The 228,152-nt window shown below is 66.4% G+C and carries 211 protein-coding genes and 2 pseudogenes (2 of these 213 running past the window's edge); 86 read left to right on the top strand and 127 right to left on the bottom strand.

What is annotated here, in order from left to right; genetic code table 11:
- The 6 genes from ACQPYM_RS15270 to ACQPYM_RS15245 form a co-directional block, all read right to left on the bottom strand.
- Positions 1–138 carry the beginning of a TatD family hydrolase gene (locus tag ACQPYM_RS15270; RefSeq protein ID WP_433021095.1) on the bottom strand. Its footprint begins 714 nt before the window's first position, so the window shows 138 of its 852 coding nt (coding positions 1–138); it begins with the start codon at positions 136–138; the stop codon falls past the left edge of the window.
- A 13-nt stretch (positions 139–151) separates the two neighbouring features.
- Positions 152–724: an EboA domain-containing protein gene (locus tag ACQPYM_RS15265; RefSeq protein WP_433021093.1), complete on the bottom strand. Its 573-nt coding sequence runs from the start codon at positions 722–724 to the stop codon at positions 152–154.
- Positions 721–1,545: a sugar phosphate isomerase/epimerase family protein gene (locus ACQPYM_RS15260; protein ID WP_433021091.1), complete on the bottom strand. Its 825-nt coding sequence runs from the start codon at positions 1,543–1,545 to the stop codon at positions 721–723. Before ACQPYM_RS15260 ends, ACQPYM_RS15265 begins: the two co-directional genes overlap by 4 nt.
- Positions 1,542–2,384: an SCO3242 family prenyltransferase gene (locus ACQPYM_RS15255; protein WP_433021089.1), complete on the bottom strand. Its 843-nt coding sequence runs from the start codon at positions 2,382–2,384 to the stop codon at positions 1,542–1,544. Before ACQPYM_RS15255 ends, ACQPYM_RS15260 begins: the two co-directional genes overlap by 4 nt.
- Positions 2,378–3,502 carry an inositol-3-phosphate synthase gene (locus ACQPYM_RS15250; RefSeq protein WP_433021087.1) on the bottom strand — a complete coding sequence of 375 codons (1,125 nt, stop codon included), beginning with the start codon at positions 3,500–3,502 and terminating at the stop codon, positions 2,378–2,380. The genes ACQPYM_RS15255 and ACQPYM_RS15250 overlap by 7 nt, the downstream gene beginning before the upstream one ends.
- Positions 3,503–3,641: 139 nt before the next feature.
- Positions 3,642–4,958, bottom strand: a complete 1,317-nt coding sequence (locus ACQPYM_RS15245) for a YibE/F family protein (protein ID WP_433021085.1) — start codon at positions 4,956–4,958, stop codon at positions 3,642–3,644.
- Between the two features lie 51 nt (positions 4,959–5,009).
- Between ACQPYM_RS15245 and ACQPYM_RS15240 the strand changes: the two genes are divergently transcribed.
- From ACQPYM_RS15240 to ACQPYM_RS15225, 4 genes are all read left to right on the top strand, one after another.
- On the top strand, positions 5,010–5,978 hold the full coding sequence (locus ACQPYM_RS15240; protein ID WP_433021083.1) for a metal ABC transporter substrate-binding protein: 969 nt from the start codon (positions 5,010–5,012) through the stop codon (positions 5,976–5,978).
- Positions 5,975–6,733, top strand: coding sequence for a metal ABC transporter ATP-binding protein (locus ACQPYM_RS15235; protein WP_433021081.1), 759 nt, complete (start codon positions 5,975–5,977; stop codon positions 6,731–6,733). The genes ACQPYM_RS15240 and ACQPYM_RS15235 overlap by 4 nt, the downstream gene beginning before the upstream one ends.
- Entirely contained in the window at positions 6,730–7,734 is a 1,005-nt protein-coding gene (locus ACQPYM_RS15230; protein ID WP_433021079.1) for a metal ABC transporter permease, read from the top strand. The genes ACQPYM_RS15235 and ACQPYM_RS15230 overlap by 4 nt, the downstream gene beginning before the upstream one ends.
- Before the next feature lie 69 nt (positions 7,735–7,803).
- Positions 7,804–8,199, top strand: coding sequence for a Fur family transcriptional regulator (locus tag ACQPYM_RS15225; protein ID WP_433021077.1), 396 nt, complete (start codon positions 7,804–7,806; stop codon positions 8,197–8,199).
- Between the two features lies 1 nt (position 8,200).
- On the opposite strand, the gene ACQPYM_RS15220 is transcribed toward ACQPYM_RS15225, so the two are convergent.
- Together ACQPYM_RS15220 and ACQPYM_RS15215 are read right to left on the bottom strand one after the other, a co-directional pair.
- On the bottom strand, positions 8,201–8,806 hold the full coding sequence (locus ACQPYM_RS15220) for an MBL fold metallo-hydrolase (RefSeq protein WP_433021075.1): 606 nt from the start codon (positions 8,804–8,806) through the stop codon (positions 8,201–8,203).
- A complete protein-coding gene (locus tag ACQPYM_RS15215; protein WP_433021072.1) occupies positions 8,806–9,900 on the bottom strand; it encodes an S-(hydroxymethyl)mycothiol dehydrogenase in 1,095 nt (364 codons plus the stop codon). The genes ACQPYM_RS15220 and ACQPYM_RS15215 overlap by 1 nt, the downstream gene beginning before the upstream one ends.
- Positions 9,901–10,051: 151 nt before the next feature.
- Here ACQPYM_RS15215 and ACQPYM_RS15210 point away from each other — a divergent pair, with 151 nt between their 5' ends.
- From ACQPYM_RS15210 to ACQPYM_RS15200, 3 genes are read left to right on the top strand one after another with little or no spacing between them, the layout of a single operon-like run.
- Complete coding sequence (locus tag ACQPYM_RS15210) at positions 10,052–10,936, top strand: ABC transporter ATP-binding protein (protein WP_433021069.1); 885 nt, start codon at positions 10,052–10,054, stop codon at positions 10,934–10,936.
- On the top strand, positions 10,933–11,775 hold the full coding sequence (locus ACQPYM_RS15205) for an ABC transporter permease (protein WP_433021066.1): 843 nt from the start codon (positions 10,933–10,935) through the stop codon (positions 11,773–11,775). The genes ACQPYM_RS15210 and ACQPYM_RS15205 overlap by 4 nt, the downstream gene beginning before the upstream one ends.
- Positions 11,776–11,820: 45 nt before the next feature.
- Positions 11,821–13,029, top strand: a complete 1,209-nt coding sequence (locus tag ACQPYM_RS15200; RefSeq protein WP_433021063.1) for a sensor histidine kinase — start codon at positions 11,821–11,823, stop codon at positions 13,027–13,029.
- Positions 13,030–13,065: 36 nt separating this feature from the next.
- Here the strand turns inward: ACQPYM_RS15200 and ACQPYM_RS15195 are convergent, their stop codons facing one another.
- The gene (locus tag ACQPYM_RS15195) at positions 13,066–14,262 is read right to left on the bottom strand and encodes an RNA-guided endonuclease InsQ/TnpB family protein (protein WP_433021060.1); all 1,197 of its coding nucleotides are present in this window, start codon (positions 14,260–14,262) and stop codon (positions 13,066–13,068) included.
- 107 nt (positions 14,263–14,369) lie between these two features.
- Here ACQPYM_RS15195 and ACQPYM_RS15190 point away from each other — a divergent pair, with 107 nt between their 5' ends.
- Entirely contained in the window at positions 14,370–15,011 is a 642-nt protein-coding gene (locus ACQPYM_RS15190) for a response regulator (RefSeq protein WP_433021057.1), read from the top strand.
- A 63-nt stretch (positions 15,012–15,074) separates the two neighbouring features.
- Here the strand turns inward: ACQPYM_RS15190 and ACQPYM_RS15185 are convergent, their stop codons facing one another.
- From ACQPYM_RS15185 to chvE, 9 genes are all read right to left on the bottom strand, one after another.
- Complete coding sequence (locus ACQPYM_RS15185) at positions 15,075–15,911, bottom strand: hypothetical protein (protein ID WP_433021055.1); 837 nt, start codon at positions 15,909–15,911, stop codon at positions 15,075–15,077.
- Positions 15,911–16,063 carry a hypothetical protein gene (locus ACQPYM_RS15180; RefSeq protein ID WP_433021052.1) on the bottom strand — a complete coding sequence of 51 codons (153 nt, stop codon included), beginning with the start codon at positions 16,061–16,063 and terminating at the stop codon, positions 15,911–15,913. The genes ACQPYM_RS15185 and ACQPYM_RS15180 overlap by 1 nt, the downstream gene beginning before the upstream one ends.
- Before the next feature lie 76 nt (positions 16,064–16,139).
- The gene (locus tag ACQPYM_RS15175; RefSeq protein WP_433023284.1) at positions 16,140–16,964 is read right to left on the bottom strand and encodes an isoprenyl transferase; all 825 of its coding nucleotides are present in this window, start codon (positions 16,962–16,964) and stop codon (positions 16,140–16,142) included.
- A gap of 43 nt (positions 16,965–17,007) precedes the next feature.
- Positions 17,008–17,763 (bottom strand): DNA repair protein RecO, encoded by a 756-nt coding sequence (gene recO / locus ACQPYM_RS15170; RefSeq protein ID WP_433021049.1) that lies wholly within the window; start codon positions 17,761–17,763, stop codon positions 17,008–17,010.
- Positions 17,764–17,798: 35 nt separating this feature from the next.
- The gene (locus ACQPYM_RS15165; RefSeq protein WP_433021046.1) at positions 17,799–18,626 is read right to left on the bottom strand and encodes an SDR family oxidoreductase; all 828 of its coding nucleotides are present in this window, start codon (positions 18,624–18,626) and stop codon (positions 17,799–17,801) included.
- Positions 18,623–19,612 carry an aldo/keto reductase gene (locus ACQPYM_RS15160; protein ID WP_433021043.1) on the bottom strand — a complete coding sequence of 330 codons (990 nt, stop codon included), beginning with the start codon at positions 19,610–19,612 and terminating at the stop codon, positions 18,623–18,625. The genes ACQPYM_RS15165 and ACQPYM_RS15160 overlap by 4 nt, the downstream gene beginning before the upstream one ends.
- A 43-nt stretch (positions 19,613–19,655) precedes the next feature.
- Complete coding sequence (gene mmsB / locus ACQPYM_RS15155) at positions 19,656–20,906, bottom strand: multiple monosaccharide ABC transporter permease (RefSeq protein WP_433021040.1); 1,251 nt, start codon at positions 20,904–20,906, stop codon at positions 19,656–19,658.
- Positions 20,903–22,456 carry a multiple monosaccharide ABC transporter ATP-binding protein gene (gene mmsA / locus ACQPYM_RS15150; RefSeq protein ID WP_433021037.1) on the bottom strand — a complete coding sequence of 518 codons (1,554 nt, stop codon included), beginning with the start codon at positions 22,454–22,456 and terminating at the stop codon, positions 20,903–20,905. The genes mmsB and mmsA overlap by 4 nt, the downstream gene beginning before the upstream one ends.
- Positions 22,456–23,577, bottom strand: coding sequence for a multiple monosaccharide ABC transporter substrate-binding protein (gene chvE / locus ACQPYM_RS15145; protein WP_433021034.1), 1,122 nt, complete (start codon positions 23,575–23,577; stop codon positions 22,456–22,458). The genes mmsA and chvE overlap by 1 nt, the downstream gene beginning before the upstream one ends.
- A 227-nt stretch (positions 23,578–23,804) precedes the next feature.
- On the opposite strand from chvE, the gene ACQPYM_RS15140 reads away from it, so the two are divergent.
- Genes ACQPYM_RS15140 through ACQPYM_RS15130 form a run of 3 tightly spaced genes read left to right on the top strand, consistent with a single transcriptional unit; the run spans position 23,805 to position 28,422 of the window.
- The gene (locus ACQPYM_RS15140) at positions 23,805–26,915 is read left to right on the top strand and encodes an FtsX-like permease family protein (RefSeq protein WP_433021031.1); all 3,111 of its coding nucleotides are present in this window, start codon (positions 23,805–23,807) and stop codon (positions 26,913–26,915) included.
- Complete coding sequence (locus ACQPYM_RS15135; protein WP_433021028.1) at positions 26,912–27,748, top strand: ABC transporter ATP-binding protein; 837 nt, start codon at positions 26,912–26,914, stop codon at positions 27,746–27,748. Before ACQPYM_RS15140 ends, ACQPYM_RS15135 begins: the two co-directional genes overlap by 4 nt.
- A complete protein-coding gene (locus ACQPYM_RS15130; RefSeq protein ID WP_433021026.1) occupies positions 27,745–28,422 on the top strand; it encodes an ABC transporter ATP-binding protein in 678 nt (225 codons plus the stop codon). Before ACQPYM_RS15135 ends, ACQPYM_RS15130 begins: the two co-directional genes overlap by 4 nt.
- A gap of 9 nt (positions 28,423–28,431) precedes the next feature.
- Here ACQPYM_RS15130 and ACQPYM_RS15125 read toward each other — a convergent pair whose 3' ends face one another.
- The gene (locus ACQPYM_RS15125; RefSeq protein WP_433021023.1) at positions 28,432–29,895 is read right to left on the bottom strand and encodes a GNAT family N-acetyltransferase; all 1,464 of its coding nucleotides are present in this window, start codon (positions 29,893–29,895) and stop codon (positions 28,432–28,434) included.
- Positions 29,896–29,935: 40 nt separating this feature from the next.
- Positions 29,936–31,654 (bottom strand): 2-isopropylmalate synthase, encoded by a 1,719-nt coding sequence (leuA, locus tag ACQPYM_RS15120; protein WP_433021020.1) that lies wholly within the window; start codon positions 31,652–31,654, stop codon positions 29,936–29,938.
- A gap of 243 nt (positions 31,655–31,897) precedes the next feature.
- On the opposite strand from leuA, the gene ACQPYM_RS15115 reads away from it, so the two are divergent.
- The 3 genes from ACQPYM_RS15115 to ACQPYM_RS15105 all read left to right on the top strand — a co-directional run bounded on the left by ACQPYM_RS15115 (position 31,898) and on the right by ACQPYM_RS15105 (position 34,155).
- Positions 31,898–32,308: a PPOX class F420-dependent oxidoreductase gene (locus ACQPYM_RS15115; protein ID WP_433021017.1), complete on the top strand. Its 411-nt coding sequence runs from the start codon at positions 31,898–31,900 to the stop codon at positions 32,306–32,308.
- A 40-nt stretch (positions 32,309–32,348) separates the two neighbouring features.
- Entirely contained in the window at positions 32,349–33,338 is a 990-nt protein-coding gene (locus tag ACQPYM_RS15110; RefSeq protein ID WP_433021014.1) for a GNAT family N-acetyltransferase, read from the top strand.
- Between the two features lie 127 nt (positions 33,339–33,465).
- A complete protein-coding gene (locus tag ACQPYM_RS15105; RefSeq protein ID WP_433021011.1) occupies positions 33,466–34,155 on the top strand; it encodes a nitroreductase family protein in 690 nt (229 codons plus the stop codon).
- Here the strand turns inward: ACQPYM_RS15105 and ACQPYM_RS15100 are convergent.
- The 6 genes from ACQPYM_RS15100 to ACQPYM_RS15075 are packed head-to-tail and all read right to left on the bottom strand — an operon-like array spanning position 34,127 to position 38,917.
- On the bottom strand, positions 34,127–34,861 hold the full coding sequence (locus ACQPYM_RS15100; RefSeq protein ID WP_433021008.1) for a GNAT family N-acetyltransferase: 735 nt from the start codon (positions 34,859–34,861) through the stop codon (positions 34,127–34,129). The genes ACQPYM_RS15105 and ACQPYM_RS15100 overlap by 29 nt on opposite strands.
- Entirely contained in the window at positions 34,861–35,793 is a 933-nt protein-coding gene (era, locus tag ACQPYM_RS15095; RefSeq protein ID WP_433021005.1) for a GTPase Era, read from the bottom strand. Before era ends, ACQPYM_RS15100 begins: the two co-directional genes overlap by 1 nt.
- On the bottom strand, positions 35,777–36,118 hold the full coding sequence (locus tag ACQPYM_RS15090) for a cytidine deaminase (RefSeq protein ID WP_433021002.1): 342 nt from the start codon (positions 36,116–36,118) through the stop codon (positions 35,777–35,779). The genes era and ACQPYM_RS15090 overlap by 17 nt, the downstream gene beginning before the upstream one ends.
- A 48-nt stretch (positions 36,119–36,166) precedes the next feature.
- Positions 36,167–37,477 carry a hemolysin family protein gene (locus ACQPYM_RS15085; protein WP_433020999.1) on the bottom strand — a complete coding sequence of 437 codons (1,311 nt, stop codon included), beginning with the start codon at positions 37,475–37,477 and terminating at the stop codon, positions 36,167–36,169.
- Between the two features lie 7 nt (positions 37,478–37,484).
- Positions 37,485–37,964 carry an rRNA maturation RNase YbeY gene (gene ybeY / locus ACQPYM_RS15080; RefSeq protein ID WP_433020996.1) on the bottom strand — a complete coding sequence of 160 codons (480 nt, stop codon included), beginning with the start codon at positions 37,962–37,964 and terminating at the stop codon, positions 37,485–37,487.
- Positions 37,961–38,917, bottom strand: a complete 957-nt coding sequence (locus ACQPYM_RS15075) for a PhoH family protein (RefSeq protein WP_433023282.1) — start codon at positions 38,915–38,917, stop codon at positions 37,961–37,963. The genes ybeY and ACQPYM_RS15075 overlap by 4 nt, the downstream gene beginning before the upstream one ends.
- On the opposite strand from ACQPYM_RS15075, the gene ACQPYM_RS15070 reads away from it, so the two are divergent.
- Complete coding sequence (locus ACQPYM_RS15070; protein ID WP_433020993.1) at positions 38,916–39,065, top strand: hypothetical protein; 150 nt, start codon at positions 38,916–38,918, stop codon at positions 39,063–39,065. The genes ACQPYM_RS15075 and ACQPYM_RS15070 overlap by 2 nt on opposite strands.
- Before the next feature lie 147 nt (positions 39,066–39,212).
- On the opposite strand, the gene ACQPYM_RS15065 is transcribed toward ACQPYM_RS15070, so the two are convergent.
- The gene (locus ACQPYM_RS15065; RefSeq protein ID WP_433020990.1) at positions 39,213–40,172 is read right to left on the bottom strand and encodes a hypothetical protein; all 960 of its coding nucleotides are present in this window, start codon (positions 40,170–40,172) and stop codon (positions 39,213–39,215) included.
- 122 nt (positions 40,173–40,294) lie between these two features.
- On the opposite strand from ACQPYM_RS15065, the gene ACQPYM_RS15060 reads away from it, so the two are divergent.
- Together ACQPYM_RS15060 and ACQPYM_RS15055 are read left to right on the top strand one after the other, a co-directional pair.
- Positions 40,295–40,810 (top strand): SigE family RNA polymerase sigma factor, encoded by a 516-nt coding sequence (locus ACQPYM_RS15060; protein ID WP_433020987.1) that lies wholly within the window; start codon positions 40,295–40,297, stop codon positions 40,808–40,810.
- Complete coding sequence (locus tag ACQPYM_RS15055) at positions 40,803–41,939, top strand: Gmad2 immunoglobulin-like domain-containing protein (RefSeq protein WP_433020984.1); 1,137 nt, start codon at positions 40,803–40,805, stop codon at positions 41,937–41,939. The genes ACQPYM_RS15060 and ACQPYM_RS15055 overlap by 8 nt, the downstream gene beginning before the upstream one ends.
- A 3-nt stretch (positions 41,940–41,942) precedes the next feature.
- On the opposite strand, the gene ACQPYM_RS15050 is transcribed toward ACQPYM_RS15055, so the two are convergent.
- The 6 genes from ACQPYM_RS15050 to ACQPYM_RS15025 all read right to left on the bottom strand — a co-directional run bounded on the left by ACQPYM_RS15050 (position 41,943) and on the right by ACQPYM_RS15025 (position 47,391).
- Positions 41,943–42,566, bottom strand: coding sequence for an SAM-dependent methyltransferase (locus tag ACQPYM_RS15050; RefSeq protein ID WP_433020981.1), 624 nt, complete (start codon positions 42,564–42,566; stop codon positions 41,943–41,945).
- 2 nt (positions 42,567–42,568) lie between these two features.
- Complete coding sequence (locus ACQPYM_RS15045) at positions 42,569–43,285, bottom strand: 16S rRNA (uracil(1498)-N(3))-methyltransferase (RefSeq protein ID WP_433020978.1); 717 nt, start codon at positions 43,283–43,285, stop codon at positions 42,569–42,571.
- A 22-nt stretch (positions 43,286–43,307) separates the two neighbouring features.
- Positions 43,308–44,447, bottom strand: coding sequence for a molecular chaperone DnaJ (gene dnaJ, locus ACQPYM_RS15040; protein WP_433020975.1), 1,140 nt, complete (start codon positions 44,445–44,447; stop codon positions 43,308–43,310).
- Positions 44,448–44,508: 61 nt separating this feature from the next.
- The gene (gene hrcA, locus ACQPYM_RS15035) at positions 44,509–45,528 is read right to left on the bottom strand and encodes a heat-inducible transcriptional repressor HrcA (RefSeq protein WP_433020972.1); all 1,020 of its coding nucleotides are present in this window, start codon (positions 45,526–45,528) and stop codon (positions 44,509–44,511) included.
- 121 nt (positions 45,529–45,649) lie between these two features.
- Positions 45,650–46,753 carry a Gfo/Idh/MocA family protein gene (locus ACQPYM_RS15030; RefSeq protein ID WP_433020969.1) on the bottom strand — a complete coding sequence of 368 codons (1,104 nt, stop codon included), beginning with the start codon at positions 46,751–46,753 and terminating at the stop codon, positions 45,650–45,652.
- Positions 46,750–47,391 (bottom strand): ThuA domain-containing protein, encoded by a 642-nt coding sequence (locus ACQPYM_RS15025; RefSeq protein ID WP_433020966.1) that lies wholly within the window; start codon positions 47,389–47,391, stop codon positions 46,750–46,752. Before ACQPYM_RS15025 ends, ACQPYM_RS15030 begins: the two co-directional genes overlap by 4 nt.
- 102 nt (positions 47,392–47,493) lie before the next feature.
- On the opposite strand from ACQPYM_RS15025, the gene ACQPYM_RS15020 reads away from it, so the two are divergent.
- The 6 genes from ACQPYM_RS15020 (at position 47,494) to ACQPYM_RS14995 (ending at position 53,161) form a co-directional block, all read left to right on the top strand.
- On the top strand, positions 47,494–47,886 hold the full coding sequence (locus tag ACQPYM_RS15020; RefSeq protein ID WP_433020963.1) for an EF-Tu/IF-2/RF-3 family GTPase: 393 nt from the start codon (positions 47,494–47,496) through the stop codon (positions 47,884–47,886).
- Between the two features lie 35 nt (positions 47,887–47,921).
- Positions 47,922–48,710 (top strand): MBL fold metallo-hydrolase, encoded by a 789-nt coding sequence (locus ACQPYM_RS15015; RefSeq protein ID WP_433020960.1) that lies wholly within the window; start codon positions 47,922–47,924, stop codon positions 48,708–48,710.
- 117 nt (positions 48,711–48,827) lie between these two features.
- A complete protein-coding gene (locus tag ACQPYM_RS15010; RefSeq protein WP_433020957.1) occupies positions 48,828–50,378 on the top strand; it encodes an NCS1 family nucleobase:cation symporter-1 in 1,551 nt (516 codons plus the stop codon).
- A 351-nt stretch (positions 50,379–50,729) separates the two neighbouring features.
- Positions 50,730–51,554: a DUF3097 domain-containing protein gene (locus ACQPYM_RS15005; RefSeq protein WP_433020954.1), complete on the top strand. Its 825-nt coding sequence runs from the start codon at positions 50,730–50,732 to the stop codon at positions 51,552–51,554.
- Between the two features lie 121 nt (positions 51,555–51,675).
- Positions 51,676–52,335 (top strand): hypothetical protein, encoded by a 660-nt coding sequence (locus tag ACQPYM_RS15000; protein WP_433020951.1) that lies wholly within the window; start codon positions 51,676–51,678, stop codon positions 52,333–52,335.
- Complete coding sequence (locus tag ACQPYM_RS14995; RefSeq protein WP_433020948.1) at positions 52,328–53,161, top strand: hypothetical protein; 834 nt, start codon at positions 52,328–52,330, stop codon at positions 53,159–53,161. Before ACQPYM_RS15000 ends, ACQPYM_RS14995 begins: the two co-directional genes overlap by 8 nt.
- Positions 53,162–53,164: 3 nt before the next feature.
- On the opposite strand, the gene ACQPYM_RS14990 is transcribed toward ACQPYM_RS14995, so the two are convergent.
- The 4 genes from ACQPYM_RS14990 to hemW all read right to left on the bottom strand — a co-directional run bounded on the left by ACQPYM_RS14990 (position 53,165) and on the right by hemW (position 59,671).
- Positions 53,165–54,178 (bottom strand): LacI family DNA-binding transcriptional regulator, encoded by a 1,014-nt coding sequence (locus ACQPYM_RS14990; protein WP_433020945.1) that lies wholly within the window; start codon positions 54,176–54,178, stop codon positions 53,165–53,167.
- 228 nt (positions 54,179–54,406) lie between these two features.
- Positions 54,407–55,732 (bottom strand): ABC transporter substrate-binding protein, encoded by a 1,326-nt coding sequence (locus ACQPYM_RS14985; protein ID WP_433020942.1) that lies wholly within the window; start codon positions 55,730–55,732, stop codon positions 54,407–54,409.
- A gap of 219 nt (positions 55,733–55,951) precedes the next feature.
- A complete protein-coding gene (locus tag ACQPYM_RS14980; protein ID WP_433020939.1) occupies positions 55,952–58,333 on the bottom strand; it encodes a polysaccharide lyase 8 family protein in 2,382 nt (793 codons plus the stop codon).
- Between the two features lie 120 nt (positions 58,334–58,453).
- The gene (gene hemW / locus ACQPYM_RS14975) at positions 58,454–59,671 is read right to left on the bottom strand and encodes a radical SAM family heme chaperone HemW (protein ID WP_433020936.1); all 1,218 of its coding nucleotides are present in this window, start codon (positions 59,669–59,671) and stop codon (positions 58,454–58,456) included.
- A gap of 277 nt (positions 59,672–59,948) precedes the next feature.
- On the opposite strand from hemW, the gene ACQPYM_RS14970 reads away from it, so the two are divergent.
- Both ACQPYM_RS14970 and ACQPYM_RS14965 read left to right on the top strand, forming a co-directional pair.
- Complete coding sequence (locus tag ACQPYM_RS14970; RefSeq protein ID WP_433020933.1) at positions 59,949–60,134, top strand: hypothetical protein; 186 nt, start codon at positions 59,949–59,951, stop codon at positions 60,132–60,134.
- A gap of 355 nt (positions 60,135–60,489) precedes the next feature.
- Complete coding sequence (locus tag ACQPYM_RS14965) at positions 60,490–62,427, top strand: hypothetical protein (RefSeq protein ID WP_433020930.1); 1,938 nt, start codon at positions 60,490–60,492, stop codon at positions 62,425–62,427.
- Here the strand turns inward: ACQPYM_RS14965 and ACQPYM_RS14960 are convergent.
- Together ACQPYM_RS14960 and ACQPYM_RS14955 are read right to left on the bottom strand one after the other, a co-directional pair.
- Positions 62,374–63,114 carry a GMC oxidoreductase gene (locus ACQPYM_RS14960; protein WP_433020927.1) on the bottom strand — a complete coding sequence of 247 codons (741 nt, stop codon included), beginning with the start codon at positions 63,112–63,114 and terminating at the stop codon, positions 62,374–62,376. The two genes, ACQPYM_RS14965 and ACQPYM_RS14960, sit on opposite strands and share 54 nt — an antisense overlap.
- 270 nt (positions 63,115–63,384) lie before the next feature.
- On the bottom strand, positions 63,385–64,263 hold the full coding sequence (locus tag ACQPYM_RS14955) for an aminoglycoside phosphotransferase family protein (RefSeq protein WP_433020924.1): 879 nt from the start codon (positions 64,261–64,263) through the stop codon (positions 63,385–63,387).
- 45 nt (positions 64,264–64,308) lie between these two features.
- On the opposite strand from ACQPYM_RS14955, the gene ACQPYM_RS14950 reads away from it, so the two are divergent.
- Positions 64,309–65,145 carry a PHP domain-containing protein gene (locus ACQPYM_RS14950; RefSeq protein WP_433020921.1) on the top strand — a complete coding sequence of 279 codons (837 nt, stop codon included), beginning with the start codon at positions 64,309–64,311 and terminating at the stop codon, positions 65,143–65,145.
- A 50-nt stretch (positions 65,146–65,195) separates the two neighbouring features.
- On the opposite strand, the gene ACQPYM_RS14945 is transcribed toward ACQPYM_RS14950, so the two are convergent.
- Entirely contained in the window at positions 65,196–65,678 is a 483-nt protein-coding gene (locus ACQPYM_RS14945) for a MarR family winged helix-turn-helix transcriptional regulator (RefSeq protein WP_433020918.1), read from the bottom strand.
- 55 nt (positions 65,679–65,733) lie between these two features.
- On the opposite strand from ACQPYM_RS14945, the gene ACQPYM_RS14940 reads away from it, so the two are divergent.
- From ACQPYM_RS14940 to ACQPYM_RS14925, 4 genes are all read left to right on the top strand, one after another.
- Positions 65,734–66,306 carry a glutamate-cysteine ligase family protein gene (locus tag ACQPYM_RS14940; RefSeq protein WP_433020915.1) on the top strand — a complete coding sequence of 191 codons (573 nt, stop codon included), beginning with the start codon at positions 65,734–65,736 and terminating at the stop codon, positions 66,304–66,306.
- Positions 66,307–66,543: 237 nt separating this feature from the next.
- Positions 66,544–66,696 carry a hypothetical protein gene (locus ACQPYM_RS14935; protein WP_433020912.1) on the top strand — a complete coding sequence of 51 codons (153 nt, stop codon included), beginning with the start codon at positions 66,544–66,546 and terminating at the stop codon, positions 66,694–66,696.
- Entirely contained in the window at positions 66,693–67,673 is a 981-nt protein-coding gene (locus tag ACQPYM_RS14930; protein ID WP_433020909.1) for a hypothetical protein, read from the top strand. Before ACQPYM_RS14935 ends, ACQPYM_RS14930 begins: the two co-directional genes overlap by 4 nt.
- Positions 67,670–68,068: an MAPEG family protein gene (locus ACQPYM_RS14925; protein ID WP_433020906.1), complete on the top strand. Its 399-nt coding sequence runs from the start codon at positions 67,670–67,672 to the stop codon at positions 68,066–68,068. Before ACQPYM_RS14930 ends, ACQPYM_RS14925 begins: the two co-directional genes overlap by 4 nt.
- Here ACQPYM_RS14925 and ACQPYM_RS14920 read toward each other — a convergent pair.
- The 4 genes from ACQPYM_RS14920 to ACQPYM_RS14905 all read right to left on the bottom strand — a co-directional run bounded on the left by ACQPYM_RS14920 (position 68,061) and on the right by ACQPYM_RS14905 (position 71,152).
- Positions 68,061–69,053: a Gfo/Idh/MocA family protein gene (locus tag ACQPYM_RS14920; protein WP_433020903.1), complete on the bottom strand. Its 993-nt coding sequence runs from the start codon at positions 69,051–69,053 to the stop codon at positions 68,061–68,063. The two genes, ACQPYM_RS14925 and ACQPYM_RS14920, sit on opposite strands and share 8 nt — an antisense overlap.
- Positions 69,050–70,042, bottom strand: coding sequence for a Gfo/Idh/MocA family protein (locus ACQPYM_RS14915; RefSeq protein ID WP_433020900.1), 993 nt, complete (start codon positions 70,040–70,042; stop codon positions 69,050–69,052). Before ACQPYM_RS14915 ends, ACQPYM_RS14920 begins: the two co-directional genes overlap by 4 nt.
- Positions 70,043–70,154: 112 nt before the next feature.
- The gene (locus tag ACQPYM_RS14910) at positions 70,155–70,679 is read right to left on the bottom strand and encodes a YceI family protein (RefSeq protein ID WP_433020897.1); all 525 of its coding nucleotides are present in this window, start codon (positions 70,677–70,679) and stop codon (positions 70,155–70,157) included.
- Positions 70,676–71,152: a nuclear transport factor 2 family protein gene (locus tag ACQPYM_RS14905; protein WP_433020894.1), complete on the bottom strand. Its 477-nt coding sequence runs from the start codon at positions 71,150–71,152 to the stop codon at positions 70,676–70,678. Before ACQPYM_RS14905 ends, ACQPYM_RS14910 begins: the two co-directional genes overlap by 4 nt.
- 124 nt (positions 71,153–71,276) lie before the next feature.
- On the opposite strand from ACQPYM_RS14905, the gene sigJ reads away from it, so the two are divergent.
- Positions 71,277–72,173 (top strand): RNA polymerase sigma factor SigJ, encoded by an 897-nt coding sequence (gene sigJ, locus ACQPYM_RS14900; RefSeq protein ID WP_433020891.1) that lies wholly within the window; start codon positions 71,277–71,279, stop codon positions 72,171–72,173.
- Between the two features lie 175 nt (positions 72,174–72,348).
- Here sigJ and ACQPYM_RS14895 read toward each other — a convergent pair whose 3' ends face one another.
- Positions 72,349–72,933, bottom strand: coding sequence for a TetR/AcrR family transcriptional regulator (locus ACQPYM_RS14895; protein WP_433020888.1), 585 nt, complete (start codon positions 72,931–72,933; stop codon positions 72,349–72,351).
- A 146-nt stretch (positions 72,934–73,079) separates the two neighbouring features.
- Here ACQPYM_RS14895 and ACQPYM_RS14890 point away from each other — a divergent pair, with 146 nt between their 5' ends.
- On the top strand, positions 73,080–74,291 hold the full coding sequence (locus ACQPYM_RS14890) for a cytochrome P450 (protein WP_433020885.1): 1,212 nt from the start codon (positions 73,080–73,082) through the stop codon (positions 74,289–74,291).
- Positions 74,288–74,500 carry a ferredoxin gene (locus ACQPYM_RS14885; RefSeq protein ID WP_433020878.1) on the top strand — a complete coding sequence of 71 codons (213 nt, stop codon included), beginning with the start codon at positions 74,288–74,290 and terminating at the stop codon, positions 74,498–74,500. Before ACQPYM_RS14890 ends, ACQPYM_RS14885 begins: the two co-directional genes overlap by 4 nt.
- A 22-nt stretch (positions 74,501–74,522) precedes the next feature.
- Here ACQPYM_RS14885 and ACQPYM_RS14880 read toward each other — a convergent pair whose 3' ends face one another.
- On the bottom strand, positions 74,523–74,873 hold the full coding sequence (locus ACQPYM_RS14880) for a hypothetical protein (RefSeq protein WP_433020876.1): 351 nt from the start codon (positions 74,871–74,873) through the stop codon (positions 74,523–74,525).
- A gap of 52 nt (positions 74,874–74,925) precedes the next feature.
- Between ACQPYM_RS14880 and ACQPYM_RS14875 the strand changes: the two genes are divergently transcribed.
- Positions 74,926–75,456: a MerR family transcriptional regulator gene (locus tag ACQPYM_RS14875; RefSeq protein ID WP_433020873.1), complete on the top strand. Its 531-nt coding sequence runs from the start codon at positions 74,926–74,928 to the stop codon at positions 75,454–75,456.
- Here ACQPYM_RS14875 and ACQPYM_RS14870 read toward each other — a convergent pair.
- The 3 genes from ACQPYM_RS14870 to ACQPYM_RS14860 all read right to left on the bottom strand — a co-directional run bounded on the left by ACQPYM_RS14870 (position 75,453) and on the right by ACQPYM_RS14860 (position 77,881).
- Entirely contained in the window at positions 75,453–76,046 is a 594-nt protein-coding gene (locus ACQPYM_RS14870) for a hypothetical protein (RefSeq protein ID WP_433020870.1), read from the bottom strand. The genes ACQPYM_RS14875 and ACQPYM_RS14870 overlap by 4 nt on opposite strands.
- Complete coding sequence (locus tag ACQPYM_RS14865) at positions 76,036–76,605, bottom strand: TetR/AcrR family transcriptional regulator (protein WP_433020867.1); 570 nt, start codon at positions 76,603–76,605, stop codon at positions 76,036–76,038. Before ACQPYM_RS14865 ends, ACQPYM_RS14870 begins: the two co-directional genes overlap by 11 nt.
- Before the next feature lie 82 nt (positions 76,606–76,687).
- Positions 76,688–77,881, bottom strand: coding sequence for an MFS transporter (locus ACQPYM_RS14860; RefSeq protein ID WP_433020865.1), 1,194 nt, complete (start codon positions 77,879–77,881; stop codon positions 76,688–76,690).
- Positions 77,882–77,968: 87 nt separating this feature from the next.
- Between ACQPYM_RS14860 and ACQPYM_RS14855 the strand changes: the two genes are divergently transcribed.
- The 3 genes from ACQPYM_RS14855 to ACQPYM_RS14845 all read left to right on the top strand — a co-directional run bounded on the left by ACQPYM_RS14855 (position 77,969) and on the right by ACQPYM_RS14845 (position 81,402).
- Positions 77,969–78,520 carry a CGNR zinc finger domain-containing protein gene (locus tag ACQPYM_RS14855; protein ID WP_433020862.1) on the top strand — a complete coding sequence of 184 codons (552 nt, stop codon included), beginning with the start codon at positions 77,969–77,971 and terminating at the stop codon, positions 78,518–78,520.
- Positions 78,521–78,863: 343 nt separating this feature from the next.
- A complete protein-coding gene (locus ACQPYM_RS14850; RefSeq protein WP_433020859.1) occupies positions 78,864–79,874 on the top strand; it encodes an aldo/keto reductase in 1,011 nt (336 codons plus the stop codon).
- Between the two features lie 58 nt (positions 79,875–79,932).
- A complete protein-coding gene (locus ACQPYM_RS14845; RefSeq protein ID WP_433020856.1) occupies positions 79,933–81,402 on the top strand; it encodes an alpha/beta hydrolase fold domain-containing protein in 1,470 nt (489 codons plus the stop codon).
- Positions 81,403–81,412: 10 nt separating this feature from the next.
- On the opposite strand, the gene ACQPYM_RS14840 is transcribed toward ACQPYM_RS14845, so the two are convergent.
- The gene (locus ACQPYM_RS14840) at positions 81,413–83,437 is read right to left on the bottom strand and encodes a cellulase family glycosylhydrolase (RefSeq protein WP_433020853.1); all 2,025 of its coding nucleotides are present in this window, start codon (positions 83,435–83,437) and stop codon (positions 81,413–81,415) included.
- Between the two features lie 60 nt (positions 83,438–83,497).
- Positions 83,498–84,847, bottom strand: a complete 1,350-nt coding sequence (locus ACQPYM_RS14835; protein WP_433020850.1) for a glycoside hydrolase family 6 protein — start codon at positions 84,845–84,847, stop codon at positions 83,498–83,500.
- Positions 84,848–85,178: 331 nt separating this feature from the next.
- Between ACQPYM_RS14835 and ACQPYM_RS14830 the strand changes: the two genes are divergently transcribed.
- Both ACQPYM_RS14830 and ACQPYM_RS14825 read left to right on the top strand, forming a co-directional pair.
- A complete protein-coding gene (locus ACQPYM_RS14830; protein WP_433020847.1) occupies positions 85,179–87,815 on the top strand; it encodes a glycoside hydrolase family 9 protein in 2,637 nt (878 codons plus the stop codon).
- 117 nt (positions 87,816–87,932) lie between these two features.
- Entirely contained in the window at positions 87,933–90,833 is a 2,901-nt protein-coding gene (locus ACQPYM_RS14825; RefSeq protein WP_433020844.1) for a glycoside hydrolase family 48 protein, read from the top strand.
- A gap of 52 nt (positions 90,834–90,885) precedes the next feature.
- Here ACQPYM_RS14825 and ACQPYM_RS14820 read toward each other — a convergent pair whose 3' ends face one another.
- Positions 90,886–91,089, bottom strand: coding sequence for a hypothetical protein (locus tag ACQPYM_RS14820; RefSeq protein ID WP_433020841.1), 204 nt, complete (start codon positions 91,087–91,089; stop codon positions 90,886–90,888).
- A gap of 45 nt (positions 91,090–91,134) precedes the next feature.
- On the opposite strand from ACQPYM_RS14820, the gene ACQPYM_RS14815 reads away from it, so the two are divergent.
- Both ACQPYM_RS14815 and ACQPYM_RS14810 read left to right on the top strand, forming a co-directional pair.
- Positions 91,135–91,386, top strand: a complete 252-nt coding sequence (locus tag ACQPYM_RS14815) for a hypothetical protein (protein WP_433020838.1) — start codon at positions 91,135–91,137, stop codon at positions 91,384–91,386.
- A gap of 57 nt (positions 91,387–91,443) precedes the next feature.
- A complete protein-coding gene (locus tag ACQPYM_RS14810; RefSeq protein ID WP_433020835.1) occupies positions 91,444–91,698 on the top strand; it encodes a hypothetical protein in 255 nt (84 codons plus the stop codon).
- A 281-nt stretch (positions 91,699–91,979) separates the two neighbouring features.
- Here ACQPYM_RS14810 and ACQPYM_RS14805 read toward each other — a convergent pair.
- The 3 genes and pseudogenes from ACQPYM_RS14805 to ACQPYM_RS14795 form a co-directional block, all read right to left on the bottom strand.
- Positions 91,980–92,573, bottom strand: a pseudogene (locus tag ACQPYM_RS14805) (hypothetical protein); the annotation flags it as partial.
- Between the two features lie 80 nt (positions 92,574–92,653).
- A complete protein-coding gene (locus ACQPYM_RS14800; RefSeq protein WP_433020832.1) occupies positions 92,654–93,601 on the bottom strand; it encodes a hypothetical protein in 948 nt (315 codons plus the stop codon).
- Between the two features lie 105 nt (positions 93,602–93,706).
- Complete coding sequence (locus ACQPYM_RS14795) at positions 93,707–95,542, bottom strand: AMP-dependent synthetase/ligase (protein ID WP_433020829.1); 1,836 nt, start codon at positions 95,540–95,542, stop codon at positions 93,707–93,709.
- A gap of 107 nt (positions 95,543–95,649) precedes the next feature.
- Between ACQPYM_RS14795 and ACQPYM_RS14790 the strand changes: the two genes are divergently transcribed.
- Positions 95,650–97,275: a peptide-N4-asparagine amidase gene (locus tag ACQPYM_RS14790; protein WP_433020826.1), complete on the top strand. Its 1,626-nt coding sequence runs from the start codon at positions 95,650–95,652 to the stop codon at positions 97,273–97,275.
- On the opposite strand, the gene ACQPYM_RS14785 is transcribed toward ACQPYM_RS14790, so the two are convergent.
- The 3 genes from ACQPYM_RS14785 to ACQPYM_RS14775 all read right to left on the bottom strand — a co-directional run bounded on the left by ACQPYM_RS14785 (position 97,263) and on the right by ACQPYM_RS14775 (position 102,774).
- Positions 97,263–100,097: a BTAD domain-containing putative transcriptional regulator gene (locus ACQPYM_RS14785; protein ID WP_433020823.1), complete on the bottom strand. Its 2,835-nt coding sequence runs from the start codon at positions 100,095–100,097 to the stop codon at positions 97,263–97,265. The genes ACQPYM_RS14790 and ACQPYM_RS14785 overlap by 13 nt on opposite strands.
- A gap of 53 nt (positions 100,098–100,150) precedes the next feature.
- A complete protein-coding gene (locus ACQPYM_RS14780; protein ID WP_433020820.1) occupies positions 100,151–101,179 on the bottom strand; it encodes an aspartate-semialdehyde dehydrogenase in 1,029 nt (342 codons plus the stop codon).
- Between the two features lie 80 nt (positions 101,180–101,259).
- On the bottom strand, positions 101,260–102,774 hold the full coding sequence (locus tag ACQPYM_RS14775; protein WP_433020817.1) for a sodium:solute symporter family protein: 1,515 nt from the start codon (positions 102,772–102,774) through the stop codon (positions 101,260–101,262).
- A gap of 160 nt (positions 102,775–102,934) precedes the next feature.
- Between ACQPYM_RS14775 and kduI the strand changes: the two genes are divergently transcribed.
- The 3 genes from kduI to ACQPYM_RS14760 are packed head-to-tail and all read left to right on the top strand — an operon-like array spanning position 102,935 to position 105,365.
- On the top strand, positions 102,935–103,774 hold the full coding sequence (gene kduI, locus ACQPYM_RS14770; RefSeq protein WP_433020814.1) for a 5-dehydro-4-deoxy-D-glucuronate isomerase: 840 nt from the start codon (positions 102,935–102,937) through the stop codon (positions 103,772–103,774).
- Complete coding sequence (locus tag ACQPYM_RS14765; protein ID WP_433020811.1) at positions 103,771–104,589, top strand: SDR family oxidoreductase; 819 nt, start codon at positions 103,771–103,773, stop codon at positions 104,587–104,589. Before kduI ends, ACQPYM_RS14765 begins: the two co-directional genes overlap by 4 nt.
- Before the next feature lie 11 nt (positions 104,590–104,600).
- The gene (locus ACQPYM_RS14760) at positions 104,601–105,365 is read left to right on the top strand and encodes an IclR family transcriptional regulator (protein ID WP_433020808.1); all 765 of its coding nucleotides are present in this window, start codon (positions 104,601–104,603) and stop codon (positions 105,363–105,365) included.
- A gap of 10 nt (positions 105,366–105,375) precedes the next feature.
- On the opposite strand, the gene ACQPYM_RS14755 is transcribed toward ACQPYM_RS14760, so the two are convergent.
- The 3 genes from ACQPYM_RS14755 to lepA form a co-directional block, all read right to left on the bottom strand.
- Positions 105,376–106,002: an MOSC domain-containing protein gene (locus tag ACQPYM_RS14755; protein ID WP_433020805.1), complete on the bottom strand. Its 627-nt coding sequence runs from the start codon at positions 106,000–106,002 to the stop codon at positions 105,376–105,378.
- 68 nt (positions 106,003–106,070) lie between these two features.
- Positions 106,071–106,982, bottom strand: a complete 912-nt coding sequence (locus tag ACQPYM_RS14750; RefSeq protein ID WP_433020802.1) for an aminoglycoside phosphotransferase family protein — start codon at positions 106,980–106,982, stop codon at positions 106,071–106,073.
- Between the two features lie 2 nt (positions 106,983–106,984).
- Positions 106,985–108,874, bottom strand: a complete 1,890-nt coding sequence (gene lepA, locus ACQPYM_RS14745) for a translation elongation factor 4 (protein ID WP_433020799.1) — start codon at positions 108,872–108,874, stop codon at positions 106,985–106,987.
- Between the two features lie 198 nt (positions 108,875–109,072).
- On the opposite strand from lepA, the gene ACQPYM_RS14740 reads away from it, so the two are divergent.
- Genes ACQPYM_RS14740 through ACQPYM_RS14730 form a run of 3 tightly spaced genes read left to right on the top strand, consistent with a single transcriptional unit; the run spans position 109,073 to position 111,849 of the window.
- The gene (locus ACQPYM_RS14740) at positions 109,073–109,612 is read left to right on the top strand and encodes a SigE family RNA polymerase sigma factor (RefSeq protein ID WP_433020796.1); all 540 of its coding nucleotides are present in this window, start codon (positions 109,073–109,075) and stop codon (positions 109,610–109,612) included.
- Positions 109,609–110,871 (top strand): hypothetical protein, encoded by a 1,263-nt coding sequence (locus tag ACQPYM_RS14735; RefSeq protein ID WP_433020793.1) that lies wholly within the window; start codon positions 109,609–109,611, stop codon positions 110,869–110,871. The genes ACQPYM_RS14740 and ACQPYM_RS14735 overlap by 4 nt, the downstream gene beginning before the upstream one ends.
- 42 nt (positions 110,872–110,913) lie before the next feature.
- The gene (locus tag ACQPYM_RS14730) at positions 110,914–111,849 is read left to right on the top strand and encodes a phosphotransferase family protein (protein WP_433020790.1); all 936 of its coding nucleotides are present in this window, start codon (positions 110,914–110,916) and stop codon (positions 111,847–111,849) included.
- Here the strand turns inward: ACQPYM_RS14730 and ACQPYM_RS14725 are convergent.
- Complete coding sequence (locus ACQPYM_RS14725) at positions 111,846–114,893, bottom strand: S8 family peptidase (RefSeq protein ID WP_433020787.1); 3,048 nt, start codon at positions 114,891–114,893, stop codon at positions 111,846–111,848. The two genes, ACQPYM_RS14730 and ACQPYM_RS14725, sit on opposite strands and share 4 nt — an antisense overlap.
- Before the next feature lie 322 nt (positions 114,894–115,215).
- On the opposite strand from ACQPYM_RS14725, the gene rpsT reads away from it, so the two are divergent.
- Positions 115,216–115,476: a 30S ribosomal protein S20 gene (rpsT, locus tag ACQPYM_RS14720; protein ID WP_360282077.1), complete on the top strand. Its 261-nt coding sequence runs from the start codon at positions 115,216–115,218 to the stop codon at positions 115,474–115,476.
- A gap of 178 nt (positions 115,477–115,654) precedes the next feature.
- Here the strand turns inward: rpsT and ngcE are convergent, their stop codons facing one another.
- The 3 genes from ngcE to ACQPYM_RS14705 form a co-directional block, all read right to left on the bottom strand.
- Complete coding sequence (ngcE, locus tag ACQPYM_RS14715) at positions 115,655–117,079, bottom strand: N-acetylglucosamine/diacetylchitobiose ABC transporter substrate-binding protein (RefSeq protein WP_433020784.1); 1,425 nt, start codon at positions 117,077–117,079, stop codon at positions 115,655–115,657.
- 169 nt (positions 117,080–117,248) lie between these two features.
- Positions 117,249–118,232, bottom strand: a complete 984-nt coding sequence (holA, locus tag ACQPYM_RS14710) for a DNA polymerase III subunit delta (protein ID WP_433020782.1) — start codon at positions 118,230–118,232, stop codon at positions 117,249–117,251.
- A 346-nt stretch (positions 118,233–118,578) separates the two neighbouring features.
- Positions 118,579–119,154 carry a hypothetical protein gene (locus tag ACQPYM_RS14705; protein ID WP_433020779.1) on the bottom strand — a complete coding sequence of 192 codons (576 nt, stop codon included), beginning with the start codon at positions 119,152–119,154 and terminating at the stop codon, positions 118,579–118,581.
- Between the two features lie 134 nt (positions 119,155–119,288).
- Here ACQPYM_RS14705 and ACQPYM_RS14700 point away from each other — a divergent pair, with 134 nt between their 5' ends.
- Entirely contained in the window at positions 119,289–119,846 is a 558-nt protein-coding gene (locus tag ACQPYM_RS14700) for a hypothetical protein (RefSeq protein WP_433020777.1), read from the top strand.
- Positions 119,847–119,910: 64 nt separating this feature from the next.
- Here the strand turns inward: ACQPYM_RS14700 and ACQPYM_RS14695 are convergent, their stop codons facing one another.
- Entirely contained in the window at positions 119,911–121,191 is a 1,281-nt protein-coding gene (locus tag ACQPYM_RS14695) for an MFS transporter (protein ID WP_433020774.1), read from the bottom strand.
- Positions 121,192–121,278: 87 nt separating this feature from the next.
- On the opposite strand from ACQPYM_RS14695, the gene ACQPYM_RS14690 reads away from it, so the two are divergent.
- A complete protein-coding gene (locus ACQPYM_RS14690) occupies positions 121,279–122,148 on the top strand; it encodes a winged helix-turn-helix transcriptional regulator (protein ID WP_433020771.1) in 870 nt (289 codons plus the stop codon).
- Positions 122,149–122,359: 211 nt separating this feature from the next.
- Here ACQPYM_RS14690 and ACQPYM_RS14685 read toward each other — a convergent pair whose 3' ends face one another.
- From ACQPYM_RS14685 to ACQPYM_RS14670, 4 genes are all read right to left on the bottom strand, one after another.
- Positions 122,360–123,928, bottom strand: a complete 1,569-nt coding sequence (locus ACQPYM_RS14685; RefSeq protein WP_433023280.1) for a ComEC/Rec2 family competence protein — start codon at positions 123,926–123,928, stop codon at positions 122,360–122,362.
- A gap of 244 nt (positions 123,929–124,172) precedes the next feature.
- Positions 124,173–126,611, bottom strand: a complete 2,439-nt coding sequence (locus ACQPYM_RS14680) for a ComEC/Rec2 family competence protein (RefSeq protein WP_433020768.1) — start codon at positions 126,609–126,611, stop codon at positions 124,173–124,175.
- Positions 126,527–126,958 (bottom strand): ComEA family DNA-binding protein, encoded by a 432-nt coding sequence (locus ACQPYM_RS14675; RefSeq protein WP_433023278.1) that lies wholly within the window; start codon positions 126,956–126,958, stop codon positions 126,527–126,529. The genes ACQPYM_RS14680 and ACQPYM_RS14675 overlap by 85 nt, the downstream gene beginning before the upstream one ends.
- 282 nt (positions 126,959–127,240) lie before the next feature.
- Positions 127,241–127,702 (bottom strand): hypothetical protein, encoded by a 462-nt coding sequence (locus ACQPYM_RS14670; RefSeq protein ID WP_433020765.1) that lies wholly within the window; start codon positions 127,700–127,702, stop codon positions 127,241–127,243.
- Between the two features lie 34 nt (positions 127,703–127,736).
- Between ACQPYM_RS14670 and ACQPYM_RS14665 the strand changes: the two genes are divergently transcribed.
- Positions 127,737–128,876 (top strand): SMI1/KNR4 family protein, encoded by a 1,140-nt coding sequence (locus ACQPYM_RS14665; RefSeq protein ID WP_433020762.1) that lies wholly within the window; start codon positions 127,737–127,739, stop codon positions 128,874–128,876.
- A 539-nt stretch (positions 128,877–129,415) separates the two neighbouring features.
- Here the strand turns inward: ACQPYM_RS14665 and ACQPYM_RS14660 are convergent.
- On the bottom strand, positions 129,416–129,808 hold the full coding sequence (locus ACQPYM_RS14660; RefSeq protein WP_433020760.1) for a hypothetical protein: 393 nt from the start codon (positions 129,806–129,808) through the stop codon (positions 129,416–129,418).
- A gap of 635 nt (positions 129,809–130,443) precedes the next feature.
- Here ACQPYM_RS14660 and ACQPYM_RS14655 point away from each other — a divergent pair.
- Positions 130,444–130,617 (top strand): hypothetical protein, encoded by a 174-nt coding sequence (locus tag ACQPYM_RS14655; RefSeq protein WP_433020757.1) that lies wholly within the window; start codon positions 130,444–130,446, stop codon positions 130,615–130,617.
- Positions 130,618–130,974: 357 nt separating this feature from the next.
- Here ACQPYM_RS14655 and ACQPYM_RS14650 read toward each other — a convergent pair whose 3' ends face one another.
- The 6 genes from ACQPYM_RS14650 to ACQPYM_RS14625 all read right to left on the bottom strand — a co-directional run bounded on the left by ACQPYM_RS14650 (position 130,975) and on the right by ACQPYM_RS14625 (position 144,405).
- Positions 130,975–131,859, bottom strand: coding sequence for a hypothetical protein (locus ACQPYM_RS14650; protein ID WP_433020754.1), 885 nt, complete (start codon positions 131,857–131,859; stop codon positions 130,975–130,977).
- A gap of 11 nt (positions 131,860–131,870) precedes the next feature.
- Positions 131,871–140,435 (bottom strand): DNRLRE domain-containing protein, encoded by an 8,565-nt coding sequence (locus tag ACQPYM_RS14645; RefSeq protein ID WP_433020751.1) that lies wholly within the window; start codon positions 140,433–140,435, stop codon positions 131,871–131,873.
- Between the two features lie 297 nt (positions 140,436–140,732).
- Positions 140,733–141,023, bottom strand: coding sequence for a hypothetical protein (locus ACQPYM_RS14640; RefSeq protein WP_433020748.1), 291 nt, complete (start codon positions 141,021–141,023; stop codon positions 140,733–140,735).
- Between the two features lie 184 nt (positions 141,024–141,207).
- Positions 141,208–142,164 carry a ComEC/Rec2 family competence protein gene (locus ACQPYM_RS14635; RefSeq protein ID WP_433020745.1) on the bottom strand — a complete coding sequence of 319 codons (957 nt, stop codon included), beginning with the start codon at positions 142,162–142,164 and terminating at the stop codon, positions 141,208–141,210.
- A 347-nt stretch (positions 142,165–142,511) separates the two neighbouring features.
- Positions 142,512–143,348, bottom strand: a complete 837-nt coding sequence (locus tag ACQPYM_RS14630) for a helix-hairpin-helix domain-containing protein (protein ID WP_433020742.1) — start codon at positions 143,346–143,348, stop codon at positions 142,512–142,514.
- Between the two features lie 214 nt (positions 143,349–143,562).
- Positions 143,563–144,405, bottom strand: a complete 843-nt coding sequence (locus ACQPYM_RS14625; protein WP_433020739.1) for a DegV family protein — start codon at positions 144,403–144,405, stop codon at positions 143,563–143,565.
- Positions 144,406–144,457: 52 nt separating this feature from the next.
- Here ACQPYM_RS14625 and ACQPYM_RS14620 point away from each other — a divergent pair, with 52 nt between their 5' ends.
- A complete protein-coding gene (locus ACQPYM_RS14620) occupies positions 144,458–144,970 on the top strand; it encodes a pyridoxamine 5'-phosphate oxidase family protein (RefSeq protein ID WP_433020736.1) in 513 nt (170 codons plus the stop codon).
- A gap of 893 nt (positions 144,971–145,863) precedes the next feature.
- On the opposite strand, the gene ACQPYM_RS14615 is transcribed toward ACQPYM_RS14620, so the two are convergent.
- The 11 genes from ACQPYM_RS14615 to ACQPYM_RS14565 form a co-directional block, all read right to left on the bottom strand.
- Positions 145,864–148,425, bottom strand: a complete 2,562-nt coding sequence (locus tag ACQPYM_RS14615; protein WP_433020733.1) for an ATP-binding protein — start codon at positions 148,423–148,425, stop codon at positions 145,864–145,866.
- Between the two features lie 123 nt (positions 148,426–148,548).
- A complete protein-coding gene (locus tag ACQPYM_RS14610; protein WP_433020731.1) occupies positions 148,549–148,755 on the bottom strand; it encodes a hypothetical protein in 207 nt (68 codons plus the stop codon).
- A gap of 96 nt (positions 148,756–148,851) precedes the next feature.
- Positions 148,852–149,271 (bottom strand): YjbQ family protein, encoded by a 420-nt coding sequence (locus ACQPYM_RS14605; protein ID WP_433020728.1) that lies wholly within the window; start codon positions 149,269–149,271, stop codon positions 148,852–148,854.
- A gap of 12 nt (positions 149,272–149,283) precedes the next feature.
- Positions 149,284–151,782 carry a leucine--tRNA ligase gene (gene leuS, locus ACQPYM_RS14600; RefSeq protein WP_433020725.1) on the bottom strand — a complete coding sequence of 833 codons (2,499 nt, stop codon included), beginning with the start codon at positions 151,780–151,782 and terminating at the stop codon, positions 149,284–149,286.
- A gap of 215 nt (positions 151,783–151,997) precedes the next feature.
- Positions 151,998–152,855: a trypsin-like serine protease gene (locus ACQPYM_RS14595; RefSeq protein ID WP_433020722.1), complete on the bottom strand. Its 858-nt coding sequence runs from the start codon at positions 152,853–152,855 to the stop codon at positions 151,998–152,000.
- A gap of 85 nt (positions 152,856–152,940) precedes the next feature.
- On the bottom strand, positions 152,941–153,849 hold the full coding sequence (locus tag ACQPYM_RS14590; protein WP_433020719.1) for a helix-turn-helix domain-containing protein: 909 nt from the start codon (positions 153,847–153,849) through the stop codon (positions 152,941–152,943).
- Entirely contained in the window at positions 153,846–154,619 is a 774-nt protein-coding gene (locus ACQPYM_RS14585) for a phytanoyl-CoA dioxygenase family protein (RefSeq protein ID WP_433020717.1), read from the bottom strand. The genes ACQPYM_RS14590 and ACQPYM_RS14585 overlap by 4 nt, the downstream gene beginning before the upstream one ends.
- Before the next feature lie 147 nt (positions 154,620–154,766).
- A complete protein-coding gene (locus ACQPYM_RS14580) occupies positions 154,767–156,542 on the bottom strand; it encodes a GMC family oxidoreductase N-terminal domain-containing protein (protein ID WP_433020714.1) in 1,776 nt (591 codons plus the stop codon).
- Positions 156,542–157,435 carry a hypothetical protein gene (locus ACQPYM_RS14575; RefSeq protein ID WP_433020711.1) on the bottom strand — a complete coding sequence of 298 codons (894 nt, stop codon included), beginning with the start codon at positions 157,433–157,435 and terminating at the stop codon, positions 156,542–156,544. The genes ACQPYM_RS14580 and ACQPYM_RS14575 overlap by 1 nt, the downstream gene beginning before the upstream one ends.
- Positions 157,436–157,533: 98 nt before the next feature.
- Complete coding sequence (locus ACQPYM_RS14570; RefSeq protein WP_433020708.1) at positions 157,534–157,779, bottom strand: hypothetical protein; 246 nt, start codon at positions 157,777–157,779, stop codon at positions 157,534–157,536.
- Between the two features lie 25 nt (positions 157,780–157,804).
- Entirely contained in the window at positions 157,805–159,487 is a 1,683-nt protein-coding gene (locus tag ACQPYM_RS14565; protein ID WP_433020706.1) for a sodium:solute symporter family protein, read from the bottom strand.
- Positions 159,488–159,622: 135 nt separating this feature from the next.
- Here ACQPYM_RS14565 and ACQPYM_RS14560 point away from each other — a divergent pair, with 135 nt between their 5' ends.
- Positions 159,623–160,738: a sensor histidine kinase gene (locus tag ACQPYM_RS14560; RefSeq protein ID WP_433020703.1), complete on the top strand. Its 1,116-nt coding sequence runs from the start codon at positions 159,623–159,625 to the stop codon at positions 160,736–160,738.
- Positions 160,739–160,773: 35 nt separating this feature from the next.
- Entirely contained in the window at positions 160,774–161,418 is a 645-nt protein-coding gene (locus tag ACQPYM_RS14555) for a response regulator (protein WP_433020700.1), read from the top strand.
- Positions 161,419–161,423: 5 nt separating this feature from the next.
- Here the strand turns inward: ACQPYM_RS14555 and ACQPYM_RS14550 are convergent, their stop codons facing one another.
- The 3 genes from ACQPYM_RS14550 to ACQPYM_RS14540 form a co-directional block, all read right to left on the bottom strand.
- A complete protein-coding gene (locus tag ACQPYM_RS14550) occupies positions 161,424–162,746 on the bottom strand; it encodes a DUF4241 domain-containing protein (protein WP_433020697.1) in 1,323 nt (440 codons plus the stop codon).
- Positions 162,747–162,825: 79 nt separating this feature from the next.
- Positions 162,826–163,839 (bottom strand): endonuclease/exonuclease/phosphatase family protein, encoded by a 1,014-nt coding sequence (locus ACQPYM_RS14545; protein WP_433020694.1) that lies wholly within the window; start codon positions 163,837–163,839, stop codon positions 162,826–162,828.
- Between the two features lie 158 nt (positions 163,840–163,997).
- Positions 163,998–165,014 carry an ABC transporter substrate-binding protein gene (locus tag ACQPYM_RS14540; protein ID WP_433020691.1) on the bottom strand — a complete coding sequence of 339 codons (1,017 nt, stop codon included), beginning with the start codon at positions 165,012–165,014 and terminating at the stop codon, positions 163,998–164,000.
- 115 nt (positions 165,015–165,129) lie between these two features.
- Here ACQPYM_RS14540 and ACQPYM_RS14535 point away from each other — a divergent pair, with 115 nt between their 5' ends.
- Positions 165,130–165,522, top strand: coding sequence for a MerR family transcriptional regulator (locus ACQPYM_RS14535; RefSeq protein WP_433020688.1), 393 nt, complete (start codon positions 165,130–165,132; stop codon positions 165,520–165,522).
- 717 nt (positions 165,523–166,239) lie between these two features.
- Here ACQPYM_RS14535 and ACQPYM_RS14530 read toward each other — a convergent pair.
- The 5 genes from ACQPYM_RS14530 to ACQPYM_RS14510 all read right to left on the bottom strand — a co-directional run bounded on the left by ACQPYM_RS14530 (position 166,240) and on the right by ACQPYM_RS14510 (position 172,829).
- Entirely contained in the window at positions 166,240–168,516 is a 2,277-nt protein-coding gene (locus ACQPYM_RS14530) for a glycoside hydrolase family 95 protein (protein WP_433020685.1), read from the bottom strand.
- Between the two features lie 78 nt (positions 168,517–168,594).
- Positions 168,595–170,262 carry an ABC transporter substrate-binding protein gene (locus ACQPYM_RS14525; RefSeq protein WP_433020682.1) on the bottom strand — a complete coding sequence of 556 codons (1,668 nt, stop codon included), beginning with the start codon at positions 170,260–170,262 and terminating at the stop codon, positions 168,595–168,597.
- A gap of 31 nt (positions 170,263–170,293) precedes the next feature.
- The gene (locus ACQPYM_RS14520) at positions 170,294–171,193 is read right to left on the bottom strand and encodes a carbohydrate ABC transporter permease (protein ID WP_433020679.1); all 900 of its coding nucleotides are present in this window, start codon (positions 171,191–171,193) and stop codon (positions 170,294–170,296) included.
- Positions 171,190–172,188, bottom strand: a complete 999-nt coding sequence (locus tag ACQPYM_RS14515) for an ABC transporter permease (RefSeq protein WP_433020676.1) — start codon at positions 172,186–172,188, stop codon at positions 171,190–171,192. Before ACQPYM_RS14515 ends, ACQPYM_RS14520 begins: the two co-directional genes overlap by 4 nt.
- Before the next feature lie 431 nt (positions 172,189–172,619).
- On the bottom strand, positions 172,620–172,829 hold the full coding sequence (locus ACQPYM_RS14510; protein ID WP_433020673.1) for a GNAT family N-acetyltransferase: 210 nt from the start codon (positions 172,827–172,829) through the stop codon (positions 172,620–172,622).
- A gap of 361 nt (positions 172,830–173,190) precedes the next feature.
- Here ACQPYM_RS14510 and ACQPYM_RS14505 point away from each other — a divergent pair, with 361 nt between their 5' ends.
- The 5 genes from ACQPYM_RS14505 to ACQPYM_RS14485 all read left to right on the top strand — a co-directional run bounded on the left by ACQPYM_RS14505 (position 173,191) and on the right by ACQPYM_RS14485 (position 178,795).
- On the top strand, positions 173,191–174,456 hold the full coding sequence (locus ACQPYM_RS14505; protein WP_433020670.1) for an MFS transporter: 1,266 nt from the start codon (positions 173,191–173,193) through the stop codon (positions 174,454–174,456).
- 50 nt (positions 174,457–174,506) lie between these two features.
- Positions 174,507–174,740: a DUF6458 family protein gene (locus ACQPYM_RS14500; RefSeq protein WP_360281997.1), complete on the top strand. Its 234-nt coding sequence runs from the start codon at positions 174,507–174,509 to the stop codon at positions 174,738–174,740.
- A 48-nt stretch (positions 174,741–174,788) separates the two neighbouring features.
- A complete protein-coding gene (locus ACQPYM_RS14495; RefSeq protein ID WP_433020666.1) occupies positions 174,789–175,811 on the top strand; it encodes an NADPH:quinone reductase in 1,023 nt (340 codons plus the stop codon).
- A gap of 142 nt (positions 175,812–175,953) precedes the next feature.
- Positions 175,954–178,017 (top strand): PQQ-dependent sugar dehydrogenase, encoded by a 2,064-nt coding sequence (locus tag ACQPYM_RS14490; RefSeq protein ID WP_433020663.1) that lies wholly within the window; start codon positions 175,954–175,956, stop codon positions 178,015–178,017.
- Positions 178,018–178,165: 148 nt separating this feature from the next.
- On the top strand, positions 178,166–178,795 hold the full coding sequence (locus ACQPYM_RS14485) for a formylglycine-generating enzyme family protein (protein ID WP_433020660.1): 630 nt from the start codon (positions 178,166–178,168) through the stop codon (positions 178,793–178,795).
- A gap of 27 nt (positions 178,796–178,822) precedes the next feature.
- On the opposite strand, the gene ACQPYM_RS14480 is transcribed toward ACQPYM_RS14485, so the two are convergent.
- From ACQPYM_RS14480 to ACQPYM_RS14455, 6 genes are all read right to left on the bottom strand, one after another.
- Positions 178,823–180,259 (bottom strand): GuaB1 family IMP dehydrogenase-related protein, encoded by a 1,437-nt coding sequence (locus ACQPYM_RS14480; protein ID WP_433020658.1) that lies wholly within the window; start codon positions 180,257–180,259, stop codon positions 178,823–178,825.
- 155 nt (positions 180,260–180,414) lie between these two features.
- The gene (locus ACQPYM_RS14475; RefSeq protein WP_433020655.1) at positions 180,415–180,858 is read right to left on the bottom strand and encodes an SRPBCC family protein; all 444 of its coding nucleotides are present in this window, start codon (positions 180,856–180,858) and stop codon (positions 180,415–180,417) included.
- A complete protein-coding gene (locus ACQPYM_RS14470) occupies positions 180,855–180,986 on the bottom strand; it encodes a hypothetical protein (protein ID WP_433020653.1) in 132 nt (43 codons plus the stop codon). The genes ACQPYM_RS14475 and ACQPYM_RS14470 overlap by 4 nt, the downstream gene beginning before the upstream one ends.
- Positions 180,987–181,077: 91 nt before the next feature.
- A complete protein-coding gene (locus ACQPYM_RS14465; RefSeq protein WP_433020651.1) occupies positions 181,078–181,995 on the bottom strand; it encodes a PmoA family protein in 918 nt (305 codons plus the stop codon).
- Entirely contained in the window at positions 181,992–183,125 is a 1,134-nt protein-coding gene (locus ACQPYM_RS14460) for a Gfo/Idh/MocA family protein (protein WP_433020649.1), read from the bottom strand. The genes ACQPYM_RS14465 and ACQPYM_RS14460 overlap by 4 nt, the downstream gene beginning before the upstream one ends.
- A gap of 25 nt (positions 183,126–183,150) precedes the next feature.
- Positions 183,151–184,452 (bottom strand): ABC transporter substrate-binding protein, encoded by a 1,302-nt coding sequence (locus ACQPYM_RS14455; protein WP_433020647.1) that lies wholly within the window; start codon positions 184,450–184,452, stop codon positions 183,151–183,153.
- Positions 184,453–184,594: 142 nt separating this feature from the next.
- Between ACQPYM_RS14455 and ACQPYM_RS14450 the strand changes: the two genes are divergently transcribed.
- Complete coding sequence (locus tag ACQPYM_RS14450) at positions 184,595–185,635, top strand: LacI family DNA-binding transcriptional regulator (protein ID WP_433020646.1); 1,041 nt, start codon at positions 184,595–184,597, stop codon at positions 185,633–185,635.
- Positions 185,636–185,672: 37 nt separating this feature from the next.
- Here ACQPYM_RS14450 and ACQPYM_RS14445 read toward each other — a convergent pair whose 3' ends face one another.
- Complete coding sequence (locus ACQPYM_RS14445) at positions 185,673–186,296, bottom strand: NAD(P)-dependent oxidoreductase (protein ID WP_433020644.1); 624 nt, start codon at positions 186,294–186,296, stop codon at positions 185,673–185,675.
- Positions 186,297–186,395: 99 nt separating this feature from the next.
- Here ACQPYM_RS14445 and ACQPYM_RS14440 point away from each other — a divergent pair, with 99 nt between their 5' ends.
- On the top strand, positions 186,396–186,755 hold the full coding sequence (locus ACQPYM_RS14440; RefSeq protein ID WP_433020642.1) for a winged helix-turn-helix transcriptional regulator: 360 nt from the start codon (positions 186,396–186,398) through the stop codon (positions 186,753–186,755).
- Between the two features lie 19 nt (positions 186,756–186,774).
- Here the strand turns inward: ACQPYM_RS14440 and ACQPYM_RS14435 are convergent, their stop codons facing one another.
- Together ACQPYM_RS14435 and ACQPYM_RS14430 are read right to left on the bottom strand one after the other, a co-directional pair.
- The gene (locus tag ACQPYM_RS14435; protein WP_433020640.1) at positions 186,775–187,695 is read right to left on the bottom strand and encodes an alpha/beta fold hydrolase; all 921 of its coding nucleotides are present in this window, start codon (positions 187,693–187,695) and stop codon (positions 186,775–186,777) included.
- A gap of 58 nt (positions 187,696–187,753) precedes the next feature.
- Positions 187,754–188,335, bottom strand: coding sequence for a DinB family protein (locus ACQPYM_RS14430; protein ID WP_433020639.1), 582 nt, complete (start codon positions 188,333–188,335; stop codon positions 187,754–187,756).
- Between the two features lie 213 nt (positions 188,336–188,548).
- On the opposite strand from ACQPYM_RS14430, the gene qcrB reads away from it, so the two are divergent.
- From qcrB to ACQPYM_RS14415, 3 genes are all read left to right on the top strand, one after another.
- The gene (gene qcrB / locus ACQPYM_RS14425) at positions 188,549–189,931 is read left to right on the top strand and encodes a cytochrome bc1 complex cytochrome b subunit (RefSeq protein ID WP_433020637.1); all 1,383 of its coding nucleotides are present in this window, start codon (positions 188,549–188,551) and stop codon (positions 189,929–189,931) included.
- A 36-nt stretch (positions 189,932–189,967) separates the two neighbouring features.
- Positions 189,968–190,921, top strand: a complete 954-nt coding sequence (locus ACQPYM_RS14420) for a cyclase family protein (protein ID WP_433020635.1) — start codon at positions 189,968–189,970, stop codon at positions 190,919–190,921.
- Between the two features lie 143 nt (positions 190,922–191,064).
- Entirely contained in the window at positions 191,065–191,520 is a 456-nt protein-coding gene (locus ACQPYM_RS14415) for a hypothetical protein (protein ID WP_433020633.1), read from the top strand.
- Between the two features lie 108 nt (positions 191,521–191,628).
- Here the strand turns inward: ACQPYM_RS14415 and ACQPYM_RS14410 are convergent, their stop codons facing one another.
- Complete coding sequence (locus ACQPYM_RS14410) at positions 191,629–192,051, bottom strand: peptidoglycan-binding protein (RefSeq protein ID WP_433020630.1); 423 nt, start codon at positions 192,049–192,051, stop codon at positions 191,629–191,631.
- 602 nt (positions 192,052–192,653) lie between these two features.
- Between ACQPYM_RS14410 and ACQPYM_RS14405 the strand changes: the two genes are divergently transcribed.
- Positions 192,654–193,085, top strand: coding sequence for a hypothetical protein (locus ACQPYM_RS14405; protein ID WP_433020627.1), 432 nt, complete (start codon positions 192,654–192,656; stop codon positions 193,083–193,085).
- A 439-nt stretch (positions 193,086–193,524) separates the two neighbouring features.
- Positions 193,525–193,899 carry a helix-turn-helix domain-containing protein gene (locus ACQPYM_RS14400; protein WP_433020624.1) on the top strand — a complete coding sequence of 125 codons (375 nt, stop codon included), beginning with the start codon at positions 193,525–193,527 and terminating at the stop codon, positions 193,897–193,899.
- A 25-nt stretch (positions 193,900–193,924) separates the two neighbouring features.
- Here ACQPYM_RS14400 and ACQPYM_RS14395 read toward each other — a convergent pair whose 3' ends face one another.
- From ACQPYM_RS14395 to ACQPYM_RS14370, 6 genes are all read right to left on the bottom strand, one after another.
- Complete coding sequence (locus tag ACQPYM_RS14395) at positions 193,925–195,010, bottom strand: ComF family protein (RefSeq protein ID WP_433020621.1); 1,086 nt, start codon at positions 195,008–195,010, stop codon at positions 193,925–193,927.
- Positions 195,007–195,588: an HAD family hydrolase gene (locus ACQPYM_RS14390; protein ID WP_433020618.1), complete on the bottom strand. Its 582-nt coding sequence runs from the start codon at positions 195,586–195,588 to the stop codon at positions 195,007–195,009. The genes ACQPYM_RS14395 and ACQPYM_RS14390 overlap by 4 nt, the downstream gene beginning before the upstream one ends.
- Positions 195,558–196,568, bottom strand: coding sequence for a DNA-processing protein DprA (locus ACQPYM_RS14385; RefSeq protein WP_433020615.1), 1,011 nt, complete (start codon positions 196,566–196,568; stop codon positions 195,558–195,560). The genes ACQPYM_RS14390 and ACQPYM_RS14385 overlap by 31 nt, the downstream gene beginning before the upstream one ends.
- Positions 196,569–196,892: 324 nt before the next feature.
- Positions 196,893–198,473, bottom strand: coding sequence for a type I restriction-modification system subunit M (locus ACQPYM_RS14380; protein WP_433020612.1), 1,581 nt, complete (start codon positions 198,471–198,473; stop codon positions 196,893–196,895).
- The gene (locus ACQPYM_RS14375; protein ID WP_433023277.1) at positions 198,473–199,879 is read right to left on the bottom strand and encodes a restriction endonuclease subunit S; all 1,407 of its coding nucleotides are present in this window, start codon (positions 199,877–199,879) and stop codon (positions 198,473–198,475) included. Before ACQPYM_RS14375 ends, ACQPYM_RS14380 begins: the two co-directional genes overlap by 1 nt.
- A gap of 5 nt (positions 199,880–199,884) precedes the next feature.
- The gene (locus ACQPYM_RS14370; RefSeq protein ID WP_433023275.1) at positions 199,885–203,445 is read right to left on the bottom strand and encodes a DEAD/DEAH box helicase family protein; all 3,561 of its coding nucleotides are present in this window, start codon (positions 203,443–203,445) and stop codon (positions 199,885–199,887) included.
- A 340-nt stretch (positions 203,446–203,785) separates the two neighbouring features.
- On the opposite strand from ACQPYM_RS14370, the gene ACQPYM_RS14365 reads away from it, so the two are divergent.
- Both ACQPYM_RS14365 and ACQPYM_RS14360 read left to right on the top strand, forming a co-directional pair.
- On the top strand, positions 203,786–204,373 hold the full coding sequence (locus tag ACQPYM_RS14365) for a hypothetical protein (RefSeq protein WP_433020609.1): 588 nt from the start codon (positions 203,786–203,788) through the stop codon (positions 204,371–204,373).
- On the top strand, positions 204,370–205,782 hold the full coding sequence (locus ACQPYM_RS14360; RefSeq protein ID WP_433020607.1) for a hypothetical protein: 1,413 nt from the start codon (positions 204,370–204,372) through the stop codon (positions 205,780–205,782). Before ACQPYM_RS14365 ends, ACQPYM_RS14360 begins: the two co-directional genes overlap by 4 nt.
- A 23-nt stretch (positions 205,783–205,805) precedes the next feature.
- On the opposite strand, the gene ACQPYM_RS14355 is transcribed toward ACQPYM_RS14360, so the two are convergent.
- Positions 205,806–206,336, bottom strand: coding sequence for a GNAT family N-acetyltransferase (locus tag ACQPYM_RS14355; RefSeq protein ID WP_433020605.1), 531 nt, complete (start codon positions 206,334–206,336; stop codon positions 205,806–205,808).
- Positions 206,333–207,721, bottom strand: coding sequence for a hypothetical protein (locus ACQPYM_RS14350; protein ID WP_433020602.1), 1,389 nt, complete (start codon positions 207,719–207,721; stop codon positions 206,333–206,335). The genes ACQPYM_RS14355 and ACQPYM_RS14350 overlap by 4 nt, the downstream gene beginning before the upstream one ends.
- A 326-nt stretch (positions 207,722–208,047) precedes the next feature.
- Between ACQPYM_RS14350 and ACQPYM_RS14345 the strand changes: the two genes are divergently transcribed.
- The 9 genes from ACQPYM_RS14345 to ACQPYM_RS14305 all read left to right on the top strand — a co-directional run bounded on the left by ACQPYM_RS14345 (position 208,048) and on the right by ACQPYM_RS14305 (position 213,264).
- Positions 208,048–208,248, top strand: a complete 201-nt coding sequence (locus ACQPYM_RS14345; RefSeq protein ID WP_433020599.1) for a hypothetical protein — start codon at positions 208,048–208,050, stop codon at positions 208,246–208,248.
- Between the two features lie 82 nt (positions 208,249–208,330).
- Positions 208,331–208,654: a hypothetical protein gene (locus ACQPYM_RS14340; RefSeq protein ID WP_433020596.1), complete on the top strand. Its 324-nt coding sequence runs from the start codon at positions 208,331–208,333 to the stop codon at positions 208,652–208,654.
- A gap of 306 nt (positions 208,655–208,960) precedes the next feature.
- Entirely contained in the window at positions 208,961–209,221 is a 261-nt protein-coding gene (locus ACQPYM_RS14335) for a hypothetical protein (protein ID WP_433020593.1), read from the top strand.
- A gap of 18 nt (positions 209,222–209,239) precedes the next feature.
- A complete protein-coding gene (locus ACQPYM_RS14330; RefSeq protein ID WP_433020590.1) occupies positions 209,240–210,097 on the top strand; it encodes a DddA-like double-stranded DNA deaminase toxin in 858 nt (285 codons plus the stop codon).
- Entirely contained in the window at positions 210,094–210,528 is a 435-nt protein-coding gene (locus tag ACQPYM_RS14325; protein WP_433020587.1) for an Imm1 family immunity protein, read from the top strand. The genes ACQPYM_RS14330 and ACQPYM_RS14325 overlap by 4 nt, the downstream gene beginning before the upstream one ends.
- Positions 210,529–210,671: 143 nt before the next feature.
- Positions 210,672–210,911 (top strand): hypothetical protein, encoded by a 240-nt coding sequence (locus ACQPYM_RS14320; RefSeq protein WP_433020584.1) that lies wholly within the window; start codon positions 210,672–210,674, stop codon positions 210,909–210,911.
- Positions 210,889–211,401: a DUF6879 family protein gene (locus tag ACQPYM_RS14315; RefSeq protein WP_433020581.1), complete on the top strand. Its 513-nt coding sequence runs from the start codon at positions 210,889–210,891 to the stop codon at positions 211,399–211,401. The genes ACQPYM_RS14320 and ACQPYM_RS14315 overlap by 23 nt, the downstream gene beginning before the upstream one ends.
- 31 nt (positions 211,402–211,432) lie before the next feature.
- Positions 211,433–212,290 (top strand): helix-turn-helix domain-containing protein, encoded by an 858-nt coding sequence (locus tag ACQPYM_RS14310; protein ID WP_433020578.1) that lies wholly within the window; start codon positions 211,433–211,435, stop codon positions 212,288–212,290.
- 113 nt (positions 212,291–212,403) lie between these two features.
- Positions 212,404–213,264, top strand: coding sequence for a PIN domain-containing protein (locus ACQPYM_RS14305; protein WP_433020575.1), 861 nt, complete (start codon positions 212,404–212,406; stop codon positions 213,262–213,264).
- Positions 213,265–213,502: 238 nt separating this feature from the next.
- On the opposite strand, the gene ACQPYM_RS14300 is transcribed toward ACQPYM_RS14305, so the two are convergent.
- Positions 213,503–213,967, bottom strand: a complete 465-nt coding sequence (locus tag ACQPYM_RS14300; RefSeq protein WP_433020572.1) for a hypothetical protein — start codon at positions 213,965–213,967, stop codon at positions 213,503–213,505.
- A 702-nt stretch (positions 213,968–214,669) separates the two neighbouring features.
- Between ACQPYM_RS14300 and ACQPYM_RS14295 the strand changes: the two genes are divergently transcribed.
- Together ACQPYM_RS14295 and ACQPYM_RS14290 are read left to right on the top strand one after the other, a co-directional pair.
- Positions 214,670–215,392: a hypothetical protein gene (locus ACQPYM_RS14295; protein WP_433020569.1), complete on the top strand. Its 723-nt coding sequence runs from the start codon at positions 214,670–214,672 to the stop codon at positions 215,390–215,392.
- Between the two features lie 551 nt (positions 215,393–215,943).
- Positions 215,944–216,453, top strand: coding sequence for a hypothetical protein (locus tag ACQPYM_RS14290; RefSeq protein ID WP_433020566.1), 510 nt, complete (start codon positions 215,944–215,946; stop codon positions 216,451–216,453).
- A 9-nt stretch (positions 216,454–216,462) separates the two neighbouring features.
- Here the strand turns inward: ACQPYM_RS14290 and ACQPYM_RS14285 are convergent, their stop codons facing one another.
- The 12 genes and pseudogenes from ACQPYM_RS14285 to ACQPYM_RS14230 form a co-directional block, all read right to left on the bottom strand.
- Complete coding sequence (locus tag ACQPYM_RS14285; protein ID WP_433020563.1) at positions 216,463–216,687, bottom strand: hypothetical protein; 225 nt, start codon at positions 216,685–216,687, stop codon at positions 216,463–216,465.
- Between the two features lie 86 nt (positions 216,688–216,773).
- Entirely contained in the window at positions 216,774–217,331 is a 558-nt protein-coding gene (locus ACQPYM_RS14280; RefSeq protein ID WP_433020560.1) for a hypothetical protein, read from the bottom strand.
- Positions 217,332–217,363: 32 nt separating this feature from the next.
- Positions 217,364–217,492, bottom strand: a complete 129-nt coding sequence (locus ACQPYM_RS14275) for an Lsr2 family DNA-binding protein (protein WP_433023273.1) — start codon at positions 217,490–217,492, stop codon at positions 217,364–217,366.
- A gap of 78 nt (positions 217,493–217,570) precedes the next feature.
- Positions 217,571–217,696: pseudogene (locus ACQPYM_RS14270) on the bottom strand (Lsr2 dimerization domain-containing protein); the annotation flags it as partial.
- An 81-nt stretch (positions 217,697–217,777) separates the two neighbouring features.
- Positions 217,778–218,869 carry a polyprenyl synthetase family protein gene (locus ACQPYM_RS14265; protein WP_433020557.1) on the bottom strand — a complete coding sequence of 364 codons (1,092 nt, stop codon included), beginning with the start codon at positions 218,867–218,869 and terminating at the stop codon, positions 217,778–217,780.
- A gap of 36 nt (positions 218,870–218,905) precedes the next feature.
- Positions 218,906–219,427, bottom strand: coding sequence for a class I SAM-dependent methyltransferase (locus ACQPYM_RS14260; protein WP_433020554.1), 522 nt, complete (start codon positions 219,425–219,427; stop codon positions 218,906–218,908).
- Positions 219,424–220,275 carry a hypothetical protein gene (locus ACQPYM_RS14255; protein WP_433020551.1) on the bottom strand — a complete coding sequence of 284 codons (852 nt, stop codon included), beginning with the start codon at positions 220,273–220,275 and terminating at the stop codon, positions 219,424–219,426. The genes ACQPYM_RS14260 and ACQPYM_RS14255 overlap by 4 nt, the downstream gene beginning before the upstream one ends.
- A 44-nt stretch (positions 220,276–220,319) precedes the next feature.
- Complete coding sequence (locus tag ACQPYM_RS14250; protein WP_433020548.1) at positions 220,320–221,258, bottom strand: fatty acid desaturase; 939 nt, start codon at positions 221,256–221,258, stop codon at positions 220,320–220,322.
- Positions 221,259–221,322: 64 nt separating this feature from the next.
- Positions 221,323–221,859, bottom strand: coding sequence for a hypothetical protein (locus ACQPYM_RS14245; protein ID WP_433020545.1), 537 nt, complete (start codon positions 221,857–221,859; stop codon positions 221,323–221,325).
- 4 nt (positions 221,860–221,863) lie between these two features.
- Entirely contained in the window at positions 221,864–222,763 is a 900-nt protein-coding gene (locus tag ACQPYM_RS14240) for a hypothetical protein (RefSeq protein WP_433020543.1), read from the bottom strand.
- A 229-nt stretch (positions 222,764–222,992) separates the two neighbouring features.
- The gene (locus ACQPYM_RS14235; protein WP_433020541.1) at positions 222,993–223,919 is read right to left on the bottom strand and encodes a hypothetical protein; all 927 of its coding nucleotides are present in this window, start codon (positions 223,917–223,919) and stop codon (positions 222,993–222,995) included.
- Between the two features lie 45 nt (positions 223,920–223,964).
- The gene (locus ACQPYM_RS14230) at positions 223,965–224,984 is read right to left on the bottom strand and encodes a hypothetical protein (RefSeq protein ID WP_433020538.1); all 1,020 of its coding nucleotides are present in this window, start codon (positions 224,982–224,984) and stop codon (positions 223,965–223,967) included.
- Between the two features lie 306 nt (positions 224,985–225,290).
- Between ACQPYM_RS14230 and ACQPYM_RS14225 the strand changes: the two genes are divergently transcribed.
- The 4 genes from ACQPYM_RS14225 to ACQPYM_RS14210 form a co-directional block, all read left to right on the top strand.
- Positions 225,291–225,674, top strand: a complete 384-nt coding sequence (locus ACQPYM_RS14225) for a hypothetical protein (protein ID WP_433020535.1) — start codon at positions 225,291–225,293, stop codon at positions 225,672–225,674.
- A gap of 337 nt (positions 225,675–226,011) precedes the next feature.
- Entirely contained in the window at positions 226,012–226,800 is a 789-nt protein-coding gene (locus tag ACQPYM_RS14220) for a hypothetical protein (protein ID WP_433020532.1), read from the top strand.
- Between the two features lie 5 nt (positions 226,801–226,805).
- Positions 226,806–227,870 (top strand): hypothetical protein, encoded by a 1,065-nt coding sequence (locus ACQPYM_RS14215; protein WP_433020530.1) that lies wholly within the window; start codon positions 226,806–226,808, stop codon positions 227,868–227,870.
- Positions 227,867–228,152 carry the 5' end (the start) of a hypothetical protein gene (locus ACQPYM_RS14210; RefSeq protein ID WP_433020528.1) on the top strand. 416 nt of this gene lie beyond the right edge of the window, so 286 of the gene's 702 nt are visible here — the first part of the coding sequence; its start codon is at positions 227,867–227,869; the stop codon falls past the right edge of the window. Before ACQPYM_RS14215 ends, ACQPYM_RS14210 begins: the two co-directional genes overlap by 4 nt.

The raw sequence follows: 228,152 nt of genomic DNA, 5'->3' as shown, positions 1-228,152 counted from the left end.
GAACGAACCGACACTGGTCCGCGGTTGCCCCAGCCAGAACGCGGGCTCCACCAGTGCCCGGACTCCGTGGGCCGCCATCGCGGCATAGTCGTCGGTGGTCCGCGAGGTCATGTGGATGTGCGGATCGAAGATGCGCATGGTCGGACACCTCTCAGGACGGACGGCGGAGGTAGCTCTCGAGGTCGGCGGGCAGGTCCCGGCCGGCGGCGGTGCGTTCTGCGGCGAAGCCGGCCATCATCCGGAGCAACTCGTCGTCCAGCCGCTCCGGGAGACCGTCGACGAGCGCCAGCGGGATGCCGGCGAAAACACATTTCAGGACGGCTTGACGGAAGGCCTGCTCCGGCAGGTGATGGGTCGCGTACGGACCGAGCGCTGTCGCGATCAACCGCTGGTCGTTGGTGCGAATCGCATCCTCGACCAGGCCGACAGCCTTGTCCTGGAGGGCATCGGCAACCTCCTTGACCGACAGGGCCCGCAGGACGGCGATCTTCTCGGCGGCGTCGCCGTGGCGGTAGAGGTCTTGTACTTCGTCTGCTGCCGCACCGATGAGCAGGAGCGCCCGGGTCGCCTGGTCTGTCGTCCAGCTCGGGCTGATTCGGTCGCGGCCGACTTTGCGGGCAGCTGCCGGGAAGGTTGTGGCCAAGGGCCGCCGCCGCACCTCCGCCAGCCAGCTGCGCGCCGCTGGTGGAAGGAGTTCCTTCAGGGCCTCCGCCTCGTGCATCATGCGGACGCCTGGCGAAGGAAGGCGAGCGAGTCGCGGGCGATGGTGGGGGCGGCATGGGAGTGGCGTGGGAGCTCCACGGCCACCAGTCCGGCGTACCGGATGTCGCGGAGGGCTTGGAATACGGGTGGGAAGTCGACCTCGCCGGTGCCGAACTCGAGGTGCTCGTGGACGCCTCGGCGCATGTCGTCGATCTGCACGTTCACCAGGTACGGCGCTGCCGTGGTGACGCAGGCCGGCGGGGATTGTGGCTCGTTGCAGACCAGATGGCCGATGTCGAGGGTCAGCCCGAGGGTTCTGCTGCCGACCTCGGCCTGGAGTTTCAGGTAGCCGGCCAGCTCGTCGACCAGCATGCCGGGCTCTGGTTCGAGGGCCAGCTGGACGCCGCGGTCGGCGGCGTACTGGGTGAGGTGGTTGCAGGCGGCAACGAGTCGTTGCCAGCCGAGGCCGGGGGCGACATCGGCCGGGAGGATGCCGGACCAGAAGGAGACGGCCTCCGCGTCCAGGTCGGCGGCGATGTCCATGGCACGTTCCAGCAGGGCGATGCGCTGGCCGGCACCGGTGCTGTGCAGGAGGGTCGGCTCGTGTTTGCGGTACGGGTCGAGGACGTAGCGGGCGCCGGTCTCGATCACCACGGAAAGGTTGTACTGGGCAAGCAAGTTGGCGACTTGGGCGGTGCGCTGGCGGAGGTCGGGAGCGAAGGGGTCCAGGTGGTTGTGGTCGATGGTGAGCGCGACCCCGTCGTAGCCGAGGTCAGCGATCACGGCGAGCGCCTCGGGCAGCCGGTGGTTGGCGAACCCGTTGGTGCCGTAGCCGAGCCTCATGTCGGGGAGACCTTGCGGGCCAGCACCCTGGCCAACGGAAGCGCCCCCAGCAGTCCGACTGCTACCAGAGGTGCGCCACCCCGGGCACACCAGGCCGCCTGCAACGGCACCAACCCATGGATCCCGGCTCCAACTGCTCGCCGCAGGTTGTCAGCACTCGGCTCCTTCGCTGCGGCCGACTGAGCACGCCCCACTGCCCATCCGTACAAACCAGCACCCACACCTGCCATGGCCGGCCCACGGGTAGCAGTTGCGGCGGTTATGGCTGTGGTGATGGCCAGGGCCGCGCGGGAGGGGGCCGGGTTGGCGCCGTGGACTTCGCCGCGGGAGAGGACGGTAGTGGCCAGGATGTGGGTGCCTATGGCCACGGCGGGGCGGAGGGCCGCGCAGGGGTTCGGGGCGGCGCCTACCAGGACGTTGAGGGCGCGGGCGGTTGCCATGACGACAGGACCGGCGGGGGTGTTCTTGGCAGCCAGGTCGTAGGTCCATGCGGTGGCTGCAACGAGGGCCGACGCACGGAGGGTGGCGCGACCGCCAGAGAGGGCTGAGAGGGCCAGGCCTGTTGCGGTGAGCGCTGAGGCGAGTGTCAGCGCAGTACGGGGTGTGACTCGTCCTGACGGGATGGGGCGCTCTGGGCGTTCGGTGGCGTCCAGGTCGCGGTCGGACCAGTCGTTGAGGGCCATGCCGGCCCAGTAGATGGCGACCGAGGAGGCAGCCAGGCCCGCCACTCGGGCCGGGCGGAGGTTGCCGGCGGCGACCGCACCGGCCAGTACGTCGCCGGGGACTGTCAGGGCGGCCGGCGCCCGGACCAGCTCAGCCAGGTCTGCCAGCCTCAGCATGAGTGGACCCAGCGGACGAGTTCGTCGTACTGCCGGACCAGCGAGTGTTCTGTCGACTCGATCGGATCCTTGAAGTAGAACCCGAGGAAGGGCATCGCACCGACGTGCCCGCGCTCCAGGGCGAGTGCGGACAGCCGTGCGAGGTCGAGGACGAGCGGTGCGGCGAGGGCGGAGTCGCACCCCTGCCAGGTGAACTGCAGCGTCATCCGGACGCCGAGGAAACCCGAGAACAGCACGTGATCCCAAGCGGTCTTCCACTCGCCCATCGGGTCGACGTAGTCGATGTGGACGTCCCCCGCGACGTCACCGAGCAGTTCGGCCAGCGCGCGTTCCTTCGAGATGCTCTTGGACTCCGCCGCGCGCGGGTCGGCGAGCGTCGCGCCGTCACCGCCGCCGAGCAGGTTGGTCCCGGACCACGCGTGCACGGGCAGGGCCCGGGCCGCGAACATCGGAGCCAGGATGCTCTTCACCAACGTCTCCCCGGTCTTCGCGTCCTGCCCGCCGTACGGCAGGCCTTTCTCGATCGCCCACTCGCGGACAGCGACCGGCCGGATCGAGGTCGACGGCGTGAAGTCCACGTACGCCGCCCCTGCCTCGAACGCCGCAAGCGCACCCAGCGAGCTGGCAGGCAGCACCTCTCGCTCCCCCAACGCAGTCCGCAGCTCGGCCGGCCCCGCCACCTGTACGTCGTACGGCGCCTCGGTCGACGCCACGTTGATCGCCACCACGTGACTCAGGTCGTTGCGCAGCCGAAAGGCCCCGATGTCCTCGGCCATCCGTCGCACCACCGCGTCCTGGCCGGCAGCGGAGTCCGGCACCACCTTGATGTTGCGGTCGGCCTCGGCGAGTTCGGCGGTGATCAGGGCGTCCAGGCCGACCGGGAGGACGCCGCCGGCAACGAGGCGCTCGACCTGCTTGAGGAGCGGGGTGCCGACGACGTCGTGGCCCCCGAAGACCAGCTGGTCCAGGGGTACCAGGCCGGCGGAGGCGAAGGCCGGGAGTTCCGTGACCACTCCGGCCGGTGGGCTGCCGTGGTTCAGGGCTGCCGCGCCGGCAATGGTCGTCGTGGCGACCGATCCTCTTGCTCCGAACAGCCAGACACCAACGCGTCGACGCATCCGCGGCTCCTCACGAGTCCAGCCACGGACGGTGACCTGGGACGGACGATCCGTGACAGATCGGAACTCTAGATCGACTGCCGAACGCTTGGGAAGACGCTGTCCGAGACTTTGTTGTGTCAACCGCCGAATTCCCGGACTACGCGGAACCCCCGGATTCCCCGGCCGGCGCGGCGGAGGCCGGTTCGGCGACGAGATCGCGGGAACGGTCGGCGACGGCCATCGCGGCCAGCGCCGTGGTGAGCGGGACGGCGGCGATGATCCCGAGACTGCCGACCAGACCCCGGACGACCTCCACCGCGACGATCTCGGTGCTGAGCAGGTAGCCGGTCGAGACCCCGCCGATCGCGAACACCATCAGGATCGGCAGCGCGGCTCCGGCATAGGCGAGCACCAGCGTATTCACCACGGAGGCGACGTGCGCGCGCCCGATCCGCAGGCCGGCCCCGATCAGCGAAGCCCGGCTGGCCGCTGGATTGGCAGCGGACAGCTCCCAGACCGCACTCGCCTGGGTCACCGTCACGTCATCCAGTACGCCGAGCGACCCGATCACGATGCCGGCCACCAGCAACCCGGCGAGATCGAGATCGGGGACGTAGGCCTTGACCGCCGAGGCACCCTCACCGAGCCCGGAGAAGGCGCTGACCTTGACGAACAACCAGCCCAGGAACGCGGTCAACCCGAGCGCGGCGATCGTGCCCGCCAGCGCCACCGACGACTGCGCGTTGATGCCGTGGGTGAGATAGAGGGCGATCACCATGATCACGGACCCGCCGACGACCGCCACCAGCAGCGGATTCGACCCGTGCAGGATGGCCGGCAGGATGAACTGGGTCAGCGTCAGCGCGGTCACCCCCAGCGCGGCCAGCGCGGCGATCCCCCGCCAGCGCGACAAGGCGATCACCGCAACGGCGAAGATCACCGCCAGGGCGATCAGCGGGAAGGTCCGGTCGTGGTCGACGTACTGATAGCGCTGGGCCAGCGGTGCGCCGTCCTGCACCCCGAGGATGACCTTGCCCCCGACCTTGATCGGAACGGCCGCGTTCTTGCCCTTGGGCACCTCGACCGGGACCTCGAGGCCCTTGTCGGCACCGGGCGCGGACCGCAGCTTGACCGTCGCCTGGTCGCAGTCCTCCGGGGTCTTCGGACAGGGCTCCAGTGCCGTCACCGTGCCGCTCGCGCCGGTCTGCTGGGCCGCAGCGATCTTGGTGTCGCCACTCGGCCAGAGCACGATCATGGCGATCACGGCCGCCGCGATCAGCGGGGCCAGCACCGCCGCAACCACCACCCGGACCCGCCGGGCGACCACCGCGTCGGCGTCCACGACGGAGGTGTCGACCACCGAGTCACCATGCCCATGGCCGTGCCCGTGACCGTGGCCGCCCGGAATTTCCAGCCGGCGCCCGCGGTTCGGCTTGGTGTCGGCGCGCCGCCGTCCTACGGTCCGCTTGGCCATCGTCAACTCCCTGTTTTGACAACCATCCCCACTTAAATGAAAATGATTGTCATGAGATCTAGTTCGCGTGCTGTTGTCGCCGGGCTCGCCGCCCTGGCACTGGTAACTCTGGCAGGCTGCGGTGACGACAACCCCAGCGGCTCCGACGGCAGCAACTCCGCCGGTTCCAAGCTCGACGTGGTGGCTTCGTTCTACCCGCTCGAGTTCATCGCCAGGTCAGTGGGGGGCGATGCCGTGAACGTCACCACCCTGACCGCGCCCGGCGTCGAGCCGCACGACCTGGAGCTCACCCCGAAGCAGGTCGGTACCATCGCGGCGGCCAAGCTGGTCGTCTTCGAGAAGGGCCTGCAGCCGGCCGTCGACGAGGCGATCGACCAGAACGCCAAGTCCGCCGGCTTCGACGTCGCGCCCGCCGCCAAGCTCGAGGCCACCGGCGCCGACTTCGAGGAGCACGCGGAAGGCGAGGAGGGCAAGGCCGGCGAGGAAGCCCACGCCGACGAGCTCGACCCGCACTTCTGGCTCGACCCGGTCCGGTACGCCGCCGTCGTCCAGGCGGTCACGGACAAGCTCGTCGCTGTCGACGCGGCCAACGCCGCGGGCTATCAGGAGCGGGCCGCCACGCTGGTCGGCGAGGTCAACAAGCTCGACACCGAGTTCAAGACCGGGCTGGCCGACTGCAAACTGAAGACGTTCGTGACGAGTCACGAGGCGTTCGCCTACCTCGCGAAGCGGTACGGTCTGACGATGGTCGGTATCGCCGGGTTCACCCCGGACGCCGAGCCGACCCCGGCGCGGATCAAGGAGGTCCAGGACATCGTGCGGAAGCAGAAGGTGACCACGATCTTCTCCGAGGAGCTCGTCAGCCCCAAGGTGGCCGAGTCGATCGCCCGCGACGTCAAGGTCAAGACCGCGGTCCTCAGCCCGATCGAGGGACTGTCGGACGCGAACTCCCAGGAGACCTACCTCACGCTGATGCGGGAGAATCTGCAGGAGCTCCGGAAGGCGAACAGCTGCGCGTGACACCACCCAGAACTGCTGAGCCAGCCGTCCAGGTCACCGATCTCTCGGTCGACCTGGGCGGTCGTCTCGTCCTGCGCGGAGCGGATCTGCAGATCCGCCCGGGCGAGGTCGTCGCGGTGCTCGGCACCAACGGCTCAGGCAAGTCCACTCTGGTCCGCACGATCGTCGGCCTGCTGCCGGCCGCTCGCGGCGAGGTCAAGGTCTTCGGTACTCCGATCCGCCGCTTCCGCCAGTGGAACCGGATCGGTTACGTACCGCAACGGATCACCGCGGCGGGCGGCGTACCGGCGACGGTCGCCGAGGTGGTCGCCTCCGGGCTGCTCTCGAAGCGGCGGTTGTTCCGGCCGCTGTCGTCGGCCGACCGGACCGCGATCACCGAGGCGCTGGAGATCGTCGACATGACCGCCCAGCGCAAGGACGGCGTCGCCGAGCTGTCCGGCGGTCAGCAGCAGCGGGTACTGATCGCCCGCGCGCTGGTCTCGGACCCCGAGCTGCTGATCCTCGACGAGCCGACCGCCGGCGTCGACCTGGCCAGCCAGGCGGTCTTCGCCGACGCCATCCGGCAGCGGGTCGCCCGCGGTACGACCGTGGTGATGGTCAGCCACGACCTGGGCCCGATGGACGCGCTGATCGATCGCTCGATCATCCTGCGCCGCGGCCGGATCGTGTACGACGGACCGCCACACGCCTCGCAGACACACGCTCACGTCCACCCGCACGGGTCGGTCCACGACGAGCCGGGGTGGCTGTCATGACGATGTTCGAGCTCGAGTTCATGCAGCGTGCGCTGATCGCCGGGCTGCTCACCGGCCTGTCTGCTCCCGCGATCGGCACGTACCTCGTCCAGCGCCGACTGTCCCTGATGGGCGACGGCATCGGCCACATCGCCATCACCGGTGTCGCCCTGGGCCTGCTGACCGGTACTGCGCCGGTCCTGACCGCGATCGTGGTCGCGATCCTCGGTGCGACCGCTATTGAGCTGGTCCGGGCGCGCGGCAAGGCCAGTGGCGACGTAGCTCTCGCCTTGCTCTTCTACGGCGGCATAGCGGGCGGAGTACTGCTCATCGGTTTGGCCGGGCAAGGTGCCGCAACGCTGAACACCTACCTGTTCGGCTCGCTCACCACTGTCTCCCCGTCCGACCTGTACGTCGTCGTCGGGCTCGCCGTCGCCGTACTGGTGGTGGCGATCGGCCTAGGCCCGCAACTCTTCGCGGTGTGCCAGGACGAGGAGTTCGCCCGCGTCACCGGCCTGCGGGTGCAGCTGCTCAACCTGTTGATCGCAGTGATGGCCGCTGTCACGGTGACTGTCGCGATGCGGACTGTCGGCCTGCTGCTGGTCAGCGCGTTGATGGTGGTGCCGGTGGCTACCGCGCAGCAGTTCACGCGGTCGTTCCGCAGTACCTTCGCCACTGCTAGTGCCATCGGGGTCGCGGCCTGCCTGGCCGGCATCGTCACGTCCTACAACGCCGACGTCGCCCCCGGCGCCACCATCGTCGTCCTCGCTCTGGGCGGCTTCGTGGTCGCGGCCGTCGCCGGCGCCCTGGTACGGCGTCGCCGCGGCGTCCGCGCGCCGCTGCCGGACGAGGAGCCCGAGGTCGGCCTGCCGGCTCCGGCACCGCATGTGGTGAGCACTGCCCATCAGCACGCCCACGATCCCGAGTGCGGCCACCCCAAGGTTGAGCATGGCGACCATGTCGACTACGTTCACGACGGCCACTTGCACGCGGCTCACGGGGATCATTGGGATGAGCACTGACTTGCCCGCCTCTGCGAGAATTGGCCGGGTTGCCGCGGGAATCACGGTGACGAGATGACAGGAGGAACGGTGGCCATCGGAACACGCTCGACCCGTCAGCGCGCGGCGGTCGCTTCCGTGCTCGACAATCTCGACGACTTCCGGACGGCCCAGGAGATCCACCAGGAGCTCCGGGGTGCTGGTGAGGCCGTCGGCCTGACCACTGTCTACCGGACCCTCCAGGCCCTCGCCGACTCGCACGAGGTCGACGTCCTGCGCACGGCGGACGGCGAAACGGCGTACCGGCGCTGCTCGAAGGGGCACCACCACCACCTGGTCTGCCGCAACTGCGGCCGCACCGTCGAGGTGGAGGGCCCCGCCGTCGAGCGCTGGGCCGACAAGGTCGCCGCCGAACACGGCTACGCCGACATCAGCCACACCCTGGAGATCTTCGGCACCTGCGGAGAGTGCCAGAAGCTGGTCTGACCTACTGGATCGTGAGGGACTCCGCGGCGATGGTCGTGGTGTCCCCGTGGCCGGTGTGGACGACTGTGCCGGGTGGGAGGGTGAGCAGGCGTTCGCGGATCGAGCGCAGAATCGTCGGGTGGTCGGAGTACGAGCGACCCGTGGCGCCCGGGCCGCCCTGGAACAGGGTGTCGCCGGTGAAGACCGCTTCGAGGTCCTCGCAGTACAGGGACGTGCTGCCGGGGCTGTGACCTGGTGTGTGGATCGCGCGGATCACGCTGCCGGCCACCTCGAACGTGGTGCCGTCGGTCAGGTCGTGGTCGGGAGCCTCGTCGTACAGGACCTCCCAGAGCATGCTGTCGGCCGAGCTGATCCACACCGGGCACCTGAGCGCGTCACGAACGCCGCCGACCGCGTTGATGTGGTCGTTGTGCCCGTGCGTGCAGACCAGCGCGACCACCTCGCGGTCGCCCACCGCGTCGATGATCCGCTTCGCGCTGTGCGCCGCGTCGATGATGATCACCTGGTCGTCGTCACCGACCAGCCAGACGTTGTTGTCGACGTCCCAGGTGCCGCCGTCGAGGCTGAAGGTGCCGGACGTGATGAGTCGTTCGATCCGCGCGGGCATCAGAACCGCACCACCGAACGCAGCACGTCACCGTGGTGCATCTTGGCGAAGGCCGCCTCGACCTCGTCCAGCGCGATCGTCTCGGACACGAACCTGTCCAGCGGCAACCGCCCCTGCAGATGCAGGTCGATCAGCATCGGGAAGTCGCGGCTCGGCAGGCAGTCGCCGTACCAGCTCGACTTGAGCGAACCGCCACGACCGAAGAAGTCGAGCAGCGGCATCTCGAGCGTCATGTCGGGCGTCGGTACGCCGACCAGCACCACCGTGCCGGCCAGGTCACGCGCGTAGAAGGCCTGCTTCCAGGTCTCCGGGCGGCCGACCGCATCGATCACCACGTCCGCGCCGAAGCCACCGGTGAGCTCCTGGACCGCCGCGACGACGGCGTCGTGGTCCAGTCCCTTCGAGTTGATCGTGTGCGTCGCGCCGAGCTCCTGCGCGACGTCGAGCTTGCGCTGGTCGATGTCGATCGCGATCACCCGGGCGGCTCCGGCCAGCCGGGCGCCGACGACGGCCGCAGTACCGACTCCACCACAGCCGATGACGGCGACCGTGTCACCGCGGCCGACGTTGCCGGTGTTGACTGCCGCGCCCAGGCCGGCCATCACGCCGCAGCCGAGCAGACCGGCCACCTCCGCCTTGGCCGCCGGATCGACCTTGGTGCACTGACCGGCCGCGACCAGGGTCTTCTCCGCGAACGCGCCGATGCCGAGCGCGGGCGACAGCTCGGTGCCGTCGGCAAGGGTCATCTTCTGCTTCGCGTTGTGCGTGTTGAAGCAGTACCACGGGCGCCCACGCAGGCAGGCCCGGCAACTGCCGCAAACGGCCCGCCAGTTCAGTACGACGAAGTCGCCGGGCGCGACGTCGGTGACACCCTCGCCTACTGACTCGACGATGCCGGCTGCCTCGTGCCCCAGCAGGAAGGGGAACTCGTCGTTGATCCCGCCCTCGCGGTAGTGCAGGTCGGTGTGGCAGACGCCGCAGGCCTGCACCTTCACGACTGCCTCGCCCGGACCCGGATCCGGGATGGTGATCTGTTCGATGGTCACTGGCGCGCCCAAGCTCTGGGCGACGACTCCACGCACGGTCTGACTCATCCCCCGACGCTATCCGCCGCCCCTGCCCTGCGTCAGCCCGGCAAGGCGCGTCGCTCCGGCCAATTTCGGCCACGGTGTCCACCGATCGGGGGACAGCCGGTCCGCCGTCCGACGCTCGCCGGGCAGGGTACTCCGGGGCGAAGGTTGAGGTATGACACAGACAGACAACGCGGTGCGGGTACGCGGGCTCGTCAAGCGCTACCCGGGCACGGTCGCGGTGGCGGGCGTCGATCTCGACATCCACCGGGGTGAGGTGTTCGCCCTGCTCGGGCCGAACGGCGCCGGCAAGACCACGGTCACGGAGGTGCTGGAGGGGTATCGCCGTCCCGATGAGGGTGAGATCAGCGTGCTGGGTGTCGACCCGCGCAAGGGCGACCGGACGTGGCGCAGCCGGCTGGGCATCGTGGCCCAGTCGTCCCGGGAGGAGGCGGAGCTGACCGTCGCCGAGCTGGTCAATCACTTCGCCGGTTACTACCCGGATCCGCGCGACCCCGACGAGGTGATCGCGTCGGTCGGGCTGGACGACAAGCGCAAGACCCGGACCCGGAAGCTGTCCGGCGGTCAGCGCCGCCGGCTCGATGTCGCGCTCGGCGTGATCGGCAACCCGGAACTGCTGTTCCTGGACGAGCCGACCACCGGGTTCGACCCGGAGGCGCGCCGGCAGTTCTGGACCCTGATCGAGAACCTGCGCACCGAGGGCACCACCATCCTGCTGACCACCCACTACCTGGACGAGGCCGAGCACCTGGCCGACCGGGTCGGGGTGATCGCTGACGGTCTGATGGTCGAGGTCGGCACCCCGGAGACCCTCGGCGGCCGCGGCGCCCGCACCGCGCGGGTGTCCTGGCTGGACGCCGACGGGGCGCACGAAGTACGGACCGATCAGCCGACCGCGGAGGTGGCGGCGCTGATGGCGCGGTTCGGCGGTGAGGTGCCGGAGCTGGAGGTTCGCCGGCCGAGCCTGGAAGACATCTATCTGGAGCTGATCGCGTCGGTGGGCGTCCCTGAAGAATCTCTTGAAGGAGCACTGCGATGAGTGCCGCCACCTCCCCCGTCCGCAACGTCGACGGCAAGCCGCTGCCGTCAGCGATCAAGGTCGGCGTGTCCCGGACCCAGCTGGAGGTGAAGCAGTTCTTCCGCGAGCGGGACCAGCTGATCTTCACCTTCTTCTTCCCGATCATCTTCCTGGCCATCTTCTCGGCCGTCTTCGGCGACAGCGACTTCGGCAGCGGGGTCAACGCGGCCACCTACTTCACCCCCGGGATGATTGCCTCCGGCATCTTCCTGACCAGCTTCCAGTCGCTCGCGATCACCATCGCGATGGAACGCGACGAGGACCTGCTCAAGCGGCTGCGCGGTACGCCGATGTCGCCGCAGTCCTACTTCATCGGCAAGATCGGGCTGGTCCTGGTCACCTCGATCGCGCAGTTCGGCCTGCTGCTCGCGATCTCCGGGCTGATGCTCGGCGTCGACATCCCCAGCGAGCCGTCGAAGTGGCTGAACTTCGTCTGGATCTTCGTCCTCGGCACGGCCTCCGGCTCGGCGCTGGGGATCGCGTTCTCCGTCGTACCGAGCTCCGGCAAGGCGGCCTCCGCCGTCGTCACGCCGGTGGTCCTGCTGCTGCAGTTCATCTCCGGCGTGTACTTCGTCTACAGCAGCCTGCCGTCCTGGATGCAGAACGTCGCGTCGGTCTTCCCACTGAAGTGGCTGGCCCAGGGCATGCGGTCGGTGTTCCTGCCGGACGGGTACGAGGTGAACGAGCCCGGCGAGTCCTGGCAACTCGGCCTGGGCGCGATCGTGCTGACCGTCTGGCTCGTCGTCGGCCTGATCGCCGCCCAGCGCTGGTTCCGCTGGACTCGCCGGGACGCCGGCTGACGGTTCGACCGCGGCCGGCCGCCGGCCTGGAGGAAGATGGTGACCATGGAGCAGCCGATCGAGGAGCCGGTCTGGGTTCGGACCCTGATCGGCTGGCATGTCGTCTTCTGGTCGTTGCTGCTCGTCTCGGCGGTCGCGTCGTTCCTGTCCAACCTCAGTGCCGGGCGCCGGGGCGCCTACCTGGGCGTGTTGGTGCTCCTGGCCGTCCTGTACCACCTGCTGGCCATCCCCGCGATGGAGTCGCGGCGGCGGTTGCCCTCGCACCTGTACCGGCTGCTGGTGATGCTTTGCGTCGCCACCGCGGTCGGCCTGTTCCCGCAGTCGATCTTCCTGCTGTTCATCATCGCGCCGCAGATCTGGTTGCTGAGCGAAAGCCTGCTCGACGGGGTGCTGTTCAGCCTGCTGCTGCTCCTGGCCGTCGGCACGGCTCAGCTGTGGGCGGCCGGCTGGGGCATGGAGGCGCTCCGGGAAATCCTGCCCTGGATACTGATCAGCCTCGTGGTGACCACCCTGCTCGGCGTCTGGATCGAGAAGGTGATCGAGCAGAGCGAGCAACGCGCGGATCTGATCGAGCAACTGCGGACCACCCGCGACGAGCTGGCCGAGGCGCACCACACGGCCGGGGTGATGGCAGAGCGGGAGCGGATGGCCCGCGAGATCCACGACACGCTGGCGCAGGGCATGACCAGCATCGTGATGCTCTCGCAGACCGCCGCTGTCGAGCTCTCCCGCGGTGCGGTCGATCCCGCGGCGGCTCGGCTGGCCGCGATCGAGGACACGGCTCGGGAGAATCTGGCCGAGGCCCGGGCCCTGGTCTCCGCGTTCACACCGGTGGCATTGAGCGGGGCAACCCTGGCCGAGGTACTGCGGCGGCAGGGTGAACGGTTCGCGGCCGAAACCGGAGTCGACGTACAGGTGTCTTTGGACATGGCGGATGACGAGGTGGCCGCGTTGCCGCAGGGTCAGCAGGTGGTGTTGTTGCGGGCAGCGCAGGAGTCGCTGGCGAATGTCCGCAAACATGCCGGGGCGACCCAGGTACAGATCAGACTGGGTCTGTCGGCCGATGGTGTGGCGATCGAGATCACTGACGACGGGTCGGGCTTCACGCCGTCGGCGGAGCCGTCTGGTTACGGTCTGGCCGCGATGCGTGGCCGGGTCGAGGAGTCCGGCGGGACGGTGTCGGTCGACAGCGCGCCAGGACGCGGTACAAGGGTGCAGGTACTCATCCCGGCGACGGGTCAGGAGGATTGTTGACGTCCTCCCCGTCCTGAAGGACGGGGATTCCAACTACTACGTGGAGGTAGCGTGTTGAGGTTCACGCTTCAGCGAGACCCGTGCCGGCGTCTCTCGACGTGCGTTGACGGCCCGCCCGGCCGCGATATTCACTGCCGCATTCACATCCGCGTTCGCCCGGTGTCCGCAGGCGACGCACCGGAACCCCGCTTGACTCTCACGGTTCTCCGGTACGCAATGCCCACAGACACTACAGGTCTGCGACGTGTACGCAGCCTTCACTTTCTCGACCCGGCCCGCGGCCTTGTGCTCCAGACGGGCCACCAGGTCGCCCCAGCCGTTGGCCAGGATCCCGCGGTTGAGTCCGGCCTTGGCGCGGCGGCGGTTCGGCAGGTATCCACCTGGTCGGTCGGGATCGGGTTTGGGTTTGGGGCGTCTGGTCATCTGGGCGATGTTCAGGTCTTCCACGCGGATGACGTCGAATCGTCGCGCGAGGTTGGTGCTGGTCTTCTCCACCCAGTCCTTGCGACGGTCGCCGGCACGGGCATACAGCTTGGCGATCGCGGCCTTCACCCGCTGACGGCGATTCGAGCCACGACGGCACCGGGACAGGCGGCGTTTCAGCTGCTTCAGCCGCACCTGTTCGGTCTCCGACAGACCGGGACACGACAGGAGTTTTCCGGTGGACAAAGCCGCCGACACCGTGACCCCGCGGTCCACACCGACGACCTCACCCCCACCAGGCGCGGGGATCGGCGGCGGAATGACGGTGAACGCGAGGTGCCAGCGACCCACCCGGTCACGGGTGACGCGGTAGGACCTCGCATCCGGAACGGAGCGGGTCAGCCGAAACCGCACCCAGCCAACCTTCGGCACGAGTACCGCGGCCCATTTCCGATTCAGCTTCACTATCCGGGACGCCGGGGGCCCGACGATGCGGAACCCCTCATGCACCCCCACTTTACGCCACGTCGGGCGCCGGTGAGTACCGGCGTAGAAATACCTGACCGCCTGGTCGAAGTCCCGCAGCGCCTGCTGCTGCACGGTCTGCGACCCTGCCCGCAGCCACCCGAACACTGCCCGGGCCTCGGTCAGTTGCCGTGCCTGCTCGACGTAGCCAGGCGTCGCGCCTTTGTCGCGGGTCCACATCGACCACTGCTCAAGCGCAAGGTTCCACACGTACCGGGCATGTGCGCACTGTTCCAGCAACGCAGCCTGCTGCGCGGTGGTCGGATACATCCGGAACCGGGACATACCGCCTACCCAACCAGTCGGGACCGACAGTCCCCAATCACCGAAGGGAGGCAGTCGCGGTACCTCCCCACCCTGAACAACGGGGCTTCCCCGCGACCAACCCGATGATGGTTCGCGTGCTGGTGGTGGACGACCACCCGGTGGCCCGGTCGGGGCTGATCGGGATGCTCGCGGTGACCGACGACATCGAGGTGGTCGGTGAGGCGGGTGACGGCGAGGAGGCGCTCGCGCTGGTCGAGTCCACCCGGCCGGACGTCGTCCTGATGGATCTGCGGATGCCGCGGCGCGACGGGGTGTCGGCGACGGGAGCGATCGTCTCGGGGTATCCCGAGACGAAGGTGCTGGTGCTGACGACGTACGACACGGACACCGACATCCTGCACGCCGTCGAAGCGGGGGCAGCCGGCTATCTGTTGAAGGACACTCCGCACGCCGAGCTGCTCGACGGGATCCGGGCGGCATCGCGCGGCGAGACAGTGCTGGCACCACCGGTCGCAGCCCGCCTGATGTCCCGCCTCCGTACTCCGGCCGCACCCGCCGCGGCCCAGCCGTCACCTCGCGAACTGGAGGTGCTGGCAGCGGTCGCGCGGGGGCTGAGCAACGCGGAGATCGGCCGTGAACTCTTCATCGGCGAAGCGACGGTCAAAACCCATCTGCAACGCCTCTTCACGAAGTTGGACGTCGACGACCGCACCCGCGCCGTGACAACAGCCATCGAACGCGGCCTCCTGCCGTCACCCCGCCGCTGAGTGCCGGTCATTGCTGCTCGGTGCCGCTGGCCGCCGGTGGGTGCCGTTGACTGCCGTTGGTCGCTAGCGGTCCAGGCCGCGGAGGGCGGACTGGATACCTTCGCGGTGCCGCAGGTCCTGTTCCGCGTTGCCGGCAGTGGCCCGTTGGGCTGACGGCTGGGTGGGATTCAGCCCGGCCCGTGCCGCGTTCGCCAGCTCGACGCTTCTGGCTGCCGCCTGATGAGCGTTGGGCTGGTCCTGGTCGACCTGCTTGGTCAGACTGTCGAGCCCGGCGCGAGCCGCCTTCACCTCGGTCTTCAGGTCCGAAGCTGTCGTTTCGATCGCCCCGGAGACCCGGCCGCTGTCGTCGATCGCCATCGGCCGCACCTCGAACGCGGCTGCCGTCCTGCGAGCCGTCTCCAGGCGTCCGATCGCTTGGCCGAGGCCGGTGCCGGCCGCGTCGACACCGCGCCTGAAGTTGTCCAATCTGCTCCGCAGGTTCTCGGTTTCGGGCGTCTTGCGGCCTGGCAGCCGCTCCAGCTCGTCCAGGGCCTTGGCCCCGCCCTCGAGCAGCTTCGAACTCCGCTCGATCTCCTGGCGGAGTTTGTCGAGTTCTCGCTGCGCCCCACCCAGCTGGCCCACCAGCTGACCCGCCGTCACCTGTGCGCTCCTGGACCCGCCACGAACCAGGTCATCGGCATCGTCGCGCTCGGTGCCGTTGCGCGCGACCCTGCCCCCGGCTTCCGCTTTCCGCACGTTCTTGGCGAGCTGCGGCAGCGCCCGGACGTCCTCCAGCGGGCGCCCCATCACCCGGTCGAACTCGTGCGTGGCATCGGCCACGGCCTTCATCGTCGAGTGGGCCTTCGTCAGCGAGTTCGCGATCTGATCGGTCAGCCGGACGACCTGCTCCTCGTCCGCCATCAGTGCTGTTCCCGCGTCGGTGCCGCCAGCCGCTGGTCCTCAGCCAGTGCCGCGCGGAGGATCGCCTCCACGTCGCGCACCTGCGCCTGGGCGGCCTGCAGCTCCCGCTCCACGGTCTGCGCGGCTGGCTCGTTGACCGGCTGTTCTGACACGGTTTCGCACTCCTCTTTCGATGACGTCCGACAAAGTAGACGGCTCAGGGTCGACAGCCGTTCCCCGTAGTACGGGCTAGTGGGTCGGCTCAACCTGGTTGGGGACGGCGCCGCCGTAGCGGCGGTCGCGCTGGGCGTACAGCTCGATCGCGCGCCACAGGTCGCGACGGTCGAAATCGGGCCACAGGGTGTCGAGGAAGACCATCTCGGCGTACGCGAGCTGCCAGACCAGGAAGTTGGAGGTGCGCTGCTCCCCCGACGACCGGACGAACAGGTCGACCTCGGGGATGTCCGGCGCGTAGAGGTGCTTGGCGATCGTCTTCTCGGTGATCCGGTCCGGGTTGAGCCGGCCGGCCACCACCTCCGCGGCGATCGACTTCATCGCGTCGGCGATCTCCGCCTGGCCGCCGTAGTTCACGCAGAACTGCAGCGTGATGGTGTCGTTGTCCTTGGTCCGCTCCTGGGCGTACTCGAGCTCGGAGATGACCGACTTCCACAACCGCGGCCGCCGCCCCGACCACACCACCCGGACCCCCATCGCGTCCAGCTCGTCGCGCCGCCGGTGGATCACGTCCCGGTTGAACCCCATCAGGAACCGGACCTCCTCCGGCGACCGGGCCCAGTTCTCGGTCGAGAACGCGTACGCCGAGATGTACTTCACCCCGATCTCGATCCCGCCCTTGATCACGTCCAGCAACGACGCCTCACCGGCCTTGTGCCCCTCGGTCCGCGGCAGATTCCGCGCCTTGGCCCACCGCCCGTTCCCGTCCATCACGATCGCCACATGCCGAGGCACCAACTCAGCCGGAATCACCGGCGGCCGAGCCCCCGACGGATGCGGATCCGGAGCCACCACCTCCGCCTGCCGCACCCTCTCCACCCGACCACGACGACGACCCATTGGCGACATACCCCGAATCCTCCCAAACCGCCGTTCCGGCGGATCAACCCAGGTTCAGTTGGGGGGATTCGGTGGTGAGGTCGAGGTGGCGGAGGGAGCGGAGGCGGTCGAGGTGGTAGGTGGTGAAGGCGGAGACGAGGGTGGAGGCTTCGCGGCGGGTTCGGGGGTCGGTGCGTTCGGCTGTGGGCCAGTCGCCGGTCAGGAGGGCGGCTAGGAGGTTGACCGTGACGGGGGCGGGCATCGCGCAGGCGGGTGGGCGGCAGGTGCTGCAGACCATGCCGCCGGCGGCCGGGTTGAAGGCTCGGTGCGGGCCTGGTTCGCCGCATTTCGCGCAGGCTTCGAAGGACGGGGCGTAGCCGGAGATCGCCAGTGAGCGGAGGAGGAACGAGTCGAGCACCAGGCCGGGGGTGCGTTCGCCGGCGGACAGGACACGGAGGGCACCGGCCAGCAGGAGGTGTTGCTGGGTCGCGGGTTCCTTTTCCTCGACGACCAGCCGGTCGGCGGTTTCGAGCAGGACCGTGCCGGTGGTGTACCGCGCGTAGTCGCTGACAATGCCCTCGCCGTACGCCGAGATCGACACCGCCTGGGTGACCACGTCGAGCGTCCGGCCGGTCGCCAGTTGCAGGTCGACGTGACTGAACGGCTCGAGCCGGGCCCCGAAACGTGACGAGGTCCGCCGCACTCCCTTCGCGACCGCCCGGATCTTGCCGTGAGTCCGGGTCAGGAGCGTGGCAATCCGATCGGCTTCGCCCAGCTTCTGGGTCCGGAGCACGATCGCCTCGTCACGATAGAGCGGCACCCACCCATTGTCTCAGGTCCCGGTCCACCCGCGGCTCAGGTTTTGGCGAGGTAGTTTGCGAGGCTGATTGGTGGGTGGCCGGTGAGGTCTTCGACCGCGCTGCTCACGGCGCTTAGTTCGCCGCTGGCTATTGCGGCGTAGGAGGTGACCCAGCCGGCTACCTCCCAGGGTGGGGCGCCGTAGCCCTCGCGGGAGCGGTACGCCTCGTCTAGCGTTTCGGGTTCGTAGCGGACTGGCCGGCCCTGCGCCTCGGTCAGGAGCGTCGCCGCCTCGGTCAGTGTGAATGCGGACGGGCCGGTGAGGTCGTAGGTCATTCCCGAGTGGGCCTCCGACACGAGAACGGCGGCGGCGACGTCGGCTACGTCGTCTCGGGAGACCGCTGCTACCCGGCCGTCGCCTGCCGGGCCGCGGATCACGCCGTCTTCCCCGACGAAGCCCGGTACGAAGTCGAGGTAGAGGTTGTCGCGGAGGAAGGTGAAGTCCACGCCCGTCCCGCGGACGTGCTCCTCGGTGTGCCAGTGGTCGCGGGCGAAGGTGAAGGTTGCCGACGGCGAAGCGCCCACGAACGAGGTGTAGACGATCCGCCGTACGCCGGCCGCGACCGCCGCGTCGACTGTTGCCTTGTGCAAGGACACCCGGTCCGCCGACTCCGTTGCGCTGAGCAACAGTAAGGTGTCCACGCCGTCGAGCGCGTTCAGCAGCGCGGCGTGTTCCCCGTACGCCGCCTGCGCCACCTCCGCCCCGGGCAACTCGGGCGCCCGCGCCGGATCGCGCACGATCAACCGCTGCGGTACGCCGGAAGCCGCCAACCGCCGCGCGATCCGCCCGCCGAGCTGCCCGGTCGCGCCGGTGACGCCGATCACTGGTTCACCATCTTCATCCCACCCGGCGCGTACCGATCCCCGGCCACCGCATCCGGCGGGAACGCGGCATCCAGCGCGGCCAACTCCTCAGCGGACAGTGAGACGTCGACCGCACCGAGGTTCTCGGCCAGGTACGAGCGCCGCTTGGTCCCCGGGATCGGCGCGATGTCATTGCCCTGGGCAAGCAGCCAGGCGAGCGCGAGCTGACTCGGCAGCACGCCCTTGTCCGCGGCCAGCGACTTGACCTTCGCCACCAGGTCCAGGTTGCGCTGGAAGTTCTCCCCGCTGAACCGCGGCAGCCCACGCCGCATGTCGTCGGCCGGGAAGTCCTCCGGCGACGTGATCTGCCCGGTCAGGAACCCACGCCCCAGCGGGCTGAACGGTACGAACCCGATCCCCAGCTCCCGCAGGGTCGGCAGTACGCCGGTCTCCGGGTCCCGCGTCCACAACGACCATTCACTCTGTACTGCGCTGATCGGGTGCACCGCGTGCGCCGCCCGTACTGTCTCGCCCGACACCTCCGACAGGCCGAGGTACCGAACCTTGCCTGCCGCAACGGCCTGGGCCATCGCCCCGACCGTCTCCTCGATCGGCACCTGCGGATCCCGCCGGTGCAGGTACCAGAGGTCGATGTAATCCACACCAAGCCGCCGCAGCGAGGCGTCGAGAGCAGCAGCGGCGTACTCCGGCGTGCCGTTCACCACGTTCGGCATGCCCCCGCTCGTCGCCGGGCGCTGGAAACCGAACTTGGTCGCCAGCACCACCTCGTCGCGACGGCCGGCCAGGGCGCGCCCGACGAGTTCCTCGTTCGCGCCGTCGCCGTACACGTCCGCGGTGTCGATGAAGGTGCAGCCCGCGTCGATCGCCGCGTGCACGGTGGCGATCGACTCCGCGTCGTCACTCTGGACGCCGTACGACTGGGACATCCCCATGCAGCCGAGGCCGAGGCAGGAAACGGTCAGTTCGCCGAGTTGGGATTCACGCATACCCCGAACCTACCGCTGTCCGCGTCCTGCCTGGCCGAGACCCTCAGATGCGTGAGACACCCGCGCGGCGCTTGGTCCAGATGTCGTAGGCAACAGCCGCCAGCAGCACCAGACCCTTGACGAGCATGACCCGGTCACTGGCCGCACCCATCAGGGACATGCCGTTGTTGATGACCGCCATGATCAGACCGCCGGTGATCGCGCCGACCACCTTGCCGATCCCGCCCTGGACGGCCGCCCCGCCGATGAAGGCCGCGGCGATCGCGTCCAGCTCGAAGTTCTGACCGGCGGTCGGCCCGGCCTGGTTGAGCCGGCCCGCGAAGATGATCCCGGCGATCGCCGCCAGCACGCCCATGTTGACGAAGATCCAGAACGTCACGGCGTTGACCTTGACGCCGGACAGCGCGGCCGCCTGCCGGTTGCCGCCGATCGCGTAGATGTGCCGGCCGAAGATCGTGTTGCTGGTGACCAGGGAGTAGCCGACGACCAGCACGGTCAGCAGGATCAGTACCCAAGGCAGGTTCTTGAAGCGGGCCAGCTGGACCACGACGAACATCAGGACCAGCGCGGCCACCACCAGCTTCGCGGCGAAGATCTCGATCGGTTCGACGGTCTGCCCGTACCGGATCCGGCCGGCCCGGGCCCGCCACTGCATCAGGAACAGCGCCGCCACCAGACCGAGGCCGACCAGCAGCGTGACGATGTCCGCGCCGCCCAGTGGACCGAGGGCGACGTTGCCGAGCCAGCCCGGTGTGAAGCCGTTGGACAGCGTCCGGATCTCGTCGGGGAACGGGCCGATCCCCTGGTTGCCCAGGGTGGTCATGGTGATGGCCCGGAAGATCAGCATGCCTGCCAGCGTGACGATGAACGCCGGGATCCCGAAGTACGCGACCCAGTAGCCCTGCCAGGCGCCGATCAGTGCGCCCGCGCCCATCGTGGCGATCGCCGCGATCGGCCACGGAACGCCCAGATCGACCGTGAGCAAGGCACACAGCGCTCCGGTGACGGCCACCACGGACCCCGCCGACAGGTCGATGTGGCCCAGGATGATGATCAGGATCATCCCGATCGCCAGGATCAGGATGTAGGAGTTCTGGACGATGATGTTGGAGATGTTCTGCGGCTCCAGCAGCGCGCCGTCGGTCAGGATCCAGAACAGCACCACGATCAGCGCGAAGGCGATGTAGATCCCGCTCTCACGCGGGTTGAACGACAGCCGCACCCGCGGCCGGGCCGGGCCGCCGGCGGGCGGCAGCGGCGTGACGTCGTCCTGGGCCGAGGTGGCGGTGCTCATCGGTTCTCCTCGCGTCCGGCACTGACACCGGCGGTCATGTACTGCATCAGACGTTCCTCGTTCGCTTCCTCGCGACTCACCTCACCGGTGATCCGGCCGGCGGACATCGCATAGATCCGGTCACACAGCCCGAGCAGCTCGGGCAGCTCCGAGGAGATCACCAGGATCGCCTTGCCCTCCGCCGCGAGCTGGTTGACGATCGTGTAGATCTCGTACTTCGCGCCGACGTCGATGCCGCGGGTCGGCTCGTCGAGGATCAGCACGTCGGGTTCGGTCAGGATCCACTTCGACAGGACGACCTTCTGCTGGTTGCCACCGGACAGGTTGCCGGTGGTGGTCAGCACGCTGGGCGCCTTGATGTTCATGCTGCGCCGGAACTCCTCGGCCGCGCTGAACTCCTTGCCGTCGTCGATCCAGCCGAAGCCCTGGGTGAACCGGCTCAGCCCCGCCGCGGACACGTTCCGCTTGATGTCCTCGATCAGGTTCAGCCCGTACCGCTTGCGGTCCTCGGTGGCGTAGGCGATGCCCTGGGCGATCGCCTCCCGGACCGTGCGGAGCCGGATCAGCTGGTCGTTCTTGAAGATCCGGCCGGAGATGTCCTTGCCGTACGACCGGCCGAACACACTCATCGCGAACTCGGTCCGGCCGGCTCCCATCAGCCCGGCCAGCCCGACGATCTCGCCGCGCCGCAACCGGATGGAGGCCTTGTCCACCACCACCCGGCCGTGCTGGGTCGGGCTGTGCACGGTCCAGTCCTCGATCCGCAGTACTTCGTCGCCGATCACCGCGTCCCGGGTCGGGAACCGGTCGGACAGCTCGCGCCCGACCATGCCCGAGATGATCCGGTTCTCGGTCACGTCGCCGTCGCGCAGGTCGAGCACCTCGACGGTCCGGCCGTCCCGCAGTACCGTCACCGTCTCGGCGATGGAGACGATCTCGTTCAGCTTGTGCGAGATGATCACCGAGGTGATGCCGTCCTCGCGCAGGCCCCGCAGCAACTGCAGCAGGTGTGCGGAGTCCTCGTCGTTGAGCGCCGCGGTGGGCTCGTCGAGGATGAGCAGTTTCACCTTCTTCGACAGGGCTTTGGCGATCTCGACCAGCTGCTGCTTGCCGACACCGAGGTCGAGGATCTGGGTGGTCGGGTTCTCGTTCAGGCCGACCCGGCGCATCAGCTCGGCCGCCTCGGTGTTCGTCCGGTTCCAGTCGATCCAGCCGCGCTCGGCCCGCTCGTTGCCGAGGAAGAGGTTCTCCGCGATCGACAGCTGCGGGCAGAGCGCGAGCTCCTGGTGGATGATCACGATGCCCCGGTCCTCGCTGTCGCGGATCCCGGAGAACCGGCACAGCTCACCCTCGAAGTCGATCCCGCCGTCGAAGGAGCCGTCCGGGTAGACCCCGGACAGCACCTTCATCAGCGTCGACTTGCCGGCGCCGTTCTCACCGCAGATCGCGTGGATCTCACCGCGCCGGACCGACAGGTTCACGTCGTCCAGCGCGACCACACCGGGGAATCGTTTGGTGATCCCCCGCATCCGCAGGATGTCCTCGGTCATTACTTCAGCTGTCCGGCCTGGTAGTAGCCCGACTCGACCAGCAGCTTCTCGTAGTTGCCCTTGACCACGATCACCGGCTGCAGCAGGTACGCCGGGACGACCTTCACGCCGTTGTCGTAGTCCTTGTCGTTGTTGGTCTCGGGCTTGTTGCCCTTGAGCACCTCGTCGGCCATCTTCGCGGTCACCTTCGCCAGTTCGCGGGTGTCCTTGAAGATCGTCGAGTACTGCTCACCAGCGTTGATCGACTTCACCGACGCCACCTCGGCGTCCTGGCCGGTGACCACCGGATAGGGCTGGCCCGCGGTGCCGTAGCCCGCGCTCTTGAGCGCCGACAGGATGCCGATCGACAGACCGTCGTACGGCGAGAGCACGCCGTTCACCTTCGCGCCACCGTAGAACTTGGTGATCAGGTCTTCCATCCGCCGCTGCGCGGTCTCGGCCTTCCAGCGCAGGATCGCCACCGTCTTGAAGTCGGTCTGCTTGCTCCGGACCACCAGCGTGCCCTTGTCGATGTACGGCTTGAGCACCGACATCGCGCCGTCGAAGAAGAACGGGGCGTTGTTGTCGTCCGGCGAGCCGGCGAACAGCTCGATGTTGAACGGGCCCTTCGCGCTGCCCTCCGAGCCGTCCTCGTTCTTGATCTTCAGGCCGGTCAGCAGCGAGGTGCCCTGCTGGACGCCGACCTTGAAGTTGTCGAAGGAGGTGTAGTAGTCCACGTTCGGGCTGTTGCGGATCAGCCGGTCGTAGGAGATCACCGGGATGTTGCTGTCCTTGGCCAGCTGCAGCTGGCTGGTCAGCGCGGTGCCGTTGATGGCCGCGATGATCAACAGCTTGGCGCCCTTGGTGATCTGGTTCTCGATCTGGTTGGCCTGCGTCGGGATGTCGTCCTCGGCGTACTGCAGGTCGACCTTGTACCCGGCGTCCTCGAGCGCCTTCTTCACGTTGTTGCCGTCGCTGATCCAGCGTTCGGACGACTTCGTCGGCATCGTGACGCCCACCAGAGCGCCCGCCGTGTCACCGCCGCTGCTGCTCTCCGTGGTCTTGGCCGACGAGCCGCAGGCCACCAGTGCCGCGGCCATTGCGAAGGCCCCACCCGCGGCCACCATTCGTGCGAACCTCATGCCTTACCTCCTGTTGCGAACCCCGACCTCACGACGCGGACGGCCGCGCTGCCCGGGATGTTATCGCTAACAATCGGTCCCGCCAACCCCCCACCCGGCCACCGTGACCGGACCGATGCCCAGGCAACGACTGTGTGTCTTTCTCGGTAAATCGCTGACGACGACCCCGGCTCTCCGTAAGTTCAGCCGGGTTAACGTTTTCCGGGGGCGGCTAGGGGTGGACGCTGATGTTTTTGAGGCAGGCGCTGCGGTACCGGTGGTCGCAGATGCTGGTGCTGGCCGGTGTGAGCGTGCTGATCGGCACGTGTGCGGCGTTCGCGCCGTGGTTCTCCCGGGCGGTCGAGCAGACGGTCACCACGGAGACCTTGTCCGGCCAGTGGCTGCAGGCCGGCTGGCGGCTGGACGCGGCTCCGCCCCTGGGAGTCAGCGGACCGAGCACAGCCCCGCCACCCGAGGACCTGGTCAAGGTCATGCCCGACAACCTCCGGCCCTTGTTCGCCCCGGCGTCGAACGGCCTGACGGTTCAGGTGGTCTGGGGCCTGGAGACGGCGAAGAAGAAGATCGAAGGCCGGGTGGAGTGGCGGGACGGGTACTGCGGCAAGGTGGCGCTGACCGCCGGCCAGTGCCCCGACTCCTCGCACGAGGTCGTCGTCTCGACTACTGACGCGAAGAACTTCGGTGTCGCCGTCGGCTCGACGATCGGGGCGCAGTCCACCAAGTACGCCGGTGGCGGCACGCTTCGCGTGGTCGGCCTCTACCAGGCGGACAGCTACGAGCCCTACTGGTTCGGGCGCGGGCCGACCGGCCACTCGCGTCAGGCCAGCGACAGCCGGGGAGCCACCTCCGACTTCCTGCTGACCGGTCGCGACACGTTGGCGAAGGGCTGGGGCGCTCACTCGACCGCGGACCTGCGGCTGCTGCCGGGCAAGGCCCGGGTGGACGATCTGGCCCAGCTCCGGCTGGCCACCGCCGAATCCGAGGCCAGAGCGCCCGACTTCGGGATGCAGGTCCGGAACCACTCCGGACTGGTCGACCTCATCGACGGCATCAACGCCGAACGCCGGCAAGCGGTCACGATCATTCCGCTGGTCATGGTGCAGGTCGGTCTGTTCGGCGTCGTCGTCCTGGCCCTCGCGTTGGCGGCGGTGGTCGACCAGCGCCGGCCGGAGCTCGCCATCTCCCGGCTCCGCGGCGCCGGCGTACGGCGTACCGGGCGGGCGTTGGCGATCGAGCTGAGCGTGCCCGTGCTGGTCGGGACGTTGCTGGGAGCCTTGACCGGCTTCGGCGTACTGTTGGTGGTTCGAAGTACCTGGCTTGACGACGGCGCCCCGGTGGAGGTGCCGTGGACCGTGCCGGCCGCGGTCGTGTTCTCGACACTGGTCGGGCTTGCCGTGGTGGCGTGGTCGGTCCGCTCCGTCGTCCGGCAGCCGATCTCCACCCTGCTCCGGCGCATCGTGCCGCGTCGTCGCGGCTGGACCATCGGCATGATCGACGTCGTCGTCATCGTCGTCGCCTCGGCCGGTCTGGTGGCCGCGCTGACCGGCGGCGGGCGGGGTCCGCTGCCGGTTCTGACGCCCAGCCTGCTTGCTCTCGCGGCCGGTTTGGCGTTCGCTCATCTGCTGCTGCCCGCGGCCGGGCTGATCAGCCGGCAGGCGTTGCGCCGCGGCCGGCTCGGCCTGGCTCTCGGCGCCCTCCAAGTAGCCCGCCGCCCGGCCGTCACCCGGATCGTCGCCGTCGTCGCCGTGGCCACCGCCCTGGTCTCCTTCGCCGGACAGGCCTCCTCCGTTGCCGAGGACAACCGTGAGTTCCGGGCCGGCTACGAGATCGGGGCGGAAGGAGTGCTGGCGATGGAGGTGGACAGCCTGCGGCAGTTCACCACCGCCGTCGACCAGGTCGACAAGGACCGTCAGTGGCTGACGCCGATCGTGCTGGCCTACCCCGCGAACACGAGCGGTCTGCGCGCGCTGATGATCGAGCCGGACAGCTTCCGGCGGATCGCCTTCCGTGGCGACGAGCTCACCGACGCCGAGGGGTTCAAGGCGATCACCGCACCGACGGAGCCGCCGCCGGTCGCAGTACGGGGCAACCGGCTGACGCTCACCGTGACTCCCGGTGAACTGAAGCCGTACTCGCCACCCACCGGTGACGGCGAGTTTGTCCCGCCTGTTCCGCCCGCCAAGTCCGTGGTCCTGCAGGCCACCGTGTACAGCCAACGCACCATGACCCGGAACCTCATTCAGTTCCCGCCGCTGAAGCCGGGAGCCGGCAAAACGGTGCAACTCAGCGCCGAGATGAACTGCACGGATCCCTGCCAGCTGATCCGGCTGGGTGTGGCCCGCGAACTCGGTGACTCCAGCGGGATCCGCGGCGAGATCACGATCACCAACCTGGCCACCAGGACCCAGCCGACGGTCCCGCTCGGCCCGGCGACGAACTGGAACCCGCCGCGGCAGACCGAAGGTGCCGAACTCCTGGACGACCTCACCGTGACCGACGGGCCACCGAACGGGCTGGTCCTGAACGTCACGAACAGCGGCAGCGAACTGACCGTCCAGACCACCAGGATGCCGACCGAGCTGCCGGCCCTGGTGACGTCCGACTTCGCCGTCAACGACGCCCAGACGGTGCCCGGTCCGGATGGGATCGGCGTCCCGATCGAGAAGATCGACCGGCTGCGCAGTATCGTTCCCCGGCACACCGAGCACACCGCAGTGGTCGACCTCGAAAGCGTTCGCCGGCTGGGCAGCACCGTGTCCGACACCAGCACGGACGTCGAGATCTGGCTGAATGCCGAAGGGCTGGCCCGCGCGGACCAGATCATCGCCGGTCTGGCCACCGCAGGCATCACCGCGACCCTGGTCGACCGGCAGTCCGAGCGGCTCGGCACCTACGGCCGCTCGGCCAGTGCGCTCGCGCTGCAGCTCACCCCGGTGATCGGCATCGCCGGCTGGGCCTTGGCAGTCATCGTGCTGCTGCTCATGATCGTCACCTCGTGGCGTTCCCGGGCCCAGGACTACGCGAGCCTGCGCATCACCGGCGTACCGGCGGCGACAACTGGACGAGCCGCGCGGTGGGAGCAGACTGGCCCGGTCACGCTGGCCGCGTTGCTCGGATCGGCGTGCGGCATCCTCGGCGCCCACATCGCGTTGCCGTTGATTCCGCTCTTCGCACCGACCGCCCGGCCTTCGCCGATCCCCCTCGACCTGGCCATCAACTGGCCCGTCGCCCTGGCGCTCACAGTCATCAGTACTGCGCTACTGGCCACCGCCACGCTCTTGCTCGGCACCGGCGTCAACCGCCGAGCCGGCTACGCCCGGATCCGGGAGGAACTATCATGACCGGCCTTGCGATCAACACGACCGGCCTGGTGCACATCTACCGCAGCCAGGGGCACGATGTCGCGGCGCTGTCGGGGATCGGGATCAGCGTGCGGCCGGGTGAACTGGTCGGCCTGCTCGGGCCGTCCGGTGCCGGTAAGTCAACCCTGCTTCAGTTGTGCGGCGGGTTGCTGACGCCGAGCGCTGGGCGGCTGCAGATCGGCGAGCACCACATCGCCACGATGACCGAGGTGGAACTCGACCGCATGCGGGCCGGTGACGTCGGCATCGTGCTGCAGGGGGCCGGGCGCAACCTCGTTCCCTACCTCAATCCCGAGGACAACGTCCGGTACGCCCAGCGGGCCGCCGTCCGCGGCCGGACCCTGCCGGCGCCGCGGGAAGTCCTCGAACTCGTTGGCCTGAGCAACCAAGCCCGGGTGCCGCTGGATCGGTTGACGCCCGGCCAGATCCAGCTCTGCGCGGTCGCCGTCGGGATCGCGACCTACCCCGGGCTGCTGCTGGCGGACGAACCGACCAGCCAGCTCGACCACCGCGCCCGCGACGAAGTACTGGCCGCGATCTCGACGGTCAACAAGGCGACCGGGATGACCGTGCTGCTGATCACGCACGATCCCGAGGTGGCTGCCGTGCTGCCCAGGACGATCACGATCAAGGACGGCCGGATCGCGTCGGAGGGCCGCTCGGGTGAGGAGTTCGCGGTGGTCGCGACCGACGGGTCGTTGCCGTTGCCCCCGCATGTCGCGGAACTGCTGCCGCCCGGCACGTTGTTGCGAGTCACCACCGAGGACGGCGAGGTCCGGCTGACCCTGGTCGAGCAGGAGGACGAGACATGATCACGGTCACCAATCTCACCGTCGCGTACGACGATCTCGTCGCGGTGGACGAGGTGACGTTGCAGGTGCCGGCCGGGTATGTGCTGGCGGTCAGTGGGCCGTCCGGGGCCGGCAAGAGTTCGTTGCTCTGGGCAATCGCCGGGGCGGTGCCGGCGAAGTCGGGCACCGTGCTGGTCGACGGGCTGGAGATCGCGAACCGGCCGGCCGCGGCCGGGCACGGCGTCGTACTGATCCCGCAGGGCAACGGGCTCGCTCGGGTGCTGACCGCACGGGAGAACCTGTCGATGCCGTTGCTGGCCGAGCGCCGGCTGCCGGGTGACGACCGGGACCGGGCCGAGGCGCTGGAGTCGATCGACGAGATCATCCAGAGAGCCCTTACGGACGTCGGGCTCGAGGAGAGCGGCGATCATCTGGTCGAGGAGCTGTCCGGCGGTGAGCAGCAGCGCATCGCGGTCGCCCGCGGGCTGGCTCAGCGCGGCAAGGTGATCCTCGCCGACGAGTCGACCAGTGAGCTCGACAGCACCAACCGGGAGCGCGTCCTCGAACTTCTCCGCGCCGAGGCGGACCGCGGCGCGGCGGTGATCATCGCGACCCACGACCCCAGCGTCGCCGCCGGCGCCGACGGCCACGCCCTGATGGACGAAGGCCGCCTCAGCTGGGACCGCCGGTTGTAAATCCTGGGATCACACGCCCAGGAAGAGCGGTTCCGGCGGTGGGCCGTGCTGGACGAGGTGTGCCAGCTGGTGGTGGAGGGTGCGGGGTGACAGGTAGGCAGGGCCCTCGTGGGACTGCAGTTCTTCGAGGGTCCACCACCGGTGGCCGTACACGCTCTCAGCTTCGAGCTCGGCCTGCGACAGCACCCCCGCGGGTGTGAAGGAGTCGACGCGGATCAGGAAGTAGTCGTTGATGACTCCGTCGTAGCCGCCCGCATAGTCCGGGCTCACCGCGACCTGATGCCACAGGTGGGGCGCGTCGGCCGGCGGCTCCAGACCGATCTCCTCGGACAGTTCCCGAACCAGCCCTTCCCGCAGCGACTCCCCCGCCTCGACCCCGCCACCCGGCGCGGCCCAGACGACCTTGTCATCGAACTCGAACCGCAGCAGCAGAACCCGATCCTCAGCATCCAGTACGACGGCCCGCACCGCCTGCCGCAACCGCGGCTCCGGGAGCGTCACCTCGTACTCCGCGTTCTTCTCCCGAGCCACGAACCCGAAGCGGGCGTTGACCTTCTGCATCGCCGTGTTCGTCTCGGCCGTCCAGGTGTGCAACAGCTTCTGGGTGGTCCGGTGCTTGGCAAGCTGCTCTAGATTGGCCAGCTTCAGGTGAGCACCCAGATTGTGGCCGCGGTGATCCCGCAGTACGAGGGTGTCGAGTTGCTGGGCTGTCTCCGGATCGGTCTTCGGCAGGAACATCACCGTGTAACCGGCCGGGGTACCGTCGAGCGCTCGGGCCAGGACCACCAGCGACAGGTAATTCTTGGCGTTCCGCTCCTCCAGCTGGCGAAGCTCGTCGACCTGCCAGTGCCTCGTCTCCCTGGTCATCCCGCCGCTCGGCACGTCGGCGCTCATCGCGGTCCGCAGCTCGGCGTACACCGGCAGGAACTCTTCCGGGCAAGGACCGGCCCACGAGATCAGCTCATAACCGACCAGCGGCTCGAGTTCGATCTGATGCTGGTACGGAAGCGGTACGACGAGGTGGTCCTCGATATGCTCCAGCGCGAACCCGAGCTTGGTGGCGAACAGGCAGGCCGGCCAGGTGTCGGTGGTGAAGCCGGCCGGGATCGCGATCTCGGTCTGGTAGACGGTCCGCCCGAGCGATGCGGCGCGCGCCCGCGCCCAGCCCCACAGCGCCGTACCGATCCCCTGCCTACGGTCGGCCGGCGCGACGTTGATCTCCACGAGGGCGGAGTCGAGGTTGTCCTTCAGGCCGTACTCGAAGATCATCGCGCCGACGACCCGCTCCCCGTCGTACGCCGCCACCGCGACGAGAGCCTTCGTCGGGACCGGCACGCGCAGCGAGGTAGCCAGCGCATCGTGACTGGCCAGCAACGGCACCTCACGATCGGCGGTAGCGCCGGCCCGCAGGACGGCGTACCAGGAATCGAAGCTGCTGTCGTCGGCCGGGTCGATCTCGCGCACGGTGATCACGCCCAGAGCCAACCAGCTCCGGGCGCGATCCACCACCGGTTTAGCGGTTGGCGCGGTTGATGGCTGAGACTACTGCTTTCAGGGAGGCGGTGAGGATGTTGGCGTCGCGGCCTACGCCCCAGTAGACGTCGTCGCCGAACTCGCACTCGACGTACGCCGCGGCCAGTGCGTCGCCGCCGGCCGAGAGGGCGTGCTCGTGGTAGTCCAGCACCCGGACGTCGTACTTCAGCGGCTTGATCGCGTCCACGAAGGCCGAGACCGGACCGTTGCCCTCGCCAACCAGTTCGTGCGGGACGCCGCCGGAGTACACCTGCACCCGGAGGACGTCGTTCTGGCCCTCGCCCGAGGTCGAGTTGACCGTCAGCAGCGACAGCTTGCCGGGCGCCAGGTACTCGGTCTCGAAGATGTTCCACATCTGCTGGGGACCGACCTCGCCGCCCTCGGCGTCGGTGTGCTGCTGGATCACCCGGCTGAACTCGATCTGCAGCCGGCGCGGCAGGTCCAGCCTGTGCTCCGACTTCATGATGTACGCGACGCCGCCCTTGCCGGACTGCGAGTTGACCCGGATGACCGCCTCGTACGACCGGCCGACGTCCTTCGGGTCGATCGGCAGGTACGGCGCCTCCCAGGCGATCTCGCCGACCGGCTTGCCTTCGGCCGCGGCCTGTTTGTCCAGCGCTTCCAGGCCCTTCTTGATCGCGTCCTGGTGCGAGCCGGAGAAGGCGGTGTAGACCAGGTCACCGGCGTACGGCTGACGCTCGGGCACCCGCATCTGGGTGCAGTACTCGACCGTACGGCGGATCTCGTCGATGTCGGAGAAGTCGATCTGCGGGTCGATGCCCTGGCTGAACAGGTTCATCCCCAGCGTCACCAGGTCGACGTTGCCGGTCCGCTCGCCGTGCCCGAACAGGCAGCCCTCGACCCGGTCCGCGCCGGCCATCAGGCCCAGCTCGGTGGCGGCCACCGCGGTACCGCGGTCGTTGTGCGGGTGCAGGCTGATCGTGCTGTGCTCGCGCCGGGTCAGGTTGCGGCCGAACCACTCGATCTGGTCGGCGTACACGTTCGGCGTCGACATCTCGACCGTGGCGGGCAGGTTCAGGATGATCTCCCGGCCGGCCTCCGGCTGCCAGACGTCGCTGACCGCCTCGCAGACCTCGAGCGCGAACTCCAGCTCGGTCCCGGTGAAGATCTCCGGGCTGTACTGGTAGCCGAACTCGCAGTCGGCCAGCATCTCGTCGGCGTACTTCATCACGGTCTCGGTACCGCGGACCGCGATCGTGCGGCACTCGGCCTTGTCGACGTTGAAGACGACCCGGCGGAACAGCGGCGCGGTCGCGTTGTAGAGGTGGATCGTTGCCTTCGGCGACCCCTGCAGCGACTGCACGGTCCGCTCGATCAGCTCTTCGCGCGCCTGGGTGAGCACCGAGATGGTGACGTCCTCGGGGATCGCGTCACCCTCGATCAGGCTGCGGACGAAGTCGAAGTCGTACTGGCTCGCGCTCGGGAACCCGACCTCGATCTCCTTGTAGCCCATCCGGACCAGCAGGTCGAACATCCGCCGCTTGCGGGCCGGCGACATCGGCTCGACCAGCGCCTGGTTGCCGTCGCGCAGATCGGTGGACAGCCAGCGCGGGGTCTTGTCGACCGACTTGGCCGGCCAGGTGCGATCGGGCAGCTGGATCGGCGGGAACGCGCTGTACCGGCCGACCGGCATACCGGAACTCTGCTGGACGGGCTGGGGCTGGTTCTTCGGTGCCATGATTGCGGGTTCTCCTCGCGGGATGTACTGCGGTGGTCGACATCGACCGGCGTACGACAAACTCCGCGGCGAGGGAACCGGCCTACGTCAGGCCTCGCCGCGGCAGCGAAGGAGGAGAAGCTGGTGCCGCATGATGCCAGCGAGTCTATGCACAATCCGATCCGGAGGTCGAACCAGCAGTCTCGCGGACCGAGACGGAGAGTGACGGGTCAGGAAGCGCCGACCACCGAATAGGCTCGGGGTATGACGTCTGAGCTAGTCGGTGAACTCGGCAAGACCGGCCTCGGTGTGCTCGTCACGATCAAACGCGACGGCCGCCCGCAACTGTCCAACATCACCTACGTGTACGACGGTGAGCACCTCCGCGTCTCGATCACCGACGGGCGGGCCAAAACCAAGAACCTCCGCCGCGACCCCCGCGTCAGCCTCTACGTGAACGGTCCCAACGGCCGCTCGTACGTCGTGGCCGAGGGCACCGCCGAGCTGACCCCGGTCGCGGCCACCCCGGACGACGACACAGTAGAAGCCCTCATTGATTACTACCGGGCCGCCGCCGGCGAACACCCCGACTGGGACGAGTACCGCCAGGCAATGGTCGACCAGCGCCGCCTCCTCCTCACCATCCCCATCACCCACGTCTACGGCACGAGTTAAATGACTCGCGGTAATGGGTCCGTGCCGCCACTCTGGGGTTGTGGATATCTCCAGGCTTTTCCCCGAGGACGCGGCTGGTTGTGCCGAGGCGGTGGCGTTGCTGAACGCGACGCATGCTGTCGACTGTCCGGGTGCGCTGCTGTCGACTCCGACCGGTTACGCGGCGGATCTGCGGTACGGCTGGGATCTTGACCCCGGTCGCACCTACCTGGCGCGGGAAGCGGACGGCTCCCTGGTGGGTCTGCTCCAGGTCCACGTGCCGACCTACGACAACACGAACCTGGTCTGGACCGGGGTCGAGGTGCATCCCGAGCATCGCGGTCGCGGGATCGGCAGCGAACTGATCCGGTACGCCGAGCAACTGGCCGGTGAGCTCGGCCGAACCTCGATCGGCATCACCACCTGGGACCTGCCGAAGGCGGCCGCGTTCGCGAAGCGGCACGGGTTCGAGCAGAAGGCCGTCGAGGTGAACCGGCGCCAGGACATCACCACCCTGGACTGGACGACCGTGCAGAAGCTGTACGACGAGGCGGTGCTCGCGTCGGCGGACTACGAAGTGGTCCGGATCATCGGTGCCCTGCCGGACGAGATGCTCGAGGGCATGATCGCCGTGACCGCCTCGATCAACGACGCACCGAAGGACGACCTCGAGATCGAGGACGACGTCTTCAGCGCGGAGCGGCTACGCGCCTACGAGGAAGCCCGGCGCGGACACAACCAGACGATGTACCGGGTGATCGCTCGCCATCGCACCACTGGCGAGCTGGCCGGCCATTCGGTGGTCACCGTCGAGCGCGAGCGTCCGCACATCGCCGAGCAGAACGACACCGCCGTCTCCCGCGACCACCGCGGCCACCGGCTCGGCGCACTGCTGAAGACGGCGATGCTGCTCTGGCTCCGCGAAACCGAGCCGGCGCTGACCCAGCTCGACACCTGGAACGCCGAGTCGAACAACCACATGATCGGCATCAACGAGCAGCTCGGTTACTTCGTCGTGGCCCGCGCCCTGGACTTCCAGAAGTCGCTCTGAAAGCTGCTCGGCAGTAAGGTACTCCAGCTGACGAGGCGAGACGTTGGGCAAAGACAAAAGCGGATCATATGGACCCACAGTTTCTCAAGCTGGACTCATCTGAGTCCTCCTGGCTACGGTGCGGAACGTGAGCCGCAGCCATCAGCATCCGTTCGTTCCCTACGTCCCGCCACGCGTGCCGATTGTGGAAGGGCTGCGCCGTGGCGCGGAGTTTCACGAGGAGCTGGAGCGGAGACGATCGGTGCGGTGGTTCTCGGACGAGGAGGTGCCGCTAGAAGCGATCGAGCTTGCGGTCGCCGCCGCCAACACCGCGCCGAGTGGGGCGCACCACCAGCCGTGGACGTTCGTGGCGACCAACGATCCCGAGCTCAAGCAAAGGATCAGGGCGGCGGCCGAGGAGGAAGAGCGGAAGTTCTACCGCGATCGGGAGCTGCCGGAGTGGCACTCCGCACTCGCCCCGCTGGAAACCGACGAGCACAAGGAATTCCTCGAGGTCGCGCCCTGGCTGGTGGTCGTGTTCGCGCAGAAACACACCCCGCAACCCGACGGCAGCCTGCGCAAGAACTACTACGTCTCGGAGAGCGTCGGCATCGCCTGCGGGTTCTTCATCGCGGCGTTGCACCGGATGGGCCTGGCGACGCTGACCCACACCCCGAACCCGATGGCGTTCCTCACCAAGGTCCTCGACCGGCCCCGCACCGAGCGGCCCTACATCCTGTTCCCGGTCGGCTATCCGGCCGCCGACTGCGAAGTACCCGAGCTGACCCGCAAGCCGCTCGGGCAGGCGCTCATCGTCCGAGCGGCTCCACGATCGTGACCTGCATGCGGTTGCTGACCGTGAACCCGAGGCTCTCGTAGAGGCGGATCGCGGTCGTGTTGGTGGCGCCGGTGTGCAGGAACGGCCGGTCGCCCTCGTGTTCGATGCCTGCGGCAACCGCCCGGATCAGCCGGCTGGCGAGTCCCTGACCCCGGTACGCCGGATGCGTGCAGACCGCGCTGATCTCGACATGGCCGGGGGCGCGGAACCGTTCGCCACCCATCGCGATCAGCTCGCCGTTCCGCCGTACGCCGAGGTAGCGGCCGGTCTCGATGGTCCGGGAGCGGAACGGGCCGGGCTCGGTGAGTTCGGTCAGCGCGAGCAGCTCGGGGACGTCGTCAGGGCCGAGCTCCACCGCTTCGGGCTCTTCCACTCCGAAGCCGGCCGGCGCGACGAACTGGACCAGGCCGAACACCTGCTCGACCTTGAACGATGCCGGCACCGGCAGCTCCGCCCGGATCAGCGCGCCGCTGTGGCCAACGCCCAGCAGCTCGGCCGCGTCGGTCCAATCCTGCTCGGTCGGGTCGTCCGGCAGGCCGAAGAAGGGAGCGACCTCGGCCGGGTAGCGACGGACCTGGCTCTTCACCTCGGCCAGGTTGGCGTGCGCGCCGGTCAGCGCCTGGTACACGGGATTGATCAGCGCGCTGGAGCCGAGGGCCGCGTCGCCAGGAACGGAGACGCCCGCGGCAGCCGGGTCCACAGCCATCAGAACCCGAGTTTCCGCAGGTGCTTGGCGTCGGTCTGCCAGTTCTTCGCGATCTTGACGTGCAGATCGAGGTAGACCGGCGTACCGAGCAGGGCCTCGATCTGGCGGCGGGCGTTCGCGCCGACCTCGCGCAGCCGGGCGCCCTTGTGGCCGATCACGATGCCCTTCTGGCTGTCCCGCTCGAGGAAGATGTTCGCGTAGATGTCCAGCAGCGGCTTGTCGTCCGGCCGGCCCTCACGCAGCCCCATCTCGTCGATGGTGACCGCGATCGAGTGCGGCAGCTCGTCCCGGACGCCCTCCAGCGCGGCCTCCCGGATCAGTTCGCCGACCAGGATCTCCTCCGGCTCGTCCGTCACGTCACCGTCGGGGTAGAGCGGCTGGCCGACCGGCAGGAACTTCACCAGCTCGTCCGCGACGACGTCGACCTGGTACCCCGAGGTCGCCGACACCGGTACGACGGAAGCCCACTCGATCCCGACCGACTCGCCCAGCGTCTGGATCTCGGACAGGTGCTCGATCATCCGCTCGGGCGCGACCAGGTCGGCCTTGGTGGCCAGTGCGACCTTCGGTGTCTTGGCCACCTTGGCGGCCTCGGTGACCAGGAACCGGTCGCCGGGGCCGATCTTGTCGCTGGCGGGCAGGCAGATGCCGATCACGTCGACCTCGGCCCAGGTGGTCTTCACCACGTCGTTCAGCCGCTCGCCGAGCAGCGTCCGCGGCTTGTGCAGCCCGGGGGTGTCGACCAGGATCAGCTGCGCGTCGGTCCGGTGCACGATCCCCCGGACCGCGTGCCGGGTGGTCTGCGGCTTGGACGACGTGATCACGATCTTCTGCCCCACCAGGGCGTTCGTGAGCGTCGACTTGCCGGCGTTGGGCCGGCCGACGAAACAGGCGAAGCCGGATTTGAACTCCGACTCAGGTGTGGACGACATCACGAACCTCTCCGTTGCCATTGGCAACGACTACCGGAAGAGCGGCACCGCCGAAGTAGCGGACCACCTCGACATCGACCTGCGCGGTCTCGTGGTCGGTGACCACCGCGGCCGCTTCGATGCCCTTGACCCCTGACGATACGGCCATCGCGACCGCGAGCTGAAGCGCGCTCAGCCCCACGGTGTCCAGCTGGACCGTGCAGGCGGCGTACGTGCGCCCGTCGGTGTCCCGGACGGCGGCGCCTTCGGCGGCGCGGGTCCGGGCCCGGGCGGCGCGCGCCAGGGTGACGAGTTTGGCGTCCTCGGCCGTGAGGTCGGCAGGCAAAGCTGGCTCCAGGTGGTCGAAGGGGTGGTCGAAGGGGTGAGTGGGGGATCAGGCGGTCTGGTGACTGCTGTCCTGCGGCTGGTCGGCGGGAACACCGCGCCGGACCAGCACAGTACCGATCTGGTTGCGCCGGCCCGACGGCCGCTCCGCGGTGAGGGAGAGCCCGAGGCCCTCGATCTCGACCTCGGCACCCGGAATCGGCACCTTGCCGAGCAGTTTGGCCATCAGCCCACCGACCGTGTCCACGTCGTCGTCGTCCAGCGGTACGCCGAACAGGTCGCCGAGCTCGTCGATCGGGAACCGGCTGGAGACCCGGTAGGCCCCGTCGGACAGCGCTTGCACCGCCTCCGGCGCCTCGTCGTACTCGTCGGTGATCTCGCCGACGATCTCCTCCAGGATGTCCTCGATGGTGACCAGGCCGGCGGTGCCGCCGTACTCGTCGACGACGATCGCGACGTGCATCCGGGCCGCCTGCATCTCGCGCAGCAGCTGGTCGACCGGCTTGGAGTCCGGGATGTACATGCACGGCCGCATCACCGACTCGACCCGCTCGGTCGACTCGGCCGAGGCGTTGTCGTAGACGCGGCGCATCACGTCCTTGAGGTAGACCACGCCGAGGATGTCGTCCAGGGACTCGCCGACCACCGGGATCCGCGAGTAGCCGCTGCGCAGCGCCAGCGAGGTGAGCTGGCGCAGCTTCTTGTGCTTCTCGATGTAGACCATGTCGGTCCGCGGCACCATCACCTCGCGGACGATGGTGTCGCCGAGCTCGAAGACCGAGTGGATCATCTGCCGCTCGGTCTTCTCGATCACCGACGACTTCTCGGCCAGGTCGACCAGCGCGCGCAGCTCCGCCTCGGTCGCGAACGGGCCTTCGGCGAACCCCTTGCCCGGCGTCAGCGCGTTACCGATCAGGATCAGCAGCTTCGGCAGCGGGCCGAGCACCCGGGTCAGCGCCATGATCGGGCCGGCCGAGACGATCGCGAACCGGTCGGAGTGCTGCCGGCCCAGCGTGCGCGGGGCGACGCCGATCACCACGTAGGAGATCAGCACCATCAGCACGGCGGTGATCAGGACGTGCGTCCAGGTCACCGTGAACACGTTCGACAGAGCCTGAGTGACCAGCACGATCGCGGTGATCTCACAGCTCAGCCGGATCAGCAGCAGCGAGTTCAGGTAGCGGGGCGCGTCGCTGAGCAGGTCGCGGAGCTTGACCGCGCGCAGGTTGCCCTGCTCGACCTGCTCGTTGGCCCGCACCTTCGAGTACGACGAGAAGGCTGCCTCGGCGCCGGCGAACAGCCCGGCCAGCAGCACCAGCACCGCAGCCACAACCAGCAGGACGCCGTCGTGGGAACTCACTGGAACGTCACTCCTGTCCGAGCCGGTTTCCTGGTGCTCGCCATGCTTCCAGTAGGCGGCCCTGGACGTCCCACATCTCGGCCTTCTCGGCGGGTTCGGCGTGGTCGTAGCCGAGCAGGTGCAGGATGCCGTGCACGGTCAGCAGCTCCAGCTCGGCCCAGGTGCCGTGGCCGGCCTTCGCGCCCTGGGCGGCCGCGACCGTCGGGCACAGCGCGATGTCGCCGAGGTGCCCGAGCGGCAGGTCGGCGTCGTCGCCGCCGTCACCGCCCGGCCGCAGCTCGTCCATCGGCCACGACATCACGTCGGTCGGACCCGGCAGGTCCAGGAACTCGACGTGATACCGGGCCATCGTGTCCTCGTCGACCAGTTTGATCGACAGCTCACACTCCGGGTGCAGCCGCAGCGACGACATCACGAAACGGCTCAGCCGCATCAGTCCGTGCGCGTCGATCTCGACCCCGGACTCGTTGTTGACCTCGACATTCATCGTCTCGGCCCGCTGAGGGACGAAGACGGAGGGCGGGGATCAGCGCTGCCTTCGTAGTTCTCGTAGGCCGACACGATCCGGCCGACCAGCTTGTGCCGGACCACGTCGTGCGACGTGAGCCGGCAGAACGCCAGGTCCTGGACGCCTTCCAGGATGTCCTGCACGACCCGCAGGCCGGAGCTCGTCCCGGTCGGCAGGTCGACCTGGGTGACGTCGCCGGTGACCACCATCTTGGAGCCGAAACCGAGCCGGGTGAGGAACATCTTCATCTGCTCGGGCGAGGTGTTCTGCGCCTCGTCCAGGATGATGTAGGCGTCGTTCAGGGTCCGGCCGCGCATGTAGGCCAGCGGGGCGATCTCGATCGTGCCGGCCGTCATCAGCCGGGGAATCGAGTCCGGGTCGAGCATGTCGTGCAGCGCGTCGTACAGCGGCCGCAGATACGGGTCGATCTTCTCCGACAGCGTGCCGGGCAGGAAGCCGAGCCGTTCACCGGCCTCGACGGCCGGCCGGGTCAGGATGATCCGGTTGACCTCCTTGGCCTGCAGCGCCTGGACCGCCTTGGCGACGGCCAGGTAGGTCTTGCCGGTACCGGCCGGGCCGATGCCGAAGACGATCGTGTTCTTGTCGATCGCGTCGACGTAGCGCTTCTGGTTCAGCGTCTTCGGCCGGATCGTCCGGCCGCGGCTGGACAGGATGTTCTGCGTCAGCACGTCGGCGGGGCTCTCGGCCGTCTCGGCCTTGATCATCGCGATACTGCGCTCGACGGAGTCCGCGGTCAGCCCGTGGCCGGTCCGCACGACGGCGATCAGCTCGTCGACCAGCCGCTCGGTCAGCGCCAGCTCGGCCGGTTCGCCGGTCATGGTGATCTCGTTGCCGCGGACCAGGATGTCGGCGGCGAACTCCTTCTCGATGATGCGGAGGAACTCGTCCCGGGCTCCCAGCAGCGCCACCATGTCGATGCTGTTCGGCACGATGATCTTGTGGGACGCCTTCGGCCCGCTGTGGCCGGCTGCGCTGTTGTCAGCGCGCGTCGCATCCGGGTGCGACGGCTCGATACTGCGTGGCCTGGACAGCCTCTTCCTCCTGATGCAGATGGTGTGACCCGACCAATGCTAGCCGCCCACCCCGACACCCTCACCCGATAAAACGCCCCATACTCCCCAACACCCCTCTGACCAGGCGTTTTACCCCGTACTACGCCGCGCCGCCGCCGAGCCGGAGGTGGGTGCCTGCGTGAGGGCTCGCTGGTCAGCGCTCCAGCCGGGACGGGGCGTTGCGCGCTGTTCCCGGGGCTGAGCGCGCTGCGCTTTCCGCCGTCCGGGGCGTGGTTCCGCCTCCGCGGAGAGACGCGGTGGGGGCGTTGATGGCTTTGAGGTGGGCCAACTCGGCGGGTGGGAGTTGCGGTTTCGGGGGCGCGCTTTCCAGGGCTACTCGGCGGTCTCGTTCAGCGGCCCACTCGCGGGTGGGGGCGACGCTTACCTGGACTCCTGCCGTGGAGGGGGCCAGCATCGGAGCCATCGTCGTACGGAGGGCCTGGCGGAAGTCTTCGGGGCTTTTGTCTCGGTTGAGGTGGTAGGCGCGGAGCATGCGGTAGTTGGCCTCGACGGCGGCGCGCACGGTTCCGGAGCCGGCCAGTGGCTTGTCGAACTCGTCGGCGTGCGTGTTCCGGTGGTGGTTCACCCCGATCGCGTGCCCGGGGTCGAACACGTGCAGCGTGGTGATCGGCGCCTCCACATCACCCTGGTAGACCGACTCCTCCCGCCAGGTGTGTGCGCCGCTGAAGCTGTCCTGCAGCGCATGGGACGCCGCGCCAAGGTGTTTGATCTCGTCGCCGGCCGAGGCGTGAGCCGCCCGCAACTGCTCCTCGATGTAGCCCTGGATCAGTTCCAGGTTCCGCGGCCCGTCCAGCCGCGGGTCGGCCATGCTGTGCGCGCGCTGGACCTCTCCGTTGACCCAGGCGGAGTGCACGGTCGCGCCTGGACCGGCGTACGGGACGGTCAGGCCGGTGTTGGCGAAGTTCCGGATCAGCCCGGCACCGTACGGCCGGTCCAGCACGGCCTGTGCCTTGTCCAGTGCCTTCGCGTACTCCGGGCGGCTCAGCCCCATGATCCGCCCGTCCGGCCCGGACAGGTGCCCGTACAGCCGGCTCACGGCCGCGCTGGTGATCTCGCTGTGACCGTGCCAGTGGCCGTCACCGTGCTGCTTCATCCGTCCTCCCAGATCTCCGGCGGACAGGGTCGCACCGATCGGGGTCCACCTGTTGTCAACCTGGTACCTGGTCTAAGCGTCTTGGTTGTGTGGCACAACCGGCCGTGGTGTACGAAGAGTGCGTGGCACATGAGTCCTCGTGGGATGCAGACGAGGCGCTGACGGCTGTCTACACGGCGCACTACTCGTCGTTGGTCCGGCTCGGCGCCCTGCTGCTGCGTGACACCGGTGCGGCAGAGGAGATCGTGCAGGACGCGTTCGTGGCGATGCACGGACGCTGGCACCGGCTGCGTGACCCGCACAAGGCCCTGGCGTACCTGCGGACAGCAGTGGTCAACCGCTGCCGGTCCCGGCAACGGCATCTGGTGGTGGTCGACAAGCACCTGCCGAAGTCCCTGCCGGACGAACCGAGCGCGGAGCAGGCCGTACTGCGCACCGCGGAGACCGACCGGGTGATCGAGGCGATGCGCACCCTGCCCGAGAAGCAACGCACCGTGATGGTGCTGCGGTACTACGGCGACCTGTCCGAGGCGGAGATCGCCGACACGATGGGGATCAGCCGGGGATCCGTGAAGAGCCACGCCGCGCGAGCGACCAAGTCGCTGCGCCAGGTCCTGGAGCAGAGCACACATGAGTGACCGCAGAGACGACGACCGGTTCGACGAGCTGATGCGGCGCGCCTTGTCCGAAGAGGCCGGCCGGATCGAGCCCGCCGACGGGCTGCACGAGATCCAGGCCCGGGTCCGCGACCAGCGCCAGCCGGTCAGCAGGCGGCCGTGGGTCATCACCGCGGGCGCGGCCGTGGTCGGTGCCGCGGCGGCCGTCGGCGCGTTCGCAGTACTGAACGGCACCTCGAACAATGCCGATGAGCCGACCATCGCCGGGAGCGCGGAGACGTCCACCAGTCCGACTCCTGGACCGGCCAGCACCCCGTCGGCGAGGCCGGCCAGCCCGAAGCCCGCACCGACCGAGGTGTCCACGCCGCGGGCGAGCACTGCGCCGACGAATACCGGGCCGACGGTCGGGGGGCCGGTCGAGGAGCCCACGGTCAAGGTCCCGAAGGCCGTCCCGGTCTATTGGCTCGGCGAGAAGGTCGGCTCGAAGCGGGCGTCGGACTTCCGGCTCTACCGGACGTTCGCCCAGGTCAGCGGGCGGCCGACCCTGGAGGCGGTCCGGTTGATGACGATGCCGAAGGCGGCCAACGACCCGGACTACCAGACGTTCTGGTCGGGCGCCACGGTCGGTTCGGTGCGGTACAGCAAGGAACTGATCACGGTGGACTTCGACCAGTTGCCCGACACCAGGCTCGAGCCGGGCGTCGCCGACATGGCGGCCCAGCAACTCGTCTACACGGTCCAGGGCGGGCTGCAACGGCAGACTTCGGTCCAGATCACCGAGCGCGGCCGCGCGGTCTCGAACCTGTTCGGCGTCCTCGACACCAAGCAACCGTTCGGCCGCGCGCAGGCGACCGACGTCCAGGCGCTGGTCTGGGTCGAGTCGCCGGAGAACGGCCAGACCGTCAAGCCGTCCTTCACCGTCAGCGGTACCGCGGCGGCGTTCGAGGCGCAGGTCGACTGGAAGGCCACGAACGTGAAGACGAAGGAGGTCGTGGCGAACTACGCGATGACCAAGGAGGGCCAGAAGTTCTCCCCCTACGTCTTCACCCCGAAGCTCACCGCGGGTGAATGGCTGATCGAGGTTTACCTGTCGTCGCCCGAGGACGGCCGGGTCACCGACCTCGACTCCAAGACGGTCTACGTCAAGTAGCCCCTAGCTGAAGGTGAACAGGCGGTCGACGGTCGCGGGCGCCGGCCCGGGACCGGCGTACCGGTTGCTGCCGACGGACCACTCGACGCCGTCGGGTGCGTCGAAGGCCAGCTCCTCGAAGCCTGCCTCGGCGAACCAGCCGCGGATGTCCTGCCGGATGTCGGGGTCGTGCCGTCCGCGGGTCCAGATCACGGTCGCTCCCAGGGCGCAGAACGACGGCAGGGCCCGGACCGTCGCCTCGACGTCCGCGACGCTGATGTTGCCGAACACCCCGCAGAACAGGACCAGATCAGCCGGTACTGCCCCCGCGTAAACACTCGTCAGGCCGGCATCCCCTTCGACGACCTCGACTCCGGTCAGCCCGTTCGCCGCCGCTGCCGAGCGAGCGGTGCCGGTCAGGCGAGGATCCAGCTCGACCAGCCGGGCGGTCACCCGGTCCCGGGCCGGATGGGTGGCGAGCACCTCGATCAGGTCGCGTCCTTGCCCGGCGCAGGCACTGATCGCGCGGATCGGCCCGTCGGGACGCGCGTCCAGGTGTCGCCTGATCTCCCGCTGGACCGATCGCAGCCGGCCGCTCAGGTCCGACGACTCGTCGTCGTAGTCCTGGTGCCACTCCAGCCAGTCCACGATCAACTCCAGCGAGAGCGGGCAAGGAGAGCGGCCGCTGCGGCCACCCCGGCGGTCGAAGTACGAAGAACTGTGTCGCCGAGCCGGACCGGTGTCGCGGCGAACGCCTCCAGCTCGGCGGGCGCGATACCACCCTCGGGGCCTACGACGATCACCACGTCCCCCGCCGCGGGCAGCTCGAGCGAAGCCAGCGGAGTGGTCGCCTCTTCGTGCAGTACTACCGCCAGCGCCGCGTCCGTCAGCAGCTTGGCGACCTCGGCCGTCGACGCGATCGGCGCGACCTCGCAGAACCACGAGCGGCGCGACTGCTTGCTCGCCTCGAAGGCCCAGGCCTGCCACTTGGTCAGCGTCTTCGCGACCCGCTCGGGGTTGGCGCGGAACTGGCTGCGCTCCGCGTTCCACGGCACGACCAGGTCGGCACCGACCTCGGTGAGCATCTCGACGGCCAGCTCGGCCCGCTCACCCTTCGGCAGCGCTTGCACGACGACGAGCCGCGGGCTCACCGCCGGTACCTCGCCACGGTGCTCGACCGCGACGGTCAGCCCGGACTTGGACGCGGCGATCACGGGTCCCTCGGCGAAGGACCCGTGGCCGTCGGTCAGCCGGATCCGCTCGCCGGGCCCGATCCGGCGTACGACGGCCGCGTGGCGACCCTCGGCGCCGGACAGCTCCAGCTCGGGCCCGTCGAGGTCAGGCAGGTAGAAGACCGCGAGTCCCATCGCCCGGCAGCCTAAGTCGTTTTCAATGCGCACCGAAGGCGTCACGCAGGCGCCCGAAGACACCCTTGTGAGCTGCCTGGACCTGACCCTGCGGCCGCTCCTCGCCGCGCGCGCCGGCCAGCTGCCTCAGCAGCTCGACCTGCGCCTCGTCCAGCTTGGTCGGCGTCTCGACGATGACCTGCACGATCAGGTCGCCGCGGCCCGCGTGCCGCAACCGCGGTACGCCGCGCGCGGTCAGCGTCATCGTCGACCCCGACTGGGTGCCCGGCAGGATCTCGAGCGGCGTGGTCTCGCCCTCGAGGGTCGGCAGGTCGATCGTCGTACCCAGCGCCGCGGCCGTCATCGGCAGGGTCACCGTGCAGTGCAGGTCGTCGCCGCTGCGGGTGAAGATCTCGTGCGGCTCGACCTCGATCTCGACGTACAGGTCACCGGCCGGACCGCCGCCGGGGCCGACCTCGCCCTGGCCGGACAGTTGCACGCGGGTGCCGCTGTCGACACCGCCGGGGATCTTGACCGTGACGGTCCGCCGGGAGCGGACCCGGCCGTCGCCGGCGCACTCGCCACACGGGTTCGGGATGGTGGTGCCGAAGCCGCGGCAGTTCGGGCACGGCCGCATCGTCCGGACCTCGCCGAGGAACGAGCGCTGGGTGTGGGTGACCTCGCCCCGGCCGTGGCAGATCTCGCAGGTGACCGGCTCGGAGCCGGTCTGCGCGCCCGAGCCCGAACAGGTCGGGCAGAGCACCGCGGTGTCGACCTTCAGCTCGCGGGTGGTCCCGAAGGCCGCCTCCGCCAGGTCGATCCGGAGCGGGATCAGCGCGTCCTGGCCGCGCCGGGTCCGCGGCCGTGGGCCGCGGGTCGCCCCGCCGGTCTGGCCGAAGAAGGCGTCCATGATGTCGGTGAAGGTGAACGCCTGGCCGAAGCCGGCGCCGGCACCCCCGGGCCCGCTCGCGAACGGGTCACCGCCGAGATCGTGGACCTGCTTCTTCTGCGGATCGCTCAGCACCTGGAACGCGCGGCCGATCTCCTGGAACTTGTGGTGCGCGTCCTCGGAGTCGTTCACGTCCGGGTGGTACTGGCGAGCCAGCTTGCGGTAGGCCTTCTTGATCTCGTCCGGTGTCGCGTCGCGGCTGACGCCCAGGACGGCGTAGTAATCGGTGCTCATACTCCAGACCACTTGGTAGGCAGCGTTCGGTGCGTTCTTTGGTGCGTTGTTTGATGGATGCTCACGAGTCGGCCAGGATCTGGCTGACGTAGCGCGCGACGGCGCGGACAGCGCCCATCGTGCTCGGATAGTCCATGTAGGTCGGGCCGACGATGCCGAGAGTGGCCAGCGCCTCCGACTTCGACCCGTACCCGGTCGCGACCACCGACGTGGTGGCCAGTTCCTCGTACGGGTTCTCGTGCCCGATCCGGACCGTCAGGGTCTGCGGATGGGTTGCCTCGCCGAGCAGCTTGAGCAGGATCACGTGCTCCTCGAGCGCCTCCAGCACCGGCTTCACGTTGCGCTCGAAGTCGTCGCCGTAGCGGGTCAGGTTGGCCGCGCCGCCGACCGCGATGCGCTGCTCACCCTCGTCGGTGAAGGCCTCCAGCAGCGTCGAGACGATGGTGGCCACCAGCGGCCGGTCCGTCGGCGCGAAACTGTCGGCGACGCTGGCCAGCGCGGTCGCCGCGTCGGTCAGGCGCTTGCCGGTCAGTGCCGTGTTCAGCCGGGACCGCAGGTCGGCGATGAGTTGCTCTTCGACATCCTCCTGGCTCTCCACGATCCGCTGCTCGACCCGGCCGGCGCTGGTGATCAGCACCAGCAGCAGCCGCCGCGGAGTCATCGTGACCACCTCGACGTGCCGCACGCTCGACCTGGTCAGCGTCGGGTACTGCACGATGGCGACCTGCCGGGTGATCTGCGCGAGCAGCCGGACGGTACGCCGGACGACGTCGTCGAGGTCGACCGCACCGGCCAGGAACGACGAGATCGCCCGCTTCTCGGCCTGCGACAGCGTCTTGACCGTGCTCAACTTGTCCACGAACAGCCGGTAGCCCGCGTCGGTCGGGATCCGGCCGGCGCTGGTGTGCGGCTGGGTGATGTACCCCTCCTCCTCCAGCGCGGCCATGTCGTTGCGGACCGTCGCCGGGGAGACGCCCAGGTTGTGCCGGTCGACCAGGGTCTTCGACCCGACCGGCTCGTGCGTGGCGACGTAGTCCTCGACGATGGCCCGGAGCACGTCCAGTTTGCGTTCGTCCAGCACGCGCACCACCCTCTCCACATCGGCCGTCGCCGGTTGGCACTCCTGAGTTTCGAGTGCCAGTCTACCGAGCCGTAGCGACAGCCGGACCAATCGAGCGGCGTGGGACAGATCTCAGCACCGGTCAGGCCGTGTCGGGCGACGCTCCCAACGGTACGGCGGCCGGCCGCTCGACCGTGCTCGCGACGTCCACGGACTGGTCCTGCGCCGCCGACTCGAGCACCGACTCCAGTACGTCGAGCACGTGGTACGCCAGTGCTCCACTGGCCCGGTGCGGCTCGTTGGTGCGCAGTGCGCGAGCCATGTCGGCCACACCGACCCCGCGCCCGGCACCGGCGTACCCACCGGCTACCGGCAGTTCCGTCCAGTCACGGTTGGTGGCGGTGGCGATCTCCACCTTGCCGTCGAAGTTGTTCGGGTCCGGGACGGAGAGGCTGCCTTCGGTGCCGTGAATCTCGATCCGCGGCTGCCGCGAAGCCCACACGTCGAAGCTCATCAGCACAGTGGTGAGCGCACCCGACTCGTGCTCCAGTACGCCGGTCACGTGCGTCGGCACCTCGACTGCGAAGGTCTGCCCCGCCCGCGGGCCGGTGTGGACCTTGCGCTGCTCCTGCGAGCGACCTGCTCTCGCAGTGACCCGGCGTACTGGGCCGAGGAGCGTGACGAGGCTCGTGACGTAGTACGGGCCCATGTCGAGCAGCGGGCCGCCACCCGGCTGGTAGTAGAACTCCGGAGCCGGGTGCCACAGCTCATGCCCGGGCGCGACGAACGAGGCGGTCGCAGCAGTCGGTACGCCGATGTCGCCGCGGTCCAGCGCAGCCCGTGCAGTCTGGGTGCCGGTGCCGAGCACTGTGTCGGGGGCGCAGCCGATGCGGAGGTTGTTGGCCGCAGCGAGCTTCAGGAGCGGCTCCGCCTCGGCACGGTCGACGGCCAGCGGCTTCTCGCCGTACACGTGCTTGCCGGCCTGGAGGGCTGCCTGGTGGACCGGTGCGTGCGCAGCGGGGATGGTCAGGTTGAGGACGATGTCGACCTCGGGATCGGAGTACAGGTCCTCGGGGGTCGAGGCGCGGATGCCTGGGTTCTGGTCGGCGATCGCCTGTGCTCTGGAGAGGTCTAGGTCCGCTACAGCGACGACGTCGACGCCGGGGAGCTTGGCGAGGTGTTCGAGGTAGGCGCCGCTGATGACACCTGTCCCGACGATGCCGATGCCGGTCACTGGGCCGGTCACTTGCTCGCCCACAGCAGGCCGCGCTCGATGATGGTGCGGACCTCGGGCGTGTTGAGGTCGGCCAGGCTGTGGCCCGGCGTACAGACGAAGACCTTGCCCTCACCCCAGGTGCGGGTCCAGACGGCCGGCATCGTCGCGCCCTCGATCCACGGGAAGTCCGGGTCGGTCTTGAAGGTGGTGGTGGCGAGGACGTTGTTGGACGGGTCGGCGTGCACGTAGTACTGCTCGGTGTGCAGGTCGAAGCTGGTGATGCCGTCGACGATCGGGTGGTCGGCGACGATCTCGATCCGGTGGTCGATGAACCCGCCCGGGTGCGAGATGAACTGGCCGCCGGTCATGAAGCTGTAGTCCACGTTGCCGCGGAACGAGTCGACGATGCCGCCGTGCCAGCCGGCCAGGCCGGTGCCCCCGCGGACCGCGGCCTCCAGGCCCTTGACCGCTTCGGCGCTGATCTCGCCCATGCTCACGCACTGCAGGACCAGGTCGGTGCCGTCCAGGTCGAGGTAGCTCTCGGTGCTGTCCGAGACGGTCACCTCGAAGCCGTTCTCGCGCAGGAAGGGGATGAACAGTTCGGTCGCCTCGGCCGGGAGATGACCTTCCCAGCCGCCCCGGACCACCAGTGCCCGTCGTTTCGTCACGCCGTCCGCCCTTCATCGATTAATCGGTTCAGCTCTGTGACCCTAGGCGGCGTGGCATTGGCCTACAAGCCCTGTTCCGGCGGCTGGAATAGAGTCGCGAGCATGGGATGGAAGTTCTGGAAGCGCGAGCCGAATCCGACGGACGGCGCCCGGCCTGAAGACGGCAGCTGGATGCAGGACGGTGCCCGGATCCAGGACGGCGGCCGGATGCAGGACAGCGTGCCGGCCGGGGCTTTCGTGCTGCCGGTCCAGGACGTGTTCTCGATCAGTGGGCGCGGCACCGTCGTCACCGGGGAGATCGTCGCGGGCCGGGTGCAGGTCGGCGACCAGGTGCTGATCACCCGCGCCGGGCAGCGGGTCGCGATGACCCGCGTGACCGGCATCGAGGCGTTCCGGAAGACCCTCACCACGGCTGGTCCCGGTGAGAACGTCGGCCTGATGCTCGAAGGGATCGAGAAGAGCCAGGTGCTGGCGGGCGACGTCATCTCCCGCTGACCGTTGCCTGGGTGGCGGCGGTTAGGGTCGCGGGTATGAGTGCGTGGGTGGAGCTGGCCGACCGGACCTGGGTCCGGCGCTACGAGAAGTACGACGTGAACATCGGACTGGTCCTCGGTAGCGACGGTGCGCTGGTGATCGACACTCGCGGCGATGTCGCGCAGGGCGAGGAGCTGCTCGGCCACATCCGCGAGGTCACCGACGCGCCGATTCGCTGGGTGGTCAACACGCACGCGCATTACGACCACGTGTTCGGCAACCCGGCCTTCCCGGATGCGACGAGCTACGCGCAGGAGAACACGGCCGCGGCCGTCGCCGAGACGGTGGCCATCGATGTGCCGTTCTCCGTGGCCAAGGTGATCGACCTGGGCGACCGGCGGGTCGAACTGCTCCACCTCGGCAACGGGCACACCGACGGCGACGTGGTGGTCGTCGTACCGGATGTCGACGTGTTCTTCGCCGGTGACCTGATCGAGGAGTCGGCGCCACCGTCGTACGGGGAGGACTCGTATCCGCTGGAGTGGCCGGACACGGTCGACCGGCTGATCGGGCTGCTGTCCGCGACGGCCAAGGTGGTGCCCGGCCACGGCGCGATCGTCGACGCCGAGTTCGTCCGCGAGCAGAACGACAACCTCGGCACGGTGGCAAACACCATCTCCGGCCTCCACCACGGCGGCACCTCCCTCGAAGCCGCCCTAGCCCACACCGACGACTGGCCCTGGCCCCAGGCCCACGTCGAACAAGCAGTACGCCGCGCCTACGCCACCCTGGGCACACCCGCGCGGCCGACCCTCCCGCTGCTAGGCCTCGCGAAGAACGACTGAACCATCACGCTTGGTGAATGACTGGGGCGGCTGGTTACGCTCTGAAGTTGTGCGTTGACATGGCGTCTGCGATCCCTCAGTTTGGTCCGAAACACGACTGCGGACGAGGTGGCGACGATGGCTCACGCGGCACCAGCATCTCCTGATCAGATCACCCACCCGGACGGACGCGTCGAGCTGTCCGATCCGGCCGCGGTCGCGGACAGCCCGTACGGCAACGCGGAGCTGGCGCCGACCCGGTTGCCCGAGCGCCGCTGGTCGACGTACAACTACGCGGCGCTGTGGATGGGGATGGCGCACAACATCCCCAGTTATCTGCTCGCGGCCGGGCTGGTCTCGATCGGGATGAACTGGCTACAGGCGTTCATCACCATCACGCTGGGCAACCTGATCGTGCTGATCCCCTTGCTGCTGAACAGCCACGCGGGGACGAAGTACGGGATCCCGTTCCCGGTGTTCGCCCGGGCCTTCTACGGGGTGCGCGGGGCGAACTTTCCGGCGCTGCTGCGGGCGTTCATCGCGTGTGGCTGGTTCGGCATCCAGACCTGGATCGGCGGCCAGGCGATCTACGTGATCGTCGGCGAGCTGGCCGGGTCGGGCTGGACCGAGGCGTCCGCGATCGGCGGGCATCCGTGGACGATGTGGCTGAGCTTCGCCTTCTTCTGGGCGCTGCAGATGGTGCTGATCTGGCGTGGCATCGAAGGATTGCGCCGGTTCGAGAACTGGGCGGCGCCGCTGGTCACGGTCGCGTTCCTCGCGTTGATGATCGCGATCCTGGTGAAGGCGGGCGGCTTCGGGCCGATCCTGTCGCAGCCGTCGAAGCTCGGCTGGGACGCCGACTTCTGGAAGATCTTCGCGCCATCGCTGATGGGGATGATCGCCTTCTGGGCAACGCTTTCGCTGAACATGCCGGACTTCACCCGGTTCGGTCAGGGCCAGCGCCAGCAGGTGATCGGCCAGATCATCGGGCTGCCGACGACGATGTCGTTCATCGCGCTGGTCTCGATCACCACCACCTCCGGCACGGTCGTCGTCTACGGCTCGGCGATCTGGGACCCGGTCGAACTGACCCGCCGGTTCGAGAACCCACTGGTGGTGACGGTCGGGCTGGTGATGGCGATCCTGGCGACGATGTCCTGCAACGTCGCGGCCAACGTGGTCAGTCCGTCGTACGACTTCGCCAACGCCTTACCCCGCTGGCTGAACTTCCGCACCGCCGGCCTGCTCACCGGCGTGATCGGCATCGTCATCCAGCCCTGGCGGCTGATCTCCGACCCGTCGATCTACATCTTCGTCTGGCTGTCCTTCTACGGAGGCCTCCTCGCCTCGGTGGCCGGCGTCCTGATCGCCGGCTACTGGTTCGTCGACCGAACCAACCTCTGGCTCGCCGACCTCTACCTCCCGAACGGCCGCTACTGGTACGCCGCCGGCTGGAACTGGCGAGCCGTAGTAGCCACCCTGGTCGGCTCCCTCCTGGCAGTAGGCGGCGCCTACTCCAACCCCGGCGCGGGCCCTTTCCCAGCAGACGGCCTGATCCCCTTCCTACAACCCCTCTACGACTACTCCTGGGTCGTAGGCCTGATAGCCGGCTTCGTCATCTACCTAGCCCTAACCATCATCTCCCCCATCCGCCACCCCGCCCCCACCCACGCCATCGAAACCTACTGAGTACGAGGCCGTTCGATCGGAGGGATCGACCATGGACGACGCGAAAACGCAGGAAAGTTCGCCTGCGGCGATTGCCCAGGAGGTACCACGAGGCGGTCGCGGATCCCTGGCCGGACAGATCGTCCTGTCGGACGATTGGGACTCCCCCGACACCAATGACCAACTCACGAACGACTTCACCCGCCCATAGACCGCTACCTACAGCCATCCGGACATACCTGTGTCAGTTTGAGGAACGTGGTGATCGCCTGACCCCACTGGGCGGGTTCTTCGAAGCACCTCTCCGTCGGGCTCGGAGATGCAGGCGAGTCGGGCCGGGGTACGGGGTTGGGGAGCGCATACGGTTGGGGGGTGGCTGATCGGTATGGGAGAGATGTGCTGTCGGGGGATTGGCGGAAGCCTAAGAATGGGCGGACTGTTGATCTGGTGATCGAGAAGGGGCTTGTGGTCGAGGAGCCCAGTTCGGGGTACGTCGGGGCCGTGGTTCGGTGGGAGCACGGGGTGGTGGATCTCGAGGATCGGTTCGGGAAGATCAAGACTTATCCACTGGGGCCTGGGTTCTGGGTTGATGGGAAGCCGGTCAATCTGGTGGCGCCGAAGAAGGCTGGGCCGGCTAAGAAGACTCATACTGCTTCGGGTTCTGTGGCCGTTTCCACTGTGCGGGCCAAAGTGGCGCGGGCGAGCCGGATTTACGTCGAGGGCCGGCATGATGCCGAGTTGGTCGAGCGGGTGTGGGGCGACGATCTGAGGATCGAGGGGGTTGTTGTCGAGTACCTCGAGGGGATCGACGATCTGCCCGCGATCGTGAACCGGTTCCAGCCGGCGCCCGGCCGGCGGCTCGGCGTACTGGTCGATCACCTGGTCGAGGGGTCGAAGGAGTCGAAGATCGCCGCCCAGGTCAGCAACCGGCATGTGCTGGTGGTCGGCCACCCGTTCATCGACATCTGGGAGGCCGTCAAGCCGTCGTCGCTGGGGATCGCCGCCTGGCCGAAGATCCCGCACGGCCAGGACTGGAAGAAGGGCGTGCTCCAGACGTTCGGCTGGCCTGCCACCGACCAGGCCGACGTCGCGGCGGCGTGGAAGCACATCGTGTCCAAGGTCCGCAGTTACGCCGACCTGGAGCCGGAGCTGCTCGGCCGGGTCGAGGAGCTCATCGATTTCGTCACGCAGGACTGACCTCCCGTACGCCGTAACCGCCCACTCGGCCCCCGAGCACGACGACCGGTTGATTACAGAAGGCGACGAAGTGTTGTCCTAGGCAACCCGGAAGGCCATCCTGACGTTGGGGGTGGTTGCCATGACCCTGTGGCGTCCTATCGCAGTAGCTGGTCTGTTGATGCTGCCGCTCGCCTGCGGCTCGGACGGGAACTCGGCCGGGGACGATGGGGGCACCATCGTGCCGCCGGACACCAGCCAGACCGGGCCCGTCGAACCCACCGAGACGACTCCGTCGCCCGAGCCGACCGATCCGGAGACGACCCAGACGGCCCAGAAGAAGCCGTCGTTCAAGGTCGCCTCGGCGCCGATCGGTGGCAACGCCGGTCCGACCGACGACGGCTACCAGTGCGCCGAGGTGAACTGGCTGGGCCGCAATCCGATCCCGGACGGTACGACGATCAAGATCGGCTCGCCGCAACTCTCACCCAGCGGCGTCTTCGAGTTCGCCCAGTCCGGCTGTGGCGACAAGTCTCCCCAGTGCACCGCCTCGATCGTGTGGGAGGCAGGAAACTTCAAGCCCTGCTACGTCGGCGTCAAGCAACTCAAGGGCGGAGACCCGGTGGAGCTGCAGATCCCGGCCGAGGCCGAGTGCGCGACCGAGGCGGACTGCACCTCGCTCGAGGGTGAGAACCCGGGCAGCCAGATCACCTTCAACCCGACCCAGCCGAACACGGAGACCACCGAGACCACCGAGACCACCGAGACCACGGAGAGTACGGAGAGTCCGCCGAGTGGCTGACGAACGGTCCCCGGCCGAACGCTGGGTGAGTTTCGCGGCCGGCATCGTCGCGCCCGTGACGCTGATCAGCGGCCTGCTGTTCTACTTCGGCTACGTGTCGGCCCGTTCGCAGTACGAGTACTTCGGGATCGACGTCGACACGATCGGCCTGAGCACCCAGGACTACGTGATGCGCAGCCCGCAACCACTCCTGGTCCCCCTGCTCGGCATCACCCTGCTTGCCGTCGCCGGACTCCTTCTGCACAACGCGATTCAGCCGAGCGCGACGGCCATCCGCCGGGCCAAGATCGTCGCCATCGCGGTGCTGCTGCTCGGCGTACTGGGCCTGCTCGGCTATCCCCTGCTCGGCCGGCTCCCGTACTACGCCCTGATCGTCCCGGTCGTGATCGGCCTGGCCGCCGCGACTCTCGGCTATCTCTCGTACGTCGATCGCCAAGCGGCCGGACTCAAACCGCAGTACGTGCTGCTCGGTTTGCTCGCGGTCGTCACGACCACTTGCGCATTCTGGGCCACCGCAACGACAGCGCAGTACTCCGGACGCGGGCTGGCCAAGTCGGATGCCGAGAACCTGAGGCAGTTCCCCGTCGTCATCCTCGACACCAAGGAACGGCTGCAGTTGCGGTCACCAGGTATCGAGGAGACCGCCCTGCGGACGGGCACCGGGCAGACCTTCAACTACCGGTACCGCGGGTTGCGGCTGCTCGTGGTCGGGCAGAACCGGTTGTTCCTCGTACCGCAGCAGTGGAACGCCTCCAACACCACTTTGGTGGTCCCGCTGGACGGCTCGATCCGGGTGCAGTTCCAGTTCCAGAACGACCCGCCATAACCGCTAGGCCGAGCCGCGGATGATGAGTTCGGTGTCGTAGATCTCGGGGCTGGTCAGGTCGGCGCCGGCGAGTTTGGCCAGCAGGATCTCGGCCAGCCGCGCACCGAGTTTCTCGACCGGCTGCCGCACAGTGGTCAGCTTCGGCGTGGTCGTCGTCGCCACCACGGAGTCGTCGAAACCCACCACGGCCACGTCTTCCGGCACTCGCTTGCCGAGCTGCGACAGGACGCGCAACGTCGCCGTCGCCATCAGGTCGTTGGCGACGAAGATCCCGTCGAGATCCGGGTACTCGCCAAGCAGTTGCAGCGTCGCCTGCTCACCACCGTCGGCCGTGAAGTCGCCATAGGCAACAGCTTCGGGGATGCCGGCTTCCGCCACGACTTCCTTGTACCCGGTCAGCCGGTCGAGGCCGGCGGTCATGTCGAGCGGCCCGGCGACGGTGCCGAGCTTGCGCCGCCCGATCGACAGCAGGTACTCGATCGCGGTCCTCGCCCCGGCAACGTTGTCGACGTCGACACTCGCGACCGGTACTTCGACGCCGAGCGGCCGCGCGCTGAACACGATCGGCAGCGGCAACTGCGCCAACTCCTGCAGGACGTTGTCGCGGCCGTGGTGACTCACGATGATCGCGCCGTCCACGTGACCGCCGCGCAGGTAGCGCAACAACCGCTGGTCGTCACCCTCGGCCGGCTCGATCAGCAGCACGAGCTGCGAGGAGGTCGGCGCCAGGGTCCTGCTGATGCCGCGCAGGATGTCGCCGAAGAACGGGTCCGAGAACACCCGGCTGTCCGGCTCCGGTACGACGAGCGCGATCGAGTCGGTCCGGCGCGTCACCAACGCGCGGGCAGCCCGGTTCGGTACGTAGCCGAGCTCCCCGATCGCGCGCTCCACCGCGGCGACCGTGTCCGGCAGGACCTTCGGCGACCCGTTCACCACCCGCGAGACAGTCGCCCGCGAAACCCCGGCCAGTGCGGCCACCTGCTCCAGTGTCGGGGACCCACTGTCCTGACCCTGCATCGACAACGGACCTCCCCGACTGAGTGTGACGATGACACCGTAGTACCAATCGCCCCTCCGCCGCCGGAGATATCGCCGCGCCGCCCAAGGCCCCGGACCGCCCCCACTCACAAACCTCGGATGGTGGACGCCGGCCGAGCGTGCCCAGTCGTGCTCTCGGGTGGAAACGGCGGGATTGTGAGTGGGGGCGGTCCGGAGCCGCCGCCCACCTCACCTCCCGCTGCGCGGCTAGCCGCCCTTGCGGAGGTTGGCTGCCTTTTCGGCCGCGCGCTGGGCCTGGCGCCAGGCGTCTTCCGGGCTCTGCTTGCCGTTGTCGACGCGGGCGAGCGCCTCGGTGAAGACCTGGTTGATCTCGCCGTCGCGCGGGCCCTTGTGCTGTTTGAGGATGACGTTCTTGGCCCGGTTGATGAAGATCTTGCCCACCGGCGCGTTGTTGAAGTACGCGTTGACTTGGCTCTTCACCTGCGGCGAGTCGTACGCGTCAACCGTCGAGGGGAACGAGCCGACCTTCTGGAAGACCTTGGTCTGCTGCTCCGGCGCGGTCAGCCACGCGGCCAGTTTGGCGGCCTCGGCCGGGTGCGGCGACTGCACGGGGATGGTCAGGTACGAGCCACCCCAGTTGCCACCGCCGCCGGGGAACACGTCGGCTACGTCCCACTTGCCCTTGCCGAAGCTGCCCGCCTTGTCCTGGATCACGCCGAGCAGCCAGCCCGGGCAGGCCATCGTGGCGAACGCGTCCGTCCGGAAAGCCTTGTTCCACGCGTCGCTCCAGGCCGGCAGCTTCGCGGACAGGCCGTTTTCGGTGCCCTGGGCGATCTGGTCCCAGGTCGACTTCAGCAACGGGTTCTCGGAGCCGAGGTAGCGGTCGTTGTTCGAGTAGTACGCCTGGATGAGCTGGTTGCGCATCGCCTCCCAGGTCAGCACGGCCGAGTCGTACCAGGCCGAGCCCGGTACCTTCTGCTTGAACCTGCGGCCGGTGTCGAAGTACGACTCCCAGTCCGGGAACAACTTCGCCACCTGGGCCCGGTCGGTCGGCAGCCCCGCCTTGGCGAACAGGTCCTTGCGGTAGCAGATCGCCTCGGGGCCGATGTCGGTGCCGTAGCCGATGATCTTGCCGCTGCTGGTGGTGGCGCCGGCCACCTTCCAGTCCAGCCACCGTGCCTTCAGGTCGTCGGCGCCGTGGTCGCGCAGGTCGACGAACTTGTCGGCCTTGGCCAGATACTTGTAGATCCAGCTGACCTCCATCGCCTCGATGTCGGCCAGCCCGGAACCGGCGGCCAGGTTCGTCTCGAGGTTCTTGATGTGGTCGTCGACCGTCTTGGCCTTGCGTTGGGTGATCTTGATGTTCGGGTGCAGCGCCTCGTACTCGGCGTACAGGTCGTCATAGCCGAACTCGTTGAAGGTCGCGATGGTGAGTTCGACCCTCGGGCCGTCGTCGTCGGATCCGGACTCCGAGGCGGACGGCTGGTCGCTGCCACCGCAGGCGGTCGCGAGCAGGGTGAGGCTGCAGGCGAGCACGACGAGGGCACTGCGTTGGCGGGCACTGGGCCGCATGGAAATGCTCCCTGAACTGAGGACGGAGTTGAGAGCGCTCTCGATTTGCAAAAGTTGCTTGAGTTTCGGGCGTTTCAACCGGATGTGTCAAGGACCACACCGTCACCCTGAGATATCAACCCGACTTCGTCAGTACCTGTAGCCGTCGCTTGTCACTAACCGCCGCGACACGGTGACATTACGCTTTGTTTCCTGGCAGTACGCCGGAATGCCACCGCATCAGCGGAGGGTGAAGGACGCGGTGTGAGTGGCGCCGCGGGTGCCGCCAACCGCGATGTCGAGCACCAACTGCTTACCGAGCGCGACCACGGTGATCGAATCATCGAGCTCGAGCGGCCGGCGTACCCGTTGGTCGAGGGTCACGCGGATCGTCTGCGCGGTGCGACTGGGCTCGGAGACCGCCACCTGCAAGGTCGGCCCGGACCAGCCGGCCACCACGGAGGCCGGCCCCGACGAGGCCAAGCCCGGCACTGCGCCCGCAGCCCAGAAATTGGCCAGCAGAAGCCGGTCCCGCACTGAAGTGATCGCTTGAACGGTTGCCGTGTTCGCCACCATCCGAATCCCGGAATCCACAGCCAGCAAGGCGGTCCGCTCCTTGCTTGCCCCCGGCAACAGAATGTAGGAGTAACCGGCGGCCACCGGATTCATGCCGTGATCGAGCACCAGCGACAGATAGCGGCGGGTGATCGGCGTCGGCGAGCCGCCGGTGTCGTTGCCGACGTTGATCTCGCGCCAGGAACCGGTCCGTTCGCTGCGCCTGGCCGTCAACTGCCCGCCATCCGGGAAGAGGTATCCGCCCACGCCTTCAAGATGCGCCCAGGACAGACTGCCGTAGGTCTGCTCGACCTCCTGGTGAAGGTGCCCGTCGACGATCAGCGCCTCGGTCCCCGCGGCATGCAGGTTGCGGTTCTCGACGACGGTCTCCACCCGATGGCCGTCGGTACCGCTGATCCCGGCACCGAGCGCAACGATCGCCTCCTCCAGGCAGAACCACGATTTGCGCGCCTGCACGGTCTTGTCGTGGTTGATCAGGTGCATCCCCACCGCACCGGCCTTGCCCCGGTACGACGCACCGCCGACCCACTCGGCGTACGCGGCGATCGTTCCGGTACCGCTCGTCCCCGCGTGCGGTTGACGCGGCCGGGTGCTGATCGTCGTACCGGGCATCCGCATCGCGTCGACGGTCGGCCAGAACGCGTCGGTGAACTGCGCCTGGTCCGAGGTGTAGAGATAGCTCATCCCGTCCCCGACGTACCAGCCGCGCAGGTTCTCGCCGTTGCCCCACTCGTACCGGGCCATCCGCCTCGAGGACATCGCGATCGCGAAGGTCCAGCCCGGACGGCGGTGGACGACCCGGTCCTGGTTGAAGAACTGGAAATGCGCCGGACCCTGGGTCGCGGGCAGGACGGTTCGGTCCTCGAGGACGGCCTTGGCGCGGGCGATCCGCGGGATCGAGGCGCTCGCGAGATAGTCGTTCAGCCGGTCGCTGGTCAGCCAGCCCTTGGCAAGAGCCCGGAAGCGAGCCGCGTACGGCGCTTCCACTCCGCCGGCCAGCAACAGGACACTCGAGGTGGTGTCGTGGCCGTGCTGGTGGTCGCTCTCCCGTTCGCGCGAGATGGCCCGGCCGGACACGCAGTCCATCATCAGGCCGTCGACCATGAACGGCGCGAAGCTCGCCTCGACCGCATCGAGCAGGATCGACCGGTTCGGATCACTGACCTGCCAGGACGATCCGCCGAGCAGCGAGACCAGGTTGGCGACACCGGACAGGGCCACGTTGCCGTACGTGCCGACGTACGCGAGATTGCCGTGCTGCACGAACGAGCCGTCCCGGTAGAAGCCGTCGCCGCTGGTGACGTAGGTGAAGACGCTGTTCTTGCCGTTCTCGGCGACATCGCTCAGCGCGTCGCGGCCGGCCGCCACCTTCGCGGCGGATCGGCCGAGAATGCCGCGCAGCGCGACGATGAGCGCCTTGTCCACCCGGTTGGCGCCGGTCTCGCGCAGGGTGGCCGAGTTCGTCCGGCGGTTCGGGTCGGGGACGAAGCGGTCGATCGCGGTGAGATAGGCGGCCAGCCGGTCCGGGCTCACCACGTCGTAGGCGAAGACGCAGCAGTCGAGCAGCGCCTTCGGCGTGCCGATCTCCCAGAACCACCAGTTGCCGGTCTCGGGCAGGGTTGGGTTGTAGGCCTTGGCGTGGAGGAAGTCCAGCGCGGCGACCAGCCGGTCGGCGGGGTCGCCGGCCAGGGTGGTGCCTTCGGTCGCCCGAGCGAGCGCGATCGTCCGCAGCCGGGTGTAGCTGATCGAGAAGTTGCCCGACGAAGGACTGAGCGGAAGGTCGGGCCAGAGCGCGGTGCGGCCGGGACTCGTGTCGAGGGTGTCGAGAAAGCCCTGAGCGTCAGCCGTCAGGCGGGCCAGGGCCGGCGCGAAGGCGGCATCCGCCGGATCGATCGCGCCCCCGGTGTTGAGCGTGAGCCAACGGGTTCGCAGTACGTCGAACTCGTCGGCCGCGGCGGCCTGTTCGAGACGCTGCAGCCCGAGGGTGGCGACGGCACTGGTGGCAATTCCGGCCTGGAGCAGCAGGCGTCGACTGAGGGGCGGCATCCGCGGACTCCTTGGCGAGGTAAACGGTTACCATAGAATTAGCGGTGCGCGCAGAGGTCGTCAAGTGGCTACGTGCGATCAGTTTCGATCATTTCTACTGACTGAAGCTGCAGTTTCGCGTCAGGGCAGCAGGTCGCGGACCACCGCGTCGGCCAGCAGGCGGCCACGACGAGTGAGCACCAGCCTGCCGTCGACCGGGTCCTCCAGCAGCAGCCCGTCAGCCACGGCCCGCTTCGCGGCGGCCCGCCCGGCCTCGTCGAGCACCTCGACCGGAAGCCCCGCTGACAACCGGATCTCGAGCAGCACCCGCTCCACCCGGCGCGTCTCGTCGTCGAGCGTCTCCCGCGCGTACGCCGGACTGTCGCCCGCCGCGAGCCGGTCGGCGTACGCGGTGGGGTGCTTCACGTTCCACCAGCGAACTCCGCCGACATGGCTGTGCGCGCCCGGGCCGATCCCCCACCAGGTGTCGCCGCGCCAGTACAACTCGTTGTGGCGGCAGCGGGCTTCCGTAGTACGGGCCCAGTTGGAGACTTCGTACCAGCCGAGACCCGCGGCGGTCAGCAGGTCGTCGGCGAGCACGTACTTGTCGGCGAGATCGTCGTCATCCGGCATCGGCAACTCGCCGCGGCGTACCCGGCGGGCGAGCTGGGTGCCGTCCTCCACGATCAACGCGTAGGCGCTGACATGGTCGGGCTCGGCCGATAACGCCGACTCCAGCGACCTCCGCCAGTCGTCGAGCGACTCGCCGGGAGTGCCGTAGATGAGATCCAGATTGACGTGCTCGAACCCGGCAGCCGTCGCCTCCTTGACCGCCTCGAGCGCGCGTCCCGGCGTGTGCTTGCGATCGAGAATCTGCAGCACATGCGGCGTCGCACTCTGCATCCCGAACGAGACCCGATTGAACCCAGCTTTGCGGATCGCCTCGAGGTAGGCCGGATCCACCGACTCGGGATTCGCCTCCGTCGTCACCTCGGCGACGGGCGCGAGACCGAACTCGTCCCGTACTGCGGCCAGCATCCGGCCCAGATCCTCAGCCGGCAACAGAGTCGGCGTACCCCCACCGAAGAACACCGTGTCGACCGGCCGATCCAGCCCACCCAACACCTGCCGAGCCAGCCGAACCTCCGCCACCGCAGTCTCGGCGTACGACGCCTGCGAACCGCCCCCACCGAGCTCCTTGGCAGTGTAGGTGTTGAAGTCGCAATACCCGCACCGCGCCGCACAGAACGGCACATGCAAATAGAACCCCAACGGCCGAGACGTTGCCTCGACAACAGCCTCGCCCGGCAACACCCCATCCCGAGGCGCAACCTCCCCCTCAGGCAATATCGACGGCACCCACCCATCCTACGTACCTCGGAGGAACTCCCCGCGCTCCCGGGCGAACTCCCCGCGCGCCCGGCTTCGACGGTCGCTCCTACGTCGCGCCCACGTTCGGCAGCTCCCACCCACCCATTGCCCGGACTCCTGCGTCGCCTCACCTGACGGGCCCCTGGCCCGCCGTCGCGTGTGCCCCAAACGCTCCAACCCCTCGGAGCCACGGCACTCGCGTCGTGCGCCCACCGTCTGGATCCGCGATCTGAAGGCCGACGGTGCCGGGATCTGGGCCTGGTCGATGACCTACGACAACGACAACGTGTACGAGTGCTTCAACAACGGGGGCGCCGAGGTGGGCTGGCAGGTCTGCGACTTCGAGATGGTCGAGAACCCCCCACCGATGCTCCAGGGCTGGGCCCGCGAGGACGGCAAGGACTGGGGCTGGGGCAGAGGCACCATGGCCGACACCTCCGGCTTCTCCTGACCGACGCAACGGCCGGACGGCCCCGAACAGATCAGGCGCTGGCCTGCCCATGCGACCAGTGTTGCCCAAGGCAAGGGATTGCTGCCGTCCCACACGAGTCGCAATCAGTTCGAGCCGACCCGAGGAACCCCGCCACCCCCGAACCCAACGAAGGCGTCCAACCCCACGCCTTCGCCAAGCGGGCGACGGAGGAGCACGCGTCCCAGGGTGGGCGGAAGCAAGCGAACGCAGGTCACGACGCAGCTGCGACCGGAGGAGCCGGCGCGGGGAACTTCGTACGCTCTAGTCCTCGTGCCCCGAGAGCGTCATGATGGTGACCGACAGTGTTCGGGTTATCGGCCTTGGGGGGCGCGTCATGCCGGATCCAGAGGTGGAAGTTCCGCCGGATCCTCGGGTGGTTGCTGAAGTCAGGGAGCACAAGGGGCGGCTCGGCGAGACGGCCGTCAGGTGGCTTTCGCTCGGTCAGTTGGTCCGGACCGCGCAGGAGGTCGCGACCGCGACGGTCTTCGCGCGGTTCGCCGACAAACGGGACGTGATGGGGACCGCCCCCGCCGGCATCTACGCCTTGACGCCGAACCAGCACGAGGAACCAGTACGAGTCGACTTCACCGCCGACACCGGCGACGGGTTCAGCGCGACCTTCGCCATCGCCCGGCTCTTAACCAGCGGCCAGTCGACGGACTCCTCGGAAGACGACCTCGGCCCGGCCGACCTGCTCGTGCTAGGTGGCGACGAGGTCTACCCAGTCGCCAGCGCCGAGGCGTACCAACGTCGTTTCACCTCCGTCTTCAGAGCCGCCCGCTTCTGCTACCCCCAGTTCATCAACCCCAAAACGCCCGTCCACGGCCCGCCGGTGCTCGCCCTCCCCGGGAACCACGACTGGTACGACGGACTCTCCTCGTTCCGCCGAACGTTCTGCGAGTCCTGGACCCGGATGACGGACACCGTCGACGCGGCCGGCCTGACTCCCGTCGGATGTTACGAGTCCGACGAGGCAACCAGGGAGCGTGAGATCGCCGGCGGCTGGACCACGATCCAGTCGCGCAGCTACTTCGCGATCCGGGTGCACCCCAAGTGGTGGATCTGGGGTGTCGACTCGCAACTCAACGCCCCGATCGATCCCGGTCAGCTCGCGTACTTCGACGCGGCCAAGGACAAGGTGGAAGCCGACCACGGCGTCGTACTGTGCACGTCCACCCCCAGCTGGCTGGAAGCCGAAGGCGACAGTCCGCCGGACTTCGAGCGGGAGTCGCCGCTGAGCACGATGGTCAACTTCCGCCGCCGCTACCTCGGGCAGCCCGAGGACCGCAGGCTCCGGATGATCGTGACCGGCGACAAGCACCACTACGCCAGGTACGCCCCGCTCGAGCAGCAACCGCCCGCGGGAGAGTCGACCGGGGGCGACAAGCTGAACTGGATCCCCGGTCCTGAGCTCGTCACCTGCGGCGGCGGGGGTGCCTTCACCTCACCCACTCACCACCTGAAGCCACGGCTGTCGGTCCCCTGGGGGCGCCAGAAGCAAGACGCTGCCCGGCCGGTGACGCGGTACGAGCAGTGCACGGTCTATCCGAGCGAGCAGGAGTCGAAGCGAATGCGCCGCGACATCTGGAAGATGGGGTTGCACAACGGCCCCGGGCTCCCCGCTGTCATCGGCGCGCTCGTGACGTGCGTGTTCTGGACGGTGGCCGGCCGGCCGCTCGACGAGGTCGTGCGGTGGCCTTCGATCATCGCCTGTCTCGTCCTCGCGGGCCTCACCTACTCCTACGCGCTGACCGGAATTCGTGGTCGCCAACGAGGACGCTCCTGGGCGTTCCGCCTGATCAAGGTGGGGATCGCGGCCCTCGCGCATACCGCGGTCCATCTCCTCGGGATAGCGCTGGTCGCGTGGGTCGTGTGGGAGCTCAATGGCAGTGGCCGTCCAGCCTGGCTGCTGGTGGCGTTCTTGCCGTTCGTCGTGTTCGGGACCCTGGTCTTCACGCTCTACCTGATCGTCAGCGACTGGTTCGGCTACCACGAGACCGAGGCCTTCGCCTCGACCCGTTCGACGAAGTACAAGAGCCTGCTGCGCCTGACGTTCGATGACGACAAGGTCTCCGTCGACGTCATCGGGCTCGACCAGGTGCCGTCCGCAAGCAATCCGAAGACCCCGATCGCCGAGATGGAACTCGAACCACGGCTGATCGATCGCTTCGTGGTCTGCCGCACCGACGAGCCGGACGGCGCCACCGCGGGCGCCGAGTCACCGTCCGACGATGTGGTGGGCGATACGGAGGGCATTGGCGAGAACGCTTAGCACCGGGTTGACCCCGCCGTTCGTCACGTGGAGGGACGCGTCGGCAACGTGGACATTGTCGTGGTCCCACAGTCGGCCGTGGGGGTCGGTGACCGAGCGGGCGGGGTCGGTGCCCATCCGGCAGGTGCCCGCTTGGTGCTGGCCGGCGCTGGCACGCCGGGTGCTGCCGAGGACGGACATCGCCGTACGGGTCGCCCCGGCTTCGAGGAGCCACTCGCGCGCCTTCTCACTCAGAAACGCCTGGGCACGGACATCCTCGGGGTGGATCGATCCGCTGAGACGTGCCACCGGGAGGCCGAAGCGGTCCCGGACAGCTGGACCGACCTCGACTCTCGAGTCTGCTGACGAGACCTCCTGGATCGGGCCGACCACCCGCATCATCCGCCGTGCCTCGCGCCGCATCGCTTGCTTGCCCTCGGAACCTACCGGCGGGATGAGACCGGCGCCGGTCAGATAGTCGTACGTCGCGGCCGGCGTCGGTACGAACTCGTTGGCCAGCATGCCGCCGCCGACGATCCCCTCGTTGCCGTGCCGGAAGTCGCAGGTCGCGATCGAGACGCCCGGCCCGATCAGGTCGGTCACCTCGTCGTCGAACAGACCCACCGCGCCCGCGTAGACATGGGCCTGCAGATACCGGCCGACCTGATCGCGGTTGTTGCCGATCCCCCGCGGCCGACCATCGGCCAACTCTCCGGCGAAGCGTAGAACCCCTGCGCCACCAGCCGAACCAACCAAGCACCATCAGGATCTGACAGCACAGCATTGAGATTTGGGTTTGATGCGACCTCTAACGCGCGTTCTATTCGAGGGCGCCAGTCTGGGCGGTCCGGTGAGAGGACGCGTTCGATGAAGGCGACGGCCCAACTCCGTGGCGGACGGGAAGTCGTCGCGTGGGATCGCCGCCTCGGCCAAGTGGCTGAGGGTTGTGCGTTGCCGGTCGGTCAGCATGTGGTCGGATCAGCGAGACGTGTGGGCGAGGACGCGGTTGAGGGCTGCGCGGCCCGCAGGGCCCCAGGCCTTCTTGCCGCCAGGCAGTCCTTCGTCTCCGTTCCGGCCCATCGCGAGCAGGAACAGGCACTTCAGCACGGCCCACCCGAGTGATCGCTGCATCGTCGCCTCGTCGACGTCGCCGTACGCCGCGAAGAACCGCTCGGCCGCACCGGCGGGGAGCAGCACCCAGCCGGCGGAGAGATCAACCGCCGGATCGCCCGCGCAGATCTCCCCGAAGTCGATCACGCCGGACAGCGCGCCGTCGGTGACGACCACGTTCGCCGGATGAAGATCCCCGTGCACCCAGAGTGGCGGGCCCGCCCACGCCGGAGCAGCAACCGCCGCCTCCCAGATCCGGCGTACTTCGGGATCGTCGCCGGCCAACGGGAACCAGTGTTCGATGCCGAGTTCGCTCAACGGGACGCTGCGCGAGGGGTTGACCGGCGCGTCGGCTGGAGCCTCGGTGTGCATCGCTCGGAGGAACTGAGCCAGAGTTTCGGCGGACCCGGCGCGATCGATCGGAGTACGGTCGGCCGGCTCCCCGGCGACCCAGTTGACGACATGCCACGTCCACGGAAACCGATCGGACGGCTCGCCGGCACGCACCGGCACAGGAACCGGCAAGGGCAGCCGTCGAGCTAGCGAAGGCAGCCACTTCCACTCGGTGCGCAACAATTCGGGAGCACCTTCCATCCGCGGAATCCGTACGGCGAACTCGTCCCCCAGCCGCCACATCTGGTTGCCCCAGCCGCCGTCCACCTCGCGGATCTCCAGCCCGGCAAGATCCGGATGCTGCTCCTCCAGCAGACTCCGCACCAACGCTTCGTCAACCGCGATCAAATCCATAACCAGGCAACCTACCCACCCCCAAAAGAGGCAGAATGCCTGGGCATGGAGCTCCCCGGTGATGGTCATGTCCACAGCGAATGGTCCTGGGACGCCAACCTCGGCTCGATGGACGCCACCTGCGCGCGAGCCGTCGCCCTCGGCCTCCCCTCCGTCGCTTTCACCGAGCACGTCGACTTCACCCCGTTCCGGGCCGGCTTCCTGGCCGAGCAGTTCGGCAGCCTGGTGACGGACGGAACGCTCGCCGCCCCCGAACTCGACGCCGCCGGCTACCTCGACTCGGTGGAACGCTGCCGCTCGAAGTACCCGGAGCTGAGAATCCTCACCGGCATGGAGATCGGCCAGCCGCACCTCCACGGCCCGGAACTCACCAGATTGCTTGCCCAGGGCAACTTCGATCGGTTGATCGGGTCCCTGCACTGCCTGCTCGACGGCACCGAGTACGCCGAACCGTGGGAGCTGTATCCGCATCACCCGGCCGACGAGATCCTGCGCGCGTACCTCGCGGAGATCCCGGGAATGGTGGCCGGGTCCGGCGTCTTCGAGGTGTTCGGCCACATCGACTACCCGATCCGGTCCTGGCCCGCCGAGGCCAAGCCGTTCGAAGCGGCCGACTTCGAAGACGAATTCCGCCAGGCACTCAGAGCCTTGGCCGACGGCGATCGGGCGCTCGAGATCAACACCCGGCTGCCGCTGCACCCGACGATTCTCGGCTGGTGGCGCGAGGAGGGCGGCCGGCGCGTCACCTTCGGCAGCGACGCCCATCTCCCCGAGGCTCTGGCCACCGGGCTCGCCGACGCCGCCGCCTTGGCCACAGCTCACGGATTTCGCCCCGACCATACCCCCGGAGACCCCTGGCTGCTCTCACCCCGGACCGGCTAACGGGCAACTCTCGACCGGCCAACTGGCGGGCTGGCCCCGTCTGGCGTCGGCTAGCCGGCTTCTGCTTCGGACTCCTCGTTGGCCCACTGCTCCAGCAGCGGAGCGATTCGGCCGAGGATCTCGCGGGCTGTGGCGTACTCCGTGACGCCGAACTCCTCCGCGAAGCGCTGCTCCAACTCGATCAGGTGCCGGTAGCCGTCGCGGGCGACCCGGCGGCCGTGGTCGGTGTAGGTGACCAGTTTGGCGCGCCGATCCTCGGGGTCGGGGCGCATCTCGAGGATGCCCAGGTCGACCATCTCGCGGATGATCTCGCCCATCGACTGCCGGGTGATCCCGGCGCGGGCCGCCATGTCGCTCGCCCGTGACCCCTCCTCGGCCAGCGTGCCGAAGACCGAGTTGTGGGCCGGTTTCACCTCCGGGTGACCGCGCAGATGCGCGATCCGCACCATGTCGGCCTGCAGCGCCCGGTTCGCCCGGTCGACCAGCGCGATCAGCGGCTTCTGGCCGAGTCGGGGCAGATCAACCCTTGACATCCGTAAGGATTCCTTTCAATATTTCGACAGGTATCCTTACAATATCAGGGGAACGATGAAGACCCAGGAGCTACGCCCCTTCGTGGCCGGCCAGTTCGCTCAAGGCGACCGCCGGACCACCCGGGTCGCCGTCGAACAGGAGTTCCTGGTCGCCGACACCGCGACCGGTGCAGCCGTCCCGATCGACCGAGTCCGCCGAGCGGCCGGTACGGCGTACGCGCTCCCCTACCTCGCCTTCGAACCGGGCGGCCAGCTCGAGCTGAGCCTGCCGTGCGCGCCCGACTCGGCCACATTGACCAGCACACTCTGCGCCCTGACCGACGACCTCGCGCAACGCCTGGCCACGGATGGGATCCGCCTCGACGCAGTCCCCTGCGACCCGCGACTCGAACACGAGGTCCCCCTGCAGCTCACAACTCCGCGGTACGTCGCGATGCATCGCCATTTCGACGCGATCGGTCCTGCCGGTCGGCGGATGATGCGCCGAACCGCCTCGACCCAGATATGCCTGGACTGGTGGCCGGGCCAGGCCGGCGCGGAGCAGTGGCAGGTCCTCAACCTGGCCGGCCCGTTCCTGGCCGCGAGGTTCGCACGGAGCAGCGGCCGAGAGGGTCGACTCTCCACCTGACTCGACCTCGACCCAGCCCGGACCGGCTTCGACGACCAGCTGCTGCGGGGCGACCCGATCTCGGCGTACGCCGAATTCGCCGCCGGCGCCGCGGTCCTCAATTCTCACGGCCCGGCCGATCACCTCACCACGCTTTTCCCGCCCGTCCGCCCGCGCGCGACGTACCTCGAAGTCCGCTTCCTCGACGCCCAAGAACCTGCGGCTGTCGGCATCGTCGTCACAGCCCTTTCGGCCCTGATGTACGACGACGATCGACGCCGGCGGACCCTTCAGGAACTCGGCCCCGAGCTCCCGCGCTTGGCCGAACACTGGCGCGCGGCCGCGATGGGTGACCAAGCCACCGCCGACCGCGGTCGCGAACTGCTACCCGACTTGGAGCTGGTCGCATGAACGTCCTGTTCGTCACCGACCCACTCGCCGACCTGCAGGCCGACATCGACGCCACCATCGGCCTGATGATGGCAACCCAGGACCTCGGTCTCGACGTCTGGTACTGCGATCCCGCCCAGCTCGCCGTTGCCGATGGCAAGCTTCGGGTCCGCGCTCATCGGCTCCAACTCCGGCCGCGGCGGCGTCCGACGGACGGCGACCACCGCTGGATCGTCGACCCGACCTGGTACGACGAACTCGGCACCGAGGTCATGGGCATCGCCGCATTCGACCTGGTGCACCTGCGCATCGACCCACCGGTCGACGAGCGCTACCTCCACACGACGTACCTGCTCGACCTCGCCGAGGAAGCCGGCACTCGAGTGATCAACCGTCCCGAGGGCATCCGGGCCCTGCACGAGAAGCTCATCGCCCTGCGCTTCCCCGAACTCTGCCCACCGACGTACGTCGGCGCCGATCTCGCCGGCCTGCGCGACTTCGTTGCGAGCGTCGGTACTGCGGTCGTCAAACCCGTCGACGGTTTCGCCGGCCTCGACGTCTGGCTGGTCGGCAACAACCACGCCGCGATCTCTCTGCTCGAGTCGGCCACTCGCGGCGGTAGGCGGCAGGTGATCGCCCAGCAGTACCTCCCGGCCGTTGAGCACGGCAACAAACGGCTGTTCCTGCTCGACGCGGAGATCGTCGGCGCGGTCCTCCGCCGGCCGTGCGCGGACGATTTCCGGATCGGCCCGCCGATTGCGCCCGCGGACATCGACGACGCCGACCGGGCGATCGTAGCGGCGCTCCGCCCTCACCTGCTCCGGCACGGCATCACACTGGCCGGCCTGGACGTCATCGGCGGCCGACTGATCGAGGTCAACGTGACGTGTCCGGGTGGCATGCACAAGACCGACGCGCTGCTGGGCGCCGAGCTCAGCCACGCGATGGTCCACCGTCTCGCCGCATCAACCCGTCAGTACGAAGGAGTCCTCGGATGAGTACCGTCACGATCGTCTGCATCGCCCTGATGGGTGTGCTGCTGTTCCTGCTCGGCGCCAATGTCACCCGCCATCGCGTGATCCGCGGCAAGAACGGCGGCGACCAGGCATCGGCCGACCCCGCTGACCGGCTGCTGATCGCCGTCCGCGCGCACGGCAACGCAGCGGAGTACATCCCGACGCTGATCGTCCTGCTGCTGGTCTGTTCGGCGTTATCGAGCAGCTGGTGGGTCGAGGCGCTGGCCGTCGCGGCTCTCGCAGTACGGACCACGCACGCCGTTGGCATGTTGCAGGCCAAGACACTGGCCGCGCATGGTCCGCTCCGCGATATCGGTGCCCTGGGCACCTACCTCGTCGGCATCACGCTCGGCGTCACCGCCATCGCGGTCATCTGATCGGGGCGATGGTCTTCGTCCGGGCACCTTCGTAGGCGGCCAGCAGGATCCCCAGTACGGCGATGCCCTCCTCCTCCGTGTGGAGGGGGCGGGTCTTGCCGAGCAGGGAGTCGGCGAAGTGGCCGATCTCGGCAGCGAACGTGTCGACGGGGTCGAGCTCGTAGGTCTCGACCTCACCGGAACGGAGCTGCGTGGTCAGGTTGTTGCCGTCGCTGCGCAACGATCCCAGCTCGCCGACCACCGAGAAGCGTTCGGTGCCTGGCGCCGGTTCGTAGGCCCAGCTGGTCACGAGCTGGCCGATGACTCCGTTGTCGAACCTGATCAGCACCTGGGCCGAGTCCTCGCCCTCCATGAACTTCAGCCGGTGGGTGGACAGCATCGCGGTCGCCTCGACCGGAAGAGCGCCGGCCAGATGCAGCATCAGGTACGTCGGGTGGTAGCCGGTGTCGATCAGCTCGCCACCGCCACTCGTCTTGCTGCTCGCCCGCCAACCCATGTTCTCCGGATCGAAGTCGTTGTAGAAACTGTCGGTGGTCCGCACCTCGTACACGGTGCCGAGGAGTCCCGCCTCCAGCAACTGCTTCGCCTTGGCCACTGCGGGCATGAACAGCTGGTTGTGTGCGCACATCAGCGTCACGCCGTTGGCACTGACCGCTGCTCGCACCTGCGTCGCTTCGTCCACCGACAGGCACAGCGGCTTCTCGCAGAGGATGTGCTTGCCCGCCTCGGCCGCCGCGACGATCGCGTCCTTGTGCAGGTGATGCGGCAGGCAGATGTCGACGGCGTCGAGCTCCTCATTCTCGAGCATCAAGCCATAGTCCGTGTACGCCGTCGCGCCCACCTCGTGGCCGCGGTCGACAGCCGTCTGCTCCACCGCGTCCGCCACGGCGGTGATGCCGATCTTCGCAGCGTGCTCCTGATAGCCACGGATGTGGGCGCCGGCGATGCCACCGCCACCGATGAGGCCGACCTTGAGCTGTGTCATCCGGCGACTCCTTCGTAAGCGACGGTCTTGCCTTGTATGGCTGCCTCGTTGGCGGCAACGACCAAGCGGGTCAGTTCCACAGCGCGGGCGAGGTTGTCGTCGGCCCGGGTGCCTTCGGTGATGTGGTCGACCCACTGAGCGAAGGGGTCCTTGCCGTGGCCGGGCACCGGCAACTGCTTGCCGCCGACCCGTAGTACGTTGCCGTCGTCGGTGTAGGTCAAGGTGCTGTCGGTGCCGAAGAGCTCGATGGTGAAGGGATTCGGGCTGGCGAACCCGGCCTCGATCACGCCGATCTTCTGGTCCGCGTAGCCGACGGTCACGACGGCGTTGTCTTCGAGCCCACGACCTGCCACCGACCGATAGGTCGCGCTGACCGTCTCTGGATCGGCGCCGAGGAACAGTTGGAGCAGGTAGACCGGGTGGCAGCCGAGATCGGTCAGTGCGCCGCCGATGGCGGCCTTCGGATCGAAGAACCGCTGCGGCAGCCAGCCTTCGGCGCCGTCTCTCGGAATGGCGCCGTCGTGCGACAGCCGCACCCGGCCATAGGTGAGTTGTCCGAGTTCGCCGCCGGCGATCACCTCCCGGATCGCTTGCGTATACCCATGAGCGAGGCGGGGCAACGAGACAACCAGTTTGACGCCCGCTTCGTCGCTCGCGGCAACGATCTCGTTGGCCTCGGCAACAGTTGGCGCGAGCAACTTCTCGGTGAAGATGTGCTTACCCGCCGCGGCCGCTTTCACCATGATGTCGCGGTGCACGTCCGTCCCGGTCGTGACGATGACGCCGTCGAGCTCGGTCCGGTCCAGCAGCGTCCCGAGGTGGTTCGTGTACGGGACGCCGAACTGGTCCGCGCCCGCCTGCCCGAGGTCCGCGTCGTCGTCCCAGACGGCGACGAGTTCCGTGCCGGGATGTTCCTGTGCCTGCCGTGCGTAGTCCTTCGCGTGAACGTGCCAGACCCCCAGAACCGCGACTTTGAGCGGTTTCGTCACCGGTCGTCCTCCAGCGCAATCGATTTCTCGGTCGCGCTCCACCGTACTGCGGACGGTGCCGGACGACAGCCGGACCGGAGTGTCAACGTCGCGACGTCACCGCTTGACCGCGTTACTGCTTGACCGCGGCGATGTCCAGCTCCAGCGTGACCCGGTCGCCGACGAAGAGGCCGCCGGCTTCCCCGATCGCGATCCACCGGACTCCCCAGTCCTTGCGGTTGATCGTCACCCGGCCGGTGAACCGGAGCCGGTCATCGGTCCTGGTCAGCTCGAACGGCACGGTGACCGGCTTGGTCATGCCGCGGATCGTGAGTTCGCCGGTGACGTCGTACCGCATCCTGTCCACCCGCTCGACCTTGGTGGAGGTGAACGTCATCGTGGGGTGATCGGCCGTCTCCAGGAAACTTCGGCGCAGGTGATCGTCGCGTTGCTTGTTGAACGTCTGGACACTGGCCGCCTGGACGGTGACCCGGACGGACGACTTCGACGGATCGGCACCGTCGAGCTGAGCCGTCCCCTCGAATTCGTCGAACTGCCCACGGACCTTCGCCACGACCATGGTCGGTACGACGAAGGCGAGCTTGCTGTCGGTGGTGTCGAGGACGTAGGTGCCGGTGAGTTCGCTGAGCTGGATCATGCCTGGAGACCCGCCGGGAGATCGAAGACGGTTGATGCGTTGGCCGCTGAGCCGGTGAGTGGGGTGGTGTCGACGTACAGGACCTCGTAGGTGCGGTCCGCGAATCGCCAACCGTCGGCCGTGCGCTGGTAGCGATCGCGGTACCGGGCGTAGTTGCGGTGGGAGGAGCCGTCGTAGAAGCTGCCGAACTCCTCGACATAGCTGCGGCCGGTCGCGGTGTCGCCGTCGAGCTGGATCGTGCCCAGGTGCACGGTCTGGATGAAGAACTGCCAGTTCCCCTGCAGCCGCTCGATGGCGGGGCGGATCTCCTCCCGGCCGGTGAACACCATGCCGGCGTGCGGCATCCGCCAACTGCCGTCCGGGGTGAACAAGCCGGCGAAGCCATCCCAGTCGCGCATCATCGCCGAGTCCGCGAACTCGATCGGCAGCGCCTGGAGCGCGAGCCGGTCGGCGATACCCTGAAGGTCGCTCATCTGGTCTTCTCCCCTGTCCGTTGTCGTCATGCCCTCCCCGACGAGACAGCGGCCCAGGATGTGAGGACCTCACAATCCGGCCGGCCGTTTCGTCGGACCTCTCGAGCAGCCTGAGGAGGCGACGATGACCAGTGGTGACCCGAACCTGAGCGTGATCATGAGCGAGCGGCGGCAGCTGATCAACCTCGCCTACCGGCTGCTCGGATCGCTGGCGGACGCGGAGGACGTCGTACAGGAGACGTACGCGCGCTGGTACGCGATGAGTCGCGAGCAGCAGGAAGCGATCAAGTCACCCGGCGCGTGGCTGACCACGGTCGCGAGCCGGATCTGCCTCGATCTTCTGGGGTCGGCGCGGGCGCGGCGGGAGAAGTACGTCGGCGAGTGGATCCCCGAACCCGTCCCCGACCAGACCGAACTCACCAAACCCACCGACCCCGCCGACCGCGTCACCCTCGACGAGTCGATCAACATGGCGTTCCTCGTCGTCCTGGAGTCGATGACCCCGGCCGAACGAGTCACCTTCATCCTGCACGACGTCTTCCGCTACCCGTTCCCCGAAGTCGCGACCATCGTTGGCCGTACCCCGGCAGCCTGCCGCCAGCTGGCCACCTCGGCACGCCGCCGCCTGCGCAACGCGGAGGCGACGGCAGCTCCCGCTCCTGCGGCTGACCGGGCGGCGATCGTTCGAAACTTCAAGCAGGCTTGGGAAGCGAAGGACATCGAGGCGTTGATCGGTCTGCTCGACCCCAGCGCCACCGCTATCGGCGACGGCGGAGGACTGGTGTCCGCTGCCCTCCATCCGGTCGAAGGCGGCGAAACGGTCGCCCGGTACTTCGCGGACCTGGCCGAACGGATCGGCGAGTTCGAGCTCGTGGAACGCACGGTCAACGGTCAGCCGGGGCTGGTGGTCATGGAGGACGACCAGACGGCCGCAGTACTGGCCTTCGACGTCACCGCCAACAAAATCACCCACATCTGGGCAATCCGCAACCCGGAGAAACTGCGCCCCTGGCAGGTGTAAACCCCCACGCCTCCTCCGACGGCCGGTCCTACGTCGCGTCCACCTTCGCTAGCTCCCACCCACCCCGGAACGCGGGCTCCTCCGTCGCCCGCGTCCTTTTGGGGGGGTGGCCGATTCGGTGGGGTGGGCGCGGGGGGTGGGCTGGGTGGCTCGTCGGCGTACCGGGAGCTGGGTTTCAGGTGACCAGGCTGATGGCGTTGGCTATCAGCTGGCGGTGTTGGTCGAGGGTTTCGGGGGTTGCGTTTTCGGGGGTGGCTTGGAGTAGGTGGTCGGTGGCTACCTTGAGGGCTGCGTTGATGGCGGCTGCTCGGACTCGGATTTCGAAGGTGGTGGGTGGGACGCCAGCTCGGGTGGCTAGGACTTCGGCGAGGGTGGTTTCTGAGCGTTCTCGGAGCATCAAGTAGGTGGCCCGCAGAGCGGGTTCGGTGTGGGTCATGCGGACTACCGCTAGCGCTGCTTGGATTTCTGCTCCTGATGAGGACTCGAGACGCGGCAAGTAGGCGGCACGCAGGTGTTCGGTCAGTTCGACGTCGGGCGGCCAGGCGCGGAGTACTGACTGGAAGCCGTCCACCATTTTCGTGAGCAGGGGCTCTACGCAACTTTCCTTGGTGGAGAAGTGGCGCCAGAGGGTGCGTTCGGAGACTCCGGCGGCGCGTGCGATCTGTTCGCCCGAAGTGGCAGCCACGCCCTGTGCGGCGAACAGCCGGACCGCGTGGCGGGAGATCTCGAGGAGCTGTTGCCGGCGTTGGTCTTCGCTCACCGGCGGTCGCCCGCGGCGGCTTGCGGTCTCGTCTGACCTGAGGTCCTCCACGCGGTGATTTAAGCATGCCACAACCGCCGAGCTTTAGTGGCAGCAAGTGCCATCAATTGCTACAGTGAGTGACTCAACGATCACTGGAGGGGACCATGAGCGTTGCCGCCGACCGTCTTCAACTGCCTTTCGAGAGGCCGAACGTCCTCGACCTCGCCCCGCTGTACGACGTACTGCGCCGCGAAATGCCGATCACTCCGGTCACCACGCCCGCCGGAGATCCCGCCTGGCTGGTCACCCGGTTCGCGGAGGTCCGCGACCTGCTCGGCGACAAGCGTTTCGGCCGTTCGCACCCCGAGCCGGAGCGGGCGGCCCGCGTCACGACCGCCGGGATCCTGGACGGTCCTACCGGCGACTACGACACCGAGGAAGCCGACCACGCGAGAATGCGCCGACTGCTGACACCGGCGTTCTCGGCGAAGCGGATGCGAATGCTCACGGACTACATGCAGGAGCTCGTCGACGGGTACGTCGACAAACTGATCGCCGAGCACGCCGCCGCGCCCGGCGGTGTGGTCGATCTGCACTCCGGACTGGCTCTTCCGTTGCCGGTCGCGGTCATCTGCCGGCTGCTCGGAGAACCGGAAGAGGACGGCGAACTGTTCCGTTCACTGTCCGAAAGGATGGCCGACGTCGCCAGCGGTCCGGACGCGCATCGGGCCAGGGACGAGTTCAACCGGTACATGGCCGGCCTGGTCGAGACCAAACGTCCACAGCTCGGCGAGGACGTGATCTCCGACCTCGTCCGGGCCCACAGCGTGGACGAAGGCTTCGACTACGAGCAGATGATCCGGCTCTGCGTCGGACTGCTGTTCGCCGGGCATGAGACGACGGTCAACCGCATCGGCCTGGGCACGCTGTTCCTGCTGACCCGCAACGAGCATTGGACAGCCCTGACCGCCGACCCGGCGGGACGGGTCGACTCGACCGTCGAGGAGATCATGCGGCTGGGCGCGCCCGGCGACCTCGGTCTGCTCCGCTATGCCCGCACCGACGTCGAAATCGCCGGCGTCACCATCCGGCAGGGCGATGCCGTCATCCTCTCGATCAACGCCGCCAACCGCGACGCGTCCGTCTACAGCGCCGCCGAGACCTTCGACCCGGACCGTCCAGAACGGGCCCACCTCGGCTTCGGGCACGGCGCCCACTTCTGTATCGGCGCGAGCCTGGCTCGTACCGAACTGCGGGTCGTCTTCGCCACGCTGGCAAATCGGCTCCCCGGCCTCCGACTCGCGAAGCCGCTCGATGAACTCGAAGTACGCAGCACGCTCACCGGCGGCGTCACCACCCTGCCGGTGACCTGGTGAGAACGGAGCAGATCGTGAAGGTGACCGTCGATCAGGACCTGTGCGTCGGCTCAGGGCAGTGCGCGTTGACCGCCGAGGACGTCTTCGACCAGAGCGACGACGACGGGACCGTGGTCCTGCTGGATGCCACTCCCCCGGCAGACCGCAAGGCCGACATCCAGTACGCCGCCGCCCGCTGCCCGGCCGCCGCGATCACCGTGGCGGAGTGACAAGCTCGCGGTGAATTGAGTACTACGCCGACGACGGCCGGCCGCGCCCCATGCTCTCGCGCTGCTCAACGTGCTGGCGCCAGATCAGGCCGACTCCGGTCAGGCACCCGGCAACAGCCGCGGCCAGCGGCCAGTTCAGCCGGCCATCGTCGAGCGCGCTGACGAAGGCGACCGTGAACACCCCCAGCCCGGCCCCGAACCCGACAGCCAGCGCGGGAACGGCACCGCCTGACCCCGGCAGCACGGAAGCGACGGCCAGCAGGACGACCACCAGGAGATCAGCAACGACGAACTCCGGCGGGTGGTCGCCGATCAGCAGCAGTACCGCGGTGACGGCGGCGATCGCCACGGCGGCCAAACGCAGGAGCATCATGCCGCGAGACTAGTCGATAGTGTTACTATCGATCAAGACCGAGAGGGGCTTCATGCGGATCAACGAGCTCGCCGAGCAGTCCGGCGTACCGGCCGCGACGATCAAGTACTACGTCCGCGAGGGCCTCCTGCCGGGCGGCGACCGGGCCGGCTACAACCAGGTCTCGTACGACGCGTCGCACCTGCACCGGATTCGGTTGCTCAGGGCAATGATCGGGATCGGCGGTATTCCGGTCGCGCTGGTCAAGCGAGTGGTCGCGGCTGTCGAGGACCCGGACCGGACCGTGCACAGCACCCTCGGCGAGGCCCAGCGCGCCGTCGCCGCGAGCTCGATCGAAGAGGTCCTGGCGACGGCCGGCACCCTCGGGCACGGCGACATCGCGGACCTGCTGGATGCCTACCGGGAGTCCGCCGCGCAACTGGCCGAGCTCGAACTGAAATGGCTCGAGCGGGCCGGCGACGACCTCGACGCCCTGACCGAACGGGCCGTGATCGGCACTGTGCTGGGTGACGCCCTGCTGGCCGCCGTACGCCGCGATGCCCAGAAGCAAGCCTCCCGCGCACACTTCGGTACCGGCAGCTAAGACGTGGATGAACGAATAGGGGCCTCTGGCACCAAATAGCAGACGAGCAGTTTGAGGAAGAACAGGACGGTGAACCATTCGAGGCCCTCGGGGAGCGGCACGACGGTCAGGTTGACCAGTACTGCGGCCATGTAAGCACTCATGGCGGCGGGGCGCTTCGCTTCTAGCTTGACCTTCTCGATCACCAGAGCGCCGGCCAGCAGAAGTGCTGCGTTGAGCAGGAACCAGCCCCAAGCGGCATCCAGTACTACGAACGCCATCGCCGCCAGGTAAGCGATGTGCGCCGCGACGAACGAAAGCCGCGAGCGGGACGGTTTGCTGTGGTACCAGCGCTTGGCGGCGTTGGTGGCATTGGTCATCACCCCGCCGACGAGATCCAGGCCGATGAACACCATGACCACCCACTGCGGCCAGCCGGCCTCGATCGGTTTCGCGAACAGGTGCCATGCGAGCAACGCCATACACACCAACGATCCGGCCAGCTCTGCTCGCAGTTCGGCGCGAGACTTGCCGGGCCCCATGAATCGCTCGAGCGCTCCCTTCCACCCCGGCGGCGTGGCCGGGATGGTCCAGTCGATCTCAGCTCTCATCGGGCTGCCTCCACAGTCCTTCCAGCAGACTCCACACGACCGGAGACGGCTCGACACCTTTCTGAAGCTGGGCAGCCATCCAGAGATCAGCGGTCCGCAGTACGGCGGCGCTGGCGGTCAGCATCAGTTCGCGGTCCACGTCGGCCCTGATGACGCCGATGGTCCGCCCATTGTCGACGACGGGCGCCAACCAAGGCGCGGGATCCTGCGCAGTACTGGCATTGAGCAGCGCCACGTCGTCGGGATGCGCCAACGCATGCGCGGTCAACCGCTCGGACGCCTCTCGCAGCCGGGTCCAGAACTCCGTGGCAGAGTCCGCGTTTTGCCAGGGACCCAAGGCGTGGAGCATCCGCGCGTGGACGTCCTCGATCACCGCCGCGAACAGGTCCTCCTTGCCGTCGAAGTACTGGTAGGCAGAGGTCTTGGAGATGCCGAGCTCGGCAATGATCTGGTTGTAGGAGGCCCGGTCGAGCCCGTCGCGGGCGAAATGCGCACGGGCCACCCGCAGGATCAGCTCACGTCGCTCGGCGGCCAGTCTGGAGAACCGCGGAAGAGGCATGTACCGATGGTACACCCCGCCGGTTCACCCTCGGATCCTGACGGAAGTGATGTTCAGTTGATCTGGGGACGCTGCGAGGGCGTCACCCGCCTCGTGTGGCTGATTCCTTTGCAGGAGTCCGAGTTCGGAGTACCGACGCGCCGCCTGCGGCGAGAACGGCGACGCCCGCGGCCACCAGCAGCGTGGTGGTGACGCCAGTACGGTCCAAGAGCTGGCCCGACACGGTGGTGCCGAGTGCGAAACCCGCCCACATGAAGGTGTTCAGCCAGGCGAACGTCTCAGTCCGGTACGCCGGCGGCGCGCTCTCGCTGAGGATCAGTTGGCCGAGCGCATCCCGGGCGCCGCTCACCGTGCCGGCGGCGAGATAGAAGAGCCCGATCAGCGGTACGGCGGCGATGGCTCCTGCTGCTGCCAGGACGACGACGGTCAGGAGATGAAGGGCCACGAGTTGAGTTCGCAAGCTGGTGGAGCGGTTGCGCGAACCGTAGATGAGACCCCCGACGACCTCGCCCGCCGACAGCGCCCCGAGCAACAGGCCCGCGGTGTGGCTGGTCTCCTTGCCGAACGACACCGCGACCATGTCCAGGCTGCCGTAGCCGAAGGTGTCGGCGGCAATGATGATCAGCAGGATGCGAACCTGGCGGTCCGCCAACGGTCCGATCCCCCGGCCTGCCAGGCCTTTGGGCGCACCTCTTTTGCCGGTCGCGAGATTGCGCGTGGCGGCCACAGCGAGGTCGCCGGCCAGTCTCGCCGCGCCGCAGATCGCCAGCGCGAACGTCGGCGATGCGACGGCCGACAAGAGGCCGGCCAAGGGTGGCCCGGCGACGAAGGTGGCGGAGTTCGTCACGGAGATGAGGGCGTAGCCGGTGTTGAGGCGATCAGTGGGTATGACTACCGGCAGATGGGAGCGTACGACGGCCGCGGTCGGTGGGGCCGTCGCGCCGGCCAGAGCGGCCGCGACGATGACGAGCGAACCGCTCCCAGCCAGCGTCCACCCGAGCAGCACGTAGGCGGAGGCATGCAGCGGCAGGTAGGTGATGACGGCCCTGCGAGCGCCCAACCAATCCGCCAACCGTCCCGCGATCGGGGCGCAGGCTGCCACCGACAGCGCATGGGCGGTGAGAACGAGCCCGGCTTCGGCGAGTGAGCCGCGAGATTGCGCGACGCCCACCGCGACGGTGATCCCCAGCATCGCGGTGCTGAGATAGGTCAACGTCGCGGCGGCGAGGAGGCGCCCTACCCGCGGAATCGCCAACACGTGCAGGTAGGAGCGCATGAGCACCTCGTTACTAGCGTTTGACGGTATGCTGGTAACGACCGTACGAAGATCGGAGTTACCTGTCAAATGCTAATAGCCTGTAACGTGCCCGCTCAGGCGGAACTGATCTCCGCGCTGGTCAACCTCGCCGTACCAGGCCTGGGCCGGATCCCCACCCCGGACCTCCAGCCTGAGGAAGTGGTGGAGCAGTTCGCCGCGAACCTCTCGCCGGCCACGGCTCGGGAGCTGCTGGCGGAGGACTCCGCGACGGAGTTGGTGACGCTGGCGCACGAACTGCACAAAGCCTTCGTGGCGCCCGATCTGCGCGCCGCCGTTGTCGTCCTGAACGACCTCCTGCACCGCTACAACGCGCGGCCCTATCTCGTCGAGGACGTGGGGCAGCCGTTCCACCTGCACTTCCACGGCGACCATGGCACGGTGGCGCGACGCTTCGGTGGTGAGTTCGCGACCGCACTCGCATTGACGGTCGACACCTACGGCGAGAAGCGTTTCGGCACCTGCGAGGCGAGCGAGTGCAGTCGCGTCTATGTAGACCTGACCCGCAACGGCTCCCGCCGCTACTGCAACGACTCCTGCGGAGCCCGAGCCAAAATGGCCGCCTACCGCCAACGCAAGTCAAACTCCGCGAGCGGGTAAAAGCCCCCACGCCTGCTCAGCCGCCCGCTCCTCCGTCGCGTTCATCTTCGCCAGCTCCCACCCACCCCGGCACGCGTGCTCCTCCGTCGCCCGCTCGGTGAAAGCGTCGCGAGCTAGCCGTCGCGATGGAGCCGGCCGATGCGGTGGCCACAATGCGCAACTGCTCGGATGCTCGCTTCGATCCTGTGTTTGTGTTTGCGTCACGAGCCGCCGTCGTGTGGTTGCCGTGATGGTTCATGCGTTGCGTGCATCAACTGTACTTGTTCTTGCATTGGACGCGCTGAAAGGCGCCTGCCTACGATCCGAGGGAATCGTCCTGCAGGTGTAGAGGAGACCTTTGTCTATGGAGTTCCGGTATGTGGGTAGGACCGGGTTGAAGGTCAGTGAGCTTTGTCTGGGGGCTATGACCTTTGGTGGGGATGCGGACGAGCAGGGCAGTCATGCGATGTTGGATGCGTTTGTCGATGCCGGGGGCAACTTCATTGACACCGCTGATGTTTACGGTGCTGGGCGGTCTGAGGAGATTGTTGGTAGTTGGCTGAAAGCCAAGGACCGGGACTCGTTTGTTGTTGCTACCAAGGCTTATGGCGACATGGGGCCTGGGCCTAACGACGGTGGGAACGGGCGTAAGCACATCCTGGCGGCGGTGGAGGCTAGTCTGCGGCGACTCGGGACCGACTACATCGATCTCTATCAGATGCATGTGTTCGACGATGCGACGCCGATGGAGGAGACGCTTTCGACGCTCGACACTCTCGTGCGTAGCGGCAAGGTGCGGTTCATCGGCGCCAGTAACCACACCGGCTGGCAGTTGCAGAAGGGTGTCGACCTGGCTCGCCAGCACGGGTTCGAGCCGTATGTTTGCCTGCAGCCCCTGTACAACCTGCTCGACCGCGACGCCGAGTTCGAACTCGTGCCGATCTGTCTCAACGAAGGACTCGGACTCATCGCCTGGAGCCCGTTGCGCGGCGGATGGCTTTCCGGCAAGTACCAGCGCGGCATGGACGGGCCGCCTGCCGGGACCCGGGTTGATGAATCGGGGCGCAATGGCGCGAGTGAGAACTGGGATGCCTACAACACCGAGCGGACGTGGCGGGTTATCGATGCGGTGATGGACGTTGCCAAGGAGACGGGACGATCGCCTGCCCAGGTCGCACTTCGGTGGCTGTTGCAGCGCCCCGGCGTTACCGCGCCGATCGTCGGCGCTCGCTCGATCGAGCAGTTGGCGGACAACCTCGGCGCGACCGGGTGGAGCCTCACTGAAGAGCAGATGAGCGTTCTGACCGACGCGAGCCCGTTGCCGACCGTGTATCCCTACCAGTTGCTCAACCAGTTCCGCCGCAAGTCCGCCTGATTGCGCAAAGTCGGCAAACCACGGCGGGTTCGCAGGAAGAGCTGCTGGACTGGGAGGCATGAACGCACCGACTTCCGAGGTTGTCGACCTGCCCTCGTTCAGAGCGGAGACCGACGCGCTGCTGGCCCGGTTCGACGGAGCGGCCGGGCCGGCCGACGAGGACCCGTACCAGGCACTGCTCCGCGACCGGCTCGAAGCCCCAGATCCCACGCTGGCCGGCGAATGCGACCCAGCGACCCGGCCCCGGGACCTCACGATCGATCTCGGCGACCGTGCACTCGAGGCGTGGGTCTACCTGCCACCGGGCGACGAGCCTCGACCCGTCCTGCTGTGGCTGCACGGCGGCGGCTTCATCGGTGGCGACCTGCGCGACATCGAGTACGCCGCGTCCGGACTCGCCGTCGCAGGCGACGTCGTGGTCGTGTCACTCAACTACCGGCTGGCGCCCGAGCACCCCTACCCGGCCGCCCTACAAGACGCCCTCGACACGCTGAGTTGGCTCCGCGAGCACACCGGCGAAGTACAAGGCGACGGCCGCATTGCCATCGGTGGGCAAAGTGCGGGCGCAGCCCTTGCCGCCGGTGCCTGCCTGATGGCGCGAGACAACGGAGTACCGCTCCCAGATCGGCAGGTGCTCTGCTACCCCACGCTCGACCTCGACCAGGACACAGAATCGTTCCGGCTCTTCGACGGCGTGTTCCTGAGCATCGTCCCCGGCTGGGCCGACGAGCAGTACTTCCCGGCAGGAGAACTTCCGGCCGCTGCTGTGCCACTGAGAGCGAAGAGCCTGGCCGGTCTACCACCGGCGCTGATCCTCGCCGCAGGTCGCGATCCGCTCCGCGACGACGCCCGGATGTACGCCGACCGACTCGCCGCCGACGGAGTGCCCGCGAGGATCGTCGAGTACGCCGACACCATGCACGCGTTCCTCAACTTCCCCGCCGTGCTGTCGGCCGGCCGGCACGCGGTCAGCCTGATCGGCGCCGAACTCCGCGATGCGTTCCTCACCAGAGAATCGACGCGCACACCGACCACGTCGGCCGCTGACGCGGTACGCCTCATCCGGGCTGATCGTCAACTGCTGTTCGATGCTTTAGGCAAGGTCGCCGACCCGCGCGAACCCTACGTCGTTGCCGATGGCCCGCTCGGCCACTTCTGCCAGTCACTTCACGACCTGGTCGCCCACATCCTGATGTGGGACGAGATCACCCTCGCCGTACTACGGGAGGCCGCGGCCGGCCGCATCCACTGGAGCGTGACCCCTCAGTGGGAGACCGTCGAGGCCGGCCGCGGTCTGAATGCCGGCGGCGTCGACGCGGGTCGCCACCTACCGTCGACGCTCTTGATCGAGCGGCTGCACAGCGTCGTCGATGCGCTGACAGCCGAGATCGAGCGCTACGACGAGCAGGCCTGGACCGACCCATCCACAGGTAGCGGCTTCGACGGCAGCATCGGCGCGCTCGCCGAGTACGCTGCCACTCCGCCCGACGGATCGCCGTACGGGCATGTCGCCCGCCACCTGCGGTAGGCCGTTCAGATCAGCTCGTCGTGCCGGTGACCGTGGTACCGGTCTTGGTGACGTAGTAGGTGAGTTTGGTGCCGCTCCAGTAGTGGAAGGTCAGCGTGACTCGGGCGTTGTCCCTGACGGCGGCAAAGAAGTCCGGCGTCAGGGTGGTCACTCCGCTCGCGTAGTTGGGGGCGAAAGCACGGTCGAACTCCTTGAAGGAGGTCCAGTCGTGCGGACCCGCGTTGGAGCCGTCGGCGTACTTGGCTTCCATCGTGGCCAGCAGGTCACCCCGGAAGGTGGTCGGGATGGCGAAGGAACTCGTCGTCCCGGTGGCGTCGCCCAGGACCGGCGCGTCGTACGTGATGATGTTGATCCGCCACGGCACCCCCTTCGAGAAGCGGGCGGACAGTACGGCGTTCGTGCCGTACTCCCGTGAGCCGCTCAGCCTGGTCAAAAGCGGTGCCGTCAAGGTGAGCTGGTCGCCCTGGAGGGTGTAGTCGGTACCACGGACCAGTTCGGTGGAGCCGTGACGCAGACCTGTGAAGGTCGTGCCGTTGGGGTTGAGGGTGATCGTCTTGGCGGTGATGGCGCTCGCCCGGGTGTTGAACACCTGGTCGGTGGACGCCGTCCCCGAGCGGGTCGTCCAGCTCGACTTGATCTGTGCGAAGAGTTCCGGATCGCTCCACTGGAACGAGGTCCGGCCGAGGTGCTGCCCGTTGTCCCACAGCATCGTGGTGATCTTCTTGCTGCGCGCGTAGTAGCCGAGGAACTCGAAGAACTTCAGCTTCTCGCCCTGCTGGATGGTCCCGGTGTGCCGGTCGAAACCGAGCAGGCCGTACTCACCGAGGATCACCGGGATGCCGCGGGCAACAAAGGTGTTGTAGACCCGGTCGAACGAGTCGATCAGGTCCTTCTGCGCGGTCGCGTCGAAGTGGGTGCCACCGGCAACGTTCACGCTGAACGGCCAGTACCCGTAGAAGTGCACGGTCGCGATCAGGTTGGGATCGTTGTAGCCACGGATGGAAGTCGCCAACGCGTCGAGCAGGACCTGGTCGGACGAGGTGTGCAGGGTCGGCAGGACGAGGAGACGGGTGGTGTTGTTGCCACCGGACCGGCGCACGATGTCCCGGAACGAGGTGTTCAGCTCGTGGAGCAGCTCTATTTCCTGAGCCTGCCCCGAGCTGTTGGCGAACTGCGGCTCGTTCACGCTCTCGAAGGTCAGCTTGGGCCCCGCGGTCTTGAAGGCTTCCGCCAATTGGGTCCAGATCGCGTTGTAGCGGCTGAGCACGCCGGTGCGATCGGCCGGCATGGTGTTGATCCACTGCCAAGAATCGTGGTGGATGTTGATCATCACGTAGAGGTCGCGGGCCAAGGCCCAGCCGACAACCTCTTTCACGCGATTCAGGTACGCCGCCTCGATCGCGTGGCCGGGCGCCGCGCCCAGGTGAGCGCTCCACGTGACCGGGATGCGAATGCTCTTGAAGCCCTGCGCTTTCACGTTGTCCAGCAGCGCTTCCGTGATCCGCGGGTTGCCCCATGACGTCTCGTCGCTTCCCGTCGAGTCGAGCGTGTTACCGACGTTCCAGCCCGGCTGCATCGCCGCAACTGCTGCCATCGCATCGCCACCAGGGCCAGGACCGGGACCGGGACCGCCGCCGCACAAGACACCGTTCAGCTCGAACGAGGACGGGTCCGTATTGGATCCCGTCCAGCTGCCGTTGAAGCCGAACGACACCGAGGCGTTCGTCGCGATCTTGGCGTTGTAGTCGGCGTCCTCAGCCGTGACCTGGCTTCCGGCGGTCGTGACTTTCGCGTTCCATGCCTGGGTGACCTGCTGACCAGCTGGCCAGGCCCAACCCAGCCGCCAGCCGTCGATCGGATCACCGAGGTTGGTCACGGTGACGTTGGCTGTGAACCCACCGGGCCACTGACTCGCCACCTTGTACGAAACGCTGCACCCGCTCGCTGCCGCGGCCGCCTCGTCAGTTGCCGCCAGGCCGGCACCTGCCACCAGGGCCGCGATCGCGGCCACCAGCACACCGACTCGGTGCCGCAATCGTCGCGTTCTACTTCTTGGGAACATGGAACTCCTCAATCTCACTTAACCGGGACGGCCTCAGGTGCAAGAAGCACCATTCAGGGTTGGAGCGGAGAACGGGGGCGTGCCGCCGCCGTAGGTCGCGTTGTAGCCGATCGTGGCGGTACCGCCGGTGGCGAGCTTGCCGTTCCAGCCGACGTTCACGGCCCGCACGGTGTCTCCCGTATCGGTCCAGGTGGCGTTCCAGCCCTGGCTCACGGTCGCCCCGGGCGCGGAGAACGTCAGCGTCCACCCGTCGACAGGCGCCCCGCGGTTCTCGATCACGATCTCGGCGGTGTAGCCGGTCGCCCAGGTGTTGACCACCCGGTGCGTCACCTTGCACTGGCCAGGCTGCGGAGTCGGTGTTGTGGGCGGGGGCGTCGTCGTGGGTGGCGGCGTCCAGTTGGCGGCAGCCGCCAGGTCGTACGCCCGCTGCGGCACGAACTGACCAGCGGAGGCAATGCATCCGTCAGCTTCACCCGGCGGCTTGACCCACAGGAAGGCAGCAATCTGCCCATCACCGGTCTGGTCTGTGCTCGGCGTACCGACGGCTCGGCCGGCCGGGTCGCACCACTCACTGCCCAACGGACCGTTGCCGTTGCGGCTGGTGTCGATCACCGCACGAAGCCGGGAATCGCCCACCGCGTTCAGTACCGCCTTGGCGAAGGCGGTCTCGTCGGCGGTGGTCCGGTAGTTCGACACGTTGGTGGCGATGCCGTCGGCGCTGTTCGAGATGTCGGCGCCCCGCAGTCGTGCCACGGCCTCCCCCGGCGACAACCACGCGGAGTGGCCGATATCGAAGTACACCTTCGTCTGCGCCGAACCGGACTTGAGCTTCTTGCCCGCGTAGGCCATCGACGCCTTCGTCTGGTTCTGCTGCTCCGGCGACTGGCAGCTCGTCATGATCGGCAGCACGTCCGGTTCCAGGACGATCGCGGCCGGACGGCCGGCCACACCGGCCGCCACCTGGTCGACCCAGGCCCGGTACGCCTCGTGTGACGGCGCCCCGCCACTGCTGGCACCGCCGCAGTCGCGATTGGGGATGTTGTAGACGACCAGGATCGGCACCTTGCCGGCCGCCGCGGCCGCGCCGACGTACGCGTCGACCTCGGCCCGTACCGTGCCGGTGTTCGTGGTGGTGAACCACTTCCCCTGCGGCGTGGCCACGATCCGGTCCCGGATCATCGGCGTGCGGGAGTCGTTCGGGTTCGCCGCGACCCATTTGGCCGCGCTGGTGTTGGGGTCCACGTAAAAGGGCGAGCTTGCCGCGTGCGCGGTTCGCCCAGTGGCAAGGGCGGCAGCACTCGCGACGAGCGCAACCGCGAGCACAGCGGCAGCAGAAGTCAGGGCGGCGGTCGGTCGGCCGGAGTTCAGAGTTGTGGATCGCATGACGGGTCCTCGCAGTGTCGGTGGGCGGCCGTGCACTTGGGAGCGCTCCCAGAATGGCTCGAACTGTAACCGGCGGGAAACGGCGAGTAAAGAGTCCACCGGAACTTTCGTGGCCCGCGGCTCCTGGCCGCCGCAACTCGGCCGACCGACGGAATCCGAAACGTTTAACCCCTCGACATTCTCTTTCCACAGCGCTTCCCGAGCCTTACGCTGCCGAATCTGGGAGCGCTCCCAGAAGGCATCTCCCCACCGCCCCGGACCTTGCCACCCACGTCCCCCAGACCTGGCACGCGTCCCGAATCTGCCTTCGGAGGTACTCGTGCGAAGCTGCATGGCGAGAGCGTTGACAGTCACCGTCGTCACCTTGCTCACGATCCTGGTCTGCCCCGTGCCACCCGCCGCGTCGGCGGCCCCCGCGTTCAACTACGGGGAGGCACTGCAGAAATCCATCTGGTTCTACGACGCGCAGCGCTCGGGCAAGCTGCCCGCGGACAACCGCGTCAACTGGCGTGGCGACTCGGCCCTGCGCGACGGCAGCGATGCCGGCCTCGACCTGTCCGGTGGCTTCTACGACGCGGGCGACCATGTGAAGTTCGGGCTGCCCTTCGCGGCCGGCCTGTCGATGCTCGCCTGGGGCGCGGTCGAGAACCGGGACGCGTACGTCGGCTCCGGCCAGCTCGAGCACTTGATGGCGAATCTGCGCTGGGGCACCGACTGGATCATCAAGGCACACCCGGCCCCGAACGTGGTCTACGGCCAGGTCGGCGCGGGCGACCCCGACCACGCCTGGTGGGGCTCGGCCGAGGTGATGACGATGGCCCGTCCGTCGTACAAGGTCGACGCATCCTGCCCCGGCTCGGACCTCGCGGGTGAGTACGCCGCGGCGACCGCCTCGGCCGCGATGGTGTTCAAGCAGACCGACCCGGCCTACGCGGCGACGCTGCTGACGCATGCCAAACAGCTCTACAGCTTTGCTGACACGTACCGCGGCAAGTACAGCGACTGCATCACCGACGCCGCCAAGTTCTACAACTCCTGGAGCGGCTACCAGGACGAACTCGTCTGGGGCGCGATCTGGCTGTACCGCGCGACGGGCGACGCGTCGTACCTGGCCAAAGCCAAGGCGGAGTACCTGAAGCTCTCGACCGAGCCGCAGAGCTCCGAGCGGTCCTACCGGTGGACGATCGCCTGGGACGACAAGTCCTACGGCGCCTACGTGTTGCTGGCCAAGCTGACCGGTGAGCAGATGTACGTCACCGACGCCAACCGTTGGCTGGACTACTGGACGACCGGCTACAACGGCAACCGGATCCGCTACTCCCCCGGTGGCCAGGCAGTACTCGATACCTGGGGCTCACTGCGCTACGCGGCCAATACCGCGTTCGCCGCGCTGGTGTACTCCGACTGGCTGGCCACTCGAGACAGTGCCCGGGCCAGGACCTATCACGACTTCGGCGCGCGGCAGATCAACTACGCGCTCGGCGACAACCCGCGGAACTCCAGCTATGTCGTGGGTTTCGGCGCCAACCCGCCCCGCAACCCCCATCACCGGACCGCGCACGGATCCTGGAGCGACAACATTCAGGAACCCGCCATCAGCAGGCACACCCTGTACGGAGCCCTGGTCGGCGGTCCCAAGACCAACGACGACGCGTACACCGACAGCCGCAGCGACTACGTGATGAACGAGGTCGCGCTGGACTACAACGCCGGCTTCACCGGCGCACTCGCCCGGCTGTACAAGGAGTACGGCGGTACTCCGCTGGCGAGCTTCCCAGTGGCGGAGACCCCCGACGGCCCCGAGCTGACCGTGCAAGCGTCGGTGAACCAGGCAAGCACCCAGTTCACCGAGATCAAGGCCTTCGTACTCAACAAGAGCGCCTGGCCCGCGCGGACCTTCAACGGCACCATGCGCTACTACTTCACGCTCGACGGCGCCACGACGCCCGGCCAGCTCAGTGTCACCACCAACTACAACCAGTGCGGCACGGCTAGCGGCCCGATCCAGCACAGCGGCTCGGTGTACTACGTGGAGATCCGCTGTACCGGCGTCGCCCCGGCCGGGCAGTCGGCGTACCGCAAGGAAGTCCAGTTCCGCATCGCCAGCTCCGGGACCTGGGACCCGGCCAACGACTGGTCCTACGCGGGTCTGAGCACCGGCAACACGGTCACTCAGACCGACCGGATCGTTCTGCACCAGGACGGCCAGCTGGTCTGGGGCGTCGAGCCGAACGGTACGGTCGACCGCGAGCCACCCAGCGCGCCCACGCTGCTGAAGGCCTCGGCCGTGACCGGCAGCAGCGTCACTCTCAGCTGGGCCGCGTCCACCGACAACGTGGGTGTCAGCGGCTACGAAGTGCTCAACGGCACGACGGTCATCGGCTCGACCGCCACCACCAGCCTGCAGGTCACCGGCCTCACACCGGACACCTCCTACACGTTCTTCGTCCGGGCAAAGGATGCCGCCGGCAACGTTTCTCCCGCAGCGCCCCTCAGCGTGCGCACCACAACCGCACCAGCGAGCACGCTGACCGTGCAGCACAAGGGGTCCTCGCCGGCGACTACGAACCAGCTCGGCGCCACCCTCCAGGCATCCAACCGGGGCACGACGAGCATCGGTCTGACGACCGTGACGCTGCGGTACTGGTTCACCGGCGATGCGTCCTCCCCCACTTACCAGGTGTGGTGCGACTGGGCCCAGGCAGGTTGCGCCAACGTCAGAGCACGAGTCGTCACGCCGGCTACCGCCCGGCCCGGAGCCGACGCCTACCTGGAGGTCAGCTTCACCGCGGGCAGTCTCGCTCCCGGCGCGAGTACCGGCGAGATCCAGCTGCGCGTGGCGAAGTCCGACTGGTCCGGCTTCAACCAGGCCGACGATCACAGCTACCGGGTGAGCAGTTCGCTCACCGACTTCGATCGGGTCACCGGCTACTCCGGCGGTGTCCTCTCCTGGGGCGTCGAGCCCTGACCAGCCTCGGTGCGGCGGCGTGCTGTGTGCAGCGTCTCGCACCGATCGCAAGCCCATGGGTCACCGGCTGACCCCTGACGAGGAGGATGGATGACACATCACACCAGAGGGCGATGGTTGCGTACCAGACCGCTCGCCCTGGCAATAGCAGTAGTGACGGCGGCGGGGCTGATACCGCTGGTCGCGCCGCCGGCCCACGCCGCGGTGGCCTGCTCGGTGAACTACAACGTCGTGAACGAGTGGGGCAACGGTTTCGTCGCCGACGTGACGATCAAGAACGAAGGCGATCCGCTCAACGGCTGGACCCTCACCTGGACCTTCCCGAACGGCCAGCAGGTGACGAACCTGTGGAACGGCAGCCACACCCAGTCCGGCGCCAAGGTCACCGTCACCCCGGTGGACTGGAACCGGAACATCGGTACCGGCGGTTCCGCGACCGTCGGCTTCCAGGGCACGAAGGGAGCAACGAACGGCAAACCGACCGACTTCGCGGTCAACGGTGTCTCGTGCACCGGTGGCAACAAGGCCCCGACGGTGGCGGTGACTTCTCCGACTGCTGGGCAGTCGTTCCAGAACGGGCAGGCGATCCCGCTCGAGGCCACCGCGGCCGACAGCGACGGGACGGTAGCGAAGGTCGACTTCCTGGCTGACGGTGTCGTGGTCGCGACCGACTCGACTGCTCCCTACCAGGGCTCGTGGGCGGGTGCCTCTGTCGGCGACCATGCCATCGCTGCCCGCGCGACCGACAATCTCGGCCTGGTGACCACGACGGCTCCTGTACCGATCAAGGTCATCGCCGGGGCGACGATCGTGGCCACGCCGGCGACGGTCAACGTCAAGCAGGGCAGCACGGCACAGTTCGGGGTGACGCTGGCGAGTCAGCCGTCGTCCTCGGTGACCGTGGCGGTGGCCCGCTCGTCCGGCAGTACGGACCTCACCGCGGCACCGGCCGCACTGACGTTCACCACGGCGAACTGGAACACACCGCAGAACGTGACGGTCAGCTCAGCGGCGAACGGCGGCGCCCTGGTGACAGCCGTCTTCTCCGCGACCGCCACTGGCTATGCGGCGGCATCGGTGACCGCCAAGGAGATCTCCGCGACCATTCCTCCGTTCCAGGAGGCGTTCCTCGCGCAGTACAACAAGATCAAGGACCCGGCGAGCGGCTACTTCCGCAAGTTCGGCGACTTGCTCGTGCCGTACCACGCGGTGGAGACGCTGCTGGTCGAGGCGCCGGACCACGGTCACCAGACGACGTCGGAGGCGTTCAGCTACTACCTGTGGCTGGAGGCGAGCTACGGCAAGATCAGCGGCGACTGGGCTCCGTTCAAGTCGGCCTGGGCCTCGATGGAGAAGTACATCATCCCGGCCAAGGCCGATCAGCCGACCAACGACAAGTACAACGCGAGCAAGCCCGCCACCTACGCGCCCGAGCACAGCCGGATGGACAAGTACCCGTCGGTCCTGGACGGCAGCATCTCAGTCGGCCAGGACCCCATCGCCGCCGAGCTGAAGTCCGCGTACGGCACCGACGACATCTACGGCATGCATTGGCTGCTGGACGTCGACAACACCCTCGGCTTCGGCCGCTGCGGCGACGGTACGACGGCGCCGTCGTACATCAACACGTATCAGCGCGGCTCGTCGGAGTCGGTGTTCGAGACCATCCCGCAGCCGTCCTGCGACACGTTCAAGCACGGTGGCCCGAACGGCTATCTGGACCTGTTCACCAAGGACGCGTCGTACGCCAAGCAGTGGAAGTACACCAACGCGCCGGACGCGGACGCGCGGGCGGTCCAGGTCGCGATGTTCGCCGAGCAGTGGGCGACCGCGCAGGGCAAGCAGGCCCAGATCGCGCCGGAGCTGGAGAAGGCCGCGAAGATGGGCGACTACCTGAGGTACGCGATGTTCGACAAGTACTTCAAGAAGATCGGCAACTGCGTCGGACCCGCAGCCTGCGCCGCTGGTACCGGCAAGGACAGCTCGCACTACCTGATGTCCTGGTACTACGCCTGGGGCGGCGCGACGGACACTTCGGCAGGCTGGGCGTGGCGCATCGGTGACGGCGCCTCGCACCAGGGGTACCAGAACCCGCTGGCGGCGTACGCGCTCGCACAGGTGCCCTCGTTGAAGCCGAAGTCGGCCACAGGTCAGCAGGACTGGGCCAAGAGTATGGACCGGCAACTGGAGGTCCTGCAGTGGCTGCAGTCGGCCGACGGCGGGATCGCCGGCGGTGTCACGAACAGCTGGGAAGGCCACTACGGCACACCTCCCGCGGGTACGCCGACGTTCTACGGCATGTTCTACGACGCGCACCCGGTCTGGCGCGACCCGCCGTCGAACCGGTGGTTCGGCTTCCAGGTCTGGCAGATGGAGCGTACGGCCGCGCTGTACCGGATGACCGGTGACGCCCGGGCGAAGAAGATCCTGGACAAATGGGTGCCCTGGGCAATCGCCAACACCACGGTCGGTACCGGCGGAAACTTCCAGATCCCCTCGGACCTGCAGTGGACCGGCGCACCCGACACCTGGAACCCGGTGACGCCGGGCGCCAACGCGAGCCTGCGGGTCAGCGTGCTCAACCACAGCAAGGACGTCGGTGTCGCGGCGTCGCTCGCCAAGACCTTGCTGAACTACGCCGCCAAGTCGGGCACCGCCCCGGCACGAACCACAGGTGAGGGCCTGCTGACAGCACTGCTGGCAAACCAGACCACCAAGGGCATCGCGGTGCCGGAGACCCGCGGGGACTACAGCCGCTTCGACGACAAGTACAACGCAACAACCGGCGAGGGCACCTACGTCCCGCCGGGTTGGACCGGCAAGATGCCCAACGGAGACGCGATCGACCAGGACTCCACGTTCTTGTCGATCAGGTCGTTCTTCCGCAACGACCCGGAGTGGCCCAAGGTGCAGGCACACCTGAACGGCGGCCCGGCGCCGACCTTCACCTACCACCGCTTCTGGGCACAGGCAGAGATCGCCACGGCGTTCTCCCTGCACACGGAGCTGTTCGGCTAGCTCCCGCTCAGGACTGACGCGCGCCCCCGGTACCACCTGGCCGGGGGCGCGTTCATGTGCCGGAGAGCGGGCCGCGGAGGGCTGAGATCGGTGGGGCGAAGAAGTAGCCGCCACCGGTCGGGGTGACGAGGTCGTCCGGGAGCTCGATCGTGGTGGTCGATCCGTCGGCGGCCGGCAGGTCGACGGTCCGGCGGCGGTCACCGCGCTGGTCGCGCTGGCCGATGATCGGATCGACGCCGCCGACGTTCGGTTGCACGGGCGAGTTGGCCCAGCGGCGGGTGACGAACTGAACTGGTCCTCGATGGAGGACATGTACGCCGCGAACAGCAGACCGCGCTCGGCGGTCTCCAGTTCGGGCGTCGGGTCGGCGACGCCGGCCAGCGGTTCGCCGTACGGGATGCCGCGGCGCAGCATCAGCCGCAGGAAGGTGTCCGCGGCTGCGCCGAAGTCGGTGCCGCTGTCGCGCGGGTTGACCTTGCGGATGTGCCCGGCGAACGGGCACACCTTGCCGAGCAGGTCCTCGGTCGCGGGCCGGTGCACATCGCCGGGGTAGCCGGGGAGATCGACCAGGGCTGACGGGCGGGTGTCGTCATCGAAGAGGAAGTGGTTGTTGGCGAACTCGTCGCCGGCCAGCGCTGCGTCGTCAGCCTCCGGCGAGCGCAGCAGCGGAGCCCCACTCGGCCAGCGACCGACCAGCATCGACGCGAGCCGGACCGGGGTCGTCCCCATGGCCGTGGCGGCGGTCGTCGCCAGCTCCCAGAAACCGGCGACGTTCTGGTCGAGACGCCGGCACACCAGGTACGAACCGCGCCGGGCCCAGTCGGGAAACGCGGTGGCGGGCGGCGCCGGCGTCGTCGGGTCCTGATGGTGCTGACGGGGCTCGCCGAGCAGGAACTGCCCGGGCCACACCAACGGCTGGCCGGGCTTGGCGAAGAGCTCGGCGTGCGGGTCACCGGCCTCGAGGAAGCGGGGGGTGAGGTGATCGTCCGGCGAGGTCGCCCGCCGGCCGCGGACGCCGGGCTGGGAGACGCCGTCCTTGAACCCGAAGTGCTCGTGCCCCTGGAGATTTCCCGGCAGCGTGTCGCCGCGCTGCCCGTGGAGCAGTGTGATGCCCTGGGCAACGGCCTCGTCGAGGATCTCCTCGACCGCGGCCGCCAGGCCCTTCGGGTCATCGGCGGCAACGATCACCAGGGCGTCAGCCTCGTTGTCCGGGCCGCCCACGAGCCAGTTGGCTCGGTGCCCTCGCTGAGCCGGATCGGTCGGGTCGCCCAGGTAGGTGGACCGCTCTGCCAGGCCCTGCCGGAAGCTCTGGTCGCCGAAGGCCTTCGCATCAGCGTCGCCGGCCAGCGCCGCGATGGCCGGGAAAGAGAACGCGACCGCGGTCCAGGTGGCGGTCAGTCCTGGTTCGCGGACGCCGAACCGCAGGCGCAGCGCGCGGAACTCGCGCCGGAAGTCCAGGACCTCGTCCATCGCGGTGATCCGGGGCGCCATCCAGCCGACCCACTCGCGGGCGTCGTCGATGTCCCCGAAGCGCAGGAACAGGAACTCCTGATGGTCTTTGTTGAACCCGGGGACGACGTTGCCCTGGATGTCGGCGGCGGCCTCGGCGTCGTACACAGGTTCGTCGGCCAGCGCCTGCGAAGGGCGGGCGCGACGCGTCACGGCGCCCTCGGCGGCGGAATCGGCGACAGCGGTGGCGGATTCGGCGACGGCGATGGCATCGAGGGCGGATCCGTCCATTGTTGACGGGAGCTCGATGCCCGACAGCAGGTCTGCCCGGGTTTCCGCGAGTGCGGCCAGTGCGGCAGCCGCGTCGGCTCTCACCGCGGGTCCTGGTCGATGATGCCGTGCGCCGCCATGATCACGTGTTCGGCGAGCTGGCCCCCGAACTCGATCGGGCGGCCGCCGATGCGAATGTCGCCGACCCGGTACCCGGCTGCCGCCGGCACCTCGTAGACGACGCGCAGCGCCGCGCCCCGCCGGCCACGGACGACGGTCCAGTGGTCCGCGACCGGTTCGCCGTCGGGATCGGTCCACCCCGAGTCGTCCCAGTCGATCATCACCGGGCCCGGCGGATCCTGGGTGGCCACGGCGTACCCCTTCCGGCAGATCGACCACAGGTCGATATTGATCCGGGCATCGGCGCCGGTCTCCCGGCCGTACGGCAGCGCGTCGTACCCGTCGAGCGCCTTACCGGTCTGCTCGACCTCCTGGGAGACGCCGAGCAGGTCCTTCATCGAGTTGATCGGCATCACGTAGTGCACGATGCCGTCCGTCGTGTTCCACCGGTTCAGCGGCTTGTAGTTGCCCTTGGCATCGAACAGGTCAGCGCGCCGGACCGCGGGATCCACCAGCTTCCGGTACAGCGCCACCACCCGGTCAGGGGCGACGTCGGCGAGCAACTTCCAGTACTCCGGTGTCTCCGTGGTGAAGGTGACTCGCACGATGACACCGTCGGGATCGCGGTCCACGTGCCACTCGAGGTACTCGATCTGGGTCGACCGCTGCTCGCCCGCGGCGAACGCGGCGGCGCGATCGTCGCGATGCTGCATCAGCAGCGGTCGCGAGAACCCGGTCCACGTGTGGGCCCGGGTCGCGGTCACTTCGAGGTCGCGCTGACTGGGATCCAGATAGGCACCAGACCCACTCAGCGCCGTCGACGGCGCGATCAGCCGGTTGATCAGCCGATGCCAGCGATCGAACAGCGGCGAGCCGGCCGGCACGTCCTGGACCGCCCCCGGCGTACCGAACTTCCCCACCAACCCCATGAGCCAGCACTGTATGCCAACTCGGTCACTCCCGGTAGGCATGCCAGTGGGCAACCGGCTGCAACTTGCTGCAACCAGTCACCCACCGACCGGGCGTCGGGAACTTCAGTCGTACATCTTGTCCAGCAGGTCGCCGTACGTCGTTTCGACGTGCTTGCGCTTGAGCTTCAGGCTCGGCGTCATCTCGCCGCCCTCGACGGTCAGGTCGCGGTCGAGGATGGTGAACTTCTTGATGGTTTCCCAGCGGTTCAGGCCGTCGTTCAGCTCGTCGACGTAGCCCTGGACCATCTTCCGGGCGGCGTCCGAGGTGACGATCTCCGCGTACGACTTGCCGCCCAGGCCGTTCTGCTCGGCCCACCCGACGATCGCGTCCGGGTCGAGCGTCACCAGGGCGCTGACGAAGTTGCGCTGGTTGCCGTGGACAAGGAACTGGCTGGCGTACGGGCAGATCATCTTGAACCGGCCCTCGATCACCTGCGGCGCCACGTACTTGCCCCCGGAGGTCTTGAAGAGGTCCTTCTTCCGGTCGGTGATGAAGAGGAACTCGTCCTCGAAGTGCCCGATGTCCCCGGTGTGGAGCCAGCCGTCGGCGTCGATCATCTCGGCGGTCTGCTCCGGCAGGTTGTGGTACCCGCTCATCACGCCGGGACCCTTGATCAGGATCTCGCCGTCCTCGGCGATCTTGAACTCCGCCGCCGGGAAGGCCGGGCCCACGCTCCCGAGCCGGTAGTGGTCCGGCCGGTTCAGCGTCGAGCCGGCGGCGGTCTCCGACAACCCGTAGCCCTCGAGAATCAGCAGCCCGGCCGCGTGGAACCACTCCGACAGCTTCTTGTCCAGCGCCGCGGAGCCCGACACGAAGAAGCGGATCCGCCCACCGAAGCGAGCCCGGATCTTGGAGAGTACGAGCTTGTCGGCCAGCCCGTACTGCGCGGCCAGTACGCCGCTCGGCTCCTTGCCCTGCTGACGGAGCTCCGACACGCGTGAGCCGACACCGAAGGCCCAGTGGAAGAGCTTCGCCTTGACCCCGCCCTCGGCCTCCATCATCGTGACGATCCGGCCGTGGGCCTTCTCGAAGACGCGGGGCGCGGCGGCCATGAAGGTCGGCTGAACGACCGCTGCGTTCTCGACGATCTTGTCGACCCGGCCGTCGATGGCGGTCGCGAACCCGATCTGGAACTGCACGGCCAGCAGCACCTGACCGAACACGTGGGACAGCGGCAGCCACAGCAGTTGCAGGTCGTCCGGGCTGAGCACCTTGATGCCCTCGACCGCCGCACCCTCGTACGTCCAGACCGAGTGCGGCAGCCGGACACCCTTCGGCCGGCCGGTCGTACCCGAGGTGTAGACGAGCGTGCAGAGGTGCTCGGGCTTGACCTGCGCCACCCGCGCGTCGACCGTGTCCGGCTGGTCGTCGAGCTGCTTGGCGCCGAGGTCGTCAAGGGTGGCCAGGGTGATCACCCAGTCACCGTCGCGCTCCTCGGGCTCGCCGTCGATCAGCACGACCTTCCGCACCGACGGCAGCTCCGACTTGTGGTCGCGCAGCTTGTCGACCTGGCTGGCGTCCTCGGCGAAGATCACCTGTACTTCGGCGTCGGCGGCGATGTACGCGACATCGGTGGCCATCGTCGTCGGGTAGATCGTGGTGGTCGCAGCAGCCGCGAGCACCGCGGAGAGATAGCACTCCACCCACTCGAGGCGGGTGCTGGCCGCGATGCCCACCCGCTGCTCGGGCTGGACGCCCAGGGCGACCAGCCCCGCGGCGCGGCGGCGTACCAGGTCGTCGGTCTCTCTCCAGGTCACGGATCGCCAGCCGTCAGCGGCTGGAGCACGGAACGCCTCGCGATCGGGCGTCGCGGCGACGCGGTCGAGGAACATCTGCGCCATGTGTTCCTTGCGGTTGCTGAGCAACGCGAGCTGGGGACCGTCGGCAACGGGCTTCATGATCTGGCCTCCACGGGAGTCAAGTAACCGAACAGTAATAGCCGCAGCGACTGCTGACCATGGTCATCGCTTGCCCGTGGGCACCATCTCGATTACGTTTCCGCAACATGCGCGCACGGTCTGTGGCCCTGGTCTTACTGTCCGTTCTCTTCCTCGGCAATTTGTCACCGGCGACAGCGGTTACTCCGCCGCCGGAGTTCGGTAGTGACTACTCCGATCCTCGCACGCCGGCCCCACCGGTCGCAGTGCCGAACACCCGGCACTGTTCGGTGGAAATCGTCCGGCACGGGTTCCGCAACTTCGATCCCTATCTCTCCACCTACACGCCACCGGCCGGCTGCCGCGGTCCCTGGTCGAAGGTGGTGCTGCGGCTGAAGGGCTCGGTCAAAGGCGTGCAGTACGACCGCCTCGGCCACATCACGATCGGCGGCGTCGGCGTCTTCCGGACCTCGACCCCAGAGCCGAGCACCGACGGGATCAGCTGGCAGGTCGACAAGGACGTCACCTCCTACAGCCCGCTGCTGCGCACCCCGCAGCCCGTGGTGATGGAGCTCGGCAACGTCGTCAACGAGACCTACACCGGCGTCCTCGACATCGTTGTCTCGCTCGACTTCTACACAGTCGGCCACGGCGCCCCACCTGCCCGTACTGCGGCCGCCGTCCTCCCCTTGCAGGACCAGCGCCGCGAGGACTCCGACCTCGTCGGTACTGCGACGCTGCCGCGGAACACGTCACGCCTGCTCGGCGAGGTCTATGTCACCGGCTCCGGCGGTGGGTGTGAGGAGTTCTGGGACACGTCAGCACCGGCCTCGACCGGCTACTCCTGCCCGGACGGTTCGCCGTACCGCGAGGTCGAAGTACTGATCGACGACAAGGTCGCCGGCATCGCGCTTCCGTATCCGCACATCTACACCGGCGGCTGGTCGAATCCGTACGCGTGGCGCCCCTCCCCCGCACCTCGCGCGTTCGACATCAAGCCCTTGCTCTACGACCTGACACCGTTCGCCGGCCTGGTCGCGGACGGCAAACCGCACGAGTTCCGGGTCCACGTCGTCGGCGTACCGGCAGGCCAGAGCGGCTGGTTCGCGGTCCCCAACCTGCATGTGTGGACCGACCCGATCCTCCAGCAGACCCGCGGCAAACTCACCTCGTACTCCGTTGCCGAGCTGACGAAGTCCGACGACGTCACCGGCTCCCCGGGTGCGGCGGGCTCCGTCCGGACCAAGGCATCCCGATCCCTGAAGATCAGCGGCTACGTCGACACCTCGGCCGGGCGGATCAGCACCACGGTCGAGCGCTCACTGACCAACGACAGCAGTCACGTCTGGGCAGCAGGCGAGTCGCATGACGCCCTCGATGCGACCTGGCGCGACCTCTCCGTCGTGACCACCGGGCCCCGCGTGGACCGCACTGAGCTGACCTACCGCAAGAAGGGCTACATCAGCTTCTTGCCCCACGCAACGATCCCGGACGCCTATGACGTGATCACCGACCTCGACCTGGCCGACCGCAGCCACACAACCAGCCGACTCGGCCCGCTGACCCTGGCGGACCGGCGTACGGAGGACACGTACGACGGGCGGGCCGCGTGGATCTACAACGTTCCCCGCGACCAGCGGCACGCGACCGGCACCCAGACGGTCCGCTATCGCGCAACCGGCACCGGCGGCTGTTACGACCACACGCTGACAGCGGTCAACGGCATCTACACGAAGGACGCCTACGGCTGCTGATCGTCCAGTGACTCCAGGAGGGTGCGGAGTTTGGCGGCCTGGGGATGGTTCAGGGATTCGTAGAGGTGGAGGGCTTCGGTCCAGATGGTTCTGGCCTGGTCGGTGTGGCCGGCGCGCTGGTGGGTCCGGCCGAGTGCGGTCAGGGTCAGAGCCAGGTCAGGGCGGGAGCCGATTTCGCGGTACAGGTCGGTCACGCGTTCCCAGGTGGCGATCGCCTCGTCCAGGTGGCCGAGCTCGGCCTGGATGTAGGCGATCGTGTCCAGCGCGGCCGGCGGACCGTTGATGGACGAGATCCCCTCGTAGCTGTGCAGGGCTCGTTGGGCGTAGTCCATCGCCTGGTCGTACTCGCCGAGCAGCGCGTGGTACCAGCCGAGGTTGTTGAGCGAGTGCGCCATGCCGCGCTCATGGCCGATCCGCTGGTAGATGCTCAATGCGCGGAGAGTGTGATCAACGGCGAGCTGCTGCCGGCCCGTCCGGGTGTAGACGCGAGCGATGCTGAGTGAGCCGTGGGCGATCCCCCGCTCGTCGCCGAGTTCCTCGACCAGCCCGAGCGCGAGTTCCTGCTGCCGGATGGCCTCGTCCCACTGGCTGAGGGCCATGTGGACGCGCCCGAGATCACGTCGCGTCCTCGCCTGCCACTGCCGATTGTCCAGCCGGATCGCGGCATCCAGAGCGAGTCGCTGGATCTCCAGGTTGGCGGGATGGCCTTGGTACTCGAGGTAGTCGCCCAGCGCCCAGACGTAGAGCCAGAGCAATCTGTCCGCCCGGCCGGCGGCGGCACGGAGTACGGCGAGGCTGTTCGCCTGCTCGGATTCGAACCAGGCCAAGGCCTCGGCGTGCGTGGTCGGCGGGCGCAGGTCGACCGCCGGATCCAGAGCGGGAAGCTCGATGGGATCTCTGGTCGGGCTGAGCAGTAGAGCGGCCGCGCTGCCGGTGTGGACGAGATAGCTGAGCAGCCGCAGGAAGGCCTGCTCGGCGTCTGCCGGCTCGCTCAGCTCCAAGCCGTAGCTGCGCAGCAGATCGTGCAGGACATAGCGGCCCGGGGCGATCTCGACCAGCTGATGGGCCGCGACGAGCTGCGCCAGCAGGTCTCGGGTCTCCACCAGCGGCGCTCCGGCCAGCGCCGCTGCCGCGCCAAGCGTGAGGTCATGCCCTGGATGGTGAGCAAGCAACCCGAACAACCTGGCCGCCGGCGGACTGAGCTGCTGATACGACCACGAGAAAACAGCCCGTACGCCGGTACCGTCCGGCGTCGTCAACGCATCGAGCGGCGCTGTGCTCATCGCCTGGACGAACGAGTCCAACGGCCATCGCGGCCGCAATGCGATCTGCGCCCCCAGCAGGGACAGCGCGATCGGCAGGCCTGCGCATCGAGCCACCAGCTCCTCGCCACTGGCCGGATCGCCTTCGAGCCGCCGTACGCCGATCCTTGCCGTGAGCAACTGTCTTGCCTGCTCGGGGTCGAGGACGTCGAGCGGCACCACCTCGGCCTCGTCGGCGGCGATCAGCCCGGTCAGCTCGTTGCGGCTGGTGACGAGGGTGAAGCAGGCGGGGCCACTGGCGACCAGCGGGCGGACCTGATGGGTCGACCGCGCGTTGTCCAGCACGACCAGGACGGACCGGTCGGCGAGCAGGCTACGGAAGAGTGCGATCTGTTCGTCGGTTGTGGTCGGGAGGTTGGTGGCGCGGACGCCGAGCGCCGTCAGGAACCGGGGTAGTACGAGATGCGGCTCGGCCGGGCCGGTGCCGGGCGCGTAGCCGAGCAGGTCGGCGTACAGGACTCCGTCGGGAAAGCTGCTGGCCACCTCATGGGCCCACTGGATCGCCAGCGAGGTTTTGCCGACGCCGCCGGGACCGGTGATCAACCCGAGCCTCGCTCCTGCCGCGACCAACTGGTGAAGCCGCTGAAGGTGCTCGCTCCGCCCAGTGAAGTTCCGCAACCCCACCGGCACCTGCCGCGGCACCACCCCCACCTCAATCCCACCGGCATCCTCCGAGCCAGTGCTCGTCTCCGGGGTGCCGGTTGATGGGGTTGCTGGGTCGGTTGCTGCTAGTAGGTCGGCCTGGAGTTTGCGTAGTTCCGGTCCTGGGGCGCTGCCGAGTAGGTCGGCGAGTTTGCGCGCCAGCTCGCCATATGTCTCGAGGGCACGCACCGGACCGGCGGCCACGCGCTGGGCCGCGATGAGCAGCGCCCAGAAGCGTTCGCGGGTCGGATGCCTCTCGGTGAGCTCGGTCAGCTCCGGAACCACCCCGGCCGCGTCGCCGTGCGCCAGCCTCGCGTCGTAGTACAGCTCCCTCGCCTGGAGCCTCTCCTCGACCAGGCGCGGGATCACCTCGCGCCCGAGCGCACTGTCCTCCAGCCCGGCCAGCGGCTCGCCGCGCCACAGCGCGAGAGCTTCGGTGAGGAGGTCGAGGCGGTCCGCCGCACCCGTGGTCCGCGACGCCCGGCCGATAAGCGAGCGGAACACCTCGAGGTCGACCTGCTCGGGTGCGATGTGGAGCGAGTAGCCACCCGGGCTGGTGCGGATGACTGTCTGGTTACTGTCGCCGATCGCGACCCGCAGCCGGGAAACGTACGTCTGCAAGGCGGCTCGCGGTCGATCGGGCAGGTCGTCGCCCCAGATCACGTCGACCAGCTCGTCGATGGAGACCTGCCGGTTCAGGCCGAGGACGAGCGAGGCGAGCAGGATCGCGGGTCGTTGGGCCGGCCGCAGCAGTCGTGTGGACGTGCTGAGGCCGGTGCCGGTGGCGACCTCGACCGGCCCGAGGATGCGAAACCGCAGCTCAGCAGGCTGGATAGTAGGGCGGCTCTCCAGCGTCAATCACCCCCAGGATCAACACTCAGAGTATCCGCCCCAGTGTCCGACACTAGGGCCTACCGTCGCTGCTGAAGGAGCTCCGCGATCTGTACCGCGTTGAGCGCGGCGCCCTTGCGGAGGTTGTCGTTGGAGATGAACAGGACCAGACCGCGGTTGTCCGGCACCGACTGGTCCTGGCGGATCCGGCCGACGTACGACGGATCGTTGCCCGCGGCATGCAACGGGGTGGGCAGATCGGTGAGCTCGACCCCCGGCGCACCGGCCAGCAGTTCGGTCGCGCGCTCGGGCGTGATCGGGTCGGCGAACTCGGCGTGGATGCTGAGCGAGTGACCCGTGAAGACCGGAACGCGGACGCAGGTGCCCGCGACCAGCAGGTCCGGGATGTGCAGGATCTTGCGGCTCTCGTTGCGGAGCTTCTGCTCCTCGTCGGTCTCACCGGTGCCGTCGGCAACGATCGAGCCGGCCAGCGGAAGCACGTTGAACGCGATCGGACCGGCGTACACCTGCGGCTGCGGAAGCGTCACGCCGTGCGTGCCGGTGGCAAGGCGGCCGGCACCGTCGACCAGTGCGTGAGTCTGCTCCTCGAGCTCCCGTACGCCGACGCCGCCGGAGCCCGAGACCGCCTGGTACGTCGAGACGACCAGCCGGGTAAGACGGGCTTCACGGTGCAGAGGCGCCAGCACCGGCATCGCGGCCATCGTGGTGCAGTTCGGGTTGGCGACGATGCCCTTGGGCAGGTGGTCGATGTCACCCGGGTTGACCTCGGCGACGACCAGCGGGACCTCGGGGTCCATCCGCCAGCCGGACGAGTTGTCGACCACGACGGCCCCCGTGGCCGCCACCTTCGGCGCGAACTCCTTCGAAGCCGTCTTCCCATTGGAGAACAGGGCCAGGTCAAGGCCCTTGAAGTCGGCCGTAGCCGAGTCCTCGACGGTGACCTTCTCAGCGCCGAACAAAAGCTGAGCGCCGGCCGAGCGGGCGGACGCGAAGTACCGGATCTCGTCGACCGGAAACTTTCGCTCCACCAGCAGCTGCCGCATCACGCCGCCGACCTGGCCAGTTGCTCCGAACACTCCTACTCGCATGAAAACACCCTAGTAGAAGACATCCACTCACCGGACCGAATTCCACCATCCGGCCGGCGAGGCCGGCCGGACAACCGTGGCTAGCCGACCGCGGCCGATCGCCTGGCGAGCACCTCGTCGGTGTCGTCGGGATCGGTGTTGAGCGATTCGAGCAGCTCGTCGACCTCCGGACGGCGTTCGGGCAGGAGCAACCCGAGACCGACGTACACGACCAGAGATGTTGCCAGCGGCAACGCGACGACCATGGTGGTGTCGGTCGAACCGATGCCCCACTTGACGATCGCCCAGACGATCAGGCCGGCCGCCCAGGACGCGATCGCCGCCCGCGAGCCCGAGCGCCGGAACCAGGGCAGCAGTCCGAGCATCAGCGGGATCGAGATCGGCCCCATCGTCGCGGCCACCAGGTCCACGACGATCTTCAGCACCACACCTTGCCCGTTGGTGATGATCGCGATCAGCATGCTCACCGTGACGAAGGTGAAAGTGGTGATCCGGGCGAACTTCAGGGTGGCGACGTCCGACAGTCGGCGCAGCTTGGGCACCAGGACCGGGCCGATGTCGCGGGTGATCACCGACGAGATCACGTTCGCGTCGGAGGCCACCATCGCCATCGTGTGCGAGAAGAACCCGGCCAGCACGAGCCCGATCAGGCCGCTCGGGAGCAGCAGTTGCGCCAGTTCGACGTACGACTGCTCGGCCTTGCCCAGGTTCGGGACCAGCAGCGGGGCGGCGCACATCGGGATGAACAGCACCAGCGGCCAGACCAGCCACAGCACCGACGACAGCAGTGCCGACTTCTTGGCCGCGGAACCGGACGGCGCGGCCATGTAGCGCTGCGCCAGGTTCCACATGCCGCCGTTGTACTCGAAGGTTTTGATGAACAGGAACGCGATCAGGAAGATCGGTGTGTACGGCCCGGTCAGCGCGTCACCATGTCCCTCGGGCAACTGGTCCCACATCTTCCACAGCGTGGGGATGCCGTCCAGGTGGGTCAGGACGCCGACGAACATCGCGATCCCGGCCGCGGCCTGGATGATGAACTGGCCGAAGTCGGTGAGCACGTCGGCCCACAGTCCGCCCAGCGTCGCGTAGAGCATCGTCACCACACCGGTGAGCAGGATGCCCCAGCGCATCGGTACGCCGGTGAAGCCGTTCAGCAGGACGGCGATCGCGACCCACTTCGCCGCGATGTCGACCACCTTGAGCGCGGCACCGGAGTACGCGAGCACCTGCTGGGTCGGCAGGTTGTAGCGCCTGGCCAGGTACTCCAGTGGCGAGACGACGCCATGTTTGGCACGTAGCCGGTTCCAGCGGGCGGCGAAGAGGAACGCGCCGATCCCGACGCCGACGCCGATCGACACGGCCCACCAGACGTACACCGTGATGCCGTAGTTGTAGGCGACTGCCGCGAAGGCGACGAACATGACCGCGCTGTAGCCGGACATGTGATGCGAGATGCCGGACAGCCACCAGGGAATCCGGCCGCCGGTGGTGAAGTAGTCCACCACGGTCTTGATCTTGGTGCGCGACCACAGTCCGATCAGCACCATCAGCACGAAATAGCCGGCCAGCACCGTCCAGTCGAGCGCGGTCATCGGCAGTCCTCCTCCAGGGGCGGGATGTGACTGGAAGGTTCCACCTGTCAGAACCATGTGTCAATAGGCGGAACAGAACCCGATAACCGTGCTGCCTCAGCCACTGATCAAGCCGTGGAAAGCGTTTGACAGTTTGTTCCGCGTCATAGAACCTTGTTCTGTGAACCCGTCGCAGAAGCCTCTTCAGGTCCGGCACGCCACCCATCCCGACCAGGTGCGCGGGTTCGACACCGCCGCGCTGCGCCGGACGTACCTGGTCGACGACCTCTTCACCGCCGACACGGTCACCGCCGTGCTGACTCACCACGACCGGATCGTGCTGGCCGGCGCCCGCCCGGTCAGCGGCCCGCTCGCCCTGGGCACCTGGCCGGAGCTGCGCAGCGAGTACTTCCTCGAGCGCCGCGAGGCCGGCATCGTGAACGTCGGCGGCCCCGGCACCGTGACGGTCGACGGCACCAAGTTCGAACTCACCACCGGCGCCTGCCTGTACGCCGGCCGCGGCGCGCGCGAGGTCGTGTTCGAAGGCACCGACGCCGCGTTCTACTTGTTCTCGGCGGCCGCGCACACCGACTTCCCCACCACACTCGTCCAGCCCGGCGAGGGCAACCGGCTCGAGCTCGGCGACCAGCAGACCGCGAACCGCCGCACGATCGACCAGTACATCCACGCCGGCGGCGTCCGGAGCTGCCAGATCGTGCTCGGCGTGACCACCCTGCACGCGGGCAGCACCTGGAACACGATGCCCGCGCACACCCACGACCGGCGTACCGAGTGCTACCTGTACTTCGGCCTGCCGGAGTCGGAGCGCATCGTCCACCTGCTGGGCGAACCCGACGAGACCCGGCACCTGCTCGTCGCCGATCGCCAGGCGGTGATCTCACCGAGCTGGTCGATCCACTCGGGAGTCGGCACCTCGTCGTACAGCTTCGTCTGGGCGATGGCCGGCGAGAACCAGGCCTTCACCGACATGGACGGCGTCGACGTGAAGGACCTGCGGTGACGGCTGACGTCCCGGACCCTTCCACCGCACCCGGCCCAGCGCCGCTGAACGCCTTCCACCTGCAGGGCCGCACCGCCCTCGTCACGGGCGCCCGCCGAGGCATCGGCGCGGCGATCGCCGCCGGTCTTGCCGCGGCCGGCGCCGATCTCATCCTGATGGCGCGTGATGCCGCGCTCGAAGACACGCTGGAAGCGATCAAGGAGAACGGCGGCGGGCAGGCGCGGGTGGTGACAGCGGACTTCGCCGATCCGGCCGCAGTCGAGGCGGCAGCCAACGAGGCCGTCGCCTTGGCCGACGCAGCGGGTCGCCCGATCGACATTCTGGTCAACAACGCCGGCACCATTCGCCGGGCTTCGGCGGCCGATACGACGGCGGCCGACTGGCAGTACGTGATCGACGTGAACCTCAACTCGACCTGGGCTGTCACCCGGCCGGTCGGCGCGTCGATGGTCCGGCGGGGCGGTGGCAAGATCATCACGATCGCTTCGCTGCTGAGCTTCCAGGGCGGCATCACCGTACCGGCGTACACGGCGAGCAAACACGCGGTCGCCGGTCTCACGAAGGCGCTGGCCAACGAGTGGGGGCCGGCCGGCGTCCAGGTGAACGCGATCGCGCCTGGGTACATCAGTACCGACAACACCACCGACCTGCGCGCCGACGCGGACCGGGAGGCGGCCATCCGCGACCGCATCCCGGCCGGCCGCTGGGGCCGCCCCGAGGACCTGGTCGGCGCCGCCGTCTTCCTGGCCTCGGCGGCTTCCGACTACGTCAACGGGCACGTGCTCGCCGTCGACGGTGGCTGGCTGGCGAGATGAGAGGTGACAGGATGAGCGACATGAGTTCGCCCTCGGCCATCGACAAGACGCTGATGGTGCTCGACGCCGTCCTCGAGCACTCCCGTTTCACCGACGTGGTGACGGCCACCGGCCTGGCCAAATCGACCGTGCACCGGATCATGGCGTCCCTGGTCGAGCACGAGTTCGTCGCCCAGGCCGAGGACGGTTCGTACCACCCGGGCCCGAAGGCGCTGCGGCTGGCCGGTCACGCCCTCACCAACGTGGACCTGGCGACGGTGGCCCGGCCGGTGCTGGCCGACCTGGTCGCCCAGACACGCTGCACTGTGCATGTCGGTCTGCTCAACGGCGACGAGGCGATCTACGTCGCGCGTCTCGACGGACCTAAGCCTTATCGGATGCCGTCGCGGGTGGGCAAGGCCTTCTGGCTGCACTGCACGGGGATCGGCAAGGCGTTGCTCGCCGAGAAGGACGACGCCGAACTGGATGCGCTGGTCACCCGCACCGGGCTTCCGGCCCGTACTCCGCTGACTCACACGACCGCGGCCGCGCTGAAGGCCGACCTCGCCCAGGTCCGCGCCCGCGGTTACGCGCTGGACGACGAGGAGAACGAACCCGGCATCCGCTGCGTCGCCGCCGTCATCCACGACCACACCGGCAGTGCGATCGCGGCGGTCAGCATCTCGACGTTGTCCCTGGAGCAGTCCATCGCCCAGGTCGCCCTGATGGCCCCGGCTGCGATCGAAGCAGCCCGCAAGATCTCCGCCGCCCTCGGCTATCTGGAGCCCTCGCACTAGCCCTTGCTGTTCAGGCTCTTGCTGCGATGCGCTGGGCTGCTTCGCGGAGTTCGTCCACCAGGTCGACGCCGGACTCGAGCATGCCCCGCATCTTGGCGGAGTCCTGGCCGGCGAACATCTCGGCCACGGTGACCTCGTGGTCCGGCCGCCTGAGGATCTCGATCGGATCACCTGCGCCGATCGTGCCGGGCTTCAGCACCTTGAGATAGGCACCCGGCCGACCGCCCTGGTGGAACCGCTTGACCCACCCCTTGAGCTGCATCCGGTCCTGGAACGTGACGCACGGAATCCGCGGCGCCCGAACCATCACCTCGACCTCGGCACCGATCCGCCACACCTCACCGATCAAGGCGTTGTTGACGTCGAGCCCCTCGGTCCGCAGATTCTCACCGAAGAGCCCACTCGGGATGGCGCGGCCGAGTTGCTCACTCCACCAGCGGGCGTCCTCCTCGGCGTACGCGTAAACCGCCTGATCCGGCCCACCATGATTCTTGGTGTCACAAACCCGATCCCCCACGAGCCCAAGCTCCCCCACCGCGACCCGCCCACCCTGCGGCCGCTTGTCGATCGCCGTCAGCCCGGTGTCCTTGGGCCCCGGGATCAGTTCCTCCACCACATTCACCGTCAGCAGCCGCATACCGCCCATCCTCCCCCGGCCGACGACCGCCGGCCACCGAGTTTCCACCGCCGGGAAGCGAGCGGCGGTCAGTCCTGGATGGCTTTGACGATGGCTATGTTTCGGGTCAGCCAGTCTTGGGGGAGGGTGTGGTCGGGGTCGGTTGACTGGAGGGTCCAGAGGACGTTGAGCAGGTGGCGGACGATGACCCAGTCGCGGGTGCGGTCCTCGTCGAGGTTGGCGGTGTCGATGGCTGTGTAGAAGCGCTGGCGGACGCGGAAGCGGAGGTCGCCTGAGGCGATGACGTCGTCCCAGCGGTTCCAGAGCAGTGGGGCGACCTCGTACGCCGGGTCGCCGGACAACGGCTTCGGGTCGATGACCAGCCAGGGCTCCCGATCCCCCGCCAGCACGTTGAAGTAGTGCAGGTCGGTATGGACCAATGTGCCGTCGCAGTCTGGGTCGGCGACCAAGTCGGAGGCCAGCGAGATCGCCTGTTCGACGTACCGGTGCGGCACCGGCGCCGAGGCGGGTAGTTGCCGGAAGCCCTCGATCCAGCGCTTCAGTTCGCCGGACAGCGTCCGGTACTGCGGCCCCGCGGCGACATGCAGCCGTTTGTAGCTGGAGGCAACAATCTCGCAAGCCTCAAGATCGTCGACAGTGGTCAGATCCCTTGGCTGCAAACGCTCCAGCAGCAAGGCGAACCGGCGCGGATCGGCCCGCAGCAACTTGACCGCCCCGTTGCCGTCCCAGGCACGCAGCGCGAGATGCTCGGTCTCAGCCTCCCAATGCGGGAACTGCACCTTCAGCACACCCGGCGTACCGTCCTTGGCGACCACCGGCACCACCAACGCACAGTTCCCGTACGCCGGTACGCCGTCCTCGCGCAGCTCCCACTCGGCCAGCAACTCGCGCGTCAGCCGGGGCAGCCGTTCCAGCCACGCGGCCCAGTCAGGACCGCGTGACCCGACCTCGAGAAACTTCGCGGGGATCTCGACCGGCACTACTACTTCTTGGTCTTGTCGCCCGGGGACTCGCTGGTCTTGAGGGCAGCGATGAAGGCTTCCTGGGGGACCTCGACCCGGCCCACCATCTTCATCCGCTTCTTGCCCTCTTTCTGCTTCTCCAGCAGTTTGCGCTTCCGGGTGATGTCACCGCCGTAGCACTTGGCCAGCACGTCCTTGCGGATCGCCCGGATCGACTCGCGGGCGATGATCCGGGACCCGATCGCGGCCTGGATCGGCACCTCGAACTGCTGCCGCGGGATGAGCTCCTTGAGCTTGCCGGCCAGCGCGACGCCGTACGAGTAGGCGTTGTCGCGGTGCACGATCGCCGAGAACGCGTCCACCGTCTCGCCCTGCAGCAGGATGTCGACCTTGACCAGCGCGGCGGCCTGCTCGCCGGTCGGTTCGTAGTCCAGTGACGCGTAACCCTTGGTCTTCGACTTCAGCTGGTCGAAGAAGTCGAAGACGATCTCGGCCAGCGGCAGCGTGTAGCGCAGCTCGACCCGGTCCTCGGACAGGTACTCCATCCCCTGCAGGTTGCCCCGCTTGGTCTGGCACAGATCCATGATGACGCCGATGAAGTCCTTCGGGCTGAGGATCGTCGCCCGTACTACAGGCTCGTAAATTTCATCGATCTTGCCTTCGGGGAACTCGCTCGGGTTGGTGACGACGTGTTCCTTGCCGTCCTCCATCTGGACCCGGTAGACCACGTTCGGCGCGGTCGAGATCAGGTCGAGGTCGAACTCGCGCTCGAGCCGCTCCCGGACGATCTCCATGTGCAGCAGCCCGAGGAAGCCACAGCGGAACCCGAAGCCGAGCGCGCCCGAGCTCTCCGGCTCGTACTGCAGGGCGGCGTCGTTGAGCTGCAGCCGCTCCAGCGCGTCGCGCAGCGTCGGGTAGTCGTCGCCGTCGATCGGGAACAGCCCGGAGTACACCATCGGCTGGGGGTGCTTGTAGCCGCCGAGTGCTTCGGTCGCGCCGCGGATCGAGGAGGTGACGGTGTCACCGACCCGGGACTGACGGACGTCCTTCACCCCGGTGATCAGGTAGCCGACCTCGCCGACGCCGATACTCGCGGACTTCACCGGCTCCGGCGAGATGACGCCGACCTCGAGCATCTCGTGCACCGCGCCGCTGGACATCATCTTGATCTTGTCCCGGTGGGTCAGTTCACCGTCGACCACCCGGACGTAGGTGACCACGCCGCGGTAGGTGTCGTAGACCGAGTCGAAGATCAGCGCCCGCGGCGGAGCGTCCTTGACACCCTTGGGCGGCTCGACCTGGGCGACGATCTCGCTGAGCAGCTCCTCGACGCCCTCGCCGGTCTTCGCCGAGACCCGCAGTACGTCGGACTCCTTGCAGCCGATGATGTGCGCCAGCTCGGCGGCGTACTTCTCCGGCTGGGCGCCCGGCAGGTCGATCTTGTTCAGCACCGGGATGATGTGCAGGTCCGCGTTCAGCGCGAGGTACAGGTTGGCCAGCGTCTGCGCCTCGATGCCCTGCGCCGCGTCGACCAGCAGCACCGCACCCTCACACGCCTCCAGCGACCGGGACACCTCGTAGGTGAAGTCCACGTGGCCGGGGGTGTCGATCATGTTCAGGATGTACGTCGTACCGTCCGGGGCGAGCAGTCCGCCCGGGGTGTCCGGCTTCGGCGCGAACGGCAGCCGGACCGCCTGCGACTTGATCGTGATGCCGCGCTCGCGCTCGATGTCCATCCGGTCCAGGTACTGCGCCCGCATCGCGCGGCCGTCGACCACTCCGGTGATCTGCAGCATCCGGTCGGCCAGCGTCGACTTGCCGTGGTCGATGTGGGCGATGATGCAGAAGTTCCGGATCAGCGACGGGTCGGTACGACCGGGCTGCGGAACGGGCGTGGGGCCAGCGGGCACGGAAGATTCCAGTTCGTCTCGGGTGGTCGATCCAACCGCGCGGCAGGGTCCGCGGCAGTCCCCCAATCATCCCATGCCGCCCCACCGCTTTTCGACCGGCACTTCGTCACCCAGAGTCACGCTTGATCTCGGTTCGTGACAGGAAGCCTCTGGCGTGCAACAAACGTGCTGAGCCGGTGTCTCTCTACTGTGAGCGACATGATGCTGAGCGGGGGCAGCCGGGCCGAGGCCCCGCCCGCGCCGGAGCTGGACCGGGAGGCCGCGATCACCCGGTTGTACCGGGAGAAGTGGGCCGGCATGGTCCGGCTGTCCCTGCTGATGCTCGGCGACCGGCCGTCGGCCGAGGACGCCGTCCAGGAAGCCTTCGCCGCGATGTACCGGCGCTGGGACAAGATCAAGGACCGCACCCGCGTCGAGGCCTACCTGCGCTCCGCGGTGCTGAACACCAGCCGGTCCGTACTCCGGCGCCGCAAGCTCGCTCTGCTGCACCGGGGCCAGCCCGAGCCGGCTGTCTGGTCCGCGGAGAGCGCGGCCATGATCGGCGAGGACCGCCGGGAGGTGCTCGCGGCACTCGCGACACTGCCGGCCCGGCGGCGCGAAGTACTGGTGATGCGGTTCTATCTGCATCTGTCCGACGCCGACATCGCGCAGACTCTCGGCATCAGTGAGGTCTCCGTGCGATCGACCGCGTCCCGTGCGTTGAAGAGTCTGGGCCACAAGCTGAAGGAGGACCGATGACGAAGCATCTCGAAGAGCGGTTGTCAGAGGCCCTCGACGCCGCTGCCGGAACCGTGCCGGACACCGCGGTCCCGCCGGAACTGTTCCCCGCGAAACCGGCCGCCCAGCGGCGGTGGACACCGGTGCTGGCGATCGGGCTCGCCATGACAGCCGTGGTGGTCGCCGTGGCCATCCCGGTCGCGATCTCCCGGAACCGTTCGGCGCCGCCGCCGGCCGCGAGCATGTGCCCGGAGCCGCCGGCCGTCGAGGCGCTGACCTACGAGAAGCGGGAGTACGCCGGTTCGCAGGACCCCGCCGGTTCGCAGTACGGCGAGCTGGACAAGCTGCCGTTCGGTTCGCCGCCGAGGGTGCCGTTCGTGATGGCGAAGGACGGGCCCGTGAACGTCACCTATCTGGAGGACCTCGGCGTCAGGGTTCCGCTGCCGGACCGGCGGCTGATCACCAGCATCGGCCGAGTCGACTGTGGCTGGGTGGTGGACCGCCGGACGGGCGCCGACGGCGATCTGCCGGAGATCGGTGTCCTGAGCACGGACGGGAGCTTCCGGTCGTTCGGGCGCACGACCGCCGAAGGCGCTTCGTTGTCGCCGGACGGCAGCCGGTTGGCCTACGTCGCCCCTGAGGCCGGCGGCAAAGCCTCGGTCGTCACCGTTTCCGTTGCCACCGGCAAGCGATTGGCGGCGACTCCGGCGTCCACGACCACCGAGGTGGCGGGCTGGAACAGCCACGGCGTGTGGTTCCTGTCGGACGGAGCGAAGTACGTGACCAAGATGTGGGAGCCGGGCTCGGCGCCAGTCACCGTGGACACCGGCAAGCACCGGCTGACGGCGTACCCGGGAACGGACCGGATGCTGCTGACCGACCCGGAGCCCGTCTACACCAACGAGGGCAGCGACGCATGCGTCCAGGTCGTCACGCTCGGCACCGCGAACAAGCTGCAGACAGTGGTGGAGAAGTGCGGCGGCGCGGGCGGCACCTTATCGCCTGACGGCAGCGTGCTGGTCGCCGAGACGGGCACCATCGCCCAGGGCTACCTGGTCGAGACGGGGGCCAAGACAGGCCTCAACGTCTCGTCGACGATCGTCACGCCCGACTACGCGGCGATCTGGGAGGATCCGAACCACGTTCTCAGCGCAGCCTCGCTGGGATCCTCCGACCGCGTGTTCACCACCCGCTGCAATGTCCGGACCGGTGCCTGCGAACGGATCCAGGACGGCCCGGAATCGTCCGTCATCGTCGGTCCGGACCTCGGCCGGCCCTAAATCGGAGGCTTCGCGGCTGCCCGGGCCCTACCCTCGGTAGGCATGGCACACGCAAGCGGAGTCCGCCTGCCGTACGAGGAATCCCCGGCGACCGTCCGGGCCTGGGTGGACCGCGCACTGGGTTCGTCGGTCGTCTCCGCAGCGACCCAGCAGGGCGGCTTCTCCCCCGGCGTCGCTGCCCGCCTGGTGACGACCACTGGCCGCCGCGCCTTCCTCAAGGCCGTCGGCTCGTCGCTGAACCCTGACACGCCCACCTTGTTTCGCAACGAGATCGCTGCCATGCAAGGGCTTGCAGCCCACTCGTTGCCGCACACACCTTTCCTGTACGACGTGTACGACGACGGCGACTGGGTCGGCCTGCTGATGGAGGACATCGACGGCTACCTCCCGCCCCACCCGTGGCGCCCGCAGGACGCGAACCGGGTGCTCGACGCGCTCGAGGAACTGACCGCCGCGCTGCAGCCATCCCCCTGGCCGGCCGCGCCAGTCGCGGCAGTCCGGAGCAGGGAGTTCTTGAGCCGCTGGGATCTGGTGGTCGCCGACGGGCTCGACGTACCCGACTGGATGGCAGGGCGTCAGGAGGAGTTCGCAGAGCTCGCCAGGGCCGGGCTAGCCGCTCTCGCTGTGGGCGACGGGCTGGTGCACTGGGACCTGCGGGCCGACAACATCCTGATGACCGAGCAGCGGGTCGTCTTCGTCGACTGGGCCCACGCGGCGTTGGGAGCGCCGTGGGCGGACACCGTCATCCTGCACGCCGACATGCGGGGCGCAGTGGATCTTCCCCCGCTGCCGGACGATGTGGGGATCACTGGCTTCATCGCCGGCATTGCGGGAGGGCAATGGTGGGGCAGCCACCAGCAGTCGCCTGCGGGTCTGCCCACCCTTCGTGCTTGGCAGCGTGAGTCGGCCCTGCAGCACCTTGACTGGCTGCGGGACCGACTCAGCTGGAGATGCGATCTAGCTGTTGATGCGGACTAGCTGTTGACGCGGATGATGGTTGAGCCGGAGCCGTCGGCGCCGTCTGTGTAGGCGAGGCGGCCCAAGTAGCGGCTGCCTGCGGTCAGGCCGGTCCAGGTGGCTGTGACCGACGCCTGGCCTGCCGTGGTGACCGGCTGGGAGGCCGGGGTGGCCGTCAGGTTCCCTGCGGGCTCGTTGAGCTGCCAGTGGTTGAGCTTGACGAGCTGCTCGTCCGCGCCGGCGAACAGGTCGACGTACACGTCGTACGAGCCACCTGCGGGTGCAGCCAGGTTGACTTCTTCTTCGGCGGTGCCGCCGGCGCTGCTACCGAGCAAGGTCTTGGTACCGGCCTTATACACGAAGACGTCGAGGTCGGTGCCCGCCGGGTGGTCAGCGTCGAAGGTGGAGAACCTGGCGTGCTTGGTGCCGGCCGGGACTGTCACCGTGTACTTCGCGACGTGGCTGTTGGCCGCCGGGTTGGTGGTCGGGAAGGAGACGCCACCAGGGTTCGTCAGAGTTGCTTCAGCAACCGTGGCGGCAGTCAGGCCGCTCACAGACGTCTGCAGCGTGCCGGTGTAGCCAGCGGTGAACGGGACCTCGACAGAACCGCTGGTGCCCGTGCCGGTGACTTGCACCGGCGCCTTGAGCGTCAGCGGCCGGACCGCCAGCGTGCTACTGACCACGTGCCGGTTGGAGGTCCAGTTGAGCTTGCCGAAGGAGTACTGCTCCAGCGGAGCTCCGTTGTGCTTGAAGGTCACCGTGTACGACGCAGTGCGACCGGGCAGGACCAGCATGAGCTTCGGCGAGACAGTGACCTGGAAACCGGTCATGCCCTCGACCTTCGGGCGGTAGAGCTCGGGAAGCAGGCCCACGTTGCGCACGGTCCGCTTGACCGTCTGCTGGCCGGCCAGGTCGCCGATCGCGATGGTCGGGTAGTTCAGGTCGCTCGGGTCGATCTTGCCCTTGGCACACAGCTGGTGCGTCGCCCCGACCTGACCCGATCCACACACGAACTTCGCCCAGTCGTCGTACGAGGAGTCGTAGACCAGTCCTGGGTTCATCGCTTTCTTCGGCTGCATCATGCCGGCGCCGTACCCGAACGGATTGCCGGCCGAGCCGGAGTCATTCTTGATCGGGTCGCCGTTGGTGTCGAGCGAGTTGCCGGTGGTCAGCAGCGCCGACTTGATCGCCATCGGAGACCAGCTCGGGTACCGGCTCTTGAGCACGGCGGCCGCGCCGGCGATGTGCGGCGACGCCATCGACGTACCGCTGAGGAAGGCGTACTCCCCACCCGCGGCGCTGAACGCGCTGGTGGCGGCGAGGACGTTGGTGCCCGGCGCCATGATGTCGGGCTTGAGCAGGTCACCGTTACCGGCCGGGGACGGGCCGCGGCTCGACGTACTGGCGACCTTCGGCGCGTTCACCCGGACGGTCTTGGCGGCGCCGATCTGGGCCGTCGGGGCGGCGGCGCCGGAGACGTAGGCCTTGATCTCGGGGTTGGCCACGTGGTCGAGGTGGACCGTGGGGACGGAGTGCAGGTCCGAGTCGAGCGTGCTGGCGGTCGGGTTGACCAGGATCACGCCGATGCCGCCGGCGTTCTTCACCTGCAGGCTCTTGTCCACCCGGGCGGTCACGCCGCGGTCGCAGACGACGATCTTGCCGGTCACCTTGGCCGGGTCGAGCGTGCCGGTCATGCAGAGTTCCAGGTTGGTGGGGTTGGCGCCCGCGAGGCCGGCGTCCTTGGCCAGGATCACCGGGGCGCTCGGCGTACCGGCGCCGATCCCCGCACCCGTGTACGACTTGCCGTTGCCCAGGGTGACCGTGGTCTGCACGTCGCGGTCATGGGTGCCGTTGGCAACCGTCATGACCCACGGATAGGTCTTGCCGACGGTCCCGACGCCCGGACCGGTGTTGCCGGCACTGGTCGCGACGAACACGCCGGCCTTGGCCGCACGGAGGAAGGCAAGCCCGGTCGCGTTCACGTAGGTCGAGCCGGAACCGGAGATCGAGTAGTTGATCACGTCGACACCGTCGGCCACGGCAGCGTCGATGCCCGCGACGATGTCCGCGTCCGTACCGCTACCGCCGCCGGCCTCGTTGACGGTCCACAGCACCTTGTAGATGGCGAGCCGGGCGTGCGGGGCGATGCCCGAGCCCTTGCCGTAGTCCCGGCCGAGGACGCTCATGTCGACGCCGTAGTTGCCGGCCGCAGTACTGGCCGTGTGGGTGCCGTGGCCGCCGTAGTCACGGGGCGACCGGAACTCGGCCGGGATCGGACGGTCGCCGATGCCGGCGTCGAAGTACCGGGCTCCGATGACCTTGTTGTTGCAGGTCACCGGCGCTTCCGTGCCGGCCTGGCAGGTGCCCTTCCACTTCTTGGCGACCAGCGCGTCCGACTGCTTGGTCGTCTTGATCGGCGCGAAGCTCGGCCGCTCGGGGACGAACCCGGTGTCGATGACGCCGACGATCACGCCGTCGCCGGCCTTGTCGATGCCGCCGGCCTGCTGCCAGGCGCCACCTCGGCCCGACAGGCCGAGGTACCGGGGCGTGTCGACCGTGTCCTGGTGCTGCAGCTCGCTGGCCTCGACGCTCTTCACGCCGGAGGACTTGGCCAGCTTGACGGCCTCGTCGTGCGACATGCGCGCGGAGAAGCCGGCGTACGTGTAGTTGTAGTCGTACAGCTTCTTCGCGCCCGGCACCTGGCGGAGCACGTCGGTGCGCTCGCGGGCGAGGTGCCGCACGTACGACGTGACCTGGGCGGCACCGGTCAGCAGCTTGCCGCCGGGGAGCGCCCGAGTCGCGGGCAGACCGGCGATGTCGCCGTCGTACTCGGCTACCGGGGAGTCGTCCAGCTGGACGATGTAGGCGCCGGTCGGGGACTCCTTGACCGGGGCGCTGCTGGTCTCGGTGGTCGCGGCCAAGCCGTTGGCTGGGCTGCTGGCCTCGGTGCTGGCTGGTGAGGTGAGGGCTGCGGTGGCTTGGGCGCCGGTGGCGATCACCAGAGCTGCGGCAGAAGCCGAGGCCACCAGGAGCAGGCGGGTACGACGGCGGGCGGGTGCGGGCACGGGCGGGCCTCCAGGCAGGGTGGAACTGGTTCACTGGTGACGGCCGCAGACACCACCCCCGCGGCAACCGGCGTCACTGAGGGGGCTGAGTATGCCGTTCACTCGCGGTGATGTCACGCTCCTTGCGAGCTGTGTCACCAGAATCGTCGTCGTCCCCGGGAGGATCCGAGCTGCCGTGGGGCGGGCTTGGGCGGCGGCTCGGTTTGGTGCGGACGGCGGCTTCTTGCTAATCTGTCTCTTCGCGCGTGTGCGTTGGTACTCACCCGTGCACGCACCACCCTTTCCTGTACTGATCCCAAACACTGATCGAGGCTCTGCATCCGTGGCGAACATCAAGTCCCAGATCAAGCGCAACCGCCAGAACGAGGCTGCGCGGCTTCGCAACAAGTCGGTGAAGTCGACCCTCAAGACGGCTGTTCGCCGGTTCCGCGAGGCTGCTGACAACGGCGACACCGCGAAGGCGCAGGAGCAGGCCCGCGTTGCTGCCCGCCTGCTCGACAAGGCCGCCAGCAAGGGCGTCATCCACGCCAACCAGGCAGCCAACCGGAAGTCGTCCATCTTCAAGAAGGCCGCTTCCCTCTGACAGCGCGCTGACGATCGGCCCCTCCGGTACCCGGAACGCGGCCGATCGTTTTTGCGTGCCCGCCCACAGGCGACCGACGTACAGGGCTAGTTCTTCTGGCCCGAAGGCGCGCAGTGCCCGCAGCCGTTCTGGCCGCGGGCACTGGTAGTGGCAATGGCTCTGACAGGTCCGTGGCCGGCTAGCTGCGGACCTGCTTCTTCGTCTTCGGGTCCTTCGCGGTGTCGTCGGCCAGCTTCTGCGCCCGCTTCTGGAACTCGTCGGCGGTCAACCGGCCCGCCGCCAGCTCGGCGTACACGCCGCGTATCGGCTTGTCCATCGGCGCATACCAAGCAGGCCAGTACTGCGACCAGTTGTTCTCTCCGCCCGACTTCAGCAGGGCACTCGCGGACTCGGCGCCTGGACTCAGCTTGAGCCCCTCGCCCGCACCCTTCACGACAGTCGGGGAACCAGTCAGCTCGGTGAACTTGCCGGCACCCTCCTTCGACAGCATCAGCCGCAGGTACTCCAGACCACCGGCCTTGTTCTTCGCCTTCGACGGCACGATGAAGTTCTCACCCGCGTTGATGCCGGTGCAGTCGACCGGCAGCTTGGAGCCTTCGAGCAGCGGCGTGAACGTCGCGGTGGTGACGAAGTCCGGCGGCGCGACCGGCTTCTGCTCGTTCTCCAGCCAGGAACCACTGGGGATGAAGGCCGCCTGACCCTTGTTCCAGGCGGTCTGCGACTGGACGTGGTCCAGGCCGTCGGTCCCGTTCAGGATGAAACCCTTGCCCCGGAGCTCGAGCAGCGCCTCGGCGGCGAGCTTGATCGACGGGTGCATCCAGGCGTTCGGCTCGAGCGAGTCGATCTTCTTGATGACGTCGTGCCCGCCGTGCTTCACGGCCATGTCCATCACGACCTGGCCGATGTAGTTGCCGTGCTTACCCTGGTAGGCCAGCGGCGCGATCCCGGCCTTCTTGATCTCCCCGCACAAGGTGATGAACTCCGCCCAGGTCTTGGCCGGCTTCCAGCCGTGCTGGTCGAAGAGTTTCTTGTTGTACCAAATTGCGTAGACGGTCAGCACGTACTCGAGAACGAGCGGCTTGCCGTCGAGCATGGCCGCCTTCAGCGCGATCGGCTCGAGGGTGTCGCGCACCTTGACGTCCGGGTTGTCGACCGAGGGCGCGTCGAACAACTCGGTCAGGTCGGCCAGCTGACCGGTACTGGCCAGCGTCGACATCGGCAGCAGCGACGCACCGGAGTTGTCGATCACATCCGGCGGCGTCCCACCGTTGAACCGCGGCTGCAACTGCGGCGTGATGTCGGTGATGCCCTTGTGCTTGATCTCCGCCTTGCCGAACTTCTTCTTGTAGAGCGACTCGTGAAACTTCGCGTAGTCGTCCCCATACCCACCCTTGAAGATCACAACATCCAGCGCGTCGCCATCCTTCACACCGAACGGATTGGACGACGTCTTCTCCGCCCCACCCCCGCCGCTCCCACCATCCCCGTCATCCCCACCACTGGCACACCCCGCCAGCAACGCACCACCCCCACTGGCCAACAAGGTCCCCACCGCCGCCCGCCCCAAAAACACCCGCCGCGACAACCCCTTGGAAGTAGTCATCAAGCCCACCCTCCGACAACTATTTACCTCAGCAATCTGCTGGAAAGAATTTTTCCCACCCCCACCCCGAAGTCAAGCCATAACCCCGCAGCCGCACAACCGGCCGCTGGACCGAGACGCCAGGGCTCGGTCGAGTCGTGTGGGGTGGGTTTCTGCCGGAGGCCGGTGGTTAGCGGCGGCCGTGGGAGCGGCTTACTGTTATTACCATTCGTTCTAGGGCGTAGCCGGCGTCGCCGGAGGCGCCTTTTACGTCGGCGTCTGCTTGGGCGACTGCCTTGATCGCGGTGGCGAGCCCGCCGGGGGTCCAGCCGCGCGCCTGCTGTTTGAGCGTCTTCAACTTCCACGGGGGCACGCCGACCTCGCGCGCCAGATCCGCCTCGCGCAACCCGCTCGGAGCACTCGTGTACTTCGCCAGCCCTCGCAGGCCGCCCGCCATCGCGCTCGTCACGAGCACCGCGGCGACACCACAGTCGAGCGCCCAGCGCAGTTGCTCGAGCGCCGGCTCGGTCCGCCCGTTGATCGCGGCGTCCGCGACCGCGAAACTCGTCACCTCGGCGCGACCACCGAAGTACTGGCCGATCAGTTCCGGATCAACCGGCTGACCACCCGAGTCCGAAACAAGCTGCGAACACGCCCCCGCCAAAGCCCGTAGATCATGGCCAACCGCATCCACCAGCGCGGTGGCAGCCCGCTCGTCGATGCTCCCGCCGAGCAACCTGATCTCGCCAAGCACGAACTGCGGCAGCTCCCACGTCTTCGGCGCGGTCGCAACCACCTCGTTGACCGACGCCTTGCGCAACTTGTCGAGAACCGCCTTGCCCTTCTGCCCACCGGAGTGGACCAGGACGACCAGCACGTCCTCCGACGGCGCCGCGGCGTACTCGAGCAGGTGCGGAACCATCTCGGCCGGCAGGTTCTCCAAGGTCCGGAGCACCATCACCCGCTCCGCCGCGAACAGCGACGGCCCGGTGAGCTCGGCGAACACCCCGACGTCGAGATCGGCGCCACCGAGCTCGGTCACCTCAACCTCGACACCACCCTTCGACACGGCAGCAATCGCGGAACGAACAGCCCGGTCGGCAAGAAACGCCTCCGGACCGGTGACGAGCAGCACGTCACCCAGCTTGGGCGCAGAATTCTTTCGAGCAGCCATAACCCCGCCAGCATCCCACGCCCGCCCGACAATCTCGTCACCCACCAGCCAAGACACCGCCCGCACCCCCGAGCCTCCGGCAGAATGCGCACCCCTCGTCACCGGCCCAGGTCTGGTCGACGCCCCAGAGATGCCGCCTCGCTCCCACCTCGGCGACCTACGGCGCACTCGAGCCGTTTGGCGAAGCGGCGGGCGCTGGGACGAGCCGGTCCTGCTCAGCTGGACGAACCTGCGCAGCGCCCTGCGGGACAAGTTGAACAACGCCCCCTTGGGTGACGCCAACTTCCCGCTGCGGGGCAGCCGGTTTCCCGACCGAGCTGAACCGGGCCAAGCCCGTCCTGGTAGGTCAGCAGTTGCTTGTACGGAAGGGACGTGCGCGGTCGGTCAGGAGCAGCGTCCTGGTGTTGAAGGTTGACCGGTGGCTGCAGCCGTCGGCGGTGACCTCGACAGAGTGCGCGTCGACGAACCGGAACGTTGGAACGACGGTTCCGCTGTCGAGGCCGTTGGGGCTGCTCCCGTCGTCGTACCAGACAACGGTTTCCTGCGACAGTAGGCCGCGGTCGCGCCGCAGGCGTACCTCGGGTCCCATGACGCCTCTCACGCTGACGAGTTCGTGGCGGCCGTCCGGTGACGCTACTCGGTCTCCATCCGGGCGCGGCGAAAACTCGGCTGACAGCCACGCCGTACCCGCGGCGAACAAGACCCCGACAGACCCAAGCGCGACAGCGGTGATCCTGATGGAGCGGCGACGCCAGGCAAGGACTGCCGCGGCGGCGGCGGCCACTGCCACCAGGCCGGTTGACGCGGCGGCGAGGAAACCCTGGTACCGAAGGTTGAACGGATCCCACCAAGTCAGCACGCACACCGGCACGAGGATCGCAACGATCACCGCCAACACCACGATCACCCGTCCACGGGACACGAGTCACTCCTTCGAGCAGCGGTCAACGCGGAAGATCCGCGAAGCGCCGACAGTAGCCAGCATGCGTGTCACGGTGCGGAGTTCCTCCATGCGTGTCGACAGCGGAGATGGCTGGACTGGCCCCCGGATCAGCGATGATCATCGGACTTCTAGTACGGGCGACCAACCGGGGAGACATGAATACGCCGCTGACAGCCTTTCTCGGCTGGGCCTGCCTGGTGATCGCTCTGGCCGGGTGCGGTCCGGCGGGCGAGGCGGAATCCCAACGGCGGGGCGCGTCGCCGAGCCACAGTCAAACGTCCGCTCACGTTCGACCCAGCGAAGCGGTTCGTACCGATCCTGCTCCGATCAAGCGACGTTTCGTTGCTCTGGGCAACCCGTTGCGGTTGTCGTGGCAGGCCGGCGTTCTGGGCGATCAGCGCGTGCCCGGACCGTCGTCGTACTGGATCGATGCGGTCGTGACTCTTCAGCCCGAGGTCGCGCGAAAGCTGCGGAACACCGGTGCCTTGGCGGAGGCTACTGCCCCACCGACTGTCGCCGTGGATCTCCGCGGCGCCCTGCCAGAAGGCCCGTGGCTGACCGGAGCCGACCTCGATCGCGTCGTTTCCGGCAAGTCGAACTACAGCTGCCGCGCCTACCTCGCCAAGGACACCGACGTGATCGTCTTGATCGCCGAAGGAAGCAACGGGTAACACTCGCAGCCGGCGACGTACCGCGACCTTCGGGCAACTCCTGGTTGCTTCTTCTGTCCTGCCGTCAGACCCGCGTGTTCTCCGGTCCGGCCGAAGCGCCCGCTGCGGTCGCAGGCGCCGGCTCAGTCCCGTAGTCCTCGAGATTTCGCAGTTTGCGAATCGGGCTGGCCCAAACCAGCAGCGGCCCGAGCAGCATCAAAGGCGCGGTGAGCAGCAGCGTCGTCCGTACGCCGACCACCTCCGCCAGCGCCCCGGCGACCAACCCACCGGCCGGGATCAACCCCCAGGACACGAACCGTACGGTCGCCATCACCCGCGACAGCAGTTCCGGCGGGCTGGCCACCTGGCGGTAGGTGCGTGTCACCACGCTGCCCGGCACCACCGACCCGGCGAACAAGCAGTTGCCGACGGCAAAGAAGATCCAGCCGGTCGAACCGTGCCCCCACGGGATGATCGTGGCTGCTACCGCGCCAAGAACTCCCTCGGCGAGCAATACGCGAGCAGAGCCGAACTGCCGAACCAGCCAGGGCGTGAGTGAGGCGAAAATCAGCGCGCCCACGCCTTCGGTTGCCAGCAAGAGCCCGACCACGCCCGGCGGAGCTTCGAGATTCCGCACCAGGTAGACGGCGAACAGCGCCATCTGCGCGCCGCACACGAAATTGACGACGCAGGCCCACCAGGTGGCGGGAGCCATCACCGGGTGGTGGGCCACGAACCGCCAGCCGTCGGCGATCATGACCCGCATACTCGTTCGCGCTTCGCCGGAGTCCACCGGATTGCGTTCAGGGAGCCGCCGAAGCAGCACCGCGGACGCGACGTACGACCCGGCGTCGACGAACAACGCCGGCACCGCGCCCATCAACTGCACGAGCAAACCGCCGAGCGACGGCCCGCCCAGTTGGGTGACCGCGTGGGTACCCGACATCAGGCTGTTGCGGGCGTTGAGCTCGTCCTTCGGAACCACCGAGACCATGAACGTCGAACTGGCGGCGAAGAACAGCACCTCGGCGAAGTTGATCACCAGGGCGGTCGCAACAAGCTGGCCGATGGACAGATAGCCGAGCCACCACACGAGCGGAACCGACGCGATCGCAAGGGCACGCACCAGGTCGCAGGCGATCTGCGTACGACGGAGGGGGAGCCGCTGGGTGATGACCCCGGCAGGTAGGCCGATCAGGGCCCACGCGAGGTACGACGCGGCCGCGACCATGCCGAGCTGGAACGGCGTCGCGTCGAGCACCGTGACCGCGGTCAGCGGCAACGCGACGGCGGTCACCGCCGTCCCGGTGCTGCTCAGCGTGCTCGCGCCCCAGTAGTTCCAGAACGCCCCGGCGTCGCGCCTCATCCCGCCCCCTTCGAAGTAAGTTCCGAATTGGAACCCTATGCGAGAATGGCGGTCAACGCCACGCCGATTCCCCAAGGAGCTGACTCCGTGCGTCACGAGGACCTTGCCGAGACCGACTGCGGTATCGCGCAGGCGCTGAGCGTGGTCGGCGATTGGCAGACCTTGCTGGTGGTCCGGGAATCCGCCGCCGGAGTGACCCGGTTCGACGCCCTGCAACGCGAACTCGGTATCAGCCGGCGTGCGCTTGCCGAGAAGCTGGCCCGCCTTGTGGAGCAGGGGATTCTGGAGCGGCAGGCGTACTCGGATCGGCCGCCGCGATACGACTACGTCTTGACCTCGATGGGTGAAGGGCTGCTGCCGGTGCTGCTCGCGCTGCAGGACTTCGGCACTCGGCATGTGATGGGCGACGGTTCGGCCAGCGCCGCGCCGGCGAGCCTCGAGGTTCAGCGCCTGGAGCGACTTGTCGGCACCCGCTTGCCGTCACTGGAACTGGCTGGTCACGACGGGGAATCCGTGGCGCTGCCAGGGGACCGGCCGACGGTGTTGTTCTTCTTCCCGGCGGCATGGCCGCCGCACGCGAACGGCTATCCGCCGGGATGGGGCGATATCCCGGGCGCCCGCGGCTGCACGTTGGAGTGCCTGTCGTTCGCCAAGGCCCACGACGACTTCGTGGCCGCAGGCGTTCGCGTGATCGGCGTGAGCAGCCAGCGCCCCGACCAGCAGGCGGCCTTCGCGGCGCACGCCGAGCTGCCCTACCAGCTCGCCTCGGACCAAGACGGCCGCGCCGCAACCGCGTTGAGGCTGCCGGTGTTCCGGGCCAGCGGCGGCGAATGGCTCAAGCGCGTCACCATCCTCACCAACCACGACGGCGTCGTACAGCATCTGCAAGCCCCCGTCACCGACCCTCAAGGCGCCGTCCAGGAACTGCTCGCCCTCGTCCGCCCCGACACCCGCTGACCAACGCGCCGGAACTAACTGAGTGGATGAACTCATGCTCGGAAAGCTGCCGCGGTGCCATCCAGCGTGCAGGCGGCCGGTGATCGGGTTGGGAGATGACGAGCGGGATTCCCGCGGGCACCACCTTGTGCGGCGCGCCGGGTCTGACGGGCGTGCGGGCGTCCCCTGACTGACTGGGCACGCCGTGGATTGGCGGCCAAGGGGGTCGTGGTCATGGGTGGGTGGGGTTGGTCGACAGGGATAGTTGATCGTCGGAGGTGGTGAGGGCTATCGAGCCGGCGGTGTCGGTGCGGGTGATCTTCATTCCCTGGTGGGTGAGGAGGTCGAGGGTTCGAGGGGCTGGGTGGCCGTAGTCGTTGTCGATGCCGGCCGAGATGATTGCGAGTCGAGCCTGCGTCGCCGCGATGAAGGCAGGGTCCTGCCGGCTGGAACCGTGGTGCGGAACCTTCAGGACATCGGCACGGAGGTCGACTCCGCTGGCGACGATCGACCGCTGGGACTGGGGTTCGAGATCACCGGTGAGCAGGAGACGCAGGCCCGCGACCTCGGTCATCATCGCGATGCTCGCGTTGTTCTCCGGCGAGCCTTCGCCCGTGGAGGTTGAGGGTGCTCCACCGGCTAGCGCAGGCACGCGGGCCGGCCACAGTGCGGTCCAGCTGACCGGGCCGACTGTGCGTTTCTCCTGGTAGGTGACCATCCGGATAGGTATTCGGTGTTGCGCCGCCAGATCGAAGACACGCTTGTACTCCGCGGGTGGTGACAGGTAGGGCGTCACTTCGATCTCCCCGACCGTCCGGTCTCGCAGTACGCCCGCCAAGCCGCCGGCATGGTCGGCGTGGAAGTGGGTGAGCACTACGACTGGCACGTGCTTCACGTCGAGCTCCCGCAAGCACCGATTGATGGCTGCCGGATCGGGACCGGTGTCGACGACGACCGCCGTACTGCGGCCGGCGTGCAGCACCAGGCCGTCGCCCTGCCCCACGTCACAAGCAACCAGGTGCCAGTCCGCCGGCGGCCAGCCCAGGGAGCGGACTGGACGCAGTACTGCGACGGCCAAGACGACGAGCGCGAGCAGCATCACCAGCGGGCGCGCGAGTATGCGGTGCAGGGCGAGCACGAGCCCGAGGCAAAGCAGCGTCAGTACTGCGACGCCGACCACTGTCGCGGGCCAGGCACTTGAGGCGCCTGGCAGGTCGGCACCTCTCTCCGCGATGAGGATGATCCATCGGGCTGGCCAGCCCGCCAACCAGCCGACGAGCCGGGCCAAATCCGCACTCAACAAGGCGATTCCAGCTGCACCGAAGCCGAGGATCGTGGCTGGGCCTACTGCCGGACCTGCCAGGAGATTCGCCGCGACCGCCACCAGCGAGACTTGGCCGGACAGCCACGCGACTACAGGCGTACAGGCTATTTGGGCGGCTAGTGGGCAGGCGACAGCCTCGGCGAAGCGCATGGGCAACCAGCGGGCTAGGGCATCGCGCCAACTCGGTCCGAGCATGACGATGCCGGCGGTCGCCAGTACGGACAACGCGAACCCGGCGGATCTGGCAAGCGACGTGTCCAGCAGGAGCAACGCAATCACCGCTACCGACAGACTCCGCACCGCACGCCGTGACCCGCCACCACCGGTCAACGCAGCCAGGGCAACCAGGCCCATCGCCGCTGCTCGGAGAACACTCGGTTGCGGCCGAGCAAGCACTACGAAGACCACCACCATGGCAAGCCCGACAACAGTCAGCCCTCTCGCCCGCACGCCGATGAGCCGGGCGAGCGGGAGCACGAATGCCAACAGGAGCGTGAGATTCGTACCCGACAATGTTGAGAGCAGAGGTGGGTATGTGACGGTTAGCGCTTTACCGCCCCAGCGCAAGACTCTTTACTTCTGTTCGTCGCCAGGAGTGCGTCAAAGCTCTCGAGTGCGTCGCAGTGACCGGTTCCGGAAGGCTCCTCGATGCCGACTATGCGATCGACTCGGACATGCTGCCGTGGCCGTGCCGAACTTCAGTTCGGGGTGTCCGGCTGGCTCATGGGGCCGACTTCTGAGTCGCCACAGCCAGGCCCGCTCCGCGGCGGAGCACCGCCACCGATCCACCGGTATCGGTGCGGGCCACCCGTGTTCCTGCTCGCTGCAGCAACTCCAGGGTCCGGGGCGCGGGATGACCGTAGTCGTTGTCGGCCCCGGCGGAGATCACCGCCAGACGCGCTCCCGTCGCCGCGACGAACGCCGGGTCCTGCCGCGACGACCCGTGGTGGGCGACCTTCACGACATCGGCCCGCAGATCGACACCCGACGCGACCACCGCCCGCTGGGCCTCCGGTTCCAGATCACCAGTGAGCAGGATTCGCAGGCCCCTGGCATCGACCATCAAGGCGATACTCGCGTTGTTCTCCGGCGACCCGTCACCACCGGAGCCGGAACCACTGAGCGGTGGGACCCGGGCCGGCCAGATCACCGTCCAAGCGAGCTCGCCGGCCGTCCGCCGCTCCTGGTAGGTGACCGTCCGGACCGGCACCGAGCCGGCCGCGGCCAGCGCCCGCACCCGATCGACTTCCGCGGCCGGCGCGAGGTAAGGCCCGACCTCGATCTCGTCCACCACCCTGCCGTCCAGTACTCCCGCGACTCCACCTGCATGATCAGCATGAAAGTGGCTCAGGATCAGCACCGGCACATGCTCGACGCCCAACTCGTGAAGGCAGCGGTCCATCGCCACCGGATCAGGTCCGGCATCGATCACGACCGCCGAGGCCGGCCCGGCCCGCAGGACCAGGCCATCTCCTTGCCCCACATCACAAGCGACCAGGACCCAATCATCGGGCGGCCATCCGATCGAGCCGACCGGCCGGAGCAAGGCGAGCACCAACAGGATCAGGCACAAGAGCACCGCGACCGGTCGCGCGAGCAACCGATGCAGCCCTAGCGTCAGGCCGAGGCAGAGCAGTGTCAGTACGGCGATGCCGAGAACCGTCGCCGGCCAGGCACTCGCCGCCCCGGGCAGGTCGGCGCCCTCGGTCGCGATGAGGATGATCCATCGCGCCGGCCAGGCGGCCGCCCATCCCGCCAGCCGGGCCAGATCGGCACTGAGCAAGGCGATTCCGGCCGCGCCGAAGCCGAGCACCGTGGCCGGTCCGACCGCCGGCCCGGCGAGGAGGTTGGCCCCGACCGCGACCAGTGAGACTTGTCCGGATAGCCAGGCCACTATCGGCGTACAGGCCAGTTGCGCGGCCAGCGGGCAGGCGATGGCCTCCGCGAGCCAGCGAGGCATCCATCTCGCCATCGTGTCTCGCCATGCGGGAGCCAGTACGACGATGCCGGCCGTCGCCAAGACCGAGAGCGCGAACCCGGCGGACCGGGCCAGCGAAACGTCCAGCAGCAACAAGACCAGTACTGCGACCGACAGGCTTCGAACTCCTCGTTTGGTACCGCCAGAGGTCATCGCAGCCAGCGCGACAAGGCCCATCGCAGCAGCCCGCAGCACGCTCGGTTGAGGACGAGCGAGAACCACGAACACCACAACCATGGCCAGCCCGACAACGGTCAGGCCACGGGCGCGAACGCCCAGCAACCGAGTCAGCGGAATGACGAACGCCAACAGCAAGGTCAGATTCGTCCCCGAAACAGCCGAAAGGTGTGCGAGGCCGGTCGTCTTGAAGTCCTCAACCAACTCTGGTGGCAACCCTGACTCGTCACCCATCACCAGGGCCGGCACCAGACCGCGCACCGCCTCCGGCTCTCCAGCAACCGACTGCCTCAGCCCAGCACGCACTCGCTCCGCGGCCCGCAACCACCAAGCTGGCTCATCCAGCACACGCGGCGCCACCCGCGACGACACCATCGCCGCGACGTCGCCACCCTTGTCGACCGACTGAAGTCGCCCCGTCGCCTCCACCTGCTGCCCAAACCTCACCTCCTTCCAGCCCACAGACCCGACCACCACCACCGGCGTACGAACCCGCGTCGCCACACCCCTACCAACCACCTCCTCCACCGTCGCCCGCATCACCACGTACGGCGGACGCCGACCCCCCGCAGCACTCCGGACAGCCGGATCGCTCACCACCTTCAGCCGAACCGTCACCGCCGCCCCCGACTCGGCCAACCCCATCACCGGCCCTGCCTGCAACCGCACCACCTGCAGCCCGGCCGCCACCGCCATCCCGACCACAACAACGCCAACCCCGAACCCCGTCACCACCACGGCAGGCACCCGCACCAAGCCCCGTCGCCCGGACCCCACCGGTTGTGCCTGCCGCACAGGACGCCGCAGTCCGATCCATCCGCGCAACCGAAGCATCAGCACGCCGACGCCCATCAGAAGCCCCACCACCACTGCCACCCACACAGCAGTCGATGCGCTCGCGCCAAGCAGCAGGACGGCGGTCAGCCAACCAGCGGCCGCCGGGACGAGCAGACGCAGGTCAGCCGCGCGGCCCTTTTCACTTTCCTCAGCATCAAGCCTGGACATGCGGCCTCAGCGATGCGAACTCTTCGGGGGCCCACTCCGGGGACCTCCTGGAGTTCGTCAGTGCTGGTGGATCGGTCGTGCTCGTTATGCCAGTCGACGATTCGCTGAGCGAGGACGGGTCCAACCCCCGGCAGCTCGTCGCGAGTCCAATCGCCTCCGACTTCTTCGGGATCTCCTCCTTCGGTGCGTTGACGATGGCTTGCGGAGTGGAGTCGGGAGAGGAACTTCCGGCGGGTTTCCGGATCAGGAGGTGGGGTCGGTGGGAAAGCTTCACACCAGGGAAAGTACGAGCCTTTCCGCCGCTCACCGCAACGAGTAGTCAGGCTGTGGACAACCGGCGTCACCATGGATCGGCTCGCCGACATCGAGGTGGACGGTCTGATCCTGTACGACATCGACGACGAGAGCGACCGGAACCAGGCGGAACGCCCTTTCCGTACCTGCCGACCATGGACCCCGCCGAGTTCGAGACCACGCATCTCGCGGCCTTGCCATACTCGATCGTCATATACCGCGCGGTCGGCAAGTACACCGAACCGGACCTGCGATCGTGGCTGGAGACCAGCAGACGCGAACCGGATTCAGGCGTGTTCGTCGGTGCCTCGCCGAGGCGTGAGAGTGTCCAGCCATCATTCTTGACGTGCGGCGCGGCCAGAACCGCACCGGCGACCACGACGACCGCCACCCCGATATGGCCGCGCCGATCGTCTGGGCGATCTCCTCCTCGGCTTCTTCTCGATCTGCGAAGCAACCAGGCCGTCGAGGTAGTAGTCGAAGTCCACCGTGTTGCCGTTGGCCTTAGTCTCCACGTCCGTTTCGCCGCGGGCCGTATGTGTGAAGCGGGAGATCTTCGGTGAGGTGTCCGTGGCGGTCTTGCCGTTCTTCACCTGCTCGACCAGGTCGCGGACGTCGTAACTGTACGACGAGAACTGGTCGGCCTCGGTCCTGTTCGCGCGTCGGATCCGCGGCGGCTGGCAGCGCTCCATCAGCGCATCGTCGACGACTTCCTGGCAGCCAACTACCCGTCTGGCCTGTGCTGAGACCGTGCCGCCAGGCGAAATAGAGCCTTTCGTGGAATCATGCGATGTCATGGACGTACCGTTCGTACAGTCGAACCCTGCGACCATGCCGATACCGATTGACTGGGATGCGGTGGAGTCCTGGCTGGGTCTTCGCCTGCCGGCTGACTACAAGGCGCTGGCTACCGACCACGGGCCGCTGCTCATCGGTGAATGGCTTTGGCTTCACACGCCATGTGCCAAGCCTGGCCGCTTCGACTACGGAGAATGGCTGAAGGAAACACACAAGCTGTGCCGGGCACGGTCGAAGGACGCTCCGCCACACACACCGCCGCCGTTCCACCCAAAGCGAGGTGGATTACTCGCCTGGGGAGAGACCCGTTCAGCCAGCTACCTGTTCTGGGACACAGCAGCATCCGCCGACCCCGACCAATGGCCGGTGGTCGCCATGGACAGCGACGCCGTCAACAACGGGTTGAACCCCTGGCACAACTACCACATGCCAGTCTCAGAACTGATCGCCGCGGTGGTGAGCACCGGCGTCCCACTGCCCAGCAATCAGCAACTCGGTCCGCTGCCAGCCACAGCACGGCGCACCTCGTATCTGGTCGACGCCGGTCCATGGACCCCGCCGCCACCGGCACGGCGTGCGGCCACCCCGAAAAAGACCCGGCTCACCGCGCTCAAGCAAGGCACTGGCCTGGCCACGCTCCGGCTACTCGTCCCACCACCGGCCAAGCCGTACCTGGGAGACGGCAGCTGGGACCAACTCTTCGACGAGCTCGGCACCCGGCTCCCCACCGACTACATCGAACTGATGGACACCTACGGGGCCGGCTGCTGGTCGGAATGGCTCAACTTCGTCACCCCGCTACGCACCAACGGCCACGGATTCGTCCACCACGCCAAGGAGACACTCGACGGCTACGCCGATCTGCGAGCGGAGTATCCGGAACTCCAGCCACTTCCGGTGTGGCCGGAGCCCGGTGGATTCCTGCCTTTCGCCAACACGGTCGAGGGCGACGTACTGGGCTGGCTCACCCAAGGCTCGCCCGATGAATGGCCACTGATCGTCTACCCACGCCACGCCAAACAGGGCCCGCCATTGCAGGACCCTCTCGTCGACACACTCCTCGCCTGGCTCCGCGGCCGCCTTGACACCGCCGGATTCCCCGGCCGAGACGATGCGGTTGATCCGCTGGAGCGCATCGGATTCGAGCCAGGCAGCGATGAATCACACTGGTGACGGCCATTCCTAGCGTTCCTATCGCCCCCGCGATCGAATCCGCCTCAGCGGTCTACACGTCACCCGCGACCCGCTGCAATCCTTCGGATCGGTGGCTCCAGGCTGGGTGATCCGACCGCGCATTTGCGGTATCGCCAGCGCGCGGGACCTTGATTCCGCTTCGAGAACCTCGGCCCGCGATGCGCCTCGCCCGGGCAAGTTCCGGACAGAGTCAGCGTCGGGCTTGCGAAACTAAGGGTAGAAACCCAGCAAAACTCGTCCTGAAATCTGAACCGTCAAATGACGAGGTCAACCTCTCCCATGAAGCACGAAAAGAAGAGTTGATACGCCGGCGCCACTGCTAGGTCGAGAACCTTCTCCGGATTGGCGCGTACCGAGACGGGTCATCAACAGGTACCTCAGGTGCGTGGCACCTGCCTGAATCATCTGAACACCAAGGGTGCCTACCGAGCTGTCCGGGTCGTCGACAGGGATCGGTGCCTGCGCCGCCACAGGTCTCGCAGCCCTTGGAAGCAGCTCAGCGAGCTGCCGGAACGAACTCATCCGCCTTCGTGCGCGCTTGAGTCCATCTTCAGCGCGTCTGGAGTTCGCATACCCGTCCTCTCCCAGCGACGCTCTGCGTCGGCCCAGGTCAGGCCTTTGAACCAACTCAATCGCCGACATGCCTCATCAAAACTGAACACTCGAGCCGATCGCAGCGATCTCGCGCCGTCGCGGCGAGAGATTTCAATGAAGTGTTCATCATCGAATCCAATGGTCCCTTCTCGATCCCAGGCTACCGGAATCAGCTTGAGAACTACCCGGTCTGCCAGTGCGAGCTTGCCGGCGGTCACGGCTTCGGTTCCGTCGACCGGACAGATCAAATCGATCCCTGCCAGCTCAGAATCTGCTGGATGATACCGCCACCAGGCATGGTTCTGATCGCAGCGCATCTCCCATCAATCGTGGGGCTGACGCTCAATAGAAGAGGTGGATTCCATTTTCTATCCCGGCCCCAAATATTCAAGCGTGGCCCAACCGCCAACCCAGACCACCGTGAGATCAGTGTTACGGACGGTGTTCGGCGTCGGGCTCTGGTCCATCGAGTGGTTCACCCCGTTCTGAAAGCTGACGAATGGCCTTATCCCTCAACTGGTCCCATGAATGATGAGTTAGACGGCGGAGCGCTCCGACAGGTGTAGTCGGATGACCAGCAACAGTCGAAGCCACCGCCTCATGCTCATCCTCTGACAAGATGTCCAGGATCTCTGCTGGGCAAGCACCTTTCGACGCAACTCGACTGCGAACACGCCATTCACTATCAGCCGCCAGTATCCGCATTACCTCTATTGGAACTGTTCGGTTATGCGCCACCCAGAAGCGCATATCGGGATGATCTCTTATGACGTCGAACCAGAGGCCCTCAGGCGCGTCTTCCCAGGCTGACCTGCGCCGTTCTGCCGCGTCGTCACTGCAAACAAGGCGAATAAACTCCGCAGCCGAGGTGATCAAATCAACATCCACCCTTCGGGAGCTTCACCGTGTCCAGGTCTCCCCACTTGATGAACTTTCCCCTTATCGCTGCTCGTTGGGAGCCGGGGCGGAGGCATACTACGCGGACGAGGCGACCATCGGCGGCGAGGAGTTGGTCGGCTCGTCCAGTTGGTCGGCGCGCTGGTACTCGCGGTCGGTTGCGTTCCAGAACGGGTGGTCTTCGGTGGCGGTGATGACCTGGCCGCCCTTGCCCTCCGAGATCGGCTAGCGCGAACTCCCACCCTACTCGGATACGACTACGCCAGAGGCCCGCTGGTCGCAGAGCACGGAGATGAGTGGCCCTCGCCGGTGGGCCAGCACCGGCTGACCACCAGGTTGGACTGACGAGACGACAAATTCGCCCCTCTCTGCCTCCGACGCGATGAAGCTCAGCAGATTGGTCATCGACCGCGAGATCACCACCTTCCGATCCTCGTCACGACCGAGGTTGATTACCTGACCAGTGACACCCCCGGCCCTGGATCGAGGTCCAGACCCAGGTAGTTCGCCTCCATACTCTCCTTCAGGACCGGCAGCCATCCGGCCGCCCGCAAGAAGTCGGCAAGCGTGACAGCGGGCGTCACGGCTACGGCCCTACCCAGCCTGTTGTGGAGGAGCGGTGAAGGGCAGCCAAGACTGCGGCGCCCAGCTCGTCGACCCGATGCCAGTTCGAGACGATGGGTGAGCCGGTCGGGTCGCTGACAAACAGGTCAGCTCGCTGAACACCCTGATGGGCCCAAACCTCGACATCGCCATCGAAAGACACGATCTCCACGACGGCGATCCGCGACCCGGTGTAAAGCGAGCGCCATTCCACGCCGCCGGCGTAGGCGAGAAACTCAGCCATCTGGTCCTGTCCGTCGGAACTGAGCTCACCCACCTCCGCCAGGACGGCTGCCACCGCCGCACCGATCTCATCTGGCCTGCCGACAGCAGCCACTCGCGCAAACGGCACGGTGGCCGGATAGCCATCGAGTTCCGCGGAGTACCGACGACCGTGCATCAGCAGCTCATCGCGATACCAATAGATCCAGACACTGGCCACCACCGCGTACCCCGCCGGCTCGTCCACCCAACTGGTCTTCGTACGCCACGTCGCGTCCCCGTAGTGATTATCGATCGCGCTCGCCAGCAATGGGCCGGCCTGCGACTGGCTCAGGACTGCTCGAGCCGCCGAGCCCAGGGCAGCACGTGCCGCCCCGTGCAACACGGCATCCCTCAGATCAGCGTCAGGACTGGCCAGCAGTTCCTCGATCGCCGAGTACCACCTTGCGGTCAGCTCCTGGTCGCCGGACTCGACCGCTTGGTCAAGGGCAGCACTGGTGAGAATGTTCCTGGTCAGCGCTTGCGCCACCAGCCAGTCTCCCTCGGCGTCGGGCCCGAGCTCCTCGTCGATCTGATCGCGGCACCGTGGAAATAGCCGCCGCAGATAATCCGGGTAATTCTCACAGCTCACCGGCGCGATATCCACAGTTTTCTTCCTCATGAGACCGGCGCTTGACAATGGAAGAAGCACGTATTGGCGCCAGGATACAACATATCGTCAAAATTATTCGGCTGCCCGTTGAACGCTCGGTACGCTTCGATGTACAACGGCACATCGAGGGCCAGTCCCGCCACACCGAGGGTTCGCCCGAACATCGACAGGGAGCCCCGTGTTCTAAGCCTCTGCGTGTACCGCTTCGGATGGGTCTCGTCGAATTGTGATCCGGTATGCTGGGACACCGCCTGATTTGCGGAAACGCTCTGCATGGTGGACTGGAATACGGCCCGTTTGTCACCTTTGTCCAGATCCGCACTGATGGTGCCACCCTGATCCGGCAGCTGCAAAACGTCCCACAATTCCTTGAACTCAGCGTTAGCTATCTTCACCTCCCGGTCGGTCAGTATGGGCCTTTGCTTGTTGAAGGTGTCCTGCTCATTCTTGTACAGCAGATCCGCATAGCCCTTGGCCAGCGAGATGGCCTTCTGGTGGTGCAACTTATTGTTGACCCGTTCTCCGGTCGCCAATTCATGCCGCAATGCAGCGGCTGTCTTGCCATCCCCCTTGCCAGCCTCCACCTGCTCAGAAATGTAGGTGTCTCCGAGGAGGTTCTGCAACGTGGAGTTGGTGACCGACGGGGGCCGGGCCGCCGGGGTCGGCGTCGGCGTCGTGTCGACCCGGTTGCCTTCGTCGTCGATGGAGTAGTGGCCGTCTACTTCTACGCCGCTGATGGGGTTGCCGCCGGCGAAGGCGTAGCGGTTGCTGGTCCAGGGGTCGGTGCCGAGGCTCATGTCAGCTAGCGCGCCGTTGTAAGAGTCTCGGGTGAGGAAGCGGTTCAGGCCTGGGGAATAGTCGCGGAAGCCCATGTCGTAGGACTGCGACGACTGGTCCCAGCGTTTGGCGTTGAAGCGGTAGACGTTGTAGGGCTCTTTGCCTGGGTTTTGGGCTTCGGGTTTGTCTGCGCCGGTGAAGCGGTCGTCGTCGTTCTTCCCGTACGCGGTGTAGCCGTAGGTGGAGCGGGTGTCGCCGGTGTCGGAGGTGAGGGTTTCTACGTCGGTGTGGGGGTTGTAGCCGTAGTAGGAGTCTTCGGCGGTGCCGTCGGCCTTGAACTTGATCTGGGACAGCCGGGATCCCCACGGCGAGTACTGGTACGACGCCGTGATCTCGCCGGTAACTTCTTCGGAGAGGACCTCGCCGGAAAGGCCTAGGTAGGAGTAGTTCGTGGTTTTGGTACCTTCGACCTTGGAGGTGGTGCGGTCCAGGGCGTCGAAGGCTGTTGTGGTGGTCTTGGTGGTGCCGTCTTCCTGCAGTTGGCGGTGCTTGATGATGCGGTCGTAGCCGTCGTAGGTGTTGCGTTCGATCACCGTGCCGGCGGCGGATACCTGGGAGAGGCGACCGAACGGGTCGTAGGTGTAGGACGCCTTCGACGGACCGGTTGTCGCGGTCAGCAGGCGGTTGCGGTCGTACTCGTAGTTCGTCGTTACGTTCTTGACGGTCTGGGCGACGACGTTGCCGGCTGGGTCGTGGGTGTAGGACTCGGTGGAGAGGACTGCTGAGCCGGCGGCGTCTTTCTTTTCTACCTTGGCGATTCGGTCGAGGGGGTCGAAGGTGTAGGCGAAGACGTTGTCCAGGTACGCCGCGTGGTTGTCGGCGTTCTGGACCTTCGCGGTGTCCTTGACCCGGTGCCCGTTGGCCGAGTACTCCATCGCGTGCTGCGAGACCAGCGTGCCGTTGGACTTCTTTTCGATCTGGGAAGCGACCAGGCCGTCGAGGTAGTAGTCGAAGTCGACCGTGTTGCCGTTGGCCTTCGTCTCCACGTCGGTCTCGCCGCGGGACGTGTACGTGTAGCCCGAGATCTTCGGCGAGGTGTCCGTGGCGGTCTTGCCGTTCTTGACCTGCTCGACCAGGTCGCGGGCGTCGTAGGTGTACGACGAGAACTGGTCGTCCTTGTTCGCCGCGTCGTCGAACGTCCGAGTGACCGGAGCGCCGTTCTCGTTGTAGGTGTACGTGGTGGTCTTGAGGAGCGCTGTGCCCTTCTTCTCCTCGACCTTCGCCACCTGGTTCAGCTCGTTGTAGCCAACGAGGTAGTCGCTGACCTTGGCGCCCGGCTGAGTATCGGTGATCTGCAGCAGGTTGCCGTTGGTGTCGTACCTGTAGGTGAAGTCCTTCTTTTCCGCATCGGCCTCACCGGTGTTGTCGCGAACTACCTTCACCGCGTCAGCAGAAACCGTCCCAGTGGCAGCCGGGGCCAACGTGACCGAGCCCGTGGTCGCCTCGGCGAACGTGAACTCCCCGAGGCTGACCCAAGTCCCGGCGCCAACACTCTGGTTGACCGGCTTGCTGACAGGGGCGCCGCCAGTACTGACCGCGTACGGCGCTGCGGTCGACGCACCTGCCACCGCGGGATAGCGGACGTAGACGGTGTACTTACCGTCCGCCGGCACGTTCAGCTTCCAGGTGTGCTTGTCCGTGCTCCCGGTCGCCGCCGCATGCGTGCGGTAGTTGGTGCCCTGGAACCCGGTGCCAGTGGACGACGAAGCCCAAGTGCCCGCGACCTCCACGTCACCGGTGTCGGAGTTGTCCACCAGGGACACGTGCAGACCGACCGGTACGCCGTCGTCGCTGCGCGACTTGAGCTTGCCGTCCGGGAAGAAGTCCCACGACATCGTGCGGGACGACGAACCACCCGCGCTGGTCAGCGTCCGCGCGGTCTGCTGACCCAGTTCGTTGTACCCGTACGCCGCGACGATGTCCCACGGATCCGTGCTCGACTTCACCCAGCCGTTGTCGAAGTAGCTGTACGACGTGTCGTTGCGGACGGTCTGCCCGTCCGAAGCCGGCGCGCTGACCTTCGTCACGTTGCCGATCTCGTCGTACGACATCACCGTCTTGTCCGGAGTGTTGTACTGCGCGTCGTCCTTGTCGTAGGGCGACAACTTCTCCTTCGGCCGGTTCAGCGCGTCGTACACAGTGACCTGCGCGAAGTCGTCCGGGTCGTCACCGGTCTCGACGCCGCGCGGGGTGATCACCTTGGTCTGGTTGCCGACCTGGTCGTACTCCACCTGCGTCGTCCGGTACGTCACGTTGCCGGCGGCATCCTTCTTGTGCGGCGCCTTCACCTGGACCGTCTTGCCGCGCTCGTCCAGCGTGACCAACGTCTTGTTGCCATCGGCATCGGTCGAACTGACCACATTGCCGTCCCGGTCGTACTCCGTTGACGTGGTCTTGCCCGCCGCATCGGTGGCCGTCTTCGGGCGGTGCGCCTTGTCGTAGGTGGACTTCGACGTGTAGTCCGCCGGGTCGGCCGACTTGGACTTGCGCGGGTCCACCACCGTCACGACGTTGCCGACGTTGTCGTACTCGTAGCTGATCTTGTCGTTCTGCGCGTTCGTGACCGACAGCAACTGGTAGACCGGGTCGTACTGGTACGACGTGACGAAGTCCGCCGGGTCTTGCGTGAGCACACCCTTCGGCTCGGTCTGCCGGAGCAGGTTGCCGACCACGTCGTACTCGTACTTCGTCTCCCGGTCCGGGTCCGTCGTCGAGTCCTTCGGCGCCTTCGACGAGATCAGTTGGTCCGCGTCGTCGTAGACGTTGGTGCTGATCGCGCCGTTCGGGGCGGTCGCCTGGGTCACGTTGTCGTTCGCGTCGTACACCGGCGCCGGGGTGGTGATGAAGAGGTTGGCGGCCTGGTCCTTCGGCACCTTCGACGTCAGCGGCCGGCCGAAGAGGTCATAGGTGTACGTGCTGGTCTTGAGCTTGGCATCGGTGACGGTCAGCACGTTGCCACGGACGTCGTACCCGAAGTCGGTCGCCTTCGTCAGCGCGTCGGTGATCTTCTTCGGATAGCCGGTGGCGTCGTAGAGCGAATAGGTGGTCGTGTTGTTGTTGGCGTCCGTCGAGGTCTTCAGCTGACCGAGCGGGTCATAGGCGTACTTCGTGGTGTAGTCGCCGGCCGTCGCGGTGGCGTTGCCCTTGGGATCGGTCACCGACGTGAGGTTTCCGAGCGGGTCGTACCCGAAGGTCCAGGTCCGGCCCTCGGGGCTGACCTTGCGGGTGAGCTCCCCGTAGAACCCGTTGCCGCCGACGTTGTAGCTCAGCACCGTGGCTGGGGTCCCGTTGGCGTTGGCCTCGGCGTCCTTGATGGTCAGCGGGAAGCCGGTCTTCGGGTCATACGTCCAGGTACTGCGCGCTCCGTTGGGCTCCTCCAGCTGGGTGACGTTGTGATCGGTGTCCCAGCTGAGCAACGTGTTCTCGTTCTTGGCGTTGGTGGTCTGGACCGGCCGGCCGAACCCGTCCATCACGTACTTCGTGGCACGCGGCGTCGCATCGGTGACAGTGGTCTCCACCGTTCCCGTACCGGGCACGTAGCCGAACGTCGTGGTCTTGCCCAACCGGTCGGTCAGCTTCTCGAGCTTCCACTTGTCTTTGGGATCGGTGGTCGCCGCGAAGTACGAAAGGTTCGTCGACTTGCCGCGCGGGTCGGTGATCCGGACCAGCTTGGTGTTCTTGTTGGTGTTGGTGGCGTCGTAGACGAACTTGAACGTCTTCGCCGCGGTGGAGCCCGCGCCATCCACCAGCTCGGCCATCAGGCCCTTGTCCGAGTAGGTGAACGTGACCTTCCGGCCGGCGATGTCGGTGACGGACTCGACCTGATCGATGATCTTCGGATTGGTCAGGTTCGTCGCGGCCGTCTTCACCCCGGCGTCGTTGACGAAGCTGTACGCCTGGCCCTTCTCGAAGTAGTCCAGCGTGAGCGTCCGGCGGCCGGCGGCGTCGGTGATGTAGTTCAGGAACTTGACCGGCTTGTTGGCGCTCTTGCGCTCTTCGTAAGTGAAGAGCATCTCGTTGCCGTTCTTGTCCCGCAGGACCGACTGGAACCCCTGGTCGTCGAAGAAGAACTGGGTCCGGTCCGGCCGGGTCAGCACCCAGGCCCGGTTCACCGAGGTCTTGTTGTTCGGCGGATCAGCGAGCTTCTGCAGGTAGAGATGAACACCCTTCGGATGGTCGTAGTCCCACTTCGTCTCGTCCGTCGTGCCGTGCTTGTTCAGCGCGAAGGTGTGGCTGGTGCCGTCCCCGTCGGTCAGCGTGATCGTGGTCGGCCACTTCTGGCCGCGCGGATGGAAGTCCAGCGCCGACCCCAGCCGGTTCAGCGTGGACGTCGACAGCGACCAGCCGTAGCCCATCGACGAGGCCGACGTGTCCAGGCTGTTGTACGTCATCCGCACGAAGGTGGACGCGCCACGGCTCGGGTTGGTCAGCGCGTTGTAGCCGAAGGCAACGTTTCCGGTCGCGAGGTTGACCATCGCCGACGAGCCGGCCCCGGTGTTCTTCCCGGCGTACTGGTAGAACTTCTCCAGCCCGAGCTGGTCCGAGGTCGGGTCCTCGACCGCGGCGTTCTGGTTCAGGGTTCCGACCCCGCCGGAGGTCTTGGAAAGCCAGGCTCCGGTCGTCTTGTGGCGCAGGTCCCACTGGAGAACGAAGTCCTCCCGCTTGTTGCTCGGATCGGCGGCGACCGGGCTCTTCACCTGGGCGCTCACCCTCACCGCAGCTCCCGGAGCCAGATCAGCCGGCAGCGCAGTGTCGAGACGGTTCGCCGCCGAGGTCACCTCGGTGCCGTCCGGCAGCGTCCAGTGGTACGACAGCGCGTAGTCCGCGGACTTCAACGCGAAAGCCTGCGTGTTGGTGATCGTCACATCGACCGGGTACTGCGCCGCAGGCGTCTGCCGCTGCGGCGTCTTCGGCGCGTGGTACGCGTTCTCCGGTGTCTTGCTGAGATAGGTGACCTTCAGCAGCGGACGCAGCAGCGGCTCAGCCGCTTCGGCACTCAGGAACAGCCCATGACCAGACACCGCCTCCGTCGACTGCTTGAGCAGGAAGCCGTGCTCGGTGGCAGGAGTGTTCACCCAACCCTGGACAGCGGCCTTGGCCTGCCACCAGTGCCAGGTCGGGTCCGGTACGCCGATGTTGCCGGCCGGCACATAGTCCAGAACCGCTCCGAAATCGCCACCCGCCGTGGTCCACGAGGTGGTCGAGTTCGCCTTCTGCCAGGTGGTCGCCGACTCCACAAATGTCTTGCTCAACGCATGGGCATTGACCTGGGCCGCACCACCCTCGTAGTGCGCTTTCCACAGCCCCAGCTTGGCATCCAGGATGGTCGAACCCGCCGGGATAGCGCCGGTGACCGTTCCGAAGTTCACCACGGCGCGGGTCTTGCCATAGGTCGCGTTGTTGCCGACCTCGAGCCACGCCTTGCCCTCGACCTTGTCCAAATTGGTCGCGTACTGCACGCTCGACAACGTCGAGTCGGCCGCGGCCTGGAAGTACTTGACCACCTGGCCCGCCTTGGGCAGGCACGCGAGCTGGGTCGCCGACGGTGTCAAGCCGCCGTCCTTGGTCTTGACGGCGACCTGGTAGTAGTAGCCGTCTCCCTCATCCGACGTGTCGTCGGCCGGCGTCGGCTCCGCACTGGTGTCGACATAGCTCGTCGTCCCCGCCGCCACCGGTGCTACCAGGGTGTCCGCGGTCGGGGTGAAGTTCTGGAAGACGCTGCGGTGTACCTGGTACTCGACGATGTCGTCGGCCGTGCTGGTGCTCGGATCGACGTACCCGCTCCAGTTCAGCGTCGCGCCTGTCGCGGCGATCGTCGTCGGCGTGCTGACGACGACGCCGGGCCGGCCGTAGGTGACGATCAGCTTGGGCCGGTTGGCGTGCCGGTGCACGTCGGAGCCGTTGTACGCGTACTCACTGGCCTGGTAGACCGGTCCGCCGCGGCCGAGGGTCTCGTCGCTCGCCTTGACGATCATGCCGTTGTTCGGCGAACCGCCGAGCCAGCTCTGCAGCATCGACCGGACACTGAACGTGTGCCACACGCTGCTCTCGCCGGCGTCCTTCGTGTCGTACGCCCGCTTCAGGAGCCACACGGCGTCCGCGGTGGTCGCCTTACCCGCCACGTCACCCATCGTGATCCGGTAGCCGCCACCCGCGTTGAACGGCAGCGAGCCGACGCCCTTCAGGACCTTGCCGGTACCAAGCGTCTGGTCCACCGTATAGCTGGCGGTACCGCCACCGTGCAGCACGCTGTACGGCGTGTTGGTGGCGCGGTCGGAACCTTGGATGTAACCGACCGAGACGTCGTAGTAGCCGGTCTCCGTGATGTCCGGCCTCCAGGTGAACGTCGACCCTGTCGCCGCGTCGTTCTGGTACCGGTAACCGCCGCCATCAGCCACTGCCGACGCAGCCTGCGGCCAGGCTCCGACCATGGACGTGTTCGCGGTATCGCCGTCGTCCACGTACGCCTTGTTGAAGGCGAGGCTGCCCAGCGTGGTGTTGACCGACGAGTTCCAGTTGACCGTCGACTCGCTCCAGGCCGACGCCGCCTGACGCGCCTCCAACCGGACCGCGTTCGCATTGGTCTGGAACGACTGGTCGAAGTACAGCTTCAGCTGGGCCGAGTCGACCGTGGCACCGGCCGGGATGCTGGAGATGTCGAACTTGAGCAGGCTGCGGCGCTTCGCCGAGCCGGTCGTCCCGGCGTACAGGCCGGTGATGCCGCCGTAGTTGGTGGTCGGCGCGCCGGAGTCCACCATCGCGTCCTGAGCCTGGTCCGGAGCGGGCTCCACCGCGATGGTCGGGTCGATCACCACCGGGTACTGCCGATCGGCGCTGTTCAGCCACTCCGCATCCGCCCGCACCGTGATCTCGATAGTGGCTCCGCGCTGAGTGACGGTCTGCGTCACGTTGTCGCTGAAAGCCTTCCCGTACGGCGACGCGGCGTCGTCGCGCGCGTCCGTCATGAACGGCCGCGGCATCGTGAACAGCGGCCGACCGACCCCACTGGCCGGGTGGAAGGCGATCGAGCCGTCGGACTGCTCCACGGCCTTCACTCCGGCCAGCTTCAGGCTGAACCGGTACGTCGGATCGGCCGGCGCCGACTCCAGGACGATGCTTTCCTTCAGCTGATCCGGTCCGACCTGGTAGACCAGATCCGCATCGCCGAACACATCCGGATAGGTGACCGTGTCCCCGGCGGCCGTCGGCGTCAGCGCCTTCGTGGCCGTCGTGCCCAAGGTCATCCCCCGACCGCCCAGGTCGAACTTCACGAGTTCGTCGGCCCGCGTGCCGAAGAAGCTGCGAAAGCTGTTGGACTCGTTGGCAAGGCCGTAGCCCGCCACCCGGCTGGACTTCACCGTGGTGTCGATCGGCTGCAGCGTGCCGTCAGAGGCCTGGTAGTGAATCGGCTCGCTGGACAGTTCGGCCTCGGTCCGGCCGTCCGCCAACTGGAACACCTTGCTCGTCGGCGTCCGACGACCGGGCAACTCCTTCACCCGCCGGCCATCGCGCTTGATCGGCGAAGGAACCTGCTCGTTCCTGGCCACGCCGGCCGGCAGAACGGCGTTCAGCTCCGGATTCGGCTGGTTCGACTGACTGCGCCAGCCCTGAAGATCGGCAGCAGCAGCCACCGACGGGCCAGCCGGACCGGCGAACGCCTGCGTTTGCAGGCCGGACGCCAGCAAGGCGATCGGGACGGTGACAGGGACGAGCACACGGCGGACTCGGGACATGGGCGGAGGGGCTCCTTCGTCTGCCCGGGGTGCCTCACGGTGAGTTACCGAACCCCGGATGCCAGGCGGTTACGCCCAGCTGTGGCCGGGCCGGAGGAGAATCCCTGAGATGGCAACGCCGCGCAACCGCTACTCCGCGGTCATGTCACAACCTGCAAATCTGTAACGTTCCGCCGAATTCCCCCGATCGCGCGCGAGACACAATTCCATCGATAGAAGCGCCAGCCCATCCACGATGCGGACCACCAACTGGAGCGGCGCCGGCAGACGGCGGTCCTACCTATGGTGTGGACTGATTCACGCGGCGTAACGGACTGCACGGTAGCCCTGCAACCCGAGCAAAATCCCGCGTTCGTGAAACCGTCCCGCCAGGGTCACCCGCGGTCCGGGCGGCGCCAGCGTCTCGATCCGGCCGTCCCCTGCTGGTGAACGAGATACTCTCGCCTCCACAATGCGCTGGACTGTCTCGGCCGCGGCCCGGACGATCACCCGGAGCGTCTCCTCGAGCTCCATCGGCCCTCGCAGCGAAGCAGCCACCTCGGCGATCACATCGGCGATCTCGAGATGCAGGTCCGCCTGTTCGGTCATCAGTCTCCGGGATGAACGCAACGCTTGATGTGGCGCTCGGCGGCGAGGTGGACCTTGCTGGTTTGCTGCCCGCTGGTCCGCAGCGCCACCAAAGTTAAGCCAGATGGGTCAAGAATGGTCAATACGAGCACCAACGTTCACCTCGCAGGGGGTCAGCACACCAGCCTCTGACCTGCACCTCTACTCATGGCAGCCGAGTGAAATTAGAGGCCATCCCAGCTCCCAAATCTAATGCACCGGACACGGCTGACAGATGGGTGAGCCCAGTCGTCTTGAAATCCTCGGCCAACTCCGGTGGCATTCCGGACTCGTCTCCCATGACGAGTGCCGGCACCAGACCGCGTACTGCCTCAGGCTCGGCCGCAACCGATTCCCTCAACCCAGCACGAACTCGCTCCGCCGCACGCAACCACCAAGCGGGCTCATCGAGCACCCGCGGAGCAACCCGCGACGACAACATCGCCGCCACGTCATCGCCCTTGTCGACCGCTCCGAGTCGCCCGGTCGCCTCGACATGCTGGCCGAATCTCACCTCCTTCCACTGCACGGACCCGATCACCACCACCGGCGTACGAACTCGCGTCGCCGTCCCCCGCCCTCTCACCTCCTCGACAACAGCCCGAACCACCACGTACGGCGGACGCCGGCTCCCCGGAGTACTCCGCACAGCCGGATCCCCGGCAACCTTCAGCCGAACCTTCACCGCCGCCCCCGACTCCGCCAACTCCCCCACCGGCCCAGCCTGCAAACTCATCACCTGCACCCCAGCCGCCAACGCCATCCCCACCACAACAACCCCAACCCCCACCGCAGTAACCACCACCGGCTTCACCTGCCCCACCCACAGTCGCCACGCCCGCAGTCGCCCCGCCGACAGCTGCCGCGCGGGGTCGTGCTGCTCCTGGGATTGCCGTCCCCGGTGCGCCGGGAACCGCCGCACCGGGGACTGCTGCACCGGGAACCGCTGAGTCGGCAGCCGCTGCGCTGCCAGCCGCGGGAGTCGTCGGCTCGCCCACTGGCCCCCGCCAAGCCGGGGCCGCTGCCACAGTCGTCCGAGCAGGTGGAGAGTCAGCAACAGAAGTGCCAGAACGAGCGCGGTCACCACGGCGACCCACATCGCGGTCGCCACACTTGAGCCCACGAGCAGGACGGCAGCAAGCCATCCCGCACCCGCCGGAACCAGCAACCGCAGATCAGCTCCGCGCTCCGGAGCAGCATCCGCTGGCGCACCGCGCTCCACCGAGCCATCCGCAGGACCGGGCCCCACCGGACCAGCCGCGGGACCATCCGCACTGCCGGGCTCCGCCGGATCATGCGCACGGCCATGCCCGACCGGGTCATGCGCGGGGCCGGGCTCCACCGCTTCATGCGCAAGGCGCGGCTCCGCCGAGTCATGCGCTAGTCCACCGGGATGCGCCGGGCGGTCGTCCTGCCGATCGCGATCCGACTCGTTGGCTTCGGGGCGGTTGGTTGGCTTCTGGGCGGGGTTCAGACTCGGACATGGGGCTTCAGGGATTCGAATTTCTTGGGGCCTACTCCGGGGACCTCCTGGAGTTCGTCGGGGCTGGTGAAACGGCCGTGTTCCGTGCGCCAATCGAGGATTCGCTGGGCAAGGACCGGGCCTACGCCGGGCAGGCTGTCCAGCTGGGCGAGGGTTGCTGTGTTGAGGTCGAGTGGGGTGCTGGCTGGCGTGCCCGGAGTACCGGTTGGTTGTCCGGCGGCGGGGCTGCTGGGTGGCGCGGCGCCTGGAACGCCTACGACGATCTGTTCGCCGTCGGTTACTGGGCGGGCGAGGTTGAGGGTTGTCAGGTCTACGCCGGGCAGGGCTCCGCCCGCGGCGGCCAGTACGTCGGCGACGCGCGATCCCGTCGACGCACGGACCAGCCCGGGGCGACGGACTTTGCCGGCGACATGCACTACGACGGTCGCCGGCTTCCCAGGCGAACCGGCGCCGCCAGGAGCGCCCGGGCCGCCAGTCCCGTTGCCAGGGCCGTTGCCGCCCGGCGTCGCACCGGGGGTTGGAATGGCTACTGGTGAGCCTGAGGTCAGCGTGCTTGGTGAGTTGGGGATGGGCTCGGGGTTGGTACGGAGCAGTGCATAGGCGGCCCATGCCAGTCCTACGAGCAGGACGAGGGCGAGCACGACCACGTGACGTGGTGACAGTGTCCATAGCGGTCCTTTCAGGCGATCGGGCAAGGCCGGCGACGGTGTCCAGCCGCCCCTGACCTCGTCGGGATCGGGAGGATGGCTGGCAGCACGGAGTCGGGACAGGGCTTGCTGGCGGGCTTCCGGGTCCGGGGGTGGGGGTCGGCGGGAGAGCTTCACACCAGAGAAAGTACGAGCGTTTCCACCGGCCGCCGGGGCGACTTCGCAGGCTGTGGACAGTCGGCGGGCGACAGCGTGGCGAGCAACCCGCGACCGGGAGAACCTCGCCAACTACGCCGCTTTCACCAAGCGGGCGACGTAGGAGCGGGCGAAGGCGCCAGCTTGGGCGAGCACCCGCGGTCGGGCGAGGTGCTGGCGTGGGGGTGCTCGGTGGTTAGTGGGGGGCTATTACTACGGCGAGCATGCCGGGGCCTACGTGGGCTCCTATTACGGCGCCTACTTCTCGGAGGACTATTTCTTCGGCTTGTGGGAGGCGCTCGGCTAGGCCGTCGGCGAGGGTGTGGGCCTTGTCCAGGTTGGAGAGGTGGTGGACGGCTACCTGGACTGGGCCGTCGCCGGCGCGTTGGACGGCGATGTCGGCTAGGCGGGCGATTGCGCGGCTCGACGTACGGACCTTTTCGAGTGGGACGATGCGGCCGCCGCTGATGGTGAGCAGGGGCTTGACCGCCAGCGCAGTACCGAGGAGGGCTTGGGCTGCTCCGATGCGGCCGCCTCGGCGGAGGTACTCCAGTGTGTCGACGTAGAAGTACGACGAGACGGCCGCCATCCGCGCTCGGGCGGCGGACTCGACACCTGCCTGGTCGGCGCCGTCAGCGGCAGCGGCGGCCGCGGCCAGTACGGGGAAGCCCAGTCCCATGCCCAGCGAGCGCGAGTCGACCACGCGGACCGGGATCGGTGAATCCTTCGCCCCGATCATGGCGGCCTCGAACGTCCCCGACATGTCCCCGGACAGGTGGATCGACACGATCGACTCGGCCCCGGCGGCGGCGATCGCGCCGTACGTGTCGGCGAACGACTGCGGAGCGGGCCGGCTGGTCGACACGGGAGTGAACGTCTTGAGCGCCTCGGCGACGGCGTCCGAGCTGGTCGCGCCGTCGTCGTACGCCGTCCCGCCGATCACCACCTGCAGCGGTACGACGGTCAGCGGGAACCGGAGTACCTCGAGCGCCGACAGACCCGCGGTGGAGTCGGTGACGACATGCACGCGGGCTGACATGAAGCGAGGTTACCGGACAGTTTTCGTCGGCGCCTGGTGTCAGACTCGATGAATGAAGGAGACGCGCGAGGAAATCGAGGAACTGCAACGGCTGCTCGACGCGGCCTACCAGCGCTCCACCGAGCATTTGCGGAGCATCATCACCGGCGAAAGGCAACTGTCGGCGGCGGAGCTGGCCGAGGCGTTGCAGGGCATGTGCACGCTCAATGTCGCGACTGTCACAGCGAAGGGTGAGCCGCGGATCAGCGCGGTCGATGGGCACTTCCTGCACGCGCGGTGGGTCTTCTCGACGACGGGACAAGCGGCCAAGGCGAAGCATCTGAGAGTCCGACCGGCGGCGAGCATCTCGTACGTCGACGGTGAGCGGATCGGCGTGTTCGCCCACGGGCAGGTCGAGTTCCTCGGCACCGACCATCCGGACTTCGCCGAGATCGAGGATCACCTGGTCGCGCACTACGGCAGCTCGCCGTCGACCTGGGCGGACGACATCGTCTATTGCCGGCTCCAGCCGCACTGGATGGTCGGCTACGCGTCCGACAAGAGCGCCCTACTCGGCAAGAGCTGACGCCGGTACTTCGAACCGCCTCGGCGAGGTGGGGGCCATCCCCTGTGTGGCCCACCACCTCGCCGCTGAGCTGACTCCCCCTCGGTGTCAGCTCACTAGGCTTGGTACCGGCTGTGCCGAGAACCGTCCCATTACGGCTCTCGACGGTCCCCCCGGGGAGCCCCAGCGGTCGACCCACCGGCGGGTGACCAAACCCGCCGGCTTTCCCGTATCGACCGGACCGGCACTCGTCCCCTGTGTCGTGTGCCTGGTCTCTGCTGGGACCCCGCCCCGGGTCGCGTGCCCTGACGGTGCACGGCCCCCGGTGTGAGGTAGGACAGCTCCCCACGACACAGCACCCCGGAGATTGCGGCAGTTGATCGGCGCCCCCACCGTCTGGCTGCCGGATGCTCTCCGTGTCGCCCGCTCCGGATTCGAAGTACGTCCCGGCAGTCCGGCGCACCATGTTTGCCTCGTCATGGTCACCGCCCCCATTCTCTGCCGGTCTGGCCCGAATCCGTTTCGGAACTCTGTGTCGTGGAACCGCCCTACGGCAGTCATTCTGGTTCCGCAGAGTAGTCACGAGCGAGGCAGAACCACCGGCAGTTGCCCGGCAGCTTCCTGCTTTCCCCGTCACGAACCAGCCCTTCACTCGTCTGCCCGGCCCTGGTGCTGGCCAGGCGGCAAGGCGCTGACGCGGGGCGCAGGTGTGCGGTGAAGGCGGGTGCCGGCGGTGGAGCGCGCGGGGCGCGTGCGGGGCGGAGGCGCTGGGCGCGGACGGACGTGCCGGGAGCTGGCACGAGGTGCGGGGGCGGCGCAGGCGCAGCGTGTGCGGGGCGGAGGCGCTGGGCGCAGGCATAAAGGGCTGGCACGAGGTGCACAGCGAGGGCGCAGGCGGCGCGAGCGGGGTAGGGCTAGGAGAGGGCCGTTAGGAGGTCGTCGGCTAGGTGTTGGGCTGCTGTGGCTGGGTCTGGGTGGGGCCAGTCCTTGGCGGGGGTGGCTGTGGCGCAGGATTCTTGGAGGACTGCCCATGCGGTCGGGAGCATGGGTGGGTCCATGGTTTCTTGCCACGAGAGGAGTTGGCCGCAGAGGTGGTCGGCTTGGTCGTGCTTGCCGAGCGCATGCAAGACGGCTACCGCCTCGGGCATGACGTCGAGTAGGTAGACGACGCGCCCCTCCACCAGCAACCGGCTGACCGCGTCGCGGATCGACACCCTCGCCTGTTCCAGGTCACCCGTACGCCGGGCCAGCCGGCTCCGGTAGAGCATCACCAGATAGTCGAAGTACCCGCGATGCCCGCGAATGTCCGCGTCGGCCTCGTCGAGCAGAGCCTGCGCCAGCTCAAACCGCCCGGCCTGGAACTCCACCATCGCCAGACACCCGGCCACCTTCGTCCGCTCCGGGTCGTCAGAGGCCTGGCTGTCCCGAGCGAGTTCTGCCCACCGGCGAGCCTCGTCCAGGTTGCCCAGCTCCAGCTCGACCCTGCTGAGCGCCATGTAGGCGATCTCGTCCGGATAGACCCCCGGGTTGACCAGCGCCGCCTCCCACGCGAGTAGCAACTCCTTGGCCTCAGGCAGCCGTCCCCAGCGCGCCAGTGCCAGCCCACAGATCGCCTGGACAGTCGCCGACCGTTGCACGTCACCGTGCTTACGAGCGTCAGCCACCAACGCCGGGATCTCCGCCAAGCTCAACGTGTCCAGCAGCAACGACCCGGACGACACCCACCCGCCACGCGCCATCAACCCCATCTCCGACTCCGGCGAGATCAGAGTCCGCGCGTCCCCGTAGTACCGGCGGGCTGCTCGGACATCGCCGGTCAGGTTGGAGAGTCGGCCGGCGATGGCGAGCAGGCGGCCGCTGATCTCCTTGTCCTGCACGTTCTCGGCGCACAGGCTCGCCCACTGGATCCCGCTCTCGGCCACGCTCGCCTGGTACTGCCACGCGATCCGGAAGCCGAGCACGATGCGGGCAGCCGTGTCCCAGTCCCCCAGCGCCGACGCCCGTTCCAACGCGATCTCGAAGGTCGCCGAGTTGGCGTTGGCGGCCCGGTACCGCCGCTCCCGGTCCGGACTCGACCAGGCCCCGTCCAGCCCTTCGACGTACGTCGCACACCAGGCGACAGCGCGATCCTTGAACTCGACCAGGTCATCGCCCTGCGACGACAGCCCCGCGTAGGCGTGCTCGCGGATCGTCTCCAGCATCTTGTACCGCGCGCCGTACAGCTGCTCGAACTCCAGCACCGGTTGCAACAGCGACTTGTCGACCAGCTCGGCCAGCAGCATCGGGACATCAAGCGGATCGATCGGCTCGCCCGTGCACACCCCGACCACAGCATCCAACGTGAACGGCGACCCCAGCATCGAGGCGCGGTACAAAAGCTGGCGAGCAGGATCGGACAAGGCGTCGACGCTCCACGCGATCGTGTCGGCCAACGTCCGCTGGTGCGGTGCACCGAACCGTCGCGGCCCGGACAGCAACCGGAACCGGTCGTCCAGCGCCGCCAGGATGGTCTCCACCGACAGCGACCCAGCTCGCGCCGCGGCGAGCTCCAACGCCAGCGGCAGCCCGTCGAGTCGCTGACAGAGCCGAGCGACAATCGCAGCGTTCTCGGGGGTCAACGAGAAGTCAGGCCGGACCCGCGCCGCCCGCCGGCAGAACATCTCCACGGCCGGCGAAGCCGCGATCTCGTCGAAGTCCTTGTCATTGCGCGGTACGCCGAGCACCTGCACCCGGCGGACGACCTCGTCCGGCAACCCGAGCGGGATCCGCGACGTCACCAGGACGCCGATCCCCGGGAAGCTCCGGACCATCCGGTTGGCCACGGTGGCGACCCCGTCGAGCACGTGCTCGGCGTTGTCCTCCACGATCACCAGGTCGCCCGGCTTGCGCCCGGACAACACGTCGTCCAGGTCGGAAGTCCCAGGAGCCGTCCCAAAAGCATCAAGGATCGCCGACGGTACTGCGGCGTCGCGCTGCACCGTCGTGAGGTCGACGACCACCACGGTCGTGTCCACCGACGACACGCGATCGGCAGCGGCCAGTGCGAGCTCGGTCTTGCCCACGCCACCCGGTCCGACCAGAGTGACCAGCCGGTTCTGGCGGAGCAGCTGTTCGAGCTCCTCCAGCTCCCGATCGCGCCCGACCAGTCCGTCGGGGATCGGCCTGGTCCCCCGCCAGCGCAGCCCCGTCGGCGCAGGATCGGCCATAGCGATCACGGGCCGCACCGACGCGTGACCGGCAGCGGCCAGGAACCGTCCGGCGTCACCATCGCGGAGGCCGAGCCCCTCGGACAGCAGCCGCACCGAGTCCTTGCGCGGTCGGGCGACCCGGCCCGCTTCGAGCTCGCGGATGGTCCGCACGCTGAGCTTGGCGCGGTCGGCCAGCTCCTCCTGGGACAGTCCTGCCTGGACCCTCAAGTCAAGCAGGAGATCGGCAAAACCCCGCCGTCCCTCAGCCCGGCCATCCGCGTCCGACAAAGCCCGTCACCCCTTCAGAGCCTCACAGTCCCCCCACAACATAGCGTGACAGGGGTGTCGGGGCTTTATGCACCCAGTGACCACAGTGCGGGACAGCGGACGGGCAAGCCAGTGTTCGGCGCTTCAGGCGCTGACGCGAACTGAATCCGTTTCATCGACCGGGGCATACAAAGAGAGCACGTCGGACCATTCCTCGATCCGCGCTCTGGTGTCCGCGCGGCCCGAATCCGCATTCAGCAGACTGCCGTCGCAAATACCTCTGGTCGCCCGGACGACCAGGTCGGTTCCCACCACGAGCCAACGCTCACGCAGGTTCTCCAGGGTCGCCATAGGGAGTATTCAAACCCAGTCGTGTTTCGCATACGTAACGCACTCGGCAACATCGCGATAAGTCACCGACAAAAGAAAAAACAATTGAAAGAACAGCTAACTCGGCAACCAGGAAAGCCGGACCTGCCGTTGCTGATTGTCCACATTGGTGTCGACCAGGCAGATCGACTGCCAGGTGCCCAGCGCGAGCCGGCCGCCGATCACCGGGATCGACGCGTACGGCGGGATCAGTGCGGGCAGCACGTGATCGCGGCCATGGCCCGGCGTACCGTGCCGGTGCTGCCAGCCGAAGTCGCGGGGCAGCAACTGTTCGAGCACCGCCAGCAGGTCGGTGTCACTGCCCGCGCCGGTCTCCAGGATCGCGATCCCGGCGGTCGCGTGCGGGACGAACACGTGCAGCAGTCCGTCACCCTGGGCCTGGTGGGCCTCGGCGGTGACGAACTGCTCGCACCTGCTCGTCAGGTCGAAGACGACCTCGCGGCCGCCCGTTCCGACGTCGATCAGCTCTGAACGCATCCGTGCAGCGTCTCAGGCGGGGACGATGTTGACCAACTTCGGCGCGCGGACGATGACCTTGCGGGTGCCGCGACCGTCCAGTGCCTTCTGCACTGCCTCGGACGCCAGCGCCAGCTGCTCCAGCTCGGCGTCGGAGATGTCGGGTGACACCTCCAGCCGGTCCTTGACCTTGCCGGCGATCTGGACGATGGCGATGACCGAGTCCTGGACCAGCAGGGCCGGGTCGACCTTCGGCCAGCCGGCCTTGGCGACGGTGGGCTCGTGGCCCAGGTTCTCCCACATGTCCTCGGCCGTGTACGGCGCAACCAGGCTCAGCAGGATCGCCACCGTCTCGACCGCCTCGCGGACGGCCGGGTCGGCCGCACCCGGACCGGAGTCGATCGCCTTGCGGGTGGCGTTCACCAGCTCCATCACCCGGGCGACCATCACGTTGAACCGGTACGACTCGATCAGCTCGGTCGCGTCGGCCACCGTGCGGTGGGTCAGCTTGCGCAGCGCCAGGTCACCGGTGCTGAAGTCCACTCCCACCGGCGACTCGACGGAACCGCTCAGCCGCCAGGCCCGTTGCAGGAACTTCAGCGAACCGCCCGGCGACATGTCGGCCCAGTCGATGTCGTCGTCCGGCGGACCGGCGAAGACCATCGTCAGCCGGACCGCGTCGACCCCGAAGGCGTCCAGCTGGTCGCCCAGGTTCACCCCGTTGCCCAGCGACTTGCTCATCGCCTTGCCCTCGTTGATCACCTGGCCCTGGTTCAGCAGCCGGGTGAACGGCTCGGTCGCCTCCAGCAGGCCCATGTCGTTCAGCGCCTTGACGAAGAACCGCGCGTACAGCAGGTGCAGGACGGCGTGCTCCTTGCCACCGACGTACTGGAACGTCGGCATCCAGCGGCGCGCGGCCTCCGGGTCGAACGCACCCTCGGTGTAGTCCGGCGACAGGTAGCGCAGGAAGTACCAGGACGAGTCCACGAAGGTGTCCATCGTGTCGGTGTCCCGCTGGGCGGCACCGCCACACTTCGGACAGCTGACCTCGACCCAGTCGCGAGCCGACGCCAGGGGCGAGACACCCCGGGGAGCGAGAGCCTCGCCCCGCAGGTCGGGCAGCTCCACCGGCAGCTGGTCGTCCGGAACCGGCACTTCGCCGCAAGCGGGGCAGTGGATCATCGGGATCGGCGCACCCCAGTAGCGCTGCCGGCTCAGCAGCCAGTCGCGCAGCCGGTAGTTGATCGTGCGCTCGCCCAGCCCCTTGTCCTCCAGCCAGTCGATGATCGTCGACTTGGCCTCGGCGACACCCAGCCCGTCCAGGCTGATCTCGTCGTTGGCGCTGTTGATCGCCGGCCCCTCGCCGGTGTACGCCTTGCCGTCGAAACCCTCCTCCGGCTGCACGGTCCGCACGATCGGCAGGCCGAACTTCTCGGCGAACTCCCAGTCGCGCGAGTCCTGGCCGGGGACGGCCATGATCGCGCCGGTGCCGTAGTCGGACAGGACGTAGTCCGCTGCCCAGATCGGGATCCGCTCGCCGGTGACCGGGTTGGTCGCGTAGGAGCCCAGGAAGACGCCGGTCTTCTCCCGGTCGGTGCTCAGCCGCTCGATCTCGGTCGATGCCTTGACCGCGGTCAGGTACGCGTCGAAGGCCTCGCGCTGCTCCGGCGTGACCAGTTCCTCGGCCAGCTTGGAGTCCGGCGCGACCACCAGGAAGGTGGCACCGAACAGCGTGTCCGGCCGGGTGGTGAAGACCTTGATCGGCTCCTCGCGGCCCTCGACGATGAAGCCGGTGAAGGCACCCTCGGAGCGGCCGATCCAGTTCCGCTGCTGCAGCAGGATCTCTTCCGGCCACTGCAGCTGGTCCATGTCGTCCAGCAGCCGCTGGGCGTACGCGGTGGTCTTGAAATACCACTGGGTCAGCTCGCGCTTGGTGACCTCGAAGCCGCAGCGCTCGCAGCGGCCCTGGACGACCTGCTCGTTGGCCAGCACGGTCTGGTCGTTCGGGCACCAGTTCACGTACGACGCCTTGCGGTACGCCAGCCCGCGCTCGTAGAACCGCAGGAACAGCCACTGCGTCCAGCGGTAGTACTCCGGGTCGGAGGTGTGCAGCCGGCGCGACCAGTCGAAGCTCAGCGCGTACCGGCGGATCGACTCGGCCTGGGTCTCGATGTTGGCGTACGTGTACGTCGCCGGGTGCTCGTTGCGCTTGATCGCCGCGTTCTCGGCGGGCAGCCCGAAGGAGTCCCAGCCGATCGGGTTCAGTACGTCGTACCCCTGCTGGAACCAGAACCGGGACAGTACGTCGTGCAGCGCGAACACCTCGCCGTGACCCATGTGCAGGTCACCCGACGGGTAGGAGAACATCGTCAGCGCGTACCGGCGCTCGGCCGAGCCGTCGTCGCGCGCCTTGAACGGGTCGAGCTTCTCCCACACCGGCCGCCACTTGGCCTGCATGGCATTGAAGTCGTAGCCGCCGCGGTCGACGTCGACTACGTCGCCATCCGCCCCGTGCTCCACCTGCTCGCTCACCGTCGTACTCCTGCGTTCTAGAGATGTCATGAGGACCCTGCCCGGAAATGCCTGCATAAATAAAAATGGCCCCTCACACAGGAGGGGACGCCGTACCGGCGGCGCTCAGAAGGCGCCAGTACGGCTAACTAAGGAGCAGGGTCACTCGCATATCACCAGATTAGCGCATCCCGGCGCCTGGTTTGCGAGCAGGCGCCGGGATGCAGCACGCGCGTTCAGCCGAAGGTGACGCCGAACCCTGCGAGCCACTGCTGGACTACCGGGATGTCCACCCGCTGCAGCCCGCCGAGGTAGCGGCAGTTGGCGGTGTAGCCGTAGCTGGTCACCGTCACCACGTACCCGCCGTGGAACGCCGGGCCGCCGGAGTCACCGAAGCAGGTGCCGCCCGTACCGCGGTTGTCGTTCGGGTTGCCGTTCACCTGCAGGATCTGGTCGGTCAGCTTCTGGCCAGGCTGCTCGGCGAAGCGGCGCAGCAGCGGGTAGCTCATCGGCTGCGGCTTCTGCGGACCGGAGTCGGGCTTGCGGACCTCAGTGCCGTAGCCGACCGCCGTGAAGATGGTCTTGTTCAGCGCCGGCTGGGCAAAGGCGTCCAGGTAGTACGCCGGTGCGATCTTGGCCGGGGCGATCGTCGTCACCGCCCGGTCGAGCACGATCACGCCGACGTCGTTCCAGTTGTTCAGGTCGGTGAAGTCCGAGTACGCCGGGTGCGTGTGCGCCGTACCGGACAGGTAGCCGGCTGCCTCCAGCTCGGCCTGCGTGTACCCGACAGCCGGGTTGGCCGCGACCGGGAACGGCGACGGCGGCTGCTCGGCGATCACCGACTGGAAGGTCACCAGGGTCTTGCCCAGGGTGCCGTCCGTGCAGTGCGCCGCAGTGAGCAGGACGGTCGGCGAGACCAGCGTCGCGCTGCAGCGGAACCGTCCGTCCGGGGTGTAGAAGAGGATCAGCCCGACGTTGGGGTGCCGGTTGCCGTCCGGTTCACCGCCGGTGATCGCATTGGCCGGCAGGGCCGGCAGCAACGAGGCCACGAGCGCCAGTAGGGCAACGCCGATGAAGCGGCTAAGTCGACTCATGTCATCTCCAGGGGATGATGTAGTGCATTAACCGCATTGCAGCACCACGGGAGAACACGGTCCAGAGGTTGTCTCAAAGCAAGGGTCAACCTTCGGAGCCGAGGTGATGGGTGCCGCCGGAGGCCCTGAACTCCGTTGGCGACTGGCCGTAACGGCTCCGGAACGCTGTGCTGAACGGCCTCACGTCGGAGTACCCGCAAGCGCGTGCTGCCTCGGTCACCGTGACGGCCGGGTCGAGCAGTAGCTGGGCGGCCAACTCGAGTCGCATCCGGCGCAGGGTCGACATCATCGACGTACCGACGTACTGCCGGAAGAGTCGCTCAGCATGGCGTTCCGACAGGTGTACTGCGGCTGCCACCTCCCGCACGGTCACCGGACGAGCCAGGTTGTCCAGCAGGTGCCGCTGCATTGCCTCCACCACTACCGGACCTCTGTCGCGTACTACGGGCGCAACCGACAGGTCCTGGTCGAGCGCAAACGCCCGTGCCGTGTCGAGCACGAGGGCAGCGCCCAGTGCCGACACTGCCTCGTTGTAGCCGGACTGCGGCTGTGCAGCCTCAGCTGCTAGCGCACTAACAACTGCAGCCAGCCCACCGACCCGGCGCGACACCACTGGACCGTCTGCTCGAGTCAACCCCGACCACCAGCCACTACCGGAGACACTGGCCAACGGGCGGAAGGTGAACCCCCAGAAGGCGATCCCCAGCGGCGACGACCGGCTCGACTCGATCTCGTGGATGTCCCCCGGCCGGGCCAGGAACACGTCCCCTTCGCTGACCCCGTACTCCGTCGTACCGGAGTTGAAGCGCCCCTCGCCGGAGTACGCCAGGCAGATCTCGTGGAACGAGTGGCTGTGCCAGTAGTTCCGCCAGTACTCCGGCCGGTAGTGCCCCCAACTCACGAAGTCAGCCCGGAACCCGCCGACCTCACAGGACTCCAGGAGCCCCGCAAGGTCGACGAACCGGTCCGCCGACTCAACGGCCGTCAGGCTCAAACGCCCACCGAGCCTCTGCCGGTTGGGTCGATGCCGCGGAGGATCATGCCCTGGCCGAGGGAGTGTTCGTGGGTCTTCACAGTCGGCGGGTCGGACGGGTCGCGGTACTGAACCAGCCAGGTCGTCCGCGGCTCGCTGCTGACGTTCACCCCTGAGCCGTGCACGGTGAGGTAGGTGAAGAACAGCACGTCACCGGCTTCGGCGGGCTGCGGCACCGCGTCCTCGAACGGCACGTCGGGCAGGTGGAAGGAGCCCTCGGCGTCGTGCTCGCGCGGCCCGGACAGATGGCTGCCCGGGATGATCCGGACGCAGCCCTTCTCCTCCGGGGCGTCGTCGAAGTGGAAGATCGCGGCGCCGACCCGGTGGTACTTGTGCGGGAAGAACGGATAGTCCTGGTGCAGTGGGAAGGGCGAACCGTTCTCCGGCGGCTTCACGAACAGCTTGGTGTGGTGCAGCTGGACGTTCTCCACCCCCATCACCGCGGCGGCCACATCGGTGAACCTCGGGTCCACCAGCAGCTTGCTGAAGGCCCCATCGTAGAACTGCGCGTCGTGCAGGTGCTGCAGCCGCGTCTTGGTGTCCGTCATCCCCATCGCCGACTGCCAGGTGGGGTCGTCGTCGCGGTTCAGCCTGGCCAGCAGGGCATGACTGGTCTCCCGGTACGCCGCTGCTTCTGCCTTGCTGAGCAGGCCTTTCACCAGCACGAAGCCCTGCTCGGCGTACTGCGTGGCCAGTGCCGGCAGGTCCGGCCGGCTCTGCGTGATCGTCATCTCGGATTCCTCCTGATCGGGTATCACCGAGCCTAGGAACAACAGCGTCCGAGCAGCAGGATCTGCCCGGACGCCGATGTTCGCCAAACGGACACGCCCACGCGCGCTCGACCGGTCCGGCGACCGGCCGACCGGTTCACCCGGCGTCTACAAACCCAACTGTCCCAGCCGCACGCTGATCCGCGGATCGGTCGACACCACCGGCGCTTCGGTCCGGACCCAGGGATCGCCACCGAAGTACGTCTGGAAGATCTTCTCCGCGGTCCGGGTCGCCAGCGCCTGGCTGGTCAGCGTCGGGTTCGGCCCGCCGAGACCGTTCGGCAGCGCCGAGTTGTCCGCGATGAACAGCCGCTTCACCGCCCGCGTCTCACCCCGCGGGTCGAGCACCGAGTTCTGCTCCGACTCGCCCATCCGCATCGACGACTGGACGTGCAGGATGAGCGGCGCCCAGTCGATCCGGTAGACCTTCTTCGCGCCGGCGCCGCGGAGCAACTCGGCCGCCTTCCGGGCCATGAACTCGCGGTTCCGCAGCGTCCGCCGGGTCCGCTTCCGGTGCTTGAAGGTGACCTTCGGGATCGGCCCGTTCTCGTCGGCCGGCAGCGCCGACGTGGTGACCCGGTTCTGCGCCTCGACATCGTCGTCGGTGATCACCAGGACGCTCAGCAGGTGGTCGATCCCGCCGGCCATCAGCTCTTTGAGCTCCGGCCCCATCACCCGGCCCGCCGGTCCGTCCCACGGCCCGGTCATGCCCCGGCCGTTCTTGTACTGACCGCGAATCCCACTGTCGGAAAGACTCGCCGAGAAGGCGTTCAGCGCCGGCGGCAGCCCGACGTTCTCCAGCCCTCCGTACGGCGGGTAGTCCAGCCGCGCGCTCGATCCGACTCCCTTGGGGTTGCCGGTGTAGTCGTCGAACGACCCGATCATCCAGTCGAAGAAGTGATCGGTGTAGCCGCGCCCGACCCAGCCGTTCGGGTTCGGCAGCCCGCTGTTGAACCACAGCCGCGGGTTCTCCGTGCAGCCGCCCGACATCACCACCACCCGCGCGTCCTCACGGTGCTCGTCACCTGACACGTTGTCGCGCCACGTCACACCGGACGCCGTCAGTACGCCGTTGCGCTTCTCGGTGTGCACCCGGGTGACATAGGCGTCCGCAATCAGCTCGGCCGGCTTCCCGCCACGCGCCCAGACCTCGGCCGTCAGCGCCATCGGCACGTAGCTGTTGTCCGTCGAGCGTTTCGCGAACTGGTTGCGCGGGGCACCCTTCGGCCGCATGCAGCCCTGGAAGCAGTAGCCGCAGAAGGTGCACCCGGTGGCCTGGGGGAAGGTCAGCAGGTTCTTGTCCGAGGTCTTGCCGGCCGTGCCACCGGGTTGCAGAATCGCGTTCTCCTGCGGCCGGTACGACGGTCCGCGCGTCGTCTTCGTCGTCTGCACCGGCAGCCCGAGGGTCTCGGCCCCGTTGAAGAACACCTGCTCCTTCCGACCCATCGCCGCGGTCTGGACGGGCATCAGCGCCTCGACCCATTCGAAGTACGGGACCATCTCCGCGTAGCTGAACGGGAACCGGTGGTTCACGTCGTACTCGTTGCGGTCGGCGCCGTCGTACCCCCGGAAGACACCGGGATAGGCGCGCGGGTAGTTGCCGTAGAAGTGCTGCGTGGTGCCGCCGACTCCGGACAGTTGCCAGACGAAGGAGTTCTGCGGCCATTCCCGGTACCACGCGGGCTTCGACCGGTCGGTCGGGCCGAGCCGGAAGTACCCGTCGAGCGGGTTGTTGGCGTCGTTCTCGAACGTGGTCCACTCCTCGCGCGGCTTCGCGTGCCGGGGACCGGCCTCGAGCAGCAGGACGTCGAGCCCCTTCGCGGCCAGCTCCTTGGCCACCACCGGGCCACCGCCGCCGGCTCCGATCACGATCACGTCGCGCATCAGTCGTGCACCTCTTGACGTCCTTGGTAGTAGCCGATGAAGTCGTCCCAGCCCTCGACCGGGCCGTCCGGCTGATAGCCCGACAGTTGCCAGCCGACCGGCCGTTTGCGCAGTTGCTTGGTCTTCGGGTCGAACACCGCGAACTCGTTCCAGGCGCCGAAGGTGGCGAACTCGAGCAACGCGCCACCGACGAACTTGAGCAGCCCGGACACCGAGGCCTTCAAGGGCTCCGGGAAGTGCACGTCGAGCAGCGCGACCAGATCCGAGTCGGTCTTCTCGATCAGCTCGAACGCCTTCGCCTTCTCGGCGTACGTCAGCCGCGCGAACGGCGACAGGTGGACGCCGCTCACCGCGAGCGGGTTCACCTGGGTCGCCATCAGGTTGAGCAGACCCGCGATCGGGAACGACAACGGCAGCGCTTCGTCGCTCTGCAGGAACGCGGCGAACGCGCGATCGAGACTCCGCAGCTCAGCAGGCAGTACTTCGAGACCCGGCAGCGCGATCCCCGTATCGGCCAGGCCTGTCACCAGGGCTGCGCCGAGCGGTTGGGCCAGCGCGTCGGGGAACGGGACGAAGTTGTCCAGCGCCTGAATGATGAAGTCGGTCGCGCCGGCCTCGAGCGCCCCCGGAGTACTGCTGAAGGTGCCCTGGGTGCGGGAGTACTTGTCTGGGCCAGGCAGGACGAAGGTGGTCAGGCCGTTCAGAGTGTCCCTGGCCAGCTCGGCCAGTACCGGGCGGATCAGGTCGACGGCGGGTGGAAGCAGGGGATTCGTGGCGGCGTCGACCGGAGCGAGGAGACCGCGTGCGAGCAGTCCCCCTCCCCCGAGCGCCGCACCAAGGACACCGACCCGGGCCAGAAAGGCCCTTCGGGCGAGAGGGACTGCAGCAGGCATACGGGGGTCCTTCGCAGCGAGATGGGGCCGCGCCGGCGTCCCGCTGAGAACGGACCACCGGCACCACTGGCCTTACAACGACCAGTGGTGCCGCTAGGTCACTCGCTTGTTTCCGCCTCCACCGGTACGACGATCGGCCGCAGCCGCGCCCAGAGCACGAACAGCGCGGCGAAGGCGAGCATCGCGAGGCCGCCCCACAGGTTGATGTTGATCCCGTCGGCCTTGGCCACCTCCTGCGGGTCGGCGATCAGGCCGAGGATCGTCAGCAGCAGTCCGTAGATCCCGATCAGCGCCGCGATCACCACCCGGATGTCGAAGGCGCCGGCCTTCTTCTTCTCTGCCATCTCGAGTTGCTCCTTTCCGGGTGGGTCAGCCGAAGATGATGTTGAGCCCGATCACGAGCACCAGGGAGATGCCCGCCAGCAGGGTCGGTTTGCGGTACCAGCCGTGGTCGCCTTCCTGGGCTTCCTCGGTCCGGTCGGCCTTCGGGGTCAGCGAGTACACCAGTCCCCTGAGTTCCTCGTCCGACTTCGGGGTGGTGCGCAAGCTGATCAGCACGCTGAGCAGGATGTCCACGACGAACGCCGCGCCCGCGCCGACGAAGCTCGCGCCCTGGCCGGGCAGGTTGATCACGCCGGTCTCGGAGAGCACGAAGACGAGGACCGCGGTCGCCGTACCGCTGACCAGACCGACCCAGCCGGCCGTCGCGGTCATCCGCTTCCAGAACATACCCAGGATGAAGGTGGCGAACAGCGGGGCGTTGAAGAACGAGAACAGTTGCTGCAGGTAGTCCATCAGGTTGCTGTAGCCGGAGGCGATCGCGGCGGTGCCGATCGCGACCACCGTGCCGCCGACGGTCACCCAGCGGCCGGTCCGCAGGTAGAAGTCGTCGTCGCGGTCCTTGATCATGTACCGCTCGATCAGGTCGTACGTCATGACTGTGTTGAACGAGCTCAGGTTCGCCGCCATACCGGCCATGAAGGAGGCCAGCAGACCGGTGATCGCCAGACCGAGCATGCCGTTGGGCAGCAGGTCCCGCATCAGCAGCAGCAGCGCGTCGTTGTAGGTCACCGATCCGCTGCCGTCGGCCTTGTACTGCTGCAACTCCGGGACGGCGACCGCGGCGATCATGCCGGGGATGATCACGATGAACGGGACGAACATCTTCGGGAATGAGCCGATGATCGGGGTCCGCCGGGCGGCCGACATGTTCTTGCTGGCCATCGCCCGCTGGACCTCGACGAAGTTCGTCGTCCAGTAGCCGAACGACAGCACGAAGCCGAGCCCGAAGACCAAGCCGATCACCGACAGGAAGCTGCTGTCGAACCCGCTCAGCTGGTTGCCCGGCCAGGCGCTCAGCTGCTCGGAGCCGCCGTTCGGCGCGGCGGTGATCTTGTCGACCAAGCCCTGCCAGCCGCCGACCTTGTGCAGGCCGACCAGCGTCAGCGGCAGCAACGCGGCGACGATCACGAAGAACTGCAGCACCTCGTTGTAGATCGCCGCCGACAGACCGCCGAGGGTGATGTAGCTGAGCACGATGACCGCGGCGACGACCACTGACACCCAGATCGGCCAGCCGAGCAGCACGTTCACGATCGTGGCCAGCAGGAACAGGTTCACGCCGGCGATCAGCACCTGGGCGACGGCGAAGCTGATCGCGTTCACCAGGTGAGCGGTCTTGCCGAACCGGCGCAGCATGAACTCCGGCACGCTGCGGACCTTGGAACCGTAGTAGAACGGCATCATCACGACACCGAGGAACAGCATCGCCGGGATCGCGCCGATCCAGAAGTAGTGCACCGTCGGCATCCCGTACTGCGCGCCGTTGGCCGACATCCCCATGATCTCGATCGCGCCCAGGTTGGCCGAGATGAACGCCAGCCCGGTCACCCAGGCCGGTAGCGACCGGCCGGACAAAAAGAAGTCCAGGCTGTTCGAGACCGCGCGTTTGGCGAGGTAACCGATGCCCAGGACGAAGGTGAAGTACAACGCGATGATGATGTAGTCGATCGCTGTGGCGTCGAGCCGCAGAATCGATTCTTGCGCTACCACAAGCCGGTCCTCCGCATCGTTGTCATGACGCAAGGTGACGCTACCGGTGAGAAACGTTACCCTCTTTCGTCCTCCACCCAGTTCTCCACCCGCGGATGGTCCGAAACGTCAAGGCCTTCTCCTACCCTCGGGCAGGTGAACAAGAGGGCGATCTTCGGCGAGACCGGATGGCTCGGCCGGGCGATGACGTCGGCCGTCGCGATCGGCGTACTGGCCACGGCCCGGCCCGCTGAGCCGTGGGTGTGGGCTGTGGTCGGGGCCGGATTCCTGGCCTTCCTGGCCGGGACGGTTCTGATGACGCTGCGGCCGTACTGGGCCCTCGGGTTGCTTGCGTACGCCGCGGTCAGCTCGGCGCTGGTTACGGGGGTCTCCGGCTCGAACGCCTTGGTCCTGGTACTGGTCTCGATCACCGACATCGCCGTCATGGCGCAACCCTGGCGGAACCGGCCGATCATTGCCGTCGGCATCAGCTGTGCCGTTGCCTATGGCATCTCCGCTTGGTGGTGGGATCGGACCGACACCTGGTACTTGAGTCAGCTGATGTGGACGGCCATCCTGATCGCCTTCGGGCTCAATCGGCGTCAGTACGAAGTACAGGCTCGGCAGACTGCGCAGTTGCTTGAGCAGACGCAACTGGCTCAGCAGGAGCACGCTCGGGCTGCTGCACTCGACGAACGTGGGCGGATCGCGCGCGAGCTGCACGACGTCCTGGCCCACTCGCTCGGCGCACTGACCGTGCAACTCGAGGTCGCCGAGGCATTGCTTGCCGAACGCAACGACACGGTCGGCGCCTTGGACCGGGTACGCCGCTCGCGACGGCTGGCCGGCCAGGGATTGGTCGAGGCCCGCAACGCTGTCGCCGCGTTGCGTTCCGACGAAGTACCGGCTCTGCCTTCGGCGCTTGCCGCGCTGGCCGAGCAGCACGTGGTGGATCACGACGCCGAGGTGACTTTGACGAGCTCCGGTACGCCGCGGCCTGTGGCGTCGGGTATCACCGTCGCGATGCTCGGCGCGGCCCGCGAGGCGCTGACCAACGCGGGCCGGCACGCGCCTGGCCAACCGGTCGAGGTGGAGCTCGACTATCGCGATGGATTGCGGTTGGCCGTCCGCAACCCTTGTGCTGCTGCGCCCGTTGGTGAGGGGTTCGGTCTGCCGGGGATGCGCGAGCGGCTCGCCCTCGTCGGTGGGAAGCTGGAGGCCGGACCGGACGGCGACGGCTGGCTGGTCATCGCGGAGGTGAAGGATGCCTGAAGCAGTTGTGCGCATGGTGGTCGCGGAGGTGAAGGATGCCTGAAGCGCCGGTGCGCGTGGTAGTCGCGGACGATCAGCAGGTCGTGCGCGAAGGGCTGGTCGCGCTGCTCGGTCTGATCGACGGCATCGAAGTGGTCGGCTCAGCCGGCAACGGTGCGGAGGCGCTCGAACTCGTCGCGGCCGGCCCGGTGGATGTCGTGCTGATGGATCTCCGGATGCCGGTGCTCGACGGCGTCCAGGCGACGGCACGGATCGCGGCGCAGTACCCGGACGTCGCAGTACTGGTCCTCACGACGTACGCCGACGACGAGTCGATCGCGTTGGCGTTGCGCGCCGGAGCTCGCGGATATCTGACCAAGGACGCCGGGCGGGTAGAGATCGGCGCCGCGCTCCGGGCGACCGCGGCTGGTCAGTCCACCTTCGACGCCGAGGTCTCCCGCAAACTGATCGCAGGGCTGGCGTCAACCCCAGCGCCACGCAATGACGGCCTGACCGCACGAGAGAGCGAAGTACTGAAACTCATAGCCCGCGGACTGAGCAACCCCGAGATCGCCGAACTGCTCTTCATCGGCGAGGCAACAGTCAAAACCCACATCAACAACACCTTCGCCAAAATCGGCGCCCGCCACCGAGCCGAGGCATTCCGCTACGCCTACCAGCACGGCCTCGCCAAACCCTGAAACCGCTAGACGTGGCGGTAGCCTCGGTCCACGGTGAGTTCGAGGACGGACCCGGATGGCGGCTGGTCGTTCGTTGGCCAGGTTTGGCTGTGCAGGTCGCCGGTAACGGCGGTCCCTAGCCGATCCCCGTCCATGAGTACGGAGTCGTCCGGGCCAAGGGCGCGGATCCTGCGAATGTGTCCTCCGCGATGGCGCACCGTGAAGCCGCCGTCATGCTCGACGATCTCGACCTCGATGCCCCTGAGTCCTGCGACATCAACAACCCCTGGTCGCCACGGCGCCGTCACGGTCGACAGCTTCTCCTCGGTGAGGATGAGGAAGTCGACTACGAGGGCGACCAAGGTTCCGTCGGCGGCGACACCCCAGTAGCACGGGTAGGCGCCATCGCCGTAGCCGCTGGTAACGATGGCCGAATCGGTCACGTCGCCGAGGAGACTGAACGTCGTACCCGGGGCTGCGTCCAGGTGTTCGGTCTGTCGAACGTACAACTCTTCGACCTGCTGCGCCTCACAGCGAACAAGGTTGGCCAGGTCGGCAATGATCACATTGCCGTAGTCCACGCCGATGACGTGTGTCCCATCCGTCCGTCGTGCGGGATGCCAACTGGCTGCCGGACGGTCTGAAAGCCGCAGGCGCAATGCCACGTTCGTCTTGCCGACCGCGGCGACTTCGACCGGGTACGTTCCGGCCGGCACGCGCCGGGCGAGCGGTTCGAGGTCGAATCCGTTGTAGCCGAAGTCGCGGACGGTCAGGACACCCGAGCGGCAGGAGATGTCCCCGAGTCGATGCACGCTGAGGCTTGCCGAGGTGCCGAACGGGAAGACCTCGCGACCCGCTGCGAACAGGCTCGGGATGTTCAGCTCGAGGTCAGCGTCGATCGGGTCAAAGGGTCCTTCGGCCTGCGCTGCAGCCAGCAGCCGCTCCCCCTCGCCCTCGTCAACGAGTGGTGCTCCCGGCGGATCGAAGAACGAAAGGATCCGGCCGATACGCCACGACCCCTCCTGAAGCACAAGCCGGTATTCGAAGTACGTGCGTTGCGTCCCGTGCTCTACTACCGAGCGCACGGTTGCCTGGTCGTCCTGGGCGATGATCTCGGTGACAGTCTCGCTCGAAGGACTGTGCGCCGGACGACTGTCCAGGACGCCCTCCTCGCCTGTCTGCGTTCCAGGCAAGCAGTGGGAGTCGACCAGCTGGTCCAATTCGGCTAGCCACGCCTCCGAGCGGCCCGGGTCGAAGGACAAGCCGGTCGGGGGCTGCCCCGCTCTCTCCCATCCGTGATGGAAGTCTGCGATGAAGGCCTTCACACGAGCCTGCGCGTCAGGAATCACCGCCCGAGGCTACTCAACCACGAAGGCCAACACCATCCGTCCTTGCCGGCCCCACCCAGAGCAGTCCTGCTCGCGGTGGTCAGATGCGGAGTTCGGCGACGACGGGGCGGTGGTCGCTGCCGGTGGACTTCATTACCCAGGCCTTGGTCGGGGTGACGCCGCGGACCAGGATGTGGTCGATCCGCGCCATCGGGAAGTCGGATGGCCAGGTGAAGCCGAAGCCGTAGCCTGCGACGCCCTGGGCTGACCGGAGGCCGACGGTCAACGGCGCCAGGCTGCGGTCGTTGGCCGTCCCGTTGAAGTCACCCATCACGATCACACCGGCCAGCTTCTCGCCGGCGATCTGCTGACCGAGCTGCTTGATCGTGTCGTTGCGCTGGTTGGAGGTGAACCCACTGGTGCCGATCCGGACCGAGGCGAGGTGTGCGACGTACACGGCGACCTTGCCCTCCGGCGTGGCCACCTCGGCCCGCAGCGCCCGGGTCCAGGCGAAGCCGACGTCGACCGATCGGCTCTCCTCAACCGGGAACTTCGACCACAGCGCGACCGTGCCGCGCGCGACGACGTGTGGGTACACGCTGGCGAACTGGGCCTTGTAGATCTTCAGGTCCGCCGGCGTGATCTCCTCCAGCGCGACGATGTCCGCGTCGGCGGCGATCAGCTCCTGCGCGGTCCGCTGAGGATCCTTGTTCGCGGCGTCCACGTTGTGCGACAGCACCCGGAGGTCATGCGGCCCGCCGCCCTTGCCCGGGACCAGCAGGTTCCCGTACATGAAGCCCCAGATCACCGTCGGGATCAGCAGCGCGACACCCGCGGTGGCGGACCGGCGCAGGATCGCCGCGAGCGCCAGCACCGGGATGGCGACGCCGACCCAGGGCAGGAAGGTGTCGAGCAGGCTGCCGAGGTTGCCGATCGAGTTCGGGACGTGGCGGTGGAACAGCAGCGGCACGGCGACCAGGATCGCCAGCACCGCGATGAACCACCCACGGCGCCACTTGCCGCCTTTGCGGTCCCGGCGCGCGGCGGCACGGCCGGTACTGGGTTTACGGCGGCCGGAGTCCCGGCGGCTGACAGCGGTCTGGCGGTCGGACATGGAGTGATTCTTGCCCACGTGAGGGCCGGACCAAAGTCTGGGACGGCCCGATCCTCCGGACGGCGGACCTAATTCATCCGTTGGTACCACCCCGCCGTCCGAAGGAACGGTTTCCGAGCACTCAGACCGTTGCCCGAAGCAACCTAATCCGGCGGCGGTCAGCTCTTGCCGGCCAGCAGTTTCTCCAGGTCGTTCAGCGTCGCCATCGCGCCGATCGGCCCCAGCCCGAGGAACCAGACCTCGTCGTCGACCCGGGCCACCTTGCCGGCCTTGACCGCGGGCAGCGCCTTCCAGATCTTGCCGTTGACCACCGTGTTCTCCGCGGTCGCGTCGGGCTTGCCGTAGCTGGAGTAGAAGATCCAGTCGCCGTCGGCCTGACCGATGTTCTCCTCGGAGACCTCGACCGCCAGCTCCTTGATGTCCTGGATCTTCGGCCGGGGCAGCCCGACGTCCTTCAGGATCACGCCGATGAACGACAGGTTGCCGTACAACCGGATGTCGCCCGGCCGGAACCGGACCAGCGAGATCGTCGGCGACCCGTTGACCTTGCTCTTCACCTCGGTCGCGCGCTTCTGGTAGTCGTTCAGCAACTGGGTGGCCCTGGTCTCCTCGCCGAGCGAGTCGGCCAGCAGCAGGAAGTCTTCCTTCCACGGGAACCCGGGCCGAATGCTGAACACAGTCGGCGCGATCGCGCTCAGCTTCCCGTACAGGTCGTTGGCGCGCAGTTTGCTGCCGATGATCAGATCGGGCTTGAGCGCGGCGATCGCCTCAAGGTTCAGCTCGGTGACCCCACCGACCGTCTTGATGCCCTGCGCCTTGTCCGCGAGATAGCTCGGTACGCCGGACTGACCCGCATTGGTCGCCATCCCGACCGGGGTGATGCCGAGCGCCAGTACGCCGTCCAGCTCACCGCTGTCGAGCACGACCACGCGCTCCGGCTTCTTCTCCAGCTTGGTCTCACCCAGCGCGTGCTTCACCGTCCGAGGGAAGGCCCCGGCCTCCGCGTCCGACCCGAGCTTCGCGGTCGCCTCGTCAGCGGTCGAGAACAGCCGGCCACCGGTGGCGACCTCGGAGTCACCGACCCCGGTGTCTGCCTTCTTGTCGTTGCTGCCACAACCGGCCAGCACGACAGCCATCATCACCGCACCGGCCACCAACCGCCGAGCCGTTCCCATCACAACAGTCCCATCTGTCCATGTCTGATTCGAAGATTGAGGCTACAACAACTTTGGTTAGGCACTCCTAAGCAGGCTGGAATCCGGTACTGGGGTACGGGTTTACCGTGGAACCATGAGAAGCGGACAACTAGCCGCCGCGGCAGGCGTCAACCTGCAAACCCTCCGGTACTACGAACGCCGCGGCCTACTCCCCGAGCCGTCCCGCACCCTGGGCGGCCACCGCACCTACCCCGAAGACGCCGTCACCCGCCTCCGCACCATCAAGGTCGCCCAACGCCTCGGCTTCACCCTCACCGAAATAGCCGACCTCCTGACGGTCAGCCGCCACGGCTCCCACCCGGATGCCGGCCTCCAGTCCCAAGCAGCCACCAAGCTGGCCACCATCGAAGCCCGCATAGCCGACCTCACCGAGATCGCCACCACCCTCCGAGAAGCAATCACCTACGGCTGCAACGACCTAACCCACTGCGCCGACTACCCCAACTGCCCCATCCCCTTCAACTAGCAGCCCCACGCCAGCACTACGCTCGCTCCCCCCGTCGCTCACACGGCACCAGCTCCCACGCACCCGGTTTCGCGCACCTGCGTCGCCAGCTGAAAGCGGTGGTGCACACCGGCCGTTCGGTACTCGCGCACGCGTACGTCGCGGCTTCCACCCGCCGCCCGAGTGCAGCTGCTCTGTCGCGGCCTCGCAAATTGCGGAGGGCCGTGGGTGAGTAGGTGCATCTCGATAGATGCGGCAACCGTCGTGGGCTGCACGCCGTCTGCAACTGCTGCGGCACGACTTCCGTGTCCCCAACGACAGGAGGTAGTCCGCAGCAGGAGCAGTCCGCACGCTCAGCGATGAGGCCCGGCGCCGCAATCTGGGGACTACGTCCTGTCGCTCGGCACAAACACTCGGGCTCGCGGAGGCGGAGCGGGAGCTGCGCACCAGGCTGCGAAGTCGGGTGGCTGACACGACCACGGCGCTTGCCTGCCGTGGGTTCGCACACGGCTTGCCTGCGATGGGGTTCACCACGGCTTGCCTGCCGTTGGTCTCACACCTGCGAGCACGCTCAGCGCATCGGCACTCCCCAAACCACAGCCACCTCGCGACGGCCGGCGACACACGAACGGTTCCATCAGGCGGGCGACGTAGGAGCCCACGCCCAGGGGTGGGTGTAAGCCAGCGCCGTGTGAGCGACGAAGGAGCGAACGTGGCGCTGGCGTGGGGAAACCACAGTCACCGGAGTCGTTGTTCCTGACCTGCTTCGAGAGGTACTTCGATCGGCTCGTCGTTGGCTATCCGGATTCTGTAGGTGCCTGCGAGGTCGGCTCGGGCGAGGACCTTCACCGGGCAGCCGTCGGTCCAGGTGACGTCGAATGCCAGCCCGCCTCGGGCTCGTAGGCCTCGGAAGGCGCCGTCGGGCCACTCGGACGGGAGGGCGGGCAGGAGGTGGATGGTGTCTGTGTGGCTTTGGATGAGGAGTTCGGCGATGGCGGCGGTGAGGCCGAAGTTGGCGTCGATCTGGAAGATGTCGCCGTCGCGGTGCAGGAGGTTGTCCGAGACGAGCCGGCTGGTGTAGTCGCGTAGTACGGCGGCCGCCTTCTCCGGCTCGTAGAGGCGCCCCCACAACGCGATCAGCCACGCACTAGTCCACCCGCCGGACGGCCGCCCAGAAGTCCGTACTGCGAGCGACGCCCGCACCGCCGCGGCCAACTCCGGCATGGTCTCCGGATCGATCTGCGAACCCGGAAACAGCCCGTACAAGTGCGACTGATGCCGATGGTCGAACTCCGACGGCGGCCAGTCCGTCTGCCACTCCATCAGCCGGCCGTCATCGGCGATCGGGATCTCCGGCAGCCTCGGCAGCGCCGCCAAAGCGCGCGCCAAGACCTCACTCGACGACCCGAGCTCAGCCTCCGCCTCGGCCAGGTTGCCGAACAACTCCCGCAGCAACCAGATGTCGTACGTCGTGGTCAGGTCGACCGAAGCCTTCTCGCCGGAGGGCACGATGAAGTGGTGCTCCGGTGCGGTCGATGGGATGAACTGCAGCTGCCCGAAACGATCCTCCACCAGCATCGACAGCACGAACTCCGTCGCGCCGAGCAGCACCGGATACGCCTTCGACCGGAGGAAGTCCAGATCCGGATGGAACCGATGATGTTCCATCAGATGCGCGGACAACCACACCCCACAGGTCGCCGCCATCGACCAGACCGGATCGTCGCCGCCGTCACCGACCGGCCAGCTGGCCATCCAGAGGTCGGAGTTGTGGTGCGAGACCCAGCCGGGTGCGTCGTACAGGATGCGGGCTGTCTCGGCGCCCGACTCCATCAGCTGAGTCAGCAATTCCACAAGCGGGTCGAAGCATTCGCGAAGACCGGTCACGTCGGCGGGCCAGTAGTTCATCTGGGTGTTGATGTTGTTGGTCCAGTCGCTCGCCCACATCGGGCGGCGGTCCTGGTTCCAGATGCCCTGCAGGTTCGCAGCCTGCGTCCCCGGCCGGGAAGATGCCATCAGCAAGTACCGACCCAAGCCGAAGATGAGCGCACTCAACCCAGGATCGACACCGCCCGCGGCAACCGCGCGAACCCGTTCATCTGTAGGTAGGTCCAAAGACCCATCGAGCGTCAGCTCAGCCCGGTCATACAAAGCAAGGTGATCGTCGAGATGCCGCTGCCGCAGCTTGCCGAGGTCAACGGAATCAATCACAGCGATTGCCTCCCGCAACGCGACCGCGGGATCGGAGCCCGGAGCAACAGACCATCCGCGGAAAGTGCTTGCTGCCGACAACAACACAGTCACGTGATCAGCACCGCGAACACTGAGCCCAGCATCGCCGGCCCCCACAACCCCGCCCACCGCAACAACTCGCAGGGCGACGCCAAAGCCGATGCCCTGCCCCTCGCGGTACCGGATCGGGTCCGCACTCCTCCGATACTCGATGGTGAGATCCGAAGGCGCATGCCCGACCATCGTCACCAGCTCGCCCTCAACCTCGCCGCGGACCGGATGCGGACTGGTCAACGCCAGGTCGAGATCGATCGCACCCGCCGAGCTCGCCTCGATAGTCCACACCATCACCTGATCCGGCGCAGAGACATAGGTCTCGCGATGAAACCGCACTCCCCCACGCGCGTAATCAACCGCAACGACACCAGTCCGCAGATCCAACGACCGCCGGTACTCCGAAAAACCCCCCGGCGAGCTGATGAGCAGATCACCCAACGGCTGATAAGACTCGACCAGCGGGCCCTGAAGGGCGCGAGCCCGTTCCGACGCGGCGTACCGATCACCCTCCTCAAGCAGCAACCGGCGGATGTCGGCCAGCACCGAAGGCCCGTCCGCCACCCCGAGCGACCGAGGCCCGGTCCCCGACCACACGTCGTCCAGGTTCAGCGCGATCCGCTCGTCCTCGACCCGCCCGAACACCTTCGCACCGAGATGCCCGTTGCCGATCGGCAGTGCCTCGAACCAGTCCGGCGCCGGCGTACGAAACCACAGTTCGTGCGACATACAGAGAGCTTCCTTCACGCAGAGGGGCAGCCGCGCCGGGACCCAGAACAGTAGCTCCCAGCGCGGCCGGTGGACGAACTACTTGTTACCGGACTTGTACTTGTCGTAGGCCTGCTGCTCCAGCTCGAGGTACCGCTTCATCCCCGTGCTGTCGAGACCCTTCACGTAAGCGTCCCAGCCGGAGTCGATGTCCTTCGTACCGGTGATGAACGCCAGCTGGTTCTGCGTCACGTAACTGTTGAGGTTGGTCTGCAACGTCGCCAGTTCGCCGCTGAGGCTCGGGTCCACCCAGACCGACGCCAGCGGGAACCACTGCGACTTGTCCTCGTGACCTTCGTACAGCTTGGTCGCCTGGAAGAGCCGGCGCTCGAGGCCGGCGTCCGAGTAGATGTCGGCCGGTACCGCCTGCTCGTTGCGATAGGCAAGGGTGATGTTGTACTGCGCCATCGAGTCCCAGGAGATGTTCTTCTTCTTTTCGGCCTCACCGAACCGGTAGTAGCCGACCTTCGTCTTGTCGTCGAGGGCGATGTCACCCGGACGCGGCTTGGACCAGCCGACACCCTCCGGCCCCATCACACTGACCTTGCGGCCCTCGTCGCTGTAGATGTAGTCGAGCATCTTGATCGCCGCGACCCGCGCCTCCTTGCTGGCCTTGTTGGTCAGCATGAAGGTGTAGCCGGTCGAGCTCGGGTAGTTGTAACCGGTGTAGCTCTTACCCTCGGGACCGGTCAGCGGCGGTACGGCGTCGTACTGCTTGTCCCGGCCGTCCTTCGAGCCGAGCTGGACGAAGATGCCCGGCCACAGCACCGGTACCGAGCCGACGACAACCGCCTTCGGGTTGTTACCGGTGGCCTTGAGTGCTTCCGCGTTCTGGGTGAAGGAGGCCTTGTCGATCAGGCCCTCCTTGTAGAGGGAGTTGATGTACTTCAGGCCCTCCTTCCAGGCGTCGGAGTTGACCGGCGTGACGACCTTGTCGCCGTTCAGCGCGAGCAGCGAACGGTTGCTGTTGCCGCCGACCGGGTTGTACGCGAATGGGTTCATCAGGAAGCCCATCAGGCTGCTGTCCTGGACATCCGTGGTCATCGGGATCTCGTCGGCCTTGCCGTTGCCGTTGGGATCCTGGGTCTTGAAGGCGCGCAGTACGGTGCGCAGGTCCTCGGTCGTCTTCGGCATCTGCAGGCCGAGCTTCTTCAGCCAGGCGGAGTTGATCCACAGCTTGTCCGGGTAGGTGCAGTGGAAGCAGTCCGACCACTGCGGCAGTGCGTAGATGTGCCCGTCGGGAGCAGTGGACATCTCCTTCAGTGTCTTGTTCGAGTCCAGCTGCTTCTGGATGTTCGGCGCGTGCTCCTTGATCAGTTCCTCGATCGGTACTGCGACACCCTGCGTGCCGAGCTTCTGTACTTCGGCCTGGGTGATGCCGTCGACCCACGGGATGAGCATGAACAGGTCCGGGTAGTCGCCGCTGGCGAGCGCGATCTGGCGCTTCTCCTTGGCCGCTCCCGCGTCGAGGGTGGTGGTCTGCCAGCGGAACTGGATCTTGAACTTGTCGCTGATCACCTTGGTGACCAGGTTGGTCTCGAGGTTGTCGTCGGGTCCCTGCGGCGCGAACGTGTCGATGACGACCTTGCCGTCGGCACTCACCTCGTTCTTGGCCGCGTCGCCGGACTTGTCGGAGCTGCAGCCTCCGACAGCCAGTGCGATGGCAGCCACCAGGCCGGCCACCACCTTGCTCTTGGTTGAGCGCATTTTTCCTTGTTTCCCTTCTGGAACAGAACCACTAGCCCTTGACGGCACCGACCATCACGCCCTTGGTGAAGTGGCGGGCGATGAACGGGTAGATGAGCAGTACGGGCAGGCTCGAGATGACGATCAGCGCGTACTTGAGGACGTTCGCGAGTTGCTGGCGTTCGAGCGTGGCCGAGATGTCGGCGGCGGCGCCCGTGGTGGAGTTGAGGATCAGGATGTTGCGCAGCACGATCTGCAACGGGTAGAGGCCGGGGTCCTTGAGGTAGACCAGCGCCTCGAAGTACGTGTTCCACTGGAAGATCGCGTACATCAGGGCGATCACCGCGATCACCGGCTTGGACAGCGGCAGGACCACCGACCAGAGGAAGCGCAGATCGCTGGCGCCGTCCAGGATCGCGGCCTCGTACAGGTCGTCGGGGATCGTACTGCGGAAGAACGTCCGCGCGATGATGACCTGCCAGACCCCGATCGCGCTCGGGATCACCATCGCCCAGCGGGTGTTCAGCATGCCGAGGTCCTGGACCACCAGGTACGTCGGGATCAGCCCGCCGGAGAACAGCATCGTGAACAGCAGCAGGCTCATGATCACGTTGCGGCCGAAGAACGTCTTGCGCGACAACGGGTACGCGATCGCGATGGTCAGCGTGACACTGATGAGGGTGCCGCCGACCGCGTAGATCAGTGAGTTGTAGTAGCCCTTGAGGATCTGCGGGTCGCTGAGCGCCTCCTGGTACGCGCGCAGGCTCGGCTCGACCGGCCAGAGGAACACCTGCCCGGAGCTGACCGCTCCCGCACTGCTGAACGAGTTGGCGACGACGTAGACCAGCGGCACCAGTACTGCGACCAGCGCGACGGTCAGCATCACCTTGACGCCGATCAGGAAGATCCGGTCGGTCCGGGTTTCGGCGATGGTGGACTTGTTCTCGGTCATGACCACAGTCCGTTCCCGGTGATCCGCTTGGCGGCGAAGTTCACACCGACCAGCAGGAGCAGGTTGATCACCGAGTTGAACAGGCCGACCGCGGTGGCCATGCTGAAGTCGGCGTTGAGCAGGCCGGTCTTGTAAACGTAGGTGGCGATGATCTCCGACTGCGCCAGGTTCAGCGGGTTCTGGAACAGGAAGGCCTTCTCGAACCCGATCGACATGATGTTGCCGACGCCGAGCACCAGGATGATCACCGCGGTCGGCATGATGCCGGGCAGGTCGACGTGCAGGATCCGCCTGATCCGGCTCGCGCCGTCGATCTTGGCCGACTCGTGCAGCGCCGGGTCGATCCCGGACAGCGCGGCCAGGTAGATGACCGCGGAGTACCCGGTGGTCTGCCAGACGTCGGACCAGACGTAGATGTGGCGGAAGTAGTTGGGGTCCCCGAGGAAGTCGATCGCCGGTACGCCGAACAGGCCGATCGCGTCGTCGACGAAGCCGATCCGCGGCGAGAGCACCAGGATCGTCATCGAGACCACCACGACGGTCGAGATGAAGTACGGCGCGTAGGTGACCAGCTGGACGGTCTTCTTGAACAGGCCCGCCCGGATCTCGTTCAGCGCGATCGCCAGGATGATCGGGATCGGGAAGCTTGCCAGCACGGTGTAGGCGGCCAGCAGGAAGGTGTTCTTGACCAGGGTCCAGAAGACAGGGTTGTGGAAGAACAGGTCGAAGTTCTTGAAGCCCACCCAGTCGCTGCCCCACGGGCCCTTGATCGGGCTGTAGTCCTTGAACGCGATCACCGCGTTGGAGATCGGGATGTACTTGAAGATGACGAAGTACGCGAGTGGGGCGAGGATCAGCAGGTAGAGCTGCCAGTGCCGGCGGAAGCTGCGCCGGGCCTCCGTCCAGCGGCTCGGCCGCTTGATCCGGGTGGGCGGCACCGCCTGCTTCCGCACCGGCGCGGGTGGCGCCGGTTTCATCTCGATCGTTCCGCTCACACCCGCGTCCCTTCGGTGTTCTGGCCATGCCGGTGGCACGTCGTGACTACTGGGAGACAACCCGATATCCGATAGGATTTCTGGTCCCAACCGGGAGGATGACACAGAACCCGGGACAGCGGAAGAGCCACCGGGACTCTCGATACCGGACCTTGACCGGAAGCCCTCCGCCCTTGCCTGCAAGGGCTTTCCGGCCGCTGCCACCGGTCGACAAGAACGTTGCCAACAGCAAATAACACCATCAGGCCCCGTGGCTCAGCACGAGACCTGACCGGTCGCCAACGGCAGCCCGGAGTCCCCCTGACCCAAGACCCGAACCGCTGGCACGAATTTATTTCCTACGTGAACTATATCCCAGTCAACTGGCCCGCGGCCCTTATGTCAAGACGTGAATTCACCCGGCACCGGCGGTGACGAAATCCCCGCGAGCGCTAACGGTCGGTGCGGATCCGCCCGTGAACATGCCAGTCGTGCCACCCATCGGCGTGCCGAATCGCCTGCCGCAGCATCCCCTCCAGCGCGAACCCGCTCTGACCAGCCACCTTGCAGGAAGCGTGATTGCCGACCGAGTGCTGGATGTCCAGCCGATGAAAGCCGATCTCGTCAAAAGCCCAACGGTAGACGGCCTCAACCGACCGCATTGTCCGAGTGCGGGGCGCAGGTCGCCTGGCGAGTTCGGCCCGCTTGAGCTGGCGTGGTGGACCCGACCCGACCATCACGGGGGAACGGCCGGGCCGGGCTAGTTCGATGGTACCCAGGTGGGGGGTTGGTAATCGGGCTGCGCGGGTGGTGGAAGGTAACAAAAAGGACAGGCGCGGTCGCGGGCGGTTGCTCTAGCATCGCCGTCATGCAAACCCCTTCCTGAAAGCGCACCACCGCCGTCAGCGGGCCTCTGGCCGCTGACTTGTGCCGTCGTGCGTCACGTCCGGCGCGCTGACCGTCGCTTTCGACCGGTCGCGTCCCGTCATGCCCGCACACGTGCTGCTTCGGGAATGAGTTCCGATGTTCTTGCCTGCCTACCGGGCCGCTGATCCGGTCCGTACCTACTACACCTTCAACGGCGCCTGGGCCTACTTCTCCGCGCTGACCTTCACCCTCAGCCTGGTCTACCAGATCAAGGAAGTCGGCCTCAGCCCCCTGCAACTCGTGCTGGTCGGAACGACCCTCGAGGTCGCCTGCTTCCTGTTCGAGATCCCGACCGGCATCGTCGCCGACCTCTACAGCCGGCGGTTGTCCGTCATCATCGGCTTCACCCTGATCGGCGCGGGTTTCCTGCTGCAGGGAATGGTGCCGACGTTCCTCGCCATTCTCGCGGCGCAGGTGCTGTGGGGTCTCGGCTTCACCTTCACCTCCGGCGCCGACCAGGCCTGGATCACCGATGAGGTCGGCGAGGTGAAGGTCGCGCCGGTCTTCGTCCGGAGCCAGCAGGTCGAGCTCGCCTGCCGGATCGTCGGCATCGTCTCCGCCGGCGCGCTCGGGTTGGTCAGCCTGAGGTTGCCGATGCTGCTGTCCGGGGCCGGGATGATGCTGACTGCGTTGGCCCTCTTCATCTTCATGCGCGAGCAGAACTTCCACCGTACGCCGAATGCCGAGCGGGAGACCTTCCGGCAAATGGGTGACACCTTCAAGCACGGCCTGGCGGTCGCCCGGCGCCGTCCCGTGGTTCGCATGCTGGTGCTGATCAGCCTGATCTCGGGGCTGGCCAGCGAGGCCTTCGACCGGCTGTGGTCGGTACGGGTCCTCTCGGACTTCAGCTTCCCCGACCTGCTCGGAACGTCCGATCCGGCGGTCTGGTTCGCCGTCTTCTCGCTCGTCGGCACGCTGCTGGCGCTGGGCGCCTCGCTCGTCGTCAACAAGGTCTCGCCGGAGCGCGTCAACTCGCTGCATCCCAACGGCTTGCTCGCGTTGCTCAGCCTGTTCCAGCTGGGCGGAGTCCTCGGCTTCACCCTCGCCGGGCACTTCTGGCTCGCGCTGGCGGCGATGTGGATCGGCGGCATGGCCGGCACCATCGCCTACCCGATCGAGTCCGCCTGGCTCAACCGCAACCTCGACTCGAAGTCGCGCGCGACGGTGATCTCGATGGTTTCCCAGGCGAACGCGATCGGCCAGGTGGCCGGCGGTCCCCCGCTGGGTGCCCTGGCCGGCGCGACTACGGTCCGTACTGCGCTGACGCTGTCCGGGTTAATCCTGGCGCCCATCCCACTGCTCTACCTGCGGCTGCGGTCGGCTGACCGTTTGCTGGCGGGAGCCGTCGGGTACGCGAAGTAGGCGCCGCCCGCCGTCCGGGCAGTTCGGCGTACGCAAACTGGAGGTGTCTGATGGGTATCGGCGCAGGAATCTTTCTGCTGGCCCTTGGCGGTGTACTGGCTTTCGCCGTCTCCGACCGGATCAGCGGCGTCGACCTGACCATGGTCGGCTACATCCTGATGGGAGCCGGCGCACTCGGCCTCGTCCTGGTGCTCCTCCTCAACGGCCAGCGCACGCGCGAAACCCGCGCTTCCCGCACGACCGTGGTCGAGGACGACCCCACCTACCGCGACCCGCGGATCTGACTTTCGAACGAGTGGAATAAGGCGGCCGGGGCCGCGGCTATAGGCAGTATGAAGTCAATCGTGCATGACCAGCTCGGCCCCGCCGACTCCGTACTCCGCCTTGCCGATCGCGAGATTCCCCAGCCGGGGCAAGGCGAAGTACGGATCCGTGTGGCCGTTTCCGGCGTCAACCCGACCGACTGGAAGTCTCGCACCGGCCTGTACGGCGGCGACGCGGTCGAGTCCGTCCCGAATCAGGACGGCTCCGGCGTAGTCGACGCCGTTGGCCCAGGCGTCGAGGGAATCGCGGTCGGCGATCGGGTGTGGGTTTCGCTGGCGGCGTACCAGCGGCCTTTGAGCGGGACCGCCCAGGAGTACACCGTCGTCCCGGCAGAGCGGGTGTTTCCGCTCGCTGACGACGCTTCTTTCGAGCTCGGCGCGAGTATCGGCATTCCCGGTATCACCGCACACCGCGCGCTGACCGTCGCCGAGGGTGGACCGACCCGGCTTTCGCCCGGAGCCCTTGAGGGCAAGGTGATTCTCGTCGCGGGCGGCGCCGGCGCGGTGGGTCACGCAGCGATCCAACTGGCCCGCTGGGCCGGAGCAACCGTCATTGCAACCACCAGCCCCGCGAAGACCGAGTACGCCGTTGCGGCGGGTGCTCACCACGTCGTGAACTACCGCGACGACGACGCCGCGGAGCAGATCCGCAAGGTCGCGCCCGACGGTGTGGACCTGATCGTCGAGGTGGCCGCGGGCGCCAACAACGAACTCGATCTCGCGGTACTGCGTCCGCGCGGCACCATCGCGATCTACGCCAACGACGGCGACAAGCCCTTCGCGATCGACATCCGCTCCAACATGGGCCTGAACTCGCGCTACCAGTTCGTGCTGCTCTACACCGTGGGCTGGGAGTTCATCACCGCCGCGGCCGAGGACATCAACGCGGCCATCGCCGACGGCGCTCTCCCGGTCGGCGAAGAAGCGGGCTTGCCGCTCCACCACTTCCCGCTCACCGAGACATCCGACGCTCACCAGGCAGTTGAGGCCGGCGCCACCGGAAAGGTGCTGATCGACATCGCGAAGCTCTGATCCGGTAAGCGCATGCCGAAGGGTTGACAGTCTTCGACGCCGGGTGGTGTGATCCGATCGGACAGTAAGGATAGGAAACTTTCCTAATTATCCGATTGGCTCCCCTGCAGCTCCTTCCGCCCCGGAACATCAGGAGACCTCGATGACTCGTCGATCCCTTCGGCGTGCGCTGCTGAGCGCTCTGACGGCCGTCGCCGTCACGCTGGCCCTCGCACCGCTGATCCCGTCCGCCACCGCGGCACCCACCGACTACCAAGCCGAGGATGCGACCATCTCGCAAGGTGTGGTCGAGTCGAACCACGCAGGGTTCACCGGCCGTGGTTTCGTCAACTACAACAACGTCGTCGGCAGTTACGTCGAATGGACCGTGACGGCACCCGCCGGACCGGCCGACGTGACTCTTCGCTACGCCAACGGAACGACGGCCGCCCGGCCACTGGACTTCACCGTGAACGGTGTCGCCGGCGCGGTCGGCATCACCTTCCCCGGCACCGGCGCGTGGAGCACCTGGGCATCCAAGACGGTCCGGCTGACCCTGGCCGCGGGGACGAACAAGATCCGCGCCCGGGCCGCGACCGCCGACGGGGGCCCGAACGCCGACGTACTGACCGTCAACCCGACCAGCGACGACACCCAGCCGCCGTCCGCTCCGGGGAACCTTGCCGTGAGCAACATCAAGTCGAACGCCGCGACCTTCACCTGGACGGCCGCCGCCGACAACGTCGGTGTGGTCCGGTACGAGATCAACCGCGGTGGCAACGTGCTCAAGGTGGTTGACGGCAGCACTTTGACAGCGACCGTCGACACATTGACCGCCAATACGGCGTACGACATCTCGGTCGGTGCGTTCGATGCCGCGGGCAACGCTTCGCAACAGAGCAACGTGGTGGCCTTCACGACCCCGCCGAGTGGTGACACCCAACCGCCGACGGCACCGGGCAACCTCCGCAGTACGGGGACGAGTTCGAACAGCGTCTCGCTTGCCTGGAACGCATCGGCGGACAACAGTGGCAGCATCGCCGGGTACGACGTCTACCAGGGCGCGACCAAGGTGTCGACGACGAACTCGCTGACGGCGACGATCACGAACCTCATGCCCAGTACGCAGTACACGTTCACCGTCAAAGCTCGCGATCCTGACGGCAACGCATCGGCGGCCAGCAACGCGGTGACCGTGCGGACAGCTGGAACCGGCACTGGCGGGATTCCGGCGTACGACCGGGACATCGCGAAGGTGGACCTGGGCTGGAGCGTCGCGTTCCTGCCGGACAACTCGGGGTCGGCGCTGGTCACCGAGCGGGACCGGTTCGAAGTACTTCTGGTGACTGCGACCGGGCAGAAAACCACGCTGGGCAAGGTCCCTGGCACTGTCACCACGACTGGTGAAGGTGGGCTGCTGGGTTTGGCGCTGTCGCCGACCTTCAGCACGGACCGGTGGGTGTACTTCTACCAAACGGCGGCGAACGACAACCGGATCGTGCGGATGAAGTACGAGAACGGCGCTCTGGGCACGACGGCCGAACCGGTACTGACCGGGTTGGCGAAGAACCGCTTTCACAACGGCGGGCGGCTGCGGTTCGGTCCGGACGGCAAGCTCTATGCGGGCGTCGGCGACGGTCAGAACAGCGGCAACTCGCAGAACCGGAACTCACTGAACGGCAAGATCCTGCGGATCAACCCGGACGGTACGCCGCCCAGCGACAACCCGTTCTTCAGCACCGGCGGCAATGCGCGGTATGTGTGGGGGCTCGGATTCCGCAACCCGCAAGGTCTGGCGTGGGATTCGCGTGGACAGCTGTGGGCCAGTGAGTTCGGTGACAACAGCCAGGACGAACTCAACCTGGTGCAGAAGGGCGGCAACTACGGCTGGCCTGCCTGCGAAGGGACCATCGGCGACTGCGGCGGCTACATTGCCCCGAAGCGCACCTGGTCGACAGCACAGGCCGGCCCGAGCGGCGTCGAGATCGTCAACGACTGGATCTACATTGCCGGCGTCACCGGCAGCCAGCTCTGGGTCACCCAGATCAACTCCACCGGCACCGGTGTCGGCACCCCGCAAGCCGTCTTCTCCGGCCGCTGGGGCCGCCTCCGCAGCATCACCAAAACCCCCGACGGAGCCCTCTGGCTCACCTCCACCAACAACGACAAGAACGGCGGCACCCCCACCGTCCTGGACAACGTCATCGTCCGCCTGAAGTTCCCCTAGGACTGGCGGACCGCTCCCACTCACAAACCTCAACTGATCGCACCCGGCCGAGCGTGCACCGACGTGCCTCCGGGCGGAAACAGCAGGTTTGTGAGTGGGAGCGGTCCGGGCCCGCCGACCTACTTCCGCTGATAGCGTCCGGGGTCTGATGATGATTGGGCTTCCGGGTGGCAAGGTTGTGTTGCGAGACGAGGGGGCGGGGGCCTCGTGGGTTGCCGAGGTGGCGCCGTTTCGGTTGGCGGCTTGTGTGGTGACGCGGGAGCAGTACTCCGGGTCAGGGGGTGCTCTGCCGGCTACTGATGTCTCCTGGCTGGACGCGATCCGGTATTGCAACGAGTTGTCGCGAGCGGAGGGTCTCGTACCGGCGTACGGGCTGGTGGATGGGGATCGGGACGGGGAACTGGTCAGCTGCGACTGGTCCGCCACCGGGTATCGGCTGCCGTCGGAGGCCGAGTGGGAGTATGCGTGCCGCGCGGGTAGCCGCGAGGCGCGGTACGGGGAGTTGGACGAGATCGCCTGGTATCGCGGCAACTCGGACGGCCGGGTGCACGAGGTCGGCGGGAAGGCGCCGAACCGCTGGGGTTTCCACGATCTGCTCGGCAACGTGTGGGAGTGGACCTGGGATCTCCACTCAGTTGCCTACGGCCCCTACCGGGTGTTCCGTGGCGGTGGCGCCTACGACCCGCCCAACGCCTGCCGGGCCTCCAGCCGGCGCAAGAGCCACCCCACGTTCGCGATCGACGACCTGGGCTTCCGCCTCGCCCAGACCGTCCGCTGACCGACTAGGCCTGCTCCCGACTGCGGATCACCAGCTGGTGTTGAGGGGTTTGCCTTCGGAGTAACCGGCGGCGCTCTGGATGCCGACGACCGCGCGCTCGTGGAACTCCTCCAGGTCGGTCGCGCCGACGTACGTGCACGAGCTGCGGATCCCGGAGACGATCGAGTCCAGAACGTCTTCCACACTGGGGCGTTCGGGGTCGAGGTACATCCGCGCGGTCGAGATGCCTTCGCCGAAGAAGCTCTTGCGGGCGCGCTGGAACGGGGTGTCGTCCGCCGTCCGGAGCCGCACCGCGCGGGCCGACGCCATCCCGAAACTCTCCTTGTAGATCCGGCCGTCGCTATCGCGATGCGGATCGCCCGGCGACTCGTACGTACCGGCGAACCACGAGCCGATCATCACGCTGGATGCTCCCGCGGCCAGCGCGAGCGCGACATCCCGCGGATGCCGTACGCCGCCGTCCGCCCACACGTGCTTGCCGAGCTCACGAGCCCTGGTCGCACACTCCAATACTGCGGAGAACTGCGGCCGACCCACCGCCGTCTGCATCCGGGTCGTGCACATCGCGCCCGGCCCGACTCCGACCTTGACGATGTCGGCCCCGGCCTCGACCAGATCCTCGACACCGGCCGCGGTGACGACGTTGCCCGCGACAACCGGTACGGCGGGCTCCAGGGCGCGGACGGTTCGCAGTACTTCGAGCATGCGTTCCTGGTGCCCGTGGGCGGTGTCGATCACGAGCAGGTCGATCCCGGCATCGAGCAAGGCCTTCGCCTTCTGCTCGGCGTCGCCGTTGATGCCGATCGCGGCGGCGACCCGCAACTTGCCTTGGGCATCTACCGCCGGGTCGTAGAGCGTGGCGCGGAGTGCGCGGTTGCGGGTGAGGATGCCGACGATCCTGTCGTCGGCGTCGACGACGGGAGCAAGTCGGTGGTGCCCGTCGTGCAATTGGTTGAAGGCTTCCTCCGCGGCGATCCCGGCCGGGAGGGTCAGCGGTTCGCGCGACATGATGCCGCGGAGCTGGGTGTAGCGATCGACGCCCTCGCAGTCGGCATCCGTGACCACGCCGACCGCGCGGCCGTTCTCGACCACGATCACCGCGCCGTGCCCGCGCTTCGGGAGCAGGTTGAGGGCCTCCCCAACGGTGCCGCTGGGCGCCATCACGAGCGGCGTGTCGTAGATGGTGTGCCGCTGTTTGATCCACGCGACCACCTCGGTTACCACCTCGACCGGGATGTCCTGCGGAATCACCGCCAGCCCACCACAGCGCGCGATCGTCTCGGCCATCCGCCGCCCCGACACGGCGGTCATGTTGGCGGCGACGATCGGGATCGAGGCACCGCTCCCGTCCCGGGTGGTGAGATCCACGTCCAGCCGCGACTGGACCGCGGACCTGTTCGGCACCAGGAACACGTCATTGAAGGTCAGATCCTGCTCGGGCAGCTGCCCCCGGACGAACCGCACAGCACTCACCTCACCAGCCAGACTCCAGATTCCTGGAGCCTACGTCACCAGTGAAGAACCACCGGGCTACAGCCGCCCCGGCGGCCTCGCGGAACCCGTTGCCGATCTCCGGGCCGGTTGCCGCGCGCCGCCCGGCGCCAGTTGCCTCGTGGCGCTCAATGCCAGTTGCTGATCGACACATCGTCGGGCGACGGCTCGCCCTTGCCGGTCTCGACCAGGGCCTTGAGGCTCATCAGGAAGGTCGCCCACTTGGTGCCGCAGTGGTGCATGAACTCGACCGGTTCTTTCCAGCCTTCGTGGCTTAACTTCACGATCGCCCACTCGTCGACCTGGGACAGCTCCCAGCGGACGTGCGTACCGATCCATTCGTCAGGACCGTCGACGACCTCCCAGAGCACCCGCTGGTTCGGCTGGAGCTCGACCACCTTCATGTCGAAACCGCCCGGCGGGAACCTGAACTCCAGGACGCCGCCGATGTCGTTGCCCTTGCCGGCCGTGTCCGTGGTCCACCAGCCGGCCAGTCCTTCGACCGTGGTCAAGGCCTGGTAGACCTGCGCGACCGATCCCTTGGCGCCGACTCTGTGCAGGATGTCGTTCATGTCGGTTCTTCTTTCCTGTCCTGGTTCCTCCGCTGCCGGGCGCGCCGGATCGACTCGGCGAGTCGCTTGATCCGCCGCAGCCGGCCCTCCCAGGCCGCCTCCCCGGCGGGATCTCTCGGCTCACCCATCACCCCTCCATGCGCAACCTTTTGTTGCACATGACAGTAGCGGAGGGGTGCGGGTTTGCGCAACCATTAGTTGCGGAAGGGGCAGGCGTTGTCAGCCGGTGGTGAGCGTGGCGGTGCCGAGGGCGGCCAACGCGGTGGCCCGGTCGAGGTCCGCCTCACCGTCCGCGATGACTACGGCGTACCGGTTCGTCATCTGGCTGCCGTCGGCGAAGCGGACCTCGGTACTGAAGAACGGGGCCGGGCCGAGGCAGCCGAACGGTTCGGAGCGGGCGAACCACTGCGGCGGGTGCTGCGCGTTCGCCGGGGCGTCGACCATCACGATCGAGGACGAACCCTCGACCTCGTCGTGCTGGCCGGTGAACGCCATCCACGGTGCGTGACGGCCGCGCAACGCTTCGCCGGTCGCGCCGTCCGGCCCGAGCACGGTGCCGCCGGTGAACGACCGCGGCCCGCGCCAGAACAGACCGCCGTACCCGGCGTCCGGCCGCCCCTCCGTGGTGGGCGAGCCGATCATGATGTCCGCACCGCTGACGTTCCGCATCGACGTCTCGAAGGTCAGGATCCAGGCGTCGCGCTCAGCCTCGACCCGCGCGGTCAGCTGCCGGGTCTCGGTGACGACGTGGGTCCCGTCGAAGCGGTACCAGTCGAGGTCGTGAGCAAAGGTGAAGACACCATCGGTGACCTCGACCAGCCCCGTACGCCGGTGTCGCGTCGCGCCGTTGTTGTCGAGCGACACGTAGCCGCGACCGGCGCGGAAGCTCGGCCCGCCCCAGAAGTTGTCGGCACCGAAATGCGGCAACGACCAGGCAAGCCCGACGTGCCACAGATGGTCGTGCGGCCGGTAGATGCTGACGACCCGGCCGCCGAGAGTCCGCAGCGGATGGAGGAACGGCCGCGGCGACTCGTACTGCGCCGCGCCGGACTGGTAGACGTACGTGAACAACTCGGTGTCGGCGATCGCCACCGACACGCTGGCGGTCTCGTCGTCGCGGTAGGTCAGGTCGCTCATGCGCCGGTCTCCTCGTTCCACGGTTCCGCGAAGCCGTCCATGCGTTCCTCGAACGCCCCGCCCTGCTGGATTTCCTCGCGACTGACCGACTGCTTGGTGATCGCGGATTGGTAGATCGCGGCAACCAGTTCCATCGTCACCAGCGCGTCCGCGAGCCCGACCGGGGGCGGCGTACCTTCGGTGCGCGCTCGCACCCACGCCTCGTACTGCGACAGGTGGCTGCTGCGCTTCCCGTCGACCGTCGACCACTCGAGATCGTCCGCGCCCGGCGCCGGGGTGAATCGCCAGTCGTTACCCGTGTACCCGTAGAGGTGTTCGAGCTCGACGGTCGCCCGCTCGTAGTCGAGCCGGAGATAGGAGGACTCCCGCGGCGACACCAGCGAGTTGGTGATCGTGGCGACCGCGCCGGACTCGAACCGCACGATCGCGCACGAGACGTCCTCGGTGGCGGTCCGCCGCGCCAGCTTCCCGGCGTACGCGGTGACGTCGGTCCATCTCCCCCACAGATCGAGCAGCAGGTCGAACTGGTGGATGCCGTGACCCATCGTCGGCCCACCACCCTCGACGTCCCACTTGCCGCGCCACGGTACGTCGAAGTACGGCTGGTCGCGGAACCACAACGTGTTGCAGACCCCCACCAACGGCCGGCCGAGGGACCCATCGTTGTGGAGCTGTCGCAACTGTGAAGCTCCCGGACCGAACCGGTGCTGGAAGATGCAACTGACCGTGCCCGTCGAGCGCTCTTCCGCCTCAGCGAGTTCGCGCAGCTGCTTCAGCGACAGCGTCGGCGGCTTCTCGATCACCACGTTCACCCCGGCCTCGAGCGCCTCGATCGCGAGTGGCCCGTGGCTGGCCGGCGGCGTACAGATGACGACGGTGTCGACGTCGCCGCCCGCCAAGGCGTCCTGCAGCGACGCGGCGGTCCGGCCCACCGTCCACCGCTCGGCGAACTCCTTGGCCCGATCGGCGTCGAGGTCCACCCCGGCGACCAGCCGGACCTGGTCCGGAAAGGCTGACAGCGCCTCGGCGTGGGCGTTCGCGATCCCGCCGGTGCCGACGATCGCGACGCCGTACGCCGGAGCGGGGGTGACCGCCGCGGACGCGCCGGCGGTGTCTGCTGTGGAGTGCATGCAAGCTCTCTTCTCGGGGTGTCGGCTACTTGGTGACGGAGGTCTTCATTTCCTTGATCGCGGCCTCGGCGGCCTGTTCAGGTGTCGCCCGGCCGAACAGAACCTCGCTGGCCTGCCGGCGCAGGATCTTTTCGATCGCGCTGCCGCCGACCGGAGTGACCGGCGGTGGCGGGGCCGCGGTCTTGGCGACCACGTCGAGGAACTCGACGGCCTGCTTGTCGGTCGTGGTCAGCTTACTGGTGATTGCCGTGCGCAACTTGTTGTTCGCCGGTACGCCGCGCTCGGTCAGCAGCAGGTCCGCGGCCTTCGGCGAGTTCGCCAGGTAGTCCAGGAACTTGGCGGCCTCCTTCGGGTGCTTGGTGCGCGACGACACCGACCAGTACATCGACGGCTTCAGGTAGGAACCCGCGTAGTCGCTCTGCTTCTGTCCCGGCACCCGTAACAGCTTGAGGCCGCTCTTGCTGCCCTTCTCCATCGCCGTCAGCTGAGTGTTGAACATCGACCCGATCGCCAGCTTGTTGGTGGCCAGCGGAGTCTCTTCGAGCCCGACCGTCTGGGACTCCTGCTGAGCTGCCGCCGACGGGCTCGTGCCGTTCTTGGTCAGTTCCGAGCTGAGCCGCCACCAGGACGCGAGAGTCTCCGGCTTGATGACGATCTCGCCCTTGTCGTTGAACAACTGGTCGCCGTGCTGCCGCGCCCACAGATGCGCCTCGGTGTCACCCGAGACGAGCATGGCGCCGCTCACGCCGTCCTTACGGCCCTTGTTCGCAAGGCGTTTGGCCGTGGCAGCAAAGTCGTCCCAGCTCCAGGTCGCGTCGTCCGGCAGCGGTTCGCCGTACTTCTTGAACAGCACCGGGTTCGCGACGAAGGCGAAGACGGCGGCTCCGACCGGCAGGCCGACCAGCTTGTCCTCGACCTTGCCGGTGTCGAGCAGCTTCTGGTCGAAGTCGGCGGTGTTGAGCCCCTGCTTGCCGAGATCGAGCAGCGCGCCACGTCCGCCGTACTCCGCGATGTACTTCTCGTCCATCTGGATGATGTCGGGGGCGTCGTTGGCGGCGGTCTGGGTGGCCAGCTTGTCCCAGTAGCCGCCCCACTCGCCGAACTCGCCCTTGATCTTGATGTTCGGGTTCTCCGCCTCGAAGGCCTCGATCACCTTCTGGGTGAGCGCGTGCCGGGCATCCGATCCCCACCAGGTGAATCGCAGCGTGACCGGGCCGCCGGCACTGTCACCGGAGTCGTTCGCACCGCAGGCGGCCAGCGGCAGGACGAGGGCGAGGGCCGCCGCTCCGACTGCCGCGAGCCGTCCGATCGAGCGTGATCGGTTCATGGCTGCTTCCTTTCGTGCACCTGCGTGATCGCCGGGGCGGATGGGGATGGTATGCGCTTTCCAGAGCTGATGCCGTCTCAAATTAGTGATCGATCACTTTCGTGTCAACAGCCTGGAAGGGGGTACTTTCGAGGCACTGAGAGTGAACGATCCTGATTTCTTCGAGGAGGCGGCTGTGACCCAGGCGGACGCGCCGCGGCGCGCGACCATCCATCAAGTGGCGAAGCTGGCCGGCGTCTCGCACCAGACCGTCTCCCGCTATCTGCGCCAGGACGGCGGGATGAAGCCGGCCACCCGGCTGCGGATCGACTCCGCGGTCAAGGCGCTCGACTACCGGCCGAACCTGATGGCCCGGTCGATGCGGACCCGGCGGACCAACCGGCTGGCCGTGATCCTGTCCTCGACGCAGTACTTCCCGCACCGGCTCGTTCTGGCCGCGTCGGCGATCGCGCACGAGCACGGGTACCAGCTCGACATCGTCACCGCGGAAGGCGGCGCCGAGCAGCGCGCGCAGCGGATCGCCGACCTGGCCGATTCAGGTCAGGTCGACGGCATCCTGTCGCTGGCGCCGGCCGACGTACCGGCTGGTGCGCGCGTACCGGTGCTGGTCAGCGGCACCTACGACGAGGAGATGCACAGCCTCGGCGAACTGGCCGACGGCTCGGCGGTGAGCGAGATCATCGAGCACCTGGCCGGCCTCGCCCACCGGACCTTCTTCCACCTGGCCGGCCCCCAGACGTTCGCATCGGCCCGCAATCGCAAGCTCGTCTACCTGGAAGCGATCGCACGACTCGGCCTCCGCTCGTACGGCGTCGTCGACACCGACTGGTCAGCGCAGGCCGGGTACGACGCCGTGGCCGCCCTGCCCGACGACTGCGGCGTGACCGCGGTGATCGCGGCCAACGACGTGCTGGCGATGGGCGCCATCCGGGGCGCGTTCTCACGCGGCTGGCGCGTACCCGACGACCTCAGCGTCTTCGGCTGGGACGACGACGAAATCGCCCGCTTCGCCACCCCGTCCCTGTCCACCGTCATCGTCGACCGCGAAGCCCAAGGCCGCGACGCAATCCTCCACCTGATCGCCGCCGTCCGCGGCGAACCAGCCCCACCCACCACCACCCACACCCTCAACCAGGTAGTCCACCGAGAATCAGTAGCCCCACCCCCACACCCCCACCCTTAAACGAACTGCTGCACCACGGCCCCAAGGATTCAGAATCTCAGGTCACGGCGAGGTGGTTGTGGTGGTGTTGGGGGGGTTCGGACTCGTCGAGGAGGGCGATGGCGAAGTCGGCGTAGGAGATGCGGAGCGTCATGTCGCCGTGGTCGCGGATTGCGTAGCGGCCGGAGCGCTCGCCGTCGTGGTCGAAGTCGCCGGCTGGGCTGATGTAGACCCAGTCCAGCGCGCCGCCGTCAGTTCGTAGTACCTCCAGCCCTGCCGCATGGCCGAGACAGAACGGCCGGAACTCGGCCGGGAAATCAGGCGCGTCGAGCAGGCGGGTGCCGTCGGCGCCCGAGAGCAGCGATGCGAGGCCGACCGCGACGAGGCGGTTCACCCCGGCCTGCTGCAGGCCTTTGACGAGGGCATGCGCCGCGCTGGTGAAGAACGTGTCCGGCGTGATCAGCACCGCCGCATTGATCGCCGCGTCGTGTCCAACCGCAAGGGAAGCAACGTCCGCAGCATCGGTGACGTCCCCAGCAACGACCTGTACTCCGTCCACGACGCCGCTGTAGCGAGACGGATCCCGCACCACCGCAGTGACCTCATGCCCACGTCGGCGCGCCTCAGCAACCGCCTGCGTCCCGGCCCGGCCGCCGGCCCCGAAAATCACGAACTTGCCCATCGCTGGAATGCCTTTCTCTCATCCGGTGTTGCCCGAAAGGTATCCACGAGGGCGGTATCCCACTGGATACCCAAACCAGGGCACGACGAGGAGACACTCATGACGCACCGGCAGCCGCTGCCTCCCGACATGTTCGACGAGCTGTGCCCGTCCACGCTGCTGCCCTTCCGTTTCGGCGACAAGTGGGCAGCCCTCGTACTGCGCTGCCTCGAAGCCGGCCCTCGCCGCTTCTCCGAACTCCGGGTCCCGCTCCACCGCGTCACCCCGAAGGGGCTCACACACTCACTCCGCACGCTGGAGCGGGACGGGTTCGTAGTACGGACAGCACACGGTCAACAAGTCGAGTACGCCCTCACCCCACTCGGCCGAACCCTCCTGGAGCCCCTGAACGCTGCCTGCGCCTGGGCCGCCAGGCACTGGGACGAGCTACTCGACGCCCAAGAGCAACCCACCTCCTGACACAAGGTCGGCAGGCGGTTCAGGTCCGCAGCAGGTCGCCGCAGAAGGAGCGGATAGCCCGGTTGACCAGCTCCGGCCGCTCCCAGGGCATGAAGTGGCCGGCACCCTTCACCCAGAACGGGCCGACCGCTTCGGGGAGTGCGATCGCGCACCGCTCCTCCACGTGGTCGCCCAAGGTGACCTGATCAGCCCCGATCATCAGGAAGACCCGCTGCCGGACCGGCCTGTCGAGCATCTCCGGAGCGGACAGCGGCCGGGTACCCATGACGATCTCGTAGTCCGCGAATGAGGCCCGCAACCGAGCCGCATCCCCGTACGGCTCGGTCAGGAAGGCAAGATCAGCCTCGTCGAAGGCATCGGGCGGACACCACATGCGATGCCCGTAGAAGTCACCGATGTAGCGCCTGCGTTGCTCGGGCGTACTCAGGTCGGCAACCAGAGCCTCGGCGTGGTTGCCCTGCAGCCGGTGATAGTCGTAGACGGCCGGCTTGGGCCGCGTCGGCGGGATACCGGCCGCCGCGAACGTCTCGGCCAGATCAGGCATCGAGTCGTCCAGGATCACCAGTCGATCCACCCGGTCAGGGTGGCGATTGGCCAGGTCGACGGCGATCATCGCGCCCAGGTCGTGCCCGGCGACGACCACGCGCTGCCACCCGAACTGGTCGAACAAACCGATCAGGTCCGTGCCGAACGCGTTGAGGTCGTAGAAGTCGTCCGGCGCGAAGTCGGAATCGCCGTACCCGCGAAGATCCGGGGCGACAACATCAAATCCCTGCTCGGCCAGCGGACCGAGGTTGTGCGACCAGATGCGGCTCGTACAGGGAAAGCCATGCAGCAACAGCAGCGGCACACCACCTTCCCCACGCCGCCGAACCGCCAGCCGATGCCCTGGCCGAACCTCGACCATCACCGGCGCCACAACCTCGCGAGGAAGAACCATCCGTCCGGTCTACACGACCAACAGTCCACCGCAGCCGCCCTCACCCGGGCGCACCTTCCTACTGGTTGTTCGATGCCGTCCGGGCGGCTTGCTCGATCGTCGCGCGCCGACCTGCCCAGTACGCCGCGTCCTCCCCGTGCAGCACCTTGCCGCTACCCACGACCCCATCGAGCTGCTCACGCAGGATGTCGGCGTGCCCAGCGTGCCTGTTGGTCTCCGCAACCAGGTGAACCATGATGTTGAACAACTTCACGTCGGGCCGCGGCCACCACGGCACATGACCGGCCGCGTCGATCGAGAGCGCCTCGACCGTCGCGTCGGTGAACTTTTGCGCCAACTGATAGCGATCCAAGATCTCCGCCCGAGTTTGATGCTCCGCGGCCCACATGTCGGCACCGCTCCAGGCATCATCACTGTCCCACCGCGGCAGCGGCCAAGGCGACGGCCGATCGAAGACCTCACCGAAGTACCGCGCCTCCGTCACCGACAAATGCTTGACCAGCCCGAGAAGGTTCGTCCCCGTCGCGGTCAGCGGCCGCCGGACGTCGTACTCCGACAGCCCGTCGAGTTTCGAGAGCAGCCCCTCCCGAACCCATCTCAGCGAATCGTGCAGGTACTCCTTGGCGAAGTCATCAATCACCCGCCGCAGCCTGCCACGAATCCCGTCGCCACCGCGGGCGCGTAGTACCGGCCCGTCGCCCTGCGAGCGCAGCACTCAGTCGCCGGAGCCGGGAGCTTACCCGGACGGGGCGGGGCGTGATGTGCGCCACGAGATGTCACAGCCGCGACGGCTGCGGGGTCGTATGAATGACCGCGGATCGCGGCCGCTCGGAAATGATCGAGGAGGGTCGTCATGCACCGTCCATGGAGCAACCTGCGAGCGAGGGTCTTCCCCGACCACTGGTCGTTGCTGTTCGGCCAGATCGCCTTCTACAGCTTCATCATGATCGTGCTCAGCGGCGTAGTACTGACCGCGTACTACGAACCGTCGGTCGACGCGGTCGTGTACGACGGACCGTACGCGCCGCTGCGCGGCGTGGAGATGTCACGGGCACTCGATTCGACCATGGCGATCTCGTTCGAGGTCCGCGGCGGCCTGCTGATGCGACAGCTCCATCACTGGTCCACGCTGATCATGATGGCGGCGATCACGCTGCACCTGTTGCGGCTGTTCTTCACCGCCGGCTTCCGCCGGCCGCGGCGCCTGAACTGGCTCGTCGTCTTCGGACTGCTCGTCGTCATGCTGGGCGCAGCCCTCACCGGCACCTCACTCCCGGACGACATGGCATCCGGCACAAGCCTCGCCGTACTCGACGGCGTCCTCCAGGCGACCCCCTTCGTCGGCCCCGAAATCTCGGCACTGCTCTTCGGCGGCGAGTTCCCCGGCAACGTGATCACGTGGTTCTACCCACTGCACGTCATCGTCCTGCCACTTGTTCTGGTCATCCTCTTCGCTGTCGGCGCCGTCTTGGCGCTCAGGCAAAAGCCCGCGCAGTACGCCGGCCCCGGCCGTACGGAAAACAACGTGGTCGGCCGGTCAGCGAGAGTTGCCGCAGTCAAGAGTGCCGGCCTGTTCTGCTTGGTCGCGGGCGTCTCACTCCTGATGGCCGCAACGGCAACCATCAACCCGGTCTGGCTCTACGGCCCCGCAGACCCGGCAAATGCCTCCGCCGGCGTCGGCCCCGCCTGGTACCTCGCCTTCCTAGACGGCTCACTCCGCCTAGCCCCCGGCTGGGAATTCGTCTTATGGGGCAGAACATTCAGCCTCGCAATCCTGCTACCGGTAGCCGCCTGCACCCTCTTCCTAGCCCTAGTCGCCGTCTACCCCTTCCTAGAGGAACGCCTGACCCGCGACCGCCGCGACCACCACCTCCTAGAGCGCCCCCGCAACAACCCAACCCGAACCGGCCTCGGAGCAGCCGGCATCACCTTCTACGGCACCCTCTGGGCCGCAGCCGGCGCCGACACCATGGCCATCCTCTTCAACCTCTCAGTCAACTCCCTCCTACGCTTCTTCCAGGTCCTCCTGATCCTGGGCCCACCCGCCGCACTGTTCGTGACCCGCCGCATCTGCCTCGGCCTCCAGAACCGGGACACCCAACTCGCCCTCCACGGCATAGAAACCGGCCAGGTACTCCGCCTCCCAAACGGCGGCTACATCGAACAACACCGCCAACTCAACCCCTACCGCCGCCGCCAACTAGTCCCCCACGCAACCCAGAAAGGCACTGAATAACATAGGAATCCTCAAGGCGGAGGAGCTGGTGTTGAAATGCCGGAAGGGCGATCGGTGCCCACGCAGGACGACGTGCTCGGGTACTTCGACACGTTGTCGAACTGGGGCCGGTGGGGTGACGACGACGAGCTCGGGACGTTGAATCACATCACCGACGAGGTCCGGCTCGCGGCGGCAGGAGCGGTCCGCCATGGCAAGAGCGTCTCGTGCGCTTGGGACATCGCCGTACCGGAAGAGATGGAGCGGTCGACCACCTCGTGCCCCCGCGCCGTTGACATGCCGGGCGCCGAGCACATGCCAGCTGCCTTCCGCCACGATCATCACTGGGGCTTCTCGAACGAGCGGCTCGGCATCATGTTCCACGGCAACACGATCACCCACCTAGATTCGCCGTGCCACATCTTCTGGGACGGCAAGATGTACAACGGCCGCTCGCATTCACTGGTCGACCCCGAGGCCGGATCAGCATGGGCAGCCGTCACGGCGGCGGCGAACGGAATCATCACGCGGGGCGTCCTGCTCGACATCGCAAAGGTCCGCGATGTCCCCTGGCTGGAAACAGGGCAAGCCGTGTTCCCCGAAGACCTCGAGGAAGCCGAACGCCAACAGGGCGTACGCGTGCAACCCGGCGACGCCGTACTCCTACGAACCGGCTACGGCCGCGCCAGACACGAGGCGGGCGCCACCGGCGGCTTCGCCCAAGCCGGCTGGCACGCCTCCTGCCTACCGTGGCTACACGAACGCAAGGTCGCCCTCATCGCCGCCGACACCCCTCAAGACGTCCAACCCTCGGGGTACGACGAAATCTTGATGCCGGTCCACGCCGTAAGCCTCGTAGCAATGGGCCTCTGGATGCTCGACAACTGCGACCTAGAGCAATGCGCGACCACAGCCACCGAACTCGGCCAGTGGGACTTCCAGCTCACAGTCGCCCCAATCCGCCTCACCGGCACTTCAGGCAGCCCAGTCAACCCCATCGCCACCTTCTAACCTCACTGCTTTGCAACTAGCCGCAATGTGGATGGTTCGCGGGAGCCCCCGTACGAGGGACGGAGGATCTACCGGCATGAACTCCGGCCTGTAGTGTCGCGCTGCGTTGCTCAGGTTGCCGTCGAGCTAGCAGGGAGTCGTGTATGGGTGCGTCAGAGTGGAGATACTTCGTTCCTTACCAGGAGGATCTCAACCAAGCTCTGCAGGACCTGCGGCAGCAGGTGTTCTCCACTGGCAAGTACTGGTGGTACGGGGACAGCGAGCATCTCTCGCCTGCCAACCGCTCACCCCGGCCTGCGCGGCTGGAGCAGCTGTTCGAAGACGAGTACGTTCGCGAGGAGGGGACGCACTCCATCCTTGATGTCGACCGAGTGGTCGACCCTGACCGGCCGCGGGACTGGTACGACCAGGGCACGATCGTTCCGGCTACCGCCGATGAGGTTCGAGCTGCAATCGGTACGGATCGACCAACCCGAACCGATACTGCCGAGCTCGATGACAAGCTGCCTCGAGCCCGTTGGGTTGGTCGCTGCGCCGTCCTGTATGACGAACACGGCAATCCCACTGAGATCACTTTTTGGGGCCACTCCGGCGACTAGGGGCAGCATTCCCGATGCCGTCGGCAACCTCCTGCGATAGCCGTGCGGGTCACCTTGCTCCGAGGACGGCTGGCTGGTCACGTCCCCGGGCGTGACCAGCCAGCTCTCTCACAACGTCGACGGGTTGGTGCAGCTGATCAGGAGCGCCCCACGGTCGTAGTAGTGCGGCCACCGCATACGACTCCGCGTCTCCGGGCCGTAGACGCCGTCGGCGGTGCTGGCCAGGTTGAGCCTGTTCTTCTGCAGCCATTCGACGGCCGCGACCATGCCGCCGCCGTAGACCCCGTCGACGCCACCGGAGCTGTGGACCTTCGAGCTGGCCCAGGTGCCGGGGTAGCAGATCACGATGGCCTGCTGGAGCGCCTCGACCGCCGCCTCGGAGCCCTGCAGGTAACCCATGTAGCACGAGATGCCGTTGCCCACCCGGGCCGGGATCTTGTACTCGTTGCTCGTCCCGCCGAGAGTAGGCACGTCCCGCCACGAGGTGGTGTTACAGGTGCCGTACGCCGCGTGCGCCGGCGCAGCCATCATCGGACTGGCCGTCAAACCCGAGCCGGCGAGAACAGCCAGAGCCCCCAACACCCCAACGCGAAGACGGAGCCCCATAAAGGCACGTTTCATAATGCATTCCTTCCGAACATGGCAGACGTGTAGTTGCAAAATGCCGACCCTACGAACCCCCAACGACAACCCACTGCCCGTACCGCACCCGTACCACGCCGCTCCTCGAAGCCAGCGACGGCCAAGGTGCCTGTCGAACTGACAGAACCTCTCGCGCAGAGTTCTGCCCGTTGCGTCAGGCCACGCAGCGGGATCGCTCGCTGCCACTCACGCATTTGACGGCTTCGGCTACCTCTCGACGGAGGGCTGGCCCGCGTGGGCAGTCAGCGCGACGCAGGGGCGCCCCACACGGGTGGGTGGGAGCGGCCGGAGCTGGGAGCGACGTAGGAGCGACGGGCGGAGGGCGAATGGGGTACGACGGGCTGCAAGCGAAAGGCTGGTCTCTAGAGAGACCGGCCTGGTTGCTTTTGGTGGAGCTTCCGCAGCAGCCGATCACCTAACACTGGCTCGCATCTCAACGTAGACCCACAGATTCCCTACCTCCCGAGTCGCGGGGCGCCTATCGTCCCTACATGACCCCGCCCTACCCGAGCGACCGATGGGACCCGCGACAGCATGCTGGTGGTCAATTACCCGGCCTCACGATTCAGCGTGCAACACCGGCCATCGACCTGCAGGCTCAGTTGATCGGAACACTAGAGGTCGACCCCTCGACACACTGCTTGGTAGTTCGTATGGAAGCCAGCACCCCAGTCGTCGACGGCCAGCACCGGGTGCGCTTTGAGCCCAGTTACCAGCTCGTCGACGTCGCTTGGCCGACAGGCTGGAGCATCGCGATCCGTGACGGCGAGGTTGCCTTGATTGACGCCATGGGGCAGACAGCCGCCCGGTTGGGCGACGAGGTGTACGTCGGGGGAGGTTTTGTGACCCCCAAGCAGGCCGATGCCATCCCATGCACAGGTCACGAGTGGGTATTCCGGGCGAGCGGGCTCTCAGGTCCCTGAACCAGCTCGCTCGTGTGTGATCAGGAAATCACTTGGCGTCCCGTCGCACGGTCCAGAGTCATTGGAAGCCCGGCGCGTGGTGGACCGGACACCCGGCCTGAACAGTGCGGAAATGGACGCCGCGCGAGATGCGGCACAGCTTCGTCTCGCCGCTCAGCAAGGCCGGCTCGGCGTCGAGAAGATCCGTTGCTTGTCGGCCACAAGAGCACTCAGGTGACTGAGACCGTCTACCGCCACCAGCTCCGGCCGGTGCTCACCGAGGGAGCCGAAGCGACCGACGGACTGTTGCCTCAGAACCGGTAGTCACTCAATTAGACACTCAGGTCATGAAAAGAGGCTCTTTCCCTAGCTGGGAAAGAGCCTCTGACCTGCGGTGGAGGTCCTAGGGCGTTACTCAAACCAGACACATCTCCTTAACGCGCTACGCAAAGTAACGGAGATGGCAGAGAGTGATTCACCTCGGACAACATACACCGCACCGGTGAGACGTGCCGTGCTCCGGATCGAGGATCGTCTGGATGAACAGACCGTCTTGAAGATGGTCGAGCTTTACCAGGCCGGCTCGTCCAGCCGACGAGTCGGTGAGTTGTTCGGGGTGTCGAAGAAGAGTGTGTTAGATGCCCTGCGTAGCGCGGGAGTCGTACTTCGGCTACCGAGGATGAGCGAGGCCGACGCCAGTGAGGCGGAGCGGCTCTACTCGACCGGGCTATCGCTTGCCGAGGTAGGCAAACGTCTCGGACGGGATCACTCCACGATCTATAAGGCGCTACAGCGGCGAGGCGTGAAGATGAGGGACACGCACGGCAGGCCATGATTATTAATCCGCGGGAGCATGGACGTCACGGCACAATCAGTGAAGTTTCGTCGGTTACCGCGTAGCGGACAGCCATCTGGCCGGCAGTTGCGGCCACTATCACAACGGATGGGCTGATCGAGCGTATCGCGGCCGCACAGATCCTCAACGTGCTTCCCTCGGTACAGACGTCATCTACGAGAAGTACTTTTTGTACACCATGAAAGGCAGGATCCACGACTAGGGTGGCCGCATATCGGATCTCGAACTCTGAAGCCGTGAAGCCCAGCCCGTTGCGAAGTTTGCGTTTTGAAATCGGCTTAGACAGACTTAGCCATCGTCGAACCGGCACGCCTAAGAGAAGACTCAACTCCTCTGCAAGCAGGCCAGTCCTATCGACTTCACCAGCCGCCTTCTTATCGGGCGACAGCGGAACCGGGACGATCGCGTCGAAGTCCAACTCCTTCACGCGCACGAGCGCCTTCTGCATCCCGAGGCCCAGAGGGTAGGCGAGCGCCTTTTCCCCAGTCTTGAATCGCGAGAAAAGCTCCGAGGAGCGCAGGACGCCCTTCTTTATCACTCGATACCCGTGATAGAGAAACGACCGCTTTGGCACTACCCAAAATGCTGGCGCAAATGCTTCCACGCGACCCGCGAGACGCTTTGGAGTCCGTAGAATCTGACGATTCACTCCGGTCAAAGTTTTCCATGTCGGGCAGGATCCGCAAAGGCGTGCCGCGCACGACGAAGCTAACGTGGTCATATCACAGACGGGAGCCGTGTCGAGCTCTTCAGGGAGCACGAACACCTGCTGAAATCGTCGAGCGACAACGACCGAGACTTTGTGAGATGTGGCGGCGTCAGTCAGCGGCTTATCTGACGAGAATTTTTGTACCCGCAGGAGAACGGCATCGTCGTCATAAAGTACAGCCTCCGCGATCCCCTTTACGTACACACCGTTCTCGAACCGGTGCTGCCCATGAAAGTAGACCCAGATTTCATCGCCGACTTCTACAGCATCGATATAGCGCTTCCATACGAGCTTGAGCGTCTTACCGTCTTGGAGCCGCTCGGCGATACGCTTTGGCGTGAACCCGTCGTATCCCGAATAAATTTTATAAACGTACTTCACGATGAATCACGAACCAAAGATGCGATGTCCGCGGGGTCAGTGAGGATCTGGACGGGCTCCTTTGGCGGATTTTCGCTGTACCCCCACGATGCCCACGCAAACTGCATACCCGCTGCTGTCGCCGCGAGGGCGTCGTCTGGGTGGTCCCCTATATACCACGATTCTTCGGCATCGCACCCCAGAAGATCGAGGGCTGCAAGCAGCGGCTCAGGGTTCGGCTTGTGTTTTCTAGTAGCGCCATAATCCACCACAGCGTCCATGTACCTGGTCAAACCGGTCCCCTCCAACATAGGTCGCACCATCCAGCCCGGCAGGTTCGTGACAGCCCCTAGAAGTGCTCCACCTCGCCTGACCTCATCAAGAGCCTCTTCGACCCCGGAATAGAGCTCGGGGCCAATTACCCCATCGCCCAGCGCACGCCGCAAACGCGCCTCGGTATACCCCTTCGCCTTGAGCATCTTCGCCGCATTGAGGCCAGCTGGGATAGACAAGGTAGAGAGGTTCGCCAGACCCTCATACCAAGGTGCGCTGTCCCAAATCGTGCCGTCTAGGTCAAGTAAGACAACTCGTCCAGCCATGCGCCCCACGCTCGTTCATCTGGATGGTCAACTGCGAACTCTCTTCCTCCGCCATCTTCGATAATTGCCTGATTGCCTGACGTCCCCTCACGCCCATCAGGTTTGAACGAAGCCGTGGGTTTTCGCTGCTCTCGGGCGAACCGATAGGCATTCATGGCGCCACCTTTATAGGATGACTGCCCGATCAACACTCCTCGAGCGAGACCAACAATGGTCTTGTTCCTCTTGCGCAGAGTCAGGCTGGCCGCTGGGGTCCCGAAGGGAAACTCGCTCACCATCACCGCGCGCGGATATTCGATGAACTCGGCCCAAAGGCTCTTATTCTCGGGAGGAAACGGCCTATCTAATCCACTAGGCATCACGCAAACGGTGGCGCCGCGCGCCTCGTAAGCACCGCGATGCGCCACAGAGTCGGCTCCCATCGCGAAACCAGACGCAACCACCCAACCAGCTTTCGCGGCAAACATGGCGAAGTCATGCTGGCGATCCTTATATTGCCCTTCGATACCCCTGGAGCCCACACAGGCGACGACTTTCGTATTGCGGAGGATCTCTAGGTTCCCGCGCACAAACAAAACCGGCACTGGATTGTTCGATTGCCAAAGATTCTTCGGGTAGCCCTCGTCGCCATACAAAAGGATATGCGATCGATTTTGATGCGCTCGTTCCAGTTGACGACTTGCACGATCGTAGAATTCACTCATCTCCTTCTCTCCGATGCGCGCAATTTCGGATCGAAAGAGGTCACCTCTTTTGCCAGCGGTGGGGAGCCGGGAAGGCTCTGCCAGTACCTGAGGCGCGGTCAATCCCTGGTCTCGCAGCTCACGGAACTTCTGGGGACCGAAGCCCTTGATCGCCTCTAGGGCGTAGGTGGCAGCCAAGATCCCTATCGGCGGCAACGAAAGTGATGTTTCCACCGTGCCATCATGCCAGCCAGCAGGGACAGCGGTAAACAGATGAGAAGAATCGTGCAGGATCACCCGACCTGGCCCCTGCTAGGGAACCCGCGGGACTGAAAGATTTCCAAGGCATCTTCGAACACGCGATTTCGTCTCGGCCTGGCGAGCCGGCCGAAGCCAGGCATCGCGTCCGCTGACAACCGGAGCGGCATGACCACGCGCTCAAAGGGGGCTGGACGCCATGCAGAGATCATGAATACATCGGTTAGCCGAAGAGCCGCCTTCAGGATGCCTGATTCAGGATCGGAGCAAGGCCAGCACAAAGAACGCGACTCGAAATGTCCTGTTACATCAGAGGAGGATCCCGAGCTTGAGTCTGACCCGTCGAGACGGGTCAGACTCACGTCAATCTTCGGCGATAACCTCCTCGGCGGCGACGTACGGCTTGACCTCGCCACCTAGAGCCGCGGTGATCCCTTCGAACTCGGCGAGCGCAGCCTGGAGGTCTTCTACGATTTCCTGTGCAATCACCTCAGGAGCAAGCAAACTGTGCGCATCGTCGAGCGCTGGATCTGTTAGCCATATGAGATCCAGGTTGACATTGTCACGGGCGACGAGATCCTCGTACGCGAAGCGCTTGAAACGGCCGTCCTCGGTCTCCTTCCGAGCCGAGCGATCATCTGCCTTGTACGCTTCGATGAAGTCGGCCAGATCAGCGAGCCGGAGTGGACGTTGCTTCAGGGTGAAGTGCATCCCTGTGCGGAGGTCGTACACCCACACCTCAGGAGTGTTGGGGATGTCATCAGCCCGAGGAGGCTTCTTCTCGAAAAAGAGGACGTTCGCTTTCACCCCACCAGCATAAAAAATGCCTGTAGGAAGGCGCAGGATCGTATGAAGGTTAAATTCCCGAAGAAGACGGCGGCGAACCTTTTCCCCAGCCCCTCCGTCGAACAGGACATTATCGGGCAGCACGACGGCCGCGCGCCCGTCCATCTCAGTAAGCGACATGATGTGCTGCAGGAAATTCAACTGCTTGTTGGTAGTCGTCACACGGAAGTCGGACCGGTCGTAGCTAATGTCCTCCCGGCCGGTCTTGCCATCCGTACCCACCACAGTGATCGCCGATTTCGTGCCAAACGGCGGGTTAGCGAGAACTAGCGACGCCCGCCTCGAGGGCGCATCGGCGAGCGCGTCACCAGTAGAAATCAACGACTCCCCATCGGCTTCGCCGATACCATGCAGCAGCATATTCATCGCCGCGAGACGTGCCGTTCCGGGGACGAGCTCATTGCCCCAGACCGCACCTTGCCCCAAGGCAAGTCGCTGCTCCCGAGCGAGTCCTTTGAGATGGTGCTCCCTAATGTAACTGTGTGCCGCGATCAGGAAGCCAGCAGTACCGCAGGCCGGATCAGTGATCGTGTCCTTCGGGCCCGGCTGCATTACCTGCACTATGGCATCGATTAGCGCTCGCGGAGTGAAGTATTGGCCGGCACCAGTTTTGGTGTCTTCGGCGCCCTTGGCGAGCAGTCCCTCATAAGCATCACCCTTGAGGTCGGTGCCTTCCAAGACCCAATCCGTCTTGCCAATAAGTTCTACAACGAGCTTTTCGAGAAGTGCTGGTTCAGAAATCCGATTCTGAGCCTTCGCAAAAATGGTGCCCAACGTGGTGCCTGGGCGCTTGCCGAGCTCAGCCAACACCTTCCGGTAATGGGTCTCTAGCTCCTCACCTCGCTTGGAAACTAGAGATTGCCAGTCCAAGCTTGGCGGAATGATGGGATCGGCCGACTCTTTGGCGAAGGGGTCAGCCGCCAGCTCGTCAACCATCTTCAGAAAGAGTAGATACGACAACTGCTCGACGTACTCGATCGTCGACAGGCCGTTGTCGCGCAGTACATTGCAATAATTCCAGAGCTTGGCGACAAGCGAATGTGTGTGGCTAGTCACCTTGGCGGGCGCGACGGTTGCAATGCTCTCAGTATTACTCATCACAGCTCAAACTCCTGCTGATCAGCGTTGCGTGGAGGGGGTGACCCGTCGGACAGGGAGGATGGGGATCCTTCGGCTTCGAGCCTGGCCACCCGCCCTCGTGGACTGCGACCGCGGACTGCCTTCGCGCCTTTCGGCGAAGTCTGCCCAAGCCGAATTTGATCCAGCAGCAGCTTCACAGACTCGTCTGTGGACTCGTTCGGAACGAGAGCCCCAGTGAATGCACAGTTAAGTAGAGATCGACGAAGACTCAGGGCTCGACGAAGACTCAGATTGAGATTCTTCTCTAGCGAATCCGCATGCGTCAGCAATTCTCCACAACGCTGAACGAGGCGCTTCTGTTCAGGCAATGGGGGAATTGGAAACTCAATGCCTTTTAAGCGCTTCGCCGAAAGATGGGCGATGTTGGTTGTAATTCTCACCTCGCGCATGAAGCGCCGTGCGTGTAGATGCCGCCGGAATACCATCAGCGCCCACTCCGGTAGGACATCGGGACGAGCCCGGAATCGCAGGAGGCTGTTCGTGAACGCCACGTTTGCGGGATGGCCGCGGTAGAGCGCCGGGCGACCGACCAAGTGAGGGCTCTGGCCCTCATTGAGCAAAACATCCCCGGGTTCGAGCTTGTATCGCTCGAATATGCCCGAGAAGTCCATTTCCATGACGTCGTCCGTATCAATCCGATCTTCGAAAACGTTTGCCACACGAAGGTACGGGTGCATCTCCGGGCCGTGGTGCCAATCCGGATGTCGCTGCCGACCAAGGCGAATTGAGCCTGCTGCCTCAACGGTCGTGACTTCCCACGAATCGGGACTGTGCTCGGGCACAAGGGTCAGAAGGACCGCCTTGCGGAACGAGGATACCTTTCGCAGGGCGGTCCCGAGATCCCTTTCAGCCGCATCTAGCCGGGGGATCTGTTCTTCAAGTGCGACGACAATCCGCTGTTGCTCGGCGAGGGGAGGTAAGGGAATAGGCCAGGACTTGAGGATTACTTGACTAATGTTTGGCTGCGCTCCCCCTTTGCCTGCCCGCCGAAACGCTTCCCGCTGCGACCATAGGTACCAGAATAGATACCGAGGATTCAATAGTTCCGTCTTCGGGACCGCTGATGCCACAGCCTGATTCGTCGTCAGCGGTTGCCCGGCAATGCCAAGTTTCCCGATCGTCGCACCATACATGGCGATCATAATGGCGCCCTCTGGAATCCACTTTGCAGAACTCTCCTGGAGCCCATCCGAAGTCAAAGTAGAGGGAGTGTGGGTGATTACTCCATCCTTGAGATCTCCACTTACCACCCACGGTATTTCGCCGCCATAGTAGCGAGCAACGCCGCTTTTTGGAGTGCCTCCGCTGCCCCAGTCGGCAACCTCTCCAAGCGTCGCCACTGCCCACTGCGGCGGAAGTTCCATGTCGCTCAAGCCAGTTCTCGATTCAGCTCAGCCAAGAGTTCGTGCGGATCACGGCTCGGAAAGGCCAGGGCCAGGCCCCGCCCCCCACCACGCTTGGTAAATGGTTCAGCTCGGAAGTCCGGAGGAGCGATGCCGACATCACTGGCGACGACGTCACGAATCGCTTCCAGCCACCACATCTGCTCTTCGGTGAATTCGATGCCGGCCTGCCGTTGCCGGAGCAGCCAGCCGTCGAACCGCTCGTCGACCGTCTCGCGGTACGGCTTGAGTTCTGAATCCACTCCCAACTCATATCGGATGAGTGAGATGAGGTCAGGCACACCCGCCTCTTTGCTTGGCCGGTCGCCTGCGCGGCCAAGATCCTCGTAGTAGGTCCACAGGACCTGAGGCGTCCAAGCGAAGTCAGGTCTGCGAATCGTATCCGCTAGCTCCTTTAGAGCTGCATATGCTTCGGAAGGGGCTACGGAACGCGGGCTGGACAAGGCGACCGAGATCGCAGCGATCTTGTCGCGCTCATCCTCAAGCAACCTACTCCAGCGATCGATCTGCTCCCGCGCTCGTTCCTCCCGAGGAACCGCGCGAACATCGGTGACAGCGACCGCCGTGGTCTCGTCCATCACATAGTCCTTGTCCCGACGGATTTCGATGATCAGCCTGCGGAGATCCGGATTGGCAGCCAGTGGACTGACCGCCGATTTGACCAATGCGTGGGCCGCCTTCTCACCACCTTCTGCGGACGCCCGGTCCTGACGATCGGGGTCGACGGCGTCGACGATGGCGCGCGCAATGTCCGATAGGGTCCGTCCTCCGGCAGTCTTCCGGATCTGCTCTCGCTCGCTGTCGTTGAGCTGCTGGTTCAGCCGAGCTAGACGACCGGCGAGGATCTCCGCCTCCGAAGCGCTGATCGACTGAGTGCCCGCTTTGTCGAGGAGCTTAGCTAGGGATACTTGCCGCTCGCTTGCGGGGGCGAGCGGACGTGCGTCCACTAGGGGCGAATCAGTTACCCCGACAGCGTCCACGAGGACGAAGCGGTCCTTGCGGACCCGTTCATCTCCACCAGGGGTCACCTCGCGTAGCTCGGTGGGGTCGATCGTACGCGCACCCCGCCCCTTCATCTGCTCGAAGAGGACCGCGCTGCGCACCTCCCGCAAGAACATGACGCACTCTAGCGCCTTCACGTCCGTCCCAGTGGCGATCATGTCGACGGTCACCGCAAATCGCAAACGAGGGTCTGTCCGCAGCGCGCGGATCAGCTCGTCTGGGTCATCGCCAGCTTGCCGGCTCTTATAAGTGATCTTCTTGGCGAAATCATCTCCTCGCCCGAAAATCTCCTTGGCTTGAGCCAGAACGTCCTCTGCGTGATCCTCGCCGACTGCAAAGATGAGTGTCTTGGGGACTTCCTGACGGCCGGGGAACCAACTCCGCCAGTTGTCGCGATAGGCAATGAGAACTGCACGTATTTCGTCGACAGTGACTACTGATCGTCCGATTTGGCGTGTCGTATAGGTGAAGTCATCCGCCAGTTGCTCGTAACGTTGGTAGCGGGTCTTTCGGTCACGGATCCTGACCGTAGTTCCCTGGTCAATTGTCGCGCCACCGTTCTCTCGCAAATCTGTGTGCATCCGAACGATGTCGAAATCGACATTAACCCCGTCTGCGACGGCCTGCGGATAGGTGTACTCAGAAACTAGATTCCGGCCGAAGAAGCCCAACGTCTGCAAAGTGGGAGTAGCGGTGAGCCCGACGAGATGAGCGTCGAAGTACTCCAAAACCCCACGCCATAGTCCATAGATGGATCGATGACATTCGTCCACAATAATCAGGTCGAAGGACTCAAGCGGAACGGCCGGGTTGTAGCCGACCTCAACAGGTCGAGCGGCCGCGTACGACCCCTCGTATGCGGTGTCGTCATCTGAGTCGTCAACTGGGTCGTCATCTGTCAGTTGCTCACCAGTCAGCAACCGGTACATCTTCTGTATCGTGCAGATGACCACCGAGGTACTGTCCTGAAGTCCCGCAGCTCCGAGGCGCTCTATGTTGTAGATCTCGGTGAATTTGCGGCCGTCGTCTGGTGTAGTAAATTTGCGAAACTCGTCAAGCGCCTGTTTACCGAGGTTATTGCGATCCACTAGGAAGAGCACTCGGCGGGCCCGAGCATGCTTGAGCAACCGATACGTTTGAGAGACAGCTGTATAGGTCTTACCTGCACCGGTCGCCATTTGAATTAAGGCCCTCGGCTTGTCTAGCGCCAGCGAGCTCTCCAGGCCATTGATTGCTTCGACCTGCGCCGGCCGCAGACCGTTGCGTTGCAGTGTCGGCATGCGACGCAATGCCGCCCGAAAGGTGGAGCTCTCCGGGTACTCGTCTGCACGTCGCATCCAGGCGGCGATCGTCGCTGGCTGATGGAAGGCGAAAACTTCGCGCGAACGTGCTTCGGGATCGAGCCGATTGATAAAATAGGTCTCAGTACCTGTAGTGGCGTAACGGAAAGCAAATGGCTCGTTCTCTTGCCATACCGCCAGCCGATGCTCCTTTAGGACCCCGCCCGCATAGCGGTCGTTCTGTGCCACTGCGCTAGCGAGGTGCGTGCCTTCACGCTTAGCCTCGATAACGCCCACAATGCAGCCGTCAACGTAAAGGACATAGTCAGCTCGGCCGTTGGCAAGCGTGAACTCGCGCACGGCCACACCGAGGCCAGCCACGGGGTTGATGTCATTCCGGTCCTGCACCACCCAGCCGGCCGCACGCAGAAGCATGTCGATCTCTTCGCGGGCCTGGACTTCGTTGAGCGGAGCACGCCGCTGCGCGCGATGGATGATGGCGTCGCGCGCAGCCACATCGACTGCACGGGGAGCCTGCCGATCCTGCTCGTATGCAACGGTCTGAGCAGCCCGCAGCTCCGCAACTTGCGCTGCTAATTGTTCGAGTTGAGCCTGCAGCTCAGCGTTGTTCGCCCCCGCACTGGCGATTAAGCGTTCCGCCTCGACTCGGGCCTGCCGCTCTGCTTCTAATTCAGTGGTCGAAGCAGAGAGGCGGATGCGGGCCTGAGTCAGCGCCTGCCGATGGCCATCTAAAGCGTCGTTCAGCTGCGCGAGCTCATCAGGGTCTGCAATGCGCTCGACCGCTTGTGGGTCAGTTGGCGGTACGAACTCGGCCACCGTGCGGCGCCCAGAGATGGCGTCGTGGAACCACAGACCCAGTTTGTAACAAACCCGTACAGCATCTAGCGCCCGCGCCATGTCGAACAGATGTGCGTGAGCGGCCTTGTTCCGGTCAACCCGTAACCGGTCGAAGTCCTGACGTGTCTCAGGAACCAAGACGCCAGCGCGGGTCAGGGCAGCCAGCCGATCAACTTGACGGTTGCCCTCAACCCGTATGCCGATCCTGGTGATCAACTCCTCGGCGAGGACTTCACCAAACTGACCGGCCTGGACAAGCGACGAGTTCGGATTCGTGAAGACGGTCGCCTCTGCCTGAGCGCCGTACAACGACAGCAGCGGCTTAAGGGCGAAGAGTATGCCGAAGTTCGGAGAAGACCTGGCCAGGTCCTCTAGCCGCCTGTCCATATCCCCCACCAGCTACTCCATCCTCGAGGCCTCAACCTATAGCCCGCTACGCATGTTTGTGAGGGTACGCAGTGTAGTGGGAGCGAGCCCGGAGGAGGAGGCCGGTGATGCGTCTGGCGGGGGTGTGGCTCACAGGTGTGGGCCACACCGGCCGGCGCCGACGAGGACGAGGCGGTTGACAGAGAGTAGTCACCGGGAGCCACACTCCGCGAGAGGTTTGCATCAACAGTCCGTACCGGGGAGCAACACACAGTCATCCCACCCTTCGCGTCGAACTGAGCTTCAATCCCGATCCAGTCAGCTCGCCGGGTCTAGGATTGCCGCTCAAGGAGGAGCCGGCTTGAGTAAAGAAACCTCGCAGCGCATCGGCATCGAGGGCGTGCACGAGATCAAGGAGTGGATTGAAGCCACGACTCGTTTCGCGTTCACCTTCTCGGTGTACGACAACGAGGTGACGTGCACCCGCATCTGCCTGAACGGTGACAAGAAAGCGTTTGACCTCGAAGGCATCTCGGTCCCCACGAAGGATCGCGTGTCGCGGCCAATCAGCGTGGAGTGCAAGAAGTACAGCACGGTGGGCCATCAAGGGAACGAGTATCGCAAGTTCCTGGCGATCGCCTATAGCGACACCGCCAACACCATCAAGACCTACGGCCACGACGCCGAGCGCGAGTACATGTGGATCACCACTCACCCCTTCTCACAGACCAGGTGGCCGGAGCTCTTGACGCTGTCCCATCTCCGGGAGTGCGTAGAGGAGAACAAGGTCTTGGTGGACGGTCAAGCGATCGACGACGATCTACTAGCGAAGGTCGCCGCCAGAATATGGGTGATGGTAGTGGGACAGAAGCAGATCGACATCCGTTTGACGCGAGATGAGCTGGCGGTAGCAGAGCGTGCGCTCAAGAAGGAGGGCTACCGCGTATGAGTTCGTTCGCTGAGCAGGTAGCCGCCGCACTGGACACCCACGACGCGCAGGATGCCGCGCACAGAGTCCACGAAGTTGTCCGTGCAGAACTGAAGTCGCTCGACCAATCGGCCTCCGTCGATCTGACTGGCTACTTCAATCACTCCTACGTCCCCGATGTGGTGGTGAGCTGGAAGGACGGCTCGCGAGTTGTTGAGCGGCCGCTGTTCCTCCGTCACTCGCTGCGATCAAGCCGAGCGTCCGGCGATCTGGAGCGGTTCGACCGGCTAGATCAGACCGCCTTCTTCCTCTCGTTGTCCCAGGATGAGCCGGCTGACGACACCCGGATCCTGCGAGATGTGGCCGCAGAGCGCAACGACAGCCGTGTGCTTGTCACGACGGTTCCAGCACTCGACGAACTGACGAGCGAACCTGATGTCATCGATCCAGTGCTCGGCTTGGTTCGGGCGAGTGTCGTGCGGAGTGCCCGTGGTGCCGTCGTCGAAGACGACATTGAGAAGCTCGTGTTGCCGCGTGAACGTCGTATCGAACCGGCCGATCTGGAGGCTTTCTCTACGACAGTCGCATCCGCCTTCACCGAGGATGCCGTCCTTCGGATCAACCGGGTCTTCGGCATCGTGGAACAGGCGCTCGCCGAAGAACCAGATGTTGAAGCGCTGATGACGTCCGGAGCGCTCAGTCCGGCGGAGATGCGCGAACTGATCCCCTACCTTCTTCGCCTCGAAGGCGTCACCCAGAATCGAGACTTCTGGCTCAGCGTGGCGTCTCTCATCGACCTGCAGGAGATCGAACGCCTCTGGCGTACGTTCTCCGATCTCGACATGACACCGTTGGCATCGGCGGGTAGCAGCTTGTGGCAGGCGAAGCGGCTCCAGCTGTCGCTGCGGGCGGAAGCCATCGACGACGAGGACTACGATGGCAGCCCGCGGTGGTCCGTCGCGGGCAACTTGCTGGCCGCCGAGGTCGGCGAGTGGCGACTGACCTTTGCTCACCAGCCGACCAAGCTCAAGTTCAAGGGCCGGGACGCACTGCCGGCGCGGTGGGAAGACCTACGCCCGAAGCTGGAGTCCTACACGGTGACCGACGCCGATCTCTCGGGCATCGTGACGAAGAGCCAGTACGGCGCCCGCGAATCCGTCGATATGAAGCGCAGGATCGAGGCGTTCATCGAGAGCGCTGACGACTCGTTCCATGTTCCATCGGTCACCGTGCTGGTGGGTGCTGGCGATCAGGCGGCGGACGTCACCGCGGACTTCTCCGAGATGATGCTCAGCGCCAACCCGAGCGCCGACCTCGCTACGCTCATCCGCGTCGCCGTGAACATCCTCGGCTACCGGCGGCCGACTGAGGAAGCGGACCTCCAAGTTCTCCTCGGACGGTCCAAACCAGACAGAGCGGACGGCAACTAGTGTTGTCCGGCCTCATGCAGCCGTCATCGCGCCGTTAGCGATGACGGGTTACACCAAAAATTCTTACGGAACGCTCGATTGGTTTCACGACGACCGGGCACGTACGGGGCGATCGCCTCGTATCCGGACGCCAAGTAGAGCCGGATCGCCGCGTAGTTCAGTGCGCCGGTCTCTAGCAACATCTGCTGCGCTCCATTGGCAGCCGCGTGCTGCTCCAATGCGCTCAAGATCTTCCTGCCTAGGCCATGACCGCGGTACTCCGGCGCGACGAACATCTTGCGCACTTCCGCAATGCCCCCGGCCCGGTCGTAGGTGCGGCAGCCGCCGCAGCCGACAGGTTGTCCGGATGGTGTATAGCCGACGAGGAGCAGACCAGACGGGGCGACGTAGTCCTCGGCAGTTTCCAAGTCAGGCGAATCAGCGAAGCTGTACGTTTCGAGCTGTTCGGCGTAGAGGGCTTTGACGAGCAGCTGGGCGTCAGGATCGTCGTAGTGTCTCGGTCGCAGTTCGATTGGCTCGGATGTGTTCCCACCGGCCGCGAGCGGAGTTGTCACCGGCCCTCCAATGCAGCATCGAGTTCCGGTAAGAAATCCGCGACGACTGTGGCGCGTTGACGTTGGGCCAAGCTCCGGCGAAGTTCTCGTAGCGACGCTACACACCGGCCGGACTGCACTTCGGCCAGCCGGCCGAGTGCAACTCGGGCGGTCTCGACAGTGCCCTCGAGATCGCGTCGCAGTAGGTAGGCGCGAGCGAGCTGGCAGCCATGTAGAAGCGCTGATCGCTGGTACGCGGGATCATCACCGATGCTCGACAACGGCGTGAGCAGTTCGATTGACTGCTTGAGCAGCGGTTGCCGGTACAACTCGGTCTGCATGGCAATGGTCAGCAGGCCATATCCCGCCTCGGCAGATAGTTGATCGGGACTCAGGTAGTAGAGGTACGGCGACAGCTCATCCGTCACCGCTGAGGCCAACAACTCTTGTGACCTGTCAGCAGCTGCCCGGAACGCGCCTAGATCCCCAACGCTTGCGTGAGCAGTTGCCGCGCGTCCGCTGGTGCGGGCATGTAGGAGGGGGCTCGCCGTCGGCACGCTGTTCGCAGCCTCAATGATGCGCAGAGCGTCCGTACCTTGGTTGCTGTAGGCAGCGATGTAGGTCAACATGCCAACGTTGTTGACCATCCGGCCGTCATCTCCCGCCGCCCGCGCCACTCGGATGGCGAGCAGCAAGTACCGCTGTGCAATGGCCGTTTCACCGGCGTCGAACTGCATCCAGCCTGCGAGCTGCGCCAAGTCGGCCACGATCGTCAACAGATCGCGGCCGACCTCAGGCTCGTAGCTGGCACTACGAACCAAGTCGAGAACTCCTGCCAGCTCATGAGTGACGTAGCGAAGACTCAGCGCGCCACCACCCTGGCGGTCGTCCAGATGACGAAGCGCGGTGACATGCGAAGCGATCAGCTCCGTCTGCGGCATCATCACGCGATCGGGCTTTGCCTGCGCCGGGATTGACTGGATCGTGGTCTGGATGCCGTCAAGCACGGCAGCCACCAGATCCGGACCGCTGGCCGGCAGCGGTCGCGATCCGCTGACTAACTGCTCCAGCGAGCGCACGAGACCGTCGAAGTTCTGCTCAGTACCCAGCTCCACCGCCCGAGCGGTTGAGCGACGTGCACGAGCATTCCCTGGCCACAGTTGTTCGGCCGACACAAAGCTACCGAGCTGGTCCGTCAGAATCGTCGCCACGATCTCCGGGATCGAGCCGTGAGGGCAGTAGTTCGAGCGAACCCAAGGATACGCGGCCGTGATATCGATACGTTCGGTCGATCGCCCCCGCCGCGTCAACCAGCTGTTAACGGCACGAGCAAGATCCCGTGGTCCCCAGCCGACCATGTCCAACGCTTCGGCTAGCGAATTCGGGTTGATACCGGTGTCAGACATACCGGTCACTTTCGTCTCGCTCCTCACGATTCCACCGTAGTTCTTGGTGAGGCATCGAGCTGCACGAATCTGCCTGCGTTCGGCCGCCGGGAGCTACCTTCACGACCTTCACGCCTCCTTCGGTGGACTTCGCACCGTTCACCACTTCATCAGGTTACCAACCGTCAACGCTGAGTGATACACTCAGTGGAACACGACAACGAGACGGAGGAGGCGAACATGATCCAGTTGCTGATTAGCCCATGGCCGGTGGTCATCGGATACGCCCTGGCAACGGTGCTGGTCGTCTTCATGATCCGCGACATCGTCCGGGAGGTGCGCGGCGAATGACCACCCTCGCGGAGATGCCCTGCCCGAGTGACCGACGCGTCCGTGTCTGGTTCGGTGAGCATGTCATCGCGGACTACACCGCCGAGCCGGCCAAGGCCCTGCGATATCAGGCGGCCATGACGCGGCGCTTCTACAGCCTGCGGGTGACGATCGAGCCGGCCATTCCGGTGGTGAACCAAGATGCTGCCGACTCGTGAACGGCCAGCACCGCCGCGGGTGGTGGGCCCGGTTCTGGGATCGCCTCATCGCCAGGTTCCGCCGGTGGATGGACGAGGAGCGGTGACCGACTACACCAGGCCCCTGCTGCTCGGGTACGCCCGGCGAGACCTGTACGTGTCGGATCAGCACGTCGAGCGGTTGAAAGGCGAGCTGACGAAGTTCGCGGCGGTTGAGGGCTTCGCCATGGGCTCGACGTACGTGGAGAACGTAGAGACAGCACCGGCCGCGTTCAACGCGCTGGTCGAGTCGCTGAACCGCTACGAACTCACGGCGGTCGTCATCCCGGACTGGCGGCACCTGGCCCTGATCGGTGACCCCGAGCGCGTCAAGCGAGAGTTTGAGCGGGTCACGGGGGCCCGCTTCATGCTCTACGACGCCCCATGAACTGGCGGGACCGGTGGTGAGTCGTCGTCCTCAGCCCCTCACGTGCAGCGGATCGTCTGCACAGCCACCGGGCCCGTCACCTCAAGCGGTCCCTGCCCGAGCTTCCTCCCCCGAGACCCCTGTCTCGGGCAGGGACCCTAGACCGGCTGCCCCGGCACCTGAGAGCGAGTCAGCGCTGGGGCAGCCGTTCCAAACACCGAGGCCCGGACGGGGTCCTCGGTCCGGTTGACCGGGTGGTTGTGGTGTTTCGACGCCAGGGCGAGCAGCTACCCGGTCAGCCTCCTTATCGCCCAAGGAGGAGACGAGATGTCCCAAGTCGAACAGCTCAAGATGCAGCTCCACGGCCTCGCCGATCAGTCCCGCCAAGGCGCGGCTAGCCTGGCAGGGTTCAAGCAGCGCTTCGAGCAGTCCAGCCAGCAGATCCAAGCACTCATCCGCGGTACCGCGACGAGGGCTGACCAGGACATCGCGACCATGCTCGACGCCGCGGCTAAGTCCGTCGACCAAGCCGTGCAATCGCTCCACATCGCCGAGGCTGGCTGCCGAGGCTATGCCGACCAGATCTAGCCGGTCGAGGCGGACGGCATGCCTTCCGAACTGCAACGGGTCGCGCAGGAGCTGCTCGACACGCTCAACCAGATCGAGCGAATTGTGCCGTACATGCACGACCGGGCGCGCAAATACCGCGAGGCCGCCGGATGGGTCGGCAGCACGAGTAACAACCCGAGTGCTCGGATGGCCGCGATGCAGCTGGACGAAGCCGCGAGACGGTGCGAGGAAGCGGCACATTTCCTGACGCAGGCCCGGGATCCGGGCATCAAATGGGTGCAGCAGATGGTCAGCGGCATCCGGACAACCGAGCCGACTGGCCGCCCGACCGCTGAACGGCTGCAAGGTCCTGGTGGCAGCACGCCGCCCGCGGAACGCCGGCGGAACGACAATAAGGCAGAGCGAGAAGCTGACAAACCGCGGGAGGATCGGGCGGCCGGCGATGGGACGAGCCCAGAGGATGAACGGCCGCCGCGCCAAGGCGGCAGGAGTGGCCGAGAAGTAGTAGACAGGCTGCCGAAGCGCGTCGTCGTACAGGGCCAACGGGTGAAGACCCGTGGCAAGTGGATCGACGACAACGGCGGGGAGCATGATCTCGTCAGCGGCCAACATGAAGAGGAGTACGAAGTAGCCCAACGTCACGCCGAGCGGCTAGGACGCGTACGACGTGGCGCGAAACTGAGTACGGCCGCCGACGTGGAACTCAAGTTCGCGATGAGAATGCGACGCGACGGTATCACCCGGGCAACCATCTACCTGAACAATCGACCGTGCGTGAAAGATATGAGCTGTACGACGCTACTACCCGAGTTCTTGCCGCCGGGCAGCGAGCTGACGATCTACGGACCAGGCGACTACGAGAAGACCTTCCGAGGAGTGCCGGAGACACCATGACGAAGATCAGGGGCTACTTCAGCTTCGCTCACGAAGACAACCCGGTGTGGATCACCACGCCTCAGGACGTCGATCGGTTCATCGATGGGCTTCTGGGTGAGCCATTCGAGAACTCGGTTGCTGCGCTGTACGTCGACGGGCGCACCAACGAGAAGGGCTTCACCGATCACGAGCTCCTAGTCGCGGTGAACGGGCGGGACCAGGTCGGTGGCCTGCGTTACCTCGGTGATGCAGGCAGCTTCTACGCCGTTGGCGAGCGCAGTCGGTACGAGGAGCTGACGTACTACTACATGGGCAGCGATCGACCGTTCCCGCAGGACTCTGAGCTTTCGCTCGAGCTGATTCGTCAGGGAGTCAAAGACTTCCTGGCAAGCGGCGGTGATCGGCCGTCGGTCGGACAGTGGGAAGTGTGGCCAGACGAAGTTGGCTGAGGGACCGGCGAGGACACCTCAGTTCTGGCAAGCGACTTGCGCAAGCTTGCGTGGCATTCACCTGAGCCCTTGGTCGGGCCACGCTTATCAACCGATGATTGGCCAGCGGTGCTAGCTATACGCACAACTCTTGGAGAGGCGCGATGACGATACAGTTCTACGGCAAGGACCCAGACTGTCCGGGCAACAACTGCCCGGCGGTCTTCTTAGACGAGCAGACCGGCGACCTGTACTTTCAGGGTGCAACGGTCACCGATCCTGCGATCCTCGCCCGTTTGGCAGAGGACTGCGGACTCGCTGACTCCGAGTCCGTTATCAAGCTGCCCGCCCGCATGGTCGAGCTGATTGTGGAGGCATGCCGTGCCGGAGCCGTCGTTCACTGACCTTCTGGCCAGCAGCTCACGGACCGCGCTGAAGCTGGAGTTCCGCGACCAGTACATGACCGATGATCCCGCCTACCTCGCGTGGCGAGCGGGCAAGGTCGACCAGGCGGTGCGCGAGTACGCCGGCTGGACGGAGATTGCCAGCTCAGCGACAGCCCGAGGCGTCGAGATAAGGCGAGTCCGGATCGTCAGTGAGCCGCTATCGGACTACATCGCTTTTGAGCATGCCATAACGGCGGGAGTCAACATCATCGCGGGCGAGGTGATTCGTTGGGTCCCTCGCTCCCGAGTCTCGGCCCTGGCACTGCCGGGCAACGACGTCTGGATCTTCGACGGTGCAATCCTGCAGTTCTGCCTCTTCGCTGGTGACGGGAGGTTCACGGGGAATGAGGTGAGCACAGACCCTGAGGCGGTGAAGCTCTGTGTCTCAGCGTTTGAAGGCGCTTGGGAGCGTGGCGTCGCCCACCAGGACTACTCGATTATCCTGTAGGCGTCCTGTCTCTTCGTCGTTAACGATCCGGATGCCTGCTTCACAATCTTCGAGTGCCCAAAGCGCGCGCCAGGCGCTGGCCGACCGGCTGCGGGATATCAGGCTCGATGCGGGCCTGTCTGGACGGGCACTGTCGACCGCAGCCGGTTGGCATGAAGCGAAGACGTCGAAGATCGAGCACGGGAAGCAGCAGCCCACCGAGGCGGATCTCCGGACGTGGTGCACCGTCTGCGCCGCATACGATCTGTTGCCTGAGCTCGTCGCTGAACTGCGATCCGTCGACTCGATGTGGCTGGACTGGCGCCGCGCTGAACAAACGGGCCTACGCCACCTCAACGCCTCGGTGCGGGATCTCTACGAGCGCACCAGGCAGTACCGCTCGTACTGCCAAACTATGGTGCCTGGCCTCCTCCAGACCGCGGACTACACCGCTGCTGTGCTCACCTCGATCCGAGACCGCCGGCGGGTGGTCATTGACGACATCGCCGCTACTGTCGCTGAGCGCCTCGACCGTCAACGGATCCTCACGCAGGGCGGCCACACGTTCGCCTTTGTCCTCGAAGAAGCGGCCCTTCGTTACCAGGTCGGTGGGCCCGCGGTGTTGGCCGGTCAGCTTCGGCATCTGCTCGAGGTCATGCAGTTCGCCTCTGTCAGTCTCGGCGTGATCTCCGCCGATATCGACCGTTCCTTGCGGTGGCCAGTCGAAGACTTCTACATCTTCGACAACCACCAAGCCAACGTTGAGTTGGTGTCCGGGTTCCTGACAATTACACATCCCCGCGAGATCGCGATGTACGCCGAGACGTTCAGCACACTCACCAAGCTGGCCGTCTACGGTTCTCCGGCACGGAACCTGATCCGATCCGCACTGCGCGCCCTACCTGCCTAGGGATGACGCACGGGGCGACGATGCGATCCGCCCGACAGGTGCCGCCGGTGAAACCGATACGGTACGAGCGCGCTGATCACACAGCCTGGTCTCGTCGCTAATAAGGGGTGCTCATGCCAGAACTGTCGATGCTGAAGCTCGTGCCCGGGATGCACCGGGAAGCACTGCTTCGACAACTGAGAGAAGCGCATGCTGGACTGCTGAACTCTCGCAACGGGGGCGATACGGTTGTCACCCAGCACCGGGCCTACCTCGACTGGGCGAACACGAGCGCCAGTATTTTGCGCGCCTACCTCCAGACACCCGAGCTGGACCGACTGATCTTTACCCGCCGCTACTGGGTGCTTCAGTCGAACCCGATCGAGACCATCGACCCCAACGGTCGCATGCTCTGGTTGGAGATCAGCGAGCGAGAAGCAGTGTTCGAGACCGAGGTTGCCCAGCTGGCCCACACGATTGAGCGATGGGGCGGTTCGGAGCGATTTGTCATCGCTGATACCAACGTGTTCATCCACCATGAGCAGCGCCTTGAGGTACTTGACCTTGGCACAGTGATCGGCGAGACCCTACAACCGCTGCATCTGATTGTCCCGCTGCCGGTGGTCGACGAGCTCGACGATCTCAAACACGCCGGCAAAGGACAGATCCGCGGCCGTGCCCGCTACACACTCGCTGTGCTTGACAGAGTGCTCCGCAATGGGTTCAGCGGCACACTTCACGAAGACCGGAAGTTCGGCGGCCACTCCGGCAAAGTGACGGTCGAGATTGTGCTCGACCCACCCGGACATGTACGGCTGCCGATCATGGACGAGGAGATTCTCGACCGCGCGAAGGCGATCCAGGCGCTGGCGGGACCACGCCCTGTTCACTTCCTAACCTTCGATACAGGACACTCAACCCGCGCCCGGCGCACCGGCCTACGGGTGCAGAAGCTGACAGAGCCTCTCGACGACTCTCAGCAAGCCCAATCCTGAACCGGGGCGGCTCGTGTGCCGTCCCACCTCGTACGCTACACCCGCTTCATCCACCTGAAGGTCTGCAGGGTGGTCTGTCTACCACGGCTCCAGGCCCTAGCCTGGCCCTGCCGGTGTCGGCGCCTAGCTACACGCCTCCCCCTGAACACCCCACTCGATTGTCCCGGATCAGCCGTTTGCACCGTACGCATTGCTATCCGGCTCATCGCCTCGAGGCATGACATCGAATGCGGCCGCGTCAGGAGTCGCTGGACCCACGTGCCTCCTGCTTCGCCAACCTCTCCCGCAGCTCTTTCGCGGCCGGTTTCACCTTGCTGTCCCAGAACGGTTTGACCCGAGGGGCGACAAGAAGGGCACCTATCATCGCTGCGCTGATCCCTATCTCGGTCCAGCCGAGTTGAGGCTCGTCGTCACCGCCGTCGTCGCCGTCGTCGCCGTCGCCGTCGAACGGTACGTACTCGACCGCCTGTATCTTTTCAGGCCCTGCATGGATGCCTACAGGGCTGGCTTCCATGTCAGCCGTCAGCGCTGCGGCAGTCTCATCGCTCCAGGTACGGGTTTCCCAGTTCCGGTTGTAGTGCGCGTAGCCGCCTGTACCGCGCGAGTGATACTGCTCCTCGCCGTACTGCTGCCCCTTCTCGGTGAGCCTGTATGCGCCGGGTTCTCCATACAGGTAGCCGTGATCCTTGAGGAGCTGATTCATTTCGCGAGCCGTTCGCCCGAAATTCCGGCCCAGAACCCGTGCTGACTTCCCCATAGATCAGCGCCCCCTCTTCTCACCAAGCAGCACCTTGCGAAGCTTCATCGTATCTGCGCGACTCGCTGCGTGTAGAACTCGGCACTCGACGCCCAGCAAAGTCCGCGAACTCGCCGCACTCGGGCCGTCGGTCAGCCCGGCTGAGTTATCCACAGGTTGCAGATCGCGGTTGCGGCGAGCGCGGACCGGCGGCGATCCTAATGAAGCGCGCCCGGTACGCCACCCCGCCAGCCGGCCGTCAGCGGCCACAGTGAGCTTGCGGGTTAGGAGCGAGGAAGTGCACCGGGCGCGCGCCAGACCCGATCACCGTCGAGCAAGCGACGCTGCTGCTTACCCACACGTGCACCGACTGCACTCCGGCGACCGATTCGCCAAGTCGTGGTAGACATTCGTGTGGAGACGAACAGCTTGGGTTCGGCCGAGGTGCACGTGCTCGGCGACTTGTGTGAAGTTCTGCTCGGCAGGAACAGGGTTGCTCGCGAACCGGCGACGGCAGATCCGGTCTATCGCGTCGTGCGCGCCGAGGATATCCAGCAAGACCTCGCGGATTGGACTGAGCTAAGGAACTCCACGGCTCGAACCAGAAGTTCAGTGGAGGTGGTGCCTGGGGACATTATTGGGAGCAGATCTGGCCCATACGGTCGGTGGGTGATCGTGCCACGTGACTACGGCCCCAGTCTTGCAAGTGACCACACCATCGTTCTTCGCACGCGCGGGACCGTGAGTGCCCGGTACCTGCTTGGGTTCCTCCGCTCGCATACCGGAAGGCAGTTGCTGGCAGGAACCGTGGCCGGTGCAACTATTCAGCGGATCAGCAGAACCGAGCTGTCCCGAGTGCCGGTCCCGGCATACGCACTAAACACAGACTATGTTGATCAGACGCTAAGCGACTTTGATAATGAGCTGCATCGAATCACCACCGAGGTCGGAGCGTTGCGGAACCGGCTGGACCGCCTATTCATCAGCCAGAATGAATCACAGCTAATCACCGAGATCGATGCCGTCCGCGGAGTCACAGCATCCCTGCGGAAAATGACCGAATTCAGCGACACCTTGAGAATTGCTCAAGTCTCGTTTCCTTACCCAATTGCGCGCGCATTGCGTGCTATCGAACGGTCAACCTCACCCAGCGACAGGTATCACGAGGTAGCGCATCGCAGCATTGAAACGATATCTGCGCTGCTTGCTGGATTTTGCGCCTCCATCGCAGGCTCAACTCAGATTAGAGGCGACAAAGTCAAGGCCTGGGCGTCTGCGGTCACGCGCGGTGGAGCGACCCTGGGGCGAGAGCGCGCAATGATCCTCCAGGTCGCGGGAGAACTGGCTCACCAAGACGTATCGGTGGCATCGCCCACTCCTTTGCGGATGTAGGGACGCCTGCATCAACACTGCTTGCCGACCTTCTGGAGGAGCGAAACCGGGTTCATGGCGACTATCCAAGAACTGCGTATCAATTCCAGCAACGACTGGCCGTCATTGAGGGAACACTTCGACGCTTTCTTGATTCAGCCAGCTTTCTAGCGCGATGGGAGCTCAGATACGCCGAGTCGGTTGAGCCGACCGAAGATGAAACCGGCGCGGTTCAGTACTCGGCCAGGCTTCGCGTGCTCCAAGGCGACAATCCGGACTGGGATCTCATGGATTACACATCGAAGAGCGTGATGTTTCCGGGGCGCCTATACGCCGTTGTCGACGACTGGAAATTAGTGGATCTCCACCCCTATTTGGTGGTTCGGTATTGTCCGGAGTGTGGATCCCAGGAGATCTACCAGGTCGACTCCTTCAACGAGGACGAAGCTCGCCTGAAGTCCATAGATCGCGGCCACTCACATGCAACTAGCGACACCGATCTGCTGCGTCAACTGCGCGCTGCCACCTCGTCCTTGCGGTCGGCAGCTGGGTCACTCACCTAGCCTGGGTGCATGAGTGAGGCACCCGACGGCGAGCGCATCGATCAGTTCATCGTATTCGCTGCATACGGCGAGGTCATGCTTGGTTTCCAACTGATGGAGCTGAGCCTGTGGTCGTTGAACGCGATCAACCTGAAGCCGGCCATCCAGGCGCAGCAAGCCACTGCCAAGGTTGAGAAATGGAACGGCACGACCTTCGGCGACCTGCTTCGGGGTCTGCGCACTCAGCCTCATTGGCCACCTGACTTGCTAGACCAGCTCGACGGAGCTCTCGACGCGCGGAACTACTTGGCGCACCACTTCCTACGTGAGCACTTCGTCTTGAAGCCCTCACTTGACACACGAGACCGCGCCACCGCTCAGCTAGCGGAAATCGCCCGCCGTCAGGAGAAGCTCCAGAGCGAGCTCGATACACATCTGCGATCGGTTGGCGTCCCGGACGTCGACAAGCTCGACGACGACCTGCTCGAAGACCTCGACACACTCAGACCCACGTCGTGGTCTGCTGAGGAAGACACATAGCAGGCGCCCTCAGCCGACAATGCGAACATACGGCCCACGCACATTGATTCGCTGGACGAGTCCACGCGCGGACAGCGTCTCCATTGCGGTCTTCCGGGCGCGAACTGCCTCGCGCTCGCTTAGACCGTAGGTGGCCTTCAGCCACGGTTTGATGCGCGATATCACTTCGTCCCCCGGCTCACCGAGTGTACGGAGATAGTCATAGACCTGGTTCGTGTAGTCCATCTGCGACATGTACCCCTCCCAAGAAGCAGACGGGCGACCCCGGTCTTTGCCTGGGCCGGCTGCAGCAGGCCATGCGCTCGTGGCGGCACGTTGAGCTACCAAGTTGGCAGTGAGCTGTTCCAAGGATGTCCAGGAGGCAAGCCAACTCGGTCCAGCAATGCCCGATCACGCACCCACGGCGGGAACAGCACCGGAGCGCTCGAAGTCGGCGTCTCTAGCAGGTCCCAGCGATCCTCGTACGCGGCCCATACCTCTTCGTTGACCCTGGCTTGCGAGATTGAGGTGTTGCGTTGACCGGGCGGCACCTCGGGATTCGTCATCCAGTTCTGGTGGATGATCCACCGCGCTGCAACGACATGATCTCGAGGTACGACGAAGCCGCGGGGCGAGTGCGGAGGCGACGGCACCATGACGAACACGAACCACTCATGCTCGGAGGCAGCCAACTGCGACGCGTTGCCGAGGAGCCAGGTGGTGTGCCTCGCGCCTTCCGTGGCTCCCTTCACCTGAATCTCGATCGATGGACGCGTCTCGATGTGCGTCGCCACGGCGAGAATGTCGGTGCGGACGATGCCATCTCGCGTGAGGGCCGGTGCCCAACCATGCCGAGCGAGCATGGCGCATGTCCAATGCTCAGCGACTGTCTTGATCATCTTCCGGTCGACCACGGTCTACCCAGTCCCGGTTAGTTGGCAGCGTCGAAAGCCGCGCGGATGTCGTCCGGGATACGCCCGCGGTCGTTGACCTCGTAGCCGTTGGCGCGAGCCCACTCCTTGACTGTCCTCGCATCCGCGCCGACCTGAGTGCGGCTCACCCTCGCGCCTCGGGATGCCTTCACACGCCGGCCAGCGGACATGTAAGGGGAGATAACCTTTCGCAGTGCAGCCGCGTGCCTATCATTCAAGTCGATCTCATAAGTCTGGCCGTCGAGGGCGAAGGACACAGTCTCACCTCTGCCGGAGGAGATGTCTCGGCCGTCGATGTCATCAGTCAGCTGAACTTCAATTCTCTGTACCATGTGTCTCCATCCTCAGGCCGCGTGGTTCAAGGTGTTCTACAGCCGACGAACTCTCGCTCCGGAGTTGACTCTAGCCCTCAGCTAAGAGCTCCTCACCGCACAGCGTTTCGCGAGTAATACAAGCACATCAGAAGGCAGAGTGGGCAGATCGGCGCACTTAACCGCAGTCTCCGCCTCTCGCACGCGGGCGTCAATCAATCGCTCCACGGCATCCCTCGCCCCGATCTCGACAAGTAACTCCTGGAGGGATCGGATCGAGGATAGATGCACATCGTCGAAGTCGCCAGATAGAGCCGCCATTAGAGCCGTCATCCGGGATTGCTGAGCAGGCGTGGCCATCTCCTGGGCCAAAACCGTCAGTGCGGTCGCTTTACCGAGACGCAAATCGTCTCCCACCGGCTTCCCGGTCAGCTGGCTGCTGCCGAAAACTCCCAAAAAATCATCCCTGTATTGAAAAGCTTCACCCACCAACGAACCATAGACTCCGAGGACTTCCAATACATCGGCCCCACATCCAGACAATGCCGCCCCAAACTCAAGTGGCCGTCGGACGGTATAGTTCCCCGACTTCTGGCGCGCGACTTCGGTAACCGCCACCAGATCAGGCGCCGCCGATAACGTATGTAGCAAGTCCCGGAATTGACCCACTGCCATCTCGGTCCGCATCAAGTCATAGCTGGGCCAGGCGCGCACGATCGACTCATATGGAAGCCTCGCCTCACGAAGCATTTGATCTGCCCAGACGATACAGATATCACTCAACAAGATCGCGGCTGAATTTCCGAACATTCGCGAATCGTCAGGAGACTCCGAAGCGTGATGCCAACGTTCTAGCTGGACATGGATGGACGGCATGCCTCGACGGATGATCGAGCCATCCATAACATCGTCCTGTATCAGAGCGAAAGCGTGCAGCAACTCAAGGCTGGCGCAAGCTTGGATGGACGCCGCCGAATCTTCTTCGCCGCACAACCACCCCAGCTGTGCAAAAACTGAGCGCAGACCCTTCCCTTCGCCCACAAAGCTCAAAAGGACTCGCCCCAGGAACTGTGTCTCCGGATAGGCAAGGTGATGTCTGATCTGTCGAGCAGTAAAATCCTTGACCACGGACTTGACTAAACCGATCCGAGACTCCAGCCAAAACTGCCTTCGATCATCCGATGAATAGGTCACCTTCGAGCATCTCCGATTGAGGTTTTGTCGCTGAGGCTAGCGCTTTACCGCACGTATGACGCGCGCTGAGCGAAGGGTCGTCAACGGAGTCGCATCCATGACAGAGAATCCTGATTGCTCAAGCAATTTGACGGGGTCGAGACCCATCGAACACAGGCCTCGCGGTTGCCTGAATTCTCTTGAGTACCAGCGCTGAGCCGCAGCTAAGACCGGAAACTTGCTCGCAACGTGATCACCGGTGATGATGATTCCATCATCACGAAGGACCCGCCTCACTTCTTGCAACACTTTTAAGGGATCGCGAACGCTACAGAGAAATCGAAGCATCAATACAGCATCGAATTCAGCGGCCCTGAACGGCAACGCTCCGGCATTTCCACAAACACTCACCCTGGGGCGCGCCGCCGCTAACCGCAGTATATTCGAATCAATGGCGACAACAGTATCCGCAGATACCGAGATCGGGTCCCTACCGCATCCAACCTCAAGGACTCGTCCTGGGACCTGAGCAACCCATGGCAGCCCGACTGACGACCATAAGCCGCTTAGCCTGCTCACTTAAGCCCCGGGGTCTTCAGAATGTCGGCGAACGCAGTCTCTACAGCCGACTCAGTTGACAAAACCGTAACAGTCTTCATGTATGTCACCGTTCGAATGAAGAGCAATGGCATCAACAGTGCGATCGCAATGACCAATTGGGCAGCCAACTTGCTATTTAGAATGGCCACCGCTAGATACAGGCCAACACCTAAAACCAAGGCTTCGGCGCCGATGCGCGCCGCATAGTACCAGTACAATGTCCAGCTCACTCGCGGAGATAGCGTCCTTCGCAGAACTCCATTTTTGGAGCTCGAGCCAACGGGGAGAACTGCGATAAAAGAACCGGTTGCAGACCAGCACGTATAGAGCGGATATCCGATGACGCAGACCACGATTATTCCCAGCGTAACGTCGAGCCCCACCTCGTGCCATAACACCCAGCCGGCTAGCCATAGAATCCCGAAGATTACCGCGACGACCACAAATAGCAAGATCTGAACAGCGGCATACCACACTAGCCGCGGTAGACTCAGCCCGTTGAGGGCTTGCTTAAAAGGCAGTGGCCGATTGGTGTAGGCACGCAGCATTTGATAGGCAACGGTGATGTTGATAGACATCTTCAACACCCAAAGACAGAGCGCCACCGCAAGAACGACGGGCCCATTGATCAAGCTCCAAAGCTGCTGTGGCGCGCTGTCGAACAGCCAGCCGGGCCTAGTTAGATCAGACCAAATTGACTCATCAGCTGTCAGAACGTTAAAAAGCGCGACAACGACTAGTGTGACTACGAGAGTCGAGCTTCTAATCGCGCGACGGAAACCGGAATACGCTAGGCTAAAAATCGATTTAACATTCGATGCAATCATCTCACATGATTTTACCACGCGGCGCGCAAGTTGTTCCCGTTGAGTTATCTCGGCCGGCTTGCCCACACCCTGCCGCGCCTATATTCGAACTTGGCGATTTCCTCTTCCTTCGACGGTCGTCTGAGCTGACTTACCCAGTCAAGCGTCAGCTTGTCCACAGGAACCGGTCCTTTGAACTGCCTTAGGATGTCTGCGAGATAGTGGCCCACTCCAAACTTGGGAATCACGGCGATCGAGTATTTTTCCTCGACTCGCTGCAGTTCAGCATGCTCGTAGAGTCTGTACGCTGGCACGGTTTGGTCTGCGTGGTGTAGGAAATGCGCCGTAGAACCATACGTGATCCAAGAAAAGGGCCACTGTAGATAGTAGGTGTGAGCGCATAGGCGATCAGTGACGGGATCTACGCCCTTGAGCCCATAATGAGCAATATTTTGTTGAACGCTCCAAAGAAGACAGAACAACAACCAGTAGACAACAAATGCCCTCCATCCGGACAGCGCGATAAAGCTGCCAACGAAGGCGATCGACATACAGGCGCATACAACGTAGCGCAGATTTACGCGCGCCGTGTAACCAATCTCGCGAAGGTATGGTTGCCTGCGCAGTGGCAGAAAGGGTCGAAGGAGACTCGCAATCTGCCAGCATAGAGCCGGCAGGAGGACCAACGACGCGTAATACCGAACTCTCTGCTTCGCCGTCGGCGTGCTGGGAGTAATGTCAGGTGCCCAACCGTCACCATACCGACCCAGCCGGTGATGATACAGATGCGCAAATTTGAGTATTTCGATATTGAGCAACTGGAGCGACATCCCTACTGACGCCACTAGCCGAGGAGCCGCGATCGAGTCATCTTCCTGTGAGTTGTTTTCAGTATGCAATGCTTCATGAGTGCCATAAATTATCGGTTCAATCGCGACTAGCGCAAGCACAACGTTCCACGGCGCCGGCAGGAAGAGAGCCGTAACGAGCAAGGCGACGCTCACCCAGAAGATGGTCGTTCCAATTGCACGACTTGGTGGAGCTGATATAGGTAACCTGACTGACATCTCACTCATCTCCCGGCTCAATTGAGAACTCTCGCAGGACGTATCGAGACCTGCCTACTCGACTAACATTCGAGCTACTGATCCAGCTCCATCGGAGCCACCCGTGTCCGACCACCTTTATGTAGCGCCGTCGGCCCGTTGCCACAAATCCATACTTTTTCGACCATCGCATGACAATCGGATGGTATGTCCAAAACGAGAGATCGACATCAGAGACTTCTTTGTAGCGAACGAATCCCTGGTCAAGCATGCTGATAACGTCGAAGGTTGAAGCGTCACTTTTCACGGCACCCCGGAACATAGTTCCGCGCCACCCAATCAGAATTCCTCCAAGCAGGAGGTCCCCATCTTCGACGACTATGGCCGTTGTTTTGATACCACGCGCCCTAGCTAGCAACGCGTCGGCTATTGACGCCAGGAGCATCAATGCTCTCTGGGCCTCTCCGCACAGCTCAGCCACCCGCGGGTCCGCGTAGAACAGGCGTGACTGTTTAACGATGAGCGCCGTGGATGCGTTTTCCACAACCTTTGCTTGCATAGCGTCAACGCCGACGTTCGGATCTGAAAACGTCGAGGTTGGATGATAGGTCGGCCTTAAGCCGTTGAATCATCTTCGAGAATCGGAGAGCATTGGGGAATTCGAGCTCGACGGTTTCGCTCAGAGCTGTAAGGTCAACCAGTATCTGATGGCACTCTGCTGTATAGCCATTGGCGAGGTAGAACCATCGTTCCATCGCATTCAAATTTGGAGCCGCTCCGCCGTTGGCTCGGCTAAGGTTTGCCAGCGCCGAGCGCACGACGGGCGAAAGACGTCCAGCGATATAGTCATCTCGCCAATCCGAGAGATCGTCAGCGCGCTGCATTGCTACCAAGAACTTCTTTATCGCCAGATCAACTCTCAGATCCACCGGAAGCGATCGCAGGATCCTCAGTACCGATAGGACCCCAAGGACAGGGTTGGACCGCCCCCACATCGAGGTCTCATCGTCTAGTAGATCTACATTGGCGTGTTGATCCCAGGCTCCGACGTCGATCGCTACGGCGGCCGAATAGTCTGCTGCGGTCGCCGTCGTTGCCATTAGGGTCCGTTCGAGGAGACCTGGGGTCGAGCCGTCCAAGACCCTCACCAGCAAACGTAGACAGATCTGGTCGAGTAGAGGTACCAGCGCGATGTCGCTGGCTGACCTCTGCTGACCGTCGACGGTCGCATCGATGATAACTGCCTGCGAAACTTTGCAAACATAATAGACTTCAAGGTTCTGTAGCTCAGAATCGGAGAGCTCTGCCGAAATCAGCTCGGCAACGGTCTGCACATGCCCGTACCCGAGGGGATAATCTCCCCCTCGGGTGCAATGGGCGTAAAGAAGTTCGGCGGTCTTTGAGTCAACAAGAGCCAGGAGCTGGGATTGTACGGCTGCGCCTGGAGTCATCTCAGCAACCACTTCGACCTGCTCAGCCGGGACCGCAAGCGTTGTCAGTCATGAGAGGTTGGAGACCCTCTCTCACCCGTGACACGGCCATTTTCTCGTCCGTCGTCAGGGCATCGTTCGCCGACCTAGCGGGCACGTCGATCGTGGGATTGGTAGCGGTTTCCTGAGCCGTCACGGGCATCGTACGGTCCTCTCGTTGGAACGAGACAGATGCACCTGCAGTAATCGCACGCATCTCGGGCTATTGGAGATGTGTCCCAATCTCCGATGCAGGATTACTACCAGCATCAACGGCCTCAGCTTGCAGGTCAATGGCCTTAGGGAGCGTCTTGGCTCCCCTTATGCCGGGATCACCAGGCGCTGGCTCCTGCGCTCGCGGCGCCCCGTCTGTTCCACGTACGCCAATGTCGAGCGCTTGACGCACAGTACGGCCGGCGCCCTCAAGATCAACGACCCCCAGCGTGAAGGCGATGACTGCATCAGCGAAGAGGCTTGCGTCGCCAACCTGCGCCTCGTCGATCTGCTCGCGCTGCACCCGAGATCGCAACAAGAATCCATCCAGCATCGCCTGTAGCGTCAGTCCGAACCGCTCAACGGTCCAACCTGGTCGCAGGGTAACCCCAAGACGGGTAATCAGGTCGGCGTACCCCTGATACCAAGGGGTTAGTGCGCTCATCATGTCCTCGACGACGGCTGCGCGAAGGTCGGGATGATGATCCAAAAGGGCCCCGACGTGTAGCAGCAGGAACGAGCGGGGGTGAGATAGGAGTGACTGGAGTAGGCTCTCACTCAGCGAGCCGATGGCATCAGATACGCTCGTGGCGTGCGCCGTCTCCTGTAATTCTTCAACTCGTAGCGCCGGATTTGCACTAGGATCATCCCGGTAAAGCATAGTGTGAATGATTGCGTCTTTGATAAATGCTTCCTTAGATTCCCACCTGTTATGAAAAGCCTTTCGACTCGCACCTTGAGAGCGGTTATGGGAAGCTACCTCGATTACATCATCAATGGTCAACCACTGCAGAGCGGCAGGAAAGTCGATTGAACGCAGTGCTCGTGGGCGATCCTTAGCAGATGTCACGAACATCGCATCAATCAGCTGCGCCGCTGCGTCAAGAAAATACCTTGCGCTTTCATCATTGTTCTTCGCCGCTGGCCGTGGCGTCATGGTCCCCCCATGCTCGACCGCTATCCAAAATGGTTTATTTTAGCTTCAGCACGGATCGGCGCCTTCGTCCCCCTGCGTCCAGATCGCCGATATGAACGCCTGACGGTCCGCATCAACGTCGAACCGCACCCACACCTTCGTCCTCGTGCCGACCATGTCGGATGTCTCCTGACCGGACCTGAGACACACGTTGTTTAGGACCTGCCCGGTCGAGACAAGCGAAACGTCAGCAGACTCGCGCGTCGGCGCAGCTTGGGTGCCGACATCAACAGTCGGATCCGGGTAGCAGCGGCCATCGACGACGACCTGGCGGTTCGATCGGAGATCTCTCGCTGCCTGCGAGTCTCGCGGCAGGCTGGCGCAAGCCTTGACCTGATCGACGATCCCCTGGCCGGCCAGTGGCGGCGTACTGCTCGAAGCAGTTGGCGTGCTCGACTCGGGCGTGGAGCCAGCACCCGGCTTAGAAGGATCGTCGTTGTCGAGCAGTGCGATGCCGCCCCAAATCAGTCCTGCAACGATGGCCAAGGCAATGCCTGCCCGTAGGTACCAGCGATACCGCGACGCGGATTCTGCTGGCTCGTCCTCGTTCAGTACGGGCGGGTCGACATCAGACTCTTCGTCGGTCGGCAGATCTTCGTCTAGAAGGGACCGAAGCCTGCTTCGCTGTTCGCGCGCGTAGCTCGCCATCGCAGCAGCAAGGAGTGGGGGCACCTTCTCTTCGAGCCGTTCTGCGGTCTTGGTCGCGGTTGCGCCGAGCCACAGCGCCGCCCGAAGCTTGGCCCGCTGTCGCGCACTACCGGTGGTGTTGTCAGGCAGCGTCTTGGTTCGACTCCGGTAGTCCTGCATCGTCTCGAACGTGTTCTCCGGATCAGGGACCCGAAGCAGCTCACCAGCGGCGGCGATCCGGAACGCATACTCGCGACCAGATTCCTCGTGTGTGTATTGCTCCTTGCTGGCCAGCGCCTCCCGCCGTGCCCGCTCCACCACCCCTGCCAACACGGCTCGCAGTAGAACGGTCCGTCCGCCGGTGCTAAGCGGTTCGGCAAGTCCGAGTTCGAGACGCATCGCGTCACCCAGCTCCCGGCAGGATGCGAGGCGATCGTCGCTGATTCCTTCTGCGACCAATCGCTGAACGTCCGCGGTTCCCCTTGGGACGTCCGACTCTGGATCTTCTCGTGACTCGTCCATACCACCGCCCCAGATCGCCTCACTACCCCCTCGCGCAGCGTAGCGATCCGGTCTAGACGTGACTAGCTGTCACAGGTCACGAATTGTGCTGCAGTGACCACGCTTCGCAAACGATCGCTTGCATGAATTTTTAAGTAGTGTCATAACTTAAAGGGGGTCGGTCTTCGCTATCTGGAGGCCACCATGTCGACTGAGTCGATACGCACCGAAGTACTAGAGCTCTTCCAGAGCTTCATCAACTTCCGGGATGCCGCCGAGAGAATGCAGCAAGAAGGCATCGAGCCAACCAGCTTGTCCGAGCTGATCTCGGTGTGGCTGGACTGGGATGAGTCAGTCATCTCTGTCTGTCTCGGTGACTACTGCAACTTTCTGATCGGCGTCATCGCGATCATCGAACTCTGGACTAGAAATCCCGACGCGCTGCTTGGCGACGAGCTCAGCGAGAAGGTCACCAGCCTTGCCGGTGTCTCCGGCGATCCCAGGATCGACGACATCCTCGACCCGCACCGCTTCGAAGCCGTCCGGTTCCGCCGGCTGTACCCGCACGCCGACAACCCGACGCCGTAAGGCGCGGGCTCGCAGTTGTACTACTTGTCCGCCTGCCTCGCGCAGGACTCCGGCCGACCCCGCCCAGCCCCGTTCACCTGAACGGGGCTTCTTCACGTCCCGGGAGGTGTCGCCAGGCTGTCGCAGCCGTGTCGCGTGCCTGACGGCCCGCAGGCGCGAATCGGTCGCTGACCTGCGGATATGCGACCGCGCAGCGACTTTGTGGCCCGGCGACCAGCCCTCTTGTTTCGGTGTCTTCCATGTATCACCGGCCGCCAAGCCTGGCCCGAGCTGGCACTCGGGCCAGGCGCTCCACGGCGCGTCACCCACACCCATGCAGAGAGAAGGACTCAACACCGTGAAAACGTCAACGCTACGCCTGCGCGCGTACATCGTCGCCGTCCTGGGCGCGCTCCTGCTGCTGGTCGCCTGCGGCCCACAGCCCGGCGTCGACCAGCTCAGCTTGGACAAGGCGACTCTCGAGAGCTGCCCGCAGGGCGTCAAGTACGCCACCAAGCTCGACCTGGACGTCAGCGGCAGCGGCCGGACAGCCGACCTGGACGCGGTCCGTCGCGACATCATCAAGGAGCAGGCCCGCATCACCGCGATCTGTGGCGGGCACCTGCTCGTCACCGTGTTCTCCGCCACCAGCGCGGCCACGGTCGCCCTGTACGACGACCAACTCACGCTCCCCGGCGCGACCGACAACGCCCGACTCCGCCGCGTTTCCAAGCTGGTCGACGACATCAGCGAGAAGGTCACCGCGGCTTACCCGCCGGCCATCAAGAAGGTGTCGCCAGCCCACAGCGACATCACCGCGCAGTTCCGGTTGGCTGCGGAGTACCGCGCCCAGCTCGGCGCGGACTACCGCCTGCGTCTGGTCATCCTGACGGACGGCTTCCAGACCGTCGGCCGCCGGGTCACGGCGCCTATTGAGATCGCCCAAGCCCGCGCGGTCGGCATGACCGTCAACGTCCCCCGCTTGCCCGACGCCACGGTCACGGTGGCCGGGGTCGGCAAGGTGGCGGCCGGATCGGCTCCTAGCTCCGGGATGACCAACGCCCTCATCGGGTTCTGGCAGGGCGTCTGCCAGCGCTCCAAGGCCGCAGAGTGCACCGTCGTCACCGACTACGTGGCGGGGCGGTGAGCACGGTGAGCCGCCACGATCTACGCGCCGTGGATGCAGCGACCGAAGAGGCTGACTCGATCATCCTCCAGCTGATCGACCGCGCCGGAGCCGTCCCACGTCCGGACAACGTGAAGGAGTTCCACTCCGAGCGCGAGTACCACGCCAAGGCGCAGACCCAGACCGAGACCTACACGGCAGACGGCGAGGCCGCAGCCCGCGAGGCGACGGTGACCGCGGCTGGGCTGGAGTCGGCCGCCACCGCCGCAACCGGGATGATCACCGGGGCAGCGTCGGGCGTCGAGGCGGCCCGAGACCTGTTGGCTCACGCGCTGCGGACTCTGGGTCATCTCGCCCGGCGGAACACGCCGGCCAAGGTCCGCTACTGGCTCTGCCTCATCCTGCTTTGCCTCGGTGACACCGCGGGCATCCTCGGCGCAGCCATCACCTTGGGCGAGATCCCGCTCGTCGCACTCGGCCAGGCCGTCGCCACCGGCGTCGCCGCCATCACGGCAGGCCAAGCCGGAGGAGACCTCAAGGACCTGCGGCTCGCTCGCGTCCGGCAACGCGACCTCGAGGGCCTGACCGAAGACGAGCAGCGCTACTGGCAGTTCTTCAGCGGCATCGAGGCAGGCGTTTCCACCATGAAGCTGGTCGGGGCCTTGAGCGCAACCATCGTGGTGATCATCAGCGTTGGCATCTTCAGCTTGCGCCTGTCGGTCGAGGGCCTGACCTCCGGCATTGCCTTCGGGATGCTGGCTGCCGCCACGGCGCTCGGCTCGTTCCTGGCGAACTACAGCTACACCGACGAGATCGCCGACTACCTTGCACGCACTGAGCGCACCTACGCCAAGGCGATCAAGGCACACCGCAAGCTCGCCGCCGACCCGGCCATCCGGCAGCGCGCCGAAGCGCTCGCTGGGGCCAGCTCGATCAAGGCCGAGCACGCCCACCGCGGCCGGGCGGCCTGGTGGCAGCTACAGGCGCTGTCGCAGCGCATCCTGCGCCGCAACCCCGGCGTCGCCGGACACGGCACCGCCACTGAGCAGCCCGAGGTCATCGGACGACGGTTCCGCGGTGATGCCGCATGATCCGCGCCGTCCAACTCTGTCCCGTCCATCTACTGGCGACCGAGCTGCGCTGGACCTCCGGCAGCATCACGACCAACCGGGCAAAGCTCTCCTACCAGCTCGGCAACCCCGGCCGCCCATCGCCGGAACCAACCATCACGATCGTCATCACCGACGACTCCGGCTCGGTCATCGGCCCGGCCGGAGCCGACCCGGTCTCCAACCGCTACGACGAAGCCTGGCGCGCCTTCCGGGCGATCGGTCGGCGCGGCGCCGGGCACGAACTTGGCGCGGTGCTGCACT

This window comes from Kribbella sp. CA-294648, assembly GCF_050943845.1.
GTDB lineage: Bacteria > Actinomycetota > Actinomycetes > Propionibacteriales > Kribbellaceae > Kribbella.
This window is presented reverse-complemented; position numbering and strand designations above follow the sequence as displayed.

What these genes read in the sequence shown, in the direction of transcription:
- ACQPYM_RS14930 (WP_433020909.1), top strand. Translation starts at nt 66,693, where the DNA reads ATGAACGTCCTGTTCGTCACCGACCCACTCGCCGACCTGCAGGCCGAC.
- ACQPYM_RS14735 (WP_433020793.1), top strand. Translation starts at nt 109,609, where the DNA reads ATGACGAAGCATCTCGAAGAGCGGTTGTCAGAGGCCCTCGACGCCGCT.
- ACQPYM_RS15000 (WP_433020951.1), top strand. Translation starts at nt 51,676, where the DNA reads ATGACCCTGTGGCGTCCTATCGCAGTAGCTGGTCTGTTGATGCTGCCG.
- ACQPYM_RS14775 (WP_433020817.1), bottom strand. Translation starts at nt 102,774, where the DNA reads ATGACCGCGCTCGACTGGACGGTGCTGGCCGGCTATTTCGTGCTGATG.
- ACQPYM_RS14575 (WP_433020711.1), bottom strand. Translation starts at nt 157,435, where the DNA reads ATGCCTGCTGCAGTCCCTCTCGCCCGAAGGGCCTTTCTGGCCCGGGTC.
- ACQPYM_RS14595 (WP_433020722.1), bottom strand. Translation starts at nt 152,855, where the DNA reads ATGAGTCGACTTAGCCGCTTCATCGGCGTTGCCCTACTGGCGCTCGTG.
- ACQPYM_RS14325 (WP_433020587.1), top strand. Translation starts at nt 210,094, where the DNA reads ATGACGAAGATCAGGGGCTACTTCAGCTTCGCTCACGAAGACAACCCG.
- ACQPYM_RS14255 (WP_433020551.1), bottom strand. Translation starts at nt 220,275, where the DNA reads ATGATTGCATCGAATGTTAAATCGATTTTTAGCCTAGCGTATTCCGGT.
- ACQPYM_RS15175 (WP_433023284.1), bottom strand. Translation starts at nt 16,964, where the DNA reads ATGGGTCGTCGTCGTGGTCGGGTGGAGAGGGTGCGGCAGGCGGAGGTG.
- ACQPYM_RS15070 (WP_433020993.1), top strand. Translation starts at nt 38,916, where the DNA reads ATGTCGATGCTGTTCGGCACGATGATCTTGTGGGACGCCTTCGGCCCG.
- ACQPYM_RS14985 (WP_433020942.1), bottom strand. Translation starts at nt 55,732, where the DNA reads ATGCGGCCCAGTGCCCGCCAACGCAGTGCCCTCGTCGTGCTCGCCTGC.
- ACQPYM_RS14945 (WP_433020918.1), bottom strand. Translation starts at nt 65,678, where the DNA reads ATGTCAAGGGTTGATCTGCCCCGACTCGGCCAGAAGCCGCTGATCGCG.
- ACQPYM_RS14935 (WP_433020912.1), top strand. Translation starts at nt 66,544, where the DNA reads ATGTACGACGACGATCGACGCCGGCGGACCCTTCAGGAACTCGGCCCC.
- ACQPYM_RS15160 (WP_433021043.1), bottom strand. Translation starts at nt 19,612, where the DNA reads ATGCGTGAATCCCAACTCGGCGAACTGACCGTTTCCTGCCTCGGCCTC.
- ACQPYM_RS15230 (WP_433021079.1), top strand. Translation starts at nt 6,730, where the DNA reads ATGACGATGTTCGAGCTCGAGTTCATGCAGCGTGCGCTGATCGCCGGG.
- ACQPYM_RS14755 (WP_433020805.1), bottom strand. Translation starts at nt 106,002, where the DNA reads ATGCGGCTGCTGACGGTGAATGTGGTGGAGGAACTGATCCCGGGGCCC.
- ACQPYM_RS14420 (WP_433020635.1), top strand. Translation starts at nt 189,968, where the DNA reads ATGCCGGAAGGGCGATCGGTGCCCACGCAGGACGACGTGCTCGGGTAC.
- ACQPYM_RS14460 (WP_433020649.1), bottom strand. Translation starts at nt 183,125, where the DNA reads ATGCACTCCACAGCAGACACCGCCGGCGCGTCCGCGGCGGTCACCCCC.
- ACQPYM_RS15250 (WP_433021087.1), bottom strand. Translation starts at nt 3,502, where the DNA reads ATGCGTCGACGCGTTGGTGTCTGGCTGTTCGGAGCAAGAGGATCGGTC.
- ACQPYM_RS14345 (WP_433020599.1), top strand. Translation starts at nt 208,048, where the DNA reads ATGACCACCCTCGCGGAGATGCCCTGCCCGAGTGACCGACGCGTCCGT.
- ACQPYM_RS15205 (WP_433021066.1), top strand. Translation starts at nt 10,933, where the DNA reads ATGAGTGCCGCCACCTCCCCCGTCCGCAACGTCGACGGCAAGCCGCTG.
- ACQPYM_RS14865 (WP_433020867.1), bottom strand. Translation starts at nt 76,605, where the DNA reads ATGCCTCTTCCGCGGTTCTCCAGACTGGCCGCCGAGCGACGTGAGCTG.
- ACQPYM_RS14815 (WP_433020838.1), top strand. Translation starts at nt 91,135, where the DNA reads ATGGAGGACATGTACGCCGCGAACAGCAGACCGCGCTCGGCGGTCTCC.
- ACQPYM_RS14780 (WP_433020820.1), bottom strand. Translation starts at nt 101,179, where the DNA reads ATGCGAGTAGGAGTGTTCGGAGCAACTGGCCAGGTCGGCGGCGTGATG.
- ACQPYM_RS14880 (WP_433020876.1), bottom strand. Translation starts at nt 74,873, where the DNA reads ATGATGCTCCTGCGTTTGGCCGCCGTGGCGATCGCCGCCGTCACCGCG.
- ACQPYM_RS14280 (WP_433020560.1), bottom strand. Translation starts at nt 217,331, where the DNA reads ATGATCAAGACAGTCGCTGAGCATTGGACATGCGCCATGCTCGCTCGG.
- ACQPYM_RS14990 (WP_433020945.1), bottom strand. Translation starts at nt 54,178, where the DNA reads ATGCAGGGTCAGGACAGTGGGTCCCCGACACTGGAGCAGGTGGCCGCA.
- ACQPYM_RS15115 (WP_433021017.1), top strand. Translation starts at nt 31,898, where the DNA reads ATGACGTCTGAGCTAGTCGGTGAACTCGGCAAGACCGGCCTCGGTGTG.
- ACQPYM_RS14465 (WP_433020651.1), bottom strand. Translation starts at nt 181,995, where the DNA reads ATGAGCGACCTGACCTACCGCGACGACGAGACCGCCAGCGTGTCGGTG.
- ACQPYM_RS14510 (WP_433020673.1), bottom strand. Translation starts at nt 172,829, where the DNA reads ATGCGGTCGGTTGAGGCCGTCTACCGTTGGGCTTTTGACGAGATCGGC.
- ACQPYM_RS14350 (WP_433020602.1), bottom strand. Translation starts at nt 207,721, where the DNA reads ATGTCTGACACCGGTATCAACCCGAATTCGCTAGCCGAAGCGTTGGAC.
- ACQPYM_RS14740 (WP_433020796.1), top strand. Translation starts at nt 109,073, where the DNA reads ATGATGCTGAGCGGGGGCAGCCGGGCCGAGGCCCCGCCCGCGCCGGAG.
- ACQPYM_RS14390 (WP_433020618.1), bottom strand. Translation starts at nt 195,588, where the DNA reads ATGGCTGGACGAGTTGTCTTACTTGACCTAGACGGCACGATTTGGGAC.
- holA (WP_433020782.1), bottom strand. Translation starts at nt 118,232, where the DNA reads ATGGCTGCTCGAAAGAATTCTGCGCCCAAGCTGGGTGACGTGCTGCTC.
- ACQPYM_RS14910 (WP_433020897.1), bottom strand. Translation starts at nt 70,679, where the DNA reads ATGATCCAGCTCAGCGAACTCACCGGCACCTACGTCCTCGACACCACC.
- ACQPYM_RS14620 (WP_433020736.1), top strand. Translation starts at nt 144,458, where the DNA reads ATGAAGGAGACGCGCGAGGAAATCGAGGAACTGCAACGGCTGCTCGAC.
- era (WP_433021005.1), bottom strand. Translation starts at nt 35,793, where the DNA reads ATGTCGTCCACACCTGAGTCGGAGTTCAAATCCGGCTTCGCCTGTTTC.
- ACQPYM_RS14790 (WP_433020826.1), top strand. Translation starts at nt 95,650, where the DNA reads ATGCGCGCACGGTCTGTGGCCCTGGTCTTACTGTCCGTTCTCTTCCTC.
- ACQPYM_RS14860 (WP_433020865.1), bottom strand. Translation starts at nt 77,881, where the DNA reads ATGCGCTCCTACCTGCACGTGTTGGCGATTCCGCGGGTAGGGCGCCTC.
- ACQPYM_RS14535 (WP_433020688.1), top strand. Translation starts at nt 165,130, where the DNA reads ATGAGAAGCGGACAACTAGCCGCCGCGGCAGGCGTCAACCTGCAAACC.
- ACQPYM_RS14950 (WP_433020921.1), top strand. Translation starts at nt 64,309, where the DNA reads ATGGAGCTCCCCGGTGATGGTCATGTCCACAGCGAATGGTCCTGGGAC.
- ACQPYM_RS14225 (WP_433020535.1), top strand. Translation starts at nt 225,291, where the DNA reads ATGTCGACTGAGTCGATACGCACCGAAGTACTAGAGCTCTTCCAGAGC.
- ACQPYM_RS14695 (WP_433020774.1), bottom strand. Translation starts at nt 121,191, where the DNA reads ATGAGGCGCGACGCCGGGGCGTTCTGGAACTACTGGGGCGCGAGCACG.
- ACQPYM_RS14335 (WP_433020593.1), top strand. Translation starts at nt 208,961, where the DNA reads ATGTCCCAAGTCGAACAGCTCAAGATGCAGCTCCACGGCCTCGCCGAT.
- ACQPYM_RS14955 (WP_433020924.1), bottom strand. Translation starts at nt 64,263, where the DNA reads ATGGATTTGATCGCGGTTGACGAAGCGTTGGTGCGGAGTCTGCTGGAG.
- ACQPYM_RS15075 (WP_433023282.1), bottom strand. Translation starts at nt 38,917, where the DNA reads ATGGTGGCGCTGCTGGGAGCCCGGGACGAGTTCCTCCGCATCATCGAG.
- ACQPYM_RS14920 (WP_433020903.1), bottom strand. Translation starts at nt 69,053, where the DNA reads ATGACACAGCTCAAGGTCGGCCTCATCGGTGGCGGTGGCATCGCCGGC.
- ngcE (WP_433020784.1), bottom strand. Translation starts at nt 117,079, where the DNA reads ATGACTACTTCCAAGGGGTTGTCGCGGCGGGTGTTTTTGGGGCGGGCG.
- ACQPYM_RS14585 (WP_433020717.1), bottom strand. Translation starts at nt 154,619, where the DNA reads ATGACGATCACGCAGAGCCGGCCGGACCTGCCGGCACTGGCCACGCAG.
- ACQPYM_RS15260 (WP_433021091.1), bottom strand. Translation starts at nt 1,545, where the DNA reads ATGAGGCTCGGCTACGGCACCAACGGGTTCGCCAACCACCGGCTGCCC.
- ACQPYM_RS14470 (WP_433020653.1), bottom strand. Translation starts at nt 180,986, where the DNA reads ATGGGTGAGCCGAGAGATCCCGCCGGGGAGGCGGCCTGGGAGGGCCGG.
- ACQPYM_RS15020 (WP_433020963.1), top strand. Translation starts at nt 47,494, where the DNA reads ATGGGATGGAAGTTCTGGAAGCGCGAGCCGAATCCGACGGACGGCGCC.
- ACQPYM_RS15140 (WP_433021031.1), top strand. Translation starts at nt 23,805, where the DNA reads ATGTTTTTGAGGCAGGCGCTGCGGTACCGGTGGTCGCAGATGCTGGTG.
- ACQPYM_RS14890 (WP_433020885.1), top strand. Translation starts at nt 73,080, where the DNA reads ATGAGCGTTGCCGCCGACCGTCTTCAACTGCCTTTCGAGAGGCCGAAC.
- leuA (WP_433021020.1), bottom strand. Translation starts at nt 31,654, where the DNA reads ATGGCACCGAAGAACCAGCCCCAGCCCGTCCAGCAGAGTTCCGGTATG.
- mmsA (WP_433021037.1), bottom strand. Translation starts at nt 22,456, where the DNA reads ATGACCGAGGACATCCTGCGGATGCGGGGGATCACCAAACGATTCCCC.
- ACQPYM_RS15015 (WP_433020960.1), top strand. Translation starts at nt 47,922, where the DNA reads ATGAGTGCGTGGGTGGAGCTGGCCGACCGGACCTGGGTCCGGCGCTAC.
- ACQPYM_RS15185 (WP_433021055.1), bottom strand. Translation starts at nt 15,911, where the DNA reads ATGGCGGACGAGGAGCAGGTCGTCCGGCTGACCGATCAGATCGCGAAC.
- ACQPYM_RS15265 (WP_433021093.1), bottom strand. Translation starts at nt 724, where the DNA reads ATGATGCACGAGGCGGAGGCCCTGAAGGAACTCCTTCCACCAGCGGCG.
- ACQPYM_RS14665 (WP_433020762.1), top strand. Translation starts at nt 127,737, where the DNA reads ATGCCGATACCGATTGACTGGGATGCGGTGGAGTCCTGGCTGGGTCTT.
- ACQPYM_RS14640 (WP_433020748.1), bottom strand. Translation starts at nt 141,023, where the DNA reads ATGACCGAACAGGCGGACCTGCATCTCGAGATCGCCGATGTGATCGCC.
- ACQPYM_RS14415 (WP_433020633.1), top strand. Translation starts at nt 191,065, where the DNA reads ATGGGTGCGTCAGAGTGGAGATACTTCGTTCCTTACCAGGAGGATCTC.
- ACQPYM_RS14520 (WP_433020679.1), bottom strand. Translation starts at nt 171,193, where the DNA reads ATGACCGAGAACAAGTCCACCATCGCCGAAACCCGGACCGACCGGATC.
- ACQPYM_RS14670 (WP_433020765.1), bottom strand. Translation starts at nt 127,702, where the DNA reads ATGACATCGCATGATTCCACGAAAGGCTCTATTTCGCCTGGCGGCACG.
- ACQPYM_RS15045 (WP_433020978.1), bottom strand. Translation starts at nt 43,285, where the DNA reads ATGGGACTCGCGGTCTTCTACCTGCCTGACCTCGACGGGCCCGAGCTG.
- ACQPYM_RS14525 (WP_433020682.1), bottom strand. Translation starts at nt 170,262, where the DNA reads ATGCGCTCAACCAAGAGCAAGGTGGTGGCCGGCCTGGTGGCTGCCATC.
- ACQPYM_RS14245 (WP_433020545.1), bottom strand. Translation starts at nt 221,859, where the DNA reads ATGCAAGCAAAGGTTGTGGAAAACGCATCCACGGCGCTCATCGTTAAA.
- ACQPYM_RS14830 (WP_433020847.1), top strand. Translation starts at nt 85,179, where the DNA reads ATGGCGAGAGCGTTGACAGTCACCGTCGTCACCTTGCTCACGATCCTG.
- ACQPYM_RS15220 (WP_433021075.1), bottom strand. Translation starts at nt 8,806, where the DNA reads ATGCCCGCGCGGATCGAACGACTCATCACGTCCGGCACCTTCAGCCTC.
- ACQPYM_RS14905 (WP_433020894.1), bottom strand. Translation starts at nt 71,152, where the DNA reads ATGAGCGACCTTCAGGGTATCGCCGACCGGCTCGCGCTCCAGGCGCTG.
- ACQPYM_RS14360 (WP_433020607.1), top strand. Translation starts at nt 204,370, where the DNA reads ATGAGTTCGTTCGCTGAGCAGGTAGCCGCCGCACTGGACACCCACGAC.
- ACQPYM_RS14925 (WP_433020906.1), top strand. Translation starts at nt 67,670, where the DNA reads ATGAGTACCGTCACGATCGTCTGCATCGCCCTGATGGGTGTGCTGCTG.
- ACQPYM_RS14540 (WP_433020691.1), bottom strand. Translation starts at nt 165,014, where the DNA reads ATGGGAACGGCTCGGCGGTTGGTGGCCGGTGCGGTGATGATGGCTGTC.
- ACQPYM_RS14965 (WP_433020930.1), top strand. Translation starts at nt 60,490, where the DNA reads ATGCCGGATCCAGAGGTGGAAGTTCCGCCGGATCCTCGGGTGGTTGCT.
- ybeY (WP_433020996.1), bottom strand. Translation starts at nt 37,964, where the DNA reads ATGAATGTCGAGGTCAACAACGAGTCCGGGGTCGAGATCGACGCGCAC.
- ACQPYM_RS14475 (WP_433020655.1), bottom strand. Translation starts at nt 180,858, where the DNA reads ATGAACGACATCCTGCACAGAGTCGGCGCCAAGGGATCGGTCGCGCAG.
- ACQPYM_RS15010 (WP_433020957.1), top strand. Translation starts at nt 48,828, where the DNA reads ATGGCTCACGCGGCACCAGCATCTCCTGATCAGATCACCCACCCGGAC.
- ACQPYM_RS15240 (WP_433021083.1), top strand. Translation starts at nt 5,010, where the DNA reads ATGAGATCTAGTTCGCGTGCTGTTGTCGCCGGGCTCGCCGCCCTGGCA.
- chvE (WP_433021034.1), bottom strand. Translation starts at nt 23,577, where the DNA reads ATGAGGTTCGCACGAATGGTGGCCGCGGGTGGGGCCTTCGCAATGGCC.
- ACQPYM_RS14490 (WP_433020663.1), top strand. Translation starts at nt 175,954, where the DNA reads ATGACTCGTCGATCCCTTCGGCGTGCGCTGCTGAGCGCTCTGACGGCC.
- dnaJ (WP_433020975.1), bottom strand. Translation starts at nt 44,447, where the DNA reads ATGAGCACCGATTACTACGCCGTCCTGGGCGTCAGCCGCGACGCGACA.
- ACQPYM_RS14800 (WP_433020832.1), bottom strand. Translation starts at nt 93,601, where the DNA reads ATGGGGTTGGTGGGGAAGTTCGGTACGCCGGGGGCGGTCCAGGACGTG.
- ACQPYM_RS14845 (WP_433020856.1), top strand. Translation starts at nt 79,933, where the DNA reads ATGAACGCACCGACTTCCGAGGTTGTCGACCTGCCCTCGTTCAGAGCG.
- ACQPYM_RS14680 (WP_433020768.1), bottom strand. Translation starts at nt 126,611, where the DNA reads ATGTCCAGGCTTGATGCTGAGGAAAGTGAAAAGGGCCGCGCGGCTGAC.
- ACQPYM_RS14310 (WP_433020578.1), top strand. Translation starts at nt 211,433, where the DNA reads ATGCCTGCTTCACAATCTTCGAGTGCCCAAAGCGCGCGCCAGGCGCTG.
- qcrB (WP_433020637.1), top strand. Translation starts at nt 188,549, where the DNA reads ATGCACCGTCCATGGAGCAACCTGCGAGCGAGGGTCTTCCCCGACCAC.
- ACQPYM_RS15190 (WP_433021057.1), top strand. Translation starts at nt 14,370, where the DNA reads ATGGTTCGCGTGCTGGTGGTGGACGACCACCCGGTGGCCCGGTCGGGG.
- ACQPYM_RS14485 (WP_433020660.1), top strand. Translation starts at nt 178,166, where the DNA reads ATGATGATTGGGCTTCCGGGTGGCAAGGTTGTGTTGCGAGACGAGGGG.
- ACQPYM_RS14545 (WP_433020694.1), bottom strand. Translation starts at nt 163,839, where the DNA reads ATGTCCGACCGCCAGACCGCTGTCAGCCGCCGGGACTCCGGCCGCCGT.
- ACQPYM_RS15065 (WP_433020990.1), bottom strand. Translation starts at nt 40,172, where the DNA reads ATGAAGCAGCACGGTGACGGCCACTGGCACGGTCACAGCGAGATCACC.
- ACQPYM_RS14500 (WP_360281997.1), top strand. Translation starts at nt 174,507, where the DNA reads ATGGGTATCGGCGCAGGAATCTTTCTGCTGGCCCTTGGCGGTGTACTG.
- ACQPYM_RS14440 (WP_433020642.1), top strand. Translation starts at nt 186,396, where the DNA reads ATGACGCACCGGCAGCCGCTGCCTCCCGACATGTTCGACGAGCTGTGC.
- ACQPYM_RS14435 (WP_433020640.1), bottom strand. Translation starts at nt 187,695, where the DNA reads ATGGTTCTTCCTCGCGAGGTTGTGGCGCCGGTGATGGTCGAGGTTCGG.
- ACQPYM_RS14320 (WP_433020584.1), top strand. Translation starts at nt 210,672, where the DNA reads ATGACGATACAGTTCTACGGCAAGGACCCAGACTGTCCGGGCAACAAC.
- ACQPYM_RS14970 (WP_433020933.1), top strand. Translation starts at nt 59,949, where the DNA reads ATGACCTACGACAACGACAACGTGTACGAGTGCTTCAACAACGGGGGC.
- ACQPYM_RS15130 (WP_433021026.1), top strand. Translation starts at nt 27,745, where the DNA reads ATGATCACGGTCACCAATCTCACCGTCGCGTACGACGATCTCGTCGCG.
- ACQPYM_RS14605 (WP_433020728.1), bottom strand. Translation starts at nt 149,271, where the DNA reads ATGCGTTCAGAGCTGATCGACGTCGGAACGGGCGGCCGCGAGGTCGTC.
- ACQPYM_RS15215 (WP_433021072.1), bottom strand. Translation starts at nt 9,900, where the DNA reads ATGAGTCAGACCGTGCGTGGAGTCGTCGCCCAGAGCTTGGGCGCGCCA.
- ACQPYM_RS14570 (WP_433020708.1), bottom strand. Translation starts at nt 157,779, where the DNA reads ATGGCAGAGAAGAAGAAGGCCGGCGCCTTCGACATCCGGGTGGTGATC.
- ACQPYM_RS14230 (WP_433020538.1), bottom strand. Translation starts at nt 224,984, where the DNA reads ATGCGTCTCGAACTCGGACTTGCCGAACCGCTTAGCACCGGCGGACGG.
- ACQPYM_RS14300 (WP_433020572.1), bottom strand. Translation starts at nt 213,967, where the DNA reads ATGAATCAGCTCCTCAAGGATCACGGCTACCTGTATGGAGAACCCGGC.
- ACQPYM_RS14410 (WP_433020630.1), bottom strand. Translation starts at nt 192,051, where the DNA reads ATGATGGCTGCGCCGGCGCACGCGGCGTACGGCACCTGTAACACCACC.
- ACQPYM_RS15100 (WP_433021008.1), bottom strand. Translation starts at nt 34,861, where the DNA reads ATGGCTGTGGACCCGGCTGCCGCGGGCGTCTCCGTTCCTGGCGACGCG.
- ACQPYM_RS14235 (WP_433020541.1), bottom strand. Translation starts at nt 223,919, where the DNA reads ATGACGCCACGGCCAGCGGCGAAGAACAATGATGAAAGCGCAAGGTAT.
- ACQPYM_RS14700 (WP_433020777.1), top strand. Translation starts at nt 119,289, where the DNA reads ATGATCATCGGACTTCTAGTACGGGCGACCAACCGGGGAGACATGAAT.
- ACQPYM_RS14870 (WP_433020870.1), bottom strand. Translation starts at nt 76,046, where the DNA reads ATGAGAGCTGAGATCGACTGGACCATCCCGGCCACGCCGCCGGGGTGG.
- ACQPYM_RS14305 (WP_433020575.1), top strand. Translation starts at nt 212,404, where the DNA reads ATGCCAGAACTGTCGATGCTGAAGCTCGTGCCCGGGATGCACCGGGAA.
- mmsB (WP_433021040.1), bottom strand. Translation starts at nt 20,906, where the DNA reads ATGAGCACCGCCACCTCGGCCCAGGACGACGTCACGCCGCTGCCGCCC.
- ACQPYM_RS14610 (WP_433020731.1), bottom strand. Translation starts at nt 148,755, where the DNA reads ATGGCGACCCTGGAGAACCTGCGTGAGCGTTGGCTCGTGGTGGGAACC.
- ACQPYM_RS14290 (WP_433020566.1), top strand. Translation starts at nt 215,944, where the DNA reads ATGAGTGAGGCACCCGACGGCGAGCGCATCGATCAGTTCATCGTATTC.
- ACQPYM_RS14795 (WP_433020829.1), bottom strand. Translation starts at nt 95,542, where the DNA reads ATGAAGCCCGTTGCCGACGGTCCCCAGCTCGCGTTGCTCAGCAACCGC.
- ACQPYM_RS14645 (WP_433020751.1), bottom strand. Translation starts at nt 140,435, where the DNA reads ATGTCCCGAGTCCGCCGTGTGCTCGTCCCTGTCACCGTCCCGATCGCC.
- ACQPYM_RS14455 (WP_433020647.1), bottom strand. Translation starts at nt 184,452, where the DNA reads ATGAACCGATCACGCTCGATCGGACGGCTCGCGGCAGTCGGAGCGGCG.
- ACQPYM_RS14835 (WP_433020850.1), bottom strand. Translation starts at nt 84,847, where the DNA reads ATGCGATCCACAACTCTGAACTCCGGCCGACCGACCGCCGCCCTGACT.
- ACQPYM_RS15055 (WP_433020984.1), top strand. Translation starts at nt 40,803, where the DNA reads ATGAGTGACCGCAGAGACGACGACCGGTTCGACGAGCTGATGCGGCGC.
- ACQPYM_RS14760 (WP_433020808.1), top strand. Translation starts at nt 104,601, where the DNA reads ATGAGCGACATGAGTTCGCCCTCGGCCATCGACAAGACGCTGATGGTG.
- ACQPYM_RS14400 (WP_433020624.1), top strand. Translation starts at nt 193,525, where the DNA reads ATGGCAGAGAGTGATTCACCTCGGACAACATACACCGCACCGGTGAGA.
- sigJ (WP_433020891.1), top strand. Translation starts at nt 71,277, where the DNA reads ATGACCAGTGGTGACCCGAACCTGAGCGTGATCATGAGCGAGCGGCGG.
- ACQPYM_RS14530 (WP_433020685.1), bottom strand. Translation starts at nt 168,516, where the DNA reads ATGTCGCACGAACTGTGGTTTCGTACGCCGGCGCCGGACTGGTTCGAG.
- ACQPYM_RS14380 (WP_433020612.1), bottom strand. Translation starts at nt 198,473, where the DNA reads ATGAGTAATACTGAGAGCATTGCAACCGTCGCGCCCGCCAAGGTGACT.
- ACQPYM_RS14730 (WP_433020790.1), top strand. Translation starts at nt 110,914, where the DNA reads ATGGCACACGCAAGCGGAGTCCGCCTGCCGTACGAGGAATCCCCGGCG.
- ACQPYM_RS14660 (WP_433020760.1), bottom strand. Translation starts at nt 129,808, where the DNA reads ATGCGCTGCGATCAGAACCATGCCTGGTGGCGGTATCATCCAGCAGAT.
- ACQPYM_RS14625 (WP_433020739.1), bottom strand. Translation starts at nt 144,405, where the DNA reads ATGTCAGCCCGCGTGCATGTCGTCACCGACTCCACCGCGGGTCTGTCG.
- ACQPYM_RS14330 (WP_433020590.1), top strand. Translation starts at nt 209,240, where the DNA reads ATGCCTTCCGAACTGCAACGGGTCGCGCAGGAGCTGCTCGACACGCTC.
- ACQPYM_RS14370 (WP_433023275.1), bottom strand. Translation starts at nt 203,445, where the DNA reads ATGGACAGGCGGCTAGAGGACCTGGCCAGGTCTTCTCCGAACTTCGGC.
- ACQPYM_RS14445 (WP_433020644.1), bottom strand. Translation starts at nt 186,296, where the DNA reads ATGGGCAAGTTCGTGATTTTCGGGGCCGGCGGCCGGGCCGGGACGCAG.
- ACQPYM_RS14495 (WP_433020666.1), top strand. Translation starts at nt 174,789, where the DNA reads ATGAAGTCAATCGTGCATGACCAGCTCGGCCCCGCCGACTCCGTACTC.
- ACQPYM_RS14675 (WP_433023278.1), bottom strand. Translation starts at nt 126,958, where the DNA reads ATGGTGACGCCGGTTGTCCACAGCCTGACTACTCGTTGCGGTGAGCGG.
- ACQPYM_RS14980 (WP_433020939.1), bottom strand. Translation starts at nt 58,333, where the DNA reads ATGCCGCCCCTCAGTCGACGCCTGCTGCTCCAGGCCGGAATTGCCACC.
- ACQPYM_RS15210 (WP_433021069.1), top strand. Translation starts at nt 10,052, where the DNA reads ATGACACAGACAGACAACGCGGTGCGGGTACGCGGGCTCGTCAAGCGC.
- ACQPYM_RS14285 (WP_433020563.1), bottom strand. Translation starts at nt 216,687, where the DNA reads ATGTCGCAGATGGACTACACGAACCAGGTCTATGACTATCTCCGTACA.
- ACQPYM_RS15245 (WP_433021085.1), bottom strand. Translation starts at nt 4,958, where the DNA reads ATGGCCAAGCGGACCGTAGGACGGCGGCGCGCCGACACCAAGCCGAAC.
- ACQPYM_RS15195 (WP_433021060.1), bottom strand. Translation starts at nt 14,262, where the DNA reads ATGTCCCGGTTCCGGATGTATCCGACCACCGCGCAGCAGGCTGCGTTG.
- ACQPYM_RS14580 (WP_433020714.1), bottom strand. Translation starts at nt 156,542, where the DNA reads ATGCGCGACGTGATCGTGATCGGAGCCGGCGGCGGTGGCCCGGTGGTG.
- ACQPYM_RS14375 (WP_433023277.1), bottom strand. Translation starts at nt 199,879, where the DNA reads ATGGAACTTCCGCCGCAGTGGGCAGTGGCGACGCTTGGAGAGGTTGCC.
- ACQPYM_RS14850 (WP_433020859.1), top strand. Translation starts at nt 78,864, where the DNA reads ATGGAGTTCCGGTATGTGGGTAGGACCGGGTTGAAGGTCAGTGAGCTT.
- ACQPYM_RS14505 (WP_433020670.1), top strand. Translation starts at nt 173,191, where the DNA reads ATGTTCTTGCCTGCCTACCGGGCCGCTGATCCGGTCCGTACCTACTAC.
- ACQPYM_RS14555 (WP_433020700.1), top strand. Translation starts at nt 160,774, where the DNA reads ATGCCTGAAGCGCCGGTGCGCGTGGTAGTCGCGGACGATCAGCAGGTC.
- ACQPYM_RS14875 (WP_433020873.1), top strand. Translation starts at nt 74,926, where the DNA reads ATGCGGATCAACGAGCTCGCCGAGCAGTCCGGCGTACCGGCCGCGACG.
- ACQPYM_RS15135 (WP_433021028.1), top strand. Translation starts at nt 26,912, where the DNA reads ATGACCGGCCTTGCGATCAACACGACCGGCCTGGTGCACATCTACCGC.
- ACQPYM_RS14405 (WP_433020627.1), top strand. Translation starts at nt 192,654, where the DNA reads ATGACCCCGCCCTACCCGAGCGACCGATGGGACCCGCGACAGCATGCT.
- ACQPYM_RS15200 (WP_433021063.1), top strand. Translation starts at nt 11,821, where the DNA reads ATGGAGCAGCCGATCGAGGAGCCGGTCTGGGTTCGGACCCTGATCGGC.
- ACQPYM_RS14940 (WP_433020915.1), top strand. Translation starts at nt 65,734, where the DNA reads ATGAAGACCCAGGAGCTACGCCCCTTCGTGGCCGGCCAGTTCGCTCAA.
- ACQPYM_RS15255 (WP_433021089.1), bottom strand. Translation starts at nt 2,384, where the DNA reads ATGCTGAGGCTGGCAGACCTGGCTGAGCTGGTCCGGGCGCCGGCCGCC.